Origin of the sequence: Globicatella sanguinis (assembly GCF_002847845.2) — a bacterium.
Taxonomy (GTDB): Bacteria; Bacillota; Bacilli; order Lactobacillales; family Aerococcaceae; genus Globicatella; species Globicatella sanguinis.
The window spans coordinates 1038087-1268772 of the sequence record NZ_CP126962.1 but is presented as its reverse complement, the minus strand read 5'-3'; the positions used below and the strand labels follow the sequence as shown (position 1 = coordinate 1268772).

Here is a 230686-nt window from a genome sequence, read left to right as displayed (position 1 = left end):
AAGCTTATTGTATTTTGATAATGAGAATGGCGAAGAAGATGAAATATGGGCAGTTCCACATTATATTGAGGAGGGCTTATTATGGATACGCTAACATTGGAAAAAGAAGTATTAGAAGCTCTTCAATGTATAAAAAATGGTGAAAATTTTATTTTAGAAGGTGGAGCAGGTAGTGGAAAAACATACTCCTTAATTTCCTTAATAAATGCACTCACAGAGGAATCACCAGATATAAAGATAGTATGCATTACATATACAAATAATGCAGTTGCCGAAATTTTATCAAGAATAGAAAATGAGAATATTTGGGTTTCAACAATACATGAGTTTATATGGTCTCTTATCAGAAAATATCAGAATGAAATAAAAAATATTTTAGTTGAGCTTATTAACGATGATAATGAAAAGAACTTTAAAAAGCTTGGATAGTAAAATTAAGCTAGAAAAATAAATAGGCCATTTGTATGGTATCCTAAACATAAAATCACATGCTAAGGAAGGAGTACACACAAATGGCTTATACACATCTTACCATGAAAGAATTGATTTGGATAGAAAATTATTACGATAGCGGTAAAAAAGTAACGGATATCGCTAAAAAATTAAATCGGGCCATCCAAACCATTTATAACGTCGTTAATTTTCTTAAAAATAGTGGTAATATTCAGGAATACTACGATCAATATAAAGAGAATAAATCACGCTGTGGTGCCAAAAAGAAGGTCTTTAACACTAAACAAATCACATATATTAAGAAAAAAGTGGACCAGGGGTGGTCTCCTGACGTCATCATTGGTCGGAATGAACTCCCATTAGGATGTACAGCTCGAACACTTTATCGTCGTTTTAAAGACTCGGAACTCTTTGATCCCTCAACTTTACCGATGAAAGGTAAGAGAAAACCTAATGGGTATCAGGAAAAAAGAGGTAAACAACACTTTAGACGCACCATCGAAGATCGTCAAAAAGAAAATCCACAATATGAGAAAGAATTTGGACATCTAGAAGGTGACACTATTGTCGGAAAAGACCATAAGAGTGCAGTCCTAACACTGGTCGAAAGAATCAGTAAACTCATCATCCCGATAAAAATTAACAGTCGCAAAGCAAGTGATGTGCGAATCGCTTGTGATAACTGGTTTGCTTATTTACCGAGAAATATATTTAAATCCATTACGTTTGATTGTGGAAAAGAATTTTCTGATTGGCAAGCCATTTCAAATGTCAATGACATCAATATTTACTTTGCTGATCCCGGTTGTCCGTCACAGCGAGGTTTAAATGAACACTCTAATGGACTTCTTCGAAGAGATGGGTTATCTAAGGGGATGGATTTTACTGATATATCGCAGAAAACACTCAGCCAAACAGCCCATTTCCGCAATGAAATTCCACGAAAATCATTAGGTTATCGAACGCCAATTGAAGTTTTTATCGATTGTTGTAAGGAACTTGGATGGCTAGATGCTTTCTAATGCACACAATGTGTTTGTTAAGGCAGTGAATCCATTACGTACGGCACCTGATTGTTAGAGCTTGACTTGGTGCCTAGCCCGGCATGATGATTTGGGGATGCTTTTTGGGTCTCCTACCCAAATCCTTTCCCCAACTCGCTATCCGCGAGTATCATACCGGAGCATCCAAGTAAAGCTCTAACGATTTAATGCATCAATCTGACTCACTACACCTGCCACAAATTTAACTATGTGAAAAACTTAAAGTCAGTAGCTAATTTATACTTGAACTTTCGAACAAACATTTAAATTATCAATTAGACCAAAAGCCAACGTATTATGTGTTAGGTAAAAATTCTAGCTTAATTTGACAATCAAAAAAGCCAAAAGATTTTTCTGAGGATTTAATTTCTAAAGAATATTTCGAAAATCTTTATGTGGATTATGATGAGTATTATTCTGTAACGCCAAATGAAGAAAATAGAGTGAAAATCAGCCATAATCACATTTTGATTGTTGCAGAGAAAATGTTTAAGAAATATAAAAAAATAGCGGACATTTTAAAGGATATTGCAGATTGTATTTTTGTTGATGAATATCAGGATACAAGTCCTTTAGTTGCTGATAATTTACTAAAGCATCTTGAGCAAAGCGATAAGAAAAATGTAATTGGTTTTTTTGGAGATTCAATGCAGTCTATATATGACGACGGAGTTGGTAATTTAAATCAATATAATTTAACTAAAATAGTAAAGACGCAAAACCGAAGAAATCCAAGAGTTGTAATCGAAGTAGCCAATAAGTTTAGAGATGATGATATTGAGCAAAGACCTTCAGAAGATATAAATGCACCTAATATGGAAAATGGTACTATTAGAGAAGGTAGTATTAAATTTTTATATGGAACTGAAATAAATGATTTTATAAGTATAAAGGGGAAGAATATTTTTGAATCTTGGGATTTTTCTGATGGAAAACAAACAAAAGAGTTAAGGCTAACACATAAATATAATGCTGAAATGACTGGCTTTAAAGACTTATATGATCTATATAATGCTGATTTGATAACTAAGCTTATAAGTGGGATAAAGAAAAAAATTGATAAGGGAAATTTAGACTGTAATAAGACTTTGGGAGAAATAGCGTTAGAGGTAAAACCGACATATAACAAAGTGGAGCTGTTAGATCAAATTAACGGAAATGAAATTTATCAGTCAATATATAGTGTTTTAGAAGATATGTCATGGGAAGAAGCTTACGAAAAATGTAGAATCACTAAGGAATCACTCATGTCATATAAATTAAATGGAATGAGTGGTAGATATGAAGCTAATTCTTATAGAGATAGGATTTTACGCAGATTAGATATATTAGAGGAGATTATTGAATTATATGAGGCTAATAGATTTAATGATTTTCTGAGAATAACAAAATTTTCTATTCATAATAGAAATGATAAGATTTGCCTTAAGCAAGCAATTGATTATCTTGTAAGTGAAGATAATCAAACGATAGAAAATGTATTAAAATTTGCGGAAGTAAAAGGGTTACTCAAAGAAGATGAATTGTTTAGTGATTATATTTCAAATAAAGGGTTTTATTTATGGGAGAGAATAAAAAAGATAACATTTAATCAATATAGAAAAAGCGTTTTATATTTAAAAGAATTTTCACCAATTTGTACTCAACATAGTGTTAAAGGTAGTGAATATGACAATGTATTGCTTGTATTAGAGTCTGATTGGAATAAATATGACTTTAGAACATTATTTGGGAAAGGATCTCCGAACTCTAATGTTCAGAAACGTACAAAAAAATTATTTTATGTATGTATAACAAGAGCAAAAAAGAATTTAATAATATATATGCCTACTGATGATTCTGACATATTAGAAAAAGCTAAAGAGTATTTTGGAGAAGAAAATGTTATAGATCTCTCTTCGATTTAATTGAAAAGTAGGTACTATTTCTACTTATGTTTTATGCTGCTTTTTAATATTATTCTATAGAATGAAAAAAGATAATTACTATTTTTATTTTAAGAATACTCTTGCATGAGGGTATTCTTTTTTTATTGTATTTACTAGAATACTATATTTAAGTTCGGAAAGATATTTTTCAAATCATGTAGATTGATTTGAAAAATAAAAACATGATTATATTCATGAAAAATGCAGTATTTGATGTACCTAGTTTTTATTAAAAATGTAGAATTTCTCAGCTGGTATTTAATGTATTTATAAATTAAATTTTGACTTATATAATAAATTTCATTTTGATTTATTAAGAAGTAGGGAATGGATCTGCCATATTTCTCTTGATAACTTTTCTATCTGCTTATTCATAGATTCAATTTCATTCTTGTAAATAACACCAGTTGTATTAGTAGCTTTTGCAATCTGGTTTATATTATTTGTTGCATTTGAAAGTAGCCATTGGAGATCTCTAAATGGTTCTAGGTCTACTACATAAATTTCTTTCTCTAATACACATTTTCTAAGAAAATGGGACATAGTTTTGCAATTAGCAAGTTTCATTTTCTTTTCAAAAAATTTTTTCTCTTCATCTGTTAAATATATTTTAAGTTGCTTTTTTCTTTTTCTATTATCCATAGTATATCTCCTTATTATAAAATATTGGGGTCTTAGGGTTCTCCCTAACAAGGTAAAATTGATAAAAAAAGAAGCAGTCCATAAAGGGCTGCTCCATTAATTTTTTCGTAAGTGTCCGTACACTTACTGTGCTTGCTATTAAAGTTATAAGCGTTAAGTGTTTATTAGGTTTTATTAATTATGGCAAATTTCAAGTTTAAATTAGCCAGCGTACATCATCTCAAATGGTGATTTGTAGTTGAACATTCTTTTCGGATAATGATTAATCCAGTTTTCAATTTTCTTTACTTCTAATTCCGTTACATCTGTTGTTCCTTTAGGTAAAAACCGCCTTATTAGTCGATTGTGGTTTTCGTTTGTTCCCCGTTCATATGAACAATAGGGATGGGCATAATAAATATGCTCATAAGGAAAGACTTCATGCAGTCTAAAAAATTCAACACCATTATCCGCAGTAATTGATTTAATCGCATATTCATTGAGTATATCTAATAAAGCATTATTGACGGATGCCGCCTGTTTATTCGGAATCAGTCGAATAATTTGATGGCGTGTCCGACGATCGGTTAATACGAGTAAACATTTATTGGTCTTGCGCGTTAGAATCACGGTGTCAATTTCATAATGACCGTACTCACCACGCTGATTAATGACTTCCGGACGCATTTCTATGGATTGACCTTTCACTCTAAATTGCGAGCTAGTATTCTTACGTTTTTTCTTTGATTTACGTGGATAAAGTAAGTCATTCGATGTTAAACCTAAATGTCCGTTATGAATCCAATAGTAAATCGTTGAAACAGGAACGTTGACAAGATTAGAATGAACGATCATTTCTGGTGAATATTTCATTTCGGTCAGAAAATGAACGAGTGTTTCTTTGGTTTCCTTATCAAGTGACACTTTGCGGCCACACTTGTCACGCTGTTTTAAATACTGAGAATGAGCATACTCAGCAGAATAAATCTTTTTGAAGCGACCTTTTCTCACTTGTTGAAGCACAAGCCCTCTTTTGATTTCATTATGAATCGTTTGAGGGGCTTTATCTAGAAGACGCGCAATTTCACGATTAGACTTACCACTACGGTGCCAACGCTCAATATTATGACGATCGTCCAAGGTTAAATGTTTATTTCGGGTCTTGCTTTCTGCTGAAAATGAATTATAATGATGATACATCTTAAAACGTCCTTTATTTTGGTTTGGTTACTACAATAATAACGTTTTGAGATGTTTTTTTCTATACTTTTTTCTATACCGTAGCACTTGACTGAATCGTCGAATCGGGTGCGGGGTCACTCCCCGACCTTCCGCACTACGCTTAAATTTTCGGTCGAGTCATTTAGCTTACCCGATTCTCCCATTAAGTAAAGTGCTACTGTTGTATTGAAAGCCATAAAATAGTTCCCCTCCCAACCGCAACTAGCAGCTTTATTTTCAATCATAAAAATGGGGAGGATACACAATTTAAGTGGCTAATTTAATTTTAGAACTTTCAGTTTTATTAATTATATCGCATTTAAAAAAATTAATAAAGAAGTATAAGCGAAGCTATTGACAATGATTATCAGAGTTGATACAATAATACCGACAAGAGTGTCGGTTTGGAGGTTATTTATGAAATGAAAATGGAAGCTGATGAAAGAAAAAAGCAGATTAGACAAGTAGCTATTAAAGTCTTTTTGGATAAGGGATTTAGAAATACAGTTATGAATGACATTATGGAAGCTACTGGGCTTTCTAGAGGTGGCTTGTATCATCATTATGGTTCTACGCATGAAATCTTATACGACATTATGATGGAAGGTAATATAAATAGAAAAGATATTATTCAAAAATCAATTTATGATGAAGGATTAATATTAAGTCCACAGTTGTTTTCAAGAATGATTATAGACAAGATACTTGCAGATAATGATTATGTAAAGCTTTATGTTATGTTTTTATGTGAGTTAAAAGAAAATGATGATCTGAAAGAATTATATGTGAAAATAAAAAAAGAGTCCATACAAGTATTTAAAGAATTGTTTTCTACTTTGTTTAACGTGTTACCTTCTGATGAAACATTTGAATTTATGATTAATATTATGAATTCTGGATTGATGGCTGGCGAAATTTTGAATGCACGTGAGAATTTTACAAAAAATAAGATATATCTAACTGAAATGATAGAGACTTATTTTATAAATGTAATGAAAAAAGATGATGAAAGGAGTTAAATTTATGGATCTATTAAAAAAATACATTAAGAGAAATAAAGCACCATATTTTATTTCTGTCTTGTTTGCAATACTTGGAGTAATTTCAAATCTTTTTGTATATATTATTCTAAGTAAGATGATTATATCATTAATTGATGGTAGCCAAGATTTTTATTACTATATAAATAAAATTTTCTTTATACTTTTATGTCTTATAATCAAAGAAGTGTTTATGTTTTTGTCAACAATGATTTCTCATAAAACAGCCTATAAAATAATACGAGATATAAGAAAAAGCCTTATGGAAAAATTATTTAATATGCCATTAGGAGATATATTGAATGAATCTACTGGTAAGTTAAAAGACATAATTGTAAATCAAGTCGATAATACTGAAACAACATTGGCTCATATGATACCTGAGATGACAGCTAATTTAGTCGGACCTATAATATTATTTGTTTACATGTTAATTTTAGATTATAGACTAAGTTTAATATCTTTAATTCCATTAGTTATTGGTGGATTTTTTATGGCAGGACCGATGAAAAGAATGAAGGTAAAGTTTCCACAAGCAGTTAAAATTGGTCAAGATATGAATAATTCCGTGGTTGAATATATAAATGGAATAGAGGTTATTAAGACATTTAATCAAGGCGAAAAATCTTATAGAAAATACAGGGACAATGTGTATAAAAAGGCAAATTACTATTATGATTGGATGGGAGAAAATACAAGAGACTATGCGATAAGTATGTCTATTGCTCCAGTTGGTATTTTGACAATTATACCATTTGGTTTATATTTCTGTATGAATGGTTCACTAGATGGTGGTGTATTTTTAACATTGATAATTCTTTCTTTAGGGACTATCCAAAATATTATGAGAGTAATGACTTTTGAAGATGATATTGGAAGAATGTCAACTATTTTCGAGGAGATTAAAAATATACTTTCTGCGAGAGAATTATCTCATAAAAATGAAAATTTGGATATAAAAAATTATAATATAGAGATAAAAAACGTAGATTTTTCTTATGAAAAAGATAAGCAAGTCCTAAACAATATAAATATAAATATAGAAGAAGGAAGTGTGAATGCTTTAGTAGGCGAATCGGGTTCGGGAAAGTCGACTATTGCAAAACTAATTTCAGGATTTTGGGACGTAGATAGTGGTTCTATAAGTATAGGAAATGTAAATATCAAAGATATGTCCCTTGAAAAGTTATCTACTGTTATTTCCTATGTAGCACAAGATAATTTTCTTTTTGATATGTCAATTAAAGATAACATCAGAATAGGAAATAAAAATGCCAGTGATGAGGAAATAATTGAAGTATGTAAGAAAGCAGCCTGCCATGATTTTATAATGAACTTGTCAGATGGATATGATACAAGGGTAGGAGAAGCTGGTAAACATTTGTCTGGAGGAGAAAGGCAAAGAATATCAATTGCAAGAGCTATGATAAAGAATGCTCCAATAGTTATTTTAGACGAGGCTACCTCTTATATCGATCCTGAAAATGAAGCCTTGATTCAAGATGCAATATCAGAGCTTGTTAAAGGGAAAACTCTAATTATAATTGCCCATCGTTTAAAGACAATAACAGATGTAGATAATATATTTGTAATTAAAAATGGAGAACTTGCATGTAAAGGAAGTCATGAAGATCTTTTGAAGGAATCAAAAGATTATCACAATCTTTGGGAAACTGCCTTGAAAGGAGAAGAAAATGCTTAGTGTTTTTAAAAAAATATGGAATTTTTCTATTGAAGAACAAGTGTATCTAAAAAAATCAATCTTTGCTAATTTTTTCGGTTCTATTTTTAATTCTCTACAATTTGCAGCCATTTATTATGCGATTTTTGGGATAGTAAACAAGGATATAAGCTTTAAAACAATAGGAATATCAAGTTTATTTTTATTAATTAGTATAGCCGGAGTAATTATTTCAAAAAATTCCTCTATGCTCAAACAAACACATGCCGGATATTTTATGGCTGGACACAAGAGAATTGAATTAGGTGAAAAAATAAAAAAAGTTCCCATGGGATTCTTCTCAAGTTTAAGTTTAGGAAATTTAACAACTATTGCAACTACTAACTTAGATAATGTAGAGACTTGGGTTCCAACTTTGTGTATTATGGTTTTCGGTGGCATGCTTAATGCTATTGTTTTTATCTTATCCTTATTTTTGTTTTCTTATAAGATAGGTATTGTAGCAATAGTTGGTTCTATTGTATTTTTAATGATCATTGCTCGTATGCAAAAAAGGTCAAGTAAAAATGCAGATAAGATTCATGAGATTCAGGTATCACTTACCAAAGAAGTCTTATCAACATTGCAAGGAATGCAAATTATAAAATCATATAATCTACGAGGAAGTAATAATAAAAAACTTGACAAGAGCTTTGATAGTGCTAGTGAATATTCTTTTGATTTAGAAAAAACTATAATGCCATATAGTTTATTAGCTAAAATCATAATAGCTATAACAATTTGTTTGATGTTGTTTATTTCAATAAAATTATATTTTGTTGAAAATGGTCAAATAGTCAATACTATTATGATACTTATAGCAAGTTTTGTAATATTTGACGGACTTATTACATCTGGATCTGCTATTGCAATGCTAAGAATGGTTGAGAATGCAATAGATTCTTATTCTTATGTAAATGATATGGAAGATATGAAAGAAGGAAGTATTACAGAGCCAATAAAAAATCACAATATAGTCTTTAAAAATGTTTCTTTTTCTTATGATGATAGACCAATTTTAAAAAATGTATCAGCAGAGATAAAAGAAAATACCATGACTGCTATTGTAGGACCATCTGGATCTGGCAAGACTACATTTTGCAATCTTATTGCAAGATTTTGGGATGTAAATTCTGGCGAAATTTTAATAGGTGGAAAGAATATTAAGGACTATAAGATAGAAAACTTAATGAATTCTATTTCCATGGTATTTCAAGATGTATATCTCTTCGAAGACACTATTGAAAACAATATAAAATTTGGAAAACAAAATGCAAGCCATGAAGAAGTTGTAGAAGCTGCAAAGAAGGCAAGATGTCATGAATTTATAGAAGCTTTACCAGAAGGATATAACACTATCATTGGGGAAGGTGGAGCAAGCCTATCTGGTGGAGAAAAACAAAGAATCTCCATAGCCAGAGCCATGCTAAAAGATGCAGATATAATTATCTTTGATGAAGCCACTGCAAATATAGACCCAGAAAATGAAGATAAACTTAAAGAAGCAATAGAATCATTAACAAAGAATAAGACAGTAATAATGATTGCTCATAGGTTAAAGACAATTAGAAATGCTGACCAGATTTTAGTCTTAAAAGATGGAGAGATAGTAGAACGTGGAAATCACGAAGAACTGATTAAGAATGATGGACTTTATTCTGACCTTATAAATGCAAAAGCTAAGGCGGAATCATGGAAATTAAATAATTGATAGAAAGAAATATTAAAGTCTTTGAACAGGAAAATTTAGATTAGAGGATTTATGTCTAGTAGCATAAGTCCTCATTTTTTTATGCTTAAATTAATCATTGAAACTCAAAAATATTATAGAAAAATAAAAATTCTGGTTACCAAAGAGGGCAAATTTCACTTTATAAAGTGAGGGGTATTTTGTCATCTTTTTATAAAAACAAAAATACTTTGAAGTGTCAATATTCTTGAAGTTGCTTATGTGGAATTAGCATATTTCAGATTTAATCCACTTACCAAGGTAAAAAAGTTAACTTGCATAGGAGGTTAAAATGCAAGCAATAAAGATTTATAGTATGAGAGTTGCTATGTTATGTAGACTTTATGATCTTAAATTAATTAATGATAAGGAATATACAAAAATTAAGAACAGGTTAGAAAATGATTATAAGAAGATAGATAGAAAGTAATTAATCTTGTGATATAATAACACTGTAGAAAGATACAAAATGGGAAGGAGGTAAAATGAATACTAAAGCAAAAGTAATAAAAACTTCAAATACTGGAGCTAGAAATAGAAATGCACTAGATTTAGAATTAAAACGTGTTGCAGCGTATTGTAGAGTAAGTACAGATAGCAAAGACCAACTTGAATCATATAAATCGCAAGTGTTTATGGCAAACTAAAAATGTAGGTTATGGCACTTCTTTTATGCATGTCCTATAGGGCCATGCATAAAAGAAAAAGCCACTTGCTAACAACTCAATAATTAACTACACTTCCTGTTGGACCCATTATTCTGGCAGGAGGTAGATTAGGAGTGTTAGAAGTGACTGAAATTAATTATATCAGACAACAAGTGAACGGAAAAGGGCATACATATGCAGAGGTTGCGAGAAGAACAAATAGAGACCCAAGAACCGTACAGAAATATGCGGATCTAGATGAATTCCAACCTGAATTGAAAGGAAGGAAACATCAACCCTCTCCGGTTATGGATCCGGTGAAAGAGATTGTGGATCAGTGGTTGAGGGAAGATTTGAAGAAGAAAAAGAAATATCGGAGAACTGCGAAGCGTATTTGGGAGTTATTAAAGGAAGAGTGTGGATTTAAAGGTTCAGACCGAACGGTGAGAGCATATGTCTCTAAGCGGAAAATAGAATTACTTGAAGAGATGGAAGCAAACGATGAGGCAGCTCTTCCGTTAGAAGCAAGTCCAGGGGATGCCCAGGTAGACTTTGGAGAGGCACCGTTTAAGGTAGAGGGAGAAGTCATAGAACTTCCGTATCTGGTTATGTCTTTCCCGTACAGTAATGCATTTCTGGTTCAGGTGTTTGAGTCCCAGAATCAAGACTGTTTCTTGGAAGGCATGAAACGATTCTTTCATCACCTTGGGGGTGTACCTAGAAGAGTTCGTTTTGATAACTTATCACCTGCGGTGAAAAAGATTCTTCCTCATGGAAGACGTGAACTGACGGAGGGATTTGAAAGGTTTGTCTTACACTACGGTTTCGAATATGAATTTTGTAATCCAGGTTCAGGGAATGAAAAAGGTCATGTGGAAGCAATGGTTAAGTATGTTCGTAATAATTTCTTCTTACCAGAACGAAGAGTATTTCAATTAGACGAATTCAATACCAAGTTGTGGGGAGAAGCTGAAAAAGATCGTCATCGCCAACATTATGAGAAAAAGGAAGAAATCAGTAAATTATTCGAAGAAGATAAGCATGCATTTTTACACTTACCGGCCAAGGAGTATAGTTGTGTACGCTATGAAACTTTGAAAGCTGATAAATATGGGTTTGTCCAAGTGGATACAAAAAAATACTCCACTTCCCCACGTTACGCAAAACAAAAAGTCTTGGTGGCAATCACATATGATCAAGTTACTATCCTTTCGGATAGATACGAAAAAATTGTAAGACATAACCGAATCTACGGAAATGCATCAAAATCAATGGTATGGCAACCCTACCTATCTCTTATGGCCACAAGGCCAACAGCTTTGAAATATACGACGTTCTATGGCCAATTACCGGAACGCTGGCGAAGCTATTTGAATGAATGCACCGTTGAGGAGAAGAAAGAAGCTCTCAAACTATTATCAACATTACTGAAAGAACATAGTTTAGAAAAGGCAACAGAAGCGTTGGAGATAGCTTCTAAAAGGAGCCATCCATCTTCCGAATCAATCAAACAGGTTTTCCATCAACTTATTCACGGGCGAGGTTATCGTGATACGTTGGAGATGAAGCCTAGCATCCCAGTCATGCCAGTCGCTGAGCGAGGGATTAAGAAATATGATGTCTTCTTTTCCTCTGAAAGGAGGCAGGCATAATGCATGAAATGATTCAGGAGTACGCAAAGCGATTAAAACTCAGCTGGATTCGTGAGAATTTCCATACGGTGAACATAGAAGATCCTCAACAATACTTATTAACACTTTTTGAAAAGGAAGTGGAACAGCGTGAGGAGCGTAAGATAAACCTATTATTCAAAACGGCAACGCTGCCGAACGTGTCTGGTAATCCTTTTGATTGGACAGATATTCAATTGGGTCAGGGGTTAAGTCAAGAATCGGTATTAGAAGGAGAATTTATCGAGGCAAAGGAAAATATGATTTTTTATGGTGGAGTAGGTGCAGGTAAAACCTACCTCTCTACGCTCATAGGAATCAATGTCATACAGAAGTATGGCAAGCGAGTGAAGTTCTATACCGTTGCTTCATTGGCAAATGAGCTGTTGGAAGCGAATGAAAAAGGTACGTTGACCAGGCTGTTTAACAGAATAGATAAGCTTGATCTATTAATATTAGATGAGCTAGGCTATATTCCATTGCATAAGCAAGGTGCAGAACTACTGTTTCAAGTGATATCTATGTGTTATGAAAAACGGAGCATTATCATTACTACCAATCTTCAATTCGGACAGTGGAACCATGTCTTTGGCGATCCGATTCTAACGGAAGCCGTAGTGGATCGCCTAATCCACCACTCCCACCTCATTCTGTTTGGGGGTGAAAGTAAACGAATGAAAGAGTCTATGATGATGAAAAATTAGAGGTTGGCAAGTGGTTTACAAAAAGGGCTGCCGTTTCATACATTTTACACTTGCCAAATACATCGCAAGTTGATTATTACACAAATCTAATAAAAAATAATAAGAACTGGACTTTGGCTGGTATATATGCAGATGAAGCGACAACAGGAACAACTGCTACTAAAAGAGCAGATTTTATGAGACTAATAAGTGATTGCCAAAATGGAGATATAGACATGATAATTACTAAATCTATATCAAGATTTGCTAGAAATACATTAGATACTTTAAAGTATGTAAGACTATTAAAGGAAAACAATGTTGGTGTAGTATTTGAAGAAGAAAATATAGATACTTTGACAATGGATGGAGAGCTATTACTAACAATATTAAGTTCAGTAGCTCAACAAGAAGTAGAAAATACCTCAGCCCATGTAAAAAAAGGACTGAAAATGAAAATGGAAAAAGGGGAGCTTATTGGCTTTCAAGGTTGCCTTGGATATGATTATGACCCTATAACAAAAAGCATCTCTATAAATGAAGAAGAAGCTAAAATTGTCAGATACATCTTTAAAAGATATTTAGAGGGCAATGGTGGCTCAGTCATTGGCAGGGAACTAGAAGAGCAAGGATATCTCACTCCTAGAGGTAAAACAAAATGGTCTGATACTACAGTGTTAGGAATAATTAAGAATGAAAAGTATATTGGCGATATACTAATGGGAAAGACTTTTACAGTTGATCCCATAACAAAAAGAAGACTAGCAAACTTTGGTGAATTTGATAAATACCACATTGAAAATCATCATGAGCCAATTATATCAAAAGAAGATTTTGAAAAGGCACAAGAGATTAGACTCAGGAGAGCACAAAACAGAAACACAATTGCTAACAAGGATAGGAAAAGAGAAAAACTATCAAGACAATACGCTTTTTCAAGTATGCTGGAATGTGGATTTTGTGGTGAAATACTGTCAAGAAGAACTTGGCACACAAGTTCAATTTATAAAAAAATTAACTGGCAATGTGTAAAGTCAACAAAAAAAGGTAAAAAATATTGCCCTCATTCAAAAGGAATACAAGAAGCAGCAATAGAAAAAGCATTTGTTGAAAGCTATAGGCAATTATGCCATGCAGATTCAACAGTAATAGATGACTTTTTGAAAATTGTAGAAGAAGAAATAAATGATAATACTTTAGTCAAGGATCTGAAAAAGATAGAAAACCAATTAAACAGAATCATTAGTCAAGAAAGAAAGTTAGTTGATCTTCATTTAGAAGATAGTATAGACGAAGAAGTTTATGCTAAAAAGTATAAAAAACTAACAAAACAAAAAGAAGAATTACTTGATGAAAAGAAAACACTAGAGCTAACTATCAAAGATGAAGACTCTATTAAAGAAAGATTAAAACAATTTAAAAAGGTCTTAGAAAATAAAGAAATTATAGAGGAATTTAACAGAACAGTATTTGAAAGCATAGTTGATAAAGTCGTAGTGGGAAGAATTGATAAAGACGGAACAGTTCATCCTTATGACTTAACATTCTATTTCAAAACAGGAGTTAAAGATAGTCAAGATTCTAATAACTTTAAAGATAAAAGAAAAAATGCCAAAGTCAATGACATTAATAAATTGTGTTCCTACAAGAATGACGAGGATAAAAAATTATGTTCCCAATCAAAAGACAACGCATGTGGAGTGCGTAGTATTGATGCAAAAGGTGAAAGAGTAAAATGTTGTTATATCAGCTTTCTTAATGTGTGAGTCATATTCAGGAAGCTGAGATTTTTATTTAATTGTTTTAGGAAATAATGAAATTAAAAAGTATAGTTTAAAAATCTTAATGGGTTTAGGGAAACTGGTCCATTGATAGCTTTGATAGTTAAGATGTTAATGATTAATAACTGAACTATGTACGTTTCAAGCAGTATTATTAACTATCCATAAATACTTCTCTTAGTGTAAAATAACTGTTGGTCAGCTAAAAGCAAAAAAGATAATCCTCTGCTTGATTATTCCACGCTTTCAAGGCAGGCTGTAGCCAATTCAAGGCATCCCCTAGGCACCCCCTGTTTTAACCCCGAATCCGCACATCAAGGCAATCAATCCACGTTTGGAGTCCACCTTGGCCTTTCTTTTAGGTATAGTTATTTTGAAGACATCGTCTTCAAAATATTCTAAAAGGAGGCTGTTTTTAATGGCTAGAAAAATACCGGTCAAGTTGATTATGGAACTCAGAGAGCAAGGGCTCTCGAGAAACATGATTGCTAAGCCAAAAAGAGTCGGGCGTGATTCTGTCAGCGAAGTCTTTCGACGTGCGGATGAGTTAGATTTAACTTACGCAGATATCCAAAACATATCTGAACAAGAAGTTTATCAAAAATTCTTTCCCTCCAAGCACCAATCAGAGGCGCTCTATACCTTGCCTGATTACGATTATGTGCAAGAGGAACTTAAGCGTGTAGGTGTCACACTGAAGTTGTTGTGGACTGAGTATGTCGATGAATGTAAGAAGCAGAAAAGCATTGCAGTTGGATACAGTAAGTTTTGTGAAGACTACAATAAGCATATTGACCAATATAAGCTCACTAATCACTTAAAACATAAACCTGGAGTTTCTACTCAAGTGGATTGGGCTGGAGCGACAATGCAACTCTTAGACCCTGAAAGCGGGGCCTTTATTGAAGTGCATCTCTTTGTGGCTGTTCTACCTTATAGTCAATATACTTACGTTGAAGGAACCCTCGATATGACCAGTGATACTTGGATTCGTTGCCATGTTAACCTCTTTAATTTTCTGGGCGGTACAACCATTCGCCTGATTAGTGATAATCTAAAGACGGGGGTTATCTCACATCCTAAAGAAGGCGATATTATTTTGAATGCCCAGTATGAAGGTTTAGCTGATCATTATGTCATGGCGATTATGCCGACGGGCGTAAAGAAACCTAAACAAAAGGCTGCCGTTGAAGGAGGCGTCAATCAAACTGCGATGGCAGTTATTGCTCCTTTGAGAAATGAAATCTTTACTCGTCTTGACGAACTCAATGACGCTATCATGACACGTATCACACTCTTTAATGCAACACCGTTCCAAAAACGAGAAGGAAGTCGCAAACAAATTTTTGAAACCGTTGAACACCCAACCTTGCGCCCCTTGCCGTTGGTACCGTATGAAGTGGCAGAATGGGTCTATGGTCGCAAAGTAAAACTAGACTGTCACATTACTTTCCAAAAGAATAACTATTCCTGCCCTTACCAATATGTTCGCAAACAGGTGGATTTACGCGTGACAGATCGTCTCCTTGAGGTTTATTACAATCAAGAACGTATCGCGACTCATAAGCGCTTCCCAAGCTATTTAGAATATCAATTCTCGACAAGCCCTGAGCATTTGCCCGAACAATTCAATCGTCCTCAAGTGAATGATACCTTGCTGTTGAATCAAGCCAGAGCAATCGGACCCTTCACACACAAGGTGATTCAAAGAGTCTTTGAAACAGTACCATTAAAAGAACGAGGCTACCAACCCAGTCAATCCATTCTCAAATTAAGTCAATCTTTTTCGAATGAAGACCTTGAAACGGCTTGTCACATCGCCTTAGAGCGAATTCATTCCCCTAGATATCGTCATCTCTACGCCATCTTAACCAATCCAGTTCAAGCTCAATCCGAAGAGAACCACAAACCCGAGCCGCCAATGGGCTTTGTTAGAGGAGCAGCCTATTACGGAGGTGAAGATCATGATTAACAGTGAAAGTATCCGTAAGTTGAGACAGCTTGATTTAGAACCGCTAGTGAGTGCGCTAGAAATGCAGGAACTGGAGAATGATTCACTCACCCTGACCTTTGATGAACGACTCCAATTAGCGATTGATTATCTCTATCAAGAGAAATATAACAAGAAAGTCCATGGATTGATCAAACGGGCTAATTTCCGCTTGCCTGAAGCTGATGTCACCTCCATCTACTACGAGAAGCGAGAACTTAAACAACAAGTGATTCAAGAACTGGCTAGAGGAAATTATCTTCATCGGTATAGAAATGTCGTTTTTCAAGGATTCACAGGCTCTGGGAAAACATATTTAGCCTGCGCTCTAGGTAAAGAGGCTTGTAAGTTAGAAGTTCGAACCCGTTATATCCGACTTCCTGACCTTCTGGTCGAACGCGATGAAGCCACGCTTAAACCCAGTGGTATGAAAAAACTGATTACTAAATATTCGAACTATGGCCTGCTTATCTTGGATGAATGGTTGTTAGAAGACTTATCAGACGAGGATTTAAAGTTTATCTTTGAAATCACTGAGAAACGTTATCAATCAGGTTCAACTATCTTCTGCACTCAATTTAGGAAGAGCGACTGGCATCAACGACTAGGTGGTGGGGTTCATGCTGATGCGATTATGGACCGAATTGTTCATAACTCGGTGTGGTTAGATGCTGGACAATTGAATATGCGTGAACATTTTGCCAACCAAGAATAAAACTTCATTCATAGCCATGCTCCATGAGTATGGCTACTCTCTTGCCTTGAAGCGTGGACTCATTGCCTTGAATTGGCTACAGCCGGACTTGATGCTGCGTATAGGTGGGCTTGAGAGCGCGGAATAAACATGCTATACTGTAAGTAGTCTAAACACACAGAAAGGTAGAGGATTATCCATGAGTATTATAACACAAATTATGCAAGAAGTTAGTAAAATGATGCAAGATTTATATAATCAAGCGATTCAAGGTGAAGTAGACTTTTCAACATGCATCCAAACTATTAGCGATACGATGCGTCAACTCTCAGTCGATTTAGGAGAAGATCTCTGTACAACAATTGAGGAATCACTCTTTGAAAGTCCTGGAAGAAAAGCAAGATATAGCGTTCATCGTTGCGATGATGAAAAAACAATCTCCACACTGATCGGTGACATTAAACTCTCAAGGCGTTATTACAAAGATAAACAAACGGGTGAGTTCTGCTATTTATTGGATGACTTCTTATCGCTCACGCCTCACCAGCGCATGGATATTGATCTAGAAGCAGCCATTTACGAGAAGGCTAGTAAGCATTCTTATCAAGAGACCATTGATAGCTTCGAACATATCGGGATTTATAGTCGTCAGACAGTCAAGAATATTGTACATAAGTATAGCCCAGATTCTGTTGCGTTGCCGGTGGAAGCAAAGCGTTAGGTAGACTGCTTATATATTGAAGCCGATGAAGACCATGTAGCTTATCAAGATGGGAAGAATCGGGAAATGCGCTTGGCGTATGTTCACGAAGGATACAAAGAAAATTTAGAATCAAGTGACCGAAAAGAATTAAATATTAGTCGCATATTCACAGGGTTATACGAAGATAGCGAGGAATTGTGGGAAGATATTTATTACTATCTCGACCAACAATACGATTTAGCAGCCTGTCCGCTCCTTTATTTAAGTGGAGACGGGGCTCACTGGATTAAGAAAGGGTTGGACTATCTACCGACTCAGACGCGCTTTGTTCTTGACCCTTATCATACGGTTAAACACCTTCGTCAGGCATGTGTTGGTATCAGTAATGATCATTTATACGCCACTTTACATCGTTGGCTTTATACAGGTGAAAAAGGCTATTTACAGGACTACTTCCAAGTGCGACTCAGCGATCCGTCGCTACCGGACTCTTCGAAACAAACGCTTCAAAAGGTTCGTCGCTATCTAATAGGCAATTGGGATTCTATTCAAAGACAAAGGGACCCTCAATATATCGGTTGTAGTGCCGAAGGTCACGTCAGCCATTGGTTAAGTGCTCGTTTAAGTTCGCGACCGCTAGGATGGAGTAAAACAGGAGCAGAAAACATCGCTAAAGCCCGTGCTTATGACTTAAATGGTGGCGATTTAAAAACTTGGGTAACAAATCAAATTAAAACAAAAGAAAGAAAAAGAAGAGTAGAGAAATTAGATGGCCGTGTGGGACGGAAATACGTTCGTCAGTATGATTGGAATGGTAAAATAGCCATTTTACACTATTCCAATAATACACGAAGTCGCCAGGCTTTTGGGACAATCGCTGGTTATTGAAATCTAGTAGATTGAAGCCAGTATTCATAATGATAGCTAAAGGCGATGAAGTGAATGCTTGATAGCGAGCAACGGCATGGTACTGGCGTCTAGCTAGACTGGATTGGCTAAAGGAGATGCTTCTCCCTAAAGATTTCCAGATTCTCCCATGCCGCTAGAGGCTGGCTATCAAAGATATCGATTAAAATATGGAATCCATGAAACTGGGTTCAGAGAAACATGAAAAAGTATGGTAGAGGAAAACCAACAATAATTTGACACTATCCTTGTCCACTAAAACCCTTGATTTTTCATCTGAATAAATGCTACTATTAGGACACATAATATTAAAAGAAACCCCCATCTATTTAGTTATTTGTTTAGTCACTTATAACTTTAACAGATGGGGTTTTTCTGTGCAACCAATTTTAAGGGTTTTCAATACTTTAAAACACATACATACCAACACTTCAACGCACCTTTCAGCAACTAAAATAAAAATGACGTTATTTCTATATGTATCAAGATAAGAAAGAACAAGTTCAAAACCATCAAAAAAAGACACCTTTTCAGGTGCTTTTTTTATTTTATAAACTCATTCCCTGATCTCGACTTCGTTCTTTTTTTACCTCTCGGTTATGAGTTAGTTCAAATTCGTTCTTTTTAGGTTCTAAATCGTGTTTTTCTTGGAATTGTGCTGTTTTATCCTTTACCTTGTCTACAAACCCCTTAAAAACGTTTTTAAAGGCTTTTAAGCCGTCTGTACGTTCCTTAAGGAATTCCTTAGTGCTTTCATAGATTAAACTCACATCACGCTTTAAATCGCTTATTTTAGACTTTAAAGACTTGTTTTCTTCAAGCAACTCATTATAATCATTTACATTTTCATTAAATCGCTCTACAAGACCACTATATTTTTCTTTAACTTGCCCATGTTCTTTACTTAATTTTTTATATTCTCTCGCCATATCAGTACTCATGAGATTTCTAACATGCTGTTTTAACCTATCGTTATCTCTCGCAGCAGTCACTAAGTTTTTATAATCACGCTCCGATATAACAACATTTTTGGTTGGTTTCTTTTCTGTTTTCATTATTTCTTTTCCCAAACCAAACATGGACTTTTCACCCGTTGGCACTTCAACACTTTTCATGTGTCGTTTCGCTGGTACTTCTAAATCTGATTTAACTTTATCGCTATAAGCAGTCCATTCATCTTTTTTAACTGCTAAATTTTTTTCTAGAAAATCAATCTCTTTTTCCAAAGTTTGTTTTTTAAATTTAGCTGTCTCAATATGTTTACGGTCAGAGCCACGTTCACCACGCTTCAACTCAAAACCCTGTTTTTTCATATGCTCGGGGAATTTATCTTGTAGCCATAACAGTTCTTGACGATTAAACACATTTTTTCCTTGCAGTTTTCCATCACGCATAGGCACAACACCTAAATGCATGTGAGGGGTTTGCTCATCATTATGAACTGTTGCATAAGCAATATTTTGCTTGCCATATCGTTCGGAAAATAATTTATAACTTTCCTCAAAAAATCGTTTTTGTTCTCCTGGATCCAGTTGCTCAAAAAAATCTCGGTCAGATGTTACTAGCAACTCATTTACAAGAACAGCATCTTTCCTCGTTTTTCTTGTACCTGTTTTTTGTGATTCAATAATTTCTTTGACACGTTCGTTGTAATCAATATTTTTATCATTTTTCAAATCATAATTTTCACGTGTTCGCTCATGGTCAATATCATCATTCGTTCTACTTTTTCGCTCTCTTTGATTATGAAATTGCATGCCTTTTAGTCCAGCTGATTTCACTTTTTGCATTCTACAAACTGCATAACTCATATGTAAATCGCTCCTTTTTAGGTGGCACAAATGTGAGGCATTTTCGCTCTTTCCGGCAACCACTTCCAAGTAAAGTATAACACACTATACTTTATATTCATAAAGTGTGTGCTCTGCGAGGCTGTCGGCAGTGCCGACCAAAACCATAAAACCTTTAAGACCTTTCTTTTTTTTACGAGAAAAAAGAAACAAAAAAACCTGCCCTCTGCCACCTCAGCAAAGGGGGGTTTTGCTCTCGTGCTCGTTTAAAAATCAGCAAGGGACAGGTAGTATTTTTTGAGAAGATCACTCAAAAAATCTCCACCTTTAAACCCTTGCCAATTTTTATTTTGTCCGTTTTGTCTAGCTTACCGAAAGCCAGACTCAGCAAGAATAAAATTTTTATTGTCTTTCGGTTTTCTAGTGTAACGGACAAAACCACTCAAAATAAAAAAGATACAAGAGAGGTCTCTCGTATCTTTTATTCAGCAATCGCGCCCGATTGCTGAACAGATTAATAATAGATTTTAGCTTTTTATTTGTTGAAAAAAGCTAATCAAATTGTTGTCGGGATCAATTACTGCAAAGTCTCGTTCATCCCACCACTGATCTTTTAATGATGTATTGGGGTGCAAAATGCCCAAAGGCTTAATATGTTGATATAATTCATCAATTCCCTCTACTTCAATGCGGCAACTAGCAGTACCAGCAATAAACGACTCCGCACCTGTACAAACCGGTGAATCATTACTACGAGAGCGCCAGCCTTCATCACTTGCCTCCCATAGATGAATCCGAACCTCATTACACATTAGAACTGCGAATCCATCTTCATGGTGAACCAAAGTGAAACCTAGTTTATCGCAATAAAAACCTATACTCTTTTTAATATCCCCGACTGGCAATGCCGGGATAGACTGTAACATTCTCACGCATAAAATCCCCTTTCATTTTCTAATGTAAATCTATTACCTTATTATTAATTCAATTCGCTCATAATTAATCCTTTTTCTTATTACGCAAAATGGCCCGATTTAAGCACACCCTTTATTCCGTTAATGCGCCATGACAGCCATGATAATTACTAATACTAGGAGAAGTTAATAAATACGTAACCAACATGATTAACAATTATTAGAGGTCATCGTTCAAAATGGTATGCGTTTTGACACATCCACTATATATCCGTGTCGTTCTGTCCACTCCTGAATCCCATTCCAGAAATTCTCTAGCGATTCCAGAAGTTTCTCAGAGTCGGAAAGTTGACCAGACATTACGAACTGGCACAGATGGTCATAACCTGAAGGAAGATCTGATTGCTTAACTGCTTCAGTTAAGACCGAAGCGCTCGTCGTATAACAGATGCGATGATGCAGACCAATCAACATGGCACCTGCCATTGCTACCTGTACAGTCAAGGATGGTAGAAATGTTGTCGGTCCTTGCACACGAATATTACGCCATTTGCCTGCATATTCAAACAGCTCTTCTACGATAAGGGCACAAATCGCATCGTGGAACGTTTGGGCTTCTACCGATTTAGCAGTTTGATACACTTTCTCTAAGTATCCACCTGAATCATAAATCGGCAAAATAGAGAAAAATTGACCATGTGTAAGCGGCCAATCTGATTCCACCTGAGATGCATAATCTAGTAGAATCTCTTCGCTATCAAAATTCACTTCCACCTTCCACTCACCGGTTGTCCATTCATGGCTGAACTCTGCTTCCTCTGTTGACATGACACACATCATCTCAATATCCGAATAGGGCCCATCAGTCTGACGACCAAGAGAGCCATAAACACCAATAGCCTTAACATCATCCCCATATTTATCCAATATTCGTTCCTTAATTTCATGAACAATCTTCATTCTTTCTTCTCTAGTCATTATTATTGGTCCATTCACTATTCTCATTCCCTTTTCAGATAATTTTAGATTTGCTTTTCTAAATAAGAATATTTGGAGAGCACCGTTCTTATTCAGCTATTAATAACTCGTCTTCCTAAGCATCCTTCAATCCTTTTAATAACAATTATAGCATCTAATCTTCAACAAACTGGCCCGTTTGTTGAACTACTCTTTAATAAAATAATTTTTCCGTTCCCAATTCCACATTGCAATAATAGAAAATCCATCTTCATCGGCTTTTTCGTCATCATCTGTATGAATCAAATCGCCTTCTTCTGTGTCATCAAGGTTTAATTTTTTATGTATTTCTTTTAACAAACCACCATAGGAGATTAACCTTTTACGGTGTAAACCTTCCTCCAAATCAGACAAACGTTTCAAATTCTTTTCTTCATCATCGGTCATAAAATCCGTATCCTTTACAGGATATTTTGCAGTTTCGTCAATTGCCGATTGTATATCCGATTTATATTTATTTTTCGGTCGAATCATTTGAACTTTTACATTTGGATCATAGTCTAATTTCATTGCCTTTTTCCAAAATTGAATCCATTGTTTTTGATTCACGTAGTTTTCTGTATTCTTAAAATAAGTTGGTTCCACACATACCAATACATGCATGTGCTGATTATAAGAATTATCTTTATTATTTATTGTCACTTCCGTTGCACGCATAAAACCAACAAGATTTTTATTAATTTTTTTATATTGCATCATTCGGCGAAATCCTTGAGCCATATCTGACAAACTCTTATTTAATTCTTCGCCATCATAAACATTTTTAACTGTTAATGTGAGAAACAACCAACGAACTGTTGGCTTTTGTTTAATAACTTCAGCAACAACCTTTTGTGACTGAATGCCATGTTTCATTGCTCTCCTCCAGTTGCACATTGGACAAAGCCTGGATTTACAAAACCACACTCGATACAACTTTCTTTCGCCTGTTTCACGATTTTGTTTATACTCTAATATTTCAGCACAATCTTTTACTCTTTCAGCCTTTTTAAATTCAAGAATATGCAGAAGTTCAAAGTAATCAACATTAGCGATTTTCTTTTCTCTCCATGGTCTCACTTTTCCACTTTTTGTCTTGTCCACCTTAGTGTAAAATAACTGTTGGTAAGCTAAAAGCAAAAAAGATAACCCTCTGCTATACTGTTAGTATCCAAAACACACAGAAAGTTAGAGGGTTATCCATGAATATTGTAACACAAGTTATGCAAGAAATTAGTAAAATGATGACAGATTTATATCATCAAGCGATTCAATCTTCTTATGATTTTACCACGATTTTAGCGACTAAACAAACAACCAAAAAAAGAAGCCACTATGTTAAGTGACTTCTAACTATTTATTGATTTAAACCGTTATAAATAACATCTAAATTCGTTTGTAAATACTTTAAATAGGTATCCGCGGGTGAACCTTTTTCACCGATTTCGTCGGAATAAACCGGCTCTTCATAAATCTCAACGCCCGTTTCCTTCGATACGGTTTGCATTGGACGTCTATCAACGTTTGATTCAACGAACAATACCGGTGGGTTATTATCTTTGACCCATTGAATCGCTGATTGAATTTGAGCGGGCGAACCATTTTCATCGGTATCAATTGCCCAAATATAACCATGATTTAAGTTAAAAGATTGAGTCATATATTGGAAAGCATGTTCGCTAGCAATAAAGTTACGCTGGTTACCTTCTAAACTGCCCAATTTTTCTTCATATTCATCGCGAATTGCTTCTAACTCTTTAATATAAGCTTCAGCGTTTTCTTGATAGACCACTTCATTATTTGGATCTTGTTCTTTTAAGACCTCTACAATTCGTTGAGCCATTTTTATACCTACGTTAGGATCTGCAAAGGCATGAGGGTTAATTTCTTGCCTTCCTTCTTCATCTTTTAAATATTGTGGTTCTACGTCTTTAGCAACTTCGATGAGTTGTTCTGGTGACTTCTTCACTGAATTAGCTAATTTCATAAACCAACCATTTTCGGATCCTTCTAAGTTTAATCCGTTATAAAACATTAAATCCGCGTCAGTCGCTTTCATAATGTCTTCTGGTAAAGGTTCATATTCATGAGGATCAGTTCCAACTGGAACTAAGTTATAGACTTCAATATGATCTTGGCCGATACTTTCTAACATATCAGTTAAGAGAGAAAAACTTGAAACCACTTTTAGCGGTTCATCTGCATGAGCTGTGGTTGCGATACTTAATCCCATCATTAAAATTAAGTTGATCGCACATAATACTTTCAATAAACGTTTCATTTAATCATACCTTCCTACTATTTAGATAATTTATGAGCTAAACGCCAGACGTAGCCGTTATTAGGTGCAAATAAAAAGGCTAAAACAAACATTACTGTGGCACATAATACAATCGCTGCTCCTGACGGAACGTTAATAACAAAACTAATATACAATCCGACCACTGAAGAAATAACACCAAAAATAGCCGAAAGAATTAACATATTTCGTAAGTTGTTTGTTAATAGATACGCTGTCGAAGCTGGTGTAATCAGTAAAGCAACAACTAAAATAGCACCAACAGCTTGCAGTGAGGCTACAGTAACTAACGTTAACGTCACCATAATTCCATAATGAATTAATTTAGTTGGGTATCCCCAAGCAGCCGCCATTGTTGGATCAAAGGTGGTAATAAGTAATTCTTTATAAAAAGCAACGACTAGAATGATAACAATCACACCGATTACCATCGTAATATTTCGGTCGCTGTCTTGAACCGTTAAAATATTACCAAACAAAATTTCTGTTAAGTCCGTGGCGCTTTGTGCCATTTGAATTAAAATAACACCGATCGCGAAAAAGGATGAAAAGACAATCCCTATCGCCGCATCGCTTTTAATTCGACTCGACTGTTGAACGAGACCAATCAGTAATGCTGTAATAAAGCCGGTGATCGCCGCTCCGATGAAAAAGTTCGTTCCCATCATATAAGAAATCGCCACACCGGGTAAAATTGCGTGAGAAATCGCATCCCCCATTAAAGCTAATCCTCTTAAAATAATAAAGCAGCCTAATATTCCGGCAATGACTCCAACCATCACTGAAGTTGTTAACGCTTTTTGTAAAAACTCATAGTCTTTTACTTGTTGGATGAACTGTTGGATTTGTTGCATCGAAAATACAGTCGACCAATTACTCATTTGATGCACCTCCTCCAACAAATTGGGTAGAGGTTAAAATGCTTTCGCCAAAGGCTTCGGATAAATACTGCGGAGTAAAGCACTCTTCAACCGTCCCATAAGCAATTAATTGTTGTTTAAGTAAAATCACACTATCAAAGTACTCCGCTACTTTACTTAAATCATGGTGAACAATTAATATTGTTTTACCATCTCCTTTCATTTGACGTAAAATTTTAGCGATAATGGCTTCACTTTTAGCGTCAATTCCTACAAATGGTTCATCTAAAAAAATATAACCCGCATCTTGAACTAAAACGCGAGCAAGTAACACTCGTTGAAATTGCCCCCCCGAAAGTTCACTAATTTGACGATGGGAATATTCTTCGAGTCCTACTTGTCTTAAGGCTTCCATCGCTTGGTCTTTTTGCTCTTTGGTGGGAAATTTAAATAACCCTAGTTGACGGTAAAACCCGATAGCCACCATATCTAAAACGTTAATCGGAAAATCATGGTCGATGTTATTCTTTTGTTCGACGTAAGATATTTTCTTTCTTACTTGACTCACATGCTGACCGTCATAGGTCGTTGTTCCGCTATGGGGAAGAATATTTAACATCGCTTTCATTAACGTTGATTTTCCCGCTCCGTTTGGCCCAATAATTCCAATTAGTTGCCCTGTCTTCAATTTAAATGAGACATCATCTAAGGCAAGGAATTTATTGTAGGAAACGGATAAATTATTCGCTTCTATCATATTATTCCTTCTTTCTTTTCTGAAACATTGTTTAGAGCAACCTAAATAATGTCCAGTAAAAAACAATAGAATATTCTATTGATTTATTTGTTTGTGTTTTTGTTCTCTTTGTTTAGGCTTACCTAAACTTTAACACATCCTTTTTTCTTTGTCAAGCATCTTGATCAAATTCATGCCACTTTTTTATACCCTCTTGAAACCGCTTGATATAGCGCTCTTTTTGAAATAATAGTTGGTGTAATCCTTGATATAGTTCGCTGGAAGTATTAATGAAAGATAGCTGGTCTTTTTATTCAAATAAAGCCTCTTGAACCATTTCATGAGGTACTTGTTGGTAAATATCGTCTAAGTGATCTTTAATGTAATCTTTTAACCGCTCCACTCTTTTAGATTCAAACGCAGTAATTTGATCTAATTCACTTAAAGTTTGTCGGTAGGAACGGTTGCGAACCATTTGACCGTCTTGGACATAACAATACTCTTTTGTAAAAGGAGTCTGAGCACTTGGAAATGTTCCATGAATTTGATACCACCCATCATAAATACGATAATGATCTTCTTCTAAAGGAAGAAACTCACGTTTTACATGGTAAGTTTCATCGGGTCCGGTAATTTCAGCGATCCACTGTTTTTGATCTTGCGGGTGGGGAAGAAGTTCTAATTTTTGATAGAAATTTGTTGTCATCGTTTACCCTTAGTGTAAAATAACTGTTGGTAAGCTAAAAGCAAAAAAGATAACCCTCTGCTATACTGTTAGTAGCCAACACACACAGAAAGTTAGAGGATTATCCATGAATATTGTAACACAAGTTATGCAAGAAATTAGTAAAATGATGACAGATTTATATCATCAAGCGATTCAAGGGGAAGTAGACTTTTCAACGTGTATCAAAACCATTCGCGATACGATGCGTCAACTCTCAGTCGATTTAGGAGAAGATCTCTGTGCAACGATTGAGGAATCACTCTTTAAAAGCCCTGGAAGAAAAGCAAGATATCGTGTTCATCGTAGCCATGATGAAAAAACAATCTCCACACTGATCGGTGATATTAAACTTTCAAGGCGTTATTACAAAGATAAGCAAACGGGTGAGTTCTGTTACTTATTGGATGATTACTTATCGCTCACACCTCACCAGCGCGTGGATCTAGATTTAGAGGCAGCCATTTACGAGAAGGCCAGTAAGCATTCTTATCAAGCGACCCTGGATAGTTTCGAACATATCGGGATTCATAGTCGTCAGACCGTCAAGAATATTGTGCATAAGTATTGCCCGGATTCTGTTACGTTGCCGGTGGGAGAAAAACGTCAAGTAGACTGCCTATACATTGAAGCTGATGAAGACCATGTAGCCTATCAAGATGGGAAGAATCGGGAAATGCGCTTGGCGTATGTTCACGAAGGATACAAAGAAAATTTAGGGTCAAGTGATCGAAAAGCATTAAATGTTCGTCGCATATTCACAGGCTTATACGAAGATAGCGAAGAATTGTGGGAAGACGTCTATTACTATCTCGACCAACAATATGATTTAGCGGCCTGTCCGACCCTTTATTTAAGTGGTGACGGGGCTCACTGGATTAAGAAAGGATTGGACTATCTCCCGACTCAGACGCACTTTGTTCTTGACCCTTATCATACGGTGAAATACCTTCGTCAGGCATGCGTTGGTATCAGTACTGAACATTTATACGCCACGTTACATCGCTGGCTTCATACAGGTGAAAAAGACTATCTACAGGACTACTTCAAAGTGCGACTCAGCGATCCGTCGCTACCCGAATCTTCAAAACAAACGCTTCAAAAGGTTCGCCGCTATCTAATAGGCAATTGGGATGCAATCCAAAGACAAAGAGAGTCGCAATATATCGGTTGTAGTGCCGAAGGTCACGTTAGCCATTGGTTAAGTGCTCGTTTAAGTTCGAGACCTCTGGGATGGAGTACAACAGGCGCAGAAAACATCGCTAAAGCGCGTGCTTATGACCTAAATGGTGGTGATTTAAAAGTTTGGGTAAGAAATCAAACAAAAACAGCAGAAAGAGAACGAAGAGTCAATAAATTAGATGGCCGTGTGGGGCGAAAATACGCCCGCCAGTATGAATGGAGTGGTAAAGTAGCGATCTTACACTACTCCAATAACACACGGAGTCGACAGATTTTTGAGACCATCGCTGGTTATTGAAATCCAATAGAGTGAACCCCGTCTTCATAACGAAAGCGAGCGGCGACGAACTGAATGCGGATGGAGGCACGGTGCCAAAGGCGCCGGTTAAAATATGGAATCCATGAAACTGGGTTCAGGGAAATATAAAAGTATGGTAGAGGAAAACCAACAATAATTTGACACTATCACTGTGTATGGATAGCATGGTGCTGTGACTCTCTTTGGTTTATAATAGAAATAATGAAATGATACATTCGAGAAAGAGAGCGGGGTATGTCTAATGGAGCTAGATTTTAAAAGTTATTTAGCGATGGCTACTGGTGAGGATTTGATTCGTATAATTTTGAGTGATGATTTTCCAGATGATTTAGTTTTATTGGATTGGTCTGATAAAGCAAGTAGCTCCATGATGGAACCTAAATCTTTTGGTGATAAGTTTTTTCTTGATAGTGTAATGGATTTCTCAAAAACATTATTACTGAGTAAACAAATTTTGAACCAAGATACTATTGAAATAAAAGTAGATTATATGGTAAGCATTGATTCGAATGTGATAGGCCATATCGTTAGTGACATATTTAAAAATAGGTCTAACAACCAGGCACTTATTGAAGCAATTAATTATGTCAAAGAGAAGAGAATGCGAATAGATGTTAATCCGTATTTAATAGAGACGCAGCTCAATAGATATGAACTAAATAAATATGATATTCATAAGTCATTGCAAGCATTAGAAACATTAGATGTTTATGATCCATCAAAAGATGGAACGATAGCAAAAGCTTATGAACGTGATAAATTAGCAATTTTGCAAGGTGCGGATATGCGTTTTAGTAACATATCTAATGATATTTATTTAGGAACTCCAATAATTAAGTACTACACTTTGGCTTATATCTTATTATTAAAAACATTTTTGATAAAGAATACATATGCAAATAACACTAATAAAATTGATGATTTAATAGATTTCATCATCGAAGAAATTCCAATTCTTGCTGAAAATGAAATAATTACCTCGGTTTTATATTTGAACAATAATCGTCATTTAGAAAGATTTTTGAATGTCAAAGAGAACACGAAAAACAAATTAGGAAAACTATCTGGTATGGCGTGGGATCTAAGCCATATTAGGTATATTGAGATGATAATGGAATTAGAGTACGGCAAATTTGATTCATTAAAAATTCCATATTTATTAACTGGTGATAAAGGTCTTTCATCGTTAATTAGATTTAATCCTGTAAGAAGGATTTTAATTCTGGAACAAAGACCAATCTTTATAAGAAAACACAATCTTAATAATATTAATCTAACAGAAACCCAGATTGAGAAATTAAAGGTTTGGCTGGGTTCGGAGAGACCTTGCTGGGATTCTGAAGTTCAAAGAAAAATTAATCATCGTATAAAAGAATTAGAAGAACAAGTAGACTCTATTTCAGCATAGCTACGCACTCACCATATAAAATTGAATCAATAGCTTAACCCCGATACATACAGAGTGTGTGGTTCTGTTGACTAAAATACAGGAGTAAAAGTGTGAAAATTATTAAATTTGAAGAAATCTATCGTGATGATATGTTTTGGCTTGCAATAGATGAAAAATGTAAAGCTATCATTAAAACGAAAAGAAAGATGAAGGTTTTGTAAATCCCGATTTATACGGAGTTGATTTTTACTTTATTGAGGAAAAATATATGTTGAATAAGCAAATAAATATTGAATTGCAGGATACACAATGGCAATTTGAATATGTTGATCATGACAGAAATATTGCCCGAGCAATAGTTTATGATGAAAACGGTTTGTTCTATTTTGTAAGAGTAGAACGAGATGATGATTTTGGAAAAGCAACATTGATTGAAACATCGGGTGGCGGAGTTGAGATAGGCGAGGACTTACAAACCGCCATTCAAAGAGAATTGAAAGAAGAACTTGGTATATCTGTAGAAATAATTTGCAAAATCGGAGTTGTAAGCGATTATTACAATCTGATTCACAGGCATAATATTAATAATTATTTCTTGTGCAAAGTAAAGTCATTCGGAGAAAAGAATTTGACTCTGGATGAAATAGAAAGTCTTCATTTATCTACATTAAAATTGACATATGACGAAGCTGTTCGAGAATATGAAAATAGGGCAAATACAAGGTTAGGAACACTTATAGCAAACAGAGAACTGCCTATTTTGCATCAAGCAAAAGAGATAATTAATGAAAGCCAAAAGTAAAGTGTATAGAGCACGGAACAACCCAAGCACGGATTGCCCTAGAATGACGAGCGAAGCGAGAAAATGATTGGATGTAATCGGCTGCTGAGGCAGTGGTATTGCTTGAGGCTGTTCGAACGAAGTGAGTTACAGCGTCAGGTCTGTAGCGATAGCGTAGGTGATTGAAAAGAAAAGCTGATCGAAATAGGGTTTGTAGAGGTTTATGAAGTTGAGAAGAGCTCCTGAGAAGGGGCTCTTTTGTTAGTTGAAGAGATGAGTGGAAAGGAGAACTATTTTCGCTTCGAGGTGCAAAGCTTACTTGACATAAAACGCAAAGTTGACTTTACTATAAATGTAAAGGTCACTATGCAAATGATAGAATACGAAAGGAGGACAAATGAAGACGAAGATCCCTCAATTGAGAAAAGAGAAGAAGCTATCTCAAGCTGAACTAGCAGATATCGTTGGCGTCACACGGCAGACCATTACCTCGATTGAGACAGGCAAGTATATTGCCTCCTTGCCGTTAGCCTATAAAGTTTCTAAATATTTCGGCTTTAGGATAGAGGATGTTTTTATATTTGATGAGGAGGATGAATCATGAACTTGGAGAAGTATCGGAGGGAAATTAAGAATCGGGTCAGCGTCTATCAAGCGCTTATTGCCGTCGCCCTCGTATTTGTCATCATTGGCAATGTGCTTTTGAAGGATAGGGGGCAAACGGTAGAGAGTGTTAGAGGGTTTGCAACAGGTCTTTCTATTGGGAAAGAATTAGTCTGCGTCTTTCAATTAGGAAAATTGTGGAAGATGCTTAAAGATGAGACGTTCTAAAAGAAGTTTATATCAGAGAATATGATGAAAGAGAAGCGTTAATTCAAATGAAATCTGGCCTCCATGTGATCCCAATTTTATCTTTCATCACCCTAATTTGTGCAATTTTGGTAGGTTTCTTCAACGATACAATCTTCTATACTTTGGTTATTGTAGGAATAGGGCAGATACTAATAGCAATTGCCCTCAAAATTTATTGGAAGAACCACCTTTAAAATAACTTTGAAATAAGAGAGATGTAGACCTATGTAGCGGCAGTGACATGGGTCTATGCCCTATGCATTGCTTTTTGGTATAATACCCCTAGAAGGAAGTAATTGTGACCTAAACGGGAAAAATCGATTAAATTGATTAATGAAGGAGGTAGTTACGAATGATGGAACATGATAGCAACGGGGAAATCATCATCTACCAAAGTGAAGATGGAACTAGTAAATTAGATGTTAAACTTGAAGATGAAACAGTTTGGTTGACACAAGCACAACTTGTTGACTTATTTCAGTCTAGTAAAGCTAATGTTAGCGAGCATATAAAAAACATAATAAACGAAGGCGAACTAGATGAAGATTCAGTTGTTCGGAAATTCCGAATAACTGCTTCGGATGGAAAGAATTATCAAGTTAAACACTACAACTTGGATATGATCATTTCCCTTGGTTACCGCATTCAATCCAAGGTCGCCACTCACTTTCGTCGCTGGGCTACTGAGCGATTGAAGGAATATATCATTAAAGGCTTTACTATGGATGATGAGCGGCTTAAGGGGCAAGCTGGCGGTAATTATTGGAAAGAACTATTGGACAGAATTCGTGATATTCGCTCATCAGAAAAAGTCATGTACCGACAAGTCCTAGATTTATATGCAACCAGTGTTGATTATGATCCAAAGAGCCAAGAATCTATCGCTTTCTTCAAGATGGTTCAGAATAAATTACATTATGCAGCTCATGGACAAACGGCTGCTGAGGTGATTTACCAAAGAGCTGATGCAAGCCAACCTTTTATGGGACTGACTACCTTTGCAGGTGCCATTCCGACTCTGAAAGATATTCAAGTGGCTAAGAACTACTTAAAGGAAGATGAATTAAAAATTTTGAACAACTTAGTTTCTGGGTACTTTGATTTTGCTGAGGTTCAAGCTATACAACATAATCCCATGCATATGAGTGATTACGTTGACCATTTGGATCGTGTCCTCAGTGTGACTGGCCGACCTGTCCTGCAATCCGCAGGCAAGATCAGTCACCAACAGGCCATGGATAAAGCGAAGAAAGAGTATCGTGAGTATCAAAAGAATACTTTGTCGCCAGTGGAAGAGGATTACTTGCAGACAATTAAAGCACTGGAGCAAGAGGTCAAGAATGAAGGTAAATAATAATCTCGCCAACCATACTCCCTATCCAACATATCAAAACCAATCCAACTCTTATACTCGACACATACGGAGTGTGTGGTCTTGCTTGAAAAGAAAAGTTGATAAGTAAACTACCCCCCCAAAAAAAGTTAGACAAAAATCTAACTTAGGGGGCAGTTCACTTTTGTGCTTTATCATATAAAATACAAAGCGCAAAAAAAAGTGCTAAGTATAAATTCTGCGATTCAAATTTATTTCAAATCATTTACTAAAAAAATCTAATTCCTAAAAAAGTGTGAATTATTCATGTGTTCGTTTTACTAATAATGCGTGATTAAACTGAAAATCTAACTCTTCAATGTAAAATTTTAGAAGCTTATTATATTGATGCGATGTTGCAATAACTCCAATTACTTCAACATAATCCCGCACGTCATTTTCTAAAAATCTATAAAGTTCTTTTCCTATGCCTTTATTACGATGTGTGTGAATAACATAGATCTCGTCAAGCTCAAAGGCTTTCTCCCCAATCTTATTATATGAGGTTTCTTCTTTTTGAACACTGATATGTCCAAAGGCATACGCAACAATACGATTATCCTCAACAGCTACATATATATCGCGATTAATAAATTCTGTTGGATCATTCTTAAAGTATGCAGGGCAACAATTTTCCTCTGCCCACGCTTCTGATAACTCAAGCAATTCTTCCAGGACTAAATCTTCTGCTGTTACGCTAACTTTTTTATAATTAATCATTTATTTCTCCTTATTTTAAAAATAGATAGTTGCCATAAAACATGACAAAGGCTGCTGTAAGTCTAAAGTTCTGCCAGATGGCGTGATTGTATGGAAATTATATTTACTGAATAAAAAAACTGGCCTAATGTTATAGAAAAGTCCTCCAAGTAGCAAATACCAAATATAGCATATGCCTATATGTTTATAAATCGGATAGATAAGGACAATTGATATCCATCCCATTGCCATATACATAATCATAGAAGCTTTACTTATCTTCTTTAGCTGTAGTGAAGGCGATTATGTTCATGCTTATGCCTAGTATTGCCAAAATCTACATTAAAACAAATATAACCATGGCAAGGGTAGACCTTTTGCCAGTTAAGATAGATTGATGCATAAACGAAGAAGAGTTATTCAATCCACATATGAGAGACTGGGCAGATGAAGCCGCTAAAACCGCAGTATGGCCAGTCTATAAATTTATTCATGTGAGCACAGTGTCTCCCTTTGGCACAATTAGAACTAAGATTAGGAAATGGAAAAAGTTGGCACTGTAACTGCACAGCGAATGCGGTCGATAAGAGAAGCTCCTTAGAAGGGGCTTTTTTCTGTTGAGTGGAAAAAGAGTTAAAATTTTGATAAAAAATAATTTATGTAAGACATTTATCTCTAGGAAATTGAAACGAATGATTTTTATTATTCTTCCACAATCACGCCCGGTTCGGGAATAATGATTATTTATTTTAGAACCTTCCAATCCGTATAAACATGAGCGTCTATTCCTAAGTCTCCTGTCTTTAACCATTCAAATGCTTTCACAACTAATGGAGAAGCATTTTTAAAAGAAATATCATTTTCTGTTACCCACACGGCACCTAATGAATCCTGCCCTTCAAATTGTTCGGGTGTTTGTAGTTTCCCACCAACTTTTCTCACAAGGTAATAGACGGCAATATGGTGAACATCCGAAAACTCTTTCCACATCCAAGGTAGCTTAAAATCCGTAACCCCAATATTTTTTATAATTTCAATTTCAATACCCGTTTCTTCAAGGAATTCTCGTTTCATTGCCTCAGATAAAGTTTCGCCATCTTCCAAACTTCCACCAGGTAAATCGAAACGGTTTATATATGGTCCACTATTCTTATTTATAACTAACAATGGCAAATTTCAAGTTTAAATTAGCCAGCGTACATCATCTCAAATGGTGATTTGTAGTTGAACATTCTTTTCGGATAATGATTAATCCAGTTTTCGATTTTCTTTACTTCTAATTCCGTTACATCTGTTGTTCCTTTAGGTAAAAACAACCGCCTTATTAGTCGATTGTGGTTTTCGTTTGTTCCCCGTTCATATGAACAATAAGGATGGGCATAATAAATATGCTCATAAGGAAAGACTTCATGCAGTCTAAAAAATTCAACGCCATTATCCGCAGTAATTGATTTAATCGCATATTCATTGAGTATAGTCTATTCAAACCACAACATTTGGTGGGGATTTTACTCCCCACTAGAAGTTGTTGAGACTCCTATCCCCTGGAGAAGTTGTTATTCTCTTTTTTTTGTTGGTGGTGAAATGTTGAAAAAAGGGTTCTACCATTCAACTGTATGGGGGCAGACGAAGCGAAAATTATTAAAAGGTTTGCTAATTAAAGAAGTTCTATGTTGGCATGGAAATTCAAAACAAGATCCTAAACAATATTATACAATCAGTAATCACAAAAATGTCGATTAGCGTATTACAACTAGAGTAGTTGGGAGTAGTTCGGAGTAACTTTCATATTAATTTAAAGTGCAGTGGTTGAGTGGCCTCAAACTGCGTCTTTCGACTTGTTTGAGACCTACTCAACTGTGCGGGGGTAGGCCGACGAAGCGAAAATTATTCAATTTTCTACTTATGGTCTACTCCCAACTGTCCGGTGGTAAACAGACGAATCGAAAATCAACTGATTTTCTACTTCTTGCCCACTCCCAATCCATTCCTTGAGGACGGCATATCATGAAGGAACACTCGAACGAATAATAAAATTATTCTTCAAATATAAGTTACTTGTGATTGATGAAGTAGGATTTAATGAAATAAGTTCTCTTGAAGCCAAGTTATTCTTTCAATTGATTGATATGCGATACACAAAACGCTCCACGATCTTCACGAGTAACTTAACCTTCGATAATTGGCATACCATTATGGGACAAGGTGAGATGTTAACAAAGGCAATTATCGATCGTATTTTACATCATTCTTATCTCATTAATATAACAGGGCCTTCTTATCGAATTAAAGACAAACTTTCCCCGCGAAAAAGTGGGGAATCTTAAGTGAGACAAATCGTGATTTTTTAAGTTGAATTTTATAGTAATTTATTAAGGTCTACTTTATTCTTAAATAATTGCAAGGAATCTAAGTAATCACACAGCGATCTTAATGTAAGATAGTGTCTATACTCGTTGGGTGATAATTAACACAGATGACTTATTAAACACGATCACAGTTCAGTTATTTTTGTACTGGGCTGTCTTTTAATTGAAAGGGAAGTAGTAATATATTACAATAGTTGCGAACAAATGTTTCTGTGGACGGCTTCAGTCGTGCGAAGTAAAGAGAATTTATAATAAATATTATTTTTCTTTATCATGGTTTTAAGATTATCATTCAAAATATAGCAACAGAATCAAAGATGTATTATAGCTTGGTAATTAAAATATGAAAGGAGTGAAATGAATTGAAAAAGGATGAAGCAATGATTCGTTCCAGCGCTGCGGAATATCTAACCTATATTGCTTCTGTCGGAGATCAGCAAAACAATATAGAATTGCGTTATGAAGATGAGAATATTTGGCTAACACAAAAAATGATGGCGACATTATATGATGTTGACGTTCGGACGATCAGTGAACATGTAGGAAAAATTTATTCTGACTCAGAGCTTCAAAAAGAATCAACTATCCGGAAATTCCGGATAGTTCAAACAGAAGGCTCTCGTCAGGTAGCTCGTAACACCTTGCATTATAATCTTCAAATGATTATTGCTGTAGGTTTCAAGGTTAATTCAGAACACGCAGTCCAATTTCGTAAATGGGTGAATCAAATTGCAAAGGATTATACCATCAAAGGGTGGGTCATGGATGATGAACGTCTGAAACGCGGAACCTTCCTGACAGATAAATATTTCGATGAGCAGTTAGAACGTATTCGGGAAATTCGCGCAAGCGAAAGAAAGTTTTATCAAAAAGTAACTGATTTGTATGCTACAGCCATTGATTACGACAGAAATTCCGCGACAACACGACGATTTTACGCTTCCGTTCAAAATAAAATGCATTATGCAGTTCATGGGCACACAGCAGCTGAATTGATTGTAGAAAGAGCAAATCACTCTAGAAAGCATATGGGATTAACGACTTGGTCGGATGCGCCTGACGGAAAGATTAAGAAAAGTGATGTAACGATTGCCAAAAACTACTTAAGTCAAAATGAAATAAAACAACTAAATCGTATGGTAACGGCGTACTTGGATTTTGCTGAGACTATGACATTAAGGCATATCCCACTTACCATGCAAGACTGGGAGAAGAGACTTAATAATTTTATTGAAATGTTCGAATACGGAATTTTACAAGATGCAGGGAAAGTTTCAGGTGAAATCGCTAAGATTCATGCTGAAACAGAATTTGAAAAATATCGTGTGATTCAGGACCAACTATTTGTGTCAGATTTTGATAAATATTTATTGGAATTGGAGAATAAAAGAAAGGACTAATGGGATTATTTCCTGTTGTTTTAGAATATGTAGTTTTTCAAATCAATAGTGGTTGAAGCGAAGGTTGATAGCAAATGGATCTTCAAACAAAACCACCTATCCACCATAACCAAAGCAATCCATAGCTTAAGGTTGACACATGTGGAGGCAGTGGCATTACTTATGAGAAGTGAAGAAATGATTCGAGACAGCGAACCGCTGAGTGCGTAGTATTGATAAATAAACTAAGTTAAAAATCGTATAAGAACGAGGTTTCTTGGCGTCTATTGCATGATAGAGTTCAAGCATCATAAAATGAAACGAATGAATCTTCAACTATAAAAAAACGACTAATCCGAAATTGTATTCAAGATTAGTCGGTTCATTCTTATCTCATTAGTATCACAGGACCTTCTTATCGAATTAAAGACAAACTTTCCTCACGAAAAAGTGGGGAATCTTAAGTGAGACAAATCGTGATTTTAAGTTGACTTTTATAAGTGTCACTTTCTTTTTACACAATATTATGGACTTTATCAAAACACGGCTCTAGAAGTCTTAAAAAATAATTTATTTAGATAATCGAATTATGATTTTTAGCATAATAATATGAAACAGAAGCAATAAAATGCCAAAGCAGTACACTATCATGGAGGACCAATGAAAAAAGACCTATTTAATGAATTTAAAATAATTTGTGTACATTTAAACAAGGTTGGAATTGTGCCAACTTTAATGGGCTCTTTGGGTTTAGAGTTTATTTCAAAAACTTCTTGGGAGCCATCAGATATAGACATTCATGTTCCAGGTGATCCAAGAGGATGGGAGGCTCCTGACCAGCTTAGAATTTATAATTGGGGTACAATATCCAAAGTCATGGAAGACCTAGGCTATGAATTAATAGACCTTCATGAACATGAATTTCAAAAAAACGGCCTTAGTGTAGAGTATGGCAGCATTGATTCCCTATACGACTTTGCTGGAATAAAAGTATCAGACCTAGACCTTATTCAAGTAGAGGGTATAACATTTCGTCTCCCCAACCTAAGGCAGTTTTTAAAAATCTATCAAGCATCTTCAAAGGATTCTTATAGAAATGACAATAATAACAACAAAGATTTTAAGAAAATTGAATTTTTGAAAAAACATATATAGCTAAGAGTTAATGTTAGAAAAGTATTTTTCCTAACCTTAAGTGGAGCTTTCACTTTTAAGTTAACATATACTTGAGAACGCGAGTTATAGCGCTTTGATTATTCGATATTACTTATTCATAACAAATATAGTTTGGTTAAATTTTTATCTAGCGTAGTTAAGTATAGCTAACTTTTAATTGTTAGTCATCTAGCTTTGTTTAATTTTCTATAGTTCGTGTTTGAGTTATACGGTCTTTTAGCCTAACCAAACCCTAATACGTGAGATATGTCGTCGATTATATTACAATAGAAATAGATAGTTTAAAACTGATTATTATTTCTAAAAGGAGAGGTATTATGGGATTATTAGTAGACGGTGTTTGGAAAGACCAATGGTATGATACAAAATCAACGGGTGGTCGTTTTGTACGTAAAGATTCACAATTCAGAAATTGGATTACAATAGATGGTGCACCAGGTCCGACTGGTGAAGGGGGCTTTAAAGCGGAAGCTGGGCGCTACCATCTATACGTCTCACTCGCTTGTCCATGGGCTAGTCGCACTTTAATGATGCGTAAATTAAAAGGTTTAGAAGATATAATTTCAATCTCTATCGTAAACCCAATCATGTTAGAAAACGGTTGGACATTTGCACCAGACCAAGGTGTAATTCCTGATCCAATCTTGAACGCTGATTTTTTACACCAAGTCTATACACATGCAGACTCTGAGTACACTGGTCGAGTAACTGTTCCTGTTTTATATGACAAGAAAAAAGATACCATCGTCAACAACGAATCATCTGAAATTATGTTGATGTTAAACTCAGCCTTTGATGAAATTGGTGCTAAAGAAGGCGACTACTATCCAGAAGAATTGCGTGACCAAATTAAAGAAATGGATGACTATGTATATCCCAACATCAACAACGGTGTTTATAAAGCTGGTTTTGCGACAGATCAAGCAGTTTATGAAGAAGAAGTTGGTCATGTATTCGATGCCCTAGAGAAATTAGACAGCATTTTAGCTGATAACAAGTTCTTACTAGGCGACAAATTTACTACTTCTGATATCCGCTTATTCCCGACTTTAATACGTTTCGAGCATGTTTACTATGGTCACTTCAAGTGCAATATTAAACATTTAACTGATTTTGAAAATGTATGGCGTTATACACGTGAAATCTACAACATGCCAGGTATTTCTGACACAGTTGATTTCTACCACATCCAACACCATTACTACGGAAGCCACCCTACAATTAACCCGAACGGTATTATTCCAGCAGGTCCTACAATTAGCTTAGACATTTAGATATAGAAAATCACCTGGAGAACATTTCTACAGGCGATTTTTTGTCTAGGTGCGCCCAACATGGCGTTAACTTGACGGTTCAAGTTCGCTACTTCTAACGCATGTGAGACTGTAATGACTAAAGTCAAACAGTCTCAGCAAGGCTTTTCAGTAGGACTGTTAGCCAAGGTCAGGTGTCGGTACCCTATCCTTAATCTCTAGATGCTGGGCAAAAACTATTTAAATTCTGTTCAGGCATATCTATTTAATTAAAAGCGCAGTGGTTGAGTGGTATCAAACTGCGTCTTAAAGACTTGCATGAGACCTACTCAACTGTGCGGGGGTGGGCAGACGAAGCGAAAATCAACTGATTTTCTACTTCTTGCCCACTCCCAAGAATTAAGGGCGTCGTGAGGCGGAATCTGAGGGAAGCCTAAGGCAAACTCCTGCACCGACGAACAGAAACTTGATAGAAGGTCTAATCATAAGGGTGAGCTTGCAAATCAAAGTAAAGCCCAATACTGCACGGATTATGGTTGGATAAATCAAGCGGTGACATGGGAGGGAGATTAACGCACCTTACCTGGGGAGGTCTCATGAGAGATAAGCCTATCTTAGTAACAACGAATCATGAGAAGTCAGCAGAGGTCATAGTAGGTTGTTTACCGACCGAAGGACTGAACAATAATGAACATTGGAAAGAAAGAGAGGTAGTGGAGATGGAAAATGCAGAAAACAAGCGAAAGCTTGGCAAGATGCAAAGGGGTAAGACGGAATCGAAAGAGTATGCATCTGTGAAGAGTCAATCACTAGGAGAAACTTTATTATTAAAGAAATGTAAACAGCATGGTATTCCTTTTCTTAATGGGAAGTATTGAAATAACAAGAAGAAAGGGATAGATATTCAAAAACTAATTGTAAACTATCCAGTAGAGCAGTTTAGTCCAGAGTTCAGCTTTTTTAGGCGAAATTCCCTCTAATATATAAATGAATGTCAAACTAACTGACATTTTAAATCTTTTTCATGGTAATATGGGAATATTACGTATAAAGGGAGAAGATTGACATGCAAGTGCCAATTCTTTACGAAGATAATCATTTACTAATGGTAGAGAAACCAGTTAATATTCCAGTGCAATCGGATCAAAGTCGTGACAAAGATTTATTAACGATATTAAAAGAAGATATAAAAATTCGCTTTAATAAACCAGGGAATGTCTACTTAGGTCTAGTGCATAGACTGGACCGGCCGGTTGGTGGGGCAATGGTATTCGCCAAAACATCCAAAGTTGCTTCACGACTATCGGTCCAGGTGAGACGCAATTCGATGACGCGTAAATATTACGCAGTCGTTCATGGGAAGCCTTCCAAAGATCAAGGTCAGTTAACTGATTACTTATTAAAAGATACGCGAAAAAATATTGTGTCGATTGTTCCTTCTGACCATAAAGAAGGAAAAAAAGCAGTTCTTACCTATAAAGTCTTAGAAAGTAATGATCAATTGTCTTTAGTAGAAGTGCAACTCCAAACTGGACGGCCTCATCAAATTCGTGTCCAACTAGCAGGGATGGGCACGCCAATCTGGGGTGACCAAAAATACGGTCAAAAATTCAGCAAAGTAGGCCAGCAAATTGCCTTATGGGCACAGGAGCTTTCGTTAGAACACCCAACAAAGAAAACTGAAGTGAGAGTACAATCCATGCCAAAACAGGAATTTCCTTGGAATTGTTGGGAAAGTATTCATTTACAAGCCATGGCATGACATATTCTTAAAGCGAGCATTCATGTAGATGTTAACTTAAAAGTGAGCCACTATATTAATTGAAAACTGAGCCACTTTTGATAAAAAATAACCCTATTGAATAATAAATAGGTTGAATTCAGGAGAGATTCGAGAAAGAATTAGTCAACTAGACAACTGGGAATTAAAAGAGGACAAACGCATAAGTCAATCAAATAAATTCAAAACTTTAAAAAAGCCAAAGCTTCTACAATAAAGTTGTCGTCCTCAAAGGGGAAGCCAATCACCATCCTGATATTCAATTATTATATGGACATGTGATAGTTGATTTAGAAACTCATGAAGGAGATGGGTTGACGGCCAAAGGCTTTAACTTAGCTCAACTCAATGATGATATTAAATGATAAAGGAGTCAAAGCTATGCAAGTAGTGTTTCATATTAATGAAGAAGAGCGATGGTATATAGTTCTTTCGAATGTAAATAATTTTTTAGCTGAAGTTAGGGATGCGAAAATATCCATCGTTGCGAATGGTCATGCGGTGAATTATTATCTCAATGATGAATTAAGTGATAAGATTTTGAATCAGGTAGATGTGGTGGCTTGTCAGAATTCCTTAAATAAACATAAGATCAATAAAGACCAAATAAAATCACTCATACGTGTAGTAGATTCGGGCGTTGTTGAGATTGCTAAGAAACAAATGGAAGGATATGCTTATATTCGTCCCTAAATAAGTAAAAAATTCTGGGTCTCCTGGTTGGGATTGACTCAGAATTTTTATTTGATCAAATCGTTAACTAATGGTTTGAAAAGCTTGGAATAAAATATACAAGCTAGCTGCAATTAAAATGAACGCACTCACACCGACATATAATTTAACTAAGGGACCTGGACTAGCATCTTTAATGACTAGACTTATCAACACCTCCGAGATAGATTCGATGTTGAATAGTAACAATAATCCAATCACTGACATGATGATAAAGAGTGCAAGTCCCCATCTTGTTGCCGACCAGATAGTTTGATTTCGGTCTTTAATTTCAGACTGGGCTTGTCGAATTAATAAGGTTAAGTTAGCAGGGCTTATCGCATCATCTCCGCCCTCTGATAAGGTGTAAGAAGTAGTACCGTCCTGATTACGCATTTCTTTATAATTGTAGTCGCTAGTTCCAATGCGAATCTGTTGGTTAGCAAGATTCACTCGTGCACCTTGGACTTTTAAGTATTCATCATTTATCGCGTTGGCAGTGAGATGTTCTGCATTAAACTTAGATATTTCCATGAGTTGCTGTTCAGATAAGTTCGTAAAGTACGGTCCTGTGGTAGTCGTTGGGTTCAAGGACGAGATTTTATCAAGAAATCGACTAGGAGGAACGTTGGCATATACAATCATATTATCGGAGAGTTTGCTATGAACAGGACGATTGGTTTGATTTTTCGCAAACCCGACAAAAATTACTGACAGTACAGCAACAACCAATAAACTGAAAGTCAGTTTTCTATTCATTTGTATCGCCTCCTAAGCTGTAAATTGTTTGCCCATTTTGTTTAATTGTTATCGGAATCAACATGAGGTTTTTTCTGTCTATTAATTGTATTCCCAAATTATAGGCTTGAATCTCAACAGGCTCATCGATATTAAAATCAAGGTCACCTATATAGACTTGATATTGAAAATCGTCGTCGCTCTTTGGCTCGAGGATCATCCAATTATCAGGAGAGTCCAATAAAATGTCTCCTGAAATTTCTAACACCTCTTTGTGGTGAGGGAGGGCATTAAGTACTTGAATAACCTCATCTTCATAATGTTTTTTTAAGTTAGCATTACTACCAAAAACTTCGCCAATATTTGAATGATCATAGTTAGTTTGGGCAAAGATTTTCTCAACGGGGTTGATTTGAGGGACTGTTGCTTCATGCATCGTCTCGGATGGTATCAAGACTTGGCTGGCTTGGTTGTCAGGTACACTTAAGATATAGTCTAGCTGAACATCCTCTAGTTTGTATCGGATGCGTCGTGACATACTTATGGTATTATCAGTGAAACCTTCGCGTCTAATAATGATATCACCAAGTTCTGTATTACCTTCTTCGGTATAGTTGTCAAAGGCAGAATTAATCTCTTCCTCAGTTAAATGAGGGTTCAGTAGCTTAGCGAATAGGTGGAAGTAAGATTTAATCATTGGGAGTTGATTCGCTTTAATATCCGGATTATCTTCTTCATAATCGTGCGTAAACCGTAGCTCAATGGTTTGGTATGATGAAGTTTCTCCACAGAATAGATAGAACTCATTCAACCTTCCTAATTCAGCCAATTCAGTCGGATAAAAGTAAACGGTACTTCCCCAAGCACTCAGGTGGTTTTCCGTCAAATCAAAGCCAAAAGTTTGTTGAAGCTCATATAACAAGTTATTGATATACATGCGGTCGAGATAGACCATTGCATCTGAATTGGAATGTTCGTAAATACTAGGAAATTCTTTAGTTGCATCATAAAATGAACCAGATAAATTAGTTAACTCTTCATCCTCAAAGGTAGTCAGTGGGAAATTGAATCGTATCTCAATTTGGTTAACATGTTTGTTGGGATTAGACGAATCATTCAATCCATAGCTGTGAAATTCATGACCATTTATTGTAGCTTCGTGATTCTCATCCAATTGGGCTTGCCATTGGTTATAGAAACTTTGTAAATCTGCTGAATTCATATTAGGTTCAATTAATTGTATTAATGTCAAAAAGGTATTAAAATCAATGACTTTATTGGAGGATAGTCGTTGATAGATATACAGTTCATCTCCCTGCATGCCATCCCATACAGTAATCGATAGATTAGCATCATTCTTAGTAGGAATCATTACAGTAGAACCCGCAGAATGAGCATGAAATTCGGATAGAAATTCCTCATTCGAAGTAATATTGAAGGTTGCTTTAATCTCTTCAATGATTCGGTTAGTTAAGCCACTATGAGAATAAGGTCTAGCATTGTAAGAGGGATCGGCATCAAAAATTGATGACATCGTTTGTGCCTGTACACACAATGGACTTATCAAGCTCAACAAGATTAGGCAACTGATTATCTTTTTCACCGCTATCATCCTTTCATTTTAATTTATCTATAGAATTATCATATACTAAAAGAAATCGTTTTTCTGATTTTACACTTTTAAAAAATTGACTTTGTTGACTTGTTTTAAACGGTTTTTAATTTTGTAGAGAGTGAGCAAAACCTTTTTAAATTCTGTTCAGGCGTATCTATTTAATTCAAAGCGCAGTGGTTGAGTGGTCTCAATCTGCGTCTTAACGTGGTTTGGCAATAAATGCATGGGTATTAATGATATAATCACTGTCTTTAATCGGCTTGAATTCTAATTCACTGACTTTCAACTCATTCAAATCGTCTAAGGCTTTGAGTTCCACCGATGGATTTAACTCAACTTTGGCGGTCAGTTTATACCATTCATTCCCATTATGGAAGGCCCAAGATACATCTGTAAAAGAGATTCTATAGGAATAATGAAGGTGTCTCATAGGACCAAAAGCATCAATTAATTCTATTAACTGTATGATCGGAGGATAATCCTCATCTTTACTTAACAAATCATTGAACTTATTAAAACTCTCTTGAATGTCGTCAAACTGATAGCTAGATGGGCCCAATTCTCGTCCCAAATGTCGTTCCATATAACGTAATTGTACGCCATCAAAGGTCTCCCAGAAAATGAATCCCAAGTAGTTAATAGGGGAAGAGTCAGTTTCTCCGGTATCAAAATAATGAATAAATTTATCTCTAGCTATAGGGAAATTCCAGCCATTTTGCTGAATCTTTCGACTAGGTGGAAGTTGATTAACATATTGAGGGTAGTCTTCGATGAATAACCCTTCTGAGCTTTTGTCAGATTGGTAGAAAGTATCCACAAGCGATAGGAATAAGGTATCTAATTCTTCTTTGTCATAAGCCTCACCAGAAACATCTTCCATAACATATTCAATAATTGCCTCATCCTTTTCGTGAAAGCTTAGAGTATCATGGCCAATATCATATTGATAGACCCTATCAGCAGAGGGCATGTTATCGAAAGAAATAATCTGGTCCGCTTCACCAAAAAGAGCTTGAATATGTGAAGTATTGATTTCTGTTACTGTGTCTTCTTTTTTGTCCGGAGGGGTCGCATCGTCAAAGTAATTATCCAATACTAGCAGACGCTCTCTCAACTCGACTTCAGAAGACACAGTTTGACCATCATAATGTTCAATCGCTTTCAAAAAATTAGTGTTCGCAATAGCGTCAGGGTCATGGTTGCCTACATCGATAAAAAACTTCAACGGCCCAAGAAATATATATATTACAAAAGCAATAAACGTTAGCATAACTAGCCAAAAGAAATACTTCATGAGTTAAACCTCCTTGTATGCTTAATACTCACTTCCATTATAACCTTCAATCGTATTGTCAAGAAATAATATACTCATAATAAATCCTGAGCATATCAGTATCTAAAAAAGGCAGACCCATCATGACCTGCCAAAATTTATTTAATTTAATTATTCTTCAGTGTTTTCGCTTTCTGATTCAGATTCTGAGCTAGTTTGACTATTAGAAGAGTTTATTGTTTCTTCTTCATCCGTTTCGGCATCAGATTCTGAGCTAATTTGACTATTAGAAGAGTTTATTGTTTCTTCTTCATCTGTTTCTGAATCAGATTCTAAAGTAGTTAATTCATCTTCAGTAACCCATTTATGTGTTGATCACTAATTCTGAACTTTCAGTATTAACATACTCCATTATACAAGCTATCCATCATTCCAAAGAGGTCTAGTTCCCTTAACACTTTCTTTAATGGATTGGCAATCTTTATGAACTGCTTTAATATAAATCGATTCAGCTACAGACATCTTTCATTTTATCTAAGATGGCTTCAAGCCGCTTTTTATTGTGACCAACGATGGCTACTTTAGCTCTTTTTTTAGCGTATATTAGGGAGGTTATTTCACCAATACCGGAAGTTCCAGCATAAATTAATGTAACTTTGTTATCGAGTTTATCGATGTAAAACATACTTTCTAATAATGACTATCTTTTGAAAATACAATCTTAATTAGTCTTATTTTTGGTGTAATTTGACGTGCAATTGTTTTACGCGTTCAGCTAATTCCGGAGCAGGTCCGTCAACGTTCGCATCAAGGATGACATCTTCAATCGCTAAGTTTTTAACTGGTGAAGGCTCAACACCTAGTTCTTTCTGCCAAGCTTGTAATTGATCTGAAGAACTCGCATAGACAATACGTCCTAAGCCCACCCAAGCATGCGCGGCTGAACACATGGGGCAATGTTCTCCAGAAGTGTAAACAGTCGCCTCGGCACGCTCTTCAGGAGATAAATTCTCAGCTGCCCAGCGTGCGATAGCGAATTCTGGGTGTTGGGTCGAATCTCCACCAGACACATGGTTATAATCTTCAAAAAGAATTTCTCCCTCTTTAGATACAAGAACCGAACCAAAAGGCTCATCACCTTCGTTCAGTGCCGTCTCTGCTAAGGCAACACAACGCTCTAAGTACTCTAAATCTTTTTCACTTATCATGTTAAATCACTCCTTTTCTCTCATTCTATCAGAGTTTGTAATTATGTCACTGAAATTGCTGAAGGCCGGTGCAATTATGGATTTTAAGAGTTTGGGCAAAACTTTTTAAATTCTGTTCAGGCATATCGATTTAATTCAAAGCGCAGTGGTTGAGTGACCTCAAACGACGTCTTAATGAGGTTAGGCATAAATTTGATAGATTCAATCAAGTTATTGCTCGTTAAATAAAAGCGTAGTGGTTGAGTGGTCTCAAACGGCGTCTTAATGAGGTTAGGCATCAATTTGATAAATTCAATCAAGTTTATTGCTCGGTAATTAAAAGCGCAGTGGTTGAGTGGCCCAACCTGCGTCTTAATTTAGCTGAGATTAATCTTGAAAAGTCCAGTCAAATTAATGCTTATTCATTTATAGCGCAGTGGTTGAGTGACCTCAACCTGCGTCTTTCGACTTGTTTGAGGCCTACTCAACTGTGCGGGGGTAGACCAACGAAGCGAAAATTATTCGAATTTCTACTTCTGTTCTACTCCCAACTGTGCGGGGGTGGAACAGACGAAGCGAAAATTATTCGATTTTCTACTTCTGGTCTACTCCCGTATTCTATGTAATTAAAATGTATGTGCTTTATACTGTGTTTTAAAATAGGTTTCCGAGTCATGAGAAGGAAGGATTTTTAGTTATGGAGGAGCTAACAGGAGAGTCAATCGATGAATCGTTAGTCTTTTTGGAGTGATAGATAAGGAGAAAAATTTCCGTCGCATTGTTGAATGACGTAAATTCAACTGCCATAACTGCCATAATTGTCATAGGCAAGCAATCACGCCGCATACTTCCCGACCTAATTTCAGTTTATTACGAACATCCTTACTAAATTAATTCAAAACGATAAATTAAACCTTTATATTAGAAATATTTCAGGTATAATTACTAAAAAATACAATCCTTTAACGACCGTCCTGTGAGGCGGGGAAGGTATGTAATGAAAAGTGGCCGTTTCAGGACCTCTTCTTTCCGCATGCCCGCGTTGAAGGAGAGGTCTTCTTTGTATAGGAGGAGAAAAATGAAAAAACGGTTATGAATGAGAGGGAGATTAACTGAGTCAATTACCATACAGTCCGTGGGATGTGTGTGCTGACTTTAGTTGATAGACAAATCGTTTGGAATTCACTCACAGTTTAATTATTAGGAGGTAGACTATGAATCGATTGCAAGTAAAATTACCAGGTGTCGTTTTAAAAAATCCTGTTATGCCAGCTTCAGGCTGTTTTGGCTATGGTGAATCTTTCGCTAAACATTATGACTTAGGTGTGTTAGGCGCAATTGTGATTAAGAGTACAACGCTTGAAGAACGATTAGGGAACCCAGCACCACAATATGTGCACCGTGATGACGCTGTGTTAAACTCTGTTGGCTTGAAAAATCCGGGGATTAAGACCGTCCTTTCTGAGAAATTACCATTCTTAGCGAATTATGATGTTCCTGTAATTGCCAGCGTGGCGGGGTCCAAAGAAGAAAATTATATCGAGATGTGTCAACGAATCTCTCAAGCTGAGAATGTCCGTGCGATTGAACTTAATGTTTCTTGTCCAAATGTTAAAGAAGGAGGAATTTCTTTTGGCACGGATCCACAAGTAGTTAAACAATTAACCCAACAATGTAAAACAGTGACTCATCTACCCATCTATGTTAAGTTGACGCCTAATGTGACGGATATTGTTAGCATTGCAAAAGCAGCAGAAGAGGGTGGAGCTGACGCAATTACAATGATTAATACAATAACGGGTATGGCCTTTAATTTAGAAAGTAGACAGCCCATTTTAGGAGGGGTGACAGGTGGGTTATCTGGAACTTCTTTAAAACACATTGCCTTAAGGATGATTTATCAAGTTGCTGGAGCAGTTAAGATACCGATTATTGGAGTAGGTGGCATTAAGACCGTAGATGATGTTCTAGAAATGTATATGGCCGGCGCATCTGCTGTTCAAATCGGGACAGAAAATTATAATCAACCGATGATTTGCCCAACAATTATTAGCCAACTCCCTCAGCGAATGGATGAATTAGGCATTGAAAGCTTAGAGACTCTAATACACGAAGTGTCCGTCGCTCGATTTCACGACGGCCGGTAACAGGCTTAAGTGTCCGTGGTGCAGTTGAACGACAAAAATTCAACTACCATAACTGTCCGTGATGAGCAATCACGCGGGAATTATAACAGACTAAATTTCAGTTTATAGTGAACATGCTTAGTAAGTTAATTGAAAAAACTATCTATATATAATTAAGTGGGAGTGGGCAAGAAGTTGAAAATTAAATAATTTCGCTTCGTCGGCCCACTCCCCAAAATTTCTGTGCCCCACATCATTTGACAAAGAACTTTAAAAATAAAGATCCCATTGACTGCCTTAACAATCAATGGGACCTTAATCACGTGATTTTACCCAAAACCTTAATAATCTGCCGATTATCCTCAATCACTTAACGCGTGATTACGATCTTAACTACTCTTCTATATAAGTCTCATAGTGGTTCATCAAGATTCCGATGAAGGGTCTTTACTTAGTGAACGAAGATGTTGCACTAACCCCTCTCTCTATAAACAACTCAACTAAGTCACACGGTCTTCATTATTAAATAACTTATAATTCCTAATTTATATCATTAAACGATTAAAGATGCAGGAGTTAGTCAAACGTTAAAAAAATTTATTAATAACCTGATGTTTTTACGCGTAAGAGAGGTTGGAATGAACGTGTTAGGAAAATTAATACAATAATACAGCAAAGTGTTTCAGATAGAAACGCTCCCCCATTGACTAGGAATGAGTATACATATGGACTTTGTCCTTCAGGTGCATAAGACCCCCAGAATGATACCCCCGCAATAAAGTGGACGATATAACGAGCTAATGATCCCACTATTGTCGCCATGGAAGCTATCCCCCATTGTTTCACACGATTTGTTGGTTCTTCTTTTAATATTTTTTGCATATAAGGTGCAAAGAAACCAGCGAAACCAATGACTGCAAAAGCGACAAAATATTCAACTACAAATTGTACTAACGTTAATACATACGCATTACCGGTAATGTATTGGAGTAATCCCCATAAAAATCCACCCAAGCAACCTGCCAATGTACCACGACGTAAGGAAAGAATAATAATTGGAATCATCTTGACAGAAACCTTAAAACTCCATGATGGCGAAGGAATCATCAAATCAATAAGTAATGCTAAAGCGGCACAGATAGTAATCTCAATCAACGTTTGTGTCTTAATTTTTGACATAAAAAAACTCCTTTTCTTAACCAACACAAAAAAGGAGTTAAACATCTTGACGCAAGCATTACCTTGATCCAATAAAGGGTATAATCTCAGCCAATATGGCACCCCTTGTTTATGTTGAAATCTATATTTTAATAATGATTCTAACAAAAATAATGAAAAAAGTAAAATTAAAGTTACAAACCAATTACTTTCAACTTTTTATAATTTGGAAGGTTGCAATAGTCATAAAAATTCCTAACAACATTGCAAATGCTAATAGGACTTATTTTCCAAAAGGTAATAGCAGGGAGTGGGCAAGAAAATTAACGACGTTATAAATGGTTTAGATGGCCCGATTTAATTTTTTAGCGATATCCGTTACATTTTTACCGCTATCGTAATAATTTTCTATCCAAATCAATTTTTTCATGGTAAAATGTGTATAAGCCATTTGTGTGTACTCCTTCCTTAGCATGTGATCGTATGTTTAGGATACCATACAAATGGCCTATTTATTTTTCTAGCTTAATTTTACTATTCAAGTATAATAAAAATTTTGATAATATAGACGGAGAAGGAAACGTATATTACTTTAGATAGTAAAAATTGTAAAACGAGATGTCGTGAATGGCATTTTTCTTAATACATCATGTTTTGTATAGCGATTTGCTTGTAAATAGTATAGTGGTTTTTATAAAATAAGAGCTAGGAACTGATTAAACTGATGAAATTTTATAGCCAACATGATGGTGATGTTTAATTATAAAATGGTTTGGCTATCGGAGTCTTTCCTGCTAGCAAAATATCAAAAAAATCATTTGGAGTAGATTGGATAGAGGTTGAGAGATAGCTTGAATTGATTTTAAGGGTTAGAGCATGATGACCAAGTTTATTTTGGTAAAGTTTTGCGATTAATCATTGAAACTCCTTATTCCAAAGATTAACGTTATGACTTCCCGTCTTCACGGCATACAACGAATCAGAGTTTCTCTTGGAGAGGACGAGGCATGGGTTGTTCACCCATATACCCAGAAGGTAAGTAGGTAGCACTTGAATTTAAGGATAGGAAAGGAATGATATTGATGTCACGAGAAACAGAAAATATTTTTAGACAGTTAGAAGTTTTTCTAGACCAACATTTGGATGAATATGAAAATATTGATGAGGCGATTAATGATTATGTCGCTCGTTTTAATGATGGGGTGATTGACGAACTAGAAGATGATACTAGCAGAGCGTTGGAGTTGTTGGATGAAGCAATGGAAAGCGATGATGCTGATGAGCGCTTAGCATTATTAGAAGAGGCCAATCAATTGGAACCAGACAACTTAGATATTTATTGTGCTTTATGTCTTGAACGTTATGATGATATAAGAATCATTACATCTATTGAAGAAAAGACAAAAGAATACTTGAAAACACATCGTCGATTTATCAAAGAAGCTTCTTATGCGGGAGTTGAAAATCGTCCTTATTTTCGTGCCCGCAGATTATTGTTAGATTTTTATAAGGAGCAATTGCTTTTGGGAAAGGCTGAAGACACAGCGAGGGAAATCTTACGATATAATCCGAATGATAATTTGGGTGTTCGTTATAGTTTAATGGCGATTTATGTTCTATCTTTCCAACCTTCAAAAGCGCGGCTCTTTTTCAAAAAAGATTCCATGTATCAAAAGGACGATCAAATGTTATTTTTCTTGGCAGTCAGCTTGATTCTTGAAGGAGACCTTAATTATGCCGAACGGATTATTCAGAAGTTATGGGAGATTAATCCTACAATCACTCAATTTTTCGTAACGGAAAAATTTAACAGTTTCCAGGTTTATGAATCGTTGCCGTTTGAATCTTATCAGTTCAATTCAGAAAGCTCACTTGCGATTGCTTTTAATGAGGTATTGAGTTTATTTCAGCATTCCGTATTTTTATATCGGACTTTCCAAGAAACACTAGAAAAAATTAATCCGGAATATTATGAACAATATTATGCTGAAAAATCAAATGGGATCGCCTTATACAGAGAATCTTATAAATTAGCCGGGACTGGAATCTTTACGAATATTGATAGCAGATATGTTCGTTCGCTATTATCAGAGGGGTTGCGGACATTAGAGGACTTCCAAACTATAACTGAACATGAAGTCTTAGCGATTGAGGGAATCGGAAAAACAACAGTGAAGAAACTAAGAGACAATGGCGTTACTTTTAAAGGAGAATAGAAAATAATGATAAGCTCGTTTGCCGGTGGGTAGACGGGTTATTTTGTTGTCATGAAAGTTCTAAAATTAAATTAGCCACTTAAATTGTGTATCCTCCCCATTTTTATGATTGAAAATAAAGCTGCTAGTTGCGGTTGGGAGGGGAACTATTTTATGGCTTTCAATACAACAGTAGCACTTTACTTAATGGGAGAATCGGGTAAGCTAAATGACTCGACCGAAAATTTAAGCGTAGTGCAAAAAGGTCGGGGAGTGACCCCGCACCCGATTCGACGATTCAGTCAAGTGCTACGGTATAGAAAAAAGTATAGAAAAAAACATCTCAAAACGTTATTATTGTAGTAACCAAACCAAAATAAAGGACGTTTTAAGATGTATCATCATTATAATTCATTTTCAGCAGAAAGCAAGACCCGAAATAAACATTTAACCTTGGACGATCGTCATAATATTGAGCGTTGGCACCGTAGTGGTAAGTCTAATCGTGAAATTGCCCGTCTTCTAGATAAAGCCCCTCAAACGATTCATAATGAAATCAAAAGAGGGTTTGTGCTGCAACAAGTGAGAAAAGGTCGCTTCAAAAAGATTTATTCTGCTGAGTATGCCCATTCTCAGTATTTAAATCAGCGCGATAAGTGTGGCCGTAAAGTGTCACTTGATAACGAAACCAAAGAAACACTCGTTCATTTTCTGACCGAAATGAAATATTCACCAGAAATGATCGTTCATTCTAATCTTGTCAACGTTCCTGTTTCAACGATTTACTATTGGATTCATAACGGACATTTAGGCTTAACATCGAATGACTTACTTTATCCGCGTAAATCAAAGAAAAAACGTAAGAATACTAGCTCGCAATTTAGAGTGAAAGGTCAATCTATAGAAATGCGTCCGGAAGTCATTAATCAGCGTGGTGAGTACGGTCATTATGAAATTGATACCGTGATTCTAACGCGCAAGACCAATAAATGTTTACTCGTATTAACCGATCGTCGCACACGCCATCAAATTATTCGACTGATTCCAAATAAACAGGCGGCATCCGTCAATAATGCTTTATTAGATATACTCAATGAGTATGCGATTAAATCAATTACTGCGGATAATGGTGTTGAATTTTTTAGACTGCATGAAGTCTTTCCTTATGAGCATATTTATTATGCCCATCCTTATTGTTCCTATGAACGGGGAACAAACGAAAACCACAATCGACTAATAAGGCGGTTTTTACCTAAAGGAACAACAGATGTAACGGAATTAGAAGTAAAGAAAATCGAAAACTGGATTAATCATTATCCGAAAAGAATGTTCAACTACAAATCACCATTTGAGATGATGAACGCTGGCTAATTTAAACTTGAAATTTGCCTTATTTTGTTGTCATTAAAAATGACCTAGTAGTTACTAGAGAATGTAAGCAATTCACTGAAACGAGAAAAATTGCGGTGGTTCAAAATACTTTAACTCTTAAAATTACGTACGGTTCGAAAAAGTTTTTAAACTGGCATAGAGATGATAAAATAAAGGTGAATAGTATTTCGATATGGGCATAAAACAAGATAGGGAATGAAAGCGAAGGAGATTAGAGGAAAAGGGAGAGTCTATTTATTTAATAAAATAATCGTGATGGTCTGGACTTGCGTAAAATGTAAAAATCAAGGAGCGAAAAAATGAATAGAAAATTAATGGTCGGAATAGTGATAGGACTTATGACGCTGTTGACTTCTTGTCAGACTATTGAAAAAGCAGTAGAAGAAACATTCGCTACGAAGCCCCAAAAGCTAAATGTAGAGGAAACAGAGGACAAAAATTTTTTTGAAAAACTTAAGGATATCTTCTTTGATGAAAGTAATGACCCCGTATTTATATTAGACATTATTAGCGATGCAGAAGATAAAATAGGTTTTGAATTTACTATTGAACTCAATTCATATTTTCATAGATATCTTTCGGAGCATGGAATTCAACGTTATCTATCAGAAGAAGAAGTCATCGAAATAGTTAAAAAATTTGACGAGAATAACTTAATATTAAATCCTGATAAACGAGATGAAGTGATGGATGAGTTATTTGATTTAGTAGGTACGAGAGATTTCTATATTTATGAGGCTCGATTTAGACTTCATGATAGTAGTATCTATATATACATTGTGAATCCTGACAACCCTAAATATGTAGATTTATATTATTATAACTTAGGAATTGGCTCATGGACGGTCTCACCAGAAAAATTGAGTGCAGATGTTAATCCTATGGAAGGAGCGATTTTGTTATCAGATATTGATTTTGATAATTATAACAAGATTAGGAATGTCGGCATTGAAATCTTGAAAGAAATAGGAGATTACAGAGAGTTCAATACGATGAATAGAGAACTTGGAATTAGCATGATCAGTACACATTGGCGTGGCGAGGATTTAGTTTTTAAAGCTGAAGTGAAGGGTGTTAGAGAAGACTACGATTTAACATTTGATGCAAAAGGTAATCTAATCGAGAAAGAGAGGGTATAATGCGTTGTTCATCATTATAATCTTGTTTTTTATGTACGTTTTTCCTATGTTTTTTCTTAGCTTACCCATTATTCGGACAACACCTTATGTCGCTACCGCGCTTTTAGCTATGGGTGTGATTCTTTGGTTGGTGCAAACTTACGCGATTTCGAAGTTTATCACGATACCTAGAAAACTAGCGAGGCAACATAAAAGAGTTCAACGAAAGGGAAAGTCGGTACAAGCGGAAGTCTTAGCGTCGAGTCATGATGGACTGATAGACGATGAACCTTCCAAAAAAATACTGCTAAGCTTTACGAATTTAGTGGGCAGTCAAGTCAAGACTTATATTCATCTTGTGGATACTAAGGAACATGAAAAAAGGTTTGAGCCTGGAAAAGAAATTACCATAAAATTAAATCAAAATAGTTTTGAACCACCATTTACTGTCGGGAAAGGAGAATATGAGACATCGCCTCGACCTTGGATTTGGCTTTGGCTGATTTTTAATCTTCTTTATATGGTTGGCTTTTTCGTTTTTTCCTATTATTTGCAGAGTGATGGTTTCGGTTGGCGTTTTCTCAATCCATTTTCGCCGTGGTTATGGGCACCCGTTTTGGGTATTTTCATTATAAATTTCTTACTAAAAACATTTGGTAGCCAAGATATTATTACCGAATTTTACCCGCTTCAATCATTTCGTTCTAATAAAGATTTTGGTGAACTTTTATTATATGGTAAAACAACGCAAGGAGAAATTGTTAACTTTTCTCAAACTGGAACTTATATTAATGAACAACCTCAAGTGCGTTTTGATGTTCATTTTTTAAATGACCGGGGAGACTTATTAAGTAAAAAGTTTAAACAAACCATTCCTTTGACAGCTTTACACGAATTGAAGAAAGGTGAAGCGGAGGTTATCTACCTCCCGAGAGATACGGATATCTTTATGGTCAAGCCATCTCAGTCGGAGTGAGCACAGTAGAGTTGGTAAGATCTATTCAAATTGAATTTATGGGAAGCTACGTTCAGTGGCTTCTTTTTTATATTGATGTCAAATCTTTATTATTTGCAAATTGAGCCCTTGAATTTATAGGTTATAGCCTATATAATGTAATTAGATAAGGGAGCTAGCTATGGATAAATTTGAAATTATTTTTTACGAAAAAGTTGATGGAATTCAACCTGTTGTAGACTTTATTCTTAATCAGAATATAAAAATGCGAGCTAAGATATTAAAGTCAATTGAACTCCTTGAGGAAAAAGGGAATTACTTAAGGGCTCCGTATTCTAAACATTTAGATGACGGGATATTTGAATTGAGAATAAAGCAAGCAAGTGACATAACGAGAGTATTGTACTTTTTTGTACTGGATAAAAAGATAGTGATGACCAATGCTTTTGTAAAAAAAACTCAAAAAACGCCTAAGTCAGAAATTGAGTTAGCAAAGAGACGCAGATCGAAGTTTATAGAAAGGGAAGGTTTATAATATGGGGAAAACATTTAGAGAATTATTAAATGAAGAACTAACGAATCCGGAATTTAAAATGGAATGGGATAATTTAGATGCTGAATTTCAAATCATAAGAGCGATGATTGGTGCAAGAAATGAAAAGGATATTACACAAAAAGAGTTATCAGAAATGACCGGTATTGCGCAGGGAGATATTAGTAAAATTGAAAATGGAAATGCCAATCCATCAATCAATACCTTAAAGAGATTAGCAAAAGCATTTGGGAAAAACTTAAAAATTTCTTTTGAGGAACCAACAGAGAACAAAGAAAATTTAGAGTTTTCAATCGCAGAAGAACCTACAGAATATCAATTGAAAGGGAGAGGGCAAGAAGTAGAAAATCAGTCGATTTTAGCTTCGTCTGCCCACCCCCGCACTGTTGGGAGTAGACCAGAAGTAGAAAATTGAATAATTTTCGCTTCGTTGGCCTACCCCCGCACAGTTGAGACCGCTCAATCACTGCGCTTTGAATTATCGATCACTAATCTGAATGAATTGGTCAAGATTATTCTCAGCCTCGTTAAGACACAGTTTGATGCCAGTCAACCACTGCGTTTTTAATTATCAGCAATCACTTGACTGAATTTTTCAAGATTATGTTCAAACTCGTTAAGACGCAGTTTGATGCCAGTCAACCACTGCGCTTTGAATTAAATAGATATGTCTGAACAGAATTTAAAAAGTATTTGCCCAGCCTCTGGCGAACTTATTTCTCAACAGACAGTAGTAAAGAGGTATAAGGCAGAGTATTTTCAAAGAAGGTTTAGGAACTTAGTTGCATTTAGCAGCTTAGTTCCTTTTTTTAGGTATGACGGGCATGTCATACATCTAGGGTGCAAGTCCCTGAGGGCACCTGCTATCGGTGAACCCAATAGTGATTCTCAAGCTTGACCATCGTGAGGTGGCGAGGAGAAGAAGAGATAACGAAATCGTGGGTTTACCTATAAGAAAAAATATGACAGTGCGAATAGTGGATAAAAGAGTATAACAGTGGATGAAATCGAACCGTCCATTCGAGCAAACGGGCAGGATATCAAACGACAGAACATCCATCGCAAATGCAAAACTTACTCAGTGCAAAGAGTCGAAATACCAAAGGAAGACGGCATTAAGTGAAAATGAGACAAGCACGTTTGTATAAAAATCAAGCGTATCTTTGTGATTCCAGGTTAGGCGGCTAATGCATCTAGACTAGACTAATATTATGGTGTACCTAATGATTTTCAAGTTTTTGAACTTTATTTTCGATTATCTGTTTAAGAGAATCCCCTTATAATAAAGATATAAATAAATATTTCAAGGAGGCGCATAATCATGGTACAAAATGAATTGTTGATGAGCTCTGTGTTTATTGCTGGTTTTCTCTCATTTTTTGCACCGTGTACATTTCCGTTAATGCCGGTATACATTGGGTTGTTGACAGATAAAGCAGGAGAATACAATAAAATGACAATCGGAAAGCTAGAGATTAATAAAGGAGCCATTATCAAGACCATGGCATTTGTTCTGGGGCTTTCAACGAGTTTCGTTATTTTAGGCTTTGGGGCAGGTATTATTGGAAAATTATTAATCAATCGATGGTTATTGACGATTGCCGGATTCCTAGTGTTTTTATTGGGCATTCATCAAATGGATTTAATTCAATTTGAAAAAATAAATCAATTCAATGGTATTCAGTTTAATCATAATAAGCCAAAAGCATTGGGGGCCTATTTAATGGGTGTATCATTCAGTTTAGGTTGGACCCCTTGCGTCGGCCCTATCTTAGCAGCCGTCTTAATAACTTCTGCCAGCAGTGGTCAACAATTTTATGGTGCGTTCTTAATGTTGGTTTATTCAATCGGCTTAATGATTCCCTTTTTAATAATGGCCATCGCTTCAAGTGCATTGATGAATCATTTCGAACAACTAAAGAAACATTTAGTCACCATTAAACGTATTGGAGGATTTTTAGTTGCTTTAATGGGAATTGTGCTAATGAGCAATCAATTATCAAATTTAACCGCGTTTTTTAACAACTTATTTAACTAGTAAACAAGGAGGAAGAAATTATGAATAAGAGATTATTATTTGGATTAGTGGCAATGTCAGTCGTATTAAGTGCTTGTGAACCAGGCAATCAGGCAAACAATGAAGGAATGAATGACAGTGAAACGACAAAAATGGAGACGAAAATGGATCAGATAGAATCAACCAACATGATGGATGATGAATCAAACGACATGGATGAAATGGAATCAGAATCAATGGACGATGACATGGGCGAAATGGAATCCGAAGCAATGATGGATGACGCATCAGACGAGATGGGCGAGACCGAATCCGAAGCAATGATGGATAGCACTTCAGACAACATGGGCGAAATGGAATCAATGATGGATAGTGTCACAGACAAAATGGATGGAACGGAATCAGACAAAAAGGATGACAACATGACCAAAAGTGAATCAAAAGACATGATGGATAACGCATCAGACAACATGGACGAAAAAAAATCAGAAGAAATGGATGACAACATGACCAAAACTGAATCAACCAAAAAGGATGATAATATGACTAGCGAAAAAATGAACCAAGGTGAATTAGCACCAGATTTCAACTTGCCAGATATAGACGGTAATATGTATAAATTAAGTGACCAAAAAGGTAAGAAAGTATATATAAAATATTGGGCTTCATGGTGTCCGATTTGTTTAGCTGGCTTATCAGAAATAGATGAATTGTCAAAAACTTCAGGAGATTATGAAATTGTAACGGTCGTTTCACCGGGTCATAATGGTGAAAAGAATAAAGAAGATTTTATCAAATGGTTTAAGAGCTTAAACTATAAAAATATAAAAGTTTTAGTAGATGAATCAGGCAAATTCATTGAAGATTACGGCATTCGCTCAACACCGACCAATGTGATTGTAGGTTCAGATGGTGTTTTAGTAAAAGTGGCTCCAGGACAATTAAATAAAGAGACATTAGATCAAATTTATAAAGAAGTTCAGTAGGAAGGGGTAAAAATGAAAAAAATACTGTTATTAATGGTATTGGCAGCGACTTTATTAGTAACAGCGTATACCGTCAAAGCGAATACAACTAATAATGAGCCGGTAAATAGCGAGATGACCAATAAGGAGATGACTAATAACGAGATGAAAAATGACGATACAAGCAAGAAAATCGATGAAATTATCACCCAACAACAAAAGAAATCAGCGGATGAAAATCCAAATGATGCAGTAGACTATTCAAAAGCAGAATTAAACACAATTTATTTAGCAGGTGGCTGTTTCTGGGGAGTAGAAGCCTATTTAGAAAAAGTATATGGAGTGGCCGATGTAGTAAGTGGTTATGCCAATGGTGATACAGAAAATCCAACTTATGAGGATGTTTCCTATAAAAATTCCGGACATGCAGAAACAGTAAAAGTAGACTATGACCCAACAAGAATCTCATTGGAACAAATTTTAGACTATTATCTATTAGTGGTAGATCCTACCAGTGTGAATAGACAGGGAAATGACCGTGGTGTTCAATACAGATCGGGTGTCTATTACACGGATGAAAGTGAAAGAAAAATTATTGAAGAGCGATTGAACAAAGAACAAGCAAAATATGATGACAAAATCGTGGTAGAAGTTGAAAAATTAGCTAATTTTTATGAAGCGGAAGAATACCATCAAGATTACTTAAAGAAAAATCCTAATGGCTATTGTCATATCGATATTTCAAAAGCCAATGAAGTAATCATTGATCAATCGAAATATCCAAAACCATCAGATGAAGAGCTAAAGAAGAAATTAACAGACGTTCAATATAAGGTCACACAAGAAAATGATACTGAACATGCCTTTTCAAATGAATATTGGGATAATGAGGCTAAAGGTATCTATGTTGATGTCGCAACCGGGGAACCTTTATTTAGTTCAACCGATAAATTCGACTCTGGTTGTGGGTGGCCATCTTTCTCAAAACCGATAGCCAAAGAGGTCGTGACTTATCATACCGATTTAAGTTATAATATGGAAAGAACAGAAGTTAGAAGTCGCTCAGGAAATTCGCACTTAGGTCATGTATTTGAGGACGGACCAAAGGAATTGGGCGGATTAAGATATTGTATCAATAGTGCTTCTATTCGCTTTGTTCCTTTAGAAGATATGGAGCAAGAAGGATATGGCTATTTAACACATTTAATAAAGTAGGTAAATATGTATAAATTATTAATTGCAGATGATGAATCAATCATCAGAAAAGGGATAAAAAAATTAGTTAACTATGACAAGCTCAATATTACGGAAGTTTTAGAAGCTGAAGAAGGACAAGAAGCCATAGACTTGGCTAATACTCATCAACCTGATATTGTTTTGATGGATATCAATATGCCTGAAATGGATGGATTAACCGCTGCAAAAATAATTAAAGAAAATAATCCTAATGTCTATCTGATTATTCTGACCGGATATGATTACTTTGAATATGCACAAACAGCTATCCGGGCAAAAGTTGATGAGTATCTATTAAAGCCTATTTCTAAAAAAGACATTGAATATATTTTGAAAAATGCGATAGATCAAATTGATCATCTAAGAAAAGGACAATCCATAAAAAATATAGAGCAAACTGAAACCATCGAAATTGATGAGGAAAATAAGCAAATTAAGGAATATATTGAAGAAAACTTATTTGATATCGAGCTTTCCTTGAATAAAATGGCCGAAGATATTGGCTATAACAGCAACTATTTAAGTGTGCTAGTTAAAAAAATCTATGGTATTCCTTTTCAAGATTATATCAATAAGAAACGAATGGAAAAGGCGAAAATTCTGCTCCTTTCAACGGATATGAAAAATTATGAAATAGCTAAAACGATAGGAATTGAAGATGTGAATTATTTTTTGACCAAATTTAAGAAATATTACAATATAACGCCAAAGCAGTTTAAGCAAGGATTAACCGATGAAAAATCAACTGAGAAAATTTAGCACGAAAATAAGCGTTTATTTCTTCGTTATTTCCATATTATTGGTAACGATTTTGTCGTATCGCCATTACACTTATTCTGTCACTATCTTAAAGGACAGCAAGTACCAACAAACAGAGCAGCAATTAAAAAATGCTAGTACTTATATTTCCTCTTATTTAGAAAAAATAAAAGGCATTTCAAGTGTACTAGCTATGACACCAGAAATTGAAAATTTAGATCAGTCCAGTAGCGATTCAATTCAAAACATTATTGATTTAATTGAACAAAATGACCAATTAATTAAGAGGATATTTGTCATCTCAAAGAGTGGTAATTTGATTTCATCCTCTGCCATCGATTTTGAACTGTCGGATAATATGAATGATTTGGAATGGTATCAAAACCTCCAAAAATCAAATAACATGGCCATGGTCACAACGGAAAATCACAAAGGATTTTCAATGAATAAAACCGAGCGCGTTATATCCATTAGTCATCAGATCGTCAAAGATAAGGAAGTGCTAGGGTATGTGGTGATTGATCTGTCCTATAAATTGATTGAAGATTATGTATCAGCGATTAATTTTGGTGAAAAAGGGTATACTTTTATTACCACTTCAGAAGAAAAATTATTATTCGACTCCAATCAGATGGATACCAGCTCATTGGTAGAACAAGATAAATATTTACAACTGATTAATAACAGAATGAAATCCTTAGATAAAGGGTTTGTTGGAGCGCATGTTTACATCCCCAATACCGATTGGTTACTAGTAGGTGTGGCTTCAACCGAACAAATTGATGAGCTTCAAAAGAAATTAATTGAAAATACAGTGACTTGGTCTGTGATTATCTTAATCTTAACGGTGGCTTTATCCATCCTTATTTCTCAATGGATTAGTAAGCCAATTACAAATTTAGCTGAAGAAATGAAAAAGGTCGATGAGAGATTTTCAAAGATAGAGATTGAAGACAGCGATTCGATTGAAATTCATACTTTGAAAAAAGAGTATAATTTATTATTAGAACGGATTAAAATGCTGACCAAAAATATCGAAGAAAATGAAAATGCAAAAAGAAACTTTGAGTTGAAAGCTTTGCAGAGCCAAATCAATCCACACTTTATTTATAATACTTTAGACACGATACTTTGGCTCATCGAATTTGGTGAAAATGAAAAAGCAATTGAGGTCACGAAAGCGTTAGGGATGATTTTAAGAAGTACCTTGAGTATTAATCAAGATTTCATCCCTTTAGCCAAAGAAATAGAGCATGTTCAAAATTATATGGACATCCAAAAAGTTCGCTATGACGATAAGTTTGAATACCTATTGGAACTCGAGCAACATACACCTGAAATAATGGTCCCTAAATTAATATTGCAGCCCATTGTAGAAAATGCCATTTATCATGGCATCAAGCCTAAAAAAACAAAATCATTCATCAAAATTACTTCTTATATTGAGAATGAAGACTTGATCATTAAAGTAGCAAATAATGGGGTAGACTTTGAAAGAGACCATCAAAATCGGATCAAAACAAAACTGGGTGGCATCGGAATGAAGAATGTAGAACAAAGAATTAAGATTCTCTGTGGTAACCAATACGGTATCATAATGTATCGACAAGATGATCTCACGGTAGTGGAATATCGATTGAGTTTATAGGGAAGTATTCGAACATTAAGGCATGACTTTTTAATTAGCTGAATGATGTTCTTGAAAGGCTAAGCAACGAAATGTTGTTTGGTCTTTTTGTTTTGTATATAGAGGGTTTATTCGTTTTCTGTTATCCTGGATAAAAAAGATGAATGAAGATTGGGGAAAATTAATATAATGAGTGACAAGACGTTAATGATAAGAACAGTGGTTGAGTAGCATTCATTAACAACTTCAAGGCCTTACTAAACGGGGCGCGGACAGATGATGCGCAACTCACTTAGTTGTCACTCCCAAGGGTGAGGGGTCTTATGTAAAAATACTTAGTGTAAAATAACTGTTGGTCAGCTAAAAGCAAAAAAGATAATCCTCTGCTATACTGTAAGTAGCTAAAACACACAGAAAGGTAGAGGATTATCCATGAGTATTATAACACAAATTATGCAAGAAGTTAGTAAAAAGATGCAATCATTGTATTAAAAAAGGTACTATGCTAAAGTGGAGTAAACTATTGAAATAACAACTTTGTTAAGAGGGAGGAAACTTTATGCAAGAAAATCAAACATTTTACTATGAGACGCAAAAGATGTTACAAGCAGCATATCGGGAACTTTCGGTAGAAGATTATCAATCGACCGTTCATACCATGTTAGAGCGACTATCTGACCGACCCGCTACTGCCTTGGAGTTAGGTTGTGGGGTGGGCTTGGCTGCCATTTCTTTGAGTGATTTGGATGTTGAGGTGACAGCTATTGACTTTGAGCCTACGGTGCACCAAATTGCGCTCGAGAATCAAGCGAAGTATGCAGCGCAGGTCAATTTTTTAAGGGAAGATTTTTATCAATTTGATGCCCAGTCGCAATTCGATTTAGTCTATTATTTAGATGGGTTTGGTATTGGCGCGGATGCGGATCAGTTGAAGTTATTAAAACGGATTAAAGAATGGCTGAAACCAGACGGAAAAGCATATATTGAAGTCTATAATCCGAATCATTGGCGGAAAGCAGATGGTGTCACATTACCTTTAATCGAGGATGTCTCACATCATTATTACTATGATGAGGCTGCGCATGAAATGATTGATATCTGGAAGAGGGAAGGCACGGATGAAAAGTACACTCAACGGTTGAAATGTTACTTACCAGAAGACTTCGAGCGAATGGCTAATGAAGCAGGATTCGAAGTCCTATCGCTATATCCAGAAGGAAGAATGGATTATCAGGCAATGCAGTACCATCCACAAGCGTCATTGTCAGATTGTCTATCATATTGCGCTGTAATCGTCCTCAATAATTAATTTGAACGTTAAAAATAAAAGGCTCCTTGTAATAGGGTGGATAGAGCCTTTTTAGAAAGCCTGATTGCTTTCACACTATATATCCACTCATTTAGAGGAGTCAATAATTGTATGAATATTACTGAGCATGATAACAAGTATCAAATAGAGGAATGCGGAAAGATATTAGCTACAATCAAGACCTATCGCAATCAACATCATTTGAGGAATTGTTATATTCAATTTGATTTGAATGAAAATGAAAAGATTAGCGATGCGTCGATTTTACAGACGATTGCAGACGAAAAGAAGTGCCCTCTACAAGCTATGATAGCTTCTTCCGAAACTAAGAAAGCTCATTTCTTAGAGGCACAAGGATTTAAAAAGGTAAGGAAATGTCATGAATTACAAGTTGAAAAGGATGATTTGATTCCAAGGAAATCTTTTCAACAGATGAAGATGCTCAAAGCCAATCGTGGGGATGCGGACTACTTAGCTTGTTGCGAACTACTTTTTGAATACTATCAAGTAGCTCATGAAGCGATTAACCCTTTAACTTCACCATTGGAAGATTTTATAGCGTTAATACCTGATGAAGTTCTCTATGTAAAGAACAATGATGAAATCCAACACGCTGCATTCGTAGAAGATGAAGAAATTGCTTATGTCAGTTCGATTGATGAAAAGACATTTGTACGGTTTGCATTAACAGTTGTGAATATGCTCTTTGAGGTTTATCCGTCGATTAATTTTGAAGCAGATAATACGGATTGGGCAACGATGGCCTTAAAAAATCTGTTCGATGTTGAGAATACGGAGACTTTTGATACATGGATCTATGAGAGCAGTGGGAATTAAATTTAACTTATTCGAATTAATCAAACAATCAAAAAGCATTACAAAGGATACAAAAATGCGAAAAATTTTATTTATTTTAGTTTTAGTCTGTATTACAGCAGTATCAACATTAAATGTACTGTTCAGTTATCAGATTCAATTCATTATTGATGCGCTGACACATCAAAATCAGACCGCATTTATGAATAATATTTTATGGATGATGTTGATTATGGTCTTATTATTAGTCATTGAATATTTTAGACAATATTTTAATACGCGATATCTTAATCAGGTTGGCTTATCGATTCACAAGACAATTATTACTAAGCTTTATAATCTTAATTTTTTGGATTATAAAAGTAAATCCAGTGGTGAGTACCTCTCCATTTTGAACAATGACATCGATAAAATTAAGACTTTTCATTATGATGCGATTATTTCTTTGTACCAAGGAGTTATCACATTTATTATTGCTTGTATGGCGTTGTTCTCGTTAGATCCATTAACAGCGGGATTAATTATTATTGTATCGATTTTTCCGATTTTGATTCCTTATGTGTTCAAACATCAAACGCGTAAGAACAAAAACCAACTTTCTAAAAATCAATCCATCTATAATACTTATTTGAAGGATTTTGTAACAGGTCTTTTAGATATTAAAAACTTTAGAACATCAAATATTTTTGCGGATAAAGTGAATGAAAAATATGATGAGGTTAATCAAGCTGATCAAAAAGGTGTAAAACTTACGGCGCTGATTAATGTATTGATAGGCTTATTTTTCTATGGGTGTGTGGTCTGCATTTTATTGGTAGGAGGACGACAAGTCTTAAATGGCTCGATTACCGTTGGGGCACTGGCTTCGATTATTGCTTTGTCTAATGAACTTGAAATGCCAGTCAATTTGATTGCGGATAATTTATCAAGCATCCACTCTGTCAAAGACATTAAACAAAAGTACGATGCACAGGGTGAACGTGCAACTGACGATGCTCCAACAACTACTCATATAGAGTCGTTGCAGCAGATTGATATTCAAAATCTCGCATATTCGATTAACCATCAAAAGATTTTTGAAGATTTTAATTATCAATTTGAACGAGGGATGAAGTACCTGATTGTCGGCAGTAGTGGTAAAGGAAAATCTACTTTAGCTTATTTGATTACAAAAAATCTTGATCCGGACCAAGGAACCATTCTATACAATCATATGGATCGTCAGCAAGTCAGTTACCAAGAAGTTCAAGACCATATCGGCTTAATATCACAACATTCGATTATTTTTGCGGATACAGTATTAAATAATTTACACTTATATCGGGATTTACCGGTTGAATTGACTCAACAATTGTTAGAACAATTTGGTTTGGATGAGAGGTTTAATGATTGGGACGAGTTGATTATTGAAGACGGCAATCTTTCTGGCGGTCAGAAGCAACGTATGATAATCATTCGAGCCCTCTTGCAAAATAAGAAATTTATCATTTTGGATGAATCATTATCAGCCTTAGATAAAGAGAATTACCATCGAATCGAAAATTATTTGCTTGATCAAGTTGATATTTGCTTGATTAATATTACACACAGAGATTCGAGCAATCTTAGTAAATATGACCAAGTGCTGGATTTGGATCAGTTGATCTAATGCTAAAATATAGTAAGCCACACTCTTCCTGACGCTTATATGCAAGAAATTACCAGCGTAACTCGAAGAATGATTAAAGCCTTCACGACGGTATATGATGCATCAGGTTATGGCATAATGCAAAATGGTGGAGCAAACTGTGACTTTGGTCATTTTCATTCAAATAACCTTTATCAAATTTTCACTTATGTAAAAAACCGTGAATATCAATTTGGTGAGGTTGTGAAATATTAGTAAAGGGAAAAGAATTGAGTTTAAGAAGTCGATGATGGATTGCGTTTGGTAAATAGGGTGGTACCTATACGCATAGAGAGTAATCTTACTATGTGGATAGGGGGAAATACGAAAATCCATTCCTTGAAATGAACAGAAAAACGCATCTATCTCGAGTCGATTTGTGTCCAATGGTGAAGGATTTTGTAGAAAGAATGAGCTTTTTTAACAAGAAAAATTAATAATATTTGAAAAATTGAGGTGGATATATGAGTATTTGGGAAGAGTTGAAACTCGTTCATTTGGCAAGTAATGCGTCTTTTCATAGAGGAATTTCCTACCATCAAAATAAGGCTGTTTTAAATGGAACTTGTTGTGGCGAGGGTATCTATAAAGGGGAAGTTAAAGGCTCTAATGAAAATGTGTATCATGTTTCAATTGATATTAATCATCCCAGAAAGTCAAAATGTAATTGCCCGTTTGCTAATGGGAGAAGAGTGGTTTGTAAGCATATGGTAGCATTATACTTCTACTATTTTCCTAAACAAGCGGATGCCATTATCGCAGAGATAGAAGAAGAGAAAAAAGCAAAAGAAGATGCATACAATGAATGGGAAAAGGAATATCAAAAAGAGCGACAAAAAGAGCTTAAAGAAATTACAGCTTATGTAAATAGTCTTAGTGTTGAACAGGTCAGAGAAAAATTAATCGAAGCCCTTTTAAATGAATTTGATCGTGATTTCCCGGATTATGAAGATGATTATGATTACGATGACTATTATTATTAATAAATAGTGTAAGTATTTAAAAAGTGCAAATAATGGGCAATACCGTAGATAGAAAGAATAAGCGTTGATAATCAAAGGATTTTAACTTCGTCTGCCTACCTTGGCGCATTTGAGTAGGATTTAAATATATTCGAAGAATGTAACTTAAGGACACGTAATCACCGAACAGTTAATTAATTAGAAGATAAGTTGGGACCAAAACTATTCAGTTTTTTCCCAGCTTTTTTTCGAGCACTTCAATATTTTAATTGTATGATAAAGATCTTATTTTTAGAAAATAATACTTCACCAATCGATAATTCTCATTCTATTAGGATACTAAAATAGTTTGAGAGAAAATTTAAAATGAGAGTTATGTCACAATCATCTACTTCTCTGATAGCGATATGTTAATAAAAAATCATATATACCTCCTTTAGGGAGATGAAGTTTGGGGTTATGTTTAAATACCCCCCCTTATGGTGATATAATTGTTGTGAAATAAAAGTATACCACGGGAGAAAAATAATGATAATCAGAGAACGAGAACTTAACTGGTTAAAAGAATGGAAGAATAAAGATTTAATAAAAGTCATTACAGGTGTTAGAAGGTCTGGAAAGTCTACCATTATGTTTCAATATAAGGATTGGCTAATAGAAAATGGAGTAACTGAAGAACAGATTATTTATTTGAATTTTGAAAATCTAGATACTTTAAAATTTCAAGATAGTGTAGCGCTTCATTTACAAGCTGTCAGCTAGGGAAACCGCGGTATTAATACCTAGGAGGAATTAGCGAAATAGCTTATTTGTAATCCATACATAGTACCAGTCTAAAGCCAGTAAATTAGTACCACAGAAAGTAGGAATTGAAGATGATTAGAGGGTTTAAATTAGAAGATCTTGATCAAGTGATGAAAATTTGGCTTGATAGCAATCTTGAGTCACATCACTTTATAAATCGCGAATATTGGATAGCTAATGCACCAATGGTTAAAGAACAACTGTTAGGTGCTGAAATCTATGTTTATGAATATGAGAATAAAATTGTAGGCTTCGTTGGGTTGCAAGATAATTATCTTACGGGGATTTTTGTAGATAAGAGTATGCGTTCTAAAGGCATTGGCAAGCAATTACTAGATTATGTAAAAGGGCTTCGTCAAGAATTGCTGCTTACGGTATATCATGAAAATGAGAGTGCCGTAAAATTCTATAAACGTGAAGGATTAACGACTATCTCACAGGAGATGGATGAAGTCACCAATAATCTGGAACTTTTAATGCAGTATAAAGCTTAAGATTTTACGGATTAACCGGTATAGAACATAATCAGACTTATGGGCATCTCGAGGTTAGATAAAATAAAAAATTCAAGATAATACCGTAAACAGAGAGCAAACAAACGAAGCAAAATTCAATCGATTTTCTACTGTTTGCCACTGCTTAAGATAATGGAATTGTATCTGGCTAAACAACAAAAGCTATGTCTCTACAAAAAATATTTCAACACAAAAAGAGAGTCTAAGTGGCATGCTCAATAGCGTTGTACTTAAACCCTCTTTCTTGATGAGTCGGATTATGGCTGAATGGATTTATGCTGAGAGTCAGTATAAATATAATCGAATAACAGATTTACAATCGTTTCGTATTCTTCATAGCTAAAAGATTCTTTGAAATGATCGTAATCATTGATACTGCCATTGCCAATACAACAGGTACAGCAACGACCAAGATGAGCCCCATTATGCGGTGGGCGCGTATTGACTAGAAATACCCAATCATGTTCAGTAACATCACCACTCTGACTTCTTCGAAATCTTAAATGTGGCATAATATCAAACTTTTTGATTCCTTTAATAAACTCGTCAAAACTACTCTTCATTTCTGGTAACAAACGAACCACTCCTAGTTATTTATTCAATTAAAAAAGCACAACGAGATTCGTCGTGCCAAATAACTGGGTTCGACTCATCTATCTCTTTCGAGTTGGATTTAGCACCTTGCCAATGGTAGGTTGCTGAAGCGTCATGGGGCCAATTCCCTCTGCTTGCTCTGGATAAGTTGTGATTTTTAATTGTATATTGATATTATCATTTATTAAGCGATATTTCAATGTTTATTTTTTACGTTAGATGAAAGTCGTTTTAAATTGGCTAAATAATAAACTTCAACGCAGTTACTTCGATAGCGACGTAGAACAGACTATTGTTGCGTTTGAACGTCGCTTATTATCAGTTAAAAAATCGGTTAATTTCTACTTTAGCTGTTTCAGGCGAGTCTGATCCATGAATCAGATTATAAGTGACATCCGTTGCATAGTCTCCACGAATCGTACCGGGTGCCGCTTCAAAGACATTCGTTGGTCCCATCATGGCTCTCATGCCTTGAATTACTTCTTCCCCTTCTACCACTATGCCAAAGACAGGGCCTGATAACATAAACTGTTCGAGCCTAGGATAAAAAGGTTTGTCGATCAGATGAGCATAATGTTCGGCAATAATCGATGCGTCAAGGGTCATTAATTTGGCTTGTACCATACGGTATCCTTTCTTTTCAATCCGCGAAATCACTTCTCCCATCAAGCCGCGCTTCAAGCAGTCTGGTTTTAACATGATGTATGTTTGTTGACTCATGATTTAATCACTCTCCTAAACCTTATTTTCATTATTATACCAAGAAAGTGATGATAATGCCTTTGATATGGTGCTAGCATATTCATTTATGATGCCAGGTTATGTCACGTGTGTGCCTTTATCAAAATTTAGAACAGCTGTGTACTGAGATATGATTATGGCAACACGATTTCTAACGCCATGACGATGGATTGCGTGCAATAAGACGTCAGCAATTGCTTGATACCAAAATCGTTAGTAGGTGCTGGTTAACTCCCCATAGTATTTTAGTTTTGAGTTTCGAAAAAATAGTTTTAATAAAACAACGGGAAATATTGTGAATTAGAAAACCAATAATACATTAAATAGTATTCGATTTTTGAGGACGTTTTTTAGTTATTATTCAGGTTGCTTGTGAAACGAATTTAAAATTACAAGTAAAATGGATCATTTTATTCTGGTTATTTTCATTCACAAGCCCGTGTCTCATTTTGAGACACATTTTGCTTAATTATTAAGAATATATAAAGTTTAGCGAAGTATTTTTCTAAAATTTATGAAAATGAAAATAACATTCAAAAAAGGCTGTTTTTGTGTCTCAAAATGAGACATACTGAAAATTTATGAAAACAAAAAATGCATCATTTTGTCATTTTTATTAGTTTTGTTGTGTTTGGAATGCTTACATTGTTCAATTAGCTTTCTGATGAAAATATTTTACATCGTTTTGAAAAATGAAACTTTGTGAAAAAGCCATCCTTTGGATGGTTAGATAACGAAAGGAAATTAGACAAAACTTCAACAGTGACGTTGGTAATATCTGATTAATTGATAATCGAAATAGTTGACTGGCGTCAGACGGAGTCGAAAGATTAGTTGATACCAACCAAATTGTGTACAGCATCAAAAGCATAACTCATTTTATTTGCTACTTCATCTCAATCCCACTTGTTAAGTATTAAATATATTTTTTTGAAATTTCAATCATCAGAAATGTCTTGTACTAACAAACTAAAAAAATTCATATATAAGTCTTTTTAGATGCAAATTTTTTTGATGAGTGTTATGATGAATATGTTGCCAGTTTAGAATGGTTATAATAAATGAGAGGAGACTTTTTTATGAAGTACGTAGTAGTTGGAACATCGCATTTTGGATTTGAAGCGGTACAGACTATCTTGAAGCAAGAACCGAGTGCAGAGATTCATTTATATGAAGCAGGTGACCACGCGTCCTTTATGTCTTGTGGTGCTCAATCTTATCTTCAAGGTATTGCTCAAACTTTAGACGAATTGCATTTTGCTACCAACCAATCTTATACTGATCAAGGAATCCATATGCATTACTCAACAGCAGTAGTGGGGATTAATCCTGAGGCTAAAACAATTCAAATTAAGGATAGTGAAGGTGAGAAGGAAGAAAGCTATGATAAGCTCTTACTGAGTCCGGGAGGATTTGCACCTGTTCCAAAATTTGAAGGGTATGATTTAGAAAATGTTCATACTTTCCGTGGGCGTGAGGATGCTGGAACAGTTAAAAAACGAATGAAATCTAGTAAAAAAGCGGTCGTAATCGGTGCGGGTTATATTGGTGTCGAAGTGGCGACAGCCTACACAGAAGCCGGAATTGAAGCTATTTTATTAGATGGTCTAGAGCATATCTTACCTACTTACGTGGATCCAGAATTAGCAACAGTATTAGAAAATCATGCCAAAGAAAAAGGCTTGACTTTCAAAGGTCAAGAAAAAGTTGAGAAATTAATCGGTGAAGATGGCAAAGTAACAGGCGTTGTAACGGATAAAGGAGAATATGAGGCTGATACCGTTGTTATTGCAGTAGGAGTTAAACCAGATACCGAATGGTTAAAAGGAATTGTCGATATCGATGATCGTGGATTTGTAGAAATCGATGAATTCATGCGTACTTCTGTAACAGACATTTATGCGGGTGGGGATGCAACTAAAGTTATGTATGCACCGACCGGCAAGAAAACCAATATCGCTTTAGCAACGAATGCTCGTCGTCAAGGAATAGTGGCGGCTTTACATGCTTTAGGAAAAGAATCATTAGTGAAGATGATGCCGGTATCAGGAACTTCTGCTTTACATGTTTTCGATTATACGGTTGTCACAACAGGTTTAGGGCATGTGAGTGCGGATAGTTATGATGGTAAGATTGCTTCAGCTTATTGTGAAGAAAAAGTTTATCCAGACTTTATGCGTCGACCAGGTACGGTTCATATGAAGATTTACTTTGATGAAGACACGCATGTGATTTTAGGCGCACAATTTGTTTCTATTCATGACGTGGCGGATTCCATCAATGCGTTATCGATTGCGATTAATGCGAAATGGACGTTAGAACAATTAGCAATGGTAGACTTCTTCTATCAACCAAATTATGACCGTCCATGGCATTATGTTCAAGTGCTTGCTCATCAAGCATTAGGAAATCAATTTGGTGGAGCGGACAAGATTTTATTCTAATTCAAACGAATTAATTTCTATACTCTATTGTGGAAATGAGGCTGGGCAAAAACTTTTTAAATTCTGTTCAGCCATATCTATTTAATTCAAAGCGCAGTGGTTGAGTGGTCTCAAATGGCGTCTAAACGACTTGTTTGAGACCTATTCAACTGTGCGGGGGTGGGCAGACGAAGCGAAAATTATTTAATTTTCTACTTCTTGCCCACTCCCATTTGAATTGGATGATATTCTTTATAAGAATTAAAATAGTAAAAAGTCTTTAAGTATTATAAGCTTAGAGACTTTTTTTATTGCATCAGATTAATTAAAAATAGTATCAATTCGTATATTGGAAGATGCTTGGCTTACTCCATTCTTTCTGACTTCAATATGGAATCAGGAGCGTAAATTGCAACTTAGAATGTAAGGAAAGATTCAATTAAAACATCACATTCATTTTTTATGGGAAAGCCCAGAGCATTTTTATGGAAGAACTAAGTAGAAAAAATGCGTTCGATATCTTATACTGTTAGTAGATAAATGCTATTTTTTTCGAATAACAATTTGATTAGGGAGTTGAAAAAATGTTTCAAGTTAAAGTTCAATTAAAAGAGATAAAGTCGCCTCCGATTTGGCGTAATTTAATATTACCGAATCGTATCACTTTTTTTGAGTTGCATCATATTATTCAAATTGCATTTGGCCTATATGATATGCATTTGTTTAATTTCACTAAAAAGTCGTATCCTTTTGAAATAAACCTTGAGTATATGCGTGATGAGTATTTTAATTCTTATAATGAGGGAATCAACTACGTGGATGCAGACAAAACACTTGTACTTCCTTATTTGTTAGAACTAAACACTCTCGATTATACCTATGATTTCGGCGATAATTGGGAGTTTAAAATCACCTTGATGAAAGTAAAGGTCATAACATCAGAGGAGGTCCCTAGTGTGGTCAGCTTTCGCGGCGAAAACATATCGGAAGATTGTGGCGGCCCTGGTGGTTTAGAGGAAATTAGGGAACTGGCAAAAAACCCTGATTCTAAAGAGTATCAAGAGTGGGTTGAATGGAATCCAAGAATTTTAGAAGACTATGATCTACCTCAAGTGAATGAGCGATTAGCTAAGTTTTATCGGCTAAATAATGGGGATGTTATTTTGCCTTATCATATTTATGGTTCAGAAGTGGAAATCAATTGGTAATTTATTCTCGACCCGTTAAATTAAAATCCTATGGTTTTACATTTGAGTTTGTAAAGTTCATAGGGTTTTGTTATTTTAAAGATAAGTTTGATGCTATACTGAAGATAGATAACTTTTAGGAGGATGACGCGTGTTAGTTTTAGTGATGGAAATTTCGATAAAGTTACCTTATGCTAACTCTTTAAAAGACAAACGCAATATTCGCCAGTCGTTAGTTTCACAGTTAAAAAAGGGATTTTCAGTTAGTGTGCGAGAGACGGCCCATCAAGAAGATTATCAACAGCTACATTTATCGCAAGCGTTGGTTTGTTTGTCGGAACTAGAATGCGAGCAATATGCTCAACGGATTGAAGATTTCTTATATGATTTTACTTTGAATAAGTCCTGCGAATTACAGAAAGTTATTTGGGATATTTTGGTTGTTGATTAATATCAATGTTCGATGAGGGAGTGCAGTCACATGAAAAACGCTAAGAAAATGAAATTATCATTTAATTCGCCAGTCATATTGTCTTTTGCTTTTGCTAGTTTTATGATTCTGTTGTTTGATAAGGTGTTAGGAGGCGTTTTGACGCGGACGCTATTTAGCGTTTACCATTCATCGTTATGGGATCCCTTAACTTATTTGCGATTTTTTGGACATGTCTTGGGTCATGCAAATTGGGATCATCTGATTGGTAATATGATGATGTTTTTAGTGATTGGACCCTTGCTAGAAGATAAGTATGGTTCGCTGAATATTTTAGTGGTCATCTTGTCGACAGCCTTCATAACGGGTGTGATTCATTTTTTACTATTTCCACGAGTGGCGTTACTTGGAGCTAGTGGAGTAGTTTTTGCTTTCATATTATTCGCATCGATGACCAGTTTAAAAGAAGGGGAAATTCCGATTACGTTTATATTGGTGGCGTTGCTTTATATCGGCAAAGAAGTCCATCAAGGCCTCTTTACTTCCGATAATATCTCAAATTTAACGCATATGATCGGTGGCTTAGTAGGGGCTTATTTAGGCTATCAATTAAATTTGTACCAAGCTAAGCATCGATAAATGACTTTGTAATTTGCACTTTTTAAGCATGATAACCAAGGATACTATTTATAATTAGAGGAGGTCATTTTCTTGGCACACCGATACATCCGTGAAGACAGCGATTTTTATTCTGACGGCACGCGTTGCAGTGGCTGGTTGTATTTACCGGCAACACGCTATCCGGCACCAGTCATTGTCATGGCGCATGGTTTAGGTGCTTTACGTGATATGCGATTGGATGCGTATGCCCAACGTTTTGCTCAAGCGGGCCTGGCTTGCTTTTTGTTCGATTACCGTAATTTTGGGGCGAGTGAGGGTCAGAGGCGTCAATTAATTAATGTTCAGCATCAATTGGCTGATTGGCGACATGCGATTGAGTGGGTAAAAAAAGAATCAAGAGTAGATACTACTCGGTTATTTTTATTTGGCACTTCATTTAGTGGCGGTCATGTGATTCAATTAGCCGCTGAGCGTCAGGATATTACCGCTACAATTGCTCAATGTCCTTATACCGATACTTGGGCGACGACGCGTGCAGTCCCTCTTTTCTCATTACTTAAAATGATGCCCTATTTAGTGGCGGATATCATATCAATGATAAGAGGCTATCGTCCGGTTATGTTAAAACTGGCAGGTAATAAAGCTGAAGTAGCATTGATGACAGTGGCAGATTATGATGATAGCGCCAGTAGAATGATTGGTGAAGCTCATTTCATTAATCAAGTCCCAGCCCGTACTTTATTAGAGTTTCTAAAATACTCGCCAGGAAAGTTAGCCCGAGACGTTACAACACCCATTTATTTTGCCCTATGTAAAAAAGATACCATTGCCCCAGCTTCAGCTACTATAAAATGGGCCCAACAAGCACCTCATGCCACAATTAAAGAATATGATTGCGCGCATTTTGAGATTTATTTAGAACCGATGTTTGAGGCGGTTATTCAAGATTATATCGAATTTTATCATTCTATTTGTCACCGGAAAAAGTAAAGGAGTATTTAATGAAAATAAGTTTAATTCAGCTAGAAGCTTGCCCAACCCCAACCACTAATCCCTATCAAGCAGTTGAAGCACTTTTCGAGCAATTGGCACACTCTAAACAAGGTATCGGTGATGTGGTGTTATTACCAGAATTGTGGAATATGCCTCTTGCAACTTCTCAACCAGAAAAATATGCCGATTTCAACGGCGAAAAAACGAAAGCTTTATTATCACAATTAGCTACAAAATATCGAGTGAATATTGTGGGCGGCTCCATTATTGAACAAAGAGGGGATCACTACTATAATACTGCTCACGTCTACAATCGTGAGGGTGTACTCATTACTAGCTATGATAAGGTGCATCTTTATCATCCCCAAGACGAGTCAGAAGCAATGACCGCGGGTAATGAGTTGTGTGTCTTTGAATTAGAGGGCATAAAATGTGGCTTAATTATTTGTTATGATTTGGATTTTGTTGAATGGGTACGAAAATTGGCTCTTGATGGGATCCAATTATTATTTATTCCAGCAGCGTGGCCAAAAGCATTTATCCATCATCTAGAAGTGTTATTAAAAGCTCGCGCACTAGAAAACCAAATTTTCACGATTTGTGCGAATCAATTTAGCCCTGAGTTATCAGATGGCCCAGGTGTGACCGGTGGTCATAGTCAAATTGTTGATCCATTAACCAATGTTCAATTTATTGTAAAAGATGAGGAGTCTTTTGGTACTTTTGAAATTCGACCGCAAATGATTGAAGAAGTAAAAGCAAGTTTTGATTTTTACCGTGACCGTCGTCCAGAATTATATTAAGTGCAAATCGATACAGAGAGCATTTTATTTTATTGTGAAGTCCGAGTTTCGTAATGCGGGTCTATACAGGGAGTAGAATGCTTTTTATTTCAAATTTATGCCCACTCCCATGAATAAAGTTTTATTCTTGGTTGGCAAAGTGTTGTGGAAATTGAGCAACTGGTTTTAACTATAAAAAATGGAGCGATGACGATTAACGTTTCCGCTCCAATTCCTTAATTAAACCATATGACGACCGGAAGAGATGTTAAGCTTACCGGTTTTATTTATTTTCAGCAGAATAGTCTTAAACTTCAATGTCTAATAAGGAAACATACATTTGTCCGCCGTGCATATCAATTTCATCCCGACTACCTTCAATTGGTCTCCGTGGCATACTGACTTTAGCTACTTGTATATGCTCAAGACAATAAATCTCTACTTCTTCTGGTTTGACTCCATACATTGTGGCAATATAATCACGATTATTTTCAAATGCAGAAGTTATTTTTTTAGTATCTTCGACATTATGACAAAAGACATCGATGGTTAACCAGAAAGGACCAGCATTTTTACTGCGAACATATTTAGCAATCGATTCTACTGTATTTAATTTGACTGACATCTTGATTCCTCCTTTTATCCGAATTAAATGTCATCATACTTAAAGCGAATGAGTTCGAGTGGATCACATTCAATAGTGTGATGAAGTTTGAACTCATAAATCTTACCACGTTCAATTTCAGGTGGGGAGAAAATAAAGGCATAGGATGGCATTTGTTTAGCTTCAAAAATATTATGATGTAACAATAATGGATTAAAGGCTTTGGCTACTTTTGAAGCTAATTCTTGGGTATCAGCGGTAACAGTTAACATCATGAGAATTTCGTTTGGTTGGTAATCTTCAGGTACCGGTGCGCCAGAAACACCATTGTAACCATAGGGACGTAGCCAGAAATCGTATGATTCTTTTTCAATTCCATTTTTCGTCAGTTTTTCTACACCCGCTTCAGATACGGAATCAATCCAAACTTGTGGGTCTTCCATTATTTTTGGATCACGAATACCAGCCATACTAACGGTTTGATAGCCGACAGCACCAGCGCCTTCTAATTTTAAATTATATGGTAAGTATTCAATCGTTGTTCCTTCAACTCTGACGGCTGTATCTGAGAGAGCGGTATAAGTTGAGTTGGCTGTGTCGATACAAATACCTGGTTCATATAATCGGATGGGATTTGAATTTTCATAGATCATATGTGACGATACCGAATAAGGGGTAGCTGTACTTCCTGGTTGGACACTATGAATGGTAAAACCGGTGTCATCAATTTCTGTAAACACGCCTCCTAATAAACCAGCGGAGGTACAAACACCACCACATTCGACCGTTTTAGCTGCGTGCCAACATGCAGCCGGGTCACAATCTTTCATTAATGGGTAAGCCGCAATGACAGCGGTATCGGTTGCGCGTCCTCCAATAATAATATCAGCATTATTATTAAAGGCTTCAATATAGGCTTCAGCCCCTAATAAGGCCACGATATGATCGCATTGATCAAATGTTGCTTCGCTGATTTCAGGTGCTCCAGCTAGAGGGGAGATTTTTCCTAAACGGAATTTTTCTTTCATCACTTCAACATTTTGTTGTGAATAAATACGTGCAATCTTTTTATGAATGCCAGCTTCTTGACAAATCTCTACTGCAAGTTGATAGACAGTATCGACTCCAACATCCGATCCACAAGTGCCAGAAGAACCGATGGTAATTGGGATATTCAGTTGGTCACCTGCTAAAATCATTCTTTTTAAATCGCGTTTGACATCTTCTAAAGCGTATTTTCCTAATCCAGAACCTAAATAATAGGGACCTGAGTCGGTTGAACCCGCATCACTGGAGAGGATATCAGGTTTCATTGCGATACCAGCTTCAAATGCTTCTTCGGTAATATTTAGTCCTAAAGCACCGTAGGGAACAAACACTTTTACTTTGCTCATATTCCTTCTTCCTTTCTAAATAAACAATGGGTATTGTAAGCGTATACTTTAGTTTTATTATAAAATGCATTTGGTATAATGTAAAATGCGAAAAAATAAGAATTGGTATAACTTGTATGTTATGATAAAAATAGAAAAAATAATTTTGAAGAGGTGTTACGAATGATTAATGAAAAGCAAATCGACTATTTTATGACAGTAGCACATGAAAAGAATATGAGCAAAGCCGCTCGTCGATTATATATTTCTCAGCCAGCTTTAAGTCGTTATATTAGTCAGTTAGAAAAAGAGTTAGGAACCCTATTATTTAGACGAGAGCCTAATGGCCTAACTCTGACTCCGGCAGGGGAACTCTATTTAGAGAGTTGTCAGAAAGTTAATGCTATATATCGTTCTGTCTTAAATCAAATGGCTCATTCTGACTCTTTAGAGAAAAAACAAATCCGCATAGGAGTAACGACCTTAACCGGCGAATTTTTAATACCACATCTCATCCACTATTTTGATCAAAATTTCCCCCATGTGGAACTACATTTTATAGAAGAACGGATGGAAGCACTGTATGATATGGTAGCCGAGAATGAAGTGGATTTAGCTTTGGTCTATCACACCCATCACACAACCTTGCAGTACACTAAAATAATGGAAAACCGAGTGTATTTGCAGGTCCCGCCTTCGTTTGTAAAAGAACGAGAAGTACTGGAGGAAAATTGGTATCCAGGTACACAGAATCCTGCGATTTCAATAAAGCTATTGCAAGATCAAACGATGATTTTATTAAAAGAAGGAAGAGGGATGCGCAAAATAGCGGATAGTTTATTTACCCTTTATCATATTGAGCCACGTCATATTATGGAAACGACCAGCATTCATTTTTGTGGTCAGTTAACGGATTTAGACAAAGGTTTTACTTTTGTCCCCGGTATGGCACTCCATCGTTATAAACAAGAAGCACCTCAATCTTTTTACTGTCAATTGGAAGAACAAGCAATAAACCGACCAATCTATTGTTGTTATAAAGAGTATGATTATTTAACACCTGCTGAAAAATCGTTAATCACCTTTATGTCTCAAATTGAAGAAAGGATTCGAGAGTAAAATTTTTGGCTTGCATCCAAAATAAAGTTGTTGAAGGGACTGATATTGATGGTTTAGAAGTCTTTAGTAAAATATATGAGGCTGAGTGAGTGTATCCCCTCTTTGCGTTGTCTTAGAAAAATGATAAAATAAACATTCAAATTAAATAGTATAAGTTTTTGATACAAGGAGGGTTTATATGCTAAATGATTGTGTGATTGACCATGAACAAACATGGTTTCGCTACCGGAGTGCGGGCATTATTATTCACGAACAAAAAAAGTTATTCGTTGAAAATTAAGCCGGTAATTATTTTTATATGGTTGGTGGCGGAGTTCAAATAGGTGAGACGTCTGCTAGTGCGGTTGAAAGAGAATTATTTGAAGAAACAGGTTTAACCACTAAAGTGGCGCGATTAGCCGTTGTTTGCGAAAATTTCTTTCATGAAGGGGGTTGGCACAGAGGCTGAGAAAATCCGACATACGTTAGAATTTTATTAAGTGGTCAATGTTGACGGTATTCACAACCTGCCAACTGAAACGGATCTCAAAGAAAAATTAGTGTGGATTCCTTTAGAAAAAATCGACCAATTTAATATTAAACCAGACTTCATCAAAAACCATATTAAGACCATTTTATCAAGTAACGAGATTATCCATTATGTGCAAAATGATCTTTAACTAAACCAAACTAAAGTAAATTTTTGACCTACCTAATTTAGTTCAAATAAGATGTGTTCAGCTATGGAACAAGTCAATTTAAAATAGTTAAATACCAATGGCATTAGTCGAGATAATTTGGCTAGTGCTATTTTCTATTGAAAAAATCGGTTAAGGAGCGAATATTTTATATAAATAATATTGATAAATTGCTATCCTCTGTTATAATTATAATTAAGAAAGCGCTTTATAATTTAGCGGAAAAATAATTTAGAAAGGAATGTAGAGAGCATTATTGATTAAATAGAAGCGATTCTTGATGTTGATAAGTGAGTTTGTAACTAAGGAAAAATATAAAATTAAATAGAGATGAAAAGGAGAATGTGATATGGCAACAATTTCACGGTATGAAACTAGTAGACTTGGTAAAGATAATCCTCAATTTTCAGCTTTAAGATCAACCATCGAGACCGCCTTTTATGGGAATAATGTAGAAGAAGTAAAAACGATAAGTGAGGCTTATGAAAGAGCAGCTGCTTATAAGGGAACGATTGTTTTAGATCAGGAGGTAGCTCATACCGAAGAGTTAGACTTACCAAAAGGTGCTAAAGTATTGGTTGATAATGGAGGACGTGTAACGGGACGTACAGCCGCAGCCAGACATCTTTCTGGAACGGGTGAGGATGATAAAAAGCTATTAGGAATTGTCCGCGATGCGTTGTATGCCAATCGTGAGCGTGAATATTTAACCACGACCGCTTATGTCGGACTAGATGAAGATTTTATGGTAAGAGCACGTTTGATGGTACCATCGGAAGAGATTAACAACTTATATTCTTGGTTATTAAATTTCCAATGGGCATCTGACCAAATGACCGCAATGTATGAACGTAGTAAAGTTTATGAAGATGAATCGGATATTTTAATTTATAGCGATCCAAAATGGACTCATCCTGACCATCCAAACGGTTTTGTTTACTTCGATCCAAAATGTAATGTGGTTATTGTCTTAGGTTTACCTTATTTTGGAGAATTGAAAAAAGGAACTTTAACATTAGCGTGGGCGATTGCACGTCGTCATGGTTATGTATCTTGTCATGGTGGTATGAAAGAAATGATTACCGGCGATAAACCTTACGTCGCAGCCTTCTTCGGCTTATCTGGTACTGGTAAATCGACTTTAACCCATGCAAAACACGAAGATAAATATGAGATTAAAGTACTTCATGATGATGCGTTTGTTATTTCATTGGATGATTTCTCTTCCATTGCCTTAGAGCCATCTTACTTTGACAAAACGCAAGACTATCCTTATGGACATCCTGAACAAAAATATTTTGTAACGGCTCAAAACGTTGGGGTTAGCTTGAATGAAGCAGGCGAAAAAGTATTAGTTACCGAAGATATTCGCAATAATAATGGTCGTACTGTCAAATCACGTTACTCAACACCGAATCGGGTGGATAAATTTGATGTGCCAATTAATAGCGTGTTCTGGTTAATGAAAGATGAGACCTTACCACCGGTAGTAAAGATTGAAGGGCCTGAATTAGCGATGATTTTTGGCTTAACTTTAACTACCAAACGTTCAACAGCTGAAAACTTGGTCCCAGGAACCAATATGGAAAAACTGGTTATTGAGCCCTTTGCGAATCCATTTAGAGTTTATCCTTTACAAGAAGACTGTGATTCATTTGAACAATTATTCAATTCAGGAGAAGTTCATGGCTATATCTTGAATACTGGTTTCTTTATGGATAAGAAAATTACGCCAGCTGTCACTTTAGGAATTATTGAAAGTTTAGTCGAAGAGCGAGCAGAGTTTGTGCCATTTGGACCATTAGAAGAATTAAGTTATATGTCAATTGAAGGGTATGAACCAGATTTTGATAATGAAGCTTATCGCAAATTATTGCATGAACGTTTAAATGACCGTGCTCAATGGATTAAAGAAATTAGTGCAGAAAAAGAGCCATTAAAAGCAAGCTATTATGAAACTTTAAATGCATTAGTAGAAAAATTAGCAAAATAAAATGGCTGTATAGCTAGATAGATACCGGGTAGGCCAATTGAAAATCATCTGATTTTCAATTGGCCTGCCTTTTTATTTTGAAACGATTAGGGTGATTGCGAAAGACAAGGTCGATAAGCGAAAAAATGGGAGGGAGTAGACCAGAAGTAGAAAATCGAATGATTTTCGCTTCGTCGGCCTACCCCCGCACAGTTGAGTTGGCCTCAAACAAGTCGAAAGACGCAGTTTGAGACCACTCAACCACTGCGCTTTTAATTAATGAACAATAATCTTAACTAAATTTATCAAGTTGATGCCCAACCTCGAGTTTTTTAGGTTAAAATCATAAAATCAAAGCAAAAAACTAAAAAACGGACTATTTTATGCAATAACAACTGCTAAGTTGTAGGAAAAAGAAAAAATTGGCGAGTCCTGAGTCGTCTCTTCCTATTTTTGTGCTAGGAAGAACTTGAGATTCGCCAACGATTGTCGATTCATTTTACAGCAAACGATAAGCCTCATTTGGAGTGATAGTACCTTCGGGTGTATAAATAATCCAATCAATCATTTGGTCTAAGGGAAAGGTTGCGACGGTGTCGGTTTTGATATCCGGTAAATATTCAGCATCCTGCGTTGCTTTACCGATAATCATCTCATTAGTTAATTCATCTAACTGAAACCAAATATTTTCTTGATTATCTTCACCATGGGGAATGCTAATTTTTACTAAAGGCAGCCAAGTAGCTGAATCTTTATGTTTATTGAAGGATTTGAGTAACAGAGGAAATTGTTCATGGGCTACTAATTTTTCGCGTTTAATTTCTAATGGCGGGATAGTATAAAGTGGGTCTTGTTTGAATAAATGACTTGCTTTATCAGCAGGCACCAATTCTTGTTCATCATGTTCATCAATGAGTAAAATAAAAATTAAACTGGATAAAGAATGATGGTCTACTTGTCGGTCATCAGTACCACCGAGTGCATGGCTAGGGTAATGTTTTAAGGCTTGGTTCCAAGGAATCGTATGGGATACAATCGGGTGCTGCTGATTGAATGCCCCTAGGATCTGTGTTTGCTCCACTGTCTCATTGGGCTTTTCTAAGCGTAAGTAAATCAATTGAGTCGCTAAATGCATGATTAAATAATAAAAATCTTGGTAAGTGTCTTTCGTTACATTCAAGATTTCAAGTTCGGTTAACTGACAGCGAATCAGCCCATGTGTATGAAGCCAAATTTTACCTGAGCGTTGAACCGCTTGGATTGAAAACAGCATTGTCGGGTCTGGTAGATAATGCGATTGGGCAATCATTTCGACTTGCCGGCGACATAAGAGTCGTTGGGCATTTTTATCAATAAGCCCCATCATCTTCGGAACTAACAGATTGGCGATACTGAGTTGTAATTGATAACACTGCTGTAACTCGTGGGTGAATGGTAGAATGATGGTTAATGCTTGCTTTGCCGAATGTAATTGTTGGACATATTGAGAGTCGTAATCGTCGAGATGTAAACCTTTCAAAAGATTGCTTGCTTCATGTAATTGAAATAGGAAAAAGCGATAAGCATCACCATATTGATAAGTCACGGTCCCAAACGGAGTCTTCGTTTCTGCTGGCATTTTAACGGAAGCGACCGCAAAATTTTCCAGTTGATTGAGAACGTCAAATGACTCGTGGGAAAGCTGAATTTCCTCATGAGGATTTAAAATGATCGTCAGTGTCGAGTTTTTTTCTCGAAAGAGTGGTTCTTTCATTTCTATCTTCTTTGCTTTATTATGTGCGCTCATCGTATAACCTCCCAGTAGTGATTATCTTCATTATACCGAAATTAAATCATTGTGACAGAAAGAAGTGCTTTTTAGTGACGCTGAGATTGTTAGGACGCCTTAAGATTATAAATTGAGAATCAGATAGGACGGCATAACTGAAAGTAATAGATTTTAAGTGGCAATTTGGCAGTTGAATTCATTATAAATATAAAGCACTGCTATGTTATAATAGAAAAAATTATTACATAATTGGAGGGGATGCGAATGAAAGAACTCGAGACCAAGCGATTACGTTTACGAAAATTAACTGAGGATGATGCGGTGAAAATATTTAATGGTTGGGCTAATGACCCAGAAGTGACAAAATTTTTAACTTGGGAACCACATGAAACGATTGCGACCACTCAAGCAATCTTAACCAATTGGTTAGTGGCTTATCAAGATGAACAGACTGTTCGCTATGGTATCGAATCGAAAGCGACCGACGAGCTAATGGGCATGATTGATATTGTAAAGTTTTGGGATGGATCGCCGGTAGTTGGTTATGTGCTAGGGAAACCTTACTGGAATCAAGGGTATATGACAGAAGCTTTTGCCGCAGTAGTCGCTTATTTATTTGAATTAGGGTATCCCCAAATATTTATTGAAGCCGAAGATGTCAATATTGGCAGCAACTTGGTGATTAAGAAAAATGGTTTTGAATTCATTAGACAAGAAGAAAGACCACGCTCTGAAATAGAAGCGAGATTAGTAAAGATTAATATTTATCAGAAGTCGAATCCGGCTGACTAATAGAACGGGGATGCACCTTTTGTCAAAAATAAGTGAGTTATTTTTCATTTCAGAATAAAAGCTTCATCACTAAAAAAGTGCGGGTGCAATCAATCTCCACACTTAAATTGATAGAACTTACCTATATTAAAACGATTTCTCTCGTTTTTTCACAGGAACCTGCAATCGAATAAACATATGCCGTTTATTTTCATTTAGAATAGGATGTTCATAGACAACTTCACAAATATAATCTCCAGTTACTTGGTAACCTGCTTTTTTGATGTTTTGGCAAAAACAAGACAATACTTCGAGCTCTTCTTTAAACGAATGACAATAGCTAATTGCATAGAGCGCTTTTGGAAATGTATAAGGAATTAGAGTATCGGTCGCACTTAATTTGGAATTAATAATAAACATTTTGTTTGAGAACCAGTTTTGGGTACAAAAGTTGTGTTTATCCATCACTGTCCCAATGCGCATAAAGGGAGCAGGGATAATTTGTTCATTAACGAGCGTGTTTTTAAATGAACGCAAGCATTTTTCATAACCTTCATCATTCATTTGGTAAATATTATTTTCGAGGGTATAGGTGAGTGCTTCACGTTTAGGTAAATAGTCAAAACTAAGCTCAGGACAATTTTGATGTTCGATGTAGAGTTGAGCCGATTGCCGATAAAGATCGAGTTCTTTTAATTTTTGGGTCAACTGTTGATGCTCCAACAATAACTGTTGTGCTTGATCTTCAATTTCATTTAGTAAGCGTCGCGAATTTTGGTCAGAAAGAATGCTTTTAATTTGTTCAATGGAAAAATCAAGCTGTCTTAAATATTGAATAATATCAATAATAGCCGATTGGTTAATGTGATAATAACGATAATTTGTGAAGTTATCAACTTTATAAGGTGGTACTAATCCAATAGTGTCATAATAGCGCAACGTTTGTATTGGAATGTTATTAATACGGGCAAACTCGCCTATTTTCAATAAGTTATCCATTTTAAAAACCCTCCTTGACTCTATAGTTACTATAGACATTATACTTTAATTGTGATAAAAAATACAAATAAGGAGTGTTGATAATGGCGTTAAATAAAGTGAAGGCAGTTCAGTATGGTTGTGGGAAAATGTCAAAAGTGATTCTTCGTTATTTGGTAGAGCATGATGTCGAGATAGTGGGGGCGATTGATAATAATCCACAAGTTGTAGGACAAGATGTAGGAGATTATGCAGAATTAGGCTATAAAACAGGAGTTAAGATTTCGGATGATGCTCAAGCAGTCTTTGACAGTTGTCAAGCGGATATTGCGATTGTGACTATCTTCTCATATATGCCTGAAATGTATGAGTTTTTTGAGTTGGCGTTGAAAAATAAAGTTAATGTCATTACTACTTGTGAGGAAGCCATTTATCCTTGGAACACCTCACCGGCAGAAACGAATCGTTTAGATCGCATTGCTAAAGAAAATGGCGTGACGATTATGGGTTCTGGTATGCAAGATATTTATTGGATTAATATGCCTTGTTTGATGTTAGCCGGAATGAATCAAGTGAAGAAAATTAAAGGCGTCGTTTCTTATAATGTGGAAGATTATGGATTAGCCTTAGCAGAAGCACATGGGGCTGGTTATGATTTAGATAAGTTTGATAAAGAAATTGCTTCAGCAGAAAGTTTCCCTTCCTATATGTGGAATGCTGCGGAAGCCATTTGTTCAAAAATGAACTGGACTATTATTGAGATATCACAAAAATCGGTTCCTTATACTTTAGATGAAAATATTGAATCTGAAACATTAGGACGCGTGATACCAGCAGGTCAAGCTACCGGTATGTCAGCTGTTACAACTATTAAAACCAATCAGGGAATTGAATTAGAAGTTGAATGTATTGGAAAAGTCTATCGCCCAGAAGATGGTGATATGTGTGATTGGTATATTACAGGGGAACCCGATATGGAATTCACCTTGAAAAAGCCGGACACAGTTGCTTTAACTTGTGGAACGATTGTCAACCGCATTCCGAGTGTGCTAGCAGCAGCGCCTGGCTTTGTCACTTCCGAAAAAGCACGTCCAACCGAGTTTACGACTTATCCAATGCACCTTTATGTTTAATTAAATAGAATCTAAATAGCTCACCTCTCGAATGATGAAGCAAAGCCTTAGCGTTGTGCTTCATCAAATTGGGAGGTGTTTTTTAGTTTTACTTTTCTATTATTTGACTCACGATTAATGTTAACATAGGGGATAGAAGAGCTCCTTCCCTCTATGCTAATGGTTATAGTTATCATTTTCCACCTGAAGGAAAAAAATTACGATGATAAGATTTATTTGATTGATACAATAGCATTATAGGGTGTTTTAAAAAGGAGGGTAGTGACCATTATCAATGCAAAGGTGATTTATAGTGAGGTAATAAAATGAGAATAGAACATACATCCATAGAATTGTTAAACATTTTATCAGAGAATAGCCCTATTTCTGAAGCGCAACTGGCTGAACATTTTCATGTTACGCCCAGAACCATTAGAAGTTATTTAAATGAATTAGAAGAAGTATTGATAAATCTAGATGTTAATTTATTTTTAGATAAATCGGATAATAAAAATATCAAATTAAGGGGCAACTATAATACTCTCGCGTTAGTTATGCAGCGCCTTAATCGCTTATCGATTAACGAGGAGAAGGATCGGGTGGCCTTACTGATTAATGATTTAATTACGACATCAGAGTACACAACCTTACAAGCTTTAGCCGATAAATTATTTATTAGTAAAAGTACTGTTGAAAAAACCATTAATGATGCGAGAAATTTTTTAAATGAACTGGGTTTTAATATTACTGGGAGCCGGAAGGGTATTAAATTAATTGCGACAGAGATTGAAAAGAGAAAAATATTATCAAAATTAATTAAAGACTATTGGAAAGGTGTTTTGGTAAATTTAGATTACGAAAAAAAGACCTTGAGTTTAGATGTTTCACTAAATGTGCAATCGCAAGAAATGATTTCGAAAGAGCTTATCCATCGCGTCCAAAAACTAACCAATGAGTTTATCTTTGTTGAGAATATTGAGATTTCAGATTATCAGTATCAATCTTTAATCATTCATACGGCAATCGCAATTGACCGCATCAACAAAAATCAGTTAGCCGTAAACGTGGCCACGAAAGAAAAATTTCACCAATTAACTGAAGAATTTGTATCCAAAATAGAGCAGGAATTTCAAATGACTTTCCCTGAGTATGAGAAAGTGTATTTAAATATTCATATGGAAGCCATTTTTAATCGTTCAATTCATCAACGATCGAAAATAGAACTCAACGAACTAGAGTATGGAACAGAAATAGCACAAACATTCGGACGGTATTTAATGCAAATTAATCCAGATGATGAATTAATTAGAGATTTATCCTTTCATCTGAATACGACATTAAAGAGATTACAAAAAAATATTCGCATTAAAAATCCCTACAAAGATAAAATTAAGAAGGAATATACGACATCTTATAATTTAGCTATCGAGATTGGTTTAGATTTATCAGACCAAACGGATTTTGCGATTAATGTCGATGAAATAACCTATATCGCGATTCATATCCAAGCCTTTTTTGAGAGGACTCGTAAAGAACAGTTAGAAGTCGTTTTAGTTTGTGCCAGTGGTTTTGGAACAGCGAAGTTATTAGAACAAAGAATTATTCAAAAGTTCGGTGAAAAAATTAACATTACGGATATCATCGGCATCAATAATTTGCGTGAAATTTTGACTTCTGATAAAACGATTATTAGTACCATCCCGATTAACTCACCCATGAACGATGTGATTTATGTTAATCCTTTATTAACAGGGGATGATATTAAAGCGATTCAGCACCGAATAGATCGCAGTTTAATCAAAGGTAAGGATTATTTTAGAAAATACACCGATCCGAACTTAATCTTTTTTTCAAAAGGTCAAAATGAAAATGTACGCTCGATTATCGAGTTTATGGTGAGCCAATTGATTTTTAGAGGCTATGCTTCTATTGGGTTTCTAGAAAGTGTGTTAAAACGTGAAGCGTTGACCACCACAGCCATTGATTATTTTGCGATGCCACATGGCGATTCGCGATATATTGAAAAGTCAGTGGTCGGAATTTATATCAATCCGGAAGGCATCAAGTGGGGGCGTAATACCATTAAGGTGGCCTTTCTCATGGCATTAAATCCGGATGAGGTAGAAGATATTTCTTGTTTTTATAAATCATTTAATTTATTGATTTCGGAAGAGTCATTTAAGCAATCGATTCTACAACTGAATTCGAAATCAGAAGCAAAAGAATTATTTATTGGAAAGGAAAGAAAAAAATGAGTCAAAAAATATTAGCGATTACCGCCTGTCCAGTCGGCGTTGCGCATACGTATATGGCCGCTGAAAATTTAGAAAGAGCGGGCGAAACTTTAGGAGTCGATATTAAGGTAGAAACCCATGGATCAATTGGGATTGAAAACCAATTTACGGAAGAAGAAATTAATCAAGCTGAAGGGATTATTATTGCTTCAGATAAAGATATTGAGAAATCTCGTTTTGCTGGTAAAAGAATTATTGAAGTACCCGTTAGAGTGGGGATTGATAAACCACAACAATTGATTCAAGATATCTTAGCAGGTAAAGGGAAAGTCTATCAAGGAACCACGCGTGATAAATCAAATAGTCAAGATAGTGGGAACATTTTATATCGCGCTTTAATGAATGGTGTCTCTTATATGGTGCCGTTTGTCGTAACGGGTGGATTGTTAATTGCGATTGCCTTATCACTTGGTGGTGTGCCGACCGAAGCAGGATTTTCGATTCCTGAAGGGAGCTTTTGGTCTCATATTAATGGTATCGGTGGCGCTGCGATGGGCTTTATGGTGCCAATCTTATCAGGATTTATTGCTTATGCGATAGCCGATAGACCAGGGTTAGTGCCAGGGGTAATTGGTGGATTTATCGCAGTGAATGGTTCATTCTACGGTTCAGAAGCCAATACTGGATTTATCGGAGGGATTATTGCGGGATTCTTAGCAGGATATGTTGCTAAAATGATTAAGAAAATTCCAGTTCCTAAAGCGTTGAATTCGATTATGCCAATAATTATTATTCCTGTGTTCTCGACCGTTATTGTAGGGCTCTTATTCATTTACCTAATCGGGCAACCAGTAGCTTCTTTATTCTCAGGATTGACTAGCTTATTGGCTAGTATGCACGGGGCAAACTCGATTATTCTTGCAGGTATTTTAGGGGCCATGGTCGCCGTTGATATGGGAGGACCTTTCAATAAAACCGCGTTCTTATTTGGTTCAGGGTTAATTGCTGAAGGTGTTTATACTATTATGGGGGCGGTTGCCGTAGCTATTTGTATACCACCGATTGCAGTTGGATTAGCCGCACATATCTTAAAAGATCGTTTTACTGAAGCTGATCGTCAAGCAGGGACAGCATCGTTTATTATGGGATTATTCGGTATTACTGAAGGGGCGATTCCGTTTGCTGCCAAAAATCCAGCGAGAATTATTCCTTCTATTGTTGTAGGTTCAATGGTTGGTTCGATTATTGGGATGATTTTTGGTGTAGGAGACCACGTCGCACATGGTGGACCCATCGTAGCCGTTTTAGGTGCAGTTGATAATGTCTTTATGTTCTTCGTTGCCGTTGCGATTGGGGTTGTGGTGACAATTGTCATGATTCGCTTATTAATGCCAAAAATTGAAACAGCCAGCCTAGAGCCAGTTGCAGCGCCTGTACAATCCGAAAAAACAGCTCAAGAATCAATTGCGTTGACTGATTTGATGACAGAAGAAATGATTATTTTGGACATCCAAAGTGAAGCCAAAGAAGGAGCCTTTAATGAATTAATCTCATTACCTTCATTGAAAAACAGAATTTCAGATCAATCGGCAGTACTTGAGGCCATTAAAGTAAGAGAAACTCAAGGGACAACGGGTTTAGGTGAAGGTATTGCGATTCCACACGCAAAATCGGATGCTATTAAAGAACCAACGGTAATTTTTGGTAAATCCCAAAATGGTATTGATTGGCAAAGTTTAGACGGTGAAAATGTGAAAGTAGCCTTTTTAATCTTAGTACCAGAAAAACAAAAAGGCGATATGCACCTTAAAATATTACAAATACTCTCTCGAAAATTAATGGATGCACAATTTAAAAATGACTTAATCAATGCCAACACCAAAGAAGAAGTCTACAATATTTTAAAAACAGTGAAATAATTCAAGTTTAGAGATGTTAAAAACCACCTCGCCCATCAGGGAGCACTTTAAATTAGAGTGCATCATGAACTGGGAAGGTGGTTTTATTTTGTTATGGTTGGGGTAGGTGTCACGAATATCCAATAAATTTTAGTTACTGGTCCGCTATTTTTCTGAACGATTATCTTTGATAGTGACGACCACTCTAAATTGACGTTCAGGATGGGGTTGGGTATCAGCCATTTGAATACGTGCTTGTAAAATATCGCCATAGCCAAAATAAATGAGTGCAAATAAGAAAACATTTTTGGCAGAAGGGACATGCCCTAATTTTTTGCCTTTATATAGGATCGCAATCGCTTGTGGGTCATGTGGATTATTGGCCTCATAGGCTAATTCTACTTTTTGACCGAGTTTTAATTCGTCGATGACATCTAAACCGTCATAATAAGCAAAACCTCCAAGATGAAAATCAGTTAAAAAAGGACTAGGTTCAAAATGAATCATGCACATCGCTTGCGACTCCTAGATTAATGTATTTAATTTATCTTTAGTATAACTTAAATATTTTAAAAGACCAAGGCTTGTTTGAAGCTTGATAGTGTCAATTTATTGTTGGTTTTCCTCTACCATACTTTTTACTAATTATCTGAACCCAGTTTCATGGATTCCATATTTTAATCGATATCCTTTATAGCGAACCTCTAGCGGCATAATGGGTTCTGGAAGTCTTTAGGGAGGCATTCCCTATAGCCAATCCAGTCTCGCTAGACGCCAGTACCATGCCGTTGCTCGCTATCAAGCATTCACTTCATCGCCTTTAGCTATCATTATGAATACTGGCTTCAATCTACTAGATTTCAATAACCAGCGATTGTCCCAAAAGCCTGGCGACTTCGTGTATTATTGGAATAGTGTAAAATGGCTATTTTACCATTCCAATCATACTGACGAACGTATTTCCGTCCCACACGGCCATCTAATTTCTCTACTCTTCTTTTTCTTTCTTTTGTTTTAATTTGATTTGTTACCCAAGTTTTTAAATCGCCACCATTTAAGTCATAAGCACGGGCTTTAGCGATGTTTTCTGCTCCTGTTTTACTCCATCCTAGCGGTCGCGAACTTAAACGAGCACTTAACCAATGGCTGACGTGACCTTCGGCACTACAACCGATATATTGAGGGTCCCTTTGTCTTTGAATAGAATCCCAATTGCCTATTAGATAGCGACGAACCTTTTGAAGCGTTTGTTTCGAAGAGTCCGGTAGCGACGGATCGCTGAGTCGCACTTGGAAGTAGTCCTGTAAATAGCCTTTTTCACCTGTATAAAGCCAACGATGTAAAGTGGCGTATAAATGATCATTACTGATACCAACACATGCCTGACGAAGGTGTTTAACCGTATGATAAGGGTCAAGAACAAAGCGCGTCTGAGTCGGTAGATAGTCCAACCCTTTCTTAATCCAGTGAGCCCCGTCTCCACTTAAATAAAGGAGCGGACAGGCTGCTAAATCGTATTGTTGGTCGAGATAGTAATAAATATCTTCCCACAATTCCTCGCTATCTTCGTATAACCCTGTGAATATGCGACTAATATTTAATTCTTTTCGGTCACTTGATTCTAAATTTTCTTTGTATCCTTCGTGAACATACGCCAAGCGCATTTCCCGATTCTTCCCATCTTGATAAGCTACATGGTCTTCATCGGCTTCAATATATAAGCAGTCTACCTGACGCTTTGCTTCCACCGGCAACGCAACAGAATCTGGGCTATACTTATGTACAATATTCTTGACTGTCTGACGACTATAAATCCCGATATGTTCGAAGCTATCAATGGTCTCTTGATAAGAATGCTTACTAGCCTTCTCGTAAATGGCTGCTTCTAGATCAATATCCATGCGCTGGTGAGGCGTGAGCGATAAGAAGTCATCCAATAAATAGCAGAACTCACCCGTTTGTTTATCTTTGTAATAACGCCTTGAGAGTTTAATGTCACCGATCAGTGTGGAGATTGTTTTTTCATCATCGCAACGATGAACGCTATATCTTGCTTTTCTTCCAGGACTTTCAAAGAGTGATTCCTCAATTGTTGTACAGAGATCTTCTCCTAAATCGACTGAGAGTTGACGCATCGTATCGCTAATGGTTTTGATGCATGTTGAAAAGTCTACTTCACCTTGAATCGCTTGATTATATAAATCTGCCATCATTTCATTAATTTTTTGCATAATTTGTGTTATAATACTCATGGACAATCCTCTACCTTTCTGTGTGTTTAGACTACTTACAGTATAGCAGAGGATTATCTTTTTTGCTTTTAGCTGACCAACAGTTATTTTACACTAAGTGAAGCTTTTATTTGTAATGATAATTACAAGTTTAGATTCAAATTATTAGTCAAAAATCAAAGTATATTGTTTTAGTTAACAAAAGAAATAAGTTAAAATAATAATAGTGAAACTCAGTTATTCGCTATAGAATGCGATTGTATCAGCACGTAAAAGGGTTTTGACATCCCAAAATCCCCGATGTCAAAGACCTTCGATAGCGCGATTAGCATCAATAGGGTTAACTGATAAGTGAAAGGAGGCCACTCATGGAAATTGATGAACGAATTAAAACGCACCGCACACAATTAAATTTATCGCAAGAAGCACTCGCTGAAAAAGTGTATGTAACCAGACAAACGATTTCGAATTGGGAAAATAATAAAAGTTATCCAGATATCAATAGTTTGTTACGATTAGGTGAAGTGTTCGATATTACAATGGATCAATTATTAAAAGGGGATTTAGAAATTATGAAAGAGAAAATCAATTCAACGGATATTCAAAAAATGAAAGCAATGTCGATTGTTTATGGAGGACTACTGTTACTATCAGTCATCAGCTTACCAATTTTATTTCATTATATGAATTGGAAGGCACTCTATGTTTGGCTACCAATCTTGGCTATTACTATCTTACAGTGCATTTGAGTTGAACGTGTGAAAAGTGAATTTGATATTCAAACCTATCGTGAGATTGAAGCCTTCATGAATGGTGACCGTTTGGATGAAATTGATAAAATCGGCGAATCCGGCAAAAGACCTTATCAGTCACTGATGTTCTTTATTGCCTCTGGCTTTTTCGGATTTGGTATTGTCTATTTAATCATGATGTTACTCGAAGTGTTTTAATTTGCGAAGGACTATGTCCGATTTAATGAGAAAGTCTTAGAAGAGTGTATCGATAAAAAATTAATAGCGAAAGCAGCCGGTTAGGTAAAGGACACCTAGCTGGCTGCTAATTTTATGTTTGTGGCAGCTGGAATAAAATTCTGCTTAACTTAATGAAAATTATTTGGTCTTCTAATTTAATTTCATGCCCTAATATGATTAAGGCTGTTTCGATTCATATTCGTCTAGTGTCTTTTCGATTTCATCGAGTGTCTGATGATAAGCCTCCATTAATCCCAAGCGTTCAATATCGGATGCTTTGATGGTGTTGGTCACAAATTCTTGAGTAATTTTCTCGACCTCTTCAGTTTCATAATTTTCGGAATCTTTAATAGGTCGACGTGATCGTTCGACTACATTGGCAAGGTAAGTTATTTCAGCTAGTGGAGATTCTCGACGTTCGACAAGCAGTTCCTTTAATTCCTCAGGACTAGTAAAGAGACGATTGGCTTCGGACACCTCTGCAATATAGAGGTTAACAGGCATATCCCCGGAGCCGCCGTCATCAAAGTCGAAATCACTCGGACGAATTTGTTTATCTTGTTCAAAGGCACTATTGGCATGAAGGTAGAATGGAATACCCTGAACTATAATAGGATCACCTTGACCCAGGCTATAGGTCATGAAACCGAAAAAAACTAATGCGATAATGGTAAAAACTGTTAACGGTAACAGAATTTTTTGAACCAGTTCCGTTTTTCAAAAAATTCTTACTGCGATATTAAACAAGACATTATCATAATATCCTCAAAATGAATCGGTAATTAACTTTAGTCACTTCAAAAAGATTGATTTATCAAGGTTTTCCAACATCCTATTAAGGTGTTGTTGATTTTCTACACCCTTTATTAGAACAAAATAGCTTAGAAACGCTCTGTTGGTAAAAAACATGCTATTTTCAATAAAAAGCGATTGATTGAATGTTTTTTAGAAAACAGAGTGCTAATCTTTCTCATAATTATTTAACTTTGTAAACGGTTTCGCGAAAACGTTTATAATGCTATAATGAGGATAAATATTACTTATCTAGGGGGAAAAAATATGGTTAAATTTCCATTTTTCAAACGTGCAGGGTTAGTTTTAGCAGCAGCAACGATGCTTTCGGTCCCATCAGTTTCAGCGGCTTCGTCAAGTGCTGATGCGTTCACTTTATATTCAAATAAAAGTGAAACACAAGAAGCCTTAACGAATTATGCTAAGTTATGGGGAGAAGCTAATGGAGTCGATGTGACGATTAAAGTTTGTTCTGGTTCTTGTACATTAGGTGACCAATTAAAAGCAGACTTCACTGCTGGAGATGGTCCTGACGTGTTTGTTATTGAAGGTCAAGCTGGATATGATATGTGGGCTGATTTCTTAACACCGCTAGAAGGTGATTGGGTAGACCAAACTGAATTTGAGTTTAAACAAGGTGATGACGTTTATGGCTTCCCAGTATCTGTTGAAGGGTATGGTTTAGCTTATAATGCTGATTTATTAGAAAAAGCAGGAATTGATCCAGCGACTTTAGATTCATTTGAAGCATTAAAAGCAGCGATGGAAGACTTAGAAAACCGTAAAGAAGAATTAGGCTTAACAACGGTTGTCGCAAATGCTACTAAAGAAGGCGAAACATGGATTATGGGGAACCACGACTTTAACGCATTCTTAGGCGGAGGTTTAGAAAATGGTGACCGTTCTGTTGTAGAACAAACCTTGAAAGGTGAAGTCGATGAACAACGTATGGCAGACTATGCTGACTGGGTTGAATTATTATTCAATCACACTGAAAAACAAATGTTAACAGTTGGTACTCAAGAAGACATGGATATCGCTTTTGCATCTGGTCAAGCAGCATTCTTACACCAAGGTAACTGGAAAGATCCTAACTTAAAAGAATTAGAAGCTGACTTTGCGATGGGATTCATCCCTTATCAAACTTTAGGTACTGATACCAATGCAGATGGATTATTCATCGGAGCACCTTCATACTATGTTGTAAATAAAGAATCAGCAGCAATGGAATCTATTACGAAGTTCTTCAATGACATGGTTTCAACACCTGAAGGTCAAGATTATATCGTTAACCAAGCCAATATGATTTCAGCATTCTCAACAACAACTGAATCACCAGAAGCACCAATGTCTGCTTTCTTAGCACAATGGGTTGCTGATGAAAAACCTGTTTATTCATTTGACTCAATCTACTTTACACCAGATGGATTTGGTATGAATAACTTAGGACCAATCTATGGACAATTTGCTCAAGGAAATATTGACAAAGCTGAATTCATTAAATTGATGACAGAAGAAATTGCTAAAATTCCAAGCTTATTAGGTGAATAATTGTAATTTAGTTAAACTTGCATCAGGTTAGAAATGATTCAATTTCTGACTCGATCTCTAATCGTGATATAAAAACACAGTGGTTTGGTAGTGTCAAATAAGGTGTCCTAAGGAAAGGACCTACTTTATACTGACTCAACTGTGAAGGAGTGGGCATATGAAGCGAAAATCATGTGATTTTCTACTTCTAGCCCACTCCCATTCTTTAAGGAGGGGAATTTTATGGCAGAAAAAGGATATATCGCAAAGAGAAGTAAACGTCAACGACGGAATTTCTGGTTATTAGTCGCTCCGGCCTTTATCTCATTAATTTTAGTAATTTTCATTCCATTTTTCATGGGGATTTATTATTCATTTACGGATTGGGGCGGTATTATTAAACCGGAAGCTAATTTAAAAGGACTACAAAACTACTTTGATAGTTTTGCGGATTCTCGTTATCGTTATTCCGTGATGGTGACCTTTATTTTCGCATTTTTTAATATTATTACCATTAACATTGTTGGGTTCACCTTAGCGATGATTGTATCCAGTAAGGTTAAAGCACGCGATGTTTACCGTGCTGGTTTCTTTATTCCGAACTTAATTGGTGGACTTGTGTTAGGGTATATTTGGCAATTTATTTACAATAATGTCTTTCCGAATATTGGAAAAACGATAGGCTTTGATTGGTTAGCGAACAATCTATTCTTGGGTAATCCTAAATTAGCAGTTATGGCATTGGTAATGACATCGACCTGGCAGTATGCCGGTTATATTATGATGATTTATTATGCTGGTTTACAAAATGTACCGCAATCATTATATGAGTCAGCGTCATTGGACGGGGCTAATTGGTGGGAAAAATTACGTCATATTACATTCCCAATGATTATGCCAGCCTTTACGGTCTCATTATTCTTAACGATTAATAACTCATTCAAAATGTTCGATGTGAACGTGTCCTTAACAGGTGGTGGTCCTTCTATGATGTGGAATGGAGCAGCCATTAAGTCAACTGAATTTATGACGATGAATATTTATAATACGGCATCGGTTGAAAATAAATTAGCTTTAGGACAAGCACGAGCCGTTATTTTATTCGTCATTTTAGTGGTGATTAGTTTAACGCAAACGACTATTACCAAACGTCAGGAGGTTGAAATGTAATGAAAGCAAAATGGCCCAAAATCTTGTTAGAAGTTTTTTCTTTACTCGTGTTCGTATTATTTATTTCACCGATTTTGCTAATTACTATTAACTCAGCTAAGTCCTCCCGTGAAATATTACTCAATCCTTTATCATTACCAGAAAATTGGGGTAAAATATGGGAAAACTTTATTTCAATTTGGAATAATCCTTCAATTGATTACCGCGGATCATTTTTATCCTCAGTTATTATTACGGTATTGTCCTTGACGTTAATTTCATTATTTAGTTCACTAGCTGCATGGGGCTTGGTACGGTATAAATCTAAAACTTCCAATGTTATCTTTTATTTATTTGTAGCTTCGATGGTTATTCCGTTCCAAGTGGTGATGTACCCATTGATTTCTTGGTTTAGAACACTTTCAGTCAATATTACACAACCGTTATTTAGTGTGTCATTGTTACGTTCCTACCCTGGACTAATCTTAGCTTATATCGGCTTTGGTATGGGGTTATCGGTCTTTATGTTCCATGGATTCTTAAAAGGGGTGCCATTGGAAATTGAAGAAGCTGCCGAAATTGACGGTGCTAATAAATTCCAAACCTTCTTCTATGTGGTCATGCCAATTATGAAACCAATCTACATGACGATTATCATTTTAAATGGTATTTGGATTTGGAACGACTACTTACTCCCTATTCAGTTATTAGGAGTGGGAAATGAAATTCAAACATTACCGATTGCTTTATCAAACTTTGCGGGTTCTTATACCAAGCAATGGGATATGATTTTATCTTCTAGTTTAATGATTATGATTCCGATCATCATCGTCTTCTTATTAGCACAAAAACAAATCCTTAAAGGAATGGTTGACGGCGCGATTAAGTAATAGGTGAAATTTTATCAACCTCATAAGCCACATTCATGCGGGGGTTCATTGAGATGGAGAGTGGCTGATGCATAATTACCGGTTGGAACAATTATTATCAGGGGAAGATGCGCCTGGTATTGAAGTGATTTACTCAACCTGTCGTCAGAAAGTAGCAGAGGCAGTACAAGCATTGAAATAGAATGTTGAAACGATTACCTGTGGGTGGTCGTTTTTGTAGACCAAAGAGAGGTTGAACGACTGCTGTTTAGGAGATGAGAGAAAATTGTATGAGAGAAAATCACTTAGTTACTATAATGTTATTTTAAATAACTGGTAACATTATTATTTGTTGATTACACCGAATGTTGCTGATATAATAGATGCGAGGTGATAACATGTTAACAACTAAAACAAGAACACAAGGCAATTCAATCGTAGTAACTTTACCAGTAGCTGAAAATATAGAATTACAAAGTCAAAAGGAGTATTTTGTTACTTATCTAGATGATGGGAGTATTATTTTGACGCCTAAAGTTGAAGATCCATTTTTGGTAGCTGAAGATGGTGCCTATTACGAAGCGGAAGTGTTAGAAGGTATACCAACTTCAGGAAATGAGGTATGGTAATGTTAGAAGTAAATAGCTATGTTCCATCAAAAGGAGATATCGTGTGGTTCGATTTTGATCCTTCAGCAGGAAAAGAAATTCAAAAAAGAAGACCAGCATTAGTCGTATCAAGACATGATTTTAATCGAACGACAGGATTTGCTATTGTGTGTCCAATTACAACAACACAGCTTAATTATCCAACAAGGGTTCAATTGCCCCATATGATAAAAACAAAGGGTCAAATTGTTATTCCACAATTAAAATCGTTGGACTTCAATAGTAGACAAGTAGAATTCATTGAAAAGTTGCCTGAAGGGTATATTCAAAGAGTCGATCAAATTATTCAATATATTTTTAATTAGTTTTTAGTGCTGGAGAGTGAGTGAGAAGTTGGATATTGTATAGTTTTTGCTTCGTTTGTTCGTCCCCGAAAAGTTGTGAGTGCACCAGAAGTAGAAAATCACATAACTTTTTCTTCTTCTGCCTATCCCTACAGGTCGAAGTTGGCAAGAAGTTGGAAATTAAATCGTTTAGCTTCGTCTGTACACTTCTTGTAAAGTTGAGAGGGGCCTCAAACAAGTCCTTAAGGTGACATTTGATGCTGCTCAACGACTGTCCTTATAATTAGCTAGCATTAACTTGACTAAATTTTTTAAGTTGATGTCTTGCCACTAGTTCTTTCATTTGATTCAGTATATTCTAGTGTCTTAAATTGAAAAACCAACTGAAAATTGTCATAATAAATATAGGATAATAATGCGCAAAAGGAGATAGAATATGTGGCGAAAGAAGTTTCAACAAGTTAATCTTGACAGAGGACACCAAGATTTTATCAATCATGCTGTAAAAAGTTTTATAAAAAGAGAAAATAATATTCATGCCAAGGTAGTCGATTTAGCAGAACATGAAATTGAGATTGTCTTGAATAGTCGTTATGATATAGAAAGTGCTCAATGTTCATGTGATTGTAATCCAAGTAATGGGCTCTGTCATCATATTGCAACGGTGATGTTTTGTTATGAAAGTATCATCGAAGGGCAGACACAACAGGATAAGACGTCGCCTAATCGCCCGTTAGAAGAGATGTTAAATGATTTACCAAAAGCAGATTTAGTCCAATATTTACTAGAACTATTCGAGGAAGAAACTCATTTAGAACATTCATTTAGAATGAAATATAATCCAAACCATGTTCTCGAAAATAGGAACACCTATATATCCGATATTGATTTGATGTTAGAGTTAGGCAACCCAATGAATGATCACTCTAGTTTTTATGATGACGACGATGATGACGGTGAGATATTCAACCCCGATTTCGAGTTAGAAGAATATATTAACTATCATGTACCTCCGATAGTGAAGAAAAAACAATTCGATTTATCTTTTGACATTATCTGTTATATATTAAAGAATCTGAATAATAAAGAGGTCACCGGCGGTATTGACTATAGTTATTCTGTTGAAGCTTCTCTCTCTCAATTAAAGACGATTATCAAGGAAGCGCCTAATTATTTAAATTATGTTGACACATTTAATCAATTAGCGATAGCATCGAATGATGAAAGATACCAAACACAAGTAGAAAAATTAAGAACGATTGTAGCAGAAAGAGCCAACTCCATTTAAAATCAAAATTAAATGATATTTGAGGCTTGATATGTTGTTTGTTTAGCGAAAGATGTTGCTTGTCAAAAGAAAAGAGGTCATGAACATGCATAATAAAACGAAAACACCGAAAAAGGGCTCAATCTGGAAAAAGTTACTTATTGGACTAGCTATAGTGATGATGGTATTAGTGGTGGCATTTGCAGCATTTTCCGTTTTTACTTACCAGGAAAATATTTCAGGACGACAAGAAAGTTTTGCGCCCTTAATGTTAGAAGTAAAAGATTTTGATGGCTTACAACGAACGGAAATGCCATTTTCTTCTGATGATGAACAAAAGCTCATGGGGTATTTATATCAAAAAGGTACGAACCAAAAAGGGGTCATTGTCTTAGCCCATGGCTATGGTGACGGTGGACATAATTCTTACATGGATTTAGCTGATTATTTTGCGACGAATGGTTATTATGTATTTACCTATGATGCGACCGGAACTGATGAGAGTGAAGGGGAAGGTGTAGGTGGTTTCCCACAAGGAGCTATTGACTTGGATTATGCGATTCGTTTTGTTAAAACTCAAGACCAGTTGAAGGACTTGCCACTCATGCTATTTGGCCACAGTTGGGGCGGTTATAGTGCGGGCAATGTATTAAATTTTCAACCTGATGTTCAAGCAGTCATTACGGTAGCGGCCTTTAATCAATCTTCGGATATTTTTGAAGTAGTTGGCCGTCAAGAAGCTGGCGACGGTATTGAAGTGATGATGCCATTTGTTAATTTGTATGAACGCATTAAATTTGGAGATTATGCCACTAAGACGGCTTTAGAAGGTTTTGGCAATACGAATGCCAAGATTATGATTGTGCAAAGTCAAGATGATGAAGTGGTACCGATGGCTTATGGGTATGATTCGTTTTACGAACAATATAGTGAGGATAATCGTTTTGAATTTGTGCTTTATGAAGACCGAGGTCATAATCACTTATTCAGAGATGACACTTATATCAATGAGTTTGTAGACGGCATGAACACCTACGTCCACTCATTCTCGTTTAATTATGATGAAGTAGGCGAAGCCTTACGAGATGAAGCGAAAACAAGCTATGTTCTAACACACCTTGACCGCGAAAAGTGGAGTCATTCACTGGATGAGTCTGTCGTAAGTAAGTTTGTAGAGTTTTATGATTCGGCTTTGTAGTGTGAAAGTATAAAATGCTCAAAAAAGATGAAAAACCCGACCAAAATGGAATTGGATTCCAGATTGGTCGGGTTTTTGGTGGAAAATAACTGTTTTTTCTACTAAAATGGAATTGAATTCCATTTTGGTCGTATTTTATAATATGAGGTGAGCGCATGGCATACATTAAGCGAACAGCTGAAAAAGCAATAGAAAAAATCGTTTCAACGTTTAAAATCGCATTAGTTACGGGTCCGAGACAAGTAGGAAAGTCAACATTATTAAAAGAATTGTACGGGGCAGAATATGAGTATATAACATTTGATGATATCAATGAGTTACAATTAGCCACAAATGATCCAAAATTATTTTTTATCAATCATCCAGGTAAATTGATTATTGACGAAGTACAGATGTGTCCTGAAATTTTTTCAGAATTAAAGCGAATTGTTGATTCAAGCGATGAGGTCGGACAATTTATCTTAACAGGGTCACAGACATTTTCATTAATGCAAAATGTAAGTGAAAGTCTAGCTGGGAGAGTTGGAATCATGGAGTTAAAGCCACTATCAACTCAGGAAATTATAGGACATAGTCAAACCAACCCATTCGTTCCCTCTACGTCGTCAATACACGAGTCCCATTCTGAGTTAAATTACTCACAACTATGGGAAATTATTCATCGTGGTTCTTTACCAGAACTTTATCGCAGACCAGAGATGGATTGGGAAATGTATTATTCGAGTTACTTGACTACTTTCATTCAAAGAGATGTTAGACAGTTGATAGTCATTCAAGATTTAAATCTTTTTAATCGATTTATTTCAATTTTAGCTGCAAGAACTAGTCAAGAAGTGAATTATGCAAATATCGCACAAGAAGTAGGAGTGGATCAAAAAACAGTAAAAGCTTGGATTGGTATCTTGGAAGCAAGTGGATTGATTTATATTATTCCAACTTTCTCCAACAATCAATTAAAGCGCGTTACAAAAGCACCTGTTTTGTATTTCTTTGATACTGGTTTAGTCGCATATTTGGGACGATGGACTACGGCCAAGACTCTTCAGAATGGAGCTTTTGCTGGAGCAATATTAGAAAACTATTGTGTATCCGAAATTATTAAATCTTATAGTAATCAAGGAATCAGTCATTATCCTATTTATTTTTATCGTGACAAAGATAAAAAGGAAATTGATTTAATTATTGAAGATTCCGGAGTACTATATCCCATTGAAATCAAACATACAGCAAGTCCAAATATAAAAATGACCAAGCATATGTCGATTCTAGACAAAGCAGAAGGTTACGAAGTAGGACTAAAAACAATTTTGGCACAAGTGGAGCGAAATTATTTGTTAGCAGAAGATACACTCGTGTATTCTATAAAAGAATTGTAATGATGATACATCTTAAAACGTCTTTAATCATAACGTTTTGAGATTTTTTTCTATGCTTTGACTATATCATAGCACTTGACGGAATCGACGAATTAGGTGCAGGTGAATCCTCGATTTTATTGCAGTGTGCTTAATTTTCGGTCGTTTGATTTGGCTCACCTGATTTTCGCATTAAGTAAAGTATCTAAACCATAAAATTGTTCTCTCACCCAATCGTAACTAGCAACTACATTTTCAATCATTATAAGCTGGGGATTCAAAATATAAGTGGACAAATTAATTTTAGAACTTACGTTTTCCCGTTCAAAGTATGTCATATCATCTATTTTATTTCATCATAACTAGCAAACAAACCACCTTCGGGTGGTTTTTTTCCCCAAAAACGATATTTTGCACATACTTAACGATCATAATCCACCCATAAGTGATTGTTTTTGATTTTTTAAACGGATACATCGCAACAAACATGAGTTAAATTGATTTATTTTGATTGAAAACGATTGACTTATTGATTTTTTCGTGATAATATGAGCACAAGAATGAGGTGACAATATGTTAAAAGATGATCGTTTAGCGAAGATAGTAGAACTAATCAATCGACATAAAACACTTAAAACGGATCAAATTGCCGAATCTTTAGATATTTCATTGGCGACTGTTCGTCGAGACTTAAATGAATTAGATGAAGCCAAAAAGATAAAAAAAATCTTTGGTGGTGCAAAATCGATTGTGATTGCGGATTACGTTACAACTGAAGATGCAATGGATACTAAGATGACCGTTAAAATTCAAGAAAAGATTTTAATTGGTCAATTAGCCGCACAACAAATTAAGGAAAATGATTTTGTATATATGGATGCGGGTTCGAGTGTGGAAGCAATGGTTTCTTTTATCAATACTACCAATGTTACTTTCGTTACCAATTCAATCGGAATTGCACGTGATTTGTCAGCTCGAAATTATAAAGTTTTTATTTTACCAGGAGAAATTAAGTTAAGCACCGATTCGATTATCGGGATTGCAGCTAGTGAATATTTACGGCGCTTTAATTTTACAGTTGGTTTTTTTGGAACAAATGGTTTGCATAAAGAGTTTGGTTTTACAACGCCTGATATCAATGAAGCGATGGTTAAAACAGCAGCGATTGAACGGTGCAAGGAAGTGATGATTTTAGCCGATGATAGTAAAGTCGGTAAAGTGTCGCAAGTGACGTTTTGCCATGATACTGAAGCGAAAATTATTACTAACCAATTAATTGACGGGACAGAACAAGCCATCATGACGACTTTGGAGGAGGAACTATGATTTACACTTTAACTTTAAATCCAGCTTTAGACCACATCGTAAGATTGGAAAAAGTAGAAGCAGGTGAAACAAACCGGATGGATGCTGAAAGCGTTAGCGCCGGTGGTAAAGGCATCAATGTCAGTAAAATTTTGAAAAATTTAGGCGAAAGAAGTATTGCCTTAGGTTATATTGCTGGTTTTACCGGAAAAGAAATCGAACGTGTGTTACGTGATGAGGATAAAATATTAAGTGATTTTATTTTGGTCAAAGAAGGATTTACTCGCATTAATACGAAAATCAAAGCGGATGTCGAAACAGAGATTAATGGTCCTGGTTTAACAATCAATGAAGCAGATCGTCAAGAATTAATTAATAAATTAGAAGACGTAAAAAATGGCGATTATTTATTTTTATCAGGAAGTATTCCAGCTTCATTAGGCAATGGATTCTATGCAGAAATTATGGAATTATTGAAGGATAAAGAGGTGGCCATTGCGGTTGATACGACTGGAGAAGCTTTAAAATTATCACTACCGTATGGGCCAACCTTGGTAAAACCCAATTTACGAGAACTAGAAGATTTCTTTGGTGTAACGATTGAAGATCCGCAACAAATTGAGCACTATTCAAAGGAATTACAAAAAATGGGTGCCAAAAATATAATCGTTTCGATGGGTGGCGATGGTGCTTATTTCTTATCAAGTCAAGGTGACAGTTTATTTTTAGCTGCACCAAAAGGAGAAGTAATTGATACAGTAGGGTCAGGGGACTCGATGGTAGCTGGTTTTATGTATGGATTAAAGAATCAATATTCACCGATTGAAGCGTTCAAATTAGGTGTAAGCTGTGGTAGTGCAACAGCATTTTCAGAAAATTTAAGCACTAAAGATGAAATTATGGCGATATATAATAAATTATAAGAAGGGGTTTAGTATGAAAATTACAGAATTATTGCAACCAGTCGGCATTAGCTTAGGACAAGCAGCTGGCACCAAAGATGAAATCATTCATCGTTTAGCAGATTTGATGGAAAAGACAGGTGCTTTAACGGATAAAGCCCAATATATTGAAGACTTAAAAATTCGTGAAGCTTCAGGTACGACAGGCATCGGTGAAGGGATTGCGATTCCTCATGCGAAGTCGAAAGGCGTTTCAAAACCACAATTAGTATCAATGACGGTACCAAATGGCACGAACTATGAATCATTAGATGGCACACCAACTAATTTATTCTTTATGATAGCGGTACCTGAGAATTCAAACGATGAGCACTTAAAAGTATTATCACGTTTATCAACGATGTTAATGGATGAAAGCTTCCGTAACGCATTATTAAAAGCAACAGACAAGACCACATTTTTAAATACGATTAATCAAAAAGAAGCAGAAAAATTCCCTGAAGATTTCCAAGGCGTATTAGGCAAAGACACGAATACTGGCTATGATATTGTAGCAGTTACAGGTTGTCCAACAGGAATTGCCCATACTTACATGGCAGCTGAAGGGATTATCAATAAAGCCAAAGAAATGGGTTACAATGTTAAAGTTGAAACACATGGTTCAACCGGAATTGAGAATGCTTTAACGACAGCTGAAATTGCTAATGCTAAAGGGGTTATCATTGCAGCGGATGTGGCAGTGGATAAATCACGTTTCAATGGGAAACGTTTAGTTGATACCAAAGTGTCAGATGGTATTAACAAACCAGCAGAATTAATTAACCGTGTCTTAGATGAATCACGTCCTGTTTATCAAGCGACGGGTCAAGCAACAGCAGCTACTGAAGAGGATAGTAATCTAACTGTTGGTCAAAAATTCTATAAACACTTAATGAATGGTGTTTCGCATATGTTACCATTCGTTGTTGGTGGAGGGATTTTAATCGCGGTAGCTTTCTTACTAGATGATTATACAATCGATCCTTCAAGTTTTGGTTCTAATACACCATTAGCAGCTTTCTTTAATCAAATTGGGGGAGCAGCCTTCAGCTTTATGTTACCTGTTTTAGCGGGTTATATTGGAATGTCAATCGCCGACCGTCCAGGTTTAATGGTTGGGATGGTAGGGGGTTACCTAGCTAATACTGGTGGTGCTGGTTTCTTAGGAGCCTTAGCAGCCGGATTTATTGCGGGTTACTTAATCTTATTATTACGTAAAGTGACAGAACCACTTCCACGTTCAATGGATGGGGTTAAACCGATGTTAATTTTCCCAGTATTTGGAATCTTAGGTATTGGTGCGATTATGCTATTATTATTAAATCCACCATTAGCTCAATTAAATACCATGATTACAGATGGGTTAAATAACATGGGTAATTCATCTAAGTTATTATTAGGTGCTTTATTAGGTGCCATGATGGCAGTGGATATGGGCGGACCGGTTAACAAAGCGGCGTATGTCTTTGGTACAGCTTCTTTAGCGTCAGGTTCATCAGCAGTAATGGCAGCAGTAATGGCTGGTGGTATGGTACCGCCGTTAGCTATTTCATTATCCATGTTATTATTCAAAAATAAATATACTGAAAAAGATCGTCAAGCTATCCCAACAAATATTATTATGGGGATGTCATTCATTACTGAAGGGGCGATTCCTTTTGCAGCAGCTGATCCATTACGCGTAATTCCTGCAATGGTTGTCGGTTCAGGTTTAGCTGGATTATTATCAATGTTATTTGGATGTTCTTTACGTGCGCCTCATGGTGGTATCTGGGTCATTGGGGTTGTTGAAAATCCAGTGATGTACTTAGTAGCAGTCATTGCAGGTGCGATAGTAGGTGCCTTTATCTTAGGAACCTTAAAGAAAAATATTAACGAGTAATTCGTTATCATAACTTAGCGTTTCAATCAATACCAACTCCTAAATGACAACAGAGGCAATGATTTTGCTTCTGTTTTTTTGACTAAGAGGAGAGTTGATACCATATATGAGCTAAACTATTGCAATTACAGTTGCCAAAAGCTAACGAGCGTTTATTTGGTTAATAGCGATTGTAAATGTTAGAGGGGGTTTCTGGTGCGAAGTTCTATTGAAAGATTCTATGGAGTGGATACTCGCAGAAGAAGTAGGTGGATCTATCTCAAATATTCTATTGAAAAAATCAGTGGTGTCTTGACCTTTGTTTAATAATTTATGTCGATAGATCAAACAAGAAGTCTTTGAAAGTAGAGGAGATTGACAGTCTCCATCACCATCAATCATTTCAAACAAACGTCTACTAAAATTTAAAGAAATGTTAAAGTTTTTGCCTGAAAATAAAAAAAGATGGTTGACACCGTCTAAAATGAGTGTTATTATAACTGTATTAAAATAATTTTAATCTTAAAAACATGAAAAAACGAGTAAACTTGTGGAGTATTTCAGAGAGTAAGCGGTGGGTGTGAGCTTATATCGAAGTAAGTTGAAAATCCTTTTTCTTATGCAACTCCGAAACTTAGTAAGAGTTGACGCAGTGGTAGGCGTTATCATTACCCAACATTGATTGATGTTCGAGCGCTTATTTAGTTAAGAAAAAAAGGTGGTACCGCGATAATTTCGTCCTTTGTCATTCGTGACAAAGGATTTTTTTATTTTTTAAGAAGAAAAATTAGGAGGAAATAGAATGAAAAAATTAACCCGTAGTCAGTTTTTACAAGTTAGCATTATGCTATTTGGATTGTTTTTTGGTGCAGGCAATTTAATTTTCCCGCCCCTATTGGGAAATCAAGCTGGATCGACGACACTAGTCGCATTATTAAGTTTTGCTATTACAGCTGTGGTTTTTCCGGTAGTAGGAGCTATTGTTGTCGGTAAGACCGACGGGTTATCGAATTTAGCCAATCGCGTAGGTCCTTTGTTTTCATTAGTTTTTACCACCGCTATTTACGTATCGATTGGACCAGGACTTGGAATTCCTAGAGCGGGGAGTGTACCATTTGAAATGGCAATTGCTCCTTATTTACCTAGTGATTTTAATCCGCTAGTCGCCCGTTTATTGTATACGGCAGTCTTCTTTGGTGTCGCGATGTGGATCTGTTTAAAACCAACGAAATTAGTTGAAAGAGTAGGAAAGTATTTAACACCTACTTTACTAAGTTTAATCTTACTAATGTTTTTACGAGTAATTTTCTTACCTAAGGAAGTGGCTGCTCCTGTTAGTAATTATCAACAAGCAGCGGTCGTTCAAGGATTTTTAGAAGGCTATAACACCATGGATGCTGTTGCGGCCTTAAACTTTGGTTTCGTGGTGAGTTTAGCTATTAAAAACTTTGGTATTACAGATAGAAGCGAAGTCACACGATATACTTTAAAAGCCGGAATTTTAGCTGGGTGTGTATTATTTTTAGTTTATGCGATGTTAAGTACAATTGGAATGGTAACTTCTACACAATTTGCCGGTGCTGAAAATGGTGCCTTTATCTTATCTGAATCGACAAGATTAGTATTTGGTGAGTTTGGAGCGGTGTTATTAGCCTTTATCTTTACTTTAGCTTGCTTAACAACCTGCGTTGGTTTAATTACCAGTGGTAGTGAATATTTCCATACTCTGTTCGGTAAAAAATTATCTTATCATGCTTGGGTCGTGGTTTGGACAGTTTTCTCGTTTGTCATGGCGAACTTTGGATTAAATAATTTATTAGCCTACTCAGTGCCAGTATTAACAGTCATTTATCCAGTTGCTCTTGTATTGATTGTATTAGGGGCTACCCATGATTGGGTGCATTACTCACGTTTAACCTATGTTGTAGCAGCATTTTTATCTGTTGGTTTACCACTAGTTGATTTATTATTTGTTTCATTTGGCTTGAAGTTGCCTTACTTGGCCGATTTATCAGCGTCTTTCCCAATGGCAAAATACGGACTTTCTTGGTTAGTGCCAACAGCTGTAGCGGTTGTTGTGTTAACGCTTCTTGAAAAATTATTCGCAGCTGCTAGTGCGCGTGTAAGCTTAGGATTAACAGAAAAATAAATATAACTTTTATCATCTAGTCACATCTATTTGGGGCTAGATTTTTTTATAAAATTTTACTTGAATGTGAAAAAAATAATTGCTTCGAAGATGTCTTTTGAATGCGGACAATAGTTGCTTTGAAAATTGTACTTGAAATCAAAATAATTGCTTCGGAAATTATATTTGAATACGAAAAAATAGTTTGTGCGTAAATTGTTCTTAATCTCGCAAAAAGGAAATGTTACAGGTTTACTGTTATTTGACGCGATAAGATTGGTAGAGAGTTTTTGTCAAATAACAATGACAGGTTCTTTTATATTTGTATAAGTGATGCATTTTATAAAAGTTTTTATGATAGTGAAAATATGTTATCATTTTCAGAAAAGCCTTTAAATTATAAGCTTTAATGATGGTGTTTATGTGAAAGATATAGTTGAAAACAATATCCAGCTATGTTATACTTTGTACGAGGTAGGTGAGGCTACTGATAGGATATGGGTTACCGCCGCAAAAAAATGGAGACATTATTCGCTGGTTAGCAGTTGTAATCGCTAAGGTTACGACTAGTGTAATTTCACCGCCTATCAGAGCTAAAGCTTGAACTAGGTTTTTTAATTGTTTAAGTATTTTTTTGGTCTGCCTTTATAGAGGGAGACTATTTTTTCGCCAAAATTTATAATAAAGGAGTGGTTTATTTGAAGAGTGATGAATATCCCCAGGGACAAAGGTACAGTATCATATCAATAGCTTCACCTAAACCTCGAATTTATGATGAATTGAGGTATTGGTATGAAAGGAATTTTAGAACTTAACAAAAAAGAATTATTTGATTTAACAAAAAAATTAAATAGAATGCATGAAGTAGATTTGGCTCATTATATGGAAGAGCTTGACACAGAAGAAATCTTATTTATCAGTCGTCTTATTAAAAAAGAACAATTGTCAGAAGCTTTCGCTGAGTTGGGAACAGATTATAAACAAGCAATGATCGAGCATTTAAGTGATTCTGAGCTTGAGACCGTCATTCAACATCTGGATTCGTTTGAATTAGCTGAAACTATGCGTGAAGTGCCTGCTAATATCGTGAAACGATTAATTCGTCATATAGATGCGAACAGACGCCCGTTAATTAATCAGGTGTTAGGTTATCCAGAAGAAAGTGTCGGCTCTATTATGGGGGTAGAGTTAGTTAAATGTTATGAAAATGATACGCTCGAGACGATTATTGAAAAAGTAAAGACCGCTCAATTTGATGCAGAATATTTACAAGTCATTTGGGTGGTTAATCATAGCCAACAATTACAGGGCTTCATTAATGTGGCGGATCTCTTAAGATATCAAGATCAACCATTATCAGAGTTAATCAAACACGATGTTATTTCCATTAATACATTAGCTGACCAAGAAGAAGCGGCTAAATTAATGAACAAATATCACTTAGCTGTTTTACCCGTTATTGATGAAGAAGGTTGCTTAGTAGGGGTTATTTCAACTGAGACCGTTTTAGATGTCATTGAAGAAGAGTTTTCTGAAGATATTGCCCAAATGCAAGGGGTGGCTAATATCGATGAAGGCTATTTAGAAGAGTCTGCCTATTCACATTTTTTAAAACGGATTAAATGGCTCTTGATATTAATGATTACCGCGACGATGACTGGTTATATTATTCAAAGATATGATGATATTATTTCAACCAGTGTCGTGTTGGCAGCCTATATTCCAATGTTAATGGATAGTGGTGGAAATGCTGGTGGCCAAGCCACAACAGTTATTATCCGTTCGCTTACTTTAGGTGAATTGGATAGTAGCGATATTTTAAAAATTGTTTGGAAAGAATTAAGAATTGCCTTAATGGTCGGGCTAACCTTAGCTGTCATTAACGTTATTCGAATTGGGATGATGGATCATGTTAGTCTAATGGTTAATTTAACTGTATCACTTAGCTTAATGTGTACTATCGTAATGGCTAAACTGGTTGGGGCTGTATTGCCATTTATTGGATTATTCTTTAAACAAGATCCAGTGGTCATGGCTGGTCCATTGATTACAACGGTTGTTGATACTTTCGCTTTAATTATCTATTTTGAAATTGCTAGCCTTTTATTAGGTATTTAAGACTTTATGTCAAGTAGAATTAGTCATAGTAACAGTTGCAGGTGAATAATCATCTAAGTATTTGTTTACTAAAATGAGTCTATCATTATTAGTGTAGGGAAATTTTCTACCGAAGCGAATGGGAGTGGGCAAGAAGTAGAAAATCAATTGATTTTCGCTTCGTCTGCCTCCCCCCGCACAGTTGGGAGTAGACCAGAAGTAGAAAATTGAATAATTTTCGCTTCGTTGGCCTACCCCCGCACAGTTGGGAGTAGACCAGAAGTAGAAAATCGAATGATTTTCGCTTCGTAGGCCTACCCCCGCACAGTTGAGTAGGACTCAAACAAGTCGAAAGACGCAGGTTGAGGCCAGTCAACCACTGCGCTTTTAATGAATAAGCACTAATTTGACTGAATTTTTCAAATTTATGTTCAATCTCATTAAGACGCAGTTTGAGACCACTCAACCACTGCGCTATTAAATATCGAGCAATCACTTGATTGAATTTATCAAAGTAATACCTAACCTCATTAAGACGTAGATTGAGACCACTCAACCACTGCGCTTTGAATTAAATAGATATGCCTGAACAGGATTTAAAAAGTTTTTGCTAAGCCTCGATATAAGACAAGAATTTGGTAAAGGCCGAGTAAAAGTCCATGCTACTTTTGATGGTATAACATATGACGGGAGTATTGTTAATATAGGCGTAAAAAAGAAAGACGGTTCGACTTGTTATATTATTGGAGTCCTTAAAACGATTCGTCAACAGTTAGGTAAACCCGAAGGAGATATCGCGTCAGTTACGATTCGTGAAAGGGTGTAAATAGTTGTTTGACGAAAGAAGTAACGCTTCAAGAATATGAGTAAATTAAAAAATTGGAGGTTGTTTCAATGGAAAAGAAAAAAGTAGCATTTATATGTGTCCATAATTCGTGTAGAAGTCAAATTGCAGAAGCATTAGGAAAACATTTCGCAAGCGATGTTTTCGAAAGTTATTCGGCCGGGACTGAAACTAAACCGCACATTAACCAGGATGCTGTCAGAATTATGAAAGAATTATACAACATCGACATGGAAGCCACTCAGCATTCTAAGTTAGTTGATGAAATACCGATGCCGGATATAGCGTATTCGATGGGTTGTGAGGTAGGCTGTCCTTTTATCGGTAAAACTTATGATGGTGATTGGGATTTAGCAGATCCAACGGGACATGATGATGCATTCTTCAAAGAAATTATTGCTAAAATTGAGGAAAAAGTATTATCATTAAAAGAAGATTTGAGTAAATAGAATAATATAAAGAGATTTGTCCTTTTTCTGGTTTTGAAGAAAAAGGATTTTTTATTATTTTGATTGTCAAATTAAGCTAGAATTTTTTACCTAACACATAATACGTTTGCTTTTTGTTTAATTGATAATTAAAATGCTTGTTCGAAAGTTCAAGTATAAATTATCCACTAACTTTAAGGTTTCCACAAAGTCAGATTTGTGGCAAGTGTAGTGAGTCAAATTGATGCATTAAATCGTTAGAGCTTTACTTGGATGCTCCGGTATGATACTCGCGAATAGCGAGTTGGGGAAAGGGTTTGGGTAGGAGACCCAAAAAGCATCCCCAAATCATCATGCCGGGCTAGGCACCAAGTCAAGCTCTAACAATCAGGTGCCTTACGCAATGGATTCACTGTCTTAACAAACACATTGTGTGCATTAGAAAGCATCTATCCATCCAAGTTCCTTACAACAATCGATAAAAACTTCAATTGGCGTTCGATAACCTAATGATTTTCGTGGAATTTCATTGCGGAAATGAGCTGTTTGGCTGAGTATTTCCTGCGATATATCGGTAAAATCCATCCCCTTAGATAACCCATCTCTTCGAAGTAGTCCATTAGAGTGTTCATTTAAGCCGCGTTGTGACGGACAACCGGGATCAGCAAAGTAAATATTGATGTCATTGACATTTGAAATGGCTTGCCAATCAGAAAATTCTTTTCCACAATCAAACGTAATGGATTTAAATAAATTTCTCGGTATGTATATGTCAAATGAAAAAGGGACCACTTTGCTGACGAAAAAGGGACCACCTTGCAGTGGTAATAGGAGCTAATCTTCTCCTTTCTCTAGTCCCTTTTTCCATAGGCTTGTTTGCTTCATTCTGTAACTTTCTCCTCGCATATCTACCACATGGGCTTTGTAAGCGAGACGGTCGACAAGCGCTCCTGTTAAAGTAGGATCTTTAAAGCATTCTTGCCAACGATCAAATGTTAAATTAGTGGTAATAATCACCGATCCCTTTCCTATCTGATTCGATAATAAATTAAAGATAAGTTCAGCCCCCGATTCATCGAAGGATAAATAGCCAAGTTCGTCGATAATCAATAAATCTACCTTCTTTAAGCGCTGCTTAAAACGATAAAATTGACTCTGAGTGACGGCCTCTTTCATCTGGATGACTAGATTAGGGGCGTTGACAAATAAGACATTATAACCCTTTAAACAAGCTTCCATCCCTAATCCAATACTGTAATGGGTCTTACCCGTTCCTGGATTTCCTATAAAAATGGCATTCTCCTTTTCTTCAATAAATTGTAACGTCTTTAAGTTCCGTAGTTCCTTTCTAACAGGCTCCTGAAAGACTGTGTCATCAAAGTCCACCAAATACTTCTTCTGATTAAATTTAGCCGCTTTGATTCGCCTTTGATGACTACGGTCCCGTCGATGCATCACTTCTTCATTCAGCCATTCTTCGATGGCCTCTTCAATGTTCAATCCTCTGGCTTGATACTCTTTTATTAATTGCTGGTGATTCTCTTTAAGAAAGGCCAATTTTAGCTCATTAGCTGCTTCAACAATCTTCATCATATAACTTCCTCCAAACCGAAAAGGTCATTGAATTGATGAAGAGTCTGCTGAGTCTGCTGGATGATGGCATCTTGACTCGACTCCATTGAGGGCTCTTCTAGTGAAGAAAGAAGGCTGGCTTCAATGGTTTGAATGCGAACCTCAGGATTTAAAACTTGATATTTTTCAAGTAGTTCTAGGAAATCTCTTGGTTTATCGCTATAATATTTCTCATAGAGGATTTTCAAATCAGGGTTATACTTCAATGCATGTGAATGCTTTAATGCCCCCGGCTTCTTTTTCAAAGTTTTGATATAGTGGAAGATATCGAGACAGAAGCCTTGAGAACCCTCTATTTTTTGATGCCTAGCGACCTCTTGATCATTAGAATAGATAACTAAGCGGTCATGATAGGCTTTCACTTGGACAGTTTTTCCAACTAGGTAATCGGGTACTGAATACTGATTGCGTTCATAATGAATAGCGGAATAACGATTTACCTTTAGTTCATGGAAATCTGCTAATTCAAAAGGTGGGCGATAAGATAAGAGCTGTTCCTTTTCGGCTTCTATTTGGCTACTTTCATTTAGTTTTACCAGTTGGGATTGGAGATGGTCACAAGCTGTTTCTAAACTATCGAACTGATAGACTTTGGTGAAACAAGCTTGACGCACCTTTTTAACCCTGCCTTCTACTGTTCCTTTCTCATTACCGCTGAAACAATTGGTGACGTTGATATCAAACCCATAATAAGTAGCTAATTGAATCAGACGAGCATTCAACTCCTTTTCACTTTTGCCAATAAATCTTGAAACAACGTTACGCATATTATCATAGACAACTTCTAAATAAACACCTCCTACCTGTTCAAAGAAGCGAACATGTGCGTCTTGAAAAACATCTTGTTTCTGATGGGTATATAAATAAGCCCAATAATAATCGGAAGCTGGGCTGGCAAAGACCGCTAGGTAAAGTGTTGTCACCTTTCCATTGATTTCCAGCTTAACTTCTCCAAAGTCAAATTCAACTCGGGATCCTAATTCATACTCTTGGCGTATAAAAGCCTCCTTAGCCTTTTTATTCAATTGTCCCCAATAGTGAGCGACCGTTCGATACTTAATATCATAGCCTTCCTCATTGAGTATTTCAGCGACAGCTACGGCAGTTAGAGCTTGTTTATGTGAACCTAATCTTTTTGTTTTCTCTTTTTCTTCTTCAAGCAACTCCTTCATTCTTGCCTCTACTTCTGGAGTAAAGGCTGTTTTCTTTCGGTTAGAGCTATCATACTTTCTCTTTAACACTAATTCCTCTGTGGCACGTTCAAGGGCTTGGTCGTCTTCAGCTTTGCCCAGTTTAACTAGCGTCTCGTCATAAGCATCACAAATTTTTCTGACTGTTTTTCTATCTACCTCCAGTTTACGACTAATTCCTCTTTTAGTTTCTCCTCGACGATAACAACTGATAATTTCAAATTCAAGAGTCATACTTAACACTCCAAGCAACCTCCACTATAAAAATTCTATCTAAATATTATAGCGGATAATTGACTGCAGGTGGTCCCTTTTTCGGCTGCAATTCTTTCGATTTTTGGCCCCTTTTTAGAATACAATAAACACGGTAAATAAGCAAACCAGTTATCACAAGCGATTCGCACATCACTTGCTTTGCGACTGTTAATTTTTATCGGGATGATGAGTTTACTGATTCTTTCGACCAGTGTTAGGACTGCACTCTTATGGTCTTTTCCGACAATCGTGTCACCTTCTAGATGTCCAAATTCTTTCTCATATTGTGGATTTTCTTTTTGACGATCTTCGATGGTGCGTCTAAAGTGTTGTTTACCTCTTTTTTCCTGATACCCATTAGGTTTTCTCTTACCTTTCATCGGTAAAGTTGAGGGATCAAAGAGTTCCGAGTCTTTAAAACGACGATAAAGTGTTCGAGCTGTACATCCTAATGGGAGTTCATTCCGACCAATGATGACGTCAGGAGACCACCCCTGGTCCACTTTTTTCTTAATATATGTGATTTGTTTAGTGTTAAAGACCTTCTTTTTGGCACCACAGCGTGATTTATTCTCTTTATATTGATCGTAGTATTCCTGAATATTACCACTATTTTTAAGAAAATTAACGACGTTATAAATGGTTTGGATGGCCCGATTTAATTTTTTAGCGATATCCGTTACTTTTTTACCGCTATCGTAATAATTTTCTATCCAAATCAATTCTTTCATGGTAAGATGTGTATAAGCCATTTGTATGTACTCCTTCCTTAGCATGTGTTCGTATGTTTAGGATACCATACAAATGGCCTATTTATTTTTCTAGCTTAATTTTACTATCCAAGTTATGTAAATTTAATAAACATTTTATTTCTTATTCATTTAGCCAGTTAGAATATTGATGAGACGCGTTTTTTCTACTAATAAAGTTAGATAAAAAGAGAATAATTTAAAAAACATGTTTGACAACGTTTTCTTTTTAGTGTATTCTAAGTTTAGAAACTTGGTAAAGCGCTTTACCAATTATTTATCAATATAAATTTATAACAAAATAAAGGTGGGAGCAAAATGAAAATAACGGTTATTGGCAGTATTTCAACAGATATCGTAGTGGAAGCAACAGTAGCTCCAGCAGTTGGTGAGACGATACAAGGGGATAAGTTATCTTTTTCATTTGGAGGAAAAGGTGCTAATCAAGCAGTCGCAGTTGCTCGTTTAGGTGTTGAAACGGAAATGATTGGTTCAGTCGGGAATGATGTCTTTGGCAATCAATTAATTGAAAATTTAGAAAATAATTCCATAAAAACAGAAAATGTAAAACAAGTTGATCAAAGTTCCGGAACGGCAATCATTCAACTAATTCAAGGTGATAATTCAATTATCTATATTCCAGGAGCTAATAATGAATTAACCGTTAAAGATATCGAAAATGCAAAGAGTACTTTGCAAGAAAGTCAATTAGTCATCATTCAAAATGAAGTGAAAGCTGAAGTGGTTCAAAACACCATAGACTTGTGTATGGAATTGAATACGCCACTATTGTATAATCCTGCGCCAGCCCGTCAACTTTCAGAAGATTATATCAAAAAGGTAACCTATTTAACACCGAATGAAACGGAGTTTAAAGTGCTTTTCCCAAATCAAAAGATGGAAGATGTTTTAGCCAAGTATCCTAACAAATTAGTGGTGACATTAGGAGACAAAGGAGCGGCTTATCACAATGGGGTAGAAGTGAAAATGGTTCCGTCATTTAAAGTAGATAAAGTGATTGATACGACAGGAGCGGGAGATTGTTTTAATGGTGCGTTTGCTGTTGCGACGGTAAAAGGGTTGACCATCGACCAAGCAATCAAGTTTGCGAATTTAGCCTCTTCGATTGCGATCCAGCGATTTGGAGCACAGTCAGGTAATCCTACTCTAAAAGAAATAAAGGAGCATCAATTTTATGAAAAAACATGGAATTTTGAATAGTGACATTAGTAAAGTATTAGCAGATTTAGGACATACCGATCAAATTACGATTGGGGATTGTGGCTTACCGGTTCCTAGCGATGTTAAGAAAATTGATGTATCGCTTAGCCAAGGTTTTCCAAAATTTATTGAGGTTTTAAAAGTAGTATTAGAGGATATGAAAATTGAAAAAGTGATCCTAGCAGAAGAAATCAAACAAAATAATGCGACTCAATTAGAAGCAATCGAGCTGCTTTTAGAAGATGAGATTGAAATAGAGTTTGTCTCTCACGAAGAATTTAAACAGCAAACTCAACAATCTAAAGCAGTCATTCGGACAGGTGAAATCACACCGTATTCAAATATTATCTTACAATCGAACGTCACATTTTAAATGAATATCACCGAAGGGAGTGTTGTTGTGTGCATGTTTTAATGAAGAATATTGAAAAATCATTTGGGGATAACAAAGTATTACATGATGCTCAGATTGAAATATTGCCTGGTGAGGTTCACGCCTTAATGGGTGAGAATGGGGCCGGAAAGTCCACTCTGATGAATATTTTGACAGGAGTTCATACACGTGATGCGGGGGAAATATTATTTGACGGAGAACCTAAAGATTTTTCAGGACCAAAGGAAGCTGAAGAGTTTGGTATTGCTTTTATTCATCAAGAATTGAATGTGTTAGTTGATATGACAGTTGAAGAAAATATGTATCTCAATAAGGAGATAAAAAATAAATTTGGCATATTAGACAAGAAAGCGATGAGAAACAAATGCCAAGAGCTATTAACATCTCTAGAAACTGGTATAAAGCCAACACAAGAAATGTCAGAACTATCTATCGGGCAACAACAAATGGTAGAGATAAGTAAAGCTTTAATGTCCAATGTAGAAGTTATTATCATGGATGAACCAACGGCGGCCTTGACAGATTCCGAAACGAAAAAATTATTTGAAGTCATTGAACAGTTAACCGCTAAAAATGTAGCGATAGTTTATATTTCACATAGAATGGAAGAAATTTTCCAAATTTCAGACCGTATTACAGTCATGCGTGATGGTCATTATATTGGAACAAAACAGACTAATGAAACCAATGAAAATGAATTAGTAAAAATGATGATAGGTCGTGAGTTAACGAATCGCTACCCGACTCGTGAAACCAATATTGGAGAAGTAGTTTTTGAAGTAAACGACTTAACGCTAGAAGACGAAAGTGTTCATAATGTTTCTTTTGATGTTAAAGCGGGCGAAATTTTAGGTTTTAGTGGTTTAATGGGATCCGGTCGGTCAGAAGTGATGCATGGTATCTTTGGTAGCAAAGCTTTAAAATCAGGTGAAATTTATATAAATGGACGTCAAGAAAAAATTGATAATCCATTAAAAGCAATTGATTTAGGACTGGGATTTGTAACTGAGGACCGAAAGAGTGAAGGTTTATTACTTGAAAAAAGTATCAGGGAGAATTTAACCGTTACTAATTTCAAGGAATTAGCCCCTAAAGGTTTTATAAATGAGAACGCTGAAAAAGAGATGGCAAATTCGGCAGTTCAAATGTTTAAGATTAAAACTTTTAATACCGAAACTGAAACAGGTAACTTGAGTGGAGGTAATCAACAAAAAGTCGTTATGGCAAAATGGGTGCTGACTAATCCTAAAATTTTAATATTAGATGAACCAACACGTGGAGTTGACGTGGGGGCAAAAGAAGAAATTTATCAAATTATGAATGATTTAACAAAACAGGGAATCGCTATTATCATGGTTTCATCAGACTTACCTGAAGTGATTGGGATGAGTGATCGAGTTGCAGTAATGCGCGAAGGTGAATTAAAAGCAATCATTAATAAAGAACAAATTTCAGAGGAAAATATAATGACTATAGCAACAGGAGGAACGATATAATGGCTGAAACAACAAAAAAACAAGTAAAATTACATGAATTAGGTGCAATAATTGCCTTAATTGTTTTGGTTGCTGGGATTTCAATTATTAGTCCAGAATTTAGAACGTTTGGTAATATTTTAAATCTCTTAAGACAAGCCTCTATTAATGCTTTAATTGCATTTGGGATGACAGCTGTTATTTTAACTGGTGGTATCGATCTTGGGGTAGGTCCAATTTTAGCGTTAACCGGAACCGTAACAGCAGGTATGATTGTCAATCTTGGTATACCTGTTCCTATAGCGTTACTCATTGCAATTGTTTTAGGGATCGTCTTAGGATTAGTGGGAGGTATTTTAGTAGGTAAAACAAAGTTACAGCCTTTTATTGCTACTTTAATTACTCAGACGGTTTATAGAGGATTGACCTTAATTTATACAGATGGACGACCAATTTCTGGTATTACAAAACCAGAATATGTTGGTGCTCCGATGATTGAATTTATAGGACGGGGTAAATTATTTGGGATTCCAGCGCCTATTATCATCATGTTAATTGCTTTTATTGCGATGTATATCTTATTAAATAAAACAGCACTTGGACGAAAAATTTATGCTGTTGGATCAAATGAAAAAACATCGATGTTAGCAGGGATCGATATCGCTCGAATTAAGATTTTTGTTTATTCTTTATCAGGTTTAATGGCAACTCTTGCAGGATTAATTTTAATTTCTAGATTGAACTCTGCGCAACCTACTTTAGGAGTAGGTTATGAATTAGATGCGATTGCTGCAACAGCTATTGGTGGAACAAGTATGGAAGGAGGACGTGGTAAAATAACCGGAACTTTTATTGGTGTGTTAATTATTGCGGTGTTAAGTAATGGTATGAACATTTTAGGTATTAATTCTTATCTACAAGATATTGTTAAAGGTTTAGTTATATTATTTGCCGTTTTATCAGATAGAAAAAAATAATATTTGGAGGAAATTAAAATGAAATTAATTAAAAAATTAGCCACAGGATTATTAGCAGCAGGAATGTTATTAAATGGATTTGGAATGAGTGCGACAAATGTAACAGCAGAAGAAGTCGAAGGAAAAATAGGATTTTCAATTTCAACATTAAATAACCCATTCTTTGTATCAATTGCGGATGGAGCTGAAGAGAAAGCGAAAGAGTTGGGTGTGGATATTTCAATCGTTGATGCTGGAAATGATCCTGCTAAGCAGTCAACGGATATTGAAGATTTGATTTCATCAGGAATTAAAGTATTAATTGTAAACCCAGAAGATTCAGCCTCAGTAGGACCATCTGTTCAAATGGCGATTGATGCAGGAATTAAAGTTATTTCAGTGGATAGAATTGTTGAAGGTGCTGACGTAGATGCTTATATTGGAACTGATAACGTAAAAGCAGCGGAATCAGTTGGGGAATATATGTTAGAAAACTTAACAGAGGATGATGAAGTAGCAGTTTTAGAAGGGGTACCTGGAGCTTCTTCTGCAATTGACCGTAAAGAAGGATTAATGAATGCTTTAGATGGAAAAGTAAACATTGTTTCTTCACAAACAGCAAATTATGATCGTACTGAAGGTATGACTGTTACAGAAAATATTTTACAAGCAAATCCTAATTTAAAAGTTATTTTTGCTTCGAATGATGAAATGGCTTTAGGAGCGATTGAAGCGGTAAATGCTTTTGGAAAAGTACCGGGAGAAGATATTTTAGTTACCGGTTTTGATGCAACAGATGATGCTAAACAAGCAGTTAAAGATGGGACAATGGTAGTGACTGTAGAACAAAAACCATTAGATATGGGGAAATTAGCAGTCGAAACTGCTGTTAAAATGCTTAAAGGAGAAACTGTAGAGAAAGAAATTCCGACAGATGTAACATTATTAGATAAAGAGAGTGTTGAAGAATCTGAATAATCTATTTGTTTTATTAAATTATTGTAGATAGATGGAGGATGGACGATGAGTTCTAAAGAAATAGCAGCAGAAATAGTTTCTGCTGTTGGCAAAACTAATATAAAAGAAGTGACACATTGTGCCACACGCATACGGTTTAATGTTGAGAATAAAAAAATGATCGCCAAATCCAATATAGAAGCATTGGATGTTGTGAAAGGAACTTTAATATTAAATAATCAGTTTCAAGTATTTATTGAGTTATCAGAAATACAATCGATCTATGATGCGATACTTGAAATTGTACAATAATCTTAATATTAAATCATAAATTACAATGAGTATGAGACTGGGCAGAAAAATTGTTCCAGTCTCTTATCATTATTGTGAGGTTAAGCGGTCTTAAAATGGGAGTGGGCAAGAAGTAGAAAATGAGCGGGTTTTTATTTTGTCTGCCTACTGTTGCGTAAGTCTCAAATGAGTTATTAAGACGCAGTTTGACGCTACGCAACTAGTGCATTTATAATTAAAGAACGAAAATTTGACTGAATTTAACGGGTTATATTCCCAGTTCTTTTTTTCATTCCTGTTCGTATAGTATAATTGTAATTTTTTTAGTTTAATATTATTATAAGGGGTAAATAAAAGTGCATTTTAAATGAATAAATTAGTTTGGGGTGGGTAAATTGAAAGTGACATTGAAAGAAGTGGCAGCAAAGGCCGGAGTTTCTCCAACGACTGTTTCACTTGTGTTGAATAATCGTCCGAATAGGGTCTCAAAAGTAAATAAGGATAAAATATTTCGTATAGCAAAAGAATTAAATTATGTTCCCAACCAAGTGGCTAGAAGCTTAGCTACCAATCGCACCAATTTAATAGGTTTAATTATTCCAAATATTGAAAATCCATTTTTCGCTGGCATCGCAATGGAAATTGAGCAACAATTGACACGACGTAATTATGTGACAGTCATTATGAATTCGAACGATAGCAATGAAACACAACAGCATATTATTTCTAAGCTAAATGGGATTAATATCGATGGCCTCATTATTGTGCATGCAAATGGGTTCTTTTATGAAAATTCATTAATTCAGATCCAACGAGCAAGCTATGATGTGCCGACGATTCATTTAGACCGTTATTTAGAAAAAGTTGAAACACCGCAAGTCTATTATGATAATGAAAAAGGAAGTTATTTATCTACTAAATATTTAATTGATTTAGGTCATCGAAAGATTGGTAACTTAGGTGCTAATATGACTTTAGTTAACAGTTTACATCGTTCAAACGGGTATTTAAGAGCATTGCGAGAATTTGATATCTTACCTGAAGAAGAGTGGTATGTAGAGACAAAAATTACCTTTGAAGATGGTTATCGAAACGCGGATAAAATCTTGGAACAAAAAGAGCTCACAGCAGTAGTTTGTGCTAATGATTTAGTCGCATTAGGTTTTATGAGACGCGCACAAGAATTAAAGATTCGAGTGCCTGAAGATATTTCAGTAGTCGGCTATGATAATATTGAGTATAATAAATTCTCAGTAAAAGCATTAACTTCTGTTGAACAAAATCCTAATCAATTAGCACTGGTTGCGATAGATAAATTATTGAAAGAAATTGAAGGACAAGACTCCAATAAAGAGTTTAACAATGATGTTGTTCTAGAACCGAAATTAATCATTGGTGAAACCACCAGAGCAATTTAGGAAGTGGACAACCAGTAGAAAATCGAATGGTTTTTCCTTCTTCTTTCCATCCCCCGTAAAGTTGGGAGCGAGCAACAGTAGAAAATCATTTCATTTTCTACTGCTTGCCCACTCCCACAGATAGTCGGATAGTTTTATAACGCGTGTTCAATATGTTATATTAAAATTGTAGTACGATTTAAAACAACACAAGGAGGACAAAATGAAAAGATTTTTAGTGTTTTTAGCCGATGGATTTGAAGAAATTGAAGCATTGACTCCCGTTGACTATTTAAGAAGAGCTGGCATTGAAGTAGATACCGTCTCGATTACCGATGATCTCAAGGTAACAGGTTCTCACCAGATTCCTGTTTTAGCAGACAAATTGTTAAGTGACATTAATCCAGAAGATTATGTAGGTTTATATTTACCAGGAGGATTGCCAGGAGCAACTAATCTACGAGATAATGAAGCGGTCATTGAACTTGTGCAACAATTTAATCAAGAAGAAAAATTGGTTACAGCAATTTGTGCAGCTCCAATTGTTTTAGAAAAAGCGGGTGTTATTGAAGGTAAAAATGTGACCAGTTTCCCTAGTTTTAAAGAGGACTTGACGACAGCTAAAGAATATATTGAGGACCATCTTGTCGTGGAAGATGGCAATATAATTACCGGTCGTGGTGCTGCTATCGCCATCTATCAATCTTTTAAAATTGTAGAAACCTTATTAGGCCTTGAGGCGGTAGAAAAGTTAAAAGAAGGTATTCAACAACATAAAGCGGAAGAGTTTTACGGGTTTAAAGCTTAATTGCTAGTAAAACAGTTCAACGTAGTTTTAACCATTGACACAGTATAAAAGCCTTAAAGATAGGTTGGCTAAGCCGACACTTGTCTTTAAGGCGTTTTTTATTTTCTATACATGGATTTTATACGCTAATCGATCACATTATCAAATAGAGTATTAAACGTATCATTCCGGCCATTACCATTACATGGATCGGATTCGCTTTGTATTTACGTAAGAGTGCCAGTGCTGCGATAAATAGAAATAAGCCTATCCAATCAAGATTGAAGCTATCTTTTGGTAGTCTTTGTTGACCAAAGATGGCCATATTAAATAATGATAAACCAGCTGAAGCAATCATTGCGATGACAGCAGGACGCAAACCTGCCAGGGCCCCATTGACTAATGAAAAACCTCGATAGCGATAATATAAAAATGCTAAACTCATCACGATGATGCTTGAAGGCAATACACATCCAAAGGTGGCCACAAGTGCACCCGGGATTCCTGCCACTTGAATCCCGACAAAGGTGGCAGAATTAATAGCAATCGGTCCTGGTGTCATTTCCGTAATCGTCATAATATCAGCAAATTGCGTCATCGTCAGCCATTGATGCAGTTCAACGGTCTGATCTTGAATAAGCGGCATCGCAGCATAGCCACCTCCGATACTAAATAAGCCAATTTGAAAAAATGACCAAAATAGTTCTAAAAAAATCATTATATTTCACCATCCTGTCTGCGCATACGGTACCAACTATCAAGAGCTCCGATTAAGGCACAAATGACAATGATTAACAGAATGTTAAGTCGTAAATACCTTGAAGCGATAAAGGTTAATACCATGACAATAAGGGGTAACAAGCGTTTTTCATTCATCAACTGTTGACCCATGCGCCAAACCACGTCAATAATGACGGCTGCTACTCCTGCTAACATCCCTCTCATAATAATTCCTACATAAAGGTTATCACGAAAAGCTTGGTAAAATATTGAAATAATCGAAATAATGATTAAAGGGGGGAGGACGGTCCCAATTAAGGACACCAAGGCTCCTAAAAGGCCACCGACACGATAGCCTACTAAGATAGCAGCATTAACCGCAATAGCCCCCGGAGAAGATTGTGCGATCACCGTTAAGTCGACCATCTCCTCTTCTTCAATCCAATGCAATTCTTCAACGAATCGTTTTCGCATTAAAGGGATAATGACAAAACCTCCGCCAAAGGTAAAGGCTGATAATTTCAAGGTAGACGTAAATAAGAGAAAATAGTCTCGTTTAGTAAAAGGTTTCAAGTTAATTCCTCATTTCTTATGCAAATGATGTTCACTCTTCTAAAATATCATAAATGGAGCTAATTATTAAGGGAAACCTATTTATAATCCTAAAAATAGGAACCACAAGATAAACTGTTACGTCCATTTTTATGAGCGTGTACAATAGGGAGAAAAGCTTATATGCCAATAGATATTTCTTTTGCCCGATTATTCTGGTTATTCGGAGTGCAGTAGTAGATTGCGAGCCCTTTTCATTTTTTATTGAATTTTTACCTGTCTAGGAAATGTGCTAATATCATTCTTAATGATGATAGGTGTTGGTGTTGTAGATGTAGGGAATGAAATTATTGGTTTATTGATAGCCTACCAAGTGTTTGTAAGAAAATTCAATTTAACAGATGAAAAAGCGCTCGAAATGAGTCAGATTTTACAAAGATAATAAAACCAAAACTACAAAAAACTCCTCGCGCAATTTGTGCGAAGAGTGTATAAGTTTAATCTGGGTAAATGTACTCAAGCCATTGAATATAGATTTGGATAAATAAAGAGGTTGGGATTGTTTCTTCGATTTCGCCAAGAGTATCCTCAATCGTCGTGTGATCTTGGTTTAACGTTATTTGATAGACATTACCCGCAAAGCTTTTTTCATTATCAATGTTATCAAGAAACTCAATGATAGTTTGCGTAATAATATCATCAAAACTAGCACCTTCAACTTGAAGGAAGGAATCGACTAATGAATAGTGAGGGTCATCTTCAAAGACGACATGGTATCTCTCTTTTCTTTTTTCAAAATGGTACATAATTTATCCTACCTTTCATATATCGGGAATGCGGAAATGATTTTATCATCATTAGTGAGATACATTTGAATCTTGATGCCTTGGCTTACACCTTCGAAAATATTACCACTTATATGTTCGCTATTTTCATAAGCTTCATTGATTGCGTCAACGACTTCTTGTGGCGTCCACTCTTGCGGAAAAAATGAAGAATAGGCTTTTTTAGGTTCTCCATCAATCGTGATTTTAGCACGGTAGACACCATGACGGTCCGTTTTGGAGCGTGTGCTTTCTATGATTGTAACATCAGGAGCTAAGCCTTCGTAATGATAGCCGGTCGCTTTACCCTCACGATTAATGGAACCAAAGAAGATATGTTCAAGCCCATTTTTTATAAAAATATGGGTCCTTTTTAAATCGTCGGTATCGAATGTTTCAGGATTGAACTCAGTCTGGTTTTGTATTGATGTCCGTGCATTTTTTTGACTTTCTTCAGTAGTAACAGTGGGATTATTAAGCTCATGGTCTGGTATAGCAACATTCGAATGATTGCCACAAGCAACGAGTAATAAAGTTATCAGGGTTATTAGCAAGTATTTGAAGATTTTTTTCATAGATATCCTCCTTGAATGAGTTTATTATACTGAGTATACAGCTCGAATTCAATTAACTCATAATAAATGTTAATTTATTTACTATTTGATAAGATTTAGGTAGAATAGATTTATTACTAAAACGAATATTATTGATAGGTGAAAAAATGAAGATTAAACAAACATTTGATATGACTGAAATTTCAGGTCAGTTTCATAAATTAATTGGTGTCACCCAAGTCTTAGTCGATGAGGATGATTTTGTCTATGTCCAAGTTAAAATGGAAGAAAAGCATACGAATCCTATAGGGATTGCTCATGGTGGTTTTCTATTTACACTTTGTGATGTCGCTGCTGGGGCTAGAATGGCGTATATTAAGCAAAATTCAGTTACCTTAGATAGTACTATAAATTACTATAAACCGGGTAAAGTGGGAGATACCCTAACCGCTAAAGTAATTCCCCGTAGAGAAGGACGTCATACCTCTATCTATCTAGTGGAAGTTCGTAATCAAGACGATGTCTTACTAGTGGATATGATGGCGACAATGTACCATATTGATTAACATTTTAAACAAGCAATGATTGACGAATGCTTAATTGTCTCGCTCAAAATCATTGCTTTTTTGTTTTCGTTTTTTTCTTTATATAGTTTTGTTATAAGCTTGGAAAACCTTACATTAATAATCAAAGATGGGTATAATATTACTATTGGCATAAGTATATGCCGCTAATATTTTAATGTAAGTTGGAAGGAAGTTTGTAAAATGACAGAAGGACAATATGGTGCACCTGATCATGTAAAAAAATTAGAAATTTTTAACACTATTGAGCTAGAAGATTTAGCGAAAGAAGTAGTACCTCATGGTGGTTTTGACTACCTAGCAGGAGGATCTGGTGATGAGTTTACCTTAAGACGTAATGTAGAATCTTTTAATTTTAAAGGGATAGTACCCCGAGTAGCTGCGGATGTAGAGTTTCCAGAGACTCGTACTAAAATCTTTGAACATGAATTAAAAGTACCTTATATAATGGCACCAATTGCGGCTCATGGGTTAGCGCATCAATCCAAAGAAGCGGGGACTGCAAGAGGGATTCGTGAATTTGGTGGTTCTTTAATGTCAATTTCTGCTTATTCAGGAGCAACTTTTGAGGAAATTGATGAAGGATTACAAGACACACCTCGTTGGTTCCAAATTTACATGTCTAAAGATGATCAATTAAATAAAAGCATTTTAGATGAAGCGAAAGCAGATGGCGCGACTGCGATTATTTTAACCGCAGATGCGACGGTTGGGGGTAATCGCCATCGTGATGAGAAAAATCATTTCGTCTATCCATTTAGTATGCCGATTGTTGCACGTTACCTAACAGGTACAGGGAAAGATATGTCATTAAATAATATTTATGGACAGTCAAAACAAAAAATTACGATGGATGACATTCGTTTCATCAAAGAGTATTCAGGTTTACCTGTTTTCTTAAAAGGTGTTCAAGCGCCTGAAGATGCAGAAGCTGCCATTCAAGCGGGGGCTGATGGTATTTGGGTATCTACACATGGTGGTCGTCAATTAGATGGTGCACCTGGATCATTTGAAATGCTACCAGCGATTGCTAAAGTTGTCAATAAAAGAGTGCCAATTGTGTTTGACTCAGGTATTCGTCGTGGAGAACATATCTTTAAAGCCTTAGCTAGCGGAGCGGATATCGTTGCAATCGGTCGTCCAGTGTTATTTGGATTAGCTCTTGGCGGTTGGCAAGGGGTACAATCTGTTTTTGAATATTTTGAAAGAGATTTAAAACGTGTGATGCAATTAGCAGGAACACAAACAATTGAAGATATTAAAAACACTCAATTAATTGATTTAAGATAATATATATATTCAGTTTAGAGGAGCTTAATGGCGAGTCTAAACTGAATTTTTTATTTGAGAATTCTTTGAGATTGTGTAGATGGGATCCTTTAAAGAGATTCAAATAAGAGTGCCATAGAACGATGATGTGCTTAGAGCAAAGCTTTTTAACAGATTATTAAGCACAGGCTGTGCATCAACTTGATAAATTCGGTTTTAAAAGTCAACTTAGAAATTCCGATTTGTCTCACTTACAAATCATGGAGTAATGGGTGGTAAGGAATGCGATTGATTTGTTATAATGCAATTGAAACATAATACTCTTGTTACCAAAGGAGAATGTGATGACAGACTTTATTAAACCTTTTGGACCTAACCATTTGTTATATATAGGCATTGTTATAATGGTTGGGTTTTTACTGTTTACAAACATACTATTTGTTCGCAAGCATCGTGACCAGATTAGTATGATGGTTTTAATTATCAGTATGATTCAACAATGTATCTTATATGGTTATTATTTATTGTTTTTTAAATTTGAACTATCAGAATCTTTGCCTTTACATATCAGTCGTATTAATAGCATTTTAGGTATTATCTATTTAACGACCAAAAGCAAGTTAGTCATTAGAATTTTATCTTTTACGGGTGCTTTCGCGCTATTAAGTTTTCTTTATCCTAGTCGGGTGCAAAGTATTACCCATCCATTAGGGATTAGTTTTTTGGTGAACCATATTATTACACTATTGTTACCTTTCTTTACGATGGTGGTATATGATTTTCGGATTCAAAAAGCGGATAAACAATTACCATTTATTTTGATGATAGTTTATATGATGATGGTTTATGTTATTAATCCTATCGTAAACGGCAATTATTTTTATTTAGTGAAACGCCCATTCGCTTTTTTAAATGGAATGGCTGATAGTTTATATTTAATCCTTTGTGCGGTCGTGACTTTCGCATTATTCTCGGTGGCAGAAATTTGTTACAATCGACTAAGTGAGTATTTAACGAATCGGCAATTTTCCTAGAAAGGAATGAAGCTACTATCTTTATACCTTGAATAAGGGGCGGTGGTCTTTTGTTCGAGGTTTTTTAATACTAATGGTGAGGTAGCTTAAAAATTTAAATAAAAACCATAAACGCGTTTCTGAGCCGAATTCAGAATGACTTGCTTTTACTTATATTGATTGATTGAATACTTCTTAAAAATATTCCCTGATGATCGTTTAGTCTAAGAACAGCGTGATGATGTTTGCTTTTACTATCTAAAAATCATCGCTGTAACAGGGGAAAGTTTGGTATAATGAGAGTATTAGGTGTGGAAAGGGATAGAGAGATGACCAAGAGAAACTATCGTTACATCGGCTTTTTGCTAGCAATTTTATTAATGTTAGGCGTTCACCCGTGCGCCGTCAGGGCAGAAGTGAGCGATGAATATTTAGGTTACACAACAACGGCTAAGACGAATGCCAGTCTAGCACAATTATTTACTGTTAAGTCTTTTAATGTTTATGATGGTGATACCGCGGACTTTATTTTAGAACGCCAAATAGAACCAAGTATTAAAGCAAGATTTTTATTAATGGATGCTCCTGAAATCAGAGGAGGCGTACCATACAGTAAGGCGGCACGCAAGCGAGTCAATCAATTATTTGAAGAAGCTAAATTAATTCAAATTGAATATGAAGGTCCCGAAAAGGATAAATATCAACGTGATTTAGTGCATGTTTGGGTGGATGGGCATCTCTTATCAGAAATTCTAGTTAGAGAAGGTTACGCTATTGCGCGATACATCCATCAGTATTTACCTAATAGTCAATATGTAAAAGCTATTTATGAAGCACAAGAAAAAGCAAAATACGAAGGATTAAGGGTTTGGGTGGATGGAGATTTGGAGTTTATTAACAAAGCTGAATATGAACTTCAAGCCAACCATTCAGCTGGTTCTGCCAATGAAGTAGAGACCGTTTATTATCGAAACTGTAAGGAAGTTTGGCAAGCTGGTAAGGCTCCGATTAGGAAGGGCGATCCTGGTTTTCGTCCCCAATTTGATGGTGATAAAGACGGGATTGGTTGTGAGGTTCCTCAGTAATCATCAAGTATTTAAATAAAAAGTATCCTCTAGTTTGAGCAATACCAAGATTATACAAAGCTGTAATCTGGTTCGACTCAAAGTTTGAGGATACTTATTTTGTTATACCAATAGACTAGATTTCAATCCGAGTCCAATTACCTTGTTTGAAACGATGGCGTAATAAAATAAAACGCGAGAATTGGTCGGATAAAATCCCAATCCAAATACCATAAAGTCCTAAATTAAAGATATTAACTAATATGAGTGTAACACCCGTACGAATTAGGGTAACCGATATAATGCCTGCAATAAGTGTATAGCGAACGTCGCCCCCGGCTCTTAAACATCCGCCATAAACAAGTTGGGAGATTTGTAACAGCACAATGACCATGACAAAACGGGTAATAATCGCCCCTTCATCAATGAGGGCAGGTTCATTAAAATAAAGCCCCATTAAATTTTTACCAAAAGCAAATAAGAATAATGATAAAGCTAATGACATGACTAAACCAATCCGTTGACAGATATGGCCTAATTTAATGGCTTTATCGTGGTCTTGACGACCTAAAGCTCTACCGGCTAAGGCAACGGCAGCTACTTGCATTCCATCACCGAATGAAAAGCCGAGACTTAGTAAGTTCATACCGGCATTGTGAATGGCAAAGGCATTGGTTCCGAGTTTTGCGGCTGTGACCGCGGTGGCTACAAACCCAATGCGCATCATCAGATTTTCAACGGCCATATTAGAGCCTAAACCAAAGATCATCTTAACAGTCTTCTTTTGCATTTTGACTTTGTATTTTAAAATATATTTAATTTGGATTAAACTATCAGGACTATAGAGTGAACGAATACTCATCAACATGGCCACAAAGGTACCTAATACGGTGGCAATGGCTGCCCCTTGAATTCCTAAAGCAGGGAACCCCAATTTACCATTAATAAGTAAATAATTGAAAATAATATTAACGATTGATGAGGTGACATTGGTAAAGAAGGCAATTCGGGTATTGCCACTTCCACGTTGCGCAGCATTAATCACCATGGCGATGACATTAAAAATCATTCCACCCATAATAATCCGTAAGTAATTAACAGAGGCTTGATGGGTTTCGTGATTGCTACCGGTTAAGTGCATAATATCATCAGCGAAATATAAGAAAATAACGGTAATAATTAAACTAGCTGCTACTGTTAAACATAACGCTGTCAGGAAAACTTCGTTGGCTCCTCGTTTATCTTCTTGTCCGCGTCTCCTTGCAACTAATGATGATACGGCGATGTTAATAGCAAAAAAGACAGTTAATCCAATTAGTTTGGGTTGAGTTGTTAAACCAACTGCTGCAATCGCAAAACTTCCTAATTCACCGACCATCATCGTATCGATCATCGCTGCCAATGAAATAAAGAAGCTTTCTAATACAGAAGGCCAAGCCATTGAAATGGCTGTTTTATAATGTGCTTTATCTTTCATAATATCCTTTCTATTTTTTTCAGTTACTAAACTACTAGTAATATGATAGTACTTTACGCAGTAATTATCTAGTCTTTTTGCTTATAAACTTAACATGATTAATTAATTTGTTATTTTCCTTCAAAACACATCGTTATTGAATCAGCTTATTTTGTGATATGATAAGACTACTGAAAAAATGAATGAAGGTAGGGTCTTAACATGACAACATTTAAAGGTGAATTAGTAACGATCATCGGTAATCAATTAAAAGTAGGAGAACAGTTACCTGATTTTTCTCTTGTAAATCCTGACCTAATGAAGCAATCTTTAGCTGACTTTGAAGGAAAGAAAAAAGTTTTAAGTATTGTGCCTTCGGTCGACACGGGGATTTGTGATGCCCAAACAAGACAGTTTAACCAAGCCTTATCTGATATGGAGAATACAGTGGTTATAACGGTTTCTTGTGATTTACCTTTTGCTCAAAAACGTTGGTGTGGTGCTTCAGGCATTGAGAATGCTTTGTTATTATCTGATTATTATGATCGATCATTCGGAAAAGCTTATGGTGTCTTGATGGAGGAGTGGCATTTATTGGCTCGTGCGGTTATTGTAGCCAATGAACAGAATGAAATTACTTATGTTGAGTATTTAGATAATGTTAATAGCCATCCTGATTACGAGGCAGCTATCAACGTTGTTAAAGATTTGGCTTAAGGAGGATTTTATGGAGTGGCTTTTTTGGATTGCCCTTGTCTTTTTAGTATTATTCATCATTGCCTATGGGACTATTTCGCTACATTTTTCAAAAAATATTGCAAAACCTAAAATCTCATCATTAGAAAAAGAAATGGCATGGGAAAAGGAACATCATTTATGGGGGAATTTTGATGATTATGATAAAACGGCTTATACGGTTAAGGGTTATCAAGATTATTCATTACATGTCGTCTTAGTGAAAGCGGCAGTGCCATCGGATAAATATGTGATTATTTCTCATGGTTATACAGCGAATCGCTACGGTGCGGTAAAGTATTTAGATGCATACCGTTCACAAGGGTTTAATGTCATTATTTATGATGTGCGCGGACATGGCGACAATGAAAAAACGCCGGTTTCATTAGGGAATTTTGAAGCTAAAGATTTACTGGCATTGATTGAAGATACCTATCAGCGCTATGGTGATGATATTTATTTAGGCTTACATGGTGAATCGATGGGCAGCTCGATTTCCTTAAATGTCTTAGCGTATCGACCTAAAATTCAATTTGTGGTGGCCGATTGTGGGTTTACCAATTTATATGAATTGATTGCGAGTTTATATCGTCAACATAAAGTGGGGCTATTAATCTATGGAGTCAATTTTATGATGAAATTAACACAAGGTTTCGATATGAAAGCGACCAGTGCAGTTGATGCTTTAAGAGAAAATGAAGTCCCAATCATGTTTATTCACGGTAAAAATGATACCTTTATCTTGCCAGAACATAGTGAGCATTTAGCAGCGGCTAATCATGGTAAAAGTGTGGTTCACCTCATTGACCGAGCAACCCATGCCGGTTCCAGACAAACGATTGGAATAAAAGCCTATACTAAATTAATCGAGAACTTTTTACAAACAATCTAAGAAATAGGAAATAAATAGTAGTGCATGCAAGGATGTATCTGAGTTTGTTGATGATTATCGGCGAGAGAAGGAATGATATTCGGATTGAGTGTATTCTCTTCGAGAAAAAATTAGCTAGTTGCTCCAAAGGCGATAAGATGCGTTGTTTTGAAAAAAGCAAGAATTGGCTGTCTCTTAAATAACAATAATCGTTATATGTAAGAGAGAGTAGACATCAACTCGATAAAATCATTCAGAATATTTTGCGTTAATTATAAGCGCCAACCTGCGTCTTAACAAGGTTAGGCCTAAATTTGAAATGATCAATCAAGTTATTGCTCGGTAATTAAAAGCGCAGTGGTTGAGTGGTCTCAAACTTCGTCTTAATGAGGTTTGGTATAAATTTGATAAAATCAATAAAGTGATTGCTCGATAATAATAGCACAGTGGTTGAGTGGCATCAAACTGCGTGTTAAGCTAGCTGAGAATAATCTTGACCAATTCACTCAGATTATTGCTCGATAAATAAAAACGCAGTGGTTGAGTGGTCTCAAACTGCGTCTTAATGAGATTGATCATAAAATTGAAAAATTTAGTCAAATTAGTGCTTATAAATTCAAAGCGCAGTGGTTGAGTGGCATCAAACTGCGTCTTAATGACTTGTTTGATACCTACTCAACTGTGCGGGGGTAGGCCGACGAAGCGAAAATCATTCGATTTTCTACTTCTGGTCTACTCCCAACTGTGCGGGGGTGGACAGACGAAGCGGAAATTATCTAATTTTCTGCTTCTTGCCCACTCTTTTTTTGTATATTGAAGTTTATACACGAAAATGGAATTCTTGACTTTTTTGGTGGAAAATCTCTTTTGATTGTTCAATAAATTGTTCGGTATATGAGGGAATAGGTTTGTCTCTCAAATAATAAAGTACAAACTGGACTTTAAAACAATCGTCTTCCAGAGAGAAGATATTACAATTATTAAAACTAACGGTATTCATACCGGTAATGGGGACCAAAGTATTGCCGTAGCCTTTTCTAACTAAGCCAATAGCGGTATATAAATTACTGGTTTCGTACATTAGGTTTAAATTCATATCTTCTTTAAAGTACACATCATTTATTTGCCGGCGCAAACTAAACTTTTCGGGCAATAAAATCAGAGGTAAATTATTGAGCTGACGAGTAGGAAAAGGTTCTTCAACTAATTGATTATCATATTGTGGGTCATAGAGTGCACTATTTTTGGAAACCACTAAATATAATTGATCCGTATATAAAACTTCCTGAACAAAGTCATTTTCGTCTTGAACGCTTAGACCAATGACGATATCAAGTGTTTGATTTTTAAGCATTTGATTAAGACGCGTGGTTGAAAATTCATAAAATTCAAATTTGATATGAGGGAAATACTGATTAAAAATTTGATAAACCGTTGGTAATAAGGCTGAAGCTAAGGTGTGATTAACACCTACACGAATTAGGCCGTGTTTTTCTTGGGCTACTAACGACAAATCGGCTAACATTTTCTTTTCTATTTGTTCAATTTGATTCAAATAATTTAAATAAACCTGCCCAGCGTAAGTAATACTCATCGAGCGATAATTGCGCTTAAATAAAGCAGTGCCAATTTTATCTTCGGATTCTTTTAACAATTTTGATAAATAAGGTTGAGTGACAAATAATTTGTCGGCTGCAGCGGTCATGTTACCTGCTTCCATAATGGTTTGAATTAATTCTTTATCCGTAATACTGCTCATGGGTGCAACTCCTCTATTATAACTTATTGGTTATTTTAAAACGAGATTAACATTTGAAATTTTCTTTAAACCTATTGTACTATATCAATTTAGTTATGGGAAGCGTATACAAAATATTATTTAATTTATGTTATAAAACTTGATATGATAAAGATAACAAATAAACAGTAGAGGAAAAGTGCATATGGAAATATTAGGTATTATTGGAATTTTTATTGCAATTATCGCGATTATTTGGATGTCGGTTAAAGGAATGCACATCGCAGTGGCAGCGCCTTTAGCAACATTGATTGTCATTTTAACAAGTCGAATGAATATCTTTGAATTCATGGTTGGTAAAGAGCATTCTTATATGACAGGATTGGCTGGTTTTCTAATTAATAACTTCGCCATCTTCTTATTGGGAGCGGTATTAGCTCAATATATTGAAAAGAGTAATGCAACCTTATCTATCGCAAACTTTGTTTTGAAACTGGTTGGGCGAGATAATCCCTTTTATGTCATGTTGGCTTTTGCTTTAATTGCGGCAATTTTAACTTATGGAGGGGTAAGCTTATATGTCGTCATGTTTGCTTTAATCCCATTAGCTAAGCCGATTTTTAAAGAATTAGATGTGAGTTGGAAATTATTGCCGATTCCGTTATTTTTAGGGATGGCGACCGTCACGATGTCGATGTTACCCGGAGCGCCCTCAGTGCAAAATGCGGTGCCGACTTCGGTTATTGGCACGACTTTAACAGCAGCGCCCCTCCTATCTTTAATTGGTGCAGCGGCAGCTTTAGCTTATGGCGTTTTATACTTATACCTTCAATTAAAAGCCTCTAAAGCCAAGGGTGAAGGATTCTATAGTTATTCAGCCGGAGAAGCTGAACGTCAAGCAGATGAATTATCTAGTAAGCAAGAAGTTCAAATTGATGAAACGAAATTACCGTCGATTTTATTATCTGTTTTACCATTAGTGACTTTAATTATCATCATCATGTTGTTTTCGAAAGTAGACCATATTATTTTAATCGCTTTAACGGTGGCGATTGTGATGTCATCAATTATTTTTAGACCCTATATTAAAGAACAAATGCCATTATTAAATGCGGGAGCGAATGGTTCCATTGGGTCAGCGTTTGCGACTTCATCTTCTGTTGCTTTTGGATCGGTCTTAACTGCGTCACCTGCTTTTGCGATTATTCAACATGCGATTACGAGTATACCTGGAAGTCCGTTAATTGGTTTATCGGTGGCAGCTGCATTATTAAGTGCAGTAACCGGTTCGGCTTCAGGTTCGTTAGGCATTGTGATGAATAGTATTGCCGGAGATTATATTGCGAATGGTTTAAATCCTGAATTAGTACACCGAATTGCTGTAGTAGCGGCCGCTGTTACGACCTCGATGCCACATTCAGGTGTGAATATTACTTATAATAACTTAGCCGGCACCACCATTAAAGATGGGTTTATCCATCAAGTATTTATTGTAGGGGGCTGTCATCTAGTTGCCTTAATCGTGATGATTTTAGTAAGTAATATTTTATATTAGTTGGGTGTCTTATTTTTTCTTACATAGACTTGAGTTAGCCATATCTAACTTGGGTCTTTTTTTGTTCGTATTTAGGCAGCATGAAACGTATGATATAGACTTTTGTGACTGGTGGTTACTAAGTTAATTTTATTAACAAAAAATAGTTCAAGTTAATTCTAATCATTATGATGTCATAAGTAATTGAGAGGACAAATTGAACGGCAACAAAACACGAACGATTACAAAGGCTAATATGTAAGATACTGAAAATGCCCTTGTAAAAACGAAATATAAAAACTAGAATGGCATATGTAGTTTGTAAAATAAGGAGTAGAAAAATGAAAATTTTTAAAGGAAATATATTTAGTGCCCCTGAATTTGGAGAGCTAATTTATGGGGAAAATCAATTAATTGTCGTCAATGACGAAGGTTATATTGAGTCTATTTACGACCCTGAAAAAGATAAGGAACAATATCAACACATTTTGTCCATAGCACAAGAAGATGACTCGTTGGTAGAGTTTGATTCTCAGCATGTATTGTTACCAGGGTTTATCGATTTACATATTCATGCGCCACAATGGGCACAAGCTGGTATTGCCTTAGATGAGCCTTTAAATGTCTGGTTGGATGAATGTACCTTTCCACTTGAAGGTAAATATCAAGATGTAAACTTTGCCACCCTAGTTTATCAGGATTTAGTTCGTAATTTATTAGCACATGGCACCACAACTGCATTATACTTTGCGACTATTCACCGTGAAGCATCCTATAAATTAGCGGAAATTTGTGCGGAATTAGGACAAAGAGGATTAATTGGTAAAGTCGTGATGGATAAAAAAGACTCATGTCCGGATTACTATCGTGACGAAACGACAGAAGTAGCTTTAGCTGAAACAGAGTTATTTATTCAACAGGTGCAAGCACTAAATGAAGATACATATCAAGGCGTATATCCAGTCGTGACACCTCGTTTTATACCTAGTTGTACGGATGAAGCATTAAAGGGTTTGGGTGAATTAGCGCAGAAATATGATGTTCATGTGCAATCGCATTGTAGTGAAGGTCAATGGGAACATGATACTGTTTTCGAACGTTATGGAAAATCAGATACTGAAGCGTTAAGAGATTTTAACCTATTAGGGAAGAAGTCCGTTATGGCTCATGCACCTTACCTAAGTGATCATGATTGTCAAATTTATCATGAAACTCAAACGGCCATTGCTCATTGCCCGATTTCCAATGCTTATTTTGCTAATGGAGTATTACCGGTTAAAAGTTTCCATCAAAAAGGGGTTGAAATAGGTTTAGGTAGTGATATTTCCGGTGGATTTTCACCTAGTTTATATGACAATTTAAAACAAGCGGTTATGTCTTCTAGAATGTTAGAAGATGGAGTGGATGTGCAATTGCCGTTTGAAACAAGAGGCAAAAAAGATAGCCGTATTACGATGACTGAAGCTTTTTATTTAGCGACTAAAGCGGGTGGACGAGCGTTAGACTTACCTATTGGAGCCTTTGAACCTGGGATGGCCTGTGACTTCCAAGTTATCGATTTACAAGCCACAACGCACCCATTACCAGATTTCGGTGTCTTTAATGAACCAGAACAATTATTACACCGCATTTTATATTTAGCCAACACTGAAAATATTAAAGAAGTCTATGTTCAAAGCAAACTTGTACATAGTAGAGGATAGGAGAATGACGATTAATGGAAACGACACAAAAATTAACAATTGGACCAAATGAACCGATTTCAATTAAACAATCCTTATTTTTAGGCTTACAACACGTTTTAGCAATGGATGTCTATGTTGTACCTTTTATTATAGTAACAGCGGTAAGTGCCCCCTGTTGAACAAGCGACCGCTTTAATTCAATCATGTTTTTTAGGTGCAGGGATTGCTTCTTTAATCCAAGTGTTGTTTTTCTTAAAATTACCAGTGTGTCAGGGACCTTCTTTTGTGCCAGTTGGGGCAATCATTGGTCTTTATTTCGGGAATGGTAACTTCAACAATGTTTTTGGTGCCAGCCTAGTGGGAGGCTTAATCTTGGCGATTTTGGGTGCTACCGGAATCATTAAGAAAGTGATTGCCGAATATATTCCGCGTATTGTTTCAGGGACAATTATTATGATTGTTGGTTTATCTTTGTTACCAGCTGCTTTCAACTCTAATATTTATGTACAAAGTGACATTTTAAGTATGCATCAAAATATTTTATTAGCTACTATTTCTGGTAGTTTATTGATTATTTTTTCAATGATAGGTTATTATGCTCCTAAAACAGGTAACTTACTACGTATTGGATCGGTTATTTTTGCGATTGCGATTGGAACAATAGTAGCTGCTTTAATGGGAGGTTATAATTTTGATAGTGTTATGAGTGCCGGTTGGTTTACGAGACCGATGGTTGCATTTGTGGATTATCCATTAGGATTTGATTTATCTTCTATTCTTACAATGTTAATCATTTATTTAGTATTAACAGCCGAAACAACAGGAACTTGGTATGCGGTAAGTAGTGTTATCGATGAACCTATTACTGATCATCAATTAAATATGGGGATTATAGGTGAAGGGATTGGCTGTATGATTGCGGCCTTAGTCGGTGCGACACCAGTGACTGGTTACTCAACTAATGCAGGGATTATCTCAGTAACAGGAGTAGCAAGTAAACGAGTATTCGTTGGCGCATCGATTTGGTTTATTATTTTATCATTTTTAGGAAAATTCTCTGCATTAATTAATTCGATTCCTTCTTCTGTTATTGGCGGTATTTTTTCGGTCGTGACAATGATTATTTTATTAGCTGGATTTAAAGTGATTAAAGAAGAACCTTTTGACGAAAGACAAACCTATATTGTCGGTTTGCCAATTATTGTGGCAATGGGATTGATTTTCTTACCCGTCGAAGTGAAACAATCGGCACCTACAATGATTCAATATTTATTGGATTCGCCCATTGCGATTAGTGCGATTATTTCAATGCTTATGAATAAATTATTGCCAGAAATTTAAAAGAATCAGTTCTAATGGCTGAATGTAAAGGTCATTAAAGCTGGGAGTGGGCAAGAAGTAGAAATCAGTTGATTTTCGCTTCGTAGGCCTACCCCCGCACAGTTGAGTAGGACTCAAACAAGTCGAAAGACGCAGGTTGAGGCCACTCAACCACTGCGCTTGAATTAAATAGATATGACTGAATAGAATTTAAAAAGGTTTTGCTCAGCCTCTTGAGAGTAGCGCATAAAATCAGACAGCGCAAAGAAAATTTTCTCAAAACCTAAATCAATTTCATGAAAACCAGAAGCGAGTATTGTAAATGTTTTGTAAATAACTTGTCAAGCAGCTTTGGATTGTGCTATGATGGAATCACGAAGAGAAATTATTCTCAGGTGGTTACCATAATTCTCACTAAAAAAGAGTCTTGTACGTTATGGTAGTTCTTATCTGATAGCAGCAGTTTCGAAGTAGAAGGGTGCCTGATGTGGGATCTATTCGAAGAAATTGTATGAATCAGAGTTCTTACAAGAAAGAATTTTCAAACAAAAAAAGCATCAACAACCATCAGATTGTACAGCACGGAGTTTGTATTCCGGCCAAGGCAGTCTTTTTTTGTGGCCAAAAATGCAAACCTCTGAGTGATAAGACAAAAAGAGGGAAAGATGAAAATAGCAGTAAGAAAAAATAAGTCGTTGTTTACTAAAGTCAATAAAGTGTATCGTCAAAGTATAAGCGTTGCACAACGTAGTTATAATTTGACGTTAAAACGTTTGATTGAGTGGTTAGAATTATCATGGGCTGATATCGGGATGATTTTTCTCGGTAACTTGATTATGTGTTTTGCGATTGTCAACATTCATATTCCAGCCAAAATCACCGAAGGGGGCGTTATTGGGTTATCAATTGTCCTATCAAAATTAACTCATTTGAGTCCCGGCATTATTAATCTGCCGATTGATATTTTATTATATGGTTTGGGCGTCTTATTATTAAAAGAAGGTTTCTTTAAAAAAGCCATCTTTTCAACATTGATTTATGTCCTAATGTATTCCTTAGTAGAAGCAGTCGGTCCGGTATTACCTTCATTAGAACATTTACCAGTGGTAGCAGCCATTTTAGGTGGTTTATTATTAGGGATTGGTTGTGGATTGGTAGTATCACGCGGATGTGTAGCAGGGGGCGATGACTGTTATGCCTTAATTATATCGAATCGTACGCCAATTTCATTAGGAAAAGCTTATTTCTTAGCCGACATATTGGTCTTAACATTGTCGGTGATCTTATATATGCCGCTGGTCAATGGTTTAATTTCACTATTAACGACCTTTATTTCATCCTTTATCATCGGTCAATTTGAAGTAGAAATTCCAACGGTGAAAGTAGAAGTAAGTCGTGTTAAACAAGCATAAAAAGTATAGCGAAAAATCACTTTGTGGTGGTTTTTCGCTTTTTTTATTTTTTGAAAAAGGCTCTAGATTTTTGTGGCGTGTTTATGTAACCTGTGTATGTCATTTGGACGGAATCTAATTTGTGTCCTGTTTTCTTGCGTCTTTATGTTAGAATAAAAGTAATTCATAAGGAGCGGATAAGATGGATGTAAGAAAGTTTTTAGAAATTCTATCAGTTGCTGAGCGCTTAAAAGATACGACGCACCATTGTTATACCTCTAAGGGGCGACATGAGAGCGTGGCCGAACATACTTGGATGATGTCGTTAATGGCTTTCTTTTTAAGAGATGAGTTTCCTGATATAAAAGTTACAATAAGATTACCCAATTTGTTGCACGTAACTTTCCCCAGTTACAAAAACAATTGAGGTAATCTTTTTTGATATAATTATTCCATTAGGAGGAATGATTATGTCAGAAATTGCAAAGATCACAATCACATCATTAGATGATTTATCCAGGTTAAGTGAATGGTATCAGAAAGGAGAATTGAAATTGAATCTATCAAAGATTGCACGTGAATTAAACTGTGACCGAAAAACGGTTAAGAAGAGACTAGAAGGCGTGATACCAAAGACAACACGTAAGAGAAAAAAGTATTTAGATGAGTTTAAACCGCTGATGCTTTCCTATCTTCATGATTCAACGCGTCACTTCAGTTATATCGATCACCTTTTCTATTTTATGAAAAGAGAACATCATATCACCTGTGCCCGTTCTACTTTTTATCGCTATATTGTGAATGATGAAGAGCTGAGTCAGTCATTCCAACAAAATACTAGAACAGCGTTCACACAACGTTTCGAAACTCAACCCGGTCAACAAGCTCAATTCGATTTAAAAGAAAAAGTAAAATTAGTAACGAATGACGGGCAGACCATTACAGTATATATTCCAACGTTAACTCTTTCATGGTCACGTTACAATGTTCGTCGACTGATATTAAATCCGACAACAGAAAACTTACTGTCATTTTTAGCAGAAGCATTCGAGGAAATTGGCGGAGCACCACGAGAATTAGTCATTGATAATTTGAAAGCATTTGTCGAAAAACCACGAACGAGTATGGGAGATAAAGCTGTCTTAACTTCACGTTTTTCAGAATTTTGTAAAGATTATGGTATTGAACCACTGCCGTGTATGGTCTATCGTCCTCAAACAAAAGGAAAAACGGAGACGCAGAATAAATGGGTGGAACAATTATATAATTACAATGGTACCTATGAAGGGATATGGACTATGCATCATCGGTTAAAACAACTGAATGAAGAAGATAACAGAGGCATTTCTCAAGCGACAAGGTTGCCACGAAATTTCTTATTAGAAAAAGAAAAAGGTGATTTGGTCCCACTGCCATCCTTATCAGTCAGAAAACCTTATCACCTTCATCTTAAAAAAGTTCATGTTACCAACGACTCTCTCTTCCAATACCATTATAATAAATATTCCGTTCCAAAAGAATTTATCGGTAAACAAGTAGAAATTATCGTTCAAAACAATAAACTTTATATTTATTATAACGGAAACATCATCGATAGTCATCCTATAACCAATCAACTGTTCAACATAAAGCCAGAGCACCAATTGTATTATGCAAAACAGCAGGATGAAACAAATAACTTAGAAACAGCGACAGAACCGAGTCTTATTTCAAGGGAATTAGGAGGCATCCGTTATGACAATCTATCTTAAAGTACAAGAGCAATTAGAGTATTTAAAATTTAAATCAGCACAGCACTACTTAGAACAATTATATCAAAACCATCAAATGACCGAGGCAGAATTATCTGGATTATATAAAATACTGGCCAAAGAAGTGGAAGCGAAGGATGAAAATAACCGTTTGTATAATGTTAAAGTCGCTGCTTTCCCTTACTTAAAGACTATCGACGATTATGACTTCACGTTTCAGCCAAGTATTGAGGAGGATCAAATAAGAACGATTATTGAGTCATCCTTTTATAACGAAGCAAAGAACGTGGTATTAGTGGGGAATCCAGGTACAGGCAAAACGCATTTAGCGATTGCGATTAGCTATAGTGTCGCAATTAAACGTAATAGTGTTTACTTTATTAAATTTAGTAAACTAATCCATTCCTTGAGAACGGCTTATCAGGAAGGAACGCTCGAACGAAAAATAAAATTATTCTTCAAATATAAGTTACTTGTGATTGATGAAGTAGGATTTAATGAAATAAGTCCACTTGAAGCAAAATTATTCTTTCAATTGATCGATATGCGATATACAAAGCGATCCACGATCTTCACGAGTAACTTAACTTTCGATAAATGGCATACCATTATGGGACAAGATGAGATGTTAACAAAGGCGATTATTGATCGTATTTTACATCATTCTTATCTCATTAATATAACAGGGCCTTCTTATCGAATTAAAGACAAGCTTTCCCCACGAAAAAGTGGGGAATCTTAAGTGAGACAAATCGGGATTTTTAAGTTGACTTTTATACCTGAAGTAGACTTTCAAAAAGTGATGGTAATGATCATTATTCATGATTTAGGCGAATGTTTTACAGGAGATATTCCGGCATTTGAAAAGAAAGATCAAGATCGCAAAACTGAAGAAGAGTTGTTGCATCAATGGATTGCAACAATTCCGGAACCGTATCAAACGGAAATGTTGGCACTTTATAATGAAATGGAAGCGAAAGAGACATTGGAAGCCAAGGTTTATAAAGCTATTGATAGTTTAGAAGCTTTGATTCAACATAATTTGTCTGATTTAACTACTTGGACTGAACATGAAAAGGGATTTAATTTGGTTTATGCCAATGACCGAGTAAGTTTTTCGTCATACTTAACACACTTAAGGGAGCTAATTCATCAGGATACGGTTGAGAAACTGAAGTTAAGTTCAGAATAAGCATCACTGAAAAGTGCCATTCGAAAATTATATAGGATACTATCCCATTACAATAATTTTCATTGAAAAACTATTCAAGCTCACGGTGCCATTTATGATTTTATTTAATTGTTTTAGTGGGTTCTCAATTAACCCTTGGGGGCGTATAAACGAATAGAATTTCCTCCGATTTTTTGCATTTTGCTTGCTGAAATTTATTTGTGTAAATCAATATTCTTGCAAAATTATGCTATAAAGTTATCCGTTTTCACTATATAATAGAGTTATCTTATACTCAATATTGGAGGGGTTGTTATGAAAGTAATTGACATCGATCATTTGACTCACAAATTCAGTGAGACGAGTGGCATTTTGATATTGATATTCAGGTAAAAGAAGGAGAAAGTTTTGGGTTTTTAGGACCAAATGGCGCCGGAAAAACGACCACCATCCGTCATTTATTGGGCTATATTCGTCCACACAGTGGTACGACACAGATTTTAGGCAAAGATACTTGGAATCAAGCGGATGAGATTCAGGATTATTTAGGATATGTTCCAGGTGAAATAGCCTTTTTTGATGAAATGACAGGCACTGAATTTTTAAAATTCATTCAAAAATATCGTGGCCTTAAAAATGTGACGTTACAAAAAGAATTAATCGATCGTTTTGAATTAGATACTAAAACAGTTATCAAAAAGATGAGTAAAGGGACTAAGCAAAAGCTAGGATTAGTATCGGCGTTTATGCATGATCCACAAGTATTGATTTTAGATGAACCAACCAGTGGGTTAGATCCCTTGATGCAAAATCGCTTTGTCGACTTAATTCAACAAGAACAAAAGAAAGGCAAGACGCTACTCATTTCAAGTCATTTATTTGAAGAAGTAGAAAGAACTTGTCATCAAGTTGCGATTATTCGTGCCGGTCATATTGTCGCTAAAGACAATATTGAAAATCTAAGAGCGCAGCATATGCGTACTTATCAAGTCACTTTACCGACAGAAGCGGAAGCATTAGATTTTGCAAAGGACTATCATGGCGAACAAATAGGGAATCAAGTGAAAGTGTCTAAGACAGCTAGCCTTGAGTCTATCTTCTTACATTATTATGGAGGTGACGATGATGAATAGTACATTATTTGTTAAAGAATTAAAGTCTAGTCGGTGGTTATTTATTGGAATTTGCTTAATTTTAACCATGTATGTCACCATTATTATCGGAATGTATAATCCGACCATGATGAAAATGATGGATCAATTTTTTAAAACAATGCCAGGCTTAATGGCGGCGGTCGGATTTAAAGCAGGTAGCACTAGCTTGTTAGGCTTTTTAGTTTCATATTTGTACGGTTTTATTTTAATGATTTTTCCGATGATTTTCATACTGAATCGCGCTCATGGCTTGGTGGCACGTTATGTTGATCGTGGATCAATGGTAGTGTTGTTAACCGGACATAATAAACGAACAAAAGTTATTCTGACACAAATTGCAGTCTTGTTAAGTTCATTGTTTGGATTATTTGTTTATGTGACAATGATTCAATATTTAACAATTCGGGTGATGTTTCCAACCGAAGCCGATTTAGTTTCCTTATTAAAACTAAATTTTGGACTTTATTGCTTGTGGGTATTAATTTCGAGCATTAGCTTTTTAGCCTCCACTTATTTTTCCGATGCCCGCTTAAGTTTGGCAGTTGGTATGACCATTCCTATCGTCATGTTTGTTTTTAAAATGATTTCTAATATTGACGAGAAAGTTGTTTTTTTAAAATATTTTACAGTGTTTAGTTTATTTAACGGTGAAGGACTATTAGCTGGCGAGCCGATGGCATATATCTTAGTGTTAGTGGCTTTTGTTATCGGATTTCTATTATTTACTATAGCTGTAAAAATATTTAAAGAGAAGAATTTATATATCTAATCCATAGGTTGACGCATATTAATGGAGAAACATTCTACTATCCTTTATAATATCATTATGAGAATTTGATTAAAATGGAGGGTGAATATGGAATACGGAAAATTAGGTAATACCAATATTGAAGTTTCAAAGATTTGTTTAGGTTGTATGAGTTTTGGTAAGCCAGGTACGATGCATGAATGGACGTTAGAAGAGCCTGAAAGCGAAAAGATTATGTTGCATGCTTTTGACCAAGGAATTAATTTCTTTGATACCGCTAATCGATACTCTCAGGGAACGAGTGAAGAATATGTTGGGAATATTGTAAAACGTAATTTTAAACGTGATGAAGTGATTCTGGCATCGAAAGTTTATTTTAATCCAGGCAAATTATCACGAGCAGCCATTAATCGTGAAATTGAAGGGACATTAAAACGATTAGGTACGGACTATTTAGATCTATACATCATCCACCGATTCGATTATGAAACGCCAATGGAAGAAACGATGGAAGCTTTGAATCAATTAGTAATAGATGGTAAAGTGCGTGCACTAGGTGCGTCGGCTATGTATGGCTATCAATTTCATAATTTACAAAATATTGCGAAAGATAATGGTTGGGCACCGTTTCAATCGATGCAAAATCATTATAATTTAATGTATCGTGAAGATGAACGGGAGTTAATTCCGGTTTGTCAGCAATTTAATGTATCATTAACGCCATATAGTCCCTTAGCAGCGGGGCGTTTGACGCGTTTAGATTGGCACACGGATACTTTAAGAAGTAAAACGGATACTACTGCAGTTCGTAAATATGATTCGACTGAAGAACAAGATTATGAAATTGTAAAAAGAGTTCATGATATTGCAGAAAAATATGGTGTTAAAATGCAACAGATTGCTTTAGCTTGGCAATGGGCTAGAGGGGTGTTATCACCGGTTATTGGGACCACCAAAACAAGTCATATTGACGATGTGGTCGGGGCTTTAAAAGTAACATTAAGTGAAGAAGATTTATTATATTTAGAAGAACCTTATATTCCTCATAAAATTATGGGCGCACGCTAGTTATACGCTGTCAGAAGAGAAGTGCTATTATTAGCGACTGTCAAAACTGATTCATGATGAATTTAAATAAACTCAATCTTTTAGACAAGCAAATTAGGTCGTAAGTCTGATGTATTGATTTTTTTTTGTACGATAAAATGGGCTTAGTGAGAGTGGGCAAAACTTGATAAAATAGGTTTTATGTCATCTTATTAGTTTATATCGTGTAGGTTGAGTGGTCTCAAAATCCGTCTTAATATATAGTGTGAGACTACTTTATTGTTCGGAGAGTGGACAGATGAAGCGGAAATCAACTGATCTTCTATATCAATTCACTCCCAACGGTTTGGGGTGGACAGACGAAGCGAAAATCAACCGATTTTCTACTTCTTGCCCACCCCTTATTATCTAATTTAAGAGGTGAGAAAATGAATCAATCAATTTTTAATGTTAAAAATTTGTTATTAGCTATTTTATTCATCGCCATTGGTACTGCCAGTTTTTTTTCAGCTGATACTGAATGGGTAACGAATATTAATACACAGACGATTGAGACCTTAGATGAAAAGAAAGAAACAGTAGTAGCTTTGACTGCTTTAGCCGGCACGACCTCTACTGCGATTACCTTAATCCCGGGTGATGTTGGTGGACCGGTCGCACAAAACATTGCCGATATTGCCGATTATTTATTAATTGTTTTTGCGGGTATTTGGCTGCAAAAATATTTCTTATCGGTGACACCTTTAGTGGCGTTGCAATGGTTAATCCCCTTAGCTTGTGGTGCATTGCTACTCAATTTAGCGATAAAAAGTGATCGCTTGAAACGTTTGGGTATGCGAGTTTTCTTAATGGGGATTATGATTTTTACTATTATCCCAGCTAGTGTGGGGATTTCCAATAAAATAGAGGAAAATTATCAAACATCAATTGAACAAACATTTGAACAAGCCGAGTCGGTAAATAAAGAAGCCACTCAAGATAAAAATCTATTTGAACAAATGACTACCGCAGCGACCGATTTAATGGCTAAATTTGAACGAAGTCTTAGCAATATGATTGACTCTACCGCTGTTTTAATTATTACGACTTGTGTGGGACCGATCTTAGTATTCTTTTTTGGAATCTGGGCGACCAATCTGATAATGGGGCTCAATTATGATATTAAAATGCCAAGAATTGGCGCATTTCGTAGAATAGCCAAATAATTATAAACTGTAAAATTGTGAAGGCTCAACCGAGAGTTGATAACTGCAATCAATTGATTGATCGTTTATTGTCAGTGCATGAGTTGAGTGACGTCTTAGAGAAGGTGGGCAAACAAAGTGGAAATCATTCAATTTTCTACTTCTTGTCCATTCTTTTTTATTGTAAGTATAAAAAAGGTTGGGATTATCATAGTCAATCGTAGTCTCTATTGATTTACAACTCGTTAATATTTGTTTTAAATAAGGAGACGATGATTGATTTTTGTTAATTACAAATTAGAAATTATTCGTATCTTGTTTAGAATTAGTTATAATAGAAGCAAATAACCTTAATAAGGAGCGCATCATGAATAATTATTTGACATTTTATCAGCGAATAGCCAGCTTTTTTAATACTCATCCACTATTAAAACAAGTGGTTTTATTTTTAAATCAATCCATTACGACCTTTATGTATATTCTTTATCCAGCTTTATTATTGTATTTTTATTTAACCAAAAGACCAATCAGTGAGTGGGGCCTGATGGTGATTGTGCCGGGCATTAGTTTTGTCTTGTTGTCCCTATTTAGAAAAGTAATCAATGCCCCTAGACCGTATGAGGAGTGGCCCATTCAACCTTTACTTAAGCGAGACAAGACTGGAGAGTCATTCCCCAGTCGTCATGTATTTTCATCCACGATGATCAGTATGTGTATTTTAAAATGGCAACTATCATTGGGTTTGGTTTGTTTGATTTTAACCCTTTTATTAGCCTTTTGTCGGGTGGCAGTTGGGGTTCATTATCCTAAAGATGTCATTGTCGGCATCTTAATTGGCGTATTATTTGGTAGTTTGATGTTTATTTTGGGTTAACAATCCATAGCGCTTAAAGCATTCTATTTGTTGTGAAAAGTTAAAAGACTTATACTGTAGATAACAATTAATAATGGAGGTAACAAAATGACGGACTATATTAAACCGAAAGTATGGCAATGGGAAGATGAAAATGACAATCGTTCAGGTAATCGTCCAACAGCTGGCGCTCGTTTTGAACAAACACTTCCTAAAGGTGATGCTCCCTTACAGGTCTACTCATTAGGGACACCCAATGGAATTAAAGTGGCGATTATGCTAGAGGAATTAAAAGCCTTAGGTATTGAGGAAGCTAATTATGACTTGTTCAAAATTGATATTGGAAAAGGCGATCAGTTTGGCAGTGATTTTGTCAAGATTAATCCTAATTCTAAAATTCCTGCCATGGTAGATTATTCTGAACCAACACCGCTTCGTGTTTTTGAATCTGGATCGATTTTATTATACTTAGCTGAGAAATTCGGACATTTCTTACCTGAAAATCGTGCGGAAAAAACCGAATGTATGAACTGGGTATTTTGGCAAACAGGAGCAGCTCCCTTTGTAGGTGGCGGTTTTGGACATTTCTATAACTATGCACCAACTGCACAAGAATATCCAATCAATCGTTATACGATGGAAACCAAACGTCAATTGGATGTATTAGATCAACACTTAGCACAACATGCTTATATGGTCGGTGACAATTATACGATTGCGGATATGATTATTTGGTCATGGTATGGACGCTTAGCTCAAGATAAATTATATGAGGGAGCGTATGAATTTTTAGATATGGAAGGCTATCAAAATATTAAAGAGTGGACTGATAGAATAGCAGCTAGACCAGCTGTACAAAAAGCACTATCAGTAGAGTATAAGGAAATTTAAGTGGATTGTAATATTGGAACTGTGATTCAAAGAAAAGTGTAAATTAATACTGGTAAATATATTCGGCATCTTAAATGCCAGTTAGTGCGAATTAACATAAATTAATTGTCAGAAAACGATGAATTAAGATGGTAACAATATTGTATGCATAAAGATAATAAAGTAAAAGCAAAAGGTTGAGGGGAGAATTTATTGAAAGTCGGATTATTATTAGAAGGTGGTGCGATGCGTGGCATCTATACGGCTGGCGTCTTAGATGTGATGATGCGCCAAAAGATTAAAGTCGATGGTATAGTGGCTGTTTCGGCCGGCGCCTTGTTTGGTGTTAATTACCCATCTCATCAGATTGGGCGCACTCTTCGTTATAATTTAAAATATTTAAATCACCCTCAATATATGGGTCTGTCTAGTTTATTAAAGACTGGCAACATTGTGAATAAAGATTTTGCCTATTACGAAGTGCCCTTTCGTTTGGATTCCTTTGATCAAAAAGCGTTCTATCAATCCGGCATTGATTTTTATGCGACAGTGACGAATCTCTATTCTGGTAAAGCGGAGTATATTAAAATAACGCATCCTTTAAACCAAATGGAAGTGCTACGTGCCTCATCTGCCATGCCATTAGTCTCGCAAATCGTTGACCTTAATGGTATGCCTTATTTAGATGGGGGAATTGCTGATTCCATTCCAATTAAGAAGATTTTGTCGATGGGATATGACAAAGTGATTGTGGTTTTAACGCAACCAAAGGGCTATCGTAAAGAAACAACTTCATCACGATTATATGAAATGATTTATCGACGGTATCCAAATTTTGTGGACACTTGGAAACAGCGCTCAATGAAGTATAATCAGAGTTTAGATTTAGTAAATAAATTAGAGGAGGAAGGCAAGGCTTTTGTGATTCAGCCTTCTAAAAAGATGCGGATTGGTCGGTTAGAGAAAAATGCTCAAGCATTAACAGCGATGTATCAATTAGGAGTCAACGATGCAACAACAAAATACGAATCGTTAAAACGATATTTATTAAAAAATTAATTTAATAACCCCAAAGGACTTAGACGAGAAAGTTGCTAAGTCCTTTGTTTTTTATACATTTCACTGCCTTTTGTTACGAAACTGTAATATTGTAAACGGCCTTAATCAGTTTGAATATGCTAAAATGATGGTATATATAGTTTTGTTGCTAGTATTTATTTTTGGGGGACGAATAATAAAATGGGAAATAAAATTTTAAAGAAAAGTAAAGGGAAATGGATAGTGGTTTCAGCATCTGTTTTAGCAACGATGACCTTGAGTACTCATGTACAAGCTGAAGAAGCAGTTAATCATGATGAAGTCGTTGTTGAGGCAGTAAGTGAAGAGACTGTCGTTGAAGCAGTTGGAGATACTGTAGTCAATGAGGCTGAAGTCGTTGAAGACAATCATGATACAACTGTTGAAGCGGTGTCGACAGTTGAAGAGAGCGAAGCCGTTCAAGAATCAGAACCGGCGAATGATACAGAACCAACGGTAGATTCAGAAACGACTGAAACTAATTCTGAGCAAGTTGAGTCGACAGAAGTTTCAGTAGGAGTGACCGGCGATGACACATTACCTGCTGAAACAGAAGAAGTTGTCACAGAAGAAACAACGACTGAATCGGTTAAAGCAGAAGATGTTCAAGTAGAAAAAACAGAAGAAAGTGTTGTTCGTAAATTTAACACACCGACTGTATCGCCCGTTTCGCCTACAGTAAAAACATATCAAACAGTTTCAGGCGATACATTATGGAAGATAGCGAATCAATACAAGGTAAGTGTAGCGAACTTGATGGACTGGAATAAATTAACGAGTAATTTAATTAGAGTCAATCAAAAATTAGTCGTTTCTAATCCTACAACACAAACGACACAACCAGTAGATAAGCCAACTACACCAACGAAACCAGTTGAAGAAAAACCTGCGGAAACGACCAAACCGGTTGAAACAAAACCCGTAACGAAGACAACGAATTACACGATTAAACGAGGCGATACCTTAAATAGAATCGCTGCTCAACATGGTGTGAGCGTTGCACAATTACGTCAATGGAATAATATTTCAGGTCACTTAATCTATCCAAATCAAAAGATTATTGTCAATAAAGTGACTACGACGCAACCGGTAGAACCGACCAAACCGGAAGAGAAGCCGACAACACCAACGAAACCGGTTGAAACCAAACCAGTAACAAAGACAACGAATTACACCATTAAACGTGGCGATACTTTAAATAGAATTGCGGCTCAACATGGTGTGAGCGTTGCTCAATTACGTCAATGGAATAATATTTCAGGTCACTTAATCTATCCAAATCAAAAGATTATTGTCAATAAAGTGACTACAACGCAACCGGTAGAAACAACTAAACCGGAAGAGAAACCGACTACACCAACGAAGCCAGTTGAAGAAAAGCCAGTAGAAACAAAACCAGAAACGAAGACAACACATTATACTATTAAACGAGGCGATACTTTAAATAGAATTGCTCAACAATATGGCGTGAGTGTTGCTCAATTACGTCAGTGGAATAACATTTCAGGTAGTTTAATTCACCCAAATCAAAAGATTATCGTGAATAAAGTGACTACGACCAAACCGGAGGAAAAACCAACTGAACCAACGAAGCCGGAAACTAAACCAGAGGAAAAACCAACTGAACCAACGAAACCAGTTGAAAACGATAAGAAAGATGAATTAGTGACTATTCCAGCTTTCGAACAGAAAAAACATACCGTCTCATACGGCGATACTTTATATGAGATTGCTAGAGCAAACAATGTTACCGTCAATCAAATCATGACATGGAACAAACTTTCAAGTACGATGATTCGTACGGGGCAAAATCTTAATGTATCTGATCCAAGCAAAACAACTGGCAGTATTACTTTAACCAGAGCAGAGTTAGAAGCGAAAATTGCCGCTGAAAATGAGAAATTACGTATAGCTGCTGAAGCGCAAAAGAAAGCGGGAGACCGTGTGGTTGAAGTTGATGCAGATTATGATGGAACATTAATTAAGACTTATTGGAATCAAACAGGTTACAGAATGCCTCTAACAACGGTTGCAAGTCGTTATGGTGTGACAGTAGCGCAATTAAAACAATGGAATCCATTATTAACAAGTAATTATTTATTAGCAGACCAAGAAATTGCTGTTTCTGATCCAGAAGCTGGTAATCCAGCCAAATTAGGTCGTGCAACGAAAAATTACTTAGTAATTAATGAAGCGTCTGAGAAAGTTACATCAGAAGGCGTTCAAAAAGTATTAGATTGGTTTAAAGCGAGAGAAAATAAAACTTTCTATTCAATGACCGACCGTAATGGCCCAAACAGTTATGATTGTTCATCAGCAGTTTATTATGCTTTAATTAATGCAGGTTATTTAAATCGTAACACTTGGATTGGGAATACGGATTCAATGTTTGCAATGGAAGGTGGGTTATTATTACCAATACCGGAAAGCCAAGTGCGTGCAGGAGATATCTTTATTTCAGGTTATAAATATAATTCTTCAGGTGCTGCAGGCCATACCGGTGTCGCAATTAATAACAAAGAGATTTATCACTCAACTTATAATAATAAGTATTTCTATGACGGTATAGTTCGTACTCAAACTGCAGACAGAACAGGGTCATCTTCTCGACCATTATATTGGTACCGTTTAAATGAAAATTATCGTCGGAAATAAAAATTAAAAATTATTCAGTGGGTAATCGTAGAGGTAATACACCAAAGACTTTAATACGATGCCCACTTTTTTTCATGACCCAAATTAGTATATCTGACTTAAGGCCTTTTCATGTTGTGAAGAATTATGATAGTATAGATAGGGATAAAAATAACCTTGAATAACATAGGAGGCGCCTTAATTTGTTTGATTATTTAGTCGTTGGATCGGGTCTTTTCGGCTCGGTCTTTGCTTATGAAACTGCTAAACGTGGCAAAAAAGTAAAGGTAATTGAAAAAAGAAATCATATTGCAGGCAATATCTATACGGAAGAAATAGCAGGAATTCAAGTGCATAAGTATGGGACCCATATTTTCCACACTAACAACAAAGAAGTTTGGGATTATATTAATCAATTTGCTGAATTTAACCATTATGTGAACTCGCCAATAGCTAATTATAAAGGTGAGATTTATAATTTACCATTTAATATGAATACTTTCAATAAATTATGGGGTGTAATTACCCCTAGTGAAGCAAAAGCAGAGATTGATCGTCAAATTGCGGAATTCCAACAAGAACATGGCAAACAGCCGGCTAATCTAGAAACACAAGCGATTTCTTTAATAGGAAAGGATATCTATCAAAAACTAATTAAAGGTTATACAGAAAAACAATGGGGCCGCGATGCGAAAGACTTGCCGTCTTTCATCATTAAGCGTCTACCGGTTCGTTATACTTATGACAATAATTATTTTAATGATATTTATCAAGGGATTCCGATAGATGGTTATACTCAAATTGTCGAGAAAATGTTAGACCATCCGAATATTGAAGTGCATTTAAATACGAACTTTTTCAATGATAAAGAAACGTTAGAAGCGGAGGCTTCAAAAGTAGTCTACACCGGTATGATTGATCAATACTTTGATTATCAGTATGGTGTCTTAGAATATCGCTCTTTACAGTTTGAACATGAAGTATTAGATACAGAGAATTATCAAGGCAATGCGGTCGTTAACTATACAGATCGTGAAACCCCTTATACACGCATTATCGAACATAAGCATTTTGAATTTGGTAAGCAAGAAAAGACGGTCATTACCAGAGAATATCCTAAGGAATGGCAATTGGGTGATGAACCGTATTATCCTGTCAATGATGAAAAGAATCCACAACTCTTTAAACAATACCGTCGTCTGGCGCAAGCACAGACCAAAGTCATCTTTGGTGGGCGATTGGGCATGTATCAGTATTATGATATGCATATGGTCATTAATGAAGCGTTAAATGTAGTAAGAAAAGTATTTAAGGATTAAACTAAATGCTTTGATAAACCTTTAATAAACTTAAAGACTGAACTCATCGTGATAAAGCAGAACTTAGGGATTAGATATTTACTTAAAGTGTCTAATTGGATAGAATAGATATCAAAGAAAAGCTTGTAATTCAAGCAAAAAATAGCTAAAATAAAACATAAATTGAAAATTTGAAGGTGAAATAAAAATGTCAAACAAGATGTCACGTAGATCGATGCATTGTAAAAGAAGAAAAGGTAATCCAATTTTAAAAGCCATTGGTTTAATATTTTTACTGGCTTTACTAGTCGTAGGTGGTTTTTTAGGTTATTCCTATTATCGTTTTAATAAATCGTTTGAAAAGGTATATAATAAACAAGCTGTGGAATCAGTGGTTAAAGATGTTGTTAAAAAACGTGAAACGACAGAAGAAGTTGAAGTCGGCGAAGACCCCATTAGTATTTTATTTTTAGGGATTGATACGGGAGATTTTGGTCGTACCGAAGTAGGGCGTTCAGATATTATGATGGTCGCAACCATTAATCCTAATACCAACAAAACCGTTATGACCAGCATTCCTCGTGATACCTATACTGAAATCGTGGGGTATGGCACTCAAGATAAAATTAACCATGCTTATGCTTTTGGTGGTATCCCAATGTCAATTAACTCTGTACAAAACTTTTTAGATATTCCAATTGACTATTATGTAAAAGTTGATATGGGAAGCTTTGTCCAAATCGTCAACGCCTTAGGCGGTATTACTATTGTTCCGACTGAAACCTTTAATCAAGAAGGGACTTATTTTGAACAGGGTGTTTCCCAATATATGGATGGTGCGACAGTTTTACAATATGTTCGTAATCGTTATACTGAAGAAGGAGACTATGGTCGTCAACAACGTTCGCGTCAAGTAATCGAAGCCGTAGCGGATAAGGTGGTTAATATCAATTCTTTCGCCAGCTTACCAGAATTAATGGCTGTCATGGAAGACTATGTTGAAACGAATATCCAATTTAAGGATATCCAAACATTGGCTTTAAATGCGGACAAGATTGCGAAGAACATCGAAGAAGTGACATTACAAGGAACAGGCGATATGATTGATGGCGTCTATTATGAAATGATTGACGAAGGGTCATTATCAACCGTTCAAGAAGCGTTAAAATCCAATTTAGAATTAAATTAATAACGGATCGTCAACCGATTTTTGCTTTGAATGATTTCAGCAAAAGTCGGTTTTTTATGAGTGCAATTACAATATAGTGTCAGGCAACCAATTTTACTGATAGGTGCTTAATAATAATCTTGCAGCGTTTGAATTTTATTTAGCCAATCATTTTGAACTTGGCGGACTCAATACGCTCGTTTATGATTTTACATCGCAACAAGGAAAACATGATATTTATTTTTATTTTAGTTTACTTGATTGAAATACTGTTACAAGAAAGTGTCAATGTGGGAACAGTTTATTTAAATAAGCTTAAAAGGACTTTTTTCTTTTGGGTGTTATGTTAGAATACAATCTAGCGAGATAAGAAAAAGGTGAGAATAAATGAAATTACAAAAGCGAATTTTACTTGCGACAGCTTTTGCTTTAATGACAACGCCAATTTCAACAATGGCTAATAATGTGTTGGCCGAAGAATGGCAACCACGTACAATTGAACAAGTTAAAGCAGCATTAAAAATTAACGAAGATAATCAAACAGTCTATACTATCGAATATGGCGATACTCTAGGAGTCATTGCTGAAGCATTAGAGATTGATGTAGAGGTGTTAGGAAGCATCAACGCGATTGCGGATTTAGACTTAATTTATCCTAGCACGGTATTAACAACGACTTATGATGACAATCAAAAGGCTGAAACTGTCTTAATTGAGACAGCTGATTCTGAAACCGAGGCAGAAATTAATTTAGCTGAAAATGAATTAGTCGTTAATGACGAAACATATGAATTACCAGCGACTGAAGATGTTAGCGAATCGGCATCTGCGCCAGTTTATGTGACGGAGCCAGTTGAAGAATGGCTTCCTGAAACAACTGAAGCAGAATCTACAGAAGTTGAAACAACTGAAGCTCCAGTTACAGAAACGACGGCAGTAGAACCTTCAGCAGCCCCCGTTGAAACTACTACAGAAGCAACAACGATTGAAGAGTGGGTAACTGAAACAACCGAAGCTGAAACAACTGCCGAAATGGTAGAAGAAACCGAAGCCCCTGTTGTGGAAGAAACAACAGCCGAAGTGGTAGAAGAAACCGAAGCACCAATTGTGGAAGAAACTACTGCCGAAATGGTAGAAGAAACCGAAGCATCAATTGTGGAAGAAACAACAGCCGAAGTGGTAGAAGAAACTGAAGCCCCAATTATAGAAGAAACGACGATAGAATGGGTGCCAGAGGAAACTGAAGCGCCAATCATAGAAGAAACGACGGTAGAATGGGTACCTGAAGAAACTGAGGCGCCAATCTATGACCCAACCAATGACGGCTTACAAGCCCATGTAGCACAATTCAAAAATGAAGTTGCGAATGCTTATGGCATTACCTCATTTAGTACATACCGTCCAGGTGATGCTGGCGATCACGGTCAAGGATTAGCAGTTGACTTTATGGTGCCAGTTGGTTCAGCATTAGGAGATGAGATAGCTCAATATGCGATTAACCAAATTGGATCGAGCAAGATTTCATATGTCATTTGGAAACAACAAATTTATGGAGATTGGAATATGTCTTGGCAGATGATGGAAGACCGTGGTAGTATCACCGCTAACCATATGGACCATGTACACGTTTCATTCTACCCTTAAAAATAATCAAGATGATGGTTCAGCTTGATACCCTTGAGTTTAAATGGCCACATCATCTTTTCTACATATAATCTAAAAAAAATTACGCAAGAACTAAAATTGAAATGGTTCGACGACCGGTTGAAGATTTTAAGAGAGATTGAGGAAAACGACTATCGTTTTTCCTTAGTCTCTTTTTTATTATGCAGAAATATTAACGCAAAATAAAGTGTATTGTTAAACGATTCGCTAATGCTGTCATTTGGACTTAAACTTCATGCGCCGTTAGAAAATAATAGCATCAACCGAATATTCCTATAAAATTTCAAAACCTATTAGCATTTCAAAAGCTAAAGCTCCCCCAGTTTTTTTAATTTTCCCCTGCCGTCTAATGTCTATCTAAAAATAATCCTTCCTATAACTCTTAACACAAATTATCGGCTATGCAATCTAAATTTTGGCAATTTTCTATCACTTTTTAATACAACTTTTAATACAACATCGACATTATGAGTATCTTTTTATTGCTGTTAAAGAAAAAACAAGTAAATAACTTAAAAAGTTGATATTATCCCCTGGAAGAGCGATTTGAATTACTTATGAATTGTGAAATACTTGTAAAGATTATGTAAAGGCATACAATTTAAAAAGACTTTTATCGTGGAACATTATACAATAAAAGTAGAAATAATAATGATAACTAAAGAAAGGGAGATTGCCATGACTAAAATATCATTAGACGAATTAATGAGTCAAGCACAAGTAGATAAAGCCAATACTGAAATTGCTGAAAACTTAGAAGAAAAATTTGAAGTTCTTGATGAAGCAAGTCGAAAGAAAGTTGACTCCATTAAGGAGAAAATTAATTTAAGAGACTCGCAACTAAGTTCAATGTTTGGCGCGAATGCACAAAAAAGTTTAGCAGGATTTAGCGAAACCATTTTAAGTCAAGTACGAGCGCATGATTTAGGCGAGGTCGGTAATTTAATGACCGATTTAGTGGTGAATGTTCAAAATTTTGATGCGGATTTTGATAATAAAGGTCTTTTAGCTAAGATCCCTTTTATTAATAAAGCCAAAAAATCCATCGAAAAATACTTAGCACGTTATGATATAGTGGAAAAACAAATTGATAAAATTGAAGCCAAATTAGAAACATCACGTATGGAGATGTTAAAAGACATTTCAATGTATGACAAATTGTATGATGAGAATTTAAAATACTTCGAAGAGTTACAATTGTATATTGTAGCCGGCGAAGAAGTTGTTAAAGATATGCGAGATAATCAATTACCAGCATTATTGAAAGAGGCAGAAGCTAAAGAAGATTCAATGGCTTTACAAGTTGTGAATGATTTTAAAGAGTCGATTGATCGTTTTGAAAAACGTATTTTTGACTTAAAAACCTCAAAAACATTAGCTATCCAAACCGCACCACAAATTAAATTAATCCAAAATAATGACAAATTATTAGTCGATAAGGTGACCGATGCCATTAATAATGTTATACCTTTATGGAAGTCACAAGTGGTCATTGCCTTAGGAATGGAAAAACAAAAGCGTGTCCTAGAATTAGAACGTCAAGTATCGGATACAGCCAATGAACTATTAAGAAAAAACGCGGATAAATTACGTCAAAATTCGGTGGAAATTGCTGAGGAGGCAGAGCGTTCGATTGTCGATATTGATACGGTTAAACATGTTAATCAACAATTAATCGAAACGATTCGTGAAACGATGGCGATTCATGAAAATGCCAAAACAGCTCGTATCGAAGCAGAAAAAGAATTAATTACGGTCGAGAATGAATTGAAAACAGCCATTGCTGAAACAATTTATCAAGATACCCGTAGTGAAAGACGAGACGTCACGCCACAAGCATAAAAATTAAGGAAAGCAGGGAAAACCATGAAACGTTTATTAAAATTCTTAGCACTGGCTATTTTATGTGTTCTGGTCGTAGCCTGTGACGATGATAATAAAACCAGTGGGAATGCTGATTTTGACTTTTCAACGCAGCATGGTGGGGAAGCATTAAATATTGTAGCGGGTTCTGAAATTGAGGTCTTGGAACCGATTATTGAGGAATACGCTAAGAAAAACAGACAAACGATTAATATTGCTTACCAAGGCTCCTTAACGACCATGCAACTACTACAATCAGGTGAAGTTGATTATGATGCGGCTTGGACTGCAAGTTCGATGTGGCTCAATATGGGAGACACTCATAACCTTTTAAAATATACAGAGTCGATTTCGATGTCACCCGTGGTCTTTGGAATTCGTCAATCCCTCGCAGAACAATTAGGTTTTACTGATGGTGATGTCTCAATTGCTGAAATATTAGCAGCGATTGAACAGAACAAATTAACCTTTGCGATGACTTCCGCAACTCAATCTAACAGTGGTGCAACAGCTTATTTATCATTTTTAACGGCCTTATCAGGCAAAGAAAATTTAACATCTGAAGATTTGGCTAATCAACAACTGATTGATAAAATTACCAAATTATTAAGTGGCGTCAGCCGTTCATCCGGTTCATCGAATTGGCTCGTAACGCTATTTTTAAACGGCAACTATGATGCGATGGTTAATTATGAAACCTTAATTATTCAAACGAATAAACAATTAATAGAACAAGGCAAAGAACCTTTATATGTTGTGTACCCAACGGACGGTGTGGCAATGAGTGACGCACCATTAGCTTATGTTGATCATCAAAATGAGAAAAAAGAAAAAGCTTTTTTAGCTTTTCAAGAGTATTTATTAAGTGATGAGGCCCAAGTGAAAATTCAAGAAACCGGCCGTCGTACCGCTTATAATACTGTCACCCAAAATAATAACCAGGTCTTTAATCCGGACTGGGGGATAGATACGAGTAAGATATTAAACACGGTCCGTTTACCTGAAGCAAAAGTATTAGAAGAAGCCTTAATTGCTTATCAAACAGCCTTTAAAAAACCGGCTTTGACCTATTATTTACTAGACTACTCAGGCTCGATGGCAGGAGAGGGAGAAGAACAATTAGAAGAGGCTTTAAGTTATGTCATGCAATCAGATAAAGCGAGCAAGAACTTATTACAAGGGACCAGTCGTGACATTACCCATGTGATTAAATTTGAAAGCAATGTCGGGAAGCCAATTAGTGCTAATGGAGCTAGCACAGAATTAGAAGAATTGTATCAGCAGATCACCACTTATTCAGCGGGTGGTGGGACTTCAATGAATGCAGCGGTTCTTTCAGCTCTTGAACATATTAAAAACAATACCGATGATTTAGCTGATCATACCCCAATGATTGTCATTTTATCTGACGGACGTGCAAACGATGAACATTTAAAAGACGAAGTAGCTAGCCAATATCAAGCGTTAAACCTTGATATTCCAATCTTTTCGATTCAATTTGGAGATGCTGATGATAATTACTTGCAAGAATTGGCTAATTTAAGTAATGGTCGTGTATTCGATGGACGTAGTGATCTCGTGAGTGCTTTTCAATCAGTAAGAGGGTATAATTAAGATAGAAGGAGGATGTCAAAATGGTGAAACAAAATCTATTATCATTTTTAGGCAGTTTAATCTTTTTTCTAATCTTTTGGTATCTTCTTGAGTGGCCATTATACTTAGTGTTAGTGTTAACTTTAATTTTATTTTTTGCGATTTACTTTTTGATTACCCCCAAAATTAAAATTGGTAATGTCGAAGTACTCGATGATCAGCTCAATAAAGAGTTGGCTGATTTATACCAAGTACTAGGAAAAAATGTTAAACGTATGGAACAGAACGCAAAACAAATAGAAGACCAAGAAGTGGCTGAGCTTGCCAATTCATTGACAGGGATTGGTTTTTCTATCTATGAATATTTAGATGACCATCTTCAAGCCTTATCGGCTAGTCGTCATTTTATTGAATATTATACAACGAAGTCGGAGGAAATTATTGAGAACTATTATGAATTAGAAAGAGTGGGTGTTTCTGCCAATAAATTACAGCAGGTAAAAGCACAGACTACGGAAGCGCTAGGGTACTTGAATCAAATTTTTAACCAACAACGCGATTCCTATCACCAACAAAAATATCTCAATTTAGAATTACAAACCGACTTATTAGAGAAAACCGCTCAGATGGGTGAAGATTTTAAACAGGAGGAACAGTCATGAAAAATGGAAAATTCTTTGGATTAGGTCTATTACTTATTGTAATAGCAGCAGTAATTGGATTTTCGTTTTTACGTTCTGGACAACCTGACCAAGTTTCGATTACCGGTTTAGTCGGAGGAGAAAAAATTAACCTTTTAGAAAATACAAGAGTAAAAGAAATTGCCAAGAAAGAATATGGCTTGACTTATGATTATCGTAAAGCAGGTTCGGTTGATATGGTTCAACCAGGTGCGAGCGATAATTTCCAATATCTATTCCCTTCAAGTCAATTCGCGGCTGATTTACAAGAATATTTAGGTGGAGAAAATCAGTTTTCAGACATCATGTTTAACACACCGATTGTGTTATACTCGCGCCATATCGTCGTAGATGTTTTAATTAAGGCGGGTTATGTCACAGAAGAAAACGGTATTTACACGGTTGATATGGCCAAATTAGCTAACGCTATGAAAGAAGGTAAAACTTGGGCCGATATCGGACTAACCGATTTATATGGGGATATCTTGGTGGATACTACCAATCCTAATGCGTCGAACTCAGGCAATATGTTTTTAGGATTATTAGCCAATGCACTAAATGATAACAAAGCAATCACGAAGGAGCAAGTTGCTGAATTAAAACCAGTCTTAAAAGCTATTTATAATAAAATCGGTTATAGTCAAACCTCTTCATCTGATTTATTTAATCAGTTTTTAAAACAAGGAGTCGGTGCCTATCCCATTATTGCGGGTTACGAGAGTCAATGGCTAGAATTTTCAAAAATTGAGCCTAATGTATACAATCAAGTGAAAGATGACATCGTGATGTTATACCCCTCACCGACAGTTTGGTCTTCTCATGTCCTAATTGGGATAGATGAAGGGGCAGAAGTGATGAGAAAGGTCATGTTAGATGAAGAAGTCCAAGAAATTGCTTGGTCTCAACATGGTTTTAGAACGATTGTCTCAGGAACAGAAACCGATGTCTATCAAGATTTACCAGGAGTGCGTAAAGATATTAAATCCGTTATGGCCTTACCACAAGCAGATATTATGTTAGAATTAATGGAAGCTGTAAAATAATTAGATTACACCATCATCACGCTGTTACTTATACGATTGTAGGTAACAGTGTTTTTTTGTGCGCTCTATGTCAAGTAGTATCGGTGTAGAAATCATCAGCATTAAAAAATATAGAACCAATTTTATTTAGCAGGCAACTTTGATGGTAAAAGACAAAAAGTTTGTGAACTGGAATAAACAATTGATGATGAAATATTACCTATCCAAAACGAACAGCTTTGATGGAGAAAATGAAATTAAATCAGTAAAATGATTCGAAAAAAATTTATTTTTGAAAAAGGTGAATTAGGAGATTGTTTTGAACAGGTTGTTGTTTGAGATTAAGTGAATGATTACAATATAACGAAAAAATAATGAGAGTAAAATGAGGTTTTTATCGTGAAAGTTGATTATAAAGACGTTTTTATGATGCGAAAGAGTTTGTTTTAAGAAAAAGATTGTGAAAAAAGAGCGGGCAATAAGTAAATTGATTTTTACTTATTACTCGCTCTTGAAATATTTAAAAGACTGAAAGTCTCCTAGCAATTATTGAGTAAGGCATAGATCATTTCATATAAGTCAATGAATTAAGCCTCATTATCTAAAGTATTTAATTTGTCTTTGACCATTTTCATTAGGACAGGGATGTCTTCAGGACGGTTCACAACATCTAATTGGTCAATATCCACCATTAGCACTTGAGAGGCATGATAGTGATTTTTAACCCAAGCATCATAACCTGACCACAAAGTATAATAGTAATGACGCAAACTTTCATCTTGTTCAAATTCTCGTCCACGAAGCCCAATGCGTTCCATAATGGTTTCAAATGAACCGTGTAAGTAGACCATTAAATCTGGTGCTTTTTGTGGTAAGGATTCTAACTCTTCCATCATATTATTTAATAATTTTTCATATATTTTAAATTCCATATCAGAAATACGACCTAAATCATTATTAACTTTACAGAAATACCAATCTTCATAAATTGAACGGTCTAAGACATTATGACGATTATGGAATGCACGTTTAATATCTTGATAACGACTACTTAAAAACTCTAACTGTAATAAGAAAGGATAACGTTTTGCATCCTGTTCTTCCGGGCTAGCTGTATAAAATAATGGCAAAATATCATTATTCTCGACATTTTCATAAAAGACTTCAGAATCTAACTGCTCTCCAATAACTTTGGCCACGCTTGTCTTACCAGCGCCAATCATGCCACCAATGACTATTATCATAACCAACTCCTCAAATGATTTAACAAAATTTCAACTCATTGATTATAACATAAAACCAAAGACGTTAAAGTATTATTTTTGAATTCTTTTTAAAGTATATTAAACGTAAATGAAAATATCTTAGTACACCGAAAATAAGAATGTTTCAAATCCACTACCATCATCACTAACAATAGGCTTGAAATGGTCAGGAACAGGTTGTTTTATGATTCCCATTATTTTTAGTTCTGGTAGAAATAAAGAAGTTATCAGATAACTAGGAAGGAAGTCAATTGATGCACCTCTTTATATGATGGTGCAAACTAAAAAGTTTTATGCTCTAATCTATCAACAATAATTTTTATTAAAGCATTAATTACCCCTTCTGTCCTCTCACATAAGAATTATTATATGGTTTAAACTCATGGTCATGTAGGGATACGGCAGCATCGTTTAACCAGTTGGTGTTTCGTAAGATAGCACGACCAATCATCACGGCATCGGCTTGATTGGTTTGTAAGATAAATTCAGCCAATCCTGGATCATCGATTAAGCCAACGGTAATTACATCAATCGCAACAGCTTCTTTAATTCTAGTTGCATAAGGTGTTTGGAAACCAGCATGAACGGGAATATTAGGTTTTTTACTTAAGATGCCACCAGTGGAGACATCGATAGCTACAACACCCTGTTCTTCCATCCAACGAGCCATTTGTTGCCAATCTTCAATTGTATTTTGTTGGCCTGTTTCATCATATGCATCGGCCGAGATACGTACCCAAATTGGTAGAGCAACTTGAGCTTTAATGCCGTCGATAATTTCGCGTAAAATACGATAACGGTTTTCTAAGCTGCCACCATATTGGTCATTCCGTTGATTAGCTAATGGTGATAAAAATTGGCTGATTAAATAGCCATGAGCTGCATGAATTTCAATCATATCATAACCGGCTTTTTCAGCACGGATACTGGAAGCGACAAAGCCATCAATCGTTGCTTGAATTTGTTCTAAAGTCATTTCAACTGGCGGATTATAGGGCTCGCCATAAGGAATGCCACTAGGACTTAGTGGTGCTTGGGCATCACTTGCTTTACGCCCGGCATGGGAAATTTGAATACCCATTTTACTTCCTAAATAATGGACGGAATCAACCAATTTTTTCATTGCTTCCATTTGTTCGTCATTCCATAAACCTAAATCTTGATTTGTGATACGCCCATCGGGTTCAATGGCGGTTGCTTCTTGAATGATTAGTCCCATTTTACTAATGGCCCGCATTCCATAATGGGCAAAATGGAAGGGGGTCGGTTTTCCGTCTTGTTCGTGTGCTTCATACATACACATGGGTGGCATGATGACGCGGTTAGATAAATCAATCCCACCGATTTTAGCAGGAGATAATAATTTTGACATGGCATACGCCTCCTTTTCATCTAATAGTATAAATTATCCAAACCGTTTTAGACAACATTATTGCTTGCATTTGAATAATCGCGAATTTCAAGCAAAATAAATTCAGTAAATGTTCAAACTGTGTTAAACTAAATCTCGAAAGAGGGGGATATCTTAATGGAATACAAATCACTGTATCATACTGAAGTTATTAACCAAGATGGGATTGAAGGGATTGCTTATGTGAATGAAGCGGATGGATTAAAAGTACAAGTTTCTAGTCCAACCAAAAATGTACCGGGAACGAATCCGGAGCAATTATTAGGATTGGCCTTAACCACTTGTTTAAATGCAACGATCGAAGCTGAAGAAAAACGCCGCGGATATGAACATCAAGCAGTAGTCAAAGCAGAAATTGATTTAGCACAAGATGAACCGGGTTATCAATTTTTCGTTGCAGTAAAAGTAACAATGCCACATCTCGAAAGTGCTGAAGCCCAATCGATTTTAGCAACCAGTTTGAAGCGATGTCCCGTTGTCAAATTATTAAAAGATGGTGAAAATGTCAACATTGAATTAGTAGGTTAATGGAGAATCAGCTATGTCAGCTAAAGTTCTTTCTGAGGTATTAATTTATGAAGTGTTATCGGTAGTGTCAGAAATACCAATAGGTAATGTTGCCACTTATGGACAAATCGCTCAATTAATTAATCGCCCAAAAAATGCGCGCTTAGTTGGCAAAGTTTTAAGTCAAGCGGATTTTTATGGCGAGTATCCTTGTCATCGCGTGGTGAATGCAGCTGGAAGATTAGCACCACAATTTGTTCAACAAAAATCTTTATTATTAGACGAAGGCATCACCTTTAAAGATGCGTGCCATGTTGATATAAAGCAACATAAATGGACCATATAATAACAACCCTAGTATACAGATAGAGGATTTTATTATTTTAAACGGGGGTGGACAGACGAAGCGAAATTATTTGAATTCGCTTTAAAATCTCGTACAATGGAGTTAGTTGAAGTTTGAGTTCTATTAATTAAAAGGTGTTTTATTAAAGGAATTCGATTATTGTCACAAAGAGAAGGGAATGAAAAGGAGCAATTATGCGTTATTTTGAAGAGCAAATAGGTGATAATGGAGCTGTCGCTAAATTTTATTTACATGAAGCTACTCCTGAAATTGATGGTGACCGTTTATATCCGGTGATGGTGTTATGTCCTGGCGGAGGTTATATGTTTACCTCAAACCGTGAATCTGAAATGGTTGCATTGCAATTTTTTGCGAAAGGTTTTCAAGTAATGGTCGTACATTATGCAACCGAAGGGGTTCAAGCATTTAATGCTGAATTAGCAAATTGGCCAGACGCTCCTATTAGTCAATATCCTAATCCTTTAGTAGAGTTGGCTATAGCGATGACAATTCTTAAAGAAAATGCAGAGGAATGGTCGATTAATGAAGAATATATTGTCGTCGGAGGTTTTTCTGCCGGTGGTAATTTAGCGGCGCAATTAGGGGTGCATTGGCATGAAGAGTGGTTAGCACAATTGGTTGGCAAATCAAATGAATTATACCGACCAACTCATTTAGTGTTAATTTATCCAGCGTTAACAATTCCTTCAACGGTTAGACCTGAATATGGACAATCGGTGAATCCAATGATGTATGCTATTACCGGTAAAGCAGAAAATACCGAAGTTGAATTGGCTGATTTAAAACCGACGAATTTTGTTAATGATATGACACCACCTAGTTTCATCTGGCATACACGAGAAGATGATGTGGTGCCTGTTACTGATTCAATCGAGTTTGCTTTAGCTCTAGAAGAATATAAGATTCCTTATGAATTGCATATTTTCGATAAAGGTAAACATGGACTATCACTGGCGAATATCTTAACCGGTCGTCAAACTGCTAATTCAAATTATCAAGCAAGTAAATGGATTGACTTATTACTTGAATGGTTAGCGCCAACCAAAACGGCTCCAAATCGTTTCTTTGATTATACTGAATAGATTTTACCGTGGCTTACAATTCTTTAAAAAAATACAAACTAACCTCTCGCCAGCCTTTTATCAGGCATAGCGAGAGGTTTTATTTTATAATTCTGTATTCTGGGTGACTTTCGCCACTTCACTAGGATTATAGCCGTAGTATTTTTTGAATGATTTTGAAAAGTAGAGGGGATCAGCGTAACCGACAGAGAGGGCGACGATTTTGACGGTTAAGTCTGAACTTTCTAAGAGTTGTTTGGCTCTGTTCATGCGCACTTTCGTTAAATAATCTTTCGGTGTCATTTGCTCGTATTCTTTAAAAATAGTGGAAAGATAACTGCGGTTGACTCCTAATAATTCAGCGATATAGTTAACGTTTAATGTTTCATTCCCGTATTGTTTATCTATGATCGTTCTCGCTTCAAAATATAATTGTTGAGTTGATTTTTGTTTAGAAGCTTCTTTCGGTGGAAATTGATGGGCGATTAAATATAATACTTCATATATTTTGGATAAAATTTGTAAAGTTTCAATCGAATAATAATCTTTAGTAATATTCTGGGTAACGATAAATTTAATTGTTTCACCAATTAATTTGGTATCTTCGAAATCCTTCGAAATAGCATAACCGTCTTGCATTAAAGTCGACAACTTAAAATAATCCGCAACCTTGGTGCCACTAAGCCCCAACCAATAATAAGACCACGGCTCATTAATATCGGCTTCATAATACAATAATTCATTTTCTTTCAATAAAAATAAATCGCCAGCTTTTAGATGATAGGTTTTGCCATTATAGATAAATTGGCCTTTCCCTTCTTCAATATAATGGAGTACATAATTATCACGAATGGCGGGGCCAAAACCATATTTAGGTGGACATTTTTCATAGCCGCAAAAGTCCATCATTAAATCGACTGAACCTTGATGCAATTCATAATAAACTAGACTACCGCCTTCAATCTTCTTGTTTAACACTCGTAACCCCTCCTAACCACATTAAATTATACCTAACATTATTCCATGTCGCAACCTAACATAATTCTATTTTAGAAAACGAATACACAAGGTATGATAGTGTTAACAACAATTAGGAGGCAAAATGATGAGCATTCAAGTGGAAGAAACATTATTTTATATTCATGGCAAAAACACATCTATCATTATTGAAAATGTTAATGGGTATTTATTATTAAGACATGTAGGACGTCGGGTAAACCAATATCATCAATCAAATGCAGTCTTTGAAAAAGATCATGCTTTTTCTGGTAACCCGGAACCTCATAATCGTACTTTTAGTTTTGATACTCAGCGTCAGGTGATTGGACAACATGGTTTGGGTGATTTCCGCCAACCCTCTTTAAAAGTGCAACATCATCAAAATGAAGTGACAGATTTTAAATTAGCGGACTACGAAATTGTGAAAGGTAATGTGGCACTCACAACGTTACCAACAGTTCACTCTTTCAATGATGCAGAGTCGATTATTTTCAATTTAGTAGATGAGGTTGCTAAAGTCAGCTTAAAACTAATCTATACCGCCTCAGCAACCGAAGATACGATTTTAGTGCATCAAGTATTCGAAAATATGGGCGAAGAACCGGTCGTTTTACACCGATCTTTGAGTGCGATGTTCGATGTGCCAGCTAAAGCGTATGATGTTATTACTTTACAAGGTGCTTATGCCAGAGAGAAGACCGTTCGTCGTCAACCGGTCACGCAAGGATTCTATAAAGTAGGATCGAATCGTGGTGCCTCAGGACATGGCCAAACGCCTGCTTTAATTTTGGCCGATAGCCAGACAACGGAACAAGCGGGTGAAGCCTTTGCATTACAACTCATTTACTCAGGTAATTTCCAAACCTTTGTAGAACAAAATCAGTTAAATGAAGTGCGAGTGGCAATCGGTTTAAATGATGATAATTTTAGTTGGCAATTAAATCCAGGTGAACAATTCGAAACACCGGTCGCTTTATTCAGCTATAGTGCTAATGGGTTGAATGCTTTATCAGATGAATCGCGTCGTTTCGTTCAAAATCATATTATTCCCGCAACTTTTGCACACGAATTAAGACCGATTTTAATCAATAATTGGGAAGCGACTTATTTCGATTTCAATGGTGAGAAATTATTGGCTTTAGCCGATGAAGCAGTGGCTTTAGGTATCGAACTATTTGTCTTAGATGATGGCTGGTTTGGCAATCGTTTTGATGATAATCGTGCTTTAGGCGATTGGTGGGTCAATGAAGAAAAATTAGGGGGCACCTTAAAAGCGCTCATTGATGAAGTGCATCAACGTGGTTTGAAATTTGGGATCTGGGTTGAACCGGAAATGATTTCTGAAGATAGTGATTTATATCGCAACTATCCAGACTGGGCGATTCAAGTGCCGAACCGCAGTCATACTTATTCGCGTAATCAATTGGTCTTAGATTTATCCAATCCAGAAGTGGTAGCATATTTAAAAACGACATTCGATCAATTGCTAGAAAATCATGAGATTGATTATGTTAAATGGGATATGAACCGTAATATCACGAAAATTGGTAATGGCACAACTTATCTTGAGACCAAAGCGCAATCCCATGCTTATATGTTAGGGTTGTATGACTTGGTGTCTTACTTAACGGAAAAACATGACAATATTTTATTTGAAAGTTGTTCAGGTGGTGGCGGGCGTAATGATTTAGGAATGTTACGCTATTTCCCACAAGTTTGGGCGAGTGATGATACGGATGCGATGGCACGCTTACCAATTCAATATGGTTCATCGTACTTGTATCCAACAATTTCAATGGGAGCGCATGTGTCTGTTTCACCAAACCATCAATTGGGCAGAACCACACCGATTGAAACACGAGGGCATGTCGCGATGATGGGGAATTTAGGTTATGAATTAGACTTAACGAGTCTTTCAGCAGCAGATAAAGCCGTTATTAAAGAACAAGTGGCAGCTTATAAAAAGATTCGTCCAATCATTCAATTAGGGAAACAATATCGCTTGATTAATCCTGAAGCAGATTCTAATGAAGCAGCAGTGCAATTTAATTATCAAGACCAAGTGGTGGTCACTTATGTTCGTATTTTATCAACGATTGAAACCATTGAAACGACGGTTAAATTAGTCGGACTCGAGGAGGATAGTTTGTATCAATTAGTAGACAGTGATACAGTATATTCAGGAGCAGAGTTAATGTATGCAGGTCTTACAATGGCGCTGCCTCAAGGAGATTTCTTAACGAAACAACTCCATTTTATAAAAAAATAGGAAGTGAATGAGATGAAAGGAAAAAGTAAGTTATTAAAAGCAGGCATCGTATGCTTAGCGAGTTTAAGCTTAGTGGGATGTGGAAAAGATGACGGCTTAACAGCAGATGGTAAGGTTGAAATTGAATACTTCAATCAAAAGAAGGAAATGACGGATACCATTAGAGAAATTGCTCAAGATTTTGAAGCGCAAAATCCAGACATCAAAATCAAAGTCGTCGATGTTCCTTCACCTGGTGATGTATTAAAGACACGAGTATTAGCAGGGGACTTACCAGATGTGATGAATACTTACCCACAAAGTTTGGAATTACAAGAATGGGCTAAAGCCGGCTATCTTGAAGATATCAAAGATCAACCTTTTATGAAAAATTTAAAAGAGGGTTATGCTGAAAACTATGAAGTAGAAGGTGGTATTTATAATGTACCACTTAGTGCCAATATGTACGGTTTTTACTATAACGCGACGAAGTTTAAAGAGTTAGGATATGAAGTACCGGAGACATGGGCTGAGTTTGAAGCTTTAGTGGATCAAATGATTGCGGATGGAAAAGTGCCTTTTGCGATTGCGGGTAGTGAAGGTTGGACTTTAAATGGCTATCATCAATTAGCGATTGCGACCGTCACGGGTGGTTTCCACCCAGCGAATGATTACTTACGTTTTTCTCAACCTAACTCGATCTCAGCCGATGATGAAATTTTAAAAGCAGATGCTCAGCGTTTAGATTTATTAAGACGTCCAGGAGCAATGCAACAAAACTGGCAAGGTGCCTCTTATACCGATGCTTTAGCAACCTTTGCTAGAGGAGATGCGTTAATGACCGTTAATGGTTCATGGGCGTTGACAATGATTAACGAGCAAGAACCTCAATTTGAAGTAGCGACCTTCCCATTCCCAGGTAATAATCCGGGAGAAAGCTTAACGATTGGTTCGGGAGACTTCGCTTTATCGATTTCTGCTACGACACCACATAAAGAAGAAGCACTTCGATTTGTCGAATACTTGACGACACCAGAAGCGATGCAAAAATATTATGATGTCGATGGCTCACCCGTAACGGTTAAAGGTGTTAAAATGAAAGAAGATTCTGAATTAGCTGGTTTAGCTCAATATGCTTTTACGGATAAACATATTGTCTGGTTAGCACAAAATTGGACGAGTGAGAATGATTATTATACTTTAACCACCAATTATTTAACGACCGGTGATTTAGAGCGCATGGCACAAGATTTAAATGCTTTCTTTAATCCAATGAAAGCCGATGTAAAGTAGGAGGAGTACAATGAAAAAGTTTTTATCTAAATATTGGGGCTGGGCTTTTCTAGCAATTCCCATCCTCTTACAAATTATATTTTTCTATTTTCCGATGATTCAAGGAGCCTTCTACAGTTTAACTAACTGGACGGGGTTAACCTATAATTTTGAATTTGTGGGGTTAAATAATTACAAAATATTAATGACCGATACAAAATTTATGTCCGCGATTGGGTTTACGATTATTTTAACGATAGCCTTAATTGCCGGTGAAATTGTCTTAGGGATTTTATTGGCGCGCGCCTTAAATTCCAAAATTAAAGGCCAAACCTTCTTTAGAGCATGGTTCTTCTTCCCGGCAGTGTTGTCAGGTTTGACGGTTTCATTAATTTTTAAACAAGTCTTTAACTATGGTTTACCGGCAATTGGCAATGCCTTAGGAATAGAGTGGCTACAAGTCAGTCTTTTAGGAACTAAATGGGGTGCGATTTTTGCCGTTATCTTTGTCATGTTATGGCAAGGGGTAGCGATGCCGATTATTATTTTCTTATCTGGTTTACAAAGTATTCCCCAAGAAATTATTGAAGCAGCCCGTGTTGATGGGGCGGATCAAAAACATATTTTCTGGTCGATTGAATTACCTTATTTAATACCAAGTATTACGATGGTGTTTATTATGGCTTTAAAAGCAGGGTTAACCGCTTTTGATCAAATCTTTGCTTTAACGGGTGGTGGACCCAATGATGCGACCACACCATTAGGTTTATTAGTTTATAATTATGCGTTCAAGAGTAATCAATATGGCTATGCTAATGCGATTGCCTTAGTTTTATTTGTAATTATCGGATTGATTTCAATTTTACAAATCCGTCTCTCAAAACGTTATGAAGTACAATAGAAAGGGTGAGCACTAATGAAAAATGAAGCATCAAAACGCAATACTTGGCAATATGGCTTATTAATAATTGGTGGAATTCTCATTCTTATTCCATTGTTGGTAACCATCTTAAGTTCATTTAAAACAACTAAAGATATCGTCGATAATTTCTTTAGCTGGCCTAAACCATTTATTTTAGATAACTATCAGACATTATTAGAGGATGGTATTAAAGATTATTTCTTAAACTCAACCATTATTACAGTAGTGTCACTATTGGCTGTCACGTTAGTTATTCCGGCAGCAGCCTTCTCGATTGCTCGTAATATGAGTAAAAGAAAAGCTTTTGCGATTATGTATAGTTTGTTAATTTTAGGAATCTTTGTACCGTTCCAAGTCATCATGATTCCGATTACCGTGATGATGAACCGTATTGGTATGGCCAATATGTGGGGGTTAATTTTGTTATATTTAACTTATGCTATCCCACAAACTTTATTCTTATATGTTGGTTACATTAAAGTGAGTGTACCAGAAAGTATGGATGAAGCAGCTGAGATTGATGGAGCGGATAAACTCACAACATATCGTAAAATTATTTTTCCGATGTTAAAACCGATGCATGCGACGACCATGATTATTAATGCTTTATGGTTCTGGAATGACTTTATGTTACCATTATTAATCTTGAATAAAGATTCGAGAATGTGGTCCTTACCGCTATTCCAATATAATTATACAGGACAATACTTCAATGATTTTGGTCCAAGCTTTGCCTCTTATATCGTGGGGATTGTGACCATCACATTGGTTTACTTAGTCTTCCAAAAACATATTATTGCGGGTATGAGTAATGGGGCAGTTAAATAATCATTGCGAGTATTAATCTGACTCGTTATTAGTTAAAAAAAGTGAAACTGGTGTTTGTAATATAACACCAGTTTTTCTATAATAAAGATAGAAATGAAACGTTATAAATTTTTTATAAGATTGAGGAGGTCAGTATATGAAAGAACAATTGTTATCGTTAATTGAACAAGGGTTTCCAACGATGGAAGAACCGATGCCACGTGGTGATATGCCGGGTGATAAAATCTTTTACTCAGAGGATTCATTCGACAAAGCCCAAACACTTTATAAAGAATTAATCTCAAGGGTTGATTTTGAAACAGAAGATAAAATTATCATATCAGTCAGTGGTGGATCTGGATCGGGTAAAACGACCTTGGCATCTATTCTAGCATTTTATTTTGAAAAAGCAGGTGTCGGCACTTATATTTTATCGGGAGATAATTATCCTCATCGTATTCCTGAATACAATGATGCGGAACGCGTTCAAATTTACCGAGATGCTGCCCAAAAAGCTTTGGTAGAACAAGGCCTTTATAATGACGAGATAAAAGCGGTCTTAGATAATATTTATCAAGTGTTCAATGATGGCAGTTTGGACTATTTATCTCAATATGATTGGTATCAAACTTATCATTTAGCTGGAAAGAGAGCTTTAGCTGATTATTTGGGCACCGATAAGGAATTAAATATCCCGGCGATTAATCGTGTCTTAAAAGAATTTAAAGAGGGCCATGACCACATTTGGTTAAAACGAATGGGACGCACACCAGATGCTTTATGGTATGACCAGGTCGATTTTTCAAACAAAAAAATAATGATTTTAGAGTGGACCCATGGTAATCACGCCGATTTAAGAGGGATTGATTTTAGACTGTTTTTAAATAGCACCCCAGCAGAAACAATGGCCTATCGTAAATTAAGAGCCCGTGATGGTCATGCGGACAGTGCTTTTGTCACGATGGTTCTTGGTATTGAACAAGAGAAATTACACCAACAAAGTCCAATGGCCGATTTAATCTTCTCAAAAGAGGGCGTCGTGTTAGATTATGATCAATATTTATCATTAATTGAAGGAGCGTAAACCGATGAATATTCAACCAATGTTAAATGTATATCCCGATAGTTTAGCTGAAAAATTAGAAGGGACGGTCGATTTTTTAGCGCGCCCTGAAGTAAAAGGCGCGTTTCAATCCGTTTATATCCTTCCTAGCTTTTATCATTCTGATTTAGACCGTGGCTTTTCAGTTATTGATTATGGCTTGAATCAAACTTTAGTGAGTGAACAGGACCTTCAATCTTTAGCGACTTTAGGCGTAAAGACGAAATTGGACTTCATCTTGAACCATGCTTCTGTCTTATCACCACAATTTCAGTCTATTGTTGAAGAGGGCAGTCACTCACCTTACTATGATTTCTTTATCGATTGGAATAAATTTTGGCAAGGACATGGTGAAATGACTGCAGAAGGGTATATTCAACCGGCTGCAGAATTTACTAACAAAATGTTCTTCCGTAAACCAGGCTTACCTATTTTAACGATTAGAACCAAAAATAATGAGCGATTGACTTTTTGGAATACCTTTTATCAAGAAAAAAAGTACCCACAAGTGACTACGCAACAATGGATGAAAGCATTGGCTATTCAATATGATCAAGCAGCAAGCATTCATGAAAAAGTACAAGCCCATCTTGAAGCGGATGCGCCATTGTCTGAATTAGATTTAGGAGCTTTGAATGCGTATTTGACCCCTGTTAAAGACTATTTAGAAACACATTGTGAATATTTAGGGCAAATGGATTTAAATATCAAATCTCCCTTAGTTTGGGAATTTTATGCGCAAACCTTAGACCAATTAAAAGCCTATGGAGCTAGTATCGTGCGTTTGGATGCTTTTGCTTATGGCCCGAAAGAAGTAGGAGAGCGCAATTTCTTAAATGATCCTGGAACCTGGGAATTATTGGATAAAGTGAGCCAATTAGCTAAAGAACGTGAGCTAACATTATTACCCGAAATCCATGAAAGCTATGAAGTAAAAATCCATGAGAAAATTGGCAACGAGGGCTATTTAGTTTATGACTTTTTCCTACCCGGATTAATTTTAGATACGATTGAAGGACAAAATGCTGAGCACTTAGCAACATGGATTGACGATATTTTAACGAAAGACCTAAAAACGGTCAACATGTTGGGCTGTCATGATGGGATCCCTTTATTAGACTTAAAAGGCTTATTACCAGAAACTCGTATTCAAGAATTGATTGACACTGTTGTCGGACGTGGTGGATATGTGAAGAATCTTCACGGCCAAAAAAATGTTTATTATCAAGTCAATGCGACTTACTTTAGTGCATTAGGCGAAGATGAGACCAAAATGATGTTAGCCCGTGCCATCCAACTCTTTATGCCAGGAAAACCACAAATTTGGTATTTAGATATTTTTGCTGGATCAAACAATCATGAAGCAGTTGCTAGAGCAGGGGCAGGTGGCCATAAAGAAATTAACCGTACGAATTTATCAGCGAAGGATATAGAAGCAGGCCTCATGAAAAAAGTGGTGAAAGATCAACTGGCATTGATCAAATTTAGAAGTCAATTTGAAGCCTTTAATGAGGACGCAACAATTCATTATGATGTAAAAGACACTCATCTATCAATCGAATGGCAATATAATGGTGCCAAAGCATTGATGACAGTGGACTTAAGTCAACCAACAAGCTTATTGGTGAGTGGTACCTCAGCTGATGGAACAACCGTCTTTGAGTATCAGGGATAATTATTTTAAATTAAATTTAGCACCAAAGTGGGAGTAGACCAGAAGTAGAAAATCGATTGATTTTCGCTTCGTCGGCCTACCCCCGCAAAGTTGAGTAGGTCTCAAGCAAGTCATTAAGACGCAGATCGAGACCACTCAACCACTGCGCTTTTAATTAGCGAACAATCACTTGATTGAATTTACTGAATTGAGGCCTAACCTCATTAAGACGCAGATCGAGACCACTCAACCACTACGCTATTAATTAATGAACAATATTCTTAACTAAATTTATCAAGTTTATACCCAGTCTAATTTAGCACCAAAGTGGGAGTGAACTAATCCTACCCTGGTGCTTTTTTTACATTTAATACCCTCTCTTATAATCCAATAAATTAACGGTTGGCATCTTGCCTTGCTGGTAAAGCGGAAAGTTTTCTAAGAAAATATCGATGATTCGCGGACTGTAAAAGTCACTAATCCCAGCTCGGTGTGGCGTAATAATGACATTCTGCATGTCCCATAAGGGGCTATCTGTTGGTAAAGGTTCGACTTCAAAGACATCTAAGCCAGCTCCTTTGATTTCATTATTTTGGAGTGCTTGTATCATGGCTTTTTCATCGACTGATTTGCCACGGCCTACATTGATAAAAATAGCCTCTTTAGCCATCGCGTTAAATTGTTTTTCAGCAAATAATTTATCCGTTGCCGGCGTATGCGGAAGGCTATTGACAATATAATCGTACTGACCAAGTAATGAATCGAGTTCTGCTATGGCATAACAATTGTTGAAATAATCAACAGCATGTCCGGTACGGTTCACTCCGTCTACCGTCATATCAAATGCTTGAGCAATTTTAGCAAATGCTTGTCCGATTTCACCTGTGCCAAGGGATAAAGCTTTTTTTCCTGTCAATTCACCATAATCGGCTGGGCGTTCCCATTGGTGTTTCATTTGATAATCTCTTGATGTATGGAGATGACGTGTAAACATAATTAAGTAACCGACAATTTGTTGAGCAATATTAGGAGCGTTCGCGCCTTTTGCGGTCGTGATTATAATTTCATGTTCAGCTAATTTATCTAAGGGAATGCTATCGACACCAACCATCCATAGTTGAATCCATTTAATTTTATGCTCCATCGTTAGCACGTCTACAATCATATCACTCCAACCTAAGATGATTTCATATTGTGCCAAATCTTCAGCTGTTATTTCAGATTCATTGATTGCGACCAAATTGGCTTGTGTTTTACTCTGTAATAATTTAAATTGTGCCTCATTCAATTGAGGCAGAACAGCAATTTTCATATAAACCTCCTATATTACACTTCTTTTCTTCATTTTAGCGTATGCGCAGTAAATATTCAAAAGAGTCGATTAATTGACAAGGTTAACTATAGGGTTATAATATATTTATTAGAAAATTATGAGAGGTGGAAGTATATGATCAATCGTGAGACAGCCCCAATTGAACAGACTTGGGACTTAACCACATTATTTCAAGATGAAAAAAGCTATGAGGAAGCACTCGACAAATTAGTGGTGGACACAGAAAACTTTACTAAACAGTATCGAGGTCAGATACAAACCGCTACCGATATTAATGCTGCTTTTGCTCATTATCGCTCGATTTTAGAAATAAGAGCACGCATCCTCCCTTATGCTAGTTTGCCTGTAAATGCGAACACTTTAGATAAAGAAGCACAAAATCGCTATAGTCATGCTAGTCGTATTTTAGCCAATGTATCGGCGCAATTATCTTTCTTTGAAAATGAAGTAGCGAACATTGCAGATGATATATTAAAAGAAGCGGCCAAAAATACAGAAGACCAATTAGCGATTACTAAATTGATTAAACAAAAACCACATCAATTATCGCCAGAAACAGAAGCGGCCTTAGCTGCATTATCCAATACACTTGACTATCCATATCAAGGTTATAATGACATTAAATTCAAAGATTTACAATTCCCAGATTTTGAAGTGAATGGACAATTACATGAAATGACCTATAACAGTTTTGAAGGGCGTCAAGAAGCGACCCCTGATACCGATCTTAGAAGAGCGGCTTTTCGTAACTTTTCCGATACTTTAAGTTGTTATCAAAATTCAACCGCCTCTGTTTATAATGCCCAAGTTCAAATGGAAAAAACGATGGCGACCTTACGTGGCTATGACTCAGTCATTGATTATTTACTTGAACGACAAGATGTATCGGTAGATTTATATAATCGTCAAATCGATGTGATTATGGAAGAATTAGCCCCTCATATGCGTCGTTATGCGAAATTAATTGGTGCTATCTATCAATTGGATGAAGTTCATTATGAGGATTTAAAATTGGATATCGACCCAACTTTCTCACCGAATGTAACCTATCAGGAAGCGCAACAGTATGTGTTGGATGGTTTAGCCCAATTAGGAGAAGATTATTTAGCGATTATGCGAGAAGCCTTTGATAATCGTTGGATTGATTATGCTGAAACACGTGGTAAGAGAACAGGTGCCTTTTGTAATTCACCTTATGGTACCAATTCATTTATCCTTATGTTCTTTTCAGAAAATATGTCCGATACGATGACTCTGGCTCATGAGTTAGGTCATGCAGGTCATTTCCAAATGGCGCATCGATATCAAAATATCTTAAATGCGCGTCCTTCGATGTACTTTGTAGAAGCGCCATCTACTGCTAATGAATTATTAGTAGAAAATCATTTATTAGATGTAGCAGGCGATGATGTCAGAATGAAGCGTTGGATTATCTCGCAAATGGTAGGAAAAACCTATTATCATAATTTCGTGACTCATTTATTAGAGGCTTATTATCAACGGGAAGTCTATCGCTTAGTGGATCAAGGAAAAAGTGTTGATGCGGAAACATTGAATCGTATTTATCGCGAAACCTTAGAAAAATTCTGGGGTGATAGTGTCCTACTAACAGAAGGGGCAGAACTTACTTGGATGCGTCAGCCTCATTATTATATGGGACTGTATTCATACTCTTATTCCGCAGGTTTAACTATCGGGACACAAGTAGCTAATAATATTCGTCAACAGGGAGCAGTAGCAGCCGAACAATGGATTAAGGTGTTGCAAATGGGCGGTTCTAAATCGCCATTGGAATTAGCCAAAGCAGCCGATGTAGATGTTTCAACTGATCAACCATTAAAATCAACGATTGCCTATATCGGACGTTTAATCGATCAATTAGAAAACTATACGAAAGAATTAAACAAATAATTGGGTTTATTAGTGTTGAGCAGAAGTTATAAAATGATCAATTAACACTTCTTAGCCCTTAAGTAAACTGAAAATATGCCAAGCTATGTTACTCAATAACTGTGCTGGTATAAAGCAAAAAAGACTGAGCAGATTAATTTCTGTCCAGTCTTTTATATATTTATCTTATTGTTCTAATAAAGCAAAACCTTCATCGATAACATTTTTCAATGTAGTAGCTGATAAATTCATTTTTTCAGTCTCAGCATCGTTTAATGGGATTTCGATAACTGTCTCGATACCTTGACGACCAATCACGGCTGGAGCTCCGATAAAGATATCTTTTTGACCATATTCACCATTTAAATATACTGATAATGGGAAGACCGCTTTATTATCATCTAAGATAGCTTTACAAATACTTGCTAAGGCAACAGCGATACCATAGTAAGTTGCACCTTTTTTAGCGATAATTTCATAAGCTGCATCACGTACTTTAAAGAAGATGTTAACTAATTCTTCTTCATCAACTTCTGGATGAATTTTAACCCAGTCAGCGATTTGTAATCCACCGATGTTAGCGTGTGACCAAACAGGGAATTCTGTATCACCGTGTTCACCTAAGATATAACCGTGAACGTTACGCGCATCAACGCTAACCAAGTCAGCAATACGTTGACGGAAACGTGCTGTATCTAATGAAGTACCTGATCCAATAACACGTTCTTTAGGAAAACCACTGAATTTCCAAGTTGCATAAGTTAAAACATCAACTGGGTTTGAAGCAATTAAGAAGATGCCATCGAAACCAGACGCAACAATTTCACCGATAATTCCTCTGAAAATTTTTAAGTTTTTGTGTACTAAGTCTAAACGTGTTTCACCTGGTTTTTGAGCAGCACCAGCAGTAATCACGACGATATCTGCATCGTGGCAGTCTGCGTATGAGGCAGCATAGATTTTTTTAGGCGAGGTAAATGCTAATGCACTTGATAAGTCTAAGGCATCCCCTTCTGTTTTCTCTGTGTTAATATCGATAATACCTAACTCACGACCAATATTTTGTGTAACAGTTGCAAATGCAAAACTTGAACCAACAGCGCCATCTCCAACTAAGATAATTTTGCTTTTTGATGATTTTTGTGACATTTAGCAAACCTCCTAAATTATTATGTTTTTTAAAGTATAACAAATAATTATATAAAATTAAAGCTAAAAAGAGTATTTTATCAAAGAAAAATATTGCTAACGCTTTATTTATAATGTAACAGTTTTCAAGTTGGACTAATACAGATTTATATAGAACGACTTTTTAAAATAGTTATGATATAATAAATCTACAGATTAACAATAGGTGGTACACAATGAAATTAATTATTGGATTAGGTAACCCAGGAAATAAATATGATGGGACACGTCATAATATTGGTTTTGATGTCGTTGACCGATTTTTGGACAAACATTCTTTATCAATGACGGATCAAAAGTTTAGAGCTGATTATACGAGCTGGCATCATAATGGTGAGCGAATTTATTTTATGAAGCCTTATACGTATATGAACTTATCAGGAGAAGCAGTTCTTCCTTTAATGAGTTATTTTGGTATTGGAATGGAAGATATTTTGGTTATATATGATGACTTGGATTTAGAACCGGGGCGTATTCGTTTACGTCGCAATGGGAGTTCGGGCGGCCATAATGGGATGAAGAGTATTATTGAGATGCTAGGTAGCCAAGAATTTAACCGTATCAAAGTCGGAATTGGTAGACCATCAGGTGGTTGGAAAGTTGTGGATCATGTTTTAGCACCATTTTCACCAGAAGATCGAGTGACGATTGACGCGACCATTGATCGAGTGGTTGAAGCAATCGAACATTGGATTGAACATGATGATTTTTCAGCAACCATGAATATTTACAATCAAAAATAACCTGTAAAATTTAAATCAAAATTGGCTTGGAGAGACGTGAACCTTCTTGCCAAACTAGAAATATTTATATTGGCGCAGTGATTGAGTATTTTTTAATAACGTCCATATAGACTTGTTTATTAACTACTCAATGGTGAGGGGGTGGGAGACGAAGCAGAAATAATCTTATTTTCTACTTGTTATCCACTCCCCTTTGTGTGTTGTTAGGAGAATTATATTAATGATAAATTATTTAAATAAAGAACCATTTTCAAAGGTTGTTCAGGAGCTGAATAAGTTTCAAGCTCCGGAAAGCCAACAATTAGTAACGGGGGTTGATGACAGCGCTCGGGCTGTTTTGTGGGCACAATTATTCAACGAACAACCAAGACAATTATTAATCGTTGAACCCGTTGCGACTCATTTGACCCAATTAGTTGATGATTTACAACAGTTATTGCCTGATTATCCGGTTCATTTATTTCCGGTAGAAGAAGCCATGCCGATTGAATTTTCAATGGCTTCATTTGATAATCAAGCGATGCGCGTTGAAGCTTTAACGGCTCTAGCAAGTGGTAAGCCATGTGTGATTGTCGCATCTGGTTTGGCATTGAGAAAAAGATTAACGCCGGTATCTATTTGGAAAGATGCCCAACTAACATTAAGCTTAGGAGATGATATTGAGCGATTCGAACTTGAAAAGCGTTTAAATTACTTAGGTTATACGCGTGAGTCAATGGTGCAAGCCCCGGGCGAATATAGTATCCGTGGTAGTATTATTGACTTCTATCCATTAAATTATGAATATCCAGTTCGTTTAGATTTCTTTGATATAGAATTAGATTCCATCCGTTTCTTTGATGCTGAAACCCAAGAATCGATTGACAATGCTGAGACAATTCAATTATTACCTGTTAAAGATGTTTTGTTCAGTTTAGAAGAACAACAAGCAGTCTTATCTCAAATTCAGGCTGATTTAAAAAAAAGAGTGAAAAAAATCAAAGATGATGAGACTCAAGAACAAGTTATGAAAGGGATGAGCGATCATCTTGAACGTCTTCAACATGGGGAGCCGTTGCAATATCATTTGGCTTACTTAGAATACCGTGATGCGAAGGGAACCACCCTTGTAGATTATTTAGCTGATAATGGCACCCTTATTATTAATGAATTAGATCGGATTCAAAATCGTGAGCGTCAATCGATTGAGGAAGATTTATTTTGGATTGAACAAGAAATGACTAAAGGGAATTTATTGCCTGGTCTTTCTATTAAAGTGGAAGCGACAGAACAAATAAAAAATGCCAAACAGCCTAAAATTTATTGTTCGGTCATTCAACGTGGATTAGGTAAATTAACGTTTAGAGCCATTCATCATATCCATTATCGCAGTATGAACCAATTCTTTAATCAAATGCCATTGGTTAAAACAGAAATCGATCATTGGTTGAAACAAGAAAATATTGTGCAGGTCGTTTTACCTACACTTGAAGAAGCTAGAAAAGCACAGGCTCGTTTTGAAGAATATGACATTCAACCGGTTGTCATTCAAGATACAGCCACCCTTAGTCCGCATGCGGTCAATATCGTAGTGGGTAATTTAACCAATGGATTTGAATTACCGGTTGCTAAATGGGTAGTGTTAACTGGTAAAGAATTATTCAATCAGGTTAAGCGTCGCAGTGTGCGCAAGCAAACTTTATCCAATGCTGAACGTATTAAAAGCTATTCAGAGCTTGAAATTGGAGACTATGTCGTCCATATTAATCATGGGATTGGGCAGTATACCGGGGTAGAAACCATTGAAATCAATGGCGTCCATCGCGATATGGTGTCGGTCGTCTACCAAGACAACTCGCGTATTTTATTACCTGTTGATCAAATTCAACTATTACAAAAATATGTCGCATCAGAATCCAAAGTACCTAAGTTAAATAAATTAGGGAGCGCTGAATGGCAGAAAACGAAAGCTAAGATAGCGACTAAAATTGAAGACATTGCGGATGAATTAATTGAGTTATACGCTAAACGTGAAAACCAAAAAGGCTATGCATTTGAACCTGATACACCAGAGCAAGCAGCGTTTGAAAATGCTTTTAGTTATGTAGAAACAGATGATCAATTACGTTCTACGGCTGAAATTAAAGCCGATATGGAAAGAGAACGGCCAATGGATCGCTTATTAGTCGGTGATGTTGGCTATGGTAAGACCGAAGTCGCAATGCGAGCGGCTTTTAAGGCCGTAATGGATGGTAAACAAGTGGCCTTTCTGGTACCGACTACTATTTTAGCGCAACAACATTATAATACTTTAATTGAACGTTTCGTTGACTTTCCTGTTAATATAGGCCTTTTAAGTCGCTTCGTTACGCAAAAGCAACAAAAAGAAACGATAACAGGATTAGCTTTAGGTAACATCGATATTGTCGTTGGTACGCATAGAGTTTTATCGAAAGATATTGAATTTGCCGATTTAGGGCTATTAGTAGTCGATGAAGAGCAACGTTTTGGGGTAAAACATAAAGAACGCTTGAAACAATTAAAATCTCAAGTCGATGTCTTAACCTTAACCGCAACCCCGATACCAAGAACCTTGCATATGTCGATGATTGGTGTGCGTGACTTATCGGTTATTGAGACACCACCAAATGATCGTTTCCCTGTGCAAACTTATGTGATGGAGCGAAATGAAGCAGCGATTAAATCGGCCGTTGAACGTGAAATGGCCCGTGGTGGACAGTGTTTTTATTTATATAATCGGGTCGCAACCATCGATCAACGTGCCCAAGAATTACAAGAATTAGTACCAGAGGCTCGCGTTGCGGTTGCGCATGGTCAAATGACAGAAGTGCAATTAGAGACCATCTTAATCGATTTTATCAATGGTGCGTATGATATATTAGTCACGACCACGATTATTGAAACCGGTGTGGATATTCCCAATGCGAATACCTTATTTGTCGATATGGCTGACCATATGGGACTTTCAACTTTGTATCAATTAAGAGGACGTGTGGGTCGAACCAACCGGGTTGCATATGCCTACTTAATGTATGAACCTTTTAAACAATTAAGTGAAATCAGTGCCAAACGATTACAAGCGATTCAAGAATTTACTGAATTGGGGAGTGGCTTTAAAATTGCGATGCGTGACTTATCGATTCGTGGCGCTGGTAATTTATTAGGGAAGCAACAATCAGGCTTTATCGATTCTGTCGGTTTTGATATGTATTCACAAATGTTAAAAGAAGCCGTGGATGTTAAACGTGGCTTGAAGAAACCTGTCTCAGAGGAAACATCAGAAAATATTGAGTGGGATTTAATGATCGATGCTTATATACCATCTTTATATATTAGTGATGAACGTCAGAAAATTGCTATTTATAAATCCATTCAACAAGTGGATTCTGAAGAAGCTTATCGTCAATTACAAGATCAGTTGATTGACCGTTTTGGTGAATTTCCTGATGAAGTGAGTGATTTATTAGAGATTGCCTTAATTAAGCATTATGGGTTATTAGCTGGCGTTGAACAAATTAAGCAGAAAAATGATCAAGTGGAAGTGACCTTTAATCCGCGCATGACACTGAAATTACAAGGGGCAACCATTTTCGAGTTATTGCAAGACATTCCGGTTAAAATTAAAGTAGCGGTAGAAAATGAACAGCTGAAGGTAACCTTACAAGTTCGAGGCATACCAAGTTATCAATGGTTAGGTTATTTGAAAAACTTAACCCAAGCCATTGCTGAAAGAAATAAAGTAAAGGAGCAATAGTAGATGAGATTAGATAAGTTTTTAAAAGTATCACGATTGATAAAACGACGTACCGTTGCCAAAGAAGTAGCCGATCAAGGACGTATTAAGATTAATGATACTGTTGCTAAATCGAGTTCAACCGTTAAGATTGGTGATACCCTAGAGATTCGTTTTGGTAATCGCATTATGACGGTCGAAGTTTTAGATATTCGTGATACGACGAAGAAAAATGAAGCGGTCGAATTATATAAAATTATCTCTGAAGAAAGAATTGAAAAAGAAATTCCAATTATTGATGAATTTTTAAGTTAAACCTTCATCAACATCACGAATCCTAAGTTTCAAACGAATAATTAATAAAATTTTAAAAGAAAAAAATATCCTTTTATGGTAATTATTTTCTTTCAATGATATACTCATGATGTATGAGTATTGGAGGTGAGACAATGGCTCAATATATTAGAAATAAATCTAAGAAAACTATCAAAGGAAAATATCAAAAGCAGTTTAACATCGTTTTTACTGTAGTTTGTTTACTTTTGATTGGGGCAGCTTGCTTATCTTTAATGAAGAACATTGGTAAAAAGCAAGCGACGCTTGAGCAATTGACTCAAGTCCAAGCAAAACATAATCAAGCGGTCGAAAAAAATCGACAAGCGCAACAAGAATACAAAAAAGTACAAGATAGTGAATATTTAGAACAAGTCGCACGCCGAGATTACTATTACTCAAAAGAAGGCGAAATTATTTTCGACCTTGGAGAGACGGAATCTGTTTCAGAAGAAACAACCATCCTTCCAGAATAATTTATTTAATGTTTTACAATGTCTTATTATGAAAGACAATTTTTAAGGAGGAAAAAGCATTTTATGTCAGTTGAAGTGGGGCAGAAAGTTACAGGGAAAGTAACCGGGATTACACATTTTGGTGCTTTTGTCGAATTGCCAGAGAATCAATCTGGATTAGTTCATATTAGTGAGGTATCCGATGGGTTCGTAAAAGATATCAATTCCGTTCTTTCGGTAGGACAAGAAGTGGAAGTAAAGGTATTGACTATCGCCAACGATGGAAAGATTAGTTTATCAATCCGTCAAGCTAATGAAAATAAAACAGTGGAGAGACCTCAACGTCAAGGTTTTAGAAAAGGGTCAGACAATCAGTCGTCAGAACCAAAATTTAAAAAGAATTTTGATGGCGTAAGTAATGAGAATCGTAATTTCCCAAATAAATTTGGAAATCAAAATACGAATCATCAAAATAATCGTCAAACAAGCGATTTTGATCAACTGATGAGTAATTTCCTTAAAGATAGTGAAGAACGTTTAACTTCAATCAAACGTAATACAGAAGGTAAACGTGGTGGCCGCGGCGGACGTCGTAGCTAATAACATTTAGATAAAGCACTTGTTTTTGACCGCAGGTTATAAGCAAGTGCTTGTTTTATGTGAAAGACAGGTGTATATAGATGGAAAAAACGATTGTCAAAGTGAAAAATCAACTCGGTGCTTGGAAAGAGTGGCAACAAGCGAAAGTGGTCTTACTAGCCGTTTCAGGTGGCGTCGATTCAGTCGTGTTATTGGATATCATTTATAAATTAAACCAAGAACTAGCGCAACCTAAAAAAATCGTCCTAGCTCATTTTAATCATCACCTTCGACAAGAAAGTGATATTGATGCGAATGTGGCGAAAACATTAGCCGAAAAACATCAAATTATTTATTATGTAAAAAGTTGGGAAAATCCAGCAACTAAAAATGTCGAAGCAGCGGCAAGAGATGCTCGTTATCAATTTTTTGCAGAAATCATTGAAAAAGAAGCAGTGGATATCTTATTAACGGGTCATCACTTAAATGATCTAGCTGAGACGGTACTGATGCGTTTAACACGCGGAACGTCGTTAAAAGGATTGCGAGGGATCGAAGCCAATTATCGTCGTTTGTTAATGACGATTGACCAAAGACCGGTGTACGTTCAAATGATGCGCCCGTTATTAACGATTGCTAAAACCGAATTATATGATTATGCAGCAGAACATGATTTAGAATTTGTAGAAGATGCTTCTAATCAAGATACCAAATATTTCCGCAATCGAATTCGTCATCAAATTTTGCCTGTATTAGAGCAAGAAAATCCTAATTTTTTAGAAAACATGTTAGCCCTTCAAGAGCAATTACAAGCAAGTTATTCGGTACACTATGCAAATTATTTAAAACGTGAGCCAATGTTATTAATGTATTCAGAAAAATTGCGTTGGGTTTTATATGTACCAGCTTTTGTTGAGTTAGAAGAAAATCAACGAAAAGTGTTTTTAGCCCTCTTTTTTGAAGAGCGTTTAGTGGAAGATATTCCAACCTATACGAAAGAGGCAATAGATCGAGTTGATCAAGTGATTATGAATGACCGTCTACCGAATAGTAGTTTTCAATTAAATGAAAATTGGGTGGTGCGACGTGAATATGATTTTATCTATATCCAACCTAAGGAAGAAGAAAAACAGCTTGATCAAAAATTGAGTGTTCAAATTAAGCATCTTAATCACTGGCATATCATTAGTGAGAAAGAACAAATTGGATTATTTGATGAACGTTATTTTTCAACCTCTCAAGTATTGGAAATGGACTATTCTTTACGCTTGTATTTAAAACCCGACCAGCTACCAGGTTTTTATGTGCGCCATCGTAAAGATGGTGATCGTTTAGCCTTAAACGATGGACATGGCGATATTTTTCATAAAAAAGTGAGTCGTTATATGATAGATAATAAGATTCCCTTAAATGATCGCAATCAAATGTGGTTGCTTTGTGACCGACAAGAAGAAGTCATCGCCATTATCGGTCATATTTCTTCAAGAAATTATCGTCATCGCCATCCAGCGGCTGAAAGTTACTTGTTTTTATATCGAAAAATGCAAGACTAATAGAAAAGATTATGTTAAAATGAAGGTTATCGAAAGGTTAAAGGAGACTCATATGTTAGAACAAGATATTGAACGTGTAGTAGTAAGTAGAGAAGAAATCAAGGCTGCATGTGAAAAATTAGGTAAACAATTAACAGAAGATTATCAAGGTAAAGACGTGCTGGTTGTAGGAATTTTACGTGGCGCTGCTTTATTCATGATGGATATTATTAGAGAAATGGATTGCCATCTTGAAATGGATTTTATGGATGTTTCAAGTTATCATGGTGGAACTTCTTCATCAGGTGAAGTTAAGATTATTAAAGACTTAGACTCTCGCGTTGAAGGGCGTCATATTTTAATTGTAGAAGACATTATTGATACGGGACGTACATTGCGTTATATCATGGATTTATTAAAATACCGTAAAGCAGCCTCAGTCAAAGTGTGTGCTTTAACTGACAAACCAGAAGGTCGTGTTGTTAAAGATGTAAAAGCGGACTATGTAGGGATTGAAGTTCCTAATGAGTTTTTAGTAGGATATGGCTTGGATTACGAACAAAAATATCGTAACTTACCTTATATTGGGGTTTTAAAGCCAGAAATCTATACTAAAAGCAAAGCATAGGACTTTTCGAATTTAATATGGTATGATAGTCAAGATATTAAATCGGATCGGAGGATAAAAGATTATATGAATAACCCAAAACGAAATAATCCCAATAATAAAAAACCGAATCGCAATATGATGAAAGGACCATTCTTTTACTTATTGCTCTTCTTAGCATTTATGGGGATTTTCCAATTATTTACGGGTGATTTATTTTCAGGTAATAAATCAAATGAGATAAGCGCCAGTGAATTTGTAGAAAAGTTAGAAGATGGACAAATTAAGTCCTTTGAAATTCAGGCAGGGGCTGGAGTTTATAATATTAATGGTCAATTCAATTCGACCGCTGAAACTCAAACCACTGACCGGGATACTTTTATTGAAGTTTTACAAAATTCGAGTACCTCGAATCGTTTTACCACCAAAGTGTTGGGTAACGATTCAACCATTAGACAAATAACCGAATTAGCACAAAACTCAGAAACAGAAATTAAGACGATTTCAGAATCAAACTTAGAAATGTGGATATCGATAATCCCATTTGTGATTTTAATGATTCCGGCATTCTTCTTAATGTTTTCGATTTTCCAACAAAGTGGCGGTGGCGGTGGCCGTAATGTGATGAACTTTGGTAAAACCAAATCACGTGAAGTAAATAAAGAGAAAGTCAAAGTACGCTTCTCTGATGTTGCCGGTGCTGAGGAAGAAAAACAAGAATTAGTTGAGATTGTGGATTTCTTAAAAAATCCTAAAAAATATGCTGAATTAGGCGCACGTATTCCTTCAGGGGTCTTATTAGAAGGTCCTCCAGGGACAGGTAAAACCTTATTAGCAAAAGCCGTCGCTGGTGAAGCCGGTGTCCCATTCTTTAGTATTTCAGCGTCAGAATTCGTTGAGATGTTCGTTGGGGTCGGAGCGAGCCGTGTACGTGATTTATTTGAAAATGCAAAAAAAGCAGCACCTGCAATTATCTTTATTGATGAGATTGATGCTGTTGGTCGTCAACGTGGAGCTGGTATGGGTGGTGGCCACGATGAACGTGAACAAACCCTTAACCAATTGTTAGTTGAGATGGATGGTTTTGAGGGAAATGAAGCCGTAATTGTGATTGCTGCAACGAACCGTTCAGATGTGTTAGACCCGGCTTTATTACGTCCAGGACGTTTTGACCGCCAAATTTTAGTTGGTAATCCAGATGTAAAAGGTCGTGAAGCGATTCTGAAAGTTCATGCCCGCAATAAGAAGTTCGCACCAGATGTGGATTTAAAAGTCATTGCACAACAAACACCAGGTTCATCAGGAGCGGAGTTAGAAAACTTATTAAACGAGGCCGCTTTAATTGCAGCCCGCTTCAATCGTAAAGAAATTACGATGGGTGACTTAGATGAAGCGCAAGACCGTGTGGTAGCTGGACCAGCTAAACAAGACCGTGTCATTTCAGTAGCACAAAGAAGAACCATTGCTTATCATGAAGCCGGTCATACGGTTGTCGGAATGGTCTTAAGTGATGCACGAGTGGTTCATAAAGTAACCATTGTACCACGTGGTCGAGCAGGTGGTTATGCGATTATGTTACCTAAAGAAGATCGCTTTATCGTGACCAAGAAAGAATTATATGAACAAGTTGTTGGTTTATTAGGTGGACGTGTGGCTGAAGAAATTGTCTTTAATTCACAATCTACCGGCGCAAGTAATGACTTTGAACAAGCGACTAACATTGTCCGTGCTATGGTAACCCAATACGGAATGTCAGATAAATTAGGTACGGTTCAATTTGAAGGCAATGAATCTGTTTTCGTTGGTCGTCAATATGGACAAAGTGCCCATTATTCAGAGCAAATTTCTTACGAAATCGACTTAGAAATTCGTCGTATTATGAATGAAGCCCATGAAGAAGCACATCGTATTATTAACGAACATCGCGAACAATTAAATGTGATCGCTGAAAAATTATTAGAAGTTGAAACCTTAGATAAACGTCAAATTAAATCACTTTTTGAAACAGGTGAAATGCCAACACCTTATAGTAATGGTGAAGAACCAGAAGAAGAAGTGAGAACATTTGAAGAAGCTAAAGAAAAAGCGGATCGTGATTTAGAAACTAATTTAGCTGAAGATGAAGCTAAACATCATCCACATGCTACTGAGAGTTCAAACGATTCTAACAAGCTGAATTCAGAAGTCGACGGTGAATTTGAAGAATTATCTTCAGAATCAGATTCAACCGAAACTAATTTAGACGAAGAATAATCAACATTAATTAGTATCAAAGAGGCTGGGTAATTGCTAAAATTTTCCCGGCCTCCATTTTTTCTTTTAATTTAAATTATGCTTAGAAAATGAAATGCGTTATGACGAGCGATTGAGTGGATTAAAAAGGTAAACATTCAATTGTCTATTTGAGTCAAAGAACTTTCAATTTAAAAAACTTTTTGTTAAACTATGAAAGGTTATTTACAACTGAGATAGAAATAACATGGTAAATAAAATGATTCGATGAGAGGAATAAAGAATATGACAGATCAAATTTTAAAAGCTGTTGCCTATGATGGGCAAGTGCGGGTGTTTGTATTAGACTTTACTGAAACGGTTGATGAAGCACATCGTCGTCATGATACATGGCACACATCCACTGCGGCTTTAGGACGAACATTGGTAGCTACTAGTTTATTAGGATCCAACTTAAAAGGAGAAGATCGCATCAGTGTGGAAGTACTAGGTGAAGGTCCTGCTGGACGTATCGTCACTGATGGCGACTCCGTTGGAAATGTACGCGGATATATCCAAAATCCCCATGTTGCTTTAGAATTAAATGATAAAGGAAAATTGGATGTAGCGGGTGCGGTAGGATTACCGGGCACCTTAACCGTTAGAAAGTATATTACGGGTGCAGATGAACCATTCTCAGGTCAAGTACCATTAATCAGTGGTGAATTAGCAGAAGACTTCACTTATTATATGGCGATTTCAGAACAAACACCTTCTTCCATTGGATTGAGTGTTTTAGTTAACCCTGATGAATCAGTAGCAGCAGCAGGTGGTTTTATGATTCAAGTGATGCCAGGTGCCACTGAAGAAACAATCGATAATTTAGAAGCGCGTATTAATTCCATTGGTCGCTTCTCTGATTTGCTAGATCAAAAGAAACCATTAGAAGAATTATTAGATATTTTAGTAGGTGAAAATAATTCTAAAATTTTAGATAAGCATGAGGTTGCGTTCTACTGTCCATGTAGTAAAGAACGTTTTGCTAAAAGTTTAAAAATGATTGGTAATGATGAGATTAATGCAATGATCGAAGAAGATCATGGAGCAGAACTAGTGTGTCATTATTGTAATGAACATTATCAATTTACTGAAGATGAATTAAAGGCATTAGTAGTTGAGGGATAGTTATGTTTAAAATAGGAAATATACAAATTGATAATCCGATTGTGGTGGCACCGATGGCCGGAGTATCAAATTCGGCATTTAGAACGATTGTCAAACAATTCGGAGCTGGATTAGTAGTCTGTGAAATGATTAGTGACAAAGGGATTCAATTCCGTAATGAAAAGACCTTAAGTATGTTGCATATCGCTGAAAATGAATATCCTTTAAGTATTCAAATTATGGGTGGTAATCGCGAAACATTGGTTGAAGCAGCAAAATATGTGGCTGAAAATACGGAATGTGCCATCATTGATATTAATATGGGCTGTCCGGTTAATAAGGTCATTAAAGCAGAAGCGGGTGCTCGTTGGTTATTAGATCCTAACAAAGTTTATGAAATGGTATCATCTGTAGTGGATGCAGTCGATAAGCCTGTTACAGTAAAAATGCGTACTGGTTGGGATGATGAACATTTATATGCAATTGAAAATGCCTTAGCGGCTGAACGTGCGGGCGCTTCAATGGTAGCGATGCATGGCCGTACACGTGTGCAAATGTATGAAGGCAAAGCCAATTGGGATATTTTAAAAGCTGTTAAAAAGGAGCTAAAAACCATTCCTTTTATCGGTAATGGTGATGTTCGAACTCCTGAACAAGCCAAACATCTATTAGAAACAACGGGTGTTGACGGAGTAATGGTTGGTCGGGCAGCTCTAGGAAATCCTTGGGTAATTAAACAAATGGTACACTATCTAGAAACCGGTGAAATTTTACCACCAATGAATGCTCGTGAGAAAATCGATACAGCGATTGACCATTTAGATCGTTTAGTAGCATTAAAAGGGGATAGAACCGCCACTAAAGAATTCCGTTCACAAGCACATTATTATTTAAAAGGGATTCCACGTTCATCAAAAGTCAAAGTAGCGATTAATGAGACCGAAGAATCAGATACAGTGAAAAAATTATTATTAGATTTTGTAGAAGTAGCTGAGATGCATGAAGAAAAACAAGCAGAACGTCGCTTAGAACGTTTAGCTAAACGTGAAGAAGCAGCGAATGAGTAGTATTGAATTGAGATAGTGAAGCTGCTCGTTTTAGAAAAGGAACGAAGTGGCTTGGTAGTGTTTCCCCCGCGGATTTAAAGTTACTGGCTTTTGCTATGATACTACCTTGTTGCTGTGTTTAAAGACCTTATGCGTAATATAATTAATAATTTTAGAGAGAAGTAAACAATTTTCGTAAGAAAATACGTTTTCATCTCTCTTTTTTTAGTGAAATGAAATAATTTTTGTAGTATGATAAGTCTACTTAAAAATGAAAAGAGGAAAATAATGGATAAAATAGCAGTATTAATCCCTTGCTATAATGAAGCAGTAACTATTGGAAAAGTCATTGCTGATTTTAGAACGGTCTTACCCGAAGCCACCATTTACGTTTATGATAATAATTCAACCGATGATACCGTTAAAATTGCCAGTCAAGCTGGAGCAATCGTTCGTAGAGTAACGAAACAAGGAAAAGGTAATGTGATTCGTGCGATGTTTCGTGATATTGAAGCAGAGGCTTATGTCATGATTGATGGAGATGATACCTATCCTGCAGAGTATGCACCAGAGATGGTCGCAGCTATTTTAAGTGGAGAAGCAGAAATGGTGATTGGTGATCGTCTAAGTTCTACTTATTTTGAAGAAAATAAACGTCCTTTCCATAATTTTGGTAATGTCTTAGTCCGTCAAATCATTAACCAAATGTTTAATAGTGATATTCGAGATATTATGACCGGTTACCGTGCTTTTAGTTATGCTTTTGTAAAGACTTTTTCTATTCAATCGACTGGATTTGAAATTGAAACAGAAATGACGATTCATTCGTTAGATAAGCATTTACCAATAAAAAATGTGATTGTGACTTATCGTGATCGTCCTGAAGGAAGTGTTTCAAAATTAAATACCTACAAAGATGGTTTTAGAGTGATTAAAACGATTGGTCGTTTAATAAAGAATTATCGTCCATTTCGTTATTTTACTGCTATTGCGTTTGTACTCAGTTTAATTTCTGCTTTGTTATTTTTGCCAGTATGGTTTGAATTTCGTCAAACTGGTACGGTCGAACGATTCCCAACATTGTTTGTATCGGGATTCTTTTTCTTAGCTGCAATGATTGTCTTTATAGCGGGGATTATTTTAGATGTTCAATGCTATCATTTCCAACAACGTTTTGAAATGGAGTTTAAAAATAAAAAGAGCCAAAGAGGGCTAAAAGATGAAGCATAAACATACTAATTTAGGTCAAATACTCTGGCAATTATTATTACTTTTTGTTTTATTAGTGGTGTTGTATTTTAGTTTAATGGTATTAAGTTATACAATTCCATTTGAAAAAATTGCAGTGAATTTACGCTATTCATTAGAAACAATTGCTAATGAAACTAAGCGTTGGAGTGTGATGGGGGAGTTCAAAGGTACCAAACTGGATACTTTTACCGATAATTTAATTTTTAACAAGTTAAGTAATCAAGAAGAACTGTCGGCCATCCAAGCTGCGATGTGGAATAATGGTTATGAACGTTATTGGCTCGGTGATATTGCGATTTTGAGACCTATGCTAATGTTTATTAGTTATAAGCATATTCGTTATTTAAACATTTTCTTAGTTTTTATTGTTTTCTATTTTTCAATGACTAAAGTTGAAAAAGCAATTAGTCGTACTTATGCGTATCTCTTGATGACGATGTTATTATTAATTCATTTTTGGATTTTTCCACTTTCACTTCAATATACACCGGTTTTCATTATCAGTTTATTGGGAATAGTGGCAGTGATAGAAGTCCATCAACGCTATGGTTATCGACTCTCCAAAATGGTGCTGTTATTTTTCACTATCGGTTCTGTGACGAACTTTTTCGATTTATTGACTGTACCATTGTTGACTTTTGCGCTTCCGTGGATGATTTATTTTGTATTAGTTAATCAACATCATCGGCGCCATTTTAAGCATAATTTAAGTGAAACGGTGATTTTAGGTTGGACCTGGCTAATGGGCTTTGGCTTAACTTGGGCTAGTAAATGGGTCATTGGATCAGTGATATTAAAAGATAATTCATTTGCTAATGTTGCGAATCAAATCGCTTTAAGAACGGGCGGTAAAACGGATGAAGTATTAGATGCGATCGAGATTATTAAAAATATGTGGAAAATTTTATTACCTAAAACTGCAATTATTATTTTAGTCATTTGGCTTATCATTTTATTAGTGCAGTCTTTTAAAGGGGTCAAGAGTTATCAACATTGGTTAAGCACAACCCCATTATTGATGGTCGCTTTAGTGCCGTTTGTATGGGTGTTTATTTTGAAAAATCACAATTTCCATCATGCTTATTTTACCTATCGTTTATTTATTATTACATTGTTTTCAGTGTATACTTATCTCTTTCTAAATTTAAAGCAACGAAATGAATAGCGTGAAGACTAACAGTGGGAGTATACCAGAAGTAGAAAATTGAATAATTTTCGCTTGGTCGGCCTACCCCCGCACAGTTGGGAGTATACCAGAAGTAGAAAATCGAATGATTTTCGCTTGGTCGGCCTACCCCTGCGCTCTAATTATTGAGCAATAACTCGATTGAATTTATCAACTTTATCCCAAACCACATTAAGACGAAGGTTGAGGCCACTCAACCCCTGCGCTTTTAAATACCGAGCAATCACTTGATTGAATTCGTAAACTTTATACTCAACCTCATTAAGACGCAGTTTGAGACCACTCAACCCCTGCGCTATTGATTAAAGAACAATACACTTGACTAAATATATCAAGTTTATGCCTAGCCAACTGTTTTTTTGATGTAGTACCGGTAGTCTAGCGAAATAGTATATAAATAAACAAGAGTTTGTTATAATATTCAAGAATATAATGCAAGAGGAGGACGAGATGATGGAAATGGAAAAGATTCCTAGCTTTACAGTCGATCATTTAAATTTAAAACCGGGTATTTATTTATCAAGAGAGGACCAAGTAGGTGGGACTACTTTAAAATCTTATGATTTAAGATTTACAGCACCAAATTTTGAACCGGTGATGAATACTGCTGAAATTCATACCATTGAACATTTAGCCGCAACTTTTTTACGTAATGATGCCCAATATAAACAAGAAGTGATTTATTTTGGCCCAATGGGGTGCCGTACTGGCTTTTATTTAATCTTAACAGAACAGGTGGCACCTGAAGCGGTGAAAGATTTATTATTACGTTGTTTTGAATTTATTGCCAATTATGAAGGTGAAATTCCAGGAGCCAGCGCTCGTGATTGCGGTAATTATTTAGACCAAAATTTACCAATGGCACGCTATTATGCGAAAAAATATGTTGACGTCATCCGTCAACATGAGGATTTTACCTATAGTTATTAATTAATAATGCGTAAAACTTATGAAAAGGGTTTATTATTTGCTATAAAAAGTGTAACATAGTAGTTAGAGAACTATTTGGTTATGAAACAATCAAATGTTCAGCAAAAATTTTGGAGGCGAGTAAAAACATGGATATGTTTGCAGAACTAAGTCATAAAATCGAAGGTAAAGGCATTCGAATTGTATTCCCAGAAGCTGATGATGCACGTGTATTAGGTGCAGCGGTCCGCCTAAAGTCAGATAATTTAGTTGAACCGATATTATTAGGTGAACCCACAGAAGTTCAAGCTTTAGCTAAAAAGAATTTGTGGAATATTGATGGCTTAACCATTATAGACCCTAATCACTATGATGAATTTGATGCAATGGTTGATGAATTTGTCAAAGTTCGTAAAGGGAAAGCAACAGAAGAACAAGCGCGCACTATCTTATTAGATAGAGCATATTTTGGTACAATGTTAGTGCAAATGGAACAGGCGGATGCGCTAGTTTGTGGTGCTGTTTACTCAACAGGTGATACCGTTCGTCCAGCTTTACAAATTATTAAAACAAAACCAGGTGTGAGCCGTACCAGTGGTGCGTTTGTCATGATTCCACCGCAAATGGATGGACAAAAATTAGTTTTTGCTGACTGTGCCATCAACATTAATCCAGACGCACAAGCATTAGCTGAAATTGCTGTTGAGTCTGCTAACACAGCTAAAATCTTCGGCATTGACCCACGTGTGGCGATGTTAAGTTTCTCAACTAAATGTTCAGCGAAATCAGAAGACGTCGATAAAGTTGTCGAAGCAACACACATTGCTCATGAGTTAGCACCAGAATTAGAATTAGATGGTGAATTACAATTTGATGCTGCTTATTCAACTGTTGTAGCCGATCAAAAAGCACCTGAATCAAAAGTAGCAGGTCAAGCAACGGTTTATATCTTCCCAGAAATCCAATCAGGTAATATCGGCTATAAGATTGCGCAACGTTTAGGAAATTACCAAGCGGTTGGGCCAATCTTACAAGGTTTAAACAAACCTGTATCCGACTTATCACGTGGATGTGTAGAAGAAGATGTATATAAAGTATCGATCATTACCGCTAATCAAACATTGGTTTAATGAATCGATTTTCTAAAAAAAGTATTACAAGTGGGGAAAGTAGAAGTAGATAACTTTTCGCTTCGTCTCTATCTCCTTGTAGCCGACTCCCGTCTTTAACAAATACATCAGTATTTGGAACATGAGTCGCAATCACAATGAACGACCTATCATGAATCAAGGCGATAGGTAAAGTTTAATATTAGATACCATGTGTAATGATGTTTATGCATGGTATTTTTGTTAGTTTTAATAGTCGTTCAATAGAAGTGAACAATAAAGTTTAAAAGTTAGAAGAATTTTGTTTTGCCCTACGTCCACCACCTACACAGTAGGGAGTTGGCCAGAAGTAGAAATTGAATGATTTTTCGCTTCGTCTTACATCCCCCTCACAACCACAGCACTGATAAAGAATGAGCAATCGCTTGAGTCTAATTATCAAGTTTATGCCTATCCTCCAAATGATGGAACAATATCTATTAGATGGTACTTAAGGATATAACCCTAAGTATACGACGAAGAGACAAACAAAACCTGTTTTACTTTTGACAGTAGTATAAAACCGGGTAAAATCTTCAAAATGCCACTTAAAATCAATTTCTCTTAGCGTTGTAAATGCTAATCTAAAAGTGGTCCAATAATCGATTAATAATAATCGAAAAACGGTCCACTTGTTTTAATTTAAATCCCCATATGTGATAATTCTCATATGGAGGTGATGGGAGTGATAAATTTAATGGATAAGCATACAATCATAAGACTCAAACTTGAAGGCGATTCAAATAGAAAAGTAGCTCAGAAGCTTGGAATTAACCGTAAAACTGTAGCAAAATATTGGAATGATTACAAAAAACTACAAAAAAATCTTGATGAAGGAAAAGTAGATGCTCGCATCGTACAAGAAAAAATAGCACAAGAACCTAAATATGATAGTTCAAATAGAAAAAAAGTAAAATACACTAAAGAATTGGATGAATATTTAGATAAAATCTTAGAAGGCGAAAAAGAAAAAGACTTAAAATTAAAAAATCATAAGCAATCTTTAAGTGTCGTTCAAATTCATAAACTAATACTTGATAAAGGATTTGAGATAAGTTATCCATCAATAGTTTCGTATGTAAGAGAAAAGAGAAAGAAAATTAAAGAAACTGCTGTGAGACAACAGTACGACTTTGGTGACAGGTTAGAATATGACTTTGGAGAGGTAAAACTTTACATAGCAGGAAAATTAAAAACCTTAAGTCTAGCAGTTCTATCATCACCTGCTTCAAACTTTAGATGGGCATATCTTTACACAAATCAACAGGCTGAAGTGTTTTTCGATTCCCAAGTTAGATTTTTTGAAATGATTGGTGGTATGTACAAAGAAGTAGTTTATGACAATATGAAAAATGTTGTTACAAGATTTATTGGTAGAAATGAAAAGAAGCTAAACAAAAATCTTTTAGCTTTCGCTAATTACTATGGATTTAATATCAATGTAACAAACTGCTTCAAGGGTAATGAAAAAGGTCATGTAGAAGGAAGCGTTAGGATAGTAAGAAAGAATGCTTTTGCAATTAAATATGAATTTGATAGCTTTGAACAAGCTTGTGAACATTTAGAAAAGGAACTTTTTATAATGAATAAAACTTCGTTAATAGAAGATGAAAAGAAAAAACTTTTAAGATTAAGACCAAAATATGATTTAGCTAAAATAACTGAACAAAAAGTTGATGCTTACTCATTTGTTACAGTCAATAACAACAAATATTCTGTACCAGACTATCTAGTAGGTGAAACAGTAGTGGTTAGAAGTTATGCAAGAGAAATTAAAATTTATGTAAATGACAATCTTGTTTGCACACATAAAAAGAAAGATGGTTCTTTGGAATATTCTATCGACATTAAACATTACTTAAATACACTAGATAGAAAACCAGGAGCAATTAGAAATTCGCTTGCATTGAAAAGTACTCCATACCTTAAAACCATCTTTGATAAATATTTTATCAAAGAACCAAGAAAATTTGTAGAGATAATTAAAGATAATAAGGAAAAAAGTACTGATGAGTTAGTAGATGTATTTAATGAATACATTAAATATGGCGAAAATGGAGTTCCAAAAGATGTGATAAAGCAAGTTAATAGCATAGAATTAAAGACCAGAATGATAATATCATCCTACGATAATCTTTTAGTTGGAGGTAACAAATGAGTATTAAAGAAATTGCAAACGAATTAAAACTTTCATATCTAAGAGAATGTCATGGAATACTTCTAGAAGAAGCATCAAATCTAGGGTTATCAAATGAGGAGTTTTTACTTCTTTACTTAGAAAGAGAACTTGAAAGAAGAAAAAACAATGGTATCACCAGAAGAATAAGCCGTGCTAAATTTGTAAACAAAAAGTTTTTAGAAGATTTTGACAAAAACAAATACTCTTTAGAATTAAATAAAAAATTTGAATATCTAGAAAAACTAAAGTTCATAGAAAACAAAGAAAATGTACTATTGATAGGAACACCAGGATGTGGAAAAACACACTATGCAACAGCGTTAGGAATTAAAGCGTGTATTGAAGGAAAAAACGTATTGTTTACAACCGTTCCAAATTTAATAATTGAACTACAAGAGTCAATGAGTAAAAACCAACTAACAAATTACAAGAGAAACTTTGAAAAGTATGATTTAGTAATCTTGGATGAACTTGGATACATCTCATTTGATAAGGCAGGATGTGAAATACTCTTTAATTTACTTTCTTCAAGAAACGACAAAGGTTCAATAATATTAACAACAAATTTAACATTTGATAGATGGGAGGAAGTATTTAAGGATCCGATGCTTACAGGTGCGATAATCGATAGATTAGCGCATAGAGCACATATCATGGATATGTCACGAGAAATAAGCTACAGGATGGAAGATACAATTGAATGGTCAAAATTAAATAGCTGAAAAAACAAGAAAAAAATTTTCTCCCCCTAGGGGGAGAATGAATTAATTAACAACAATACTATTATTAAGAATAAATATTGGACCATTTTTCAAATATTATCATGGACCATTTTTCGGTTGACATTTACAAGCGTATGACCTTTATCCAAATCCATCCGATACACGCACACTGATTCCGTTCTTAAATTCGAATAATCTTTTCCATGAGTTTAACTGCATTTTGGCTGACGCAGGTTATGGGAGTGAAGAAAATTACCAACATATTATCGCTGACATGGGGAAAATACCCTTGATACCCTACACCATGTATCGAAAAGAATAAAAAATATAAAAATGATCCCAAGCTTCATCATAATTGACACTATTTTGAAGACCTAGATTGTTATATAGATGATTAGGGGGTTCAATTCAGCTTTAGTCATTACAGTCAGCGAAAAGATAAAACAGGTTTTGAACGTGAATTTAAGGTTTATAAAGCAGACAAAGTGCAATTAACACCCGAATTGGATAAATTGGCCTTAACCCCATCCGGTAATTAGCGGTTGATAAGTGTCAATCAAGTATGGGACTTTTATAAAAGTAAGGTCAAAGAATACTTAGAAAGCGATTCAGGTTGCCAACTATATGCTCAACGTAAAATAGAAGTTGAGCCTGTTTTTGGTCAAATGAAACACAATTTTGGTGTGCGAAGAGTTCATGTAAGTGGAAAAATTGGGGTTTCAAATGATATTGGAATCCTGTTAATGGCAATGAATTTAACCAGATTAGCAGAAATGATAAGAAGAAAAGGAAGGGGTTCACTTGTCATTTGTATATTTTCTTAAAAAATAAAAAAAGCCGAGGAACATCTCAACTTTATAACATGTTCCTCGGCTATTCCTGAGACTTTTTACCCGAACTCATTTTGGGTGGTTTTTTAAGGTTAATCTTTTGAAAACAAAATTTTTTTAAGTAAATATCTTATGACAGGAGCAACCACAAAAACTATAAATAATGTGATTGGCCCAGAAATCTTAATTTTCAATAAACGAAATGATAACACGATTAATACTCCGATTACTATTAGAATTGAATAATATAAAAATGTTTTTTTATTCATGTATCCCACCCTATTTGATAATGTTTATTTTAATGGCTCTATACTTTTTGGTGTGGATTTATAGAAATGACTCTGTTCATTCACACCTTTTTAAATCAATACAAAAAGTCATGGAATTCCATTATAATCTAATTAGCGACAAAACTATTAGAAAAGAGGAACTCACATGACCTATTCAGATGATATCAGAAAAGTACTCGAAATAACAGACCCTAATATCACTTTTATTGAAGGATGTTTGGATCAAGATCCCATCACATTGAACGGTGTCCTTTACCAGACTGTATCTGCCAAGCTTTCTTATGACCCAGTGGCTTGCCCCTGCTGTCATCAAAAAAATATTAATAACTCTATTTTGAAGCATGGCTTTAAGCAAGTAAAAGTAAAATATGCTTGTTCTCTTGCCTGTCCTAAATTAATTCTACTAAAAAAACAACGTTTTATTTGTAAAGCGTGTAAGAAAACCTTTATGGCACAAACGAACTTAGTAGAGCCAAATTGTCAGATTTCTAACTTACAAAAACAACTCGTAAAAGAACAATTGAGACTCGTACAATCTGCTTCACTGATTGCTAAAAATACCTATGTATCAATTAGTACGGTCTTTAGAGTACTCGATTCCTTGGAAAAGCAGATGAAACCACAAACGAATACCCTGCCAACTACTTTATCATTTGACGAACTACGTACAACGAAATCATGTAAAGCAGAAATGTCCTTTATTTATGCCAATGCTTCTACTCACCAAATATTAGATTTATTAGATAGTCGTCAACAAGCCGATATTAAAAACCATTTTTTCCGTTTCCCATTGGACGCTCGACGTCAAGTTGAATGGATTACGATGGACATGAACCTTCCCTTCATTAGCATGATCAAGACACTGTTCCCATGTGCTAAAATTGTGATTGACCGGTTCCATATCATTCAATTACTCAATAGGGCCCTTAATAACCTAAGGATTCAAGTAATGAATCAATGTAAAAAGAAACCCTCGAAATGTGATTATAATAAGCTGAAAAAATTATGGAAATTACTTCTTAAAAACCGAGAAGATTTAGATTTTGAGAATTATCAAACCCATCGCCTGTTCGATGGATTAGTGACTGAAAAAATGATGGTAGAATATCTCCTTTCGCTTGATATAGGGCTAAGAAATGCCTATGAAAAAATAAATGATTTCAAATATGCCATTATGACACATGATGTCGAATTGTTTCATTATGAACTTCAAGAAATAAAAAAATATTCCTATCGTCAAGTGATTCGTACAGCGTTTAACACGATTACACGCTATCAAGAGTATATCACCAATGCTTTAACCGTCACGTTATCAAATGGTCACTTAGAAGCAACCAATAATATTATTAAAACAATCAAACGAACTGGCCACGGTTATACTAATTTTAGACGTTTAAGATTAAGAGCACGCTATATTTTGTTAAGTAAGAACTGCACAAACCAAGACTATCGCCCTTTATATTTTAGTCAAGAAAAAGAATCAAAGACAAAGAAAACCGCTTAATTAGAATAAAACGGCCTTCAACACAATTGTGTTGAACGACCAAAAATTCCGTGACCCACACCATTTGACAAAGAGCCATTTTAATATGCTTGGATAGTAAAATTAAGCTAGAAAAATAAATAGGCCATTTGTATGGTATCCTAAACATAAAATCAAATGCTAAGGAAGGAGTACACACAAATGGCTTATACACATCTTACCATGAAAGAATTGATTTGGATAGAAAATTATTACGATAGTGGTAAAAAAGTAACGGATATCGCTAAAAAATTGAATCGAGCTATCCAAACCATTTATAACGTCGTTAATTTTCTTAAAAATAGTGGTAATATTCAGGAATACTACGATCAATATAAAGAGAATAAATCACGCTGTGGTGCCAAAAAGAAGGTCTTTAACACTAAACAAATCACATATATTAAGAAAAAAGTGGACCAAGGATGGTCTCCTGACGTCATCATAGGTCGGAATGAAATACCATTAGGATGTACAGCTCGAACACTCTATCGTCGTTTTAAAGACTCGGAACTCTTTGATCCCTCAACTTTACCGATGAAAGGTAAGAGAAAACCCAATGGGCATCAGGAAAAAAGAGGTAAACAACACTTTAGACGCACCATCGAAGATCGTAAAAAAGAAAATCCACAATATGAGAAAGAATTTGGACATCTAGAAGGTGACACGATTGTCGGAAAAGACCATAAGAGTGCCGTCCTAACACTGGTCGAAAGAATCAGTAAACTCATCATCCCGATAAAAATTAGCAGTCGGAAAGCAAGTGATGTGCGAATAGCTTATGATAACTGGTTTGCTTATTTACCGAGAAATATATTTAAATCCATTACGTTTGATTGTGGAAAAGAATTTTCTGATTGGCAAGCCATTTCAAATGTCAATGACATCAATATTTACTTTGCTGATCCCGGTTGTCCGTCACAGAGAGGCTTAAATGAACACTCTAATGGACTTCTTCGAAGAGATGGGTTATCTAAGGGGATGGATTTTACTGATATATCGCAGAAAACACTCAGCCAAACAGCTCATTTCCGCAATGAAATTCCACGAAAATCATTAGGTTATCGAACGCCAATTGAAGTTTTTATCGATTGTTGTAAGGAACTTGGATGGATAGATGCTTTCTAATGCACACAATGTGTTTGTTAAGACAGTGAATCCATTACGTAAGGCACCTGATTGTTAGAGCTTGACTTGGTGCCTAGCCCGGCATGATGATTTGGGGATGCTTTTTGGGTATCCTACCCAAACCCTTTCCCCAACTCGCTATTCGCGAGTATCATACCGGAGCATCCAAGTAAAGCTCTAACGATTTAATGCATCAATTTGACTCACTACATTTGCCACAAATCTGACTTTGTGGAAACCTTAAAGTTAGTGACTATTTTATACTTGAACTTTCGAACAACCATTTTAATTATCAATTAGACAAAAGCAAACGTATTATGTGTTAGGTAAAAATTCTAGCTTAATTTGACAATCAAAAATGTGTAATATTTATGGAAAATACGTGGAAAGTATCCGTCCAATGCACTTTTCATAAGTAACTTTTTTAACACCTAAACCAGCATCTAAAATACTCTGAAAGCTTGATCCAAAATTACTAACTAACCACCTAGTATTAGATGTAAAACCACCTACAGCACCAGCTCCACGCATATAATTTTCAGCCAAATCAATAACAATACCTAAGCCACTAAAACTCTCACCATTTGTTCTGCAGGAATTAGCTAATGCTCTAACTTGAGAATTTGATAAAAACAGCGTACTAATTACTCTAGTCTCATTATAATTAATTGGCGGTGTGATCTGTCCGTATGATGATACATATTCTATTGATACAAGACTAGAAAATAAGCTACAAAATAATAATAATACACTAATTTTTTAATTTTCATGATTTTCTTCGGTAGTGTCAAATATTTTGTGTAACCTGCATATTAAGATTGTAATATAATTAATAACTATTTATTGAATTTCACCTTGCCTTTTAGATGAATTATCATAACGACCAGTGAACTTGTACTTCCTCTCAATAAGATAATTCATCTAAAAGGCAAGGCCAGCAACCGAAGGGCGCTAGTTAAGCCTCACATGATACTTGAGGATTTTTCTGTTTCTCTTCTTAAGTTGAATTCATTAACCGGCCTTTTGAGATCTATCAGCAGTTGAAGTTCAAATGCAACCTTCCCAAAGCCTTTATGAATACGATTTGCGAACTTGGCATTATATTCTATGACATAACAATAGACTGTCTTTTCTAGGGACGCCTCATGTGGAAATTGTTCTTTAATTTTCGTTCGCTTCTTCAATTGCTTATTAAAGGCCTCGGATAGATTGTTTGTATAAAGTGATGGCCATATCTCTTTGGGAAAATGCATGAACGAGAAAAGGTTCTTTTTTCGTCTTAATTGTTCTACCAATTTTGGATAAGTCCCTTTCCAAGTCTGAATAAATTCATTAAGTAAGCGCGTGGCTTCTACGATACTACCAGCTTTAGGGACTTTTTTTAGCCCTTCTAATACTTCTTGACGATCTTTCACCCGTACTTTCATGGCGAAATGTCTCAGCAGATGAGTCCAACAGGTTTGATGAAGGGCCATTGGAAACTCATTGGTTAACGCTTCCGCTAAGCCTGTTAATTCGTCTGACACAAAGAGAAACACATTTTCGAGCCCTCTTTGTTTTAGGTCTTGTAGCATTTCACGATAGTGCAAGGAGGACTCTGTCGGATAGACTTGAAAATCGAGTATTTCTTTATAGCCTTGAGCATCAATTCCAATAATGGTATGGACAGCTTCTTTAGACACACTCCCACGTCTTACCGGGATAAAGGTGGCATCGCAATATAGACAAACATAGTCTTGCTTAATAGGGCGTTGTCGGTAAGCAGCTAATTCTTCTTCAAATGTTTTAGAAAGATGAGAGATAGTCGTTGGCGAATAGTGGTGACCATACATTTTTTCAATGAGGTCTGAGATATCGCGTGTTGTCACACCTTTTTGATACATTAAAATGATCATCTCTTCTAAGTGATTAGGGGCTTGTTGAAGACATTGAATCGTTTTAATATCAAACAGACCTAATCGATCTCTTGGTATTTTGAGCTGTAGCTTACCGTATTCTGTCGTTAATGTTCTGGAATAATAACCATTTCTTGAATTGCCGGTATTGTAGCCTTTCACTTCCCATTTCTCATAATTAAGAAAAACCGTTCTTTCGCTTTCAAGGAGTAGGTTAATAGCTTCTTCTAAAGCTTGACGAAATATTTCATGAACCGATTCACCTTGTGCTAGTGCTGTGATTAATTTTGTGTTAAAATCTTTCATGAGGGACCTCCTGTTTGTGATTGTTTTGTTGTTATTACAATCTTACAAAAAAGAGGTCTCTTTTTCCAGGGAGACTCCGAGGTTACACAAGATATTTTACGCTATGTTTTCTTCTCCCTTTATTATATCATATTTATCTATTAAAATTAAAATGGTGTTAATTTTAATTTTCCCTAAAACGATTAAATATATTTACAACCACTTAATGAATCAAAAATATTTTATTATTACTTCTGATGTTTTGATCAACGCTTAGTCCTTATATGAATATTGTTTCCATCTTTTATAAATCCTTTCTCACATAAAGAACATATTACTTCTACTTTTACAAAAGCATGATAAACACATAAGAATAAGGGTGATTATGTTTACATTTTGAACATCTAAAATTACATTTAGTTGAGAAACAGAGGACTATGACGGATTTTAGCAATATAGTATAAAGCATCCTTATTGCCTGTTCGCATTGTAGTAAACGATCATTTAATTTATATATTTTATATTTAAAAGTTATCATTGGTCAAACAGTATTCAGCTAAATTAACTTTATGTAAATATTGAATGAAAAGATAAAAACCACTTTAAAAAATAAAATAAATTCGGTACAATGGAGAAAGTGAAATAAAGAAAGAGGTTCTAGAATGATTGAATTCAAAAACGTTTATAAACGTTATGATAATGGTGTTACGGCACTTAAAGATATTAATTTGAAAATCGAACAAGGTGAGTTTGTAGGGATAATCGGATTGTCTGGTGCCGGCAAGTCAACTTTAATTCGAACAATCAATAAAATGCATCCTATTAGCGAAGGAAATTTAACTGTAAATGGTGTTGAAGTAGCGACGTTAAAAGGTGATAGTCTACGTAAATTTAGACGTCAAATTGGGATGATTTTCCAATCATTTAACTTAGTAACACGTGCCAAAGTTATTACGAATGTACTAAATGCTTTAGTGCCGGATATTCCCTTTTGGCGTGTTTTAGTGGGCCATTATAAAAAAGAAGAAGAGTTAAAAGCTTTGGAAGCATTGGACCGTGTGGGTATTTTAGATAAAGCTTATACACGTGTAGACCAATTATCTGGTGGTCAACAACAGCGTGTTGCTTTAGCGCGTACTTTAGCACAAGATCCAAGTATTATTTTAGCGGACGAACCTGTTGCAGCATTGGACCCAGTGACGGCTAATGTGGTGATGAAAGACTTTCAACGTATTAATCAAGAGTTTGATATTACTGTTTTGATTAATATTCACCATGTCGAGCTTGCATTAGAATTTTGTGATCGTATCATTGGGATTCGTGATGGAGAAGTTGTTTATGACGGACCATCAAGCAATGTGAATGAGGAAATATTGAATTTAATCTATAAAGGCCAAACGGAAGAAATGGGTGGTAACTAATGGTTAAATCTTTAAGAGATAATATTTTACCTCCTAAAGAAATCACCTTGGCGAATGGAAAAGTAGTGAAAAAGCCTCGCTCAATAGCGCCTTTCGTGGTGATTTTGGTGTTAATCGCAATGTATTATTCAGTGCAATTAACAGGTTTTAATTTGTCGACGTTAATGAAACGTGGACAACAATTCTTTGTTATTTTAGGACGGATGGTACCCCCTAATTGGAGTTTTTATAAAGGGGTTATCGGACCTTTAGTGGATACGATTAAGATGTCAGTATTAGGAACTGTTATCGGAGCCTTTTTGGCGATTCCTTTTGCGATGGTAGCTTCAATTAACTTAACCCATAACAAAGTATTATCGGGTATTATGAAATTTATCCTCAGTATGATTCGTACCATGCCGACTTTAGTATCTGCATTAATCTTAACTTACATTTTCGGTCTAGGAACCTTCTCAGGGACATTAGCGATTGCGCTCTTTACGTTCTCATTCGTAGGAAAACAATTGTATGAAACAATCGAAACGGTTGATATGTTACCTTATGAAGCGATGGAAGCGGCTGGAGCCAATAAAATTAAGAGTTTTGTGGCAGCCATTCAACCGCAAATTTTACCATCTTATTTATCAACCAGTTTGTATACTTTCGAAGGAAATGTTCGTCATGCAGCTATTTTAGGGTATGTTGGTGCCGGTGGGATTGGGATTATTTTAAATGAAAACCTTTCTTGGCGTGAATACCAAAATGTCGGGATGATTTTACTTTGTTTATTTATTACAGTAGCGATTATTGAATTTATAAGTGGCTACTTACGTAAGAAATTATCATAGGAGGGCCAAGATGATCGATCGTATAAATGAAATGTATGAGAGTAGAGATCGTAGTCGCGCAGCACAATATTTTTGGGCGATATTAGTGGTTGCTTTATTAATTTGGTCTTCTACCACCGTAGGTGAAGTTTCTGTAACTAAAAATGGGAGCTCTATCGCTGCGAATATTATTAAAGGGATTTTCTCACCCAATACCGAAATTCTGTTTAATTTAACTAAACAATCAGTACCTTATTTATTATTAGAAACCATGGCAATTGCTTTTCTAGGAACTTTAGTAGGAGCAGTCTTCTCACTACCTATTGCGTTTCTCGCGTCACAAAAGATTATGCCAATGCCAATCGTGGTGATTGTACGTTTATTCGTCGTGGCGATTCGTACGATACCAAGTTTTGTATATGGTTTAATGTTTATTCGTGTGACAGGACCAGGAGCGTTTGCTGGTTTAATGACCTTATCAGTGACTTCAATTGGGATGTTAACTAAATTATTCAACGAAACAATAGATGATATCGATACCAATATTTTAGAAGCTATGGAAGCTTCAGGATGTAATACGTTTGAAAAAATCCGTTGTGGCATTTTACCGCAATTGGGCTCAAGCTTACTATCAACGTTGATTTTCCGTTTTGATATGAACCTACGTGATGCTACAATCTTAGGGTTAGTTGGTGCGGGTGGTATCGGAGCGCCATTGGTTTTTGCAATGTCCGCTTATCGTTGGAATGAAGTCGGCTCTATCTTAATTGGTTTAGTAGTTTTAATTTTAATTGTTGAATACTTATCTAACCGCATCCGTGAACGCTTAGCGAGGGGTTAAGTTCGCACTTCAGCATGATGGTAATAGACTTAGCGATGTCGTCATTTGTATTTAGCACTAAATAATATGTGTTCTATAGGATACTAGCAAGCAAGTTTTATCGTCGCAATGACTTTCAGCTTTATGTAGACAAATATTCTAGTCTTTGGTAAAATACTTTTAGGTTTAGAGCAAACTCTAGAAGAGAGTAGTTTTTAAATGAAAGATACAGCAAGTTGGGTTGTTGAGAGCCAATGATTTCACAAAAACGAACCGCACTTCTAGTTTAATTAGATTAACTGTCTAATTCGGAGCCAGACTTCGTTAACAACTAGAAGAGCACTATTTGATAGTGGAATTAGAGTGGTACCGCGATATTTTAATAAATACTCGCCTCTAACGATGTTAATTTTGGCATTGTTAGAGGTTTTTTTAATCTTTTTAGGAGGAAAAAATGGATAATAAATTATTATTTGCCGAAAAATTACAACAAGTTTTAGCAGAACATTTAACAGTCGATGGAGTAAAAGCGTTAATTGAAATCCCCAAAGATTCATCAATGGGAGATTTGGCTTTTCCTGTTTTCACATTAGCAAGAGTTTTACGAAAAGCACCCCCACAAATTGCCCAAGACATTGTGGCACAAATGGACACTTCAGCTTTTCAAACCGTAGAGGCAGTAGGACCTTATATTAATATTCGTTTAAAACGTTCAGCTACTGCGTTTGAGATTGTTAAAGACGTTATCGAAAAAGGGGAACAATATGGTGCAGTTGATTTAGGAAAAGGTGCAACAATGACAGTCGACATGTCTTCACCTAATATTGCCAAACCAATGTCCATGGGGCATTTACGTTCAACCGTTATCGGTAATGCGATTGCTAATATTGCGAAAAAAACCAACTATCAACCTATTCGTATTAATCACTTAGGGGATTGGGGAACGCAATTTGGTAAATTAATCGTTGCCTATAAAATGTGGGGCGACGATAAGGTAATTGAAGCGGATCCAGTTAAAGAATTGGTAAAATTATATGTAGATTTCCATGAAGCAGCAGAAACAAGACCAGAACTTGAAGAACAAGCACGTGCCGCTTTTAAAGCTTTAGAAGATGGTGACGAAGAAATGATTCGTTTATGGACTTGGTTCAAAGATGAATCATTAAAAGAATTCAATAAAGTTTATGATTTATTGGGAATTACCTTTGACTCTTATAATGGTGAAGCTTTTTATAACGATAAAATGCAACCGATTATTGATGAATTAGAAGAAAAAGGGATTACGACCGTTGATAATGGTGCCACAATTGTAAAATTGGACGAGGAAGATTTACCACCAGCCTTAATTAAAAAGTCTGACGGAGCCACATTATATGCTACCCGCGACTTAGCTGCGGCACAATATCGTAAAGATACTTATGATTTTGCTAAGAATGTTTATGTTGTTGGTAATGAGCAGTCAGGTCACTTTAAACAATTACGTGCTGTCTTAAAACGCATGGGACGTGACTGGGCCGATGATATGATTCATGTGCCATTTGGTTTAATCACTTTAAACGGTAAGAAATTATCAACACGTAAAGGAAAAATCATCTTATTAGAAGTTGTGTTAAATGATGCGATCAATTTAGCCTTCCAACAAATTAATGAGAAAAATCCGACATTAGCGAATAAAGAAGCAGTCGCTAAAGAAGTCGGGGTTGGGGCGGTTGTATTCCACGACTTAAAGACAGACCGCATGAATAGCTTTGACTTTAAATTAGAAGAAATCGTTCAATTTGAAGGGGAAACCGGTCCATATGTGCAATATACTTATGCCAGAGCAATGAGCTTAATGCGTAAATATGGTCAAGCGATCGATGCGAATGGTGATTATCAATTAGAAGATGACTACAGTTGGGAAGTGGCTAAAAAGTTATTAGCATACCCTCAAGTCGTAACACAAGCAATGGAAAAATATGAACCTTCTGTAATTGCTAAATACGCTGTTCAATTAGCACAATTATTTAATAAATATTACGGCAATACCCGTTTATTAGATGACGATGCGCAAAGACCAGCACGTATGGCCTTAGTTAAAGCAACGACTATTGTGATTAAAGATGCCTTAAACTTATTAGGGATTGCAGCTCCGGAAGAAATGTAATCGAAAGGCTAACTATTACGGAAATTTCATAAAAGGGCTCTTTGTCAAATGGTGTGGGTGAAAAGAAATGACTCTGTTCACCCACACTAAATAATATAGAGCCCATAAAAGAAAAACTCACAAATTTAGTGGTGTAAGAAGCGAGAGAATTATACTTTCGCTTTCTTATACCATTATTTTTTATCGATTTCGCAAGTGCTTTTAAATATATTTAGAAAAACTATTGACAAGCACAAAAGAAACCGTTATCATGTAATTGAAAGTTTGAGTTTAACGTTAAATCTAAATCGAAAAGTACTTAATTTTTATTAAGTACTAAATTTTATACCAAAAGGTTTAACGTTAAACCTAAGAATTTGAAAGGGGTGTGACAAAGTGAAGATCACAATCAAAGATATAGCCAAATTAGCAAATGTGAGCGTGACAACCGTTTCAAATGTCATGAATAACCGCACGAATAAAGTTTCTCAAGAGACAATTGATAAGATTAATAACATTATTAAAGAATATAATTATACTCCGAATATGAACGCAAAAGCATTAGTCAATTCATCTTCTAAATTAATCGGCTTGTTATTTTACACTGATCAAGAAATTTATAATTTTAACGATCCTTTCGCTGGACAGTTGTTAGAAGGAATCGAAACCATTAGTCGTAAAGAAAATTATTTTGTTTTAATTCAAACCATTAACTCAGTGGACGACATTGGTGTCATTAGAAATAATTGGCAGTTCAGTGGTTTTATAGGAGTGGGGTTTAATCAGCAGACCATGGTCGATGCTATGAAGATTATCCAAGAACCGATTACCTTTATCGATACCTATTATGATGAAGCTGAACTAAGGGAATTAAAAGAGAAAGAGCATCTTTATTTTGTACGTTCAGATGATAAAAAAATAGCACATGATTTAGTCAGTCATTTGGTATCAAGAGGACACCATGATATTGCATTCTTGACCTATCGTGTTAATTTGAATGAACATGGTGTTATTCAGGAACGTTTAGCAGGTTATCAAGAAGGCTTAGTTGCACATGGTTTAGCGTTTAATTCTAAGCGTGTCTTTTATAATGAACAATTGGACAAAGTGATTGAAAATATCGATCAATATTCCGCGATTATTGTAACAGCTGATTTACTAGCGATTCAGCTAATTTCTCAATTAAAAGAACGGGGCTATTCTGTACCGGATGATTGTTCGGTCATTAGTTTTGATAATATTCAATTTTCAGAACTGATCTCACCTAAATTAACAACGATGAATCTTTTTCAAAATGTAAAAGGCGAGGTCGCCCTTGGGCAAATTATGGTGCCAATTAAAGGCATACAGAAAGAAAATATTCAACAGACCATTATTATGGATGGCGAATTAGAAGTAAGAGAAAGTGTTAAACAAATGTAGGAGGTTGAAAATGCAATTTATTGGCGAAAAATATCGTATTTCATTATTAAGTAATGAAGTTGTCCGTTTAGAATATTCAGAAACAGGAACGTTTGTAGATTCAAAAACTCAAAGTGTGATGAATCGTGAAATCGAACAGATAGAGAAGATTGAATATGATGTAGTTGAAACTGAGGAGATTTTGGAAATTTACTCACCTAAATTCCATCTTTATTACCAAAAAGAACAGCCATTCTCTAAGAAAAGTTTATACATCGATTTTAATTTTGCTTTCTACCCACATGGCAATCGTTGGTATTATGGCGATGAATTTATTAATTTAAAAGGCACAACCCGTACTTTAGACGAAGTGGATGGTGCGATACCTTTAGAAGACGGTGTAATGAGTTTTAAAGGATTTACCATTTTAGATGACTCCAACTCACAATTTATTAATGAAGTGGGGGATATTGTTCGTAAGGATTTTGACTCGATTGATATTTATGCATTGGCATTTGGGCATGATTATAATCAAGGTCTGCATACGTACTTTAAATTAACAGGTTTCTCACCAAAATTACCACGTTATGCATTAGGAAACTGGTGGAGTCGTTATTGGAAGTATACTGAAGAATCTTACAAAGAATTGGTCGAGACTTTTAAAGCGAAGAATATTCCATTATCTGTGGCAGTCATTGACATGGATTGGCATTTGACACAAATTCCGGAACGCTTTGGCAGTTCTTGGACAGGCTATACTTGGAATAAAGACTATTTCCCAAATCCCGAACGATTCTTAAAGTGGCTTCATGATGAAGGGCTAGCCATTTCCATTAATCTTCATCCGGCTGATGGGATACGCGCTTATGAAGATTGTTATCCAGCTGTTGCTAAAAGATTAAATTTAAATACCGAGATTGAAGAACCTGCTATTTTTGATTTTACAGATGAGGCGTTTAGAGAGGCATACTTTAAAGATGTGATGCATCCATTAGAAGAGCAAGGGATTGATTTCTTCTGGATTGATTGGCAACAAGGAACTGAAATTAATGGACTAGATCCGTTGTTACTGTTGAATCATTATCATTTTAAAGATATGGAAGAACGAGGAAAGGAACCCTTAATTTTATCACGTTATGCTGGACCAGGTAGTCATCGTTACCCAATAGGATTTTCAGGCGATTCATTTATTACTTGGGATTCCTTACAGTTTCAACCGTATATGACTTCAACCGCAACTAATATTGGGTATACTTGGTGGAGTCATGACATTGGTGGACATATGAATGGTTACCGTGATGATGAATTGATGGTGCGTTGGGTGCAGTATGGTGTGTTTAGTCCCATTAATCGTCTTCATAGTTCAAGTAGTCTATTTACAGGTAAAGAACCTTGGAGTTATCCGTTAATGGAAGAGATGATTATTGCGGATTACTTAAGAAAACGTCATGAATTATTACCTTATCTCTATACATTTAACGTATTAACTGCTGAAGAAGGCATACCTTTAATTCGCCCATTGTATTATGAGGAATCTGATAATCTTGAAGTTTATAAATACGACAATGAATACTATTTTGGTACAGAATTGTTAGTACTACCTATTACTTCAAAATTATTACTAGATGTCAAAATGAGTAAGGAAAAAATCTATTTTCCTGAAGGTGAATGGTACGATGTTCATACGAACTTAAGATATAAAGGTGGCGCATCACTCGATATTTATCGTGGTTTATCTGAAATGCCAGTGTTTGCGAAAGCGGGCGCTATTATTCCATTGGATTTAGAACCCGTTGAGAATATGCGACATGATTTACCAACAGATATCACTTGGAAAATTTATCCAGGACCAAACAATCAATTTGAACTCATTGAAGAAGTAGACCATCATCGTGCTGTTACAACCGTTGTGGTAGAAGATGGCGTTTTAAGTTTAACGATTGATGATCCAGAAAACATTTTACCAGAAGGGCGTCAACATCATTTAGTATTCTCAGCGACAGAAGCATTTGAAGTTGAAGGGTATCCAGCGATAGCAGATGAACAATTGAATACGGTGACAATTTCAATGACGGATTCAGCAAAAATTGAACTGTTAGGATTTGAGAAAATTGAGAAGCAAGATATTGAGCAACGTCTATTTGAAATCTTGAACCAAGCCCAAGTAAAATATTGGGATAAAGAAAAATTATGGTTTAAATTCCATGAGAATAAATCAGACTTACAATACTTATCAATTATTCAATCCATCGATTCAGAAGATCTAAAAGCAGCCGTATTTGAATTAATTTATATTTTAAATTCATAAGAAACCAAAAGAGTCGATTCCCTAGGTCGGCTCTTTTAATATCTATTTAGTGGTATTTTTTGTAATATAAAAGTGGAGTAGTATGAACCAATTCGAAAGGGGTTATTTTATGACGTTAGTTCAAGCAAGTTTCTTTTCTAAAAACTTAAATAGACAGGTTTATTACAATGCGATGATTCCAACTACTCAGCAGCCATTGCGAACATTATATCTTCTTCATGGTTGGAGTGGGAGTCATGATGATTGGATTAAGCGTACGCGAGTGCTGGAGTTAGCTGAAAAATATCATATCGCGATAATTTTTCCCAATGGTGAAAATAGTTTTTATGTTGACTTTAGTGAAGCAGAATCATACGGTAAAATGGTAGCCGAAGACTTAGTTGCTGAAACGAGGCAATTATTTAATCTATCGGATAAGCGAGAAGATACTTGGATAGCTGGTTTATCGATGGGAGGTTATGGGGCTTTACGATTAGGATTTTTATACGGGCATATCTTTAGTAAAATTACGGGTATGTCGAGTCGTATTATTGCGAGAGGGATGGACGATCTTGATTATCAAGATTATCAACAACTGCCACCAACGCTCAAAAATATTTTCATTCGTAAAACACCTAGTGAAATTGAACAAGAGCTGGATTTAACTGTCTTAGCAAAGCGTGTTGAACAATGGCCTAAAATAGAACTATATTGTGGCAGAGAAGATGATTTTTATCAACATAACAAAAACTTTTACCACTGGTTAAAGCAAAAAAGTATAACAGTTAACTTTTATGAAACAGAAGGCGATCATAATTGGGATTATTGGAATCAAGTGATTGAGCCGGTAATTCAACAATTAGTAGCTGAATAATCGATAAAGCAAGCTGTCTAGAAGTATCATGATGTGAGAGGTTAGTTATTGATATTCTATAGATGTTGGTTATCCGTGTCTGTGAAGTTATATTTTTAGCAAACGATAGGTTATTTTGAGCGAGAGTCAACACTGCGGACTAAGGTGAAATAAATAACAGTGGCTACTGGTTAAGTTTTTGTGTTATTTGTATCAATGATGTGCTGATTCTGTTATCGAACGCTTTAAAATTTATGAATATTAGTTTAATCATAATCCCTATAAATAAGTTAGTGAAACGTTTTATTTTAGGAAGTACTTCACAAACAATGCTGTTTTAATTAATAGTAAAATCTGTTATATTTTTAGTTTGTATTTTAGTTATAAATGGGCTATAATAACAAATGAGTTAGCTAATTCAAAATAAAGAAATAGGGTGATTAATTGATTCAATTAGAGGGTGTTACGAAACGTTTTAATACGAACCACACGACCCTTACAGCGGTGTCTGATTTAAATTTAACGATTAATCAATCCGAAATTTTTGGTTTAATCGGGCAAAGTGGTGCAGGTAAATCAACTGTGCTTCGATTTATTAATGGATTATTACAACCGGATGAGGGGCAAGTGATGGTTGATGGTAATCGGATTAATCAGCTATCAGAGGCCTCACTGCGTAAGGTGCGTAAAGATATCGCCATGGTTTTTCAACAATTCAATTTGCTGGATAATTTGACAGTAGAAGAAAATATTCTATTACCGTTAAAACTTCACACCTTTGACAACCCTTTAACCATTGATCAAGTGTTGGAAGCGGTGGGATTGAATGATAAAAGACATCATTATCCAAGTCAATTGTCAGGTGGGCAAAAGCAACGGGTAGGGATTGCTAGAGCCTTAATCATTAATCCTAAAATAATATTACTTGATGAACCTACCAGTGCATTGGATGAAATGACGGCTCAGGAAATTGTTCGTATTTTAAAAGATATTAATCAACGATATGCCATTACGATGGTCTTAGTAACGCATCAATTATCCATCATGAAGTCGATTTGTCAACGTATTGGTATCATGGAAAAGGGACGATTGATAGAGATTATTGAAAATCAACCCACCAATGAAGTTTCACCTCATGCCAACTATTCACAATATGTTAAAGAGGTGTTAGCAGATGGATGAATTTTTAACTAGAATGACTAAGTATTTACCGAAACTTGCTGAGTCGTTATTTGAAACGGGAACGATGATGCTATTAGCTTGTGCAGCAGCCATCGTTTTAGGCTTGCCATTGGGGATTTATCTGTATTTAACTGCCAAACGAAAACCGCTTGAAAATCAATTAATCAATAATATATTAAATGCTTTCGTGAATATTGTCCGTTCGTTTCCATTTCTGTTACTAGTTGTCGCTTTACAACCAGTTGTTAGAAAAGTATATGGACGTGCAACCGGCGATCCCATTGCAGCGTCGTTTCCACTAATGTTAATTGCGGTGGCATTATATGCCCGTTTTGTCGAGCAATCTTTATTGGAGTTAGGTCCGGAGATTATTGAGACAGCTCGGTCAATGGGGGCAACGACATTTCAATTAGTAAGATATTTTTTAATACCAGAAACCAAGAGTTCTCTAGTCATTGGATTTACGACAGCTTTTGTAAGTTTTCTTTCGTATTCGACCATTATGGGAGTGGTTGGTGGTGGTGGCATTGGAGACTTTGCGATTCGTTATGGCTATCAACGCTATGAGACTGACATCATGTATATTGCGATTGTAGTCATGATTTTATTAGTGCAAATAATTCAATGGGCTGGTTTTAAATTAGCCAAACATTTTGATAAGCGTATAAATTAAGAGGGGGATAAAAAATGAAAAAACAGTTCAAATTATTTTTAGCAACAATGGGTGCGTTAAGTTTATTTAATTTACCAGCAGTAAATGCTGAGGATGAAGTGGTTATTAAAGTTGCTTCTCACTTACCACCGATGACTGATATTGTCGAAATTGCAGGGGAAGTTGTTGAAGCACCTTACAAAATTGAATTAGTCGAAGTGTCAGACAATATCCAATACAATGAAGCATTATTCCATGATGAAGTGGATGCTAACTTTGCGCAACATGCCCCTTTTATGGAAATGTATAATGAGGCTAATGATGCAGATTTAGTAGCGGTACAAACAATTTATAATCCAGTTGTAGGTTTTTATGCGCCAGAGTATCAATCAATTGAAGACATTGAAGATGGGGCAGAAGTAGCGATTCCTTCTGATGCAACCAACATGGCACGTGCATTATTAATTTTAGATTCTTATGACGTTATCAAACTAAAAGAAGGAACAGATCATACCGCAACGCTTGATGACATTGAAGAAAATCCAAAGAATTTAACCTTTACTGAAATTGATTTATTAAACTTAACTGCAGCTTATGAAGATGGGGTAGATTTAGTTTTCAATTATCCAACATATATTGCGAAAATTGGATTAAAAACAAGTGATGCTTTAATGTTAGAAAAAGATCCAGAGAATACCTTTGCTTTACAAGTGGTTGTCCGTGAAGAAGACAAAGATTCTGATGCTACTAAAGCATTAGTTAAAGCTTTTACTTCACAAGAAGTTTATGATTTTGTTGACGAATTATCTAAAGAAGGACATTTAATTCCAGCTTTTGAAGTAGCAGAATAAGCATTGTCAGTAAACTTTTAGATACAATAACACTTGCTTATGATTGCTGAATTTATTAATATAACAGCAAATATTCAAGTAAGTTCATTGATGGGTAACGTAAACAATCTAATGAGAGCAAAGACGGTATAGCACAAATGATTGCTATATTGTCTTGCTCTTTTTTGTTTGGTAATTGGTTTTGGCTTTTCATCTAGTGGAAAGATTAATTTAGAAAATGTCGGGCCTGAATTAGCGATTGATGACTTAGAATTATTTGATATTCCAGAACCAACTATTAAAGAGAATTCGATAGAAGGTCATGTTGCTATCCATGATGAGCGCTATGGGTCATTATGAACCAATATCCCTTACGATACCTTTGACCAATGGGATGCCTCTCAAGCTAAAGTGCGTATTAGGATTTTTAAAGAGGAGCAATTAATGTATGAAAATGAATTGCCAGTAGGACAATCTTTCCAAGATGTTAATTTAAATCAAGCCATTCTTTATGCCAACTCTTTACAAAATGTTGGGGTGGCTTTAAACCAAAATAGTTTTTCTAAAGCCTTTAATATTGGCTATGGCTTCAATTGGAAAATCATTCTTGAAAAAATATAATGGTTAGTGGGCATAGAATCAAGAATATTCGCTGTGTTGGTCTAGAAAATTAAAGTAGCGGCAGAAAAGGAACAGCTGAAGGCTAAGAAGCATGAATGTTCGCTGTGTTGGCCTCCCTTTGAAAAAATTTGTTAATGGCCAAGAAGTAGAAAACAAGAGGTTTTCGCTTTTTACGTCCACCTCAGGACAGTGCAGTAGGGATGACATGAATTTTTAGACACGGTTTGATGCTACTCACTATTGGTAGTTATAAAGATCCAATTAATCAATTTGCTGGGCTACCTCATCAACAAATGAACGAGTATTCATAAATAGGGGAGTTCCTGACATTAAGCATTAAGGTAACGGAGGCAATTAAAAGCATATGATTGCTTGAATACTGTTGAGAATAGTTGTTGCAGTGGAAACCGTTAGTTTGTACTACCACCATCAATCCGGACTTTCAATTAAATGGCTTATTTCTTGTTTGACACAGGGGATAGGCCATTTTTAGTTTAATGTTTAGGGAGGGGCGAGAAGTAGAAAATTAAATAATTTTTACTTCGTCTGCCCACCCTCGCGCAGTTGGGAGAAGACCAGAAGTAGAAAAACGAAGTCTTCGTTGCAATAACCTGGTTGAATTTATCACTTTTATGCCTAAGCTCATTAAGACGTAGGGTGAGACCACTCAACCATAGGGGCAATATTAGTAGGAGCAGTAAAGCTGCGCTCTAAAGAAATAAATGGAACCAAAAAGAATTGTTAAAGTTTATGCCTAGCCGTATATCTTTACATCAGGTTTACAAATTTTTTTGACATGATTTTCACGCTAAATTAAAGATATTTAAAAAATGATGTGTTAAACTAATAATATCAGATTAATTGAGGAGACAAGTTTATGAAAAAGATTAAAATCGGCTCATCATCATTAGAGGCAAGTCAATTAGCTCATGGATGTATGCGTATGGCAAGTTTATCTACACAGGATGCGGCTACGGTTATTAAGGCTGCCTATGAAGCAGGAATCGATTTCTTTGATCATGCTGATATTTATGGTGGGGGACAATCAGAAGCAGTATTTACTGCAGGATTAAAAGCCGCTGGCATTAAACGTGACGCGATTATCTTACAATCAAAAGTGGGGATTCGTCAAGGTTATTTTGACTTTTCGAAAGAACATATTTTAGAATCAGTCGAGGGCATTTTAAAACGTCTTGATACTGATTATTTAGACTTTTTATTATTACATCGTCCTGATACATTAATGGAACCATTAGAAGTAGCTGAAGCGTTTAATCATCTATATGAAAGTGGTAAGGTCCGTTATTTTGGTGTAAGTAATCAAAATCGTGCACAAATTGAATTATTACAACATTACGTCGATCAAGCGCTCGATGTGAATCAATTACAATTTGGGCCGGCACATACACCGCTCATCGATGAAGGAATCAATGTTAATATGCTAAATGAACCATCAGTTAATCATACAGGAGGCTTATTAGAGTTCAGTCGTTTACAACAAATGACGATTCAACCGTGGTCACCATTCCAAGTGGACTTGGGGCAAGGATTATTTATGAAACATCCAAAATATAAAAAATTAACCACCACTTTAGGAATGTATGCTGATCAAAAAGAGGTTTCATTTGAAGCAATGGTCATGGCCTGGATTTTACGTCATCCAGCTAATATGCAACCCATTGTCGGTTCAATGAACCCTGATAGAATTACGAAGATGGCGGCCGGAACCGAAGTAGCATTATCTAGACCAGAATGGTATGATATTTATTTGAGTACTGGCAATGAATTACCTTAGAAGAAAGTAGGATTATGAATGTCGATTAAATTAGTAGCAATTGATTTGGATCAAACATTATTGAGAGCTGATAAGACTTATGATGTCGAACGATTTGAAGCGGTAGTGGAACAATTAACCCAACAAGGCGTGATGGTTTGTATCGCCACCGGCAATTCTTATCATAAGATTGTGGAGTTTTTCTCTCCATCTGTTTTAGAAAAGCTTCATTTAGCGGGTGATAATGGCAACTTTATAATGTGTGATCATGAAGTTGAACAAGTAATCGGCATCGAACGTCAAACATTTTTAAAGCTTTGTGATTACTTTGAAGGAAAAGAAAATTTTTTTATTTGTATTAGTACTGGCGAGATTTCTTATATGAATGTCTCTGAGGGAATTGGTTTTGAAAAAATATTGAAATATAACAATGAATATAAAATTGTTCAAGATTTTTCAGAAATTCCTGAAGAACAAGTGGCAACTAAAATTGCTATTTTTAGTCCACGTTCATTAGCTCGCAATAAAGTCATTGCGAAAGAGTTAAGTGATCAATTTGCAGATTTATCAGTGGTAACAAGTGGTGATGATTGGGTTGATGCTTATCATTACGACGGTGGCAAAGGGAGTGCTATCCAATTTTTCAAAGAACGTTATCAAATTAAAGCAGAAGAAGTAATGGCTTTTGGTGATAGTTTAAATGATGAATCAATGATGAAGGAAGTCAAATATAGCGTCGCGATGAGTAATGCAGATACTGACTTAGCCTTACATTGTCAATATAAAATCGGATCGAATGAAGAACAAGCAGTTATTGATATTTTGGAGCGATTAGTCAAGGAACCCGATGCTCAATTTATGGATCAATATGAAATGAATCGTTAGGTGGAAATAAATTAATGGCGAGTAAAAAAGTAAAAAAACAAAAGAATAAGGATGCAGAGGATTTTGTAAAGGTAGATGCCTATATGATACCGGCTCCGCAAGCTGAAATGTACCGTGTTTTAAGAGAGGCAGTAGCAGAAGATTTAATTGAAGAACTGTCTAAACAATATCCGGAAGTTAAACGTATGACTTATGAAGATGAAGGCGAGGCGATTGTGGCTTTTACTGAAACGTCACAAGAGGCCTTGCGTATATACCTCAATCCAACGAATATTTCGGCTGCACAAAAAGCCCGAGACAAAGATCAAATCGATAAATTCATCGAAAACTATTTTAATTAGTAGGTATTTTATTTTAAATCCGTTATAATAGAGTTAATCATAATTAAAGGAGTGTTTTTATGTCATTAGAAGAATTAGCAGGAAAAGCAAAAGAATTAGTTGGACGAGTAACAGGCAACAAAAAAACTGAAGTTGAAGGTAAAGTTGAAGCAACTGGAGCTAATTTAAAAAATAAAGCCCATGATGCGATGGATAAAGCAGAAGCGACGAAAGAAGATGTTCAAGCTAAAGCAAAAGCAACTTCTACTGACTTAAAACATGAAGCAGCAGAAGCAGTTGAATCTGTAGCGCATGCTGCAGAAGAAGTAAAGGATGTTGTTAAAGGCGCTGTAGACGGGGTCAAAAACCTTATAGACAAAAAATAATTTTAAAAAATGAGACTGGGCAGAAATCAATGTGAATGGCCCCGTACGGTAGATACTATAAATAATAAGTCTACTTTATGGGGAGCATCTCAATGATTTCTTTCCAGTCTTTTTTTATTAAGATGAACAAAAGCTCAGGCACTTTTAACCGGCATTTTATATTTTGATAATCGCTATTCTACAACGCACAGGGGCGATTGAAATGGAGAATAATCAATTTATTTTTTGCTTGATGTTGAGAAGAACTTTAAAAGTTCAGTTTGTTTCCATCAAATTGTTTTATAGCACAGTGGTTGACTGGCCTCAATCTACGTCTTAATGAGGTTAGGTATTACTTTGAAAAATTCAATCAACTTATTGCTCGGCAATTAAAAGCGCAGTGGTTGAGTGGCCTCAAACTGCGTCTTAATGAGGTTAGGTATTACTTTGATAAATTCAATCAAGTGATTGCTCGATATTTAATAGCGAAGTGGTTGAGTGGTCTCAAACTGCGTCCCTAAACTTGTTTGAAACCTACCCAACTGTGCGGGGGTAGGCCAACGAAGCGAAAATCATTTGATTTTCTACTTCTGGTCTACTCTCAACAGTGCGGGGCTGACAGACAAATTGAAACTCATTTGATATTCTACTTCATAGCCAATTTTTCTATCAATCAAAGTTCCAAAATAGGGTTCTTAATGGAGAAAATAATTTTCCATCATAAAGTTAAACACCTTAAACGATGGTGGCCCCTAATGAATCTTTAAAGTGGCCTAAGGCCCATTGATGTCCAGCTTGATTGAAGCTTGCGACTCCTTGTTCATGAATGACAATTTTGAAACCTTTATTATAAGCATCGACAGCTGTATGCAAGATGCAAATATCAGTACATACCCCCACTAAATGGATTTCTTCAATGTTTCTTTCGCGAAGGCGTAACTCTAAATCGGTTCCTGCAAAAGCAGAATAGCGTGTTTTATCGATATAATAGACATTTTCACGATCCTTAACGGATTGATAATAAGCTTCTAAATCGTCATATAATAAACGCCCCTCTGTGCCAGCAATATTATGGGGTGGGAATAATTGAGTTTCTGGATGATATGGATCATTTTCATAGTGTAAATCAATTGGGAAAACAACATAATCACCTTGCTCAACAAACTCTTTCGTTAAATTCAGAATATAATCATGAAGAACTTGACCAGGTTCCCCACAAGTTAATTTTCCTTCAGTAGCAACAAAATCATAGGTATAATCAATGTTTAATAAAGCTTTTTTCATTGTCGATAAACTCCTTAACACTTTTAATTCAACTATAACTGAAAGCGAATTTATTGGCAAGGATTCAGTTTGATAATTCATATTTTTTCTTGTATTATATATCTTACTGAAAGCAATATTATTTGAATGAGAAAGAGTAGGGAAATTGAATGTTTATTGAGAAGTTGACCATCCCTCAAAGATTAACTTTGAGCTTTGCATTAGTGGTAGTTGTAGGAAGTATTTTATTATCATTACCTATAATGCATCAGCCCGGAGTACAAACGGTCTATTTAGATCATTTGTTTACCACCGTATCGATGGTCTGTGTGACGGGTTTGACGGTTTTGACTGTTGGTGATGTCTATAATACCTTTGGGCAAATCATTTGTATCATTCTGATGCAAATTGGTGGTTTAGGCCTGATTACCATGTTATCAGCGAGTGCCTTGTATTTGAAGAAAAAATTGTCGTTAAAAGAACAATATACATTGCAGGCGAGTTTTAGTAATGAGCATAATCTAGAGTTGAAACCATTACTAAAATCTATTTATTTATTTACTTTCTCTATAGAAGCAATAGCAGCTTTTATTTTAACTTTTATTTTTGTGCCACGTTATGGATGGTTCAAAGGAATTTTTAACTCGATTTTTATTGCTGTTTCAGCTTTTTGTAATGCGGGATTTGATAATTTAGGCAGTATCAGTTTACAAGGTGAAGTAACCAATGTTGTTTTAAATTTAACCATTGCGAGTTTAATTATTGCCGGTGGTATTGGCTTTATCGTTTGGTTTGAAGTCATCAATATCGTTAAGGAATATTATAAATCCAATACTAGAGTGTTTCGCATCGCTTTTAAAAAATTAAGTACGCATGCAAGGTTAGTTATTTTATCAACGGGTAGTATACTAACACTAGGGACATTTCTTACATGGTTAACAGAATATGGCAATCCGAATACATTGGCTAAATATAGTTTACCACAGCAACTATTGATTAGTTTTTTTCAAACAGTAACGATGAGAACGGCTGGTTTTGCCACTTTGGATTATACGCTAACCCGTCCCATTACCAATCTACTTTATATTATGCAAATGGTGATTGGGGGCGCGCCTGGTGGTACGGCGGGTGGGTTTAAAATTACCACTGCCGCTATTTTAGTTTTATTATTTAAAGCCGAGTTAAATGGACAAAGAGAGATACAGTTTAGACGCCGTACGATTCGTAATGAAGTGATTAAACAAACAATTGTCGTCTTAACTTTTTTCTTTACGGTTTTTATGTTAGGTTGGGCATTATTAATGGCGACGCAAACGCATCTAGATCCTTTTAGTCTTTTATTTGAAGTATCCAGTGCGCTTGCAACGGTGGGAGTAACGATGAATTTAACTTCAGAATTAGATACAATCGGTCGTATTATTATCATGTGTTTAATGTTTATTGGTCGCGTAGGTCCAGCTACGATTTTATTAAGTATAATGTCTAAAACAAAACGCAAAATTCATTATGCAAATGCAGATATTTATATCGGATAGAAAGGGATTATCATGTTAACAAACAAGAAAATTGGATTGTTTATTACCGGTGGTATTGCGAGTTATAAGATGGCGGAACTCAGTCGTCAATTGATCAAAAAAGGTGCCGAAGTACGCGTGGTGATGAGTCAGGCTGCAACGGAGTTTATTACGCCTTTAACGATGCAAACATTAACTAAAAATCCAGTTTTACTTGATACATTTGATGAAAAAGATCCGTCGATTGTTCAACATATTCACATGGCTGATTGGTGTGATTATGTTTTGGTAGCACCAGCTACAGCCAATGTTTTAGCGAAAATGGCACATGGTTTGGCAGATGAAATAGTTTCAACCACCTTATTAGCGGTGCATTGTCCAAGACTAATCGTGCCAGCGATGAATACCAATATGTTTTATAATCCAGCAACCCAACGTAATATCACTCAATTAAAACAAGATGGTCACCACGTGATGTTTCCAGATAAAGGATTCTTAGCAGAAGGATATGAAGGAGTCGGTCGCTTACCAGAATTAACTGCTATCGTCTCTGAATTAGAAAAATTAGTTGCTCAAAACGAATTAACTCAACTTTTAAAAGATAAGAAAGTGGTGATTTCTGCTGGAGGGACGCGTGAACGCATTGATCCGGTGCGTTATATAACGAATGATTCCAGCGGTAAGATGGGGTACGCATTGGCAGAAGCAGCTGTACATCTAGGCGCAAAGGTAACGCTCGTGTCGACCGTTCGCAATTTAACAGTGCCAACAGGTGTCGACATCCAATACGTTGAGAGTGCTCAATCATTGTTTGAAGTAATGCAACAAGCGTTAAAGGAGAATGACATTGCCATTATGACCGCTGCAGTGAGCGATTATCGGGTTAAAAACCAAGTGTCCCAAAAGATTAAAAAACAAGCCAATCAAGAAGGGTTAACCTTGGATTTAGTTGAAAACCCCGATATTTTAGCTTATTTAGGACAGCATAAGGAACCTGGACAGATTGTAGTTGGCTTTGCAGCTGAAACACATAATGTACTAGAATTTGCCAAAGGTAAACTAGAACGTAAAAAAGCGGATTGGATTGTGGCGAATGATGTCTCTAGAAAAGATGCCGGATTTAGTTCAGATCATAATCAAGTAACATTAATAGGTAAAGATGACCGTGTGGTTCCTTTAGAATATGGAACTAAAAAAGAATTAGCTTACCAAATTTGGCAAGCAATAATGGGGTAGATTAATAGATGAAAATACGATCAGCAACGTTAGCGGATATACCAGAGATGAAAGAGATATTTGAGATTGGGCGCCAAAAACAAATAGCAACGGGTAATCCTAATCAATGGCTACCAGGGTATCCGAGTATCGAACAATTGACAGCCGATATCAATAGCGGTACGTCCTATGTATGTTTCAATGACACAGAAGAAATGGTAGGGACCTTTTACCTATTAATGGGGGACGATCCGACCTATCAGGTCATCGAAGAAGGTCGATGGTTAAATGATTTACCTTATGTCACGATCCACCGAATCGTTTCAAAATATGACAAACAAGGTATCGGCCAACAATGTATCCAATGGGTCATGAACCACTATCCAAATATTAAAATTGATACCCATGAATTAAATCGACCGATGCGACAATTATTAACCAAATTAGGATTTCAATATTGTGGCATTATTTATTTACCAGATGGACGCACACGCGTCGCATATCAATATTATCAGGAAGATAGGATGACAAGATGAGTTTAGTAGTAAAAAATATGAGTAGCGGTTATCGAGGGATTCCCGTTTTAAAAAAGATTAATTTTACCATCCCTTATGGTGAAATAGTGGGTTTAATAGGACTAAATGGCGCTGGTAAGTCAACCTTACTTAAAACGATTTTAGGCTTAATCAAACCCATTGAAGGGCAAATTACAATTGGCAATCAAACGATAAATGAACATCAATCGCAATTCTCTCAACAATTAGCCTATATTCCAGAAACACCTGTTTTGTACGAAGAGTTGACCTTAAAGGAACATTTGGAAATGACGGCGTTAGGCTATGGATTACCCATCGAAACAGTCATGGAACGAGCAAAGCCGCTATTAAAATTATTCCGTTTAGAAAATCATTTAAACTGGTTTCCGATTCATTTCTCAAAAGGAATGAAACAAAAAGTGATGATTATTTGTGCAATGGTAACCGATGCGAAAGTCATGATTATTGACGAACCATTTTTAGGTTTAGACCCATTAGCCATTAAACATTTCACCGAATTATTACAACAAAGAGCGCAACAAGGTACCGCTATTATTTTTACGACGCATGTTTTAATGATTGCAGAACAATTATGTGATCAGTATTTAATGTTACAAGCGGGAGAAATTATCGCAAAAGGTGACCTAAAGACTATACAAGAACAATTTAGACAACCGGAGGCAACGCTTGATGAACTATATGTTCAGATGACGGAGGCCGCTCAATGAAAAATTTAACAGAATTAAGGCAAAAGAGATTACAATCATTAATCAAAGAAATGGGCAAATATGGTCGCTTGATTTTTAATGATCATTTTTCCGTCATCTTATTTGTTATCCTCGGATTTTTCATGTTTTTCTATCGTGAACAATTAGTCGCACTTCAAGGTGATCACACTACGGTATTAACAACACCACTCATCTTGTTTATGGGAATAATGCTAGGGGTACTGAGTACTTATGGGCGTCCCATATGGTTGATGAAAGCAGCCGATCGCAGTTATGTCTATCCAAGAGGGGCAGAATGGCGTCGTTATTGGCTCAAGGGGACATTATTAGGCTTGATAATACCTCTAGTCTTAAATGGTTTGTTAGCAAGTTTAATCTTTCCATTTGCTGCGACTGGACTCAATTGGAATCGTCAGTTTATCTATCTGTGGGTATTAATGCAATTATTAGCAGTTGTTTTATATCATATGCAAATGTTTAGTCGTATTTTTACTGTGCGCACTTTAGGTAAAAATTATCAAGCCATTTTATATGGGGGCCTGTTAGTGATTTCTTTAGTGGTATTGGGGCAATGGGGCATTTTAGTGATGATGGCCTTATTAGCTCTCGCCATTGGCTATTATCTTTTTGTTTGTTATCAAAATCGACAAGCGTGGTTAGACTTTGATTATACTATCGAAGTAGATGCAGAAAGAACGAATGTTTTTTATAAATGGATTAGCTTCTTTGCTGATGTACCGCAAACGCAAGTGGTAGTTAAAAGACGTGCTTATTTAGATAAATTAATCGATTTATTAACTGGAAAAAGCCCCAATCGAGATTATTACTTATTTTTAAGGCTATTATTTAGAAATAATACATTTAGTGGTATTTGGTTGAGATTGCTAGTTTTTATTTTTGTGATGTTATTATTAACAGAAAATATTTATTTAATCGTAGGATTGGGGTTAATTGGCTTCTATTTAACTTTAGTGCAGATTTTGCCAATGGTTCATTATTATGATGCGAATCCCTTTCAACGCATTTATCCAACGAATCAAAGCCACCTAATCGGTGCGTTACAAAAAGTCTCCGTGATTATATTGCTCATTCAATGGTTGGCTTTTAATATCGCCACTATTATTACAATTGGTTTTGGACAAACTCTTTTAATGATTAGTATTTTATGGCTAGTACTGATTATGTTAATGGTTTATTTATATATTCCATTTTGGTTGCATAAACAAGAATAGAGCCAACATTTAGGATATTGTAATCAAATTGAAATGATAAAAGCGGTATTAAACGATTTTTGTTAGTGAAAGTTGCAAAATTATTTGCTAAAATATAAGAT

The 230686-nt window shown here is 35.8% G+C and carries 200 protein-coding genes, 13 pseudogenes, 3 riboswitches and 1 other annotated feature (1 of these 217 running past the window's edge); of the genes and pseudogenes, 168 read left to right on the top strand and 45 right to left on the bottom strand.

Annotated elements, in window-relative coordinates; all coding sequences use genetic code 11:
• The 4 genes from CYJ72_RS05520 to CYJ72_RS05505 form a co-directional block, all read left to right on the top strand.
• A protein-coding gene (locus tag CYJ72_RS05520; RefSeq protein WP_284630850.1) for an AAA family ATPase crosses the window boundary here: on the top strand, positions 1–94 show its final stretch. Its footprint begins 2021 nt before the window's first position; 94 of the gene's 2115 nt are visible here — the last part of the coding sequence; its start codon lies off the left edge, out of view; the stop codon is at positions 92–94.
• Entirely contained in the window at positions 82–429 is a 348-nt protein-coding gene (locus tag CYJ72_RS05515) for a UvrD-helicase domain-containing protein (protein ID WP_284630849.1), read from the top strand. Before CYJ72_RS05520 ends, CYJ72_RS05515 begins: the two co-directional genes overlap by 13 nt.
• A gap of 83 nt (positions 430–512) precedes the next feature.
• Positions 513–1475, top strand: coding sequence for an IS30 family transposase (locus CYJ72_RS05510; protein WP_284629705.1), 963 nt, complete (start codon positions 513–515; stop codon positions 1473–1475).
• A 386-nt stretch (positions 1476–1861) separates the two neighbouring features.
• Entirely contained in the window at positions 1862–3403 is a 1542-nt protein-coding gene (locus tag CYJ72_RS05505; RefSeq protein ID WP_284630885.1) for a UvrD-helicase domain-containing protein, read from the top strand.
• A 321-nt stretch (positions 3404–3724) separates the two neighbouring features.
• On the opposite strand, the gene CYJ72_RS05500 is transcribed toward CYJ72_RS05505, so the two are convergent.
• Together CYJ72_RS05500 and CYJ72_RS05495 are read right to left on the bottom strand one after the other, a co-directional pair.
• Complete coding sequence (locus CYJ72_RS05500; RefSeq protein WP_027348131.1) at positions 3725–4066, bottom strand: plasmid mobilization protein; 342 nt, start codon at positions 4064–4066, stop codon at positions 3725–3727.
• A 201-nt stretch (positions 4067–4267) separates the two neighbouring features.
• Positions 4268–5245 (bottom strand): IS30 family transposase, encoded by a 978-nt coding sequence (locus tag CYJ72_RS05495; RefSeq protein ID WP_284629657.1) that lies wholly within the window; start codon positions 5243–5245, stop codon positions 4268–4270.
• Between the two features lie 443 nt (positions 5246–5688).
• Between CYJ72_RS05495 and CYJ72_RS05490 the strand changes: the two genes are divergently transcribed.
• The 10 genes and pseudogenes from CYJ72_RS05490 (at position 5689) to CYJ72_RS05445 (ending at position 18811) form a co-directional block, all read left to right on the top strand.
• Complete coding sequence (locus CYJ72_RS05490; protein WP_284630848.1) at positions 5689–6285, top strand: TetR/AcrR family transcriptional regulator; 597 nt, start codon at positions 5689–5691, stop codon at positions 6283–6285.
• A 4-nt stretch (positions 6286–6289) separates the two neighbouring features.
• The gene (locus CYJ72_RS05485; RefSeq protein WP_284630847.1) at positions 6290–8008 is read left to right on the top strand and encodes an ABC transporter ATP-binding protein; all 1719 of its coding nucleotides are present in this window, start codon (positions 6290–6292) and stop codon (positions 8006–8008) included.
• Complete coding sequence (locus CYJ72_RS05480) at positions 8001–9737, top strand: ABC transporter ATP-binding protein (protein ID WP_284630846.1); 1737 nt, start codon at positions 8001–8003, stop codon at positions 9735–9737. The genes CYJ72_RS05485 and CYJ72_RS05480 overlap by 8 nt, the downstream gene beginning before the upstream one ends.
• 503 nt (positions 9738–10240) lie before the next feature.
• A pseudogene (locus CYJ72_RS05475) lies at positions 10241–10387 on the top strand (recombinase family protein); the annotation flags it as partial.
• A gap of 149 nt (positions 10388–10536) precedes the next feature.
• Positions 10537–12054, top strand: coding sequence for an IS21 family transposase (gene istA / locus CYJ72_RS05470; protein ID WP_047186307.1), 1518 nt, complete (start codon positions 10537–10539; stop codon positions 12052–12054).
• Positions 12054–12776 carry an IS21-like element helper ATPase IstB gene (gene istB, locus CYJ72_RS05465; RefSeq protein WP_066125666.1) on the top strand — a complete coding sequence of 241 codons (723 nt, stop codon included), beginning with the start codon at positions 12054–12056 and terminating at the stop codon, positions 12774–12776. The genes istA (CYJ72_RS05470) and istB (CYJ72_RS05465) overlap by 1 nt, the downstream gene beginning before the upstream one ends.
• Positions 12777–12838: 62 nt before the next feature.
• A pseudogene (locus tag CYJ72_RS05460) lies at positions 12839–14521 on the top strand (recombinase family protein); the annotation flags it as partial.
• Positions 14522–14954: 433 nt separating this feature from the next.
• Positions 14955–16508, top strand: coding sequence for an IS21 family transposase (gene istA / locus CYJ72_RS05455; RefSeq protein ID WP_284628645.1), 1554 nt, complete (start codon positions 14955–14957; stop codon positions 16506–16508).
• A complete protein-coding gene (locus tag CYJ72_RS05450; RefSeq protein WP_284628647.1) occupies positions 16501–17241 on the top strand; it encodes an ATP-binding protein in 741 nt (246 codons plus the stop codon). The genes istA (CYJ72_RS05455) and CYJ72_RS05450 overlap by 8 nt, the downstream gene beginning before the upstream one ends.
• Before the next feature lie 178 nt (positions 17242–17419).
• Positions 17420–18811, top strand: a pseudogene (locus CYJ72_RS05445) (ISLre2 family transposase).
• Between the two features lie 566 nt (positions 18812–19377).
• Here the strand turns inward: CYJ72_RS05445 and mobV are convergent.
• From mobV to CYJ72_RS05425, 4 genes are all read right to left on the bottom strand, one after another.
• Positions 19378–20640 (bottom strand): MobV family relaxase, encoded by a 1263-nt coding sequence (gene mobV / locus CYJ72_RS05440; RefSeq protein WP_000119405.1) that lies wholly within the window; start codon positions 20638–20640, stop codon positions 19378–19380.
• Positions 20641–21146: 506 nt separating this feature from the next.
• Entirely contained in the window at positions 21147–21551 is a 405-nt protein-coding gene (gene bleO / locus CYJ72_RS05435) for a bleomycin binding protein (RefSeq protein WP_001242578.1), read from the bottom strand.
• Positions 21552–21767: 216 nt separating this feature from the next.
• Positions 21768–22529, bottom strand: coding sequence for an aminoglycoside O-nucleotidyltransferase ANT(4')-Ia (gene aadD1 / locus CYJ72_RS05430; RefSeq protein WP_001014230.1), 762 nt, complete (start codon positions 22527–22529; stop codon positions 21768–21770).
• Between the two features lie 168 nt (positions 22530–22697).
• Positions 22698–23669: a protein rep gene (locus CYJ72_RS05425; RefSeq protein ID WP_284630844.1), complete on the bottom strand. Its 972-nt coding sequence runs from the start codon at positions 23667–23669 to the stop codon at positions 22698–22700.
• 62 nt (positions 23670–23731) lie between these two features.
• Between CYJ72_RS05425 and CYJ72_RS05420 the strand changes: the two genes are divergently transcribed.
• Positions 23732–23875: a hypothetical protein gene (locus tag CYJ72_RS05420; RefSeq protein WP_284630843.1), complete on the top strand. Its 144-nt coding sequence runs from the start codon at positions 23732–23734 to the stop codon at positions 23873–23875.
• 11 nt (positions 23876–23886) lie between these two features.
• Here the strand turns inward: CYJ72_RS05420 and CYJ72_RS05415 are convergent, their stop codons facing one another.
• From CYJ72_RS05415 to CYJ72_RS05400, 4 genes are all read right to left on the bottom strand, one after another.
• A complete protein-coding gene (locus CYJ72_RS05415; RefSeq protein ID WP_066125670.1) occupies positions 23887–24810 on the bottom strand; it encodes a metal ABC transporter solute-binding protein, Zn/Mn family in 924 nt (307 codons plus the stop codon).
• A 17-nt stretch (positions 24811–24827) separates the two neighbouring features.
• Positions 24828–25682 carry a metal ABC transporter permease gene (locus CYJ72_RS05410; RefSeq protein WP_040442964.1) on the bottom strand — a complete coding sequence of 285 codons (855 nt, stop codon included), beginning with the start codon at positions 25680–25682 and terminating at the stop codon, positions 24828–24830.
• Positions 25683–25701: 19 nt separating this feature from the next.
• Positions 25702–26445, bottom strand: a complete 744-nt coding sequence (locus tag CYJ72_RS05405) for a metal ABC transporter ATP-binding protein (protein ID WP_006700814.1) — start codon at positions 26443–26445, stop codon at positions 25702–25704.
• Between the two features lie 289 nt (positions 26446–26734).
• Positions 26735–27130, bottom strand: a complete 396-nt coding sequence (locus CYJ72_RS05400; protein WP_284630842.1) for a hypothetical protein — start codon at positions 27128–27130, stop codon at positions 26735–26737.
• 106 nt (positions 27131–27236) lie between these two features.
• Here CYJ72_RS05400 and CYJ72_RS05395 point away from each other — a divergent pair, with 106 nt between their 5' ends.
• The 6 genes from CYJ72_RS05395 to CYJ72_RS05370 all read left to right on the top strand — a co-directional run bounded on the left by CYJ72_RS05395 (position 27237) and on the right by CYJ72_RS05370 (position 33026).
• On the top strand, positions 27237–28628 hold the full coding sequence (locus CYJ72_RS05395; protein ID WP_284630841.1) for an ISLre2 family transposase: 1392 nt from the start codon (positions 27237–27239) through the stop codon (positions 28626–28628).
• Between the two features lie 262 nt (positions 28629–28890).
• Positions 28891–30057 carry a hypothetical protein gene (locus CYJ72_RS05390; RefSeq protein WP_066126684.1) on the top strand — a complete coding sequence of 389 codons (1167 nt, stop codon included), beginning with the start codon at positions 28891–28893 and terminating at the stop codon, positions 30055–30057.
• A 250-nt stretch (positions 30058–30307) separates the two neighbouring features.
• Entirely contained in the window at positions 30308–30841 is a 534-nt protein-coding gene (locus tag CYJ72_RS05385) for an NUDIX domain-containing protein (RefSeq protein WP_066126683.1), read from the top strand.
• Positions 30842–31217: 376 nt separating this feature from the next.
• On the top strand, positions 31218–31424 hold the full coding sequence (locus tag CYJ72_RS05380; protein ID WP_066126681.1) for a helix-turn-helix transcriptional regulator: 207 nt from the start codon (positions 31218–31220) through the stop codon (positions 31422–31424).
• Complete coding sequence (locus tag CYJ72_RS05375; RefSeq protein ID WP_066126678.1) at positions 31421–31651, top strand: hypothetical protein; 231 nt, start codon at positions 31421–31423, stop codon at positions 31649–31651. Before CYJ72_RS05380 ends, CYJ72_RS05375 begins: the two co-directional genes overlap by 4 nt.
• 373 nt (positions 31652–32024) lie before the next feature.
• On the top strand, positions 32025–33026 hold the full coding sequence (locus CYJ72_RS05370) for a virulence RhuM family protein (protein ID WP_101813754.1): 1002 nt from the start codon (positions 32025–32027) through the stop codon (positions 33024–33026).
• A 279-nt stretch (positions 33027–33305) separates the two neighbouring features.
• On the opposite strand, the gene CYJ72_RS05365 is transcribed toward CYJ72_RS05370, so the two are convergent.
• On the bottom strand, positions 33306–33764 hold the full coding sequence (locus CYJ72_RS05365) for a GNAT family N-acetyltransferase (RefSeq protein ID WP_066126675.1): 459 nt from the start codon (positions 33762–33764) through the stop codon (positions 33306–33308).
• A gap of 380 nt (positions 33765–34144) precedes the next feature.
• Here CYJ72_RS05365 and CYJ72_RS05360 point away from each other — a divergent pair.
• Positions 34145–34306, top strand: a pseudogene (locus CYJ72_RS05360) (ClbS/DfsB family four-helix bundle protein); the annotation flags it as partial.
• 181 nt (positions 34307–34487) lie between these two features.
• Here the strand turns inward: CYJ72_RS05360 and CYJ72_RS05355 are convergent.
• Entirely contained in the window at positions 34488–34910 is a 423-nt protein-coding gene (locus CYJ72_RS05355) for an NUDIX hydrolase (RefSeq protein WP_284630840.1), read from the bottom strand.
• Between the two features lie 20 nt (positions 34911–34930).
• Positions 34931–35218, bottom strand: a pseudogene (locus tag CYJ72_RS05350) (IS30 family transposase); the annotation flags it as partial.
• A gap of 516 nt (positions 35219–35734) precedes the next feature.
• On the opposite strand from CYJ72_RS05350, the gene CYJ72_RS05345 reads away from it, so the two are divergent.
• The 8 genes and pseudogenes from CYJ72_RS05345 (at position 35735) to CYJ72_RS05315 (ending at position 42393) form a co-directional block, all read left to right on the top strand.
• Positions 35735–36070 carry an ATP-binding protein gene (locus CYJ72_RS05345; RefSeq protein ID WP_169792695.1) on the top strand — a complete coding sequence of 112 codons (336 nt, stop codon included), beginning with the start codon at positions 35735–35737 and terminating at the stop codon, positions 36068–36070.
• A 422-nt stretch (positions 36071–36492) separates the two neighbouring features.
• The gene (locus CYJ72_RS05340; protein WP_066126934.1) at positions 36493–37512 is read left to right on the top strand and encodes a virulence RhuM family protein; all 1020 of its coding nucleotides are present in this window, start codon (positions 36493–36495) and stop codon (positions 37510–37512) included.
• A gap of 639 nt (positions 37513–38151) precedes the next feature.
• On the top strand, positions 38152–38646 hold the full coding sequence (locus CYJ72_RS05335) for a phosphoribosylanthranilate isomerase (RefSeq protein WP_066126930.1): 495 nt from the start codon (positions 38152–38154) through the stop codon (positions 38644–38646).
• A 338-nt stretch (positions 38647–38984) separates the two neighbouring features.
• Entirely contained in the window at positions 38985–39941 is a 957-nt protein-coding gene (locus CYJ72_RS05330) for a glutathione S-transferase family protein (protein WP_284630839.1), read from the top strand.
• A 575-nt stretch (positions 39942–40516) separates the two neighbouring features.
• A complete protein-coding gene (locus tag CYJ72_RS05325) occupies positions 40517–40798 on the top strand; it encodes a hypothetical protein (protein ID WP_101813751.1) in 282 nt (93 codons plus the stop codon).
• Between the two features lie 188 nt (positions 40799–40986).
• Positions 40987–41682 (top strand): RluA family pseudouridine synthase, encoded by a 696-nt coding sequence (locus tag CYJ72_RS05320; RefSeq protein WP_284630838.1) that lies wholly within the window; start codon positions 40987–40989, stop codon positions 41680–41682.
• A 230-nt stretch (positions 41683–41912) separates the two neighbouring features.
• Positions 41913–42065, top strand: a pseudogene (locus tag CYJ72_RS11665) (4a-hydroxytetrahydrobiopterin dehydratase); the annotation flags it as partial.
• 16 nt (positions 42066–42081) lie between these two features.
• Positions 42082–42393, top strand: a complete 312-nt coding sequence (locus CYJ72_RS05315; protein ID WP_284630837.1) for a DsrE family protein — start codon at positions 42082–42084, stop codon at positions 42391–42393.
• 63 nt (positions 42394–42456) lie between these two features.
• On the opposite strand, the gene CYJ72_RS05310 is transcribed toward CYJ72_RS05315, so the two are convergent.
• The 4 genes from CYJ72_RS05310 to CYJ72_RS05295 all read right to left on the bottom strand — a co-directional run bounded on the left by CYJ72_RS05310 (position 42457) and on the right by CYJ72_RS05295 (position 47245).
• Entirely contained in the window at positions 42457–43170 is a 714-nt protein-coding gene (locus CYJ72_RS05310; RefSeq protein ID WP_101813748.1) for a hypothetical protein, read from the bottom strand.
• Positions 43163–44683, bottom strand: coding sequence for a hypothetical protein (locus CYJ72_RS05305; protein ID WP_284630836.1), 1521 nt, complete (start codon positions 44681–44683; stop codon positions 43163–43165). The genes CYJ72_RS05310 and CYJ72_RS05305 overlap by 8 nt, the downstream gene beginning before the upstream one ends.
• A 280-nt stretch (positions 44684–44963) precedes the next feature.
• Entirely contained in the window at positions 44964–46058 is a 1095-nt protein-coding gene (locus CYJ72_RS05300) for a hypothetical protein (protein WP_066126669.1), read from the bottom strand.
• 710 nt (positions 46059–46768) lie between these two features.
• Positions 46769–47245 (bottom strand): nucleoside deaminase, encoded by a 477-nt coding sequence (locus CYJ72_RS05295; protein ID WP_284630835.1) that lies wholly within the window; start codon positions 47243–47245, stop codon positions 46769–46771.
• Between the two features lie 1193 nt (positions 47246–48438).
• On the opposite strand from CYJ72_RS05295, the gene CYJ72_RS05290 reads away from it, so the two are divergent.
• Positions 48439–49371: a dihydroorotate dehydrogenase gene (locus CYJ72_RS05290; RefSeq protein WP_284630834.1), complete on the top strand. Its 933-nt coding sequence runs from the start codon at positions 48439–48441 to the stop codon at positions 49369–49371.
• A 579-nt stretch (positions 49372–49950) separates the two neighbouring features.
• On the opposite strand, the gene thiT is transcribed toward CYJ72_RS05290, so the two are convergent.
• Together thiT and CYJ72_RS11660 are read right to left on the bottom strand one after the other, a co-directional pair.
• The gene (gene thiT, locus CYJ72_RS05285; protein WP_066127106.1) at positions 49951–50529 is read right to left on the bottom strand and encodes an energy-coupled thiamine transporter ThiT; all 579 of its coding nucleotides are present in this window, start codon (positions 50527–50529) and stop codon (positions 49951–49953) included.
• Between the two features lie 27 nt (positions 50530–50556).
• Positions 50557–50645, bottom strand: a riboswitch (TPP riboswitch).
• Positions 50646–50854: 209 nt separating this feature from the next.
• Positions 50855–50959 (bottom strand): annotated as a pseudogene (locus CYJ72_RS11660) (IS30 family transposase); the annotation flags it as partial.
• Positions 50960–51590: 631 nt separating this feature from the next.
• Between CYJ72_RS11660 and CYJ72_RS05280 the strand changes: the two are divergent.
• The 18 genes from CYJ72_RS05280 (at position 51591) to CYJ72_RS05195 (ending at position 69376) form a co-directional block, all read left to right on the top strand.
• Positions 51591–52724: a helix-hairpin-helix domain-containing protein gene (locus CYJ72_RS05280; protein WP_066126900.1), complete on the top strand. Its 1134-nt coding sequence runs from the start codon at positions 51591–51593 to the stop codon at positions 52722–52724.
• A 153-nt stretch (positions 52725–52877) separates the two neighbouring features.
• The gene (locus CYJ72_RS05275) at positions 52878–53066 is read left to right on the top strand and encodes a hypothetical protein (protein ID WP_284630833.1); all 189 of its coding nucleotides are present in this window, start codon (positions 52878–52880) and stop codon (positions 53064–53066) included.
• Between the two features lie 30 nt (positions 53067–53096).
• Positions 53097–54074: an IS30 family transposase gene (locus CYJ72_RS05270; RefSeq protein WP_284628878.1), complete on the top strand. Its 978-nt coding sequence runs from the start codon at positions 53097–53099 to the stop codon at positions 54072–54074.
• Between the two features lie 320 nt (positions 54075–54394).
• Positions 54395–55234: a hypothetical protein gene (locus CYJ72_RS05265; RefSeq protein WP_284630832.1), complete on the top strand. Its 840-nt coding sequence runs from the start codon at positions 54395–54397 to the stop codon at positions 55232–55234.
• Between the two features lie 127 nt (positions 55235–55361).
• Positions 55362–56189 (top strand): hypothetical protein, encoded by an 828-nt coding sequence (locus CYJ72_RS05260; RefSeq protein ID WP_284630831.1) that lies wholly within the window; start codon positions 55362–55364, stop codon positions 56187–56189.
• Between the two features lie 160 nt (positions 56190–56349).
• Positions 56350–56703: a type II toxin-antitoxin system RelE/ParE family toxin gene (locus CYJ72_RS05255; RefSeq protein WP_066126906.1), complete on the top strand. Its 354-nt coding sequence runs from the start codon at positions 56350–56352 to the stop codon at positions 56701–56703.
• A gap of 1 nt (position 56704) precedes the next feature.
• A complete protein-coding gene (locus tag CYJ72_RS05250; protein ID WP_101813741.1) occupies positions 56705–57136 on the top strand; it encodes a helix-turn-helix domain-containing protein in 432 nt (143 codons plus the stop codon).
• A gap of 906 nt (positions 57137–58042) precedes the next feature.
• Positions 58043–58759, top strand: a complete 717-nt coding sequence (locus tag CYJ72_RS05245; protein WP_066125372.1) for a cytochrome c biogenesis CcdA family protein — start codon at positions 58043–58045, stop codon at positions 58757–58759.
• 20 nt (positions 58760–58779) lie between these two features.
• Positions 58780–59724 (top strand): redoxin family protein, encoded by a 945-nt coding sequence (locus CYJ72_RS05240; protein WP_284630830.1) that lies wholly within the window; start codon positions 58780–58782, stop codon positions 59722–59724.
• Between the two features lie 144 nt (positions 59725–59868).
• A complete protein-coding gene (msrAB, locus tag CYJ72_RS05235; protein WP_431606505.1) occupies positions 59869–60918 on the top strand; it encodes a bifunctional peptide-methionine (S)-S-oxide reductase MsrA/peptide-methionine (R)-S-oxide reductase MsrB in 1050 nt (349 codons plus the stop codon).
• Between the two features lie 6 nt (positions 60919–60924).
• Positions 60925–61698 (top strand): response regulator transcription factor, encoded by a 774-nt coding sequence (locus CYJ72_RS05230; protein ID WP_284630829.1) that lies wholly within the window; start codon positions 60925–60927, stop codon positions 61696–61698.
• The gene (locus CYJ72_RS05225; RefSeq protein ID WP_284630828.1) at positions 61673–63346 is read left to right on the top strand and encodes a sensor histidine kinase; all 1674 of its coding nucleotides are present in this window, start codon (positions 61673–61675) and stop codon (positions 63344–63346) included. The genes CYJ72_RS05230 and CYJ72_RS05225 overlap by 26 nt, the downstream gene beginning before the upstream one ends.
• Positions 63347–63884: 538 nt before the next feature.
• Positions 63885–64634 carry a class I SAM-dependent methyltransferase gene (locus CYJ72_RS05220; protein ID WP_284630827.1) on the top strand — a complete coding sequence of 250 codons (750 nt, stop codon included), beginning with the start codon at positions 63885–63887 and terminating at the stop codon, positions 64632–64634.
• A gap of 111 nt (positions 64635–64745) precedes the next feature.
• On the top strand, positions 64746–65471 hold the full coding sequence (locus CYJ72_RS05215; RefSeq protein WP_284630826.1) for a hypothetical protein: 726 nt from the start codon (positions 64746–64748) through the stop codon (positions 65469–65471).
• Positions 65472–65526: 55 nt separating this feature from the next.
• The gene (locus tag CYJ72_RS05210; RefSeq protein ID WP_169792679.1) at positions 65527–67098 is read left to right on the top strand and encodes an ABC transporter transmembrane domain-containing protein; all 1572 of its coding nucleotides are present in this window, start codon (positions 65527–65529) and stop codon (positions 67096–67098) included.
• A gap of 482 nt (positions 67099–67580) precedes the next feature.
• Positions 67581–68099, top strand: a complete 519-nt coding sequence (locus CYJ72_RS05205; protein ID WP_066125690.1) for an SWIM zinc finger family protein — start codon at positions 67581–67583, stop codon at positions 68097–68099.
• A gap of 507 nt (positions 68100–68606) precedes the next feature.
• A complete protein-coding gene (locus CYJ72_RS05200; RefSeq protein ID WP_219525942.1) occupies positions 68607–68840 on the top strand; it encodes an AAA family ATPase in 234 nt (77 codons plus the stop codon).
• 113 nt (positions 68841–68953) lie between these two features.
• Positions 68954–69376, top strand: coding sequence for a GNAT family N-acetyltransferase (locus CYJ72_RS05195; protein ID WP_066125695.1), 423 nt, complete (start codon positions 68954–68956; stop codon positions 69374–69376).
• A gap of 278 nt (positions 69377–69654) precedes the next feature.
• Here the strand turns inward: CYJ72_RS05195 and CYJ72_RS05190 are convergent, their stop codons facing one another.
• The gene (locus CYJ72_RS05190) at positions 69655–69972 is read right to left on the bottom strand and encodes a hypothetical protein (RefSeq protein WP_066125697.1); all 318 of its coding nucleotides are present in this window, start codon (positions 69970–69972) and stop codon (positions 69655–69657) included.
• Positions 69973–70043: 71 nt separating this feature from the next.
• Positions 70044–70141, bottom strand: a riboswitch (SAM riboswitch).
• 168 nt (positions 70142–70309) lie between these two features.
• Positions 70310–70711 carry a nucleoside-diphosphate kinase gene (ndk, locus tag CYJ72_RS05185; RefSeq protein ID WP_284630825.1) on the bottom strand — a complete coding sequence of 134 codons (402 nt, stop codon included), beginning with the start codon at positions 70709–70711 and terminating at the stop codon, positions 70310–70312.
• A 1100-nt stretch (positions 70712–71811) separates the two neighbouring features.
• On the opposite strand from ndk, the gene CYJ72_RS05180 reads away from it, so the two are divergent.
• The 6 genes from CYJ72_RS05180 (at position 71812) to CYJ72_RS05155 (ending at position 77189) form a co-directional block, all read left to right on the top strand.
• Positions 71812–73176 carry an FAD-dependent oxidoreductase gene (locus tag CYJ72_RS05180; protein WP_284630824.1) on the top strand — a complete coding sequence of 455 codons (1365 nt, stop codon included), beginning with the start codon at positions 71812–71814 and terminating at the stop codon, positions 73174–73176.
• A 563-nt stretch (positions 73177–73739) separates the two neighbouring features.
• On the top strand, positions 73740–74363 hold the full coding sequence (locus CYJ72_RS05175) for a plasmid pRiA4b ORF-3 family protein (protein WP_066126364.1): 624 nt from the start codon (positions 73740–73742) through the stop codon (positions 74361–74363).
• A 130-nt stretch (positions 74364–74493) separates the two neighbouring features.
• Entirely contained in the window at positions 74494–74793 is a 300-nt protein-coding gene (locus CYJ72_RS05170; protein ID WP_101813304.1) for a DUF503 family protein, read from the top strand.
• A 30-nt stretch (positions 74794–74823) separates the two neighbouring features.
• Entirely contained in the window at positions 74824–75411 is a 588-nt protein-coding gene (locus tag CYJ72_RS05165; RefSeq protein ID WP_101813303.1) for a rhomboid family intramembrane serine protease, read from the top strand.
• Between the two features lie 72 nt (positions 75412–75483).
• Positions 75484–76383 (top strand): alpha/beta hydrolase, encoded by a 900-nt coding sequence (locus tag CYJ72_RS05160; RefSeq protein ID WP_284630823.1) that lies wholly within the window; start codon positions 75484–75486, stop codon positions 76381–76383.
• Positions 76384–76394: 11 nt separating this feature from the next.
• The gene (locus tag CYJ72_RS05155; protein ID WP_284630822.1) at positions 76395–77189 is read left to right on the top strand and encodes a nitrilase-related carbon-nitrogen hydrolase; all 795 of its coding nucleotides are present in this window, start codon (positions 76395–76397) and stop codon (positions 77187–77189) included.
• A gap of 286 nt (positions 77190–77475) precedes the next feature.
• Here the strand turns inward: CYJ72_RS05155 and CYJ72_RS05150 are convergent, their stop codons facing one another.
• Positions 77476–77793, bottom strand: coding sequence for a DUF4387 family protein (locus tag CYJ72_RS05150; RefSeq protein WP_066126372.1), 318 nt, complete (start codon positions 77791–77793; stop codon positions 77476–77478).
• 23 nt (positions 77794–77816) lie between these two features.
• On the bottom strand, positions 77817–79166 hold the full coding sequence (locus CYJ72_RS05145; RefSeq protein ID WP_066126375.1) for an acyclic terpene utilization AtuA family protein: 1350 nt from the start codon (positions 79164–79166) through the stop codon (positions 77817–77819).
• Between the two features lie 162 nt (positions 79167–79328).
• Between CYJ72_RS05145 and CYJ72_RS05140 the strand changes: the two genes are divergently transcribed.
• From CYJ72_RS05140 to CYJ72_RS05135, 3 genes are all read left to right on the top strand, one after another.
• On the top strand, positions 79329–80264 hold the full coding sequence (locus tag CYJ72_RS05140) for a LysR family transcriptional regulator (RefSeq protein WP_066126376.1): 936 nt from the start codon (positions 79329–79331) through the stop codon (positions 80262–80264).
• A 298-nt stretch (positions 80265–80562) separates the two neighbouring features.
• On the top strand, positions 80563–80712 hold the full coding sequence (locus tag CYJ72_RS11655) for an NUDIX domain-containing protein (protein WP_101813300.1): 150 nt from the start codon (positions 80563–80565) through the stop codon (positions 80710–80712).
• Between the two features lie 578 nt (positions 80713–81290).
• Entirely contained in the window at positions 81291–82934 is a 1644-nt protein-coding gene (locus tag CYJ72_RS05135; RefSeq protein ID WP_066126378.1) for a phosphoenolpyruvate carboxykinase (ATP), read from the top strand.
• A gap of 478 nt (positions 82935–83412) precedes the next feature.
• Here the strand turns inward: CYJ72_RS05135 and CYJ72_RS05130 are convergent, their stop codons facing one another.
• Positions 83413–84699, bottom strand: coding sequence for a DUF4026 domain-containing protein (locus CYJ72_RS05130; protein WP_066124785.1), 1287 nt, complete (start codon positions 84697–84699; stop codon positions 83413–83415).
• 246 nt (positions 84700–84945) lie between these two features.
• On the opposite strand from CYJ72_RS05130, the gene CYJ72_RS05125 reads away from it, so the two are divergent.
• Entirely contained in the window at positions 84946–85473 is a 528-nt protein-coding gene (locus CYJ72_RS05125; protein ID WP_180764776.1) for a GNAT family N-acetyltransferase, read from the top strand.
• A 126-nt stretch (positions 85474–85599) separates the two neighbouring features.
• Here the strand turns inward: CYJ72_RS05125 and CYJ72_RS05120 are convergent, their stop codons facing one another.
• Positions 85600–86451 (bottom strand): MerR family transcriptional regulator, encoded by an 852-nt coding sequence (locus tag CYJ72_RS05120; RefSeq protein ID WP_101813296.1) that lies wholly within the window; start codon positions 86449–86451, stop codon positions 85600–85602.
• A gap of 83 nt (positions 86452–86534) precedes the next feature.
• Between CYJ72_RS05120 and CYJ72_RS05115 the strand changes: the two genes are divergently transcribed.
• From CYJ72_RS05115 to CYJ72_RS05105, 3 genes are all read left to right on the top strand, one after another.
• On the top strand, positions 86535–87563 hold the full coding sequence (locus tag CYJ72_RS05115; protein ID WP_066124779.1) for an NAD(P)H-dependent amine dehydrogenase family protein: 1029 nt from the start codon (positions 86535–86537) through the stop codon (positions 87561–87563).
• 305 nt (positions 87564–87868) lie between these two features.
• Complete coding sequence (locus tag CYJ72_RS05110; RefSeq protein WP_101813295.1) at positions 87869–89797, top strand: BglG family transcription antiterminator; 1929 nt, start codon at positions 87869–87871, stop codon at positions 89795–89797.
• Positions 89794–91695, top strand: coding sequence for a fructose-specific PTS transporter subunit EIIC (locus CYJ72_RS05105; protein WP_101813294.1), 1902 nt, complete (start codon positions 89794–89796; stop codon positions 91693–91695). Before CYJ72_RS05110 ends, CYJ72_RS05105 begins: the two co-directional genes overlap by 4 nt.
• A gap of 144 nt (positions 91696–91839) precedes the next feature.
• Here CYJ72_RS05105 and CYJ72_RS05100 read toward each other — a convergent pair whose 3' ends face one another.
• Both CYJ72_RS05100 and CYJ72_RS05095 read right to left on the bottom strand, forming a co-directional pair.
• Positions 91840–92187, bottom strand: coding sequence for an HIRAN domain-containing protein (locus tag CYJ72_RS05100; RefSeq protein ID WP_101813293.1), 348 nt, complete (start codon positions 92185–92187; stop codon positions 91840–91842).
• Positions 92188–92534: 347 nt separating this feature from the next.
• On the bottom strand, positions 92535–93926 hold the full coding sequence (locus CYJ72_RS05095) for an ISLre2 family transposase (RefSeq protein ID WP_284630821.1): 1392 nt from the start codon (positions 93924–93926) through the stop codon (positions 92535–92537).
• 347 nt (positions 93927–94273) lie between these two features.
• Between CYJ72_RS05095 and CYJ72_RS05090 the strand changes: the two genes are divergently transcribed.
• Complete coding sequence (locus tag CYJ72_RS05090) at positions 94274–94654, top strand: helix-turn-helix domain-containing protein (protein ID WP_101813292.1); 381 nt, start codon at positions 94274–94276, stop codon at positions 94652–94654.
• 9 nt (positions 94655–94663) lie between these two features.
• Entirely contained in the window at positions 94664–94855 is a 192-nt protein-coding gene (locus CYJ72_RS05085) for a hypothetical protein (protein ID WP_101813291.1), read from the top strand.
• 198 nt (positions 94856–95053) lie between these two features.
• Here CYJ72_RS05085 and CYJ72_RS05080 read toward each other — a convergent pair whose 3' ends face one another.
• Complete coding sequence (locus CYJ72_RS05080) at positions 95054–95518, bottom strand: hypothetical protein (protein WP_284630820.1); 465 nt, start codon at positions 95516–95518, stop codon at positions 95054–95056.
• Between the two features lie 417 nt (positions 95519–95935).
• Between CYJ72_RS05080 and CYJ72_RS05075 the strand changes: the two genes are divergently transcribed.
• The 15 genes and pseudogenes from CYJ72_RS05075 to CYJ72_RS05005 all read left to right on the top strand — a co-directional run bounded on the left by CYJ72_RS05075 (position 95936) and on the right by CYJ72_RS05005 (position 113613).
• A complete protein-coding gene (locus tag CYJ72_RS05075) occupies positions 95936–97219 on the top strand; it encodes an ABC transporter substrate-binding protein (RefSeq protein WP_066124777.1) in 1284 nt (427 codons plus the stop codon).
• Between the two features lie 222 nt (positions 97220–97441).
• Positions 97442–98368 carry a carbohydrate ABC transporter permease gene (locus CYJ72_RS05070; protein WP_066124774.1) on the top strand — a complete coding sequence of 309 codons (927 nt, stop codon included), beginning with the start codon at positions 97442–97444 and terminating at the stop codon, positions 98366–98368.
• Entirely contained in the window at positions 98368–99237 is an 870-nt protein-coding gene (locus CYJ72_RS05065; RefSeq protein WP_066124772.1) for a carbohydrate ABC transporter permease, read from the top strand. Before CYJ72_RS05070 ends, CYJ72_RS05065 begins: the two co-directional genes overlap by 1 nt.
• 377 nt (positions 99238–99614) lie before the next feature.
• Positions 99615–99845, top strand: a complete 231-nt coding sequence (gene mazE, locus CYJ72_RS05060) for a type II toxin-antitoxin system PemI/MazE family antitoxin (protein ID WP_066124770.1) — start codon at positions 99615–99617, stop codon at positions 99843–99845.
• Positions 99845–100189: a type II toxin-antitoxin system PemK/MazF family toxin gene (locus tag CYJ72_RS05055; protein ID WP_066124768.1), complete on the top strand. Its 345-nt coding sequence runs from the start codon at positions 99845–99847 to the stop codon at positions 100187–100189. The genes mazE and CYJ72_RS05055 overlap by 1 nt, the downstream gene beginning before the upstream one ends.
• Positions 100190–100604: 415 nt before the next feature.
• Positions 100605–101456, top strand: coding sequence for an SWIM zinc finger family protein (locus CYJ72_RS05050; RefSeq protein WP_284630819.1), 852 nt, complete (start codon positions 100605–100607; stop codon positions 101454–101456).
• Between the two features lie 85 nt (positions 101457–101541).
• Complete coding sequence (locus CYJ72_RS05045) at positions 101542–102633, top strand: alpha/beta hydrolase (protein WP_066124764.1); 1092 nt, start codon at positions 101542–101544, stop codon at positions 102631–102633.
• 155 nt (positions 102634–102788) lie between these two features.
• Positions 102789–104009, top strand: a complete 1221-nt coding sequence (locus CYJ72_RS05040) for an ATP-binding protein (RefSeq protein ID WP_284630818.1) — start codon at positions 102789–102791, stop codon at positions 104007–104009.
• A gap of 552 nt (positions 104010–104561) precedes the next feature.
• Complete coding sequence (locus CYJ72_RS05035; protein ID WP_066124760.1) at positions 104562–105314, top strand: DeoR/GlpR family DNA-binding transcription regulator; 753 nt, start codon at positions 104562–104564, stop codon at positions 105312–105314.
• Positions 105311–106216 carry a 1-phosphofructokinase gene (gene pfkB / locus CYJ72_RS05030; RefSeq protein ID WP_284630817.1) on the top strand — a complete coding sequence of 302 codons (906 nt, stop codon included), beginning with the start codon at positions 105311–105313 and terminating at the stop codon, positions 106214–106216. The genes CYJ72_RS05035 and pfkB overlap by 4 nt, the downstream gene beginning before the upstream one ends.
• Positions 106217–106229: 13 nt before the next feature.
• Complete coding sequence (locus tag CYJ72_RS05025; protein ID WP_066124755.1) at positions 106230–108116, top strand: PTS fructose transporter subunit IIABC; 1887 nt, start codon at positions 106230–106232, stop codon at positions 108114–108116.
• Positions 108117–108621: 505 nt separating this feature from the next.
• Positions 108622–108841: a binding site (T-box leader), on the top strand.
• 56 nt (positions 108842–108897) lie between these two features.
• Positions 108898–110244 (top strand): branched-chain amino acid transport system II carrier protein, encoded by a 1347-nt coding sequence (gene brnQ, locus CYJ72_RS05020; protein ID WP_101813286.1) that lies wholly within the window; start codon positions 108898–108900, stop codon positions 110242–110244.
• A gap of 442 nt (positions 110245–110686) precedes the next feature.
• Positions 110687–110843: riboswitch (M-box (ykoK) riboswitch) on the top strand.
• 172 nt (positions 110844–111015) lie between these two features.
• Positions 111016–112341, top strand: coding sequence for a magnesium transporter (gene mgtE / locus CYJ72_RS05015; RefSeq protein ID WP_066124751.1), 1326 nt, complete (start codon positions 111016–111018; stop codon positions 112339–112341).
• Between the two features lie 598 nt (positions 112342–112939).
• Positions 112940–113146, top strand: a pseudogene (locus CYJ72_RS05010) (DUF1905 domain-containing protein); the annotation flags it as partial.
• A 68-nt stretch (positions 113147–113214) separates the two neighbouring features.
• Positions 113215–113613, top strand: a complete 399-nt coding sequence (locus CYJ72_RS05005) for an arsenate reductase/protein-tyrosine-phosphatase family protein (RefSeq protein ID WP_284630815.1) — start codon at positions 113215–113217, stop codon at positions 113611–113613.
• 417 nt (positions 113614–114030) lie between these two features.
• Here the strand turns inward: CYJ72_RS05005 and CYJ72_RS05000 are convergent.
• The 4 genes and pseudogenes from CYJ72_RS05000 to CYJ72_RS04985 all read right to left on the bottom strand — a co-directional run.
• Positions 114031–114357: pseudogene (locus CYJ72_RS05000) on the bottom strand (IS30 family transposase); the annotation flags it as partial.
• 69 nt (positions 114358–114426) lie between these two features.
• A complete protein-coding gene (istB, locus tag CYJ72_RS04995; protein WP_071408384.1) occupies positions 114427–115185 on the bottom strand; it encodes an IS21-like element helper ATPase IstB in 759 nt (252 codons plus the stop codon).
• Positions 115182–116648, bottom strand: a complete 1467-nt coding sequence (gene istA, locus CYJ72_RS04990) for an IS21 family transposase (protein ID WP_284629185.1) — start codon at positions 116646–116648, stop codon at positions 115182–115184. The genes istB (CYJ72_RS04995) and istA (CYJ72_RS04990) overlap by 4 nt, the downstream gene beginning before the upstream one ends.
• A 119-nt stretch (positions 116649–116767) precedes the next feature.
• Positions 116768–117421 (bottom strand): annotated as a pseudogene (locus CYJ72_RS04985) (IS30 family transposase); the annotation flags it as partial.
• A 315-nt stretch (positions 117422–117736) separates the two neighbouring features.
• Between CYJ72_RS04985 and rbsK the strand changes: the two are divergent.
• The 8 genes from rbsK (at position 117737) to CYJ72_RS04945 (ending at position 124917) form a co-directional block, all read left to right on the top strand.
• A complete protein-coding gene (gene rbsK, locus CYJ72_RS04980; protein ID WP_284630813.1) occupies positions 117737–118639 on the top strand; it encodes a ribokinase in 903 nt (300 codons plus the stop codon).
• Complete coding sequence (gene rbsD / locus CYJ72_RS04975; protein ID WP_066125485.1) at positions 118614–119012, top strand: D-ribose pyranase; 399 nt, start codon at positions 118614–118616, stop codon at positions 119010–119012. Before rbsK ends, rbsD begins: the two co-directional genes overlap by 26 nt.
• A 29-nt stretch (positions 119013–119041) precedes the next feature.
• The gene (locus tag CYJ72_RS04970; RefSeq protein WP_101814048.1) at positions 119042–120529 is read left to right on the top strand and encodes a sugar ABC transporter ATP-binding protein; all 1488 of its coding nucleotides are present in this window, start codon (positions 119042–119044) and stop codon (positions 120527–120529) included.
• Positions 120529–121485: an ABC transporter permease gene (locus CYJ72_RS04965; RefSeq protein ID WP_066125489.1), complete on the top strand. Its 957-nt coding sequence runs from the start codon at positions 120529–120531 to the stop codon at positions 121483–121485. The genes CYJ72_RS04970 and CYJ72_RS04965 overlap by 1 nt, the downstream gene beginning before the upstream one ends.
• Positions 121486–121503: 18 nt before the next feature.
• The gene (locus tag CYJ72_RS04960) at positions 121504–122442 is read left to right on the top strand and encodes a substrate-binding domain-containing protein (RefSeq protein WP_066125491.1); all 939 of its coding nucleotides are present in this window, start codon (positions 121504–121506) and stop codon (positions 122440–122442) included.
• Positions 122443–122487: 45 nt separating this feature from the next.
• Positions 122488–122733: a PTS sugar transporter subunit IIB gene (locus CYJ72_RS04955; RefSeq protein WP_066125493.1), complete on the top strand. Its 246-nt coding sequence runs from the start codon at positions 122488–122490 to the stop codon at positions 122731–122733.
• Positions 122734–123113: 380 nt separating this feature from the next.
• Complete coding sequence (locus CYJ72_RS04950) at positions 123114–124130, top strand: LacI family DNA-binding transcriptional regulator (RefSeq protein ID WP_284630884.1); 1017 nt, start codon at positions 123114–123116, stop codon at positions 124128–124130.
• Between the two features lie 202 nt (positions 124131–124332).
• The gene (locus tag CYJ72_RS04945; RefSeq protein ID WP_101814050.1) at positions 124333–124917 is read left to right on the top strand and encodes a DJ-1 family glyoxalase III; all 585 of its coding nucleotides are present in this window, start codon (positions 124333–124335) and stop codon (positions 124915–124917) included.
• 133 nt (positions 124918–125050) lie between these two features.
• On the opposite strand, the gene CYJ72_RS04940 is transcribed toward CYJ72_RS04945, so the two are convergent.
• From CYJ72_RS04940 to CYJ72_RS04925, 4 genes are all read right to left on the bottom strand, one after another.
• A complete protein-coding gene (locus CYJ72_RS04940; RefSeq protein WP_066125497.1) occupies positions 125051–125614 on the bottom strand; it encodes a chromate transporter in 564 nt (187 codons plus the stop codon).
• Complete coding sequence (locus CYJ72_RS04935) at positions 125614–126189, bottom strand: chromate transporter (RefSeq protein ID WP_174519397.1); 576 nt, start codon at positions 126187–126189, stop codon at positions 125614–125616. Before CYJ72_RS04935 ends, CYJ72_RS04940 begins: the two co-directional genes overlap by 1 nt.
• 476 nt (positions 126190–126665) lie before the next feature.
• Entirely contained in the window at positions 126666–126974 is a 309-nt protein-coding gene (locus CYJ72_RS04930) for a hypothetical protein (protein ID WP_101813905.1), read from the bottom strand.
• An 8-nt stretch (positions 126975–126982) separates the two neighbouring features.
• Entirely contained in the window at positions 126983–127567 is a 585-nt protein-coding gene (locus CYJ72_RS04925) for an EndoU domain-containing protein (protein WP_284630812.1), read from the bottom strand.
• Between the two features lie 146 nt (positions 127568–127713).
• Here CYJ72_RS04925 and CYJ72_RS04920 point away from each other — a divergent pair, with 146 nt between their 5' ends.
• From CYJ72_RS04920 to CYJ72_RS04905, 4 genes are all read left to right on the top strand, one after another.
• Positions 127714–128112: a PaaI family thioesterase gene (locus CYJ72_RS04920; protein WP_101813907.1), complete on the top strand. Its 399-nt coding sequence runs from the start codon at positions 127714–127716 to the stop codon at positions 128110–128112.
• Positions 128113–128313: 201 nt separating this feature from the next.
• On the top strand, positions 128314–129420 hold the full coding sequence (locus tag CYJ72_RS04915; RefSeq protein WP_066125508.1) for a lactate oxidase: 1107 nt from the start codon (positions 128314–128316) through the stop codon (positions 129418–129420).
• A gap of 323 nt (positions 129421–129743) precedes the next feature.
• A complete protein-coding gene (locus CYJ72_RS04910; RefSeq protein ID WP_101813908.1) occupies positions 129744–130433 on the top strand; it encodes a TMEM164-related integral membrane acyltransferase in 690 nt (229 codons plus the stop codon).
• A gap of 308 nt (positions 130434–130741) precedes the next feature.
• Complete coding sequence (locus CYJ72_RS04905) at positions 130742–131497, top strand: thermonuclease family protein (protein ID WP_180764847.1); 756 nt, start codon at positions 130742–130744, stop codon at positions 131495–131497.
• A gap of 115 nt (positions 131498–131612) precedes the next feature.
• On the opposite strand, the gene CYJ72_RS04900 is transcribed toward CYJ72_RS04905, so the two are convergent.
• The gene (locus CYJ72_RS04900) at positions 131613–132953 is read right to left on the bottom strand and encodes an MATE family efflux transporter (RefSeq protein ID WP_284630811.1); all 1341 of its coding nucleotides are present in this window, start codon (positions 132951–132953) and stop codon (positions 131613–131615) included.
• A 201-nt stretch (positions 132954–133154) separates the two neighbouring features.
• Between CYJ72_RS04900 and tpx the strand changes: the two genes are divergently transcribed.
• Positions 133155–133649 (top strand): thiol peroxidase, encoded by a 495-nt coding sequence (gene tpx, locus CYJ72_RS04895; protein WP_101813911.1) that lies wholly within the window; start codon positions 133155–133157, stop codon positions 133647–133649.
• A gap of 10 nt (positions 133650–133659) precedes the next feature.
• Complete coding sequence (locus tag CYJ72_RS04890) at positions 133660–134559, top strand: alpha/beta hydrolase (RefSeq protein WP_101813912.1); 900 nt, start codon at positions 133660–133662, stop codon at positions 134557–134559.
• Between the two features lie 799 nt (positions 134560–135358).
• On the opposite strand, the gene CYJ72_RS04885 is transcribed toward CYJ72_RS04890, so the two are convergent.
• A complete protein-coding gene (locus CYJ72_RS04885; RefSeq protein WP_284630810.1) occupies positions 135359–136297 on the bottom strand; it encodes a LysR family transcriptional regulator in 939 nt (312 codons plus the stop codon).
• Between the two features lie 184 nt (positions 136298–136481).
• On the opposite strand from CYJ72_RS04885, the gene CYJ72_RS04880 reads away from it, so the two are divergent.
• From CYJ72_RS04880 to CYJ72_RS04770, 25 genes and pseudogenes are all read left to right on the top strand, one after another.
• Entirely contained in the window at positions 136482–137831 is a 1350-nt protein-coding gene (locus tag CYJ72_RS04880) for a GntP family permease (RefSeq protein WP_284630809.1), read from the top strand.
• Positions 137832–138151: 320 nt separating this feature from the next.
• Positions 138152–139513, top strand: coding sequence for a guanine deaminase (guaD, locus tag CYJ72_RS04875; RefSeq protein WP_284630808.1), 1362 nt, complete (start codon positions 138152–138154; stop codon positions 139511–139513).
• Between the two features lie 14 nt (positions 139514–139527).
• Positions 139528–140836: pseudogene (locus CYJ72_RS04870) on the top strand (uracil-xanthine permease family protein).
• A 644-nt stretch (positions 140837–141480) separates the two neighbouring features.
• Complete coding sequence (locus CYJ72_RS04865) at positions 141481–142227, top strand: DUF6198 family protein (RefSeq protein WP_245631262.1); 747 nt, start codon at positions 141481–141483, stop codon at positions 142225–142227.
• Between the two features lie 181 nt (positions 142228–142408).
• Positions 142409–142633, top strand: coding sequence for an HD domain-containing protein (locus CYJ72_RS04860; RefSeq protein WP_284630807.1), 225 nt, complete (start codon positions 142409–142411; stop codon positions 142631–142633).
• A 43-nt stretch (positions 142634–142676) separates the two neighbouring features.
• The gene (gene istA / locus CYJ72_RS04855) at positions 142677–143957 is read left to right on the top strand and encodes an IS21 family transposase (protein WP_180764805.1); all 1281 of its coding nucleotides are present in this window, start codon (positions 142677–142679) and stop codon (positions 143955–143957) included.
• Positions 143941–144699, top strand: a complete 759-nt coding sequence (gene istB, locus CYJ72_RS04850; RefSeq protein ID WP_101813547.1) for an IS21-like element helper ATPase IstB — start codon at positions 143941–143943, stop codon at positions 144697–144699. Before istA (CYJ72_RS04855) ends, istB (CYJ72_RS04850) begins: the two co-directional genes overlap by 17 nt.
• Positions 144700–145149 carry an HD domain-containing protein gene (locus CYJ72_RS04845; protein WP_284630805.1) on the top strand — a complete coding sequence of 150 codons (450 nt, stop codon included), beginning with the start codon at positions 144700–144702 and terminating at the stop codon, positions 145147–145149. It abuts the gene before it with no gap.
• A 356-nt stretch (positions 145150–145505) separates the two neighbouring features.
• Positions 145506–146261 (top strand): ABC transporter ATP-binding protein, encoded by a 756-nt coding sequence (locus tag CYJ72_RS04840; protein WP_348651919.1) that lies wholly within the window; start codon positions 145506–145508, stop codon positions 146259–146261.
• Positions 146251–147051 carry an ABC transporter permease gene (locus tag CYJ72_RS04835; protein ID WP_284630803.1) on the top strand — a complete coding sequence of 267 codons (801 nt, stop codon included), beginning with the start codon at positions 146251–146253 and terminating at the stop codon, positions 147049–147051. The genes CYJ72_RS04840 and CYJ72_RS04835 overlap by 11 nt, the downstream gene beginning before the upstream one ends.
• A gap of 87 nt (positions 147052–147138) precedes the next feature.
• Positions 147139–148098 carry an aldo/keto reductase gene (locus CYJ72_RS04830; protein WP_284630801.1) on the top strand — a complete coding sequence of 320 codons (960 nt, stop codon included), beginning with the start codon at positions 147139–147141 and terminating at the stop codon, positions 148096–148098.
• Between the two features lie 407 nt (positions 148099–148505).
• Positions 148506–149282, top strand: a complete 777-nt coding sequence (locus tag CYJ72_RS04825; RefSeq protein WP_284630800.1) for a hypothetical protein — start codon at positions 148506–148508, stop codon at positions 149280–149282.
• 346 nt (positions 149283–149628) lie between these two features.
• Entirely contained in the window at positions 149629–150135 is a 507-nt protein-coding gene (locus tag CYJ72_RS04820; RefSeq protein WP_066124972.1) for a phosphatase PAP2 family protein, read from the top strand.
• An 87-nt stretch (positions 150136–150222) separates the two neighbouring features.
• Entirely contained in the window at positions 150223–151005 is a 783-nt protein-coding gene (gene yghU / locus CYJ72_RS04815; protein WP_101813736.1) for a glutathione-dependent disulfide-bond oxidoreductase, read from the top strand.
• A gap of 192 nt (positions 151006–151197) precedes the next feature.
• On the top strand, positions 151198–152043 hold the full coding sequence (locus CYJ72_RS04810; RefSeq protein ID WP_284630797.1) for a patatin-like phospholipase family protein: 846 nt from the start codon (positions 151198–151200) through the stop codon (positions 152041–152043).
• Positions 152044–152760: 717 nt separating this feature from the next.
• A pseudogene (locus CYJ72_RS11650) lies at positions 152761–152875 on the top strand (LysM peptidoglycan-binding domain-containing protein); the annotation flags it as partial.
• Positions 152876–152994: 119 nt separating this feature from the next.
• Positions 152995–153609: pseudogene (locus CYJ72_RS11645) on the top strand (LysM peptidoglycan-binding domain-containing protein); the annotation flags it as partial.
• Between the two features lie 216 nt (positions 153610–153825).
• On the top strand, positions 153826–154716 hold the full coding sequence (locus CYJ72_RS11640) for a C40 family peptidase (protein WP_431606504.1): 891 nt from the start codon (positions 153826–153828) through the stop codon (positions 154714–154716).
• A 182-nt stretch (positions 154717–154898) separates the two neighbouring features.
• On the top strand, positions 154899–156014 hold the full coding sequence (gene glf / locus CYJ72_RS04800) for a UDP-galactopyranose mutase (RefSeq protein ID WP_284630793.1): 1116 nt from the start codon (positions 154899–154901) through the stop codon (positions 156012–156014).
• A gap of 187 nt (positions 156015–156201) precedes the next feature.
• A complete protein-coding gene (locus CYJ72_RS04795) occupies positions 156202–157182 on the top strand; it encodes an LCP family glycopolymer transferase (protein WP_284630791.1) in 981 nt (326 codons plus the stop codon).
• A gap of 366 nt (positions 157183–157548) precedes the next feature.
• Positions 157549–158805, top strand: a complete 1257-nt coding sequence (locus tag CYJ72_RS04790) for a LysM peptidoglycan-binding domain-containing protein (RefSeq protein WP_284630789.1) — start codon at positions 157549–157551, stop codon at positions 158803–158805.
• A 699-nt stretch (positions 158806–159504) separates the two neighbouring features.
• Entirely contained in the window at positions 159505–160668 is a 1164-nt protein-coding gene (locus tag CYJ72_RS04785) for a toxic anion resistance protein (protein WP_284630787.1), read from the top strand.
• Between the two features lie 24 nt (positions 160669–160692).
• Entirely contained in the window at positions 160693–162303 is a 1611-nt protein-coding gene (locus CYJ72_RS04780; protein ID WP_284630784.1) for a substrate-binding and VWA domain-containing protein, read from the top strand.
• A 20-nt stretch (positions 162304–162323) separates the two neighbouring features.
• Positions 162324–162944, top strand: a complete 621-nt coding sequence (locus CYJ72_RS04775) for a 5-bromo-4-chloroindolyl phosphate hydrolysis family protein (protein ID WP_101813728.1) — start codon at positions 162324–162326, stop codon at positions 162942–162944.
• Positions 162941–164005: a substrate-binding domain-containing protein gene (locus tag CYJ72_RS04770; RefSeq protein WP_284630782.1), complete on the top strand. Its 1065-nt coding sequence runs from the start codon at positions 162941–162943 to the stop codon at positions 164003–164005. The genes CYJ72_RS04775 and CYJ72_RS04770 overlap by 4 nt, the downstream gene beginning before the upstream one ends.
• A 566-nt stretch (positions 164006–164571) precedes the next feature.
• Here the strand turns inward: CYJ72_RS04770 and CYJ72_RS04765 are convergent.
• Together CYJ72_RS04765 and CYJ72_RS04760 are read right to left on the bottom strand one after the other, a co-directional pair.
• Entirely contained in the window at positions 164572–165228 is a 657-nt protein-coding gene (locus CYJ72_RS04765; RefSeq protein ID WP_066127014.1) for a deoxynucleoside kinase, read from the bottom strand.
• Positions 165229–165583: 355 nt separating this feature from the next.
• Complete coding sequence (locus CYJ72_RS04760) at positions 165584–166621, bottom strand: NADH:flavin oxidoreductase/NADH oxidase (RefSeq protein WP_066127017.1); 1038 nt, start codon at positions 166619–166621, stop codon at positions 165584–165586.
• 156 nt (positions 166622–166777) lie between these two features.
• Here CYJ72_RS04760 and CYJ72_RS04755 point away from each other — a divergent pair, with 156 nt between their 5' ends.
• From CYJ72_RS04755 to CYJ72_RS04745, 3 genes are all read left to right on the top strand, one after another.
• The gene (locus CYJ72_RS04755; protein WP_066127020.1) at positions 166778–167188 is read left to right on the top strand and encodes an OsmC family protein; all 411 of its coding nucleotides are present in this window, start codon (positions 166778–166780) and stop codon (positions 167186–167188) included.
• A gap of 13 nt (positions 167189–167201) precedes the next feature.
• Positions 167202–167513: an MGMT family protein gene (locus CYJ72_RS04750; RefSeq protein WP_284630779.1), complete on the top strand. Its 312-nt coding sequence runs from the start codon at positions 167202–167204 to the stop codon at positions 167511–167513.
• 194 nt (positions 167514–167707) lie between these two features.
• A complete protein-coding gene (locus tag CYJ72_RS04745; RefSeq protein WP_284630777.1) occupies positions 167708–168616 on the top strand; it encodes an alpha/beta hydrolase in 909 nt (302 codons plus the stop codon).
• Between the two features lie 84 nt (positions 168617–168700).
• Here CYJ72_RS04745 and CYJ72_RS04740 read toward each other — a convergent pair whose 3' ends face one another.
• A complete protein-coding gene (locus tag CYJ72_RS04740) occupies positions 168701–169573 on the bottom strand; it encodes an AraC family transcriptional regulator (protein WP_257876990.1) in 873 nt (290 codons plus the stop codon).
• A gap of 127 nt (positions 169574–169700) precedes the next feature.
• Between CYJ72_RS04740 and CYJ72_RS04735 the strand changes: the two genes are divergently transcribed.
• The 6 genes from CYJ72_RS04735 to CYJ72_RS04710 all read left to right on the top strand — a co-directional run bounded on the left by CYJ72_RS04735 (position 169701) and on the right by CYJ72_RS04710 (position 177620).
• On the top strand, positions 169701–171863 hold the full coding sequence (locus CYJ72_RS04735; RefSeq protein ID WP_066126311.1) for an alpha-galactosidase: 2163 nt from the start codon (positions 169701–169703) through the stop codon (positions 171861–171863).
• A gap of 12 nt (positions 171864–171875) precedes the next feature.
• The gene (locus CYJ72_RS04730; protein WP_284630774.1) at positions 171876–173135 is read left to right on the top strand and encodes an extracellular solute-binding protein; all 1260 of its coding nucleotides are present in this window, start codon (positions 171876–171878) and stop codon (positions 173133–173135) included.
• Positions 173136–173145: 10 nt separating this feature from the next.
• Positions 173146–174015, top strand: a complete 870-nt coding sequence (locus CYJ72_RS04725) for a carbohydrate ABC transporter permease (protein WP_066126316.1) — start codon at positions 173146–173148, stop codon at positions 174013–174015.
• A 15-nt stretch (positions 174016–174030) separates the two neighbouring features.
• Positions 174031–174864: a carbohydrate ABC transporter permease gene (locus CYJ72_RS04720; RefSeq protein WP_066126318.1), complete on the top strand. Its 834-nt coding sequence runs from the start codon at positions 174031–174033 to the stop codon at positions 174862–174864.
• A gap of 136 nt (positions 174865–175000) precedes the next feature.
• Positions 175001–175927 carry a zeta toxin family protein gene (locus CYJ72_RS04715; RefSeq protein WP_101813946.1) on the top strand — a complete coding sequence of 309 codons (927 nt, stop codon included), beginning with the start codon at positions 175001–175003 and terminating at the stop codon, positions 175925–175927.
• 4 nt (positions 175928–175931) lie between these two features.
• Positions 175932–177620, top strand: a complete 1689-nt coding sequence (locus tag CYJ72_RS04710; protein ID WP_066126322.1) for an alpha-amylase family protein — start codon at positions 175932–175934, stop codon at positions 177618–177620.
• Between the two features lie 346 nt (positions 177621–177966).
• Here the strand turns inward: CYJ72_RS04710 and CYJ72_RS04705 are convergent, their stop codons facing one another.
• A complete protein-coding gene (locus CYJ72_RS04705) occupies positions 177967–178911 on the bottom strand; it encodes a D-2-hydroxyacid dehydrogenase (RefSeq protein ID WP_066123778.1) in 945 nt (314 codons plus the stop codon).
• A 135-nt stretch (positions 178912–179046) separates the two neighbouring features.
• On the opposite strand from CYJ72_RS04705, the gene pepF reads away from it, so the two are divergent.
• Entirely contained in the window at positions 179047–180843 is a 1797-nt protein-coding gene (gene pepF / locus CYJ72_RS04700) for an oligoendopeptidase F (RefSeq protein WP_284630769.1), read from the top strand.
• 165 nt (positions 180844–181008) lie between these two features.
• On the opposite strand, the gene CYJ72_RS04695 is transcribed toward pepF, so the two are convergent.
• The gene (locus CYJ72_RS04695; RefSeq protein WP_101813782.1) at positions 181009–181971 is read right to left on the bottom strand and encodes an L-lactate dehydrogenase; all 963 of its coding nucleotides are present in this window, start codon (positions 181969–181971) and stop codon (positions 181009–181011) included.
• Between the two features lie 215 nt (positions 181972–182186).
• On the opposite strand from CYJ72_RS04695, the gene pth reads away from it, so the two are divergent.
• The 19 genes from pth (at position 182187) to CYJ72_RS04605 (ending at position 205575) form a co-directional block, all read left to right on the top strand.
• Positions 182187–182753, top strand: a complete 567-nt coding sequence (gene pth / locus CYJ72_RS04690; protein ID WP_101813783.1) for an aminoacyl-tRNA hydrolase — start codon at positions 182187–182189, stop codon at positions 182751–182753.
• Between the two features lie 220 nt (positions 182754–182973).
• The gene (mfd, locus tag CYJ72_RS04685; protein WP_284630766.1) at positions 182974–186507 is read left to right on the top strand and encodes a transcription-repair coupling factor; all 3534 of its coding nucleotides are present in this window, start codon (positions 182974–182976) and stop codon (positions 186505–186507) included.
• Between the two features lie 3 nt (positions 186508–186510).
• Complete coding sequence (locus CYJ72_RS04680; RefSeq protein ID WP_071408936.1) at positions 186511–186801, top strand: RNA-binding S4 domain-containing protein; 291 nt, start codon at positions 186511–186513, stop codon at positions 186799–186801.
• 134 nt (positions 186802–186935) lie between these two features.
• Positions 186936–187295, top strand: a complete 360-nt coding sequence (locus CYJ72_RS04675) for an FtsB family cell division protein (RefSeq protein ID WP_284630764.1) — start codon at positions 186936–186938, stop codon at positions 187293–187295.
• Between the two features lie 63 nt (positions 187296–187358).
• Complete coding sequence (locus CYJ72_RS04670) at positions 187359–187874, top strand: S1 domain-containing RNA-binding protein (RefSeq protein WP_066123756.1); 516 nt, start codon at positions 187359–187361, stop codon at positions 187872–187874.
• A gap of 80 nt (positions 187875–187954) precedes the next feature.
• Positions 187955–189406, top strand: a complete 1452-nt coding sequence (gene tilS / locus CYJ72_RS04665) for a tRNA lysidine(34) synthetase TilS (RefSeq protein WP_284630761.1) — start codon at positions 187955–187957, stop codon at positions 189404–189406.
• 52 nt (positions 189407–189458) lie between these two features.
• Complete coding sequence (gene hpt / locus CYJ72_RS04660) at positions 189459–190013, top strand: hypoxanthine phosphoribosyltransferase (RefSeq protein WP_066123749.1); 555 nt, start codon at positions 189459–189461, stop codon at positions 190011–190013.
• 66 nt (positions 190014–190079) lie between these two features.
• Positions 190080–192245 carry an ATP-dependent zinc metalloprotease FtsH gene (ftsH, locus tag CYJ72_RS04655; protein ID WP_101813787.1) on the top strand — a complete coding sequence of 722 codons (2166 nt, stop codon included), beginning with the start codon at positions 190080–190082 and terminating at the stop codon, positions 192243–192245.
• Positions 192246–192509: 264 nt separating this feature from the next.
• Positions 192510–193388 carry an Hsp33 family molecular chaperone HslO gene (gene hslO, locus CYJ72_RS04650; protein WP_101813788.1) on the top strand — a complete coding sequence of 293 codons (879 nt, stop codon included), beginning with the start codon at positions 192510–192512 and terminating at the stop codon, positions 193386–193388.
• A 2-nt stretch (positions 193389–193390) separates the two neighbouring features.
• Entirely contained in the window at positions 193391–194434 is a 1044-nt protein-coding gene (dusB, locus tag CYJ72_RS04645; protein ID WP_066123742.1) for a tRNA dihydrouridine synthase DusB, read from the top strand.
• Positions 194435–194701: 267 nt separating this feature from the next.
• A complete protein-coding gene (locus tag CYJ72_RS04640; RefSeq protein ID WP_071408929.1) occupies positions 194702–195643 on the top strand; it encodes a glycosyltransferase family 2 protein in 942 nt (313 codons plus the stop codon).
• Positions 195633–196829: a hypothetical protein gene (locus tag CYJ72_RS04635; RefSeq protein WP_284630756.1), complete on the top strand. Its 1197-nt coding sequence runs from the start codon at positions 195633–195635 to the stop codon at positions 196827–196829. Before CYJ72_RS04640 ends, CYJ72_RS04635 begins: the two co-directional genes overlap by 11 nt.
• 474 nt (positions 196830–197303) lie before the next feature.
• Positions 197304–197780 carry an S-ribosylhomocysteine lyase gene (locus tag CYJ72_RS04630; protein ID WP_246829834.1) on the top strand — a complete coding sequence of 159 codons (477 nt, stop codon included), beginning with the start codon at positions 197304–197306 and terminating at the stop codon, positions 197778–197780.
• A 128-nt stretch (positions 197781–197908) separates the two neighbouring features.
• Positions 197909–198889 (top strand): phosphate acetyltransferase, encoded by a 981-nt coding sequence (gene pta, locus CYJ72_RS04625; RefSeq protein WP_284630752.1) that lies wholly within the window; start codon positions 197909–197911, stop codon positions 198887–198889.
• Between the two features lie 703 nt (positions 198890–199592).
• Positions 199593–201065: an IS21 family transposase gene (gene istA / locus CYJ72_RS04620; RefSeq protein WP_284629263.1), complete on the top strand. Its 1473-nt coding sequence runs from the start codon at positions 199593–199595 to the stop codon at positions 201063–201065.
• Entirely contained in the window at positions 201062–201808 is a 747-nt protein-coding gene (istB, locus tag CYJ72_RS04615) for an IS21-like element helper ATPase IstB (protein ID WP_071408141.1), read from the top strand. Before istA (CYJ72_RS04620) ends, istB (CYJ72_RS04615) begins: the two co-directional genes overlap by 4 nt.
• Before the next feature lie 542 nt (positions 201809–202350).
• Entirely contained in the window at positions 202351–202632 is a 282-nt protein-coding gene (locus CYJ72_RS11635; RefSeq protein ID WP_369599367.1) for a transposase, read from the top strand.
• 441 nt (positions 202633–203073) lie between these two features.
• Positions 203074–204432 (top strand): ISL3 family transposase, encoded by a 1359-nt coding sequence (locus CYJ72_RS04610; protein WP_284628746.1) that lies wholly within the window; start codon positions 203074–203076, stop codon positions 204430–204432.
• Between the two features lie 180 nt (positions 204433–204612).
• Entirely contained in the window at positions 204613–205575 is a 963-nt protein-coding gene (locus tag CYJ72_RS04605; RefSeq protein WP_284630750.1) for an IS30 family transposase, read from the top strand.
• Between the two features lie 962 nt (positions 205576–206537).
• Here the strand turns inward: CYJ72_RS04605 and CYJ72_RS04600 are convergent.
• Positions 206538–207776: an IS256 family transposase gene (locus CYJ72_RS04600; protein ID WP_066127251.1), complete on the bottom strand. Its 1239-nt coding sequence runs from the start codon at positions 207774–207776 to the stop codon at positions 206538–206540.
• Positions 207777–208417: 641 nt separating this feature from the next.
• On the opposite strand from CYJ72_RS04600, the gene phnC reads away from it, so the two are divergent.
• The 16 genes from phnC to CYJ72_RS04520 all read left to right on the top strand — a co-directional run bounded on the left by phnC (position 208418) and on the right by CYJ72_RS04520 (position 224118).
• Positions 208418–209176 (top strand): phosphonate ABC transporter ATP-binding protein, encoded by a 759-nt coding sequence (gene phnC / locus CYJ72_RS04595; protein ID WP_101813790.1) that lies wholly within the window; start codon positions 208418–208420, stop codon positions 209174–209176.
• Positions 209176–210003 carry a phosphonate ABC transporter, permease protein PhnE gene (phnE, locus tag CYJ72_RS04590; RefSeq protein ID WP_101813791.1) on the top strand — a complete coding sequence of 276 codons (828 nt, stop codon included), beginning with the start codon at positions 209176–209178 and terminating at the stop codon, positions 210001–210003. Before phnC ends, phnE (CYJ72_RS04590) begins: the two co-directional genes overlap by 1 nt.
• Positions 210004–210013: 10 nt before the next feature.
• Positions 210014–210823 carry a phosphonate ABC transporter, permease protein PhnE gene (gene phnE, locus CYJ72_RS04585; protein ID WP_071408925.1) on the top strand — a complete coding sequence of 270 codons (810 nt, stop codon included), beginning with the start codon at positions 210014–210016 and terminating at the stop codon, positions 210821–210823.
• 433 nt (positions 210824–211256) lie between these two features.
• Entirely contained in the window at positions 211257–212948 is a 1692-nt protein-coding gene (argS, locus tag CYJ72_RS04580) for an arginine--tRNA ligase (protein ID WP_101813792.1), read from the top strand.
• Between the two features lie 375 nt (positions 212949–213323).
• Positions 213324–214349, top strand: coding sequence for a LacI family DNA-binding transcriptional regulator (locus tag CYJ72_RS04575; RefSeq protein WP_284630746.1), 1026 nt, complete (start codon positions 213324–213326; stop codon positions 214347–214349).
• Between the two features lie 10 nt (positions 214350–214359).
• Entirely contained in the window at positions 214360–216636 is a 2277-nt protein-coding gene (locus CYJ72_RS04570) for a glycoside hydrolase family 31 protein (RefSeq protein WP_257876933.1), read from the top strand.
• 109 nt (positions 216637–216745) lie between these two features.
• Positions 216746–217489, top strand: a complete 744-nt coding sequence (locus CYJ72_RS04565; protein WP_180764780.1) for an alpha/beta hydrolase — start codon at positions 216746–216748, stop codon at positions 217487–217489.
• A gap of 423 nt (positions 217490–217912) precedes the next feature.
• Positions 217913–218650 (top strand): methionine ABC transporter ATP-binding protein, encoded by a 738-nt coding sequence (locus tag CYJ72_RS04560; RefSeq protein WP_066123712.1) that lies wholly within the window; start codon positions 217913–217915, stop codon positions 218648–218650.
• Positions 218643–219323, top strand: a complete 681-nt coding sequence (locus tag CYJ72_RS04555; protein WP_066123709.1) for a methionine ABC transporter permease — start codon at positions 218643–218645, stop codon at positions 219321–219323. Before CYJ72_RS04560 ends, CYJ72_RS04555 begins: the two co-directional genes overlap by 8 nt.
• Before the next feature lie 14 nt (positions 219324–219337).
• The gene (locus tag CYJ72_RS04550) at positions 219338–220153 is read left to right on the top strand and encodes a MetQ/NlpA family ABC transporter substrate-binding protein (RefSeq protein ID WP_066123706.1); all 816 of its coding nucleotides are present in this window, start codon (positions 219338–219340) and stop codon (positions 220151–220153) included.
• Positions 220154–220321: 168 nt separating this feature from the next.
• Positions 220322–220492, top strand: coding sequence for a hypothetical protein (locus tag CYJ72_RS04545; protein WP_284630738.1), 171 nt, complete (start codon positions 220322–220324; stop codon positions 220490–220492).
• Positions 220493–220498: 6 nt separating this feature from the next.
• Positions 220499–220753: an SAM hydroxide adenosyltransferase gene (locus tag CYJ72_RS04540; RefSeq protein WP_284630882.1), complete on the top strand. Its 255-nt coding sequence runs from the start codon at positions 220499–220501 to the stop codon at positions 220751–220753.
• An 877-nt stretch (positions 220754–221630) separates the two neighbouring features.
• Positions 221631–222548 carry an aldo/keto reductase gene (locus CYJ72_RS04535; protein ID WP_284630736.1) on the top strand — a complete coding sequence of 306 codons (918 nt, stop codon included), beginning with the start codon at positions 221631–221633 and terminating at the stop codon, positions 222546–222548.
• 18 nt (positions 222549–222566) lie between these two features.
• Positions 222567–223412 (top strand): HAD-IIB family hydrolase, encoded by an 846-nt coding sequence (locus CYJ72_RS04530; protein WP_284630734.1) that lies wholly within the window; start codon positions 222567–222569, stop codon positions 223410–223412.
• A gap of 14 nt (positions 223413–223426) precedes the next feature.
• Positions 223427–223753 (top strand): hypothetical protein, encoded by a 327-nt coding sequence (locus CYJ72_RS04525; protein ID WP_101813341.1) that lies wholly within the window; start codon positions 223427–223429, stop codon positions 223751–223753.
• A 59-nt stretch (positions 223754–223812) separates the two neighbouring features.
• The gene (locus tag CYJ72_RS04520) at positions 223813–224118 is read left to right on the top strand and encodes a CsbD family protein (RefSeq protein ID WP_066123694.1); all 306 of its coding nucleotides are present in this window, start codon (positions 223813–223815) and stop codon (positions 224116–224118) included.
• A gap of 714 nt (positions 224119–224832) precedes the next feature.
• On the opposite strand, the gene CYJ72_RS04515 is transcribed toward CYJ72_RS04520, so the two are convergent.
• Positions 224833–225381, bottom strand: coding sequence for a cysteine hydrolase family protein (locus tag CYJ72_RS04515; RefSeq protein ID WP_284630731.1), 549 nt, complete (start codon positions 225379–225381; stop codon positions 224833–224835).
• Positions 225382–225530: 149 nt separating this feature from the next.
• Here CYJ72_RS04515 and CYJ72_RS04510 point away from each other — a divergent pair, with 149 nt between their 5' ends.
• The 5 genes from CYJ72_RS04510 to CYJ72_RS04490 are packed head-to-tail and all read left to right on the top strand — an operon-like array spanning position 225531 to position 230585.
• Positions 225531–226895 (top strand): TrkH family potassium uptake protein, encoded by a 1365-nt coding sequence (locus tag CYJ72_RS04510; RefSeq protein ID WP_284630729.1) that lies wholly within the window; start codon positions 225531–225533, stop codon positions 226893–226895.
• A 12-nt stretch (positions 226896–226907) separates the two neighbouring features.
• On the top strand, positions 226908–228110 hold the full coding sequence (gene coaBC / locus CYJ72_RS04505) for a bifunctional phosphopantothenoylcysteine decarboxylase/phosphopantothenate--cysteine ligase CoaBC (RefSeq protein WP_284630727.1): 1203 nt from the start codon (positions 226908–226910) through the stop codon (positions 228108–228110).
• 8 nt (positions 228111–228118) lie between these two features.
• Positions 228119–228625, top strand: a complete 507-nt coding sequence (locus CYJ72_RS04500; RefSeq protein WP_284630725.1) for a GNAT family N-acetyltransferase — start codon at positions 228119–228121, stop codon at positions 228623–228625.
• Positions 228622–229353 (top strand): ABC transporter ATP-binding protein, encoded by a 732-nt coding sequence (locus CYJ72_RS04495; RefSeq protein ID WP_284630724.1) that lies wholly within the window; start codon positions 228622–228624, stop codon positions 229351–229353. The genes CYJ72_RS04500 and CYJ72_RS04495 overlap by 4 nt, the downstream gene beginning before the upstream one ends.
• Entirely contained in the window at positions 229350–230585 is a 1236-nt protein-coding gene (locus CYJ72_RS04490) for an ABC transporter permease (protein WP_284630722.1), read from the top strand. Before CYJ72_RS04495 ends, CYJ72_RS04490 begins: the two co-directional genes overlap by 4 nt.
• Positions 230586–230686 lie beyond the last annotated feature (101 nt).

Coding starts and splice junctions, on each gene's coding strand:
- CYJ72_RS05340 (WP_066126934.1), top strand. CDS start 36,493: ATGATTCGTTCCAGCGCTGCGGAATATCTAACCTATATTGCTTCTGTC.
- coaBC (WP_284630727.1), top strand. CDS start 226,908: ATGTTAACAAACAAGAAAATTGGATTGTTTATTACCGGTGGTATTGCG.
- CYJ72_RS05050 (WP_284630819.1), top strand. CDS start 100,605: ATGTGGCGAAAGAAGTTTCAACAAGTTAATCTTGACAGAGGACACCAA.
- CYJ72_RS05165 (WP_101813303.1), top strand. CDS start 74,824: ATGAAAAACGCTAAGAAAATGAAATTATCATTTAATTCGCCAGTCATA.
- rbsK (WP_284630813.1), top strand. CDS start 117,737: ATGAAAATAACGGTTATTGGCAGTATTTCAACAGATATCGTAGTGGAA.
- CYJ72_RS04920 (WP_101813907.1), top strand. CDS start 127,714: ATGAAGATTAAACAAACATTTGATATGACTGAAATTTCAGGTCAGTTT.
- CYJ72_RS05265 (WP_284630832.1), top strand. CDS start 54,395: ATGAATAGAAAATTAATGGTCGGAATAGTGATAGGACTTATGACGCTG.
- CYJ72_RS05275 (WP_284630833.1), top strand. CDS start 52,878: ATGGCTTTCAATACAACAGTAGCACTTTACTTAATGGGAGAATCGGGT.
- CYJ72_RS04730 (WP_284630774.1), top strand. CDS start 171,876: ATGAAAGGAAAAAGTAAGTTATTAAAAGCAGGCATCGTATGCTTAGCG.
- CYJ72_RS05120 (WP_101813296.1), bottom strand. CDS start 86,451: ATGGATAACTTATTGAAAATAGGCGAGTTTGCCCGTATTAATAACATT.
- CYJ72_RS04510 (WP_284630729.1), top strand. CDS start 225,531: ATGTTTATTGAGAAGTTGACCATCCCTCAAAGATTAACTTTGAGCTTT.
- istB (WP_066125666.1), top strand. CDS start 12,054: ATGCATGAAATGATTCAGGAGTACGCAAAGCGATTAAAACTCAGCTGG.
- CYJ72_RS04905 (WP_180764847.1), top strand. CDS start 130,742: ATGACCAAGAGAAACTATCGTTACATCGGCTTTTTGCTAGCAATTTTA.
- CYJ72_RS04670 (WP_066123756.1), top strand. CDS start 187,359: ATGTCAGTTGAAGTGGGGCAGAAAGTTACAGGGAAAGTAACCGGGATT.
- CYJ72_RS05080 (WP_284630820.1), bottom strand. CDS start 95,518: ATGACCTATAGCCTGGGTCAAGGTGATCCTATTATAGTTCAGGGTATT.
- CYJ72_RS04955 (WP_066125493.1), top strand. CDS start 122,488: ATGAGTTCTAAAGAAATAGCAGCAGAAATAGTTTCTGCTGTTGGCAAA.
- CYJ72_RS04915 (WP_066125508.1), top strand. CDS start 128,314: ATGACAGAAGGACAATATGGTGCACCTGATCATGTAAAAAAATTAGAA.
- CYJ72_RS05255 (WP_066126906.1), top strand. CDS start 56,350: ATGGATAAATTTGAAATTATTTTTTACGAAAAAGTTGATGGAATTCAA.
- CYJ72_RS04830 (WP_284630801.1), top strand. CDS start 147,139: ATGGAATACGGAAAATTAGGTAATACCAATATTGAAGTTTCAAAGATT.
- istB (WP_101813547.1), top strand. CDS start 143,941: ATGACAATCTATCTTAAAGTACAAGAGCAATTAGAGTATTTAAAATTT.
- CYJ72_RS04610 (WP_284628746.1), top strand. CDS start 203,074: ATGACCTATTCAGATGATATCAGAAAAGTACTCGAAATAACAGACCCT.
- msrAB (WP_431606505.1), top strand. CDS start 59,869: ATGAAAAATGACGATACAAGCAAGAAAATCGATGAAATTATCACCCAA.
- CYJ72_RS04925 (WP_284630812.1), bottom strand. CDS start 127,567: ATGAAAAAAATCTTCAAATACTTGCTAATAACCCTGATAACTTTATTA.
- CYJ72_RS04900 (WP_284630811.1), bottom strand. CDS start 132,953: ATGAAAGATAAAGCACATTATAAAACAGCCATTTCAATGGCTTGGCCT.
- CYJ72_RS04760 (WP_066127017.1), bottom strand. CDS start 166,621: ATGTCAAAATTATTATCTCCTGCTAAAATCGGTGGGATTGATTTATCT.
- CYJ72_RS05310 (WP_101813748.1), bottom strand. CDS start 43,170: ATGAATAGAAAACTGACTTTCAGTTTATTGGTTGTTGCTGTACTGTCA.
- CYJ72_RS04530 (WP_284630734.1), top strand. CDS start 222,567: ATGTCGATTAAATTAGTAGCAATTGATTTGGATCAAACATTATTGAGA.
- pth (WP_101813783.1), top strand. CDS start 182,187: ATGAAATTAATTATTGGATTAGGTAACCCAGGAAATAAATATGATGGG.
- dusB (WP_066123742.1), top strand. CDS start 193,391: ATGTTTAAAATAGGAAATATACAAATTGATAATCCGATTGTGGTGGCA.
- CYJ72_RS05395 (WP_284630841.1), top strand. CDS start 27,237: ATGAATATTGTAACACAAGTTATGCAAGAAATTAGTAAAATGATGACA.
- CYJ72_RS04735 (WP_066126311.1), top strand. CDS start 169,701: ATGAGCATTCAAGTGGAAGAAACATTATTTTATATTCATGGCAAAAAC.
- CYJ72_RS04885 (WP_284630810.1), bottom strand. CDS start 136,297: ATGAGCAGTATTACGGATAAAGAATTAATTCAAACCATTATGGAAGCA.
- CYJ72_RS05510 (WP_284629705.1), top strand. CDS start 513: ATGGCTTATACACATCTTACCATGAAAGAATTGATTTGGATAGAAAAT.
- CYJ72_RS05225 (WP_284630828.1), top strand. CDS start 61,673: ATGAAAAATCAACTGAGAAAATTTAGCACGAAAATAAGCGTTTATTTC.
- CYJ72_RS04820 (WP_066124972.1), top strand. CDS start 149,629: ATGAATAATTATTTGACATTTTATCAGCGAATAGCCAGCTTTTTTAAT.
- CYJ72_RS05135 (WP_066126378.1), top strand. CDS start 81,291: ATGGCAACAATTTCACGGTATGAAACTAGTAGACTTGGTAAAGATAAT.
- CYJ72_RS05420 (WP_284630843.1), top strand. CDS start 23,732: ATGAATATTGTAACACAAGTTATGCAAGAAATTAGTAAAATGATGACA.
- CYJ72_RS05195 (WP_066125695.1), top strand. CDS start 68,954: ATGATTAGAGGGTTTAAATTAGAAGATCTTGATCAAGTGATGAAAATT.
- CYJ72_RS05230 (WP_284630829.1), top strand. CDS start 60,925: ATGTATAAATTATTAATTGCAGATGATGAATCAATCATCAGAAAAGGG.
- CYJ72_RS05130 (WP_066124785.1), bottom strand. CDS start 84,699: ATGAGCGCACATAATAAAGCAAAGAAGATAGAAATGAAAGAACCACTC.
- CYJ72_RS05300 (WP_066126669.1), bottom strand. CDS start 46,058: ATGAAGTATTTCTTTTGGCTAGTTATGCTAACGTTTATTGCTTTTGTA.
- CYJ72_RS05280 (WP_066126900.1), top strand. CDS start 51,591: ATGTCACGAGAAACAGAAAATATTTTTAGACAGTTAGAAGTTTTTCTA.
- mfd (WP_284630766.1), top strand. CDS start 182,974: ATGATAAATTATTTAAATAAAGAACCATTTTCAAAGGTTGTTCAGGAG.
- CYJ72_RS05380 (WP_066126681.1), top strand. CDS start 31,218: ATGAAGACGAAGATCCCTCAATTGAGAAAAGAGAAGAAGCTATCTCAA.
- CYJ72_RS05140 (WP_066126376.1), top strand. CDS start 79,329: ATGATTAATGAAAAGCAAATCGACTATTTTATGACAGTAGCACATGAA.
- istA (WP_180764805.1), top strand. CDS start 142,677: ATGTCAGAAATTGCAAAGATCACAATCACATCATTAGATGATTTATCC.
- CYJ72_RS04555 (WP_066123709.1), top strand. CDS start 218,643: ATGGATGAATTTTTAACTAGAATGACTAAGTATTTACCGAAACTTGCT.
- CYJ72_RS05125 (WP_180764776.1), top strand. CDS start 84,946: ATGAAAGAACTCGAGACCAAGCGATTACGTTTACGAAAATTAACTGAG.
- CYJ72_RS05385 (WP_066126683.1), top strand. CDS start 30,308: ATGTTGAATAAGCAAATAAATATTGAATTGCAGGATACACAATGGCAA.
- CYJ72_RS04775 (WP_101813728.1), top strand. CDS start 162,324: ATGGTGAAACAAAATCTATTATCATTTTTAGGCAGTTTAATCTTTTTT.
- CYJ72_RS04640 (WP_071408929.1), top strand. CDS start 194,702: ATGGATAAAATAGCAGTATTAATCCCTTGCTATAATGAAGCAGTAACT.
- CYJ72_RS05110 (WP_101813295.1), top strand. CDS start 87,869: ATGAGAATAGAACATACATCCATAGAATTGTTAAACATTTTATCAGAG.
- CYJ72_RS05515 (WP_284630849.1), top strand. CDS start 82: ATGGATACGCTAACATTGGAAAAAGAAGTATTAGAAGCTCTTCAATGT.
- CYJ72_RS04680 (WP_071408936.1), top strand. CDS start 186,511: ATGAGATTAGATAAGTTTTTAAAAGTATCACGATTGATAAAACGACGT.
- CYJ72_RS04515 (WP_284630731.1), bottom strand. CDS start 225,381: ATGAAAAAAGCTTTATTAAACATTGATTATACCTATGATTTTGTTGCT.
- CYJ72_RS04525 (WP_101813341.1), top strand. CDS start 223,427: ATGGCGAGTAAAAAAGTAAAAAAACAAAAGAATAAGGATGCAGAGGAT.
- CYJ72_RS05400 (WP_284630842.1), bottom strand. CDS start 27,130: ATGACAACAAATTTCTATCAAAAATTAGAACTTCTTCCCCACCCGCAA.
- CYJ72_RS04960 (WP_066125491.1), top strand. CDS start 121,504: ATGAAATTAATTAAAAAATTAGCCACAGGATTATTAGCAGCAGGAATG.
- CYJ72_RS05330 (WP_284630839.1), top strand. CDS start 38,985: ATGGGATTATTAGTAGACGGTGTTTGGAAAGACCAATGGTATGATACA.
- CYJ72_RS04600 (WP_066127251.1), bottom strand. CDS start 207,776: ATGAAAGATTTTAACACAAAATTAATCACAGCACTAGCACAAGGTGAA.
- guaD (WP_284630808.1), top strand. CDS start 138,152: ATGAAAATTTTTAAAGGAAATATATTTAGTGCCCCTGAATTTGGAGAG.
- CYJ72_RS05320 (WP_284630838.1), top strand. CDS start 40,987: ATGCAAGTGCCAATTCTTTACGAAGATAATCATTTACTAATGGTAGAG.
- mgtE (WP_066124751.1), top strand. CDS start 111,016: ATGAAAGGAATTTTAGAACTTAACAAAAAAGAATTATTTGATTTAACA.
- pta (WP_284630752.1), top strand. CDS start 197,909: ATGGATATGTTTGCAGAACTAAGTCATAAAATCGAAGGTAAAGGCATT.
- phnE (WP_101813791.1), top strand. CDS start 209,176: ATGGTTAAATCTTTAAGAGATAATATTTTACCTCCTAAAGAAATCACC.
- CYJ72_RS05370 (WP_101813754.1), top strand. CDS start 32,025: ATGATGGAACATGATAGCAACGGGGAAATCATCATCTACCAAAGTGAA.
- CYJ72_RS05055 (WP_066124768.1), top strand. CDS start 99,845: ATGTTAGAAGTAAATAGCTATGTTCCATCAAAAGGAGATATCGTGTGG.
- CYJ72_RS04795 (WP_284630791.1), top strand. CDS start 156,202: ATGTCAAACAAGATGTCACGTAGATCGATGCATTGTAAAAGAAGAAAA.
- CYJ72_RS05210 (WP_169792679.1), top strand. CDS start 65,527: ATGCGAAAAATTTTATTTATTTTAGTTTTAGTCTGTATTACAGCAGTA.
- CYJ72_RS04720 (WP_066126318.1), top strand. CDS start 174,031: ATGAAAAATGAAGCATCAAAACGCAATACTTGGCAATATGGCTTATTA.
- CYJ72_RS05105 (WP_101813294.1), top strand. CDS start 89,794: ATGAGTCAAAAAATATTAGCGATTACCGCCTGTCCAGTCGGCGTTGCG.
- brnQ (WP_101813286.1), top strand. CDS start 108,898: ATGAAAAAATTAACCCGTAGTCAGTTTTTACAAGTTAGCATTATGCTA.
- CYJ72_RS05390 (WP_066126684.1), top strand. CDS start 28,891: ATGGAGCTAGATTTTAAAAGTTATTTAGCGATGGCTACTGGTGAGGAT.
- ndk (WP_284630825.1), bottom strand. CDS start 70,711: ATGAGTCAACAAACATACATCATGTTAAAACCAGACTGCTTGAAGCGC.
- CYJ72_RS04550 (WP_066123706.1), top strand. CDS start 219,338: ATGAAAAAACAGTTCAAATTATTTTTAGCAACAATGGGTGCGTTAAGT.
- CYJ72_RS05325 (WP_101813751.1), top strand. CDS start 40,517: ATGAGAGATAAGCCTATCTTAGTAACAACGAATCATGAGAAGTCAGCA.
- CYJ72_RS04490 (WP_284630722.1), top strand. CDS start 229,350: ATGAAAAATTTAACAGAATTAAGGCAAAAGAGATTACAATCATTAATC.
- CYJ72_RS11640 (WP_431606504.1), top strand. CDS start 153,826: ATGACATGGAACAAACTTTCAAGTACGATGATTCGTACGGGGCAAAAT.
- CYJ72_RS05495 (WP_284629657.1), bottom strand. CDS start 5,245: ATGTATCATCATTATAATTCATTTTCAGCAGAAAGCAAGACCCGAAAT.
- CYJ72_RS04755 (WP_066127020.1), top strand. CDS start 166,778: ATGGAATACAAATCACTGTATCATACTGAAGTTATTAACCAAGATGGG.
- CYJ72_RS04865 (WP_245631262.1), top strand. CDS start 141,481: ATGAAAATAGCAGTAAGAAAAAATAAGTCGTTGTTTACTAAAGTCAAT.
- CYJ72_RS04945 (WP_101814050.1), top strand. CDS start 124,333: ATGAAAAGATTTTTAGTGTTTTTAGCCGATGGATTTGAAGAAATTGAA.
- CYJ72_RS05045 (WP_066124764.1), top strand. CDS start 101,542: ATGCATAATAAAACGAAAACACCGAAAAAGGGCTCAATCTGGAAAAAG.
- istB (WP_071408384.1), bottom strand. CDS start 115,185: ATGATGAAGATTGTTGAAGCAGCTAATGAGCTAAAATTGGCCTTTCTT.
- CYJ72_RS05115 (WP_066124779.1), top strand. CDS start 86,535: ATGGCGTTAAATAAAGTGAAGGCAGTTCAGTATGGTTGTGGGAAAATG.
- rbsD (WP_066125485.1), top strand. CDS start 118,614: ATGAAAAAACATGGAATTTTGAATAGTGACATTAGTAAAGTATTAGCA.
- CYJ72_RS04780 (WP_284630784.1), top strand. CDS start 160,693: ATGAAACGTTTATTAAAATTCTTAGCACTGGCTATTTTATGTGTTCTG.
- CYJ72_RS04860 (WP_284630807.1), top strand. CDS start 142,409: ATGGATGTAAGAAAGTTTTTAGAAATTCTATCAGTTGCTGAGCGCTTA.
- mobV (WP_000119405.1), bottom strand. CDS start 20,640: ATGAGTTATGCAGTTTGTAGAATGCAAAAAGTGAAATCAGCTGGACTA.
- istA (WP_284629185.1), bottom strand. CDS start 116,648: ATGACTCTTGAATTTGAAATTATCAGTTGTTATCGTCGAGGAGAAACT.
- CYJ72_RS04785 (WP_284630787.1), top strand. CDS start 159,505: ATGACTAAAATATCATTAGACGAATTAATGAGTCAAGCACAAGTAGAT.
- CYJ72_RS04535 (WP_284630736.1), top strand. CDS start 221,631: ATGAAAAAGATTAAAATCGGCTCATCATCATTAGAGGCAAGTCAATTA.
- CYJ72_RS04930 (WP_101813905.1), bottom strand. CDS start 126,974: ATGTACCATTTTGAAAAAAGAAAAGAGAGATACCATGTCGTCTTTGAA.
- CYJ72_RS04520 (WP_066123694.1), top strand. CDS start 223,813: ATGTCATTAGAAGAATTAGCAGGAAAAGCAAAAGAATTAGTTGGACGA.
- CYJ72_RS05290 (WP_284630834.1), top strand. CDS start 48,439: ATGAATCGATTGCAAGTAAAATTACCAGGTGTCGTTTTAAAAAATCCT.
- CYJ72_RS05040 (WP_284630818.1), top strand. CDS start 102,789: ATGGCATACATTAAGCGAACAGCTGAAAAAGCAATAGAAAAAATCGTT.
- CYJ72_RS05150 (WP_066126372.1), bottom strand. CDS start 77,793: ATGTCAGTCAAATTAAATACAGTAGAATCGATTGCTAAATATGTTCGC.
- yghU (WP_101813736.1), top strand. CDS start 150,223: ATGACGGACTATATTAAACCGAAAGTATGGCAATGGGAAGATGAAAAT.
- CYJ72_RS05240 (WP_284630830.1), top strand. CDS start 58,780: ATGAATAAGAGATTATTATTTGGATTAGTGGCAATGTCAGTCGTATTA.
- CYJ72_RS04825 (WP_284630800.1), top strand. CDS start 148,506: ATGAATCAATCAATTTTTAATGTTAAAAATTTGTTATTAGCTATTTTA.
- CYJ72_RS05485 (WP_284630847.1), top strand. CDS start 6,290: ATGGATCTATTAAAAAAATACATTAAGAGAAATAAAGCACCATATTTT.
- CYJ72_RS05450 (WP_284628647.1), top strand. CDS start 16,501: ATGATTAACAGTGAAAGTATCCGTAAGTTGAGACAGCTTGATTTAGAA.
- CYJ72_RS05220 (WP_284630827.1), top strand. CDS start 63,885: ATGCAAGAAAATCAAACATTTTACTATGAGACGCAAAAGATGTTACAA.
- CYJ72_RS05095 (WP_284630821.1), bottom strand. CDS start 93,926: ATGAGTATTATAACACAAATTATGCAAAAAATTAATGAAATGATGGCA.
- CYJ72_RS04725 (WP_066126316.1), top strand. CDS start 173,146: ATGAAAAAGTTTTTATCTAAATATTGGGGCTGGGCTTTTCTAGCAATT.
- hslO (WP_101813788.1), top strand. CDS start 192,510: ATGACAGATCAAATTTTAAAAGCTGTTGCCTATGATGGGCAAGTGCGG.
- CYJ72_RS05065 (WP_066124772.1), top strand. CDS start 98,368: ATGAAAGCAAAATGGCCCAAAATCTTGTTAGAAGTTTTTTCTTTACTC.
- phnC (WP_101813790.1), top strand. CDS start 208,418: ATGATTGAATTCAAAAACGTTTATAAACGTTATGATAATGGTGTTACG.
- CYJ72_RS11655 (WP_101813300.1), top strand. CDS start 80,563: ATGGTTGGTGGCGGAGTTCAAATAGGTGAGACGTCTGCTAGTGCGGTT.
- CYJ72_RS05070 (WP_066124774.1), top strand. CDS start 97,442: ATGGCAGAAAAAGGATATATCGCAAAGAGAAGTAAACGTCAACGACGG.
- CYJ72_RS05295 (WP_284630835.1), bottom strand. CDS start 47,245: ATGATAAGTGAAAAAGATTTAGAGTACTTAGAGCGTTGTGTTGCCTTA.
- CYJ72_RS04715 (WP_101813946.1), top strand. CDS start 175,001: ATGAAAGAACAATTGTTATCGTTAATTGAACAAGGGTTTCCAACGATG.
- CYJ72_RS05025 (WP_066124755.1), top strand. CDS start 106,230: ATGAAAATTACAGAATTATTGCAACCAGTCGGCATTAGCTTAGGACAA.
- CYJ72_RS04910 (WP_101813908.1), top strand. CDS start 129,744: ATGACAGACTTTATTAAACCTTTTGGACCTAACCATTTGTTATATATA.
- CYJ72_RS04710 (WP_066126322.1), top strand. CDS start 175,932: ATGAATATTCAACCAATGTTAAATGTATATCCCGATAGTTTAGCTGAA.
- CYJ72_RS04750 (WP_284630779.1), top strand. CDS start 167,202: ATGTCAGCTAAAGTTCTTTCTGAGGTATTAATTTATGAAGTGTTATCG.
- tpx (WP_101813911.1), top strand. CDS start 133,155: ATGACAACATTTAAAGGTGAATTAGTAACGATCATCGGTAATCAATTA.
- CYJ72_RS05405 (WP_006700814.1), bottom strand. CDS start 26,445: ATGATAGAAGCGAATAATTTATCCGTTTCCTACAATAAATTCCTTGCC.
- CYJ72_RS04880 (WP_284630809.1), top strand. CDS start 136,482: ATGGAAATATTAGGTATTATTGGAATTTTTATTGCAATTATCGCGATT.
- CYJ72_RS04565 (WP_180764780.1), top strand. CDS start 216,746: ATGACGTTAGTTCAAGCAAGTTTCTTTTCTAAAAACTTAAATAGACAG.
- CYJ72_RS05035 (WP_066124760.1), top strand. CDS start 104,562: ATGTTAAAAGATGATCGTTTAGCGAAGATAGTAGAACTAATCAATCGA.
- CYJ72_RS04500 (WP_284630725.1), top strand. CDS start 228,119: ATGAAAATACGATCAGCAACGTTAGCGGATATACCAGAGATGAAAGAG.
- CYJ72_RS04765 (WP_066127014.1), bottom strand. CDS start 165,228: ATGATAATAGTCATTGGTGGCATGATTGGCGCTGGTAAGACAAGCGTG.
- CYJ72_RS05175 (WP_066126364.1), top strand. CDS start 73,740: ATGTTTCAAGTTAAAGTTCAATTAAAAGAGATAAAGTCGCCTCCGATT.
- CYJ72_RS04890 (WP_101813912.1), top strand. CDS start 133,660: ATGGAGTGGCTTTTTTGGATTGCCCTTGTCTTTTTAGTATTATTCATC.
- CYJ72_RS05365 (WP_066126675.1), bottom strand. CDS start 33,764: ATGATTAATTATAAAAAAGTTAGCGTAACAGCAGAAGATTTAGTCCTG.
- CYJ72_RS05245 (WP_066125372.1), top strand. CDS start 58,043: ATGGTACAAAATGAATTGTTGATGAGCTCTGTGTTTATTGCTGGTTTT.
- CYJ72_RS04570 (WP_257876933.1), top strand. CDS start 214,360: ATGCAATTTATTGGCGAAAAATATCGTATTTCATTATTAAGTAATGAA.
- CYJ72_RS05090 (WP_101813292.1), top strand. CDS start 94,274: ATGGAAATTGATGAACGAATTAAAACGCACCGCACACAATTAAATTTA.
- CYJ72_RS05410 (WP_040442964.1), bottom strand. CDS start 25,682: ATGCAACAAATCCAACAGTTCATCCAACAAGTAAAAGACTATGAGTTT.
- thiT (WP_066127106.1), bottom strand. CDS start 50,529: ATGTCAAAAATTAAGACACAAACGTTGATTGAGATTACTATCTGTGCC.
- CYJ72_RS05155 (WP_284630822.1), top strand. CDS start 76,395: ATGAAAATAAGTTTAATTCAGCTAGAAGCTTGCCCAACCCCAACCACT.
- CYJ72_RS05145 (WP_066126375.1), bottom strand. CDS start 79,166: ATGAGCAAAGTAAAAGTGTTTGTTCCCTACGGTGCTTTAGGACTAAAT.
- istA (WP_284628645.1), top strand. CDS start 14,955: ATGGCTAGAAAAATACCGGTCAAGTTGATTATGGAACTCAGAGAGCAA.
- CYJ72_RS05490 (WP_284630848.1), top strand. CDS start 5,689: ATGAAAATGGAAGCTGATGAAAGAAAAAAGCAGATTAGACAAGTAGCT.
- CYJ72_RS04495 (WP_284630724.1), top strand. CDS start 228,622: ATGAGTTTAGTAGTAAAAAATATGAGTAGCGGTTATCGAGGGATTCCC.
- CYJ72_RS04675 (WP_284630764.1), top strand. CDS start 186,936: ATGGCTCAATATATTAGAAATAAATCTAAGAAAACTATCAAAGGAAAA.
- CYJ72_RS04790 (WP_284630789.1), top strand. CDS start 157,549: ATGAAATTACAAAAGCGAATTTTACTTGCGACAGCTTTTGCTTTAATG.
- CYJ72_RS04965 (WP_066125489.1), top strand. CDS start 120,529: ATGGCTGAAACAACAAAAAAACAAGTAAAATTACATGAATTAGGTGCA.
- CYJ72_RS05180 (WP_284630824.1), top strand. CDS start 71,812: ATGAAGTACGTAGTAGTTGGAACATCGCATTTTGGATTTGAAGCGGTA.
- CYJ72_RS05500 (WP_027348131.1), bottom strand. CDS start 4,066: ATGGATAATAGAAAAAGAAAAAAGCAACTTAAAATATATTTAACAGAT.
- CYJ72_RS05415 (WP_066125670.1), bottom strand. CDS start 24,810: ATGAAACGTTTATTGAAAGTATTATGTGCGATCAACTTAATTTTAATG.
- CYJ72_RS04695 (WP_101813782.1), bottom strand. CDS start 181,971: ATGTCACAAAAATCATCAAAAAGCAAAATTATCTTAGTTGGAGATGGC.
- CYJ72_RS05200 (WP_219525942.1), top strand. CDS start 68,607: ATGATAATCAGAGAACGAGAACTTAACTGGTTAAAAGAATGGAAGAAT.
- argS (WP_101813792.1), top strand. CDS start 211,257: ATGGATAATAAATTATTATTTGCCGAAAAATTACAACAAGTTTTAGCA.
- CYJ72_RS05480 (WP_284630846.1), top strand. CDS start 8,001: ATGCTTAGTGTTTTTAAAAAAATATGGAATTTTTCTATTGAAGAACAA.
- CYJ72_RS05270 (WP_284628878.1), top strand. CDS start 53,097: ATGTATCATCATTATAATTCATTTTCAGCAGAAAGCAAGACCCGAAAT.
- CYJ72_RS05250 (WP_101813741.1), top strand. CDS start 56,705: ATGGGGAAAACATTTAGAGAATTATTAAATGAAGAACTAACGAATCCG.
- CYJ72_RS04605 (WP_284630750.1), top strand. CDS start 204,613: ATGGCTTATACACATCTTACCATGAAAGAATTGATTTGGATAGAAAAT.
- CYJ72_RS05215 (WP_284630826.1), top strand. CDS start 64,746: ATGAATATTACTGAGCATGATAACAAGTATCAAATAGAGGAATGCGGA.
- CYJ72_RS05005 (WP_284630815.1), top strand. CDS start 113,215: ATGGAAAAGAAAAAAGTAGCATTTATATGTGTCCATAATTCGTGTAGA.
- pfkB (WP_284630817.1), top strand. CDS start 105,311: ATGATTTACACTTTAACTTTAAATCCAGCTTTAGACCACATCGTAAGA.
- mazE (WP_066124770.1), top strand. CDS start 99,615: ATGTTAACAACTAAAACAAGAACACAAGGCAATTCAATCGTAGTAACT.
- CYJ72_RS04745 (WP_284630777.1), top strand. CDS start 167,708: ATGCGTTATTTTGAAGAGCAAATAGGTGATAATGGAGCTGTCGCTAAA.
- pepF (WP_284630769.1), top strand. CDS start 179,047: ATGATCAATCGTGAGACAGCCCCAATTGAACAGACTTGGGACTTAACC.
- CYJ72_RS04940 (WP_066125497.1), bottom strand. CDS start 125,614: ATGATTTTTTTAGAACTATTTTGGTCATTTTTTCAAATTGGCTTATTT.
- CYJ72_RS05335 (WP_066126930.1), top strand. CDS start 38,152: ATGAAAAAAGACCTATTTAATGAATTTAAAATAATTTGTGTACATTTA.
- CYJ72_RS05315 (WP_284630837.1), top strand. CDS start 42,082: ATGCAAGTAGTGTTTCATATTAATGAAGAAGAGCGATGGTATATAGTT.
- hpt (WP_066123749.1), top strand. CDS start 189,459: ATGTTAGAACAAGATATTGAACGTGTAGTAGTAAGTAGAGAAGAAATC.
- phnE (WP_071408925.1), top strand. CDS start 210,014: ATGATCGATCGTATAAATGAAATGTATGAGAGTAGAGATCGTAGTCGC.
- CYJ72_RS04835 (WP_284630803.1), top strand. CDS start 146,251: ATGATGAATAGTACATTATTTGTTAAAGAATTAAAGTCTAGTCGGTGG.
- CYJ72_RS04635 (WP_284630756.1), top strand. CDS start 195,633: ATGAAGCATAAACATACTAATTTAGGTCAAATACTCTGGCAATTATTA.
- CYJ72_RS05375 (WP_066126678.1), top strand. CDS start 31,421: ATGAACTTGGAGAAGTATCGGAGGGAAATTAAGAATCGGGTCAGCGTC.
- CYJ72_RS05075 (WP_066124777.1), top strand. CDS start 95,936: ATGGTTAAATTTCCATTTTTCAAACGTGCAGGGTTAGTTTTAGCAGCA.
- CYJ72_RS05205 (WP_066125690.1), top strand. CDS start 67,581: ATGAGTATTTGGGAAGAGTTGAAACTCGTTCATTTGGCAAGTAATGCG.
- ftsH (WP_101813787.1), top strand. CDS start 190,080: ATGAATAACCCAAAACGAAATAATCCCAATAATAAAAAACCGAATCGC.
- CYJ72_RS04630 (WP_246829834.1), top strand. CDS start 197,304: ATGGAAATGGAAAAGATTCCTAGCTTTACAGTCGATCATTTAAATTTA.
- CYJ72_RS05100 (WP_101813293.1), bottom strand. CDS start 92,187: ATGTGCATGATTCATTTTGAACCTAGTCCTTTTTTAACTGATTTTCAT.
- CYJ72_RS04770 (WP_284630782.1), top strand. CDS start 162,941: ATGAAAAATGGAAAATTCTTTGGATTAGGTCTATTACTTATTGTAATA.
- tilS (WP_284630761.1), top strand. CDS start 187,955: ATGGAAAAAACGATTGTCAAAGTGAAAAATCAACTCGGTGCTTGGAAA.
- CYJ72_RS04705 (WP_066123778.1), bottom strand. CDS start 178,911: ATGAAAATTGCTGTTCTGCCTCAATTGAATGAGGCACAATTTAAATTA.
- istB (WP_071408141.1), top strand. CDS start 201,062: ATGAGTATTAAAGAAATTGCAAACGAATTAAAACTTTCATATCTAAGA.
- CYJ72_RS05305 (WP_284630836.1), bottom strand. CDS start 44,683: ATGTCATCAATTTTTGATGCCGATCCCTCTTACAATGCTAGACCTTAT.